This window comes from Bacillus cereus group sp. BfR-BA-01350, assembly GCF_022663775.1.
GTDB lineage: Bacteria > Bacillota > Bacilli > Bacillales > Bacillaceae_G > Bacillus_A > Bacillus_A paranthracis.
Genome location: NZ_JAKUGD010000005.1, coordinates 173,015 through 365,000, shown reverse-complemented (window position 1 = coordinate 365,000; position 191,986 = coordinate 173,015). Strand labels below are relative to the sequence as shown.

Sequence of the window (191,986 nt, the reverse complement as noted above, 5' to 3'; positions counted from 1 at the left end):
GCTTTGTAGGCGGTATTCATCAATCGGCGTACGTTTTCCATAACCATTTTTCGTTACAATTAAAACATTTACATCCTCTTCGACAATTTCCATACCTACAACTTGATCTTCTTCACCTAATGTAATTGCTTTTACACCAGCCGCATTACGTCCCATAGAACGTACATCTTGCTCGTTAAAACGAATTAGCATACCATTGCTTGTACCTACAATAATATCCTTATCACCAGATGTTAAACGTACAGATATTACTTCATCCTCTTCACGAAGAGAGATTGCAATTAAACCATTTGTACGTATATTCGCAAATGATGAAAGTGGTGTTCTCTTAGAGATACCTTGTTTTGTTGTGAAGAATAAGAATTCATCGTCACCAAATTCACGAATTGGAATAATGGCGTTAATCCATTCACCCTTATCTACACCTAATAAGTTAATAATAGGTATACCTTTCGCTGTACGACTATACTCTGGGATTTCATATCCTTTCGTACGGTATACTTTCCCCTTATTAGTGAAGAATAGAATATGATCATGCGTAGAAGTAGTTAATAAATGTTCTACGAAATCATCATCATTTGTCCCCATTCCTTGCACACCACGTCCACCACGGTTCTGTGTTTTGTACGTAGAAGCTGGCAACCTCTTAATATAACCATTATGTGTTAACGTAATGGCGATGTTTTGTTCTGGAATCAAGTCTTCATCTTCAATAGACTCCATACCACCAATTGTAATTTCTGTACGTCTCTTATCATTGAAGCGCTCTTTTACTTCTGTTAATTCTTCACGAATAATCTCAAGAACCTTTTCTTCATCTGCTAAGATTGCTTTTAATTCAGCGATTAACTTCATTAAATCTTGATATTCTTGTTCAATTTTTTCGCGTTCTAATCCTGTTAAGCGTTGCAGACGCATATCTAAAATAGCTTGCGCTTGTTTTTCACTTAAGCCAAAACGTTCCATTAAACCTTGTTTTGCAATTTCCGCTGTTTTCGAACTACGAATTAATGTAATAACTTCATCCAGATGGTCTAAAGCAATTCGTAATCCTTCTAAAATATGAGCACGTGCTTCTGCCTTTTCAAGTTCATAAGCAGTACGTCTACGAATTACTACCTTTTGATGTTCCAAGTAATGATATAAATTTTGTTTTAAATTCAGTACTTGTGGTTCTCCATTTACAAGAGACAGCATGTTAATACCAAAACTTGTTTGAAGTGCTGTATGTTTATATAAGTTATTTAATAATACATTAGCATTGGCATCACGACGTACTTCCATAACAATACGCATACCATTTCGATCTGATTCATCACGTAAATCTGTAATACCTTCAATTTTCTTATCGCGAACTAATTCTGCAATTTTTTCAATCAATCGCGCCTTATTCACTTGATAAGGTAGTTCCGTTACGATAATAGATTGTTTGCCATTTGACTTCTCTTCAATTTCAACTTTAGCACGAAGTATAATAGACCCGCGTCCTGTCTCATAAGCTCTACGAATACCACTTCTTCCTAAAATTAAACCTGCCGTCGGGAAATCTGGTCCTGGAATGCACTCCATTAATTCTGCAATAGTAATATCAGGATTATGACTTAATGCCAATACACCATCAATTACTTCACCAAGTTGATGCGGCGGAATATTTGTTGCCATACCAACTGCAATACCTGTCGTACCATTTACTAGTAAGTTAGGAAAACGCGCTGGTAACACAATCGGCTCTCTTTCAGAACCATCATAGTTATCTTGATAATCAATTGTATTTTTTGAAATATCACGTATTAATTCCATAGAGATTTTAGACATTCTTGCTTCTGTATAACGCATTGCTGCCGCTGAATCTCCATCGACAGATCCAAAGTTACCATGCCCATCAACAAGCATATAACGTTGACTGAAATCTTGGGCCATACGTACCATCGTTTCATAAACAGCTGAATCACCATGAGGGTGATACTTACCGATTACTTCACCAACAATACGTGCTGATTTCTTATACGCTTTATCAGCCGTAATTCCTAAATCATTCATCGCATATAAAACCCTACGATGCACAGGTTTTAATCCATCACGAACATCTGGTAATGCACGAGATACGATAACACTCATTGCGTAATCTAAAAATGAGGTACGCATTTCATGGCTAATATTAATTTCTCGAATTCGTGCTTGTTGTTGATTGTCTGACATCAACGAGCACCTCCTCTTACATTTCCGTTACACATACATTGATTTATATGTAGAAGACAGGAATACTCAGATTCCTGTCATTACTCATTTAAATATCAAGGTTTTTCACGTATTTTGCATTTTCTTGGATAAAGTTACGACGTGGTTCTACTTTATCCCCCATTAAAATTTCAAATGTTTCATCTGCTTCAATTGCATCTTGAAGAGAAACTTGAAGCAATGAACGTACTTCTGGGTCCATTGTTGTTTCCCAAAGCTGAGTTGGATTCATTTCTCCTAAACCTTTGTAACGTTGGATGCCAGGTTTAGGTTGAGCTGGTAATTCAGCTAAAATCTTTTCAAGCTCTTTCTCATTATAAGCATATTGAATTTTTTTACCTTGTTGTACTTTAAACAACGGCGGCTGTGCAATATAGATATAACCATGTTCAATAATTTGACGCATATAACGATAGAAGAACGTTAATAATAGGGTACGAATATGCGCACCATCTACGTCGGCATCCGTCATAATAATAACTTTATGATAACGAGCTTTCTCAATATCAAAATCTCCGCCAATGTTCGTACCAATTGCAGTAATAATTGTACGCACCTCATCGTTAGATAAGATTTTATCTAATCTTGCCTTTTCAACATTAATAATTTTACCTTTTAGCGGTAAAATCGCTTGGAAGTGACGATCACGACCTTGCTTTGCTGATCCACCGGCAGAGTCACCCTCTACAATGTAAATTTCACTAATTGCCGGATCCTTCGAAGAGCAATCTGCTAATTTACCAGGTAAACTTGAAACTTCTAACGCGCTCTTACGACGTGTCAATTCACGTGCTTTTTTCGCTGCAACACGTGCACGCGCTGCCATCGTACCTTTTTCTACGATTTTTCGTGCAACGTTCGGGTTTTCTAGTAAGAACTTTTCAAATGCCTCTGAAAATACAGACTCTGTAATCGTTCTTGCTTCACTATTCCCAAGTTTCGTCTTCGTTTGTCCTTCAAATTGTGGATTTGGATGTTTAATTGATACAATTGCAGTTAAACCTTCACGAACGTCCTCACCAGTTAAGTTACTGTCTGCATCTTTTAGAATACTATTTTTACGTCCATAATCGTTAATCACACGAGTTAAAGCTGTTTTAAACCCTACTTCATGTGTTCCACCTTCATACGTGTGAATGTTATTCGTAAATGAGTAAATATTATTTGTATATCCTTCGTTATACTGTAAGGAAACCTCAACTTGAATACCATCTTTTGATCCTTCTACATATACAGGCTCTTCATGGATTGGTTGTTTTGAGCGGTTTAAATGCTCAACATATGATTTAATTCCACCTTCATAATGGAATTCTTTTTTTTGCTTATGTTCACGTTTATCTTCAATCGTCAGTTTAATATTACGATTTAAAAATGCTAATTCACGCATACGAGTTGCTAGTGTATCAAATTCGTATACTGTTGTTTCCTGAAAAATTTCTGGATCTGGTTTAAATCGAGTTATCGTTCCCGTTTGATCTGTGTCACCAATGACTTTTAAATCTGCAACCGGAATACCTCTTTCGTATTTTTGATAATGGATTTTACCTTCACGATGTACAAATACCTCTAGTTCTGTTGATAGAGCATTTACTACAGATGCCCCAACACCATGCAAACCACCAGAAACTTTATAACCGCCGCCGCCAAACTTACCACCAGCATGAAGAACGGTCATAATAACTTCTACAGCAGGACGTCCCATTTTTTCTTGTATACCAACTGGAATACCACGTCCATTATCCGTTACACGAATACTATTATCTTCTTCGATACTAACGTTAATTTCATCACAGTACCCTGCAAGTGCTTCATCGATACTATTATCGACGATTTCCCATACAAGATGGTGAAGTCCTTTTCCGCTTGTAGATCCAATATACATACCAGGGCGTTTTCGAACTGCTTCTAGCCCTTCAAGTACCTGTATTTGACTTTCATCATATGAATTTTCTTGCATTTGCTTTTGTTCCATTGACACAAAGATCACCTACTTTTCCATTTAAACAGGGATTACGCCCTATCTATTTCACAATCTACCGTGCCGTTCGTTACATGAATTGTTTTCGCTTCTTTTAATGTTTCGTGTTCAATTCCGTCGACACTCGTCGTTGTCACAAATGTTTGCACTTTTCCTTGAATTGTATTTAACAGATGCGATTGACGATAATCATCTAATTCTGATAATACATCATCCAATAGAAGAATCGGATATTCTTTAACTTCTGAGTAAATCAATTCAATTTCAGCTAATTTTAGGGACAGTGCGGTCGTTCGTTGTTGTCCTTGCGAACCAAAGACTTGAACATTTTTACTATTAACGAAGAATTGTAAATCATCACGATGAGGACCAATTAAAGTCGTACCACGGAAAATTTCACGTTGTTTCACGGATTGAAAACTTTCATAGTATACTTCTTTTATTTTCGACAAATCCATTGATTCTGATACATCTACACTCGGTTTATAGACAATTTCTAATTCTTCTAACCCACGGCTTATACCACGATGAATTGGAGCTGCCCATTCTTGTAGTAAATGCAAAAATTCAAAGCGTTTTTGCAAAATTTTTGTACCATGCTCAATAAGTTGAAGTGTAAATACATCCAACATCGTTTCCTCATTCTTACTATTCCCTTGCATCTTTTTTAGCAAGTGATTTCGTTGTGTGAGCACCTTTTGATATTGACTCAATTCATACAAATAGACCGGAGCTATTTGGCCTAATTCCATATCTAAAAAGCGTCTTCTTACTTGAGGGCTTCCTTTTACAAGATTTAAATCTTCTGGGGCAAACATGACAACATTCATCACGCCAATATATTGACTCAATTTTTGTTGTTCAAGTTGATTTAATTTTGCCTTTTTACCTTTTTTCGAGATATTTAATTCCAAAGACAAAGAACTATTTCTCTTTTGTAGCTTTCCTTTAATTTGACCGAAATCTTCATCCCAACGGATAAGCTCGCGATCATTAGAGGTTCTATGAGATTTCGCCATCGCTAAAACATAAATAGCTTCCATCAAATTCGTTTTCCCTTGTGCATTCTCGCCGATAATTACATTTACCTTATCTTCAAAGGAAAGCTCTAACTTTTCATAATTGCGATAGTTTTTTAATTGTATTTCTGAAATAAACAAAGGGCTCCCCCTTTATGACTGAACTTGGAAACTTCCGCTTCCTGGAATTTCAATAATATCGTTCGCATATAGTTTGCGACCTCTTCTATTTTCAAGTTCTTGATTCACGTACACTTCATATTCTTGTAAAAACCATTTTACAGCGCCACCTGTATCAATTACATCGGCTAACTTTAAAAATTGCCCTAGTGTAATATACTCTGTTGAAATTTTAATACGTTTCATAAAATCGCTCACTTTCTGAAAGTGTTCATTCTTTCATTGTACTAAATAAACTAGCATTAGGAAAGTAATACCCAAAAATCAAATAAGGGCTACTAGCATCTGAAAACTAGCAACCCTTATTTCTTACTTAGTAAGTACGAACCGGTAAAATTAATTGAATAATGGATTCATCATTTACTGTACGAATTAAGAATGGTCTCATTGCTCCAGTAAAGCTAATCTTAATTTCAGTACTATCTAATGCTTTTAGTGCATCCATCATATATTTTGCACTAAAAGATATTTTTAACTCTTCTCCATCTACTTTTTCACATTGAACTTCTTCTACTACTTTTCCGATTTCTGGTGAATTCGAGGAAATTTCTAGCATTGCCTGCTCTAAAGTTGATAATTTTACAACATTATTACGACCATCCCTTGCTAAAAGAGATGCACGATCAATTGCTTGTAAAAATTCTTTTGTATTTACAAAAATATCTGTTTTGCTCTCCGCTGGAATTAAGCGAGTTGTATCAGGGTAATTTCCTTCTAACAATCTTGAGAAGAATAATAAATGTTTTGTACGGAATAATACTTGATACTCCGTAATAACGATATCTACCATTTCTTCAGACTCATCTAGAATTTTGCTTAATTCATTTAAACTTTTTCCTGGAATAACAACATTTGCTTGGAACTCATCTGCAATGCCTTCGATTTTTGCTTTTCGAAGAGCTAGTCTGTGACTATCTGTAGCAATGCCAGTTAGTTCGCTGTTATATACCTTCCAGTTTACACCTGTCAAGATTGGTCTTGTTTCAGAAGTGGAAACTGCAAATACAGTTTGTCTAATCATATGTTTAAGTAAATCCGTTGGAATCTTAAAAACATGATGTTCTTCAATTTGTGGTAACAATGGATATTCTGCAGAATCTAAACCATTTAAATTAAACTCTGATTTTCCAGAAGTTATTTTTGTCATCAAATGATTTTCCACAGAAATTTCTACAGTTTCTTTAGGCAATTTCTTTACAATTTCACTAAAATATTTAGCCTGTAAAACAATACTTCCTGATTGATTCACTTCTACGATTTCTTTTCCATTCTCTTCAACTGGAATGAAAGATTCAATTGAAATATCAGCATCGCTTCCTGTTAATGTAACTCCTTCTTCCGTAGCGACAACTTTAATCCCCGTAAGGATCGGAATTGTTGTACGAGAAGAAACAGCCTTCATTACATCTTGTACACTTCTTACAAGATAGTCTTTTTGTATTGTAAAACGCATAAAGAAAAACCTCCGGTAAGTATAAGATTTTATTTAATTAATAAAGATAAAAAATAGTAGTAATAGTAATAGGGCTTGTGGATATGTGGATAACCCTGTTAAAGGATGTAAAAACAGTCTATCTACATGTGGATAGACTGTGCGTAAAACAAGGAAAGTTATTCACACTATTCAGCTACTACTTTAAAATATCGTTAATTTCTTCAACTTGCTTTTGTAATTGTGTATCCGTCTTAAGTAGCTTAGAAATTTTTTCATGAGCATGGATAACTGTTGTATGATCACGTCCACCGAATTCTTCACCTATTTTAGGTAAGGAGGAGTCTGTCAGTTCACGTGATAAATACATTGCAATTTGGCGAGGGAAGGCAACTGATTTCGTTCGCTTTTTCGCCTTGAAATCTTCCAATTTTACTTGATAAACATCTCCGACAGCTTTTTGAATATCATAAATGGAGATAATTTTTGGTTTAGAATTTGGAATAATATCTTTAAGTGCTTCGGCTGCTAAATCAGCATTAATATCTTTGTTAATTAAAGATGAATAAGCTACAACTCGGATGAGTGCACCTTCTAGTTCACGAATATTTGAATCGATTTGATTTGCAATATAAAGCATGACCTCATTTGGTATATCAAGTCCTTCAGCCTTTGCCTTTTTGCGCAAAATTGCAATCCGCGTTTCTAAATCTGGTGGCGTAATATCCGTAATGAGTCCCCATTCAAAGCGAGAACGAAGACGATCTTCTAAAGTTGGAATTTCTTTTGGTGGCCGATCACTGGAAATTACAATTTGTTTACTTTCTTCGTGTAATGCATTGAATGTATGGAAAAACTCTTCTTGAGTTTGTTCTTTTCCCGCTAAAAATTGAATATCATCTATCAATAAAACATCCACATTGCGGTATTTATTACGAAAATCGACAGCTTTATTATCACGAATAGAATTAATGAATTCATTTGTAAATTTTTCTGATGATAAATATACAACTTTGGCATTTGGGTTATGTTCAATTACATAATGACCAATTGCATGCATTAAATGGGTCTTTCCAAGTCCAACTCCCCCATAAATAAAGAGGGGATTATATGCTTTAGCTGGCGCTTCGGCTACGGCCAATGAAGCAGCGTGAGCAAAACGGTTACCAGAGCCAATAACAAACGTATCAAACGTATATTTTGGATTTAGCATACTCTGTGGTAAATGATTAGAATCATCTTGTGCTGAATTCGGTTTAGAAGGAGGAAGATCAATCTCCTCTTCAGCTTGACTTTGGGGAATAATAAAGCGAATAGCTAATTTTGCCCCTGTTAAATCATAAAGTGTTTCTGAAATTAGCTCTGAATAATGAGATTCTAGCCAATCGCGGGCGAATTCATTTGGAGCCGTAATTGTTAATACATCTTTCTTTAAATTATGTGCGGTCGTTGATTTTAACCATGTTTCATAACTTGGTTTACTGACCTTTTTTTCTAGTTCTTTTAAGGCGCTGTTCCATAAATCAGAGATGTTTTCCAAAGGTGTCCCTCCTTTACTAAGATGGTAAAAGAATAAGGTTGCGCAACAAATGTACAACCTAAATAAATATAAAATGTATATTTATACGAAACGTATTTTAAAACCTAAAAACGTCGTTTGTATATGAGATAGGGTTTTCGACAAAAAAAGCAAATGTGGATAATCATTTACCCACATGTGATTAAAACTGTCCACATGTTATACACAAATTGTGGATAAGATAATGATGTGGAAAACTTATTCAAAGTGAAAACACAACTATAATATCAAAAAAAAGTAGCTATAGCAATGAAATTAAGAAAGTTATCCACAAAATCAATACCTTGTGGAATAAACTTGTCCACAACACGATATACTGTGTAAAAGTACGAAAAGAGTTTGTGGATATAAAAAACAGAAAAAAACATTTATCCACAAGGAAATATAGCGTCTGTGAAAAAGTATGTGAATAGGTTCAAAATGAATATTTGATGAAAATTTCTAGAACCATTGACATTTTCCTAGTTGATTAACTATAATTTATAAGACTGTCTTTAACAGATATTCCTCAGGGAGGTGTCATATAATGAAAAGAACTTACCAACCAAATAAACGTAAGCGCAGCAAAGTACATGGTTTCCGCAGCCGTATGAGCACAGCGAACGGACGTAAAGTGCTAGCAGCTCGTCGTCGTAAAGGAAGAAAAGTATTATCTGCGTAGACCACTGATCGTTCAGTGGTCTTTTTTTCTAATAATAGTGAATTTCCGCTGATGAACTACAGGAGTGTCAATTGATATGAAGAAAAAACATCGTATAAAAAAGAATGATGAATTCCAGACGGTTTTTCAAAAAGGAAAATCGACTGCGAATCGTCAATTTGTTGTGTATCAACTAGATAAAGAAGAGCAGCCAAACTTTCGTATTGGCCTTTCTGTCAGCAAGAAAATAGGAAATGCAGTAGTGCGTAACCGAATTAAACGTATGATTCGCCAGTCGATCACAGAATTAAAAGATGAGATAGATTCTGGAAAAGATTTTGTTATAATAGCAAGGAAGCCTTGTGCAGAGATGACATATGAAGAATTGAAGAAAAGCTTAATTCATGTCTTTAAACGCTCTGGTATGAAAAGAATAAAAAAGTAGCGTAAGGAAATGAATTACACTATATACATACCGATACAAGGAGGAGTAGGCTTTGAAAAAGAAATTAGGTTTACTAGCCATGGTTGTTGCATTAATGGCGATTACTGCTGGCTGTAGTGAAGTAAATCAGCCAATTACACCAAAAAGCACTGGAATTTGGAATGAATACTTCGTATACCCGCTTTCTCAGTTAATTACGTATTTTGCCAACTTATTTGGTAGTAATTACGGTTTAGCGATTGTTGTTACAACTCTTATTATTCGTTTTGCATTATTACCATTAATGATTAAACAAACAAAGAGTACGAAAGCAATGCAAGCGTTACAACCAGAAATGGTGAAGTTAAAAGAGAAATATAGTTCTAAAGATCAAGCAACGCAGCAAAAACTACAACAAGAAATGATGCAGTTGTATCAAAAAAATGGTGTAAATCCATTAGCAGGATGTTTACCAATCTTTGTTCAGATGCCTATTTTATTCGCGTTTTACCATGCGATTATGAGAACATCAGAAATTAGTAAGCATACATTCTTATGGTTCGACTTAGGACAAGCAGATCCGTTATATATTTTACCGGTTGTTGCAGCAATTACGACATTTATTCAGCAAAAACTTGCTATGGCAGGAACTGCTGGTCAAAATCCGCAAATGGCAATGATGATTTGGTTAATGCCAATCATGATTTTAATCTTTGCAATTAACTTCCCAGCTGCATTATCACTTTACTGGGTTGTTGGTAATATCTTTGGTATCGCTCAAATGTACTTGATCAAAGGGCCGGAAATTAAGGCTAGTAAGGCAGGAGGATCAAGCAAGTGAGTATAATTACTGCTAAAGGACAAACAGTCGAGCTGGCAGTACAGGATGCTTTAAGACAATTAAATGTTTCAAAAGACCGAGTAGATATAAATATTATCGATGAGGGTAAGAGAGGGTTCTTAGGTTTATTTGGGAACCGACCTGCAGTAGTAGAAGTTGTATTGAAGAAAGATCCAATTCAAGAATGTGAAGAATATTTAAAAAATGTTATTCACGATATGGGTGTGGAAGCTGAGATTAGTAAAATTGTAAAAGGACGAGAAGTTGAATTTACAATTTACGGCGAAAATATAGGTGTTTTGATTGGAAAAAGAGGGAACACCTTGAATTCTTTACAGTATTTAACAAAACTTGTAGCGAATCGTAATACGAAGCAGTACATTGGTATCACATTAGATGCTGAAAATTATCGTAGTAAAAGAAAAGCTACGTTAGAAGCACTTTCTTATCGATTAGCCAAACAAGTAGTGAGTACAAAAAAAAGAGTTGTATTGGAGCCTATGCCATCTTTTGAACGAAAGATTATCCACCAAGCATTATCTAATCATCAAAATATCATTACAACTTCTGAAGGAAAAGAACCACATCGACATGTTGTAATATCTTCCAAGTGACCGGTTACTCAATTGAGTGCCGGTTTTTTTTGAGGGGAAAATAGGTGTGGATAACTAAAAACACTAAACTTATCCACTGTGAATAAGTTTAGTGTTTTTTACATGAGGACATAATAAAATGAGTTATTATTCTTTTGTAGATAGGTTCGTTATGGTATTCTAATAATTTAGTGAAGAAAATAATCATGTTGAAATAGAGATAAATAAGCAAGTGAGGTGAAAGGACATGGAATTTGATACAATTGCCGCGATTTCCACAGCGCTTGGAGAGGGTGCAATTGCCATTGTTCGAGTAAGTGGGGATGATGCGGTTGAAAAAGTTAATCGTATTTTTAAAGGGAAGGATTTAACAGAGGTTCCTTCTCATACAATTCATTATGGTCATATTGTTGATTTAGATACAAATCAGGTTATTGAAGAAGTAATGGTGTCCATTATGCGTGCACCAAGGACTTTTACACGTGAAAATATAGTAGAAATTAACTGTCATGGTGGACTTGTTTCGGTAAACAAAGTATTACAGCTTATTTTAGCGCAAGGGGTAAGATTAGCGGAGCCTGGTGAATTTACAAAACGTGCTTTTTTAAATGGCCGTATTGATTTATCACAAGCAGAAGCTGTTATGGACTTAATCCGTGCAAAAACAGATCGTGCAATGAACGTAGCGATTAATCAAATGGAGGGCCGATTATCTAAATTAATCGGCCGTCTGCGTCAGGATATATTAGAAACGTTAGCTCATGTTGAGGTAAACATAGATTACCCGGAATATGATGATGTGGAAGAAATGACACATAATATTTTAATTGAGAAAGCTACACATGTTCGTGTTGAAATTGCAAAAATATTAGAAACATCAAAGCAAGGAAAGATTTTACGTGAAGGTATTGCTACTGCAATCATCGGTAGACCTAATGTTGGGAAATCATCGCTATTAAATAGTCTCGTTCAGGAGAAAAAGGCAATTGTAACTGATATTGCAGGAACAACTCGTGATGTTATTGAAGAGTACGTTAATGTGCGTGGTGTACCACTTAAACTTATAGATACGGCCGGAATTCGTGAAACAGAAGATGTTGTTGAACGAATTGGTGTAGAGCGTTCAAAAGAAATGATGAGTCAAGCTGATTTAGTGTTAGTTGTCGTTAATTATAGCGAAGCTTTAACGAATGAGGATGAAGATCTATTCCGTGCCGTACAAGGAAAAGATTTCATTGTTATTGTAAATAAGACAGATTTACCGCAAGCAATTGATATGGAACGTGTTATAGAATTAGCAGCGGGGAATCGTGTTATTACAACGTCGTTAATTGAGGAACAGGGAATAGATGAGCTTGAAACGGCAATCGCTGATTTATTCTTTGAAGGAACAATTGATTCTGCAGATGTAACATATGTTTCTAACGCGAGACATATTGGATTATTAACACAAGCAGGAAAAACAATTGGAGATGCAATTGAGGCGATAGAAAATGGTGTTCCAATTGATATGGTGCAGATTGATTTAACAAGAACGTGGGAAATACTTGGTGAAATTACTGGTGATACCGTTCATGAGAGCTTAATTGACCAGTTGTTCTCTCAATTTTGTTTAGGAAAATAATATAGTGATGTTTCAGAAAGATAGAGATTATTAGGAGGAATAAACAATGGGATACAATGCCGGTTCATACGATGTCATAGTAATCGGTGCAGGTCATGCAGGATGTGAAGCTGGTCTTGCGGCAGCACGAATGGGCTCCAAAACATTAATGTTAACAATTAACTTAGATATGGTAGCGTTTATGCCATGTAACCCTTCTGTTGGTGGACCAGCAAAAGGGATTGTTGTTCGTGAAATTGATGCATTAGGCGGAGAAATGGGACGCAACATTGATAAAACGCATATTCAAATGCGTATGTTAAATACAGGTAAAGGGCCAGCTGTACGTGCACTTCGAGCACAAGCAGATAAGTTCTCTTACCAGCATGAATTAAAGAAAACAATTGAAGAAACACCAAACTTAACGTTGTTCCAAGGAATGGTAGAGCGTTTAATCGTTGAAGATGGCGAATGTAAAGGGGTAATTACGCAAGCTGGTGCTGAATATACAGCAAAAACAGTCGTAATTACGACTGGTACGTTTTTACGTGGTGAGATTATTATGGGAGATTTAAAATATTCGAGTGGTCCAAATAATCAACAACCATCTATTACGTTATCAGAACATTTAGAGGAGCTTGGATTTGATCTTGTTAGATTTAAAACAGGTACACCTCCGCGCGTAAATAGTAATACGATTGATTACAGTAAAACAGAAATTCAGCCAGGTGACGATAAGCCACGCGCTTTCTCTTTTGAAACGACAAAGTTTATTATGGATCAAATTCCATGTTGGTTAACGTATACAAGTACGGAAACACATCGTTTAATAGATGAAAACCTACATCGCTCAGCTATGTATTCTGGTATGATTAAGGGAACAGGTCCTAGATATTGTCCTTCAATTGAAGACAAAGTAGTAAGGTTTAATGATAAACCACGTCATCAAATTTTCTTAGAGCCAGAGGGACGTAACACACAAGAAGTGTACGTACAAGGTTTATCCACAAGCTTACCAGAAGACGTACAGCGTGATATGCTTAGAACAATCCCTGGTCTAGAAAATGTTGAAATGATGCGTACAGGTTATGCAATTGAATATGATGCAATTGTGCCAACGCAACTATGGCCAACACTTGAAACGAAAAAAATTAAAAATTTATATACAGCAGGACAAATTAACGGAACTTCTGGTTACGAAGAGGCGGCAGGACAAGGGCTTATGGCCGGAATTAATGCAGCATGTCGTTCTTTAGGTAAAAAAGAAGTTATTTTAGGTCGTGAGGATGCTTATATTGGTGTCTTAATTGATGATCTTGTAACGAAAGGGACGAATGAACCATATCGTTTATTAACGTCTCGTGCAGAGTATCGTCTATTATTACGCCATGATAATGCGGATCTTCGTTTAACTGAAATTGGTCATGAAATTGGATTAATTAAAGAAGAACGCTATGAGCGATTTACAAATAAAAAATTACAAATTGAACAGGAAAAGGAACGTTTAAGTAGCATTATTATTAAGCCACGTCCTGAAGTTCAAGAATTAATTCGCAATATTGGTGGAAGTGAATTGAAAGATGGAATACGTGCAAGTGACCTATTACGTCGTCCAGAGATGACATATGAGCATATCCATCTTTTAGTACCAAGTGAAGTAGAATTAAGTGATGAAGTTACAGAACAAGTTGAAATTCAGATTAAGTACGAAGGATATATCGAAAAATCTTTACAGCAAGTAGAGCGTATGAAGAAGATGGAAAGTAAAAAAATTCCTGTCGATATTGATTATGATGCGATTTCTAGCCTTGCATCAGAAGCTAGACAGAAATTGAAAGATGTTCGTCCACTTTCAGTGGGGCAGGCTTCACGTATATCGGGCGTAAATCCAGCAGACATTTCCATTTTACTTGTGTATATTGAACAAGGAAAAATTGCGCGAGTATCGAACCAATAAATAGTAAGGAGATATTGTTAGATGAACATAGAACAATTTCAATCTATGCTAGAAGAGAAGGGTATCACCCTCTCTTCTAGACAGTTAGAGCAGTTCGAAATCTACTTCGAAACATTAGTAGAATGGAATGAAAAAATGAATTTAACGGCTATTACGGAAAAAGAGGAAGTATATTTAAAACACTTTTTTGATTCTATTACAGCTGCTTTTTATTACGATTTTTCAAAACCATTCTCAATTTGTGATGTTGGCGCAGGAGCTGGATTCCCAAGTATTCCTTTAAAAATCTGTTTCCCGCATTTAAAAGTGACGATTGTAGACTCATTGCAAAAACGTATTAATTTCTTAAATCATTTAGCACAAAAGTTGGAATTGAGTGACGTCGCGTTTTGTCATGATCGTGCTGAAACATTTGGAAAAAAAGAAGGTGTACGTGAAGCGTACGACATTGTAATGGCACGTGCAGTCGCACGTCTTTCAGTATTAAGTGAGCTGTGTTTACCACTTGTAAAAGTTGGGGGAACATTCATTGCAATGAAAGGTGCTGCAGCAAACGAAGAAATTGAAAATGGCAAGTATGCTTTAGAGGTGCTAGGCGGGGATCTAAAAGAAATGTCTACGTTCCAATTACCGTTTGAAGAAAGTGAACGTAATATTTTATTAATCGAGAAAAAGCGCAAGACACCAAAGAAATATCCACGCAAACCGGGAACACCCAATAAATTACCTATTGAAAAATAAATCTTATTAGACGTAAGATTAAATTATATAAATGAAAACGTAAATGTTTCAAAGGAAACATTTTATGGAGAATAGTCAATAGGCCTAAAGGTGGTGGAATATGTATGAAAAATACGTTTTCTCGTTTATTTGGCTTTGGAGATAAAGAGAGCGAATTCGAATTACAAGACGAAAGCCATGAAGAAATAGATAAAAAGGTATATGAAGAAATACAAGAAATTCCGATAGTAAATATTACCCCTAACCGTTATCAACCACGAACAGTTTTTGATGACGCGCGTATTGAGGAACTAGCATTAACGATTCGTACACACGGACTTATTCAGCCAATTGTTGTGAGGCAATATGAGGATGAGAAGTACGAGATTATTGCTGGAGAAAGGCGTTTCCGTGCAGCAACAAAGTTAGGGTGGGAAAAGGTTCCTGCAATTATAAAAAACTTAAATGATACAGAAACAGCTTCTGTGGCTTTAATTGAAAACTTGCAACGTGAGGAACTAACAGCAATCGAGGAAGCTGTGGCATATCAAAAGCTAATTGAGTTACATAATTTAACGCAAGAAGCATTGGCACAAAGACTCGGAAAAGGACAATCCACAATCGCAAATAAGTTGCGATTGTTAAAGTTGCCTGAAGAAATAAAAAATGCGTTATTAGAAAAAAGTATTACAGAACGCCATGCCCGTGCGCTCATCCCTTTAAAGAATGAGGAATTACAACTGAAGGTTTTACAGGAAATTGTGGAGAAACAACTGAATGTAAAGCAAACAGAGGAACGAATTGCGAAATTACTAGAGGAAGCAAAACCGAAGCGTAAGGCAAAGCAAAAAGCAGTAAGTCGAGATACGAGAATTGCCATGAATACAATTAGGCAGTCATTACAAATGGTTGCTGACAGTGGTTTAAATGTTAATTCTGAGGAAGAAGAGTTTGACGAGTACTATCAAATTACAATTCAAATTCCGAAGAAAAAATAATAATGGTGTGTTAGAGACCTGATCCTATTGGATAGGTCTCTTTTACTATATTTTCTTGTTAGATCAAGAAGGAGTTTACAAATAAATTTTGAAGTTTAATAAGGACGTAAAAGAAAAACTTTTATTTCATGTTACAATAAACATAATTGTTACTAGAATAAGATAGAAAGGTTGAAAGTAGGTGACATCATGGGAAAAATCATTGCTATAGCCAATCAAAAGGGTGGCGTTGGAAAAACAACAACATCTGTTAATTTAGGGGCTGGATTGGCACAAGTAGGTAAAAAGGTCCTTCTTGTAGATATTGATGCTCAAGGAAATGCAACGACGGGTGTGGGAATTGAAAAATCCGAATTAGATCAATGTATTTACAATGTTCTTGTGGAAGATGCAGATGTTCAAGGGGTTATACAGAAAACCGCAACTGAAAACTTAGATGTTCTACCCGCTACAATTCAATTAGCAGGTGCTGAAATTGAATTGGTACCGACTATTTCCCGGGAAGTACGTTTGCAAAGGGCATTACAGCCAGTTCGTGATGAATATGATTATATTATTATCGACTGTCCCCCGTCCTTAGGGTTATTAACGATTAATGCATTAACTGCAGCAGATTCTGTTATTATTCCTGTTCAATGCGAATATTACGCACTAGAAGGGTTAAGTCAGCTATTAAATACAGTTCGACTTGTGCAAAAGCACTTAAATAAAAATCTAGCAATTCAAGGCGTATTGCTAACAATGTTAGATGCCCGTACAAATTTAGGGATTCAGGTTATAGATGAAGTGAAAAAATACTTTAGAGATAAAGTATACCGTTCGATTATCCCTCGTAATGTTCGTTTGAGTGAAGCACCAAGTCATGGGAAACCAATTATGCAGTATGACGCTAAATCAAGAGGGGCAGAAGTATATATAGATTTAGCAGAGGAAGTGATTGCAGGTGGCTAAAGGATTAGGAAGAGGAATCAATGTGTTTTTTCCTGATTTAGATGTGAAAGAAGAAGAGACAATTCAGGAGATTACGATAACTGAATTAAGACCGAATCCATATCAACCACGTAAACACTTTAATAAAGAGGCGATTCAGGAATTATCGGCCTCTATTAAAGAGCACGGCATATTACAACCATTAATTGCTAGAAAGAGTATTAAAGGATATGAAATTGTTGCAGGTGAAAGAAGATATCGTGCTGCTAAAGAGGCGGGGCTCGAAAAAGTACCTGCCGTTGTAAGACAATTAAATGAGCAGCAAATGATGGAGTTTGCATTGCTTGAAAACTTACAACGAGAAGATTTAAATCCAATGGAAGAAGCAATGGCATATCAAATGTTAATGAATGAGCTAAATGTGACGCAAGAACAATTAGCAAAACGTCTTGGTAAGAGTAGACCTTACATTGCAAACTATACGCGATTATTAAGCCTCCCTTCTTTTGTGCAAGATATGATTGCAAACGGTCAACTTTCAATGGCTCATGGGAGAACTTTACTTACGATAAAAGATGAAGAGCAGTTGAAATCTTTACTGAAACGAATTGAAAAAGAAGGATTAAATGTTCGTCAATTAGAGAAAATTGTTCAGGAGATTAATCAACGCGTTTCACGTGAAACAAAACAAGTAAAAAAAGAGAGAAACATATTTTTCGTAGAACGCGAAACGTTCTTAAGAGAAAAGTTTGGCACAGAGGTAAAAATTAAAGAAACAAAAAAGGAAAAAGGTAAAATCGAAATTGAATTTTTCAATAAAGAAGATTTAAATCGTATTTTAGAATTATTAGCGCAGCAAAACTAAAAAGCAAACCATCTTATTATTTATGGATGGTTTGCTTTTTTTAATACAGATAATTTTTGGTCTGTTTCTTTTATGCTTTGTGCAATTACATCAGCCATTTTCATAACTAAACTTAATCTTGTATTTTGCAGGACGAAAAACTCCATAAAACCATTTAGATTTACGATGCCATGAATATGTAAATCACCAACTGCTGGTAATTTCTTGTTCATAGCAGCTCCGGGTTTACTAGGTCCCATTCCGGTAGTGATGGAACCGATACTTTGAGACTTTCCTAAACAGGCATCAACCGCAATTATAAATGAAGTAGGATTATCTTTCTGTATATTCTGAATTTTTTCTTCTAAGTTTAGCGCATGTACTGGATCATCTAGTGTGCCGAACACTTGGAAGTTTGTAATTTCTACTTGTTCTAGTTTCGTACCGACTAACGGACCGAGTGCATCTCCTGTGGAACGATCTGTTCCGATACAAACGAGAATGATTGGTATATGAGTTTTAATAGGGATATGGGAAAGTAAGAAGTTACTAATTGTCTCGGAGGCTTCTAAATCTTGGTGCATAACATTTTGAGTTTCTTTTTCGAAAAAAGGTAAGCGAAAACTTCTAATATTCATGAAGCACCCATCCTTTTAATAAATTTTCAAAATATGTTATATGGTGAGTAAAATGGAAAACTATAAGTGCGTACTTGCTGTAAAATTTAAGTGAGAACGGAAATAATAGTACTAGTATATATATATTTGTTCCATTTTATACCTGCATGGAGGTTAACAAATGGAATTAAAGTCATAAAATTTTTTCAGCAATTAGGAGACTTCTGATACAATAAGAAAGATAATTAAAAAGAAATTTTGGCTGGAGAGGTAGAGGTACATGGATGTATTAACGAAGTGGTTTAATGCTACGAAACAGTATTTACTAGATGCTGATCGTTGGGCTCATATTGGAATTGCGACATTAAAAATATGTATCATTTTAACAATTGGTGCAATTGTAGTGCGAATTGCAAGGGCGGTTGTACGAAATGCGTTTCGTATGGGAAGTCGTTCTCCAATTCAAATTTCAGAACGTCGTACAGTTACAGTAGCGAAGTTACTTGAAAATATTGTGGCATACGTTGTTATGTTCATTATGTTAATTGCGATTTTAGGTGTGTTTAATATTAATGCATCAGGTTTATTAGCCGGTGCTGGGGTAATTGGTTTAGCAGTCGGATTTGGTGCTCAAAGTTTAGTGAAAGATGTTATTACAGGGTTATTTATCTTGTTAGAAGATCAATTTTCAGTTGGTGACTATGTGAAAATTGGTCAGTTTGAAGGTGTCGTTTTAGAAATTGGACTTCGTACAACGAAAGTGAAAAGTTGGACAGGTGAAATTCATACTTTACCAAACGGAAGTATCGTTCAGGTTACCAACTATTCAGTTAGTAATAGTGTAGCATTTGTTGACGTATCTATTTCGTATGAGGCTGATATAGCAAAAGCAGAGCAAGTCATTGAAGAATTATTAGAAGAATTACCTGCACAATATGAGCAAATGGTAACAACGCCTCAGTTATTAGGCGTGCAAACATTAGCTGCATCAGAAGTTATATTACGTGTTATTGCAGAAGTAGAGCCGATGCAACATGCAGTTATTGCAAGGGCACTTCGTAAAGAAATTAAAAATCGTCTAGATTTACATGGTATTGAAATTCCATATCCACGTATGGTTTTATATAATCGTGAAGAGTTAGTGAGTGGAAAAGCAATTTAATATGGAGAGGGGTTTGGAGAATGGAGCAAAAGCAATATAACTTGTACGATGTTGTGGAAATGAAGAAAGCCCACCCATGTGGGGAGAATCGTTGGAAGATTATTCGTATGGGAATGGATATCCGCATTAAGTGCGAGGGATGTGACCATTCAGTAATGATTCCTCGAAGAGAGTTTGATCGTAAGGTGAAAAAAATACTTGTGAAGCACGAAGAATAGAGAGAAAGTAACAGTTACAGTGGGTAGCTGTTACTTTTTTTCGTTTGGAGGAAACTTGTCATTTTTTTCGTTACTATCTATAATGATGAAAGATTGAGACATAGGAGTGAAAAATATGGGATTAACGGCTGGGATTGTTGGATTACCTAACGTAGGGAAGTCCACTTTATTTAATGCAATTACACAAGCAGGAGCAGAATCTGCAAACTATCCATTCTGTACAATTGATCCAAACGTAGGAATTGTAGAAGTACCAGATGAGCGTTTAAATAAATTAACGGAATTAGTAGAACCGAAAAAAACTGTTCCGACTGTATTTGAGTTTACTGATATTGCAGGTATCGTAAAAGGTGCGAGTAAAGGTGAAGGTTTAGGAAATAAATTCTTATCTCACATTCGCCAGGTAGATGCAATTTGCCAAGTTGTTCGTTGTTTTGAAGACGAAAATATTACGCACGTTTCAGGTAAAGTAGACCCAATTGATGATATTGAAACAATCAACTTAGAGCTAATCTTAGCAGACTTAGAATCTGTTGATAAACGTATCGAACGTGTTGCGAAATTAGCAAGACAAAAGGATAAAGAAGCAGTATATGAGCATGAAATTTTAGTGCGTTTAAAAGAAGCCTTTGAAGAGGGTAAACCAGCTCGTACTGTTGAATTTACAGAAGAGCAAATGAAGATTGTGAAAGGTCTTCATTTACTGACAACGAAAGAAATGTTATACGTAGCAAACGTAAGCGAGGACGATGTTATCGATCCTTCTGAAAACAAATACGTACAAATGGTAAAAGAATTTGCTGCAAATGAAAATTCTCAAGTAATCGTTGTATGTGCAAAAATCGAATCAGAAATTGCTGAGCTAGACGAGGAAGAGAAAAAAGTCTTCCTTGAAGAACTGGGCATTGAGGAATCTGGTTTAGATCAATTAATTCGTGCTGCATATGATTTATTAGGACTTGCTACTTACTTCACAGCAGGTGTGCAAGAAGTACGTGCATGGACGTTCAAACAAGGTATGAAAGCACCACAATGTGCCGGCGTAATTCATACAGACTTTGAGCGTGGATTTATTCGTGCAGAAACAGTTTCTTACGAAGACTTAATGACAAACGGTTCTATGACAGCTGCAAAAGAAGCTGGTAAAGTTCGTTTAGAAGGAAAAGAGTATATCGTAAAAGACGGAGACGTTATGCATTTCCGTTTCAACGTTTAATTTAATATTTCCTAGGAAAAATAAAGATATGAACTTGGCAAATATATTATATGTTTGCCAAGTTTTTTATGTATGGGTGAGTTGATTCATCTAACTTACTATGATATAATCTAAACTCGTGAGTAATTACTATAAATTAATTGCTCCTTGCCCATTACGGGCCGTTTAGACCAAAAGGAGGTGAAAGTGTAATGAGAAAGTACGAAATTATGTACATCATTCGTCCTGGCGTTGAAGAAGAAGCTCAAAAAGCTTTAGTTGAACGTTTTGCAGGTGTTTTAACAAACAATGGTGCAGAAATCATTAACACGAAAGAGTGGGGTAAGCGTCGTTTAGCTTACGAAATCAACGACTTACGTGAAGGTTTCTACATGATCTTAAACGTGAATGCTAACGCAGAAGCGATTAACGAATTCGATCGTTTAGCTAAGATCAACGAAGATATCCTTCGTCATATCGTTGTTAAAGAAGAAGAAAAATAATTGATATATAAGGGAGAGTGGTTCGATTGATGAATCGTGTTATCCTCGTTGGTCGTTTAACTAAGGACCCTGACTTACGTTACACGCCCAATGGTGTTGCAGTAGCTACTTTTACGTTAGCTGTGAATCGCGCATTTGCGAATCAACAAGGTGAGCGTGAAGCTGACTTTATTAATTGTGTAATATGGCGTAAACAAGCAGAAAACGTAGCAAATTATTTGAAAAAAGGTAGCTTAGCAGGCGTAGATGGGCGTCTTCAAACTCGTAATTACGAGGGACAAGATGGTAAACGTGTATATGTAACAGAAGTTCTTGCGGAAAGCGTACAATTTTTAGAGCCGCGTAATGGCGGTGGGGAGCAACGTGGTTCATTTAATCAGCAACCATCAGGAGCTGGTTTCGGTAACCAAAGCTCTAACCCATTTGGTCAATCTAGTAATTCAGGCAACCAAGGTAACCAAGGAAACTCTGGATTTACGAAGAATGACGATCCATTTTCAAATGTAGGTCAACCGATCGACATTTCCGACGACGATTTACCGTTCTAATACAGTAAATTTGTTAGTTTTAACAAAGAATGGAGGGGAATAGACATGGCAGGACGCAAAGGTGGACGTGCGAAACGTCGTAAGGTGTGTTTCTTCACAGCTAACGGCATCACTCGCATCGATTATAAAGATGTTGATTTATTAAAACGTTTCGTTTCTGAGCGTGGTAAAATTTTACCTCGTCGTGTAACAGGAACAAGCGCAAAATACCAACGCAAACTTACAGTTGCAATTAAACGTGCTCGTCAAATGGCACTTTTACCATATGTTGGTGAATAATAGCGTATGAAATGCACAGTAGAGTCGGACTCTACTGTGCATTTTGCTATGCTTTTCTTTTTTGAAAGAGAGGTTAAAATGTGAAGCAAGCGAGATTTATTACTGAAGGAGCCGCGTTGTTAGCTATATATGTAATGTTATTGTTTATATCTATGTATGTTCCGATTTTAGGTACAGTTGTAACGTTTGCGTTGCCGTTGCCATTTATATTGTTAACGATAAGATATAAATTATCGAATGCATTTGTAATTTTTACGACTGCATTTTTAATTGCTGTTTTTGTAAGTCAGCCGATAGGTCTAGTAAAGACGGTCGTATTTGGGTTGATGGGTATTATTTTAGGGTGCATGTATAAAAAACAAAGAAAGCCATTGGAGATTTTAATAACCGGTTCACTTGCATACTTAATCAGTATTATGCTCATTTATGTTGCCAGTATAAAGTTTTTTAACATAGATTTTATAAAGCAAATACAAAATATGTTTAATAAAAGCGTAGTGCAAAGTGAAAAGATAGCAAGTGTTGCTGGTATGCCGATTAGTAAAGAGCAAAAAGAGTTATTTGTACAAATGAATGATATATTACAAGCGGTATTCCCGAGTATACTTGTGATGGTTTCTGTATGTCTTTCTTGGATTACCATAATAATATCAGGTAGTGCTTTAAGAAAGCTAAAGCATGATGTTATACCTTGGCCTAAGTTCAAAGATATACAATTACCAAAGAGTATTGTTTGGTATTACGTTATATTTATTTTGCTATCAACTTTTATAAAAGTAGAACCGACATCATATTTACATATGGTATTTTCTAACCTATATGTCATATTTGCTTTACTACTCGTGCTGCAAGGTTTGACGTTTATCGCTTTTCTGGCGCATAGCAAAGGTTTTACGAAAGGGGTTCCTATTATTAGTTTTATTGCCTGCATGTTTATTCCGATGCTGTTTCCTCTTGTGTCAATCTTAGGTATAATTGATTTAGGGATTTCATTACGTTCTAAAATAGGAGGATAAAGTAATATTCCTTATACTATTTTAATCTGTTTAACTAACTGGAAGATAAGTTAGTTTTACTTTATAGGAGTTGTATACATGCCTGAATTTTATAAGAAACAGTGGTTTTTATATCCTGTTTATGTATTGGCATTTTTTGTGTTTGTGCTCATTTCAATCCTCTGTTATTTTCATTTACTAATGGGGATAGTCTCCTTTTTTATTTTTTGTATCGTCCTTTTTGTTGTTGTACGATTTGAACTTACTTTCCAAAAGAATTTTGAAAAACATACGACAGATATGATTACAAGGGTAAAGAAAGTGAGTAATGAGGCATTTAACCAGATGCCGATTGGTATTTTGTTATACAATAAGGATTATGGGATTGATTGGGCAAATCCTTATTTATCTTCATGTCTGGGGCAGCATGCATTAGCTGGATGGCACCTTTATGATGTATCAGAAACGTTACTTCTTTTTATTAAGGGAGAAACATCCGATGATATAGTCTCTTTAAATAATCGAAAGTTTCGTGTCTTTGTAAGGAAAGAAGAAAAGTTAATTTATTTCTTTGATGTAACAGAACAAACAGAGATTGAAAAGATGTACGAGGATCAACGTACTGTTTTAGCTGTCATTTATTTAGATAATTATGATGAAGTTACACAAGGATTAGATGATCAATTACGTACGAATATAACAAGTCTTGTGACATCCCGTCTAAATGAATGGGCCGTTAAGTATGGGGCATATTTAAAACGTGCATCTTCGGAAAGATTCTTCGTTGTACTAAATGAAAGTATTTTGGCGCAGATGGAGAAAGGGAAATTTAGTATTTTAGACCAAGTACGTGAAGAAACATCCAAAAGGAATATACCACTTACATTAAGTGTAGGTGTTGGATCAGGTGATTTACCTTTATCCGAGCTTGGGGCGATGGCTCAATCAGGTCTAGACCTTGCGCTTGGGCGTGGTGGAGATCAAGTAGCTATTAAACAAGCGACAGGTAAAGTTAAGTTTTATGGTGGTAAGACAAATCCGGTGGAAAAACGTACTCGTGTACGTGCCAGAGTGATTTCGCATGCATTAAAGGATTTAGTATTAGAAAGTAGCAATGTCATTATAATGGGGCATAGGGCTCCTGATATGGACGCAATTGGTGCTGCGATTGGTATTTTAAAGGTAGCGCAATTAAATGAGCGCAAAGGATATATTGTGCTCGATGAAAATGATTCTGATAAGGGAATTAAGCGTTTAATGGATAAAGTGAAACAAAATGAAGAGTTATGGTCTCACTTTATTACACCAGAACAAGCGATGGAATTTGCAAATGATGATTCCTTACTTGTTGTTGTTGATACGCATAAACCTTCAATGGTGATGGAAGAAAAGCTGTTACGCAAAATTGAAAATGTAGTTGTTATTGACCATCATCGCCGAGGAGAAGATTTTATTGAAGATCCGTTGCTTGTTTACATGGAGCCATATGCTTCTTCTACGGCAGAGCTTGTTACGGAATTACTTGAATACCAACCGAAAAGTTTGAAAATGACAATGTTAGAAGCAACAGCATTATTAGCAGGTATTATTGTTGATACGAAAAGCTTTACATTCCGGACAGGTGCTCGTACGTTTGATGCTGCTTCTTATTTACGCTCACACGGTGCAGATACTGTACTTGTACAAGAGCTTTTAAAAGAAGATATGGATCAGTATTTACGGGTTGCAAAAGCTATTAAAAATGCGTACATTTATACAAATGGAATTGCGATTGCAAAAGTTGATAGCGATGATTACTACGATCAAGTGCTTATTGCGCAATCAGCGGACACATTATTAACAATGACAGGAATTATTGCATCATTTGTTATTGCAAAACGTGGCGAGAATTTCATTGGAATTAGCGGCAGGTCTTTAGGCGAAGTGAATGTGCAGCTAATTATGGAAAACTTAGGTGGTGGCGGGCATTTAACGAATGCAGCCACACAAATGAAAAATGTTACAGTAGATGAAGCTGAGGAGAAGCTTCGATTTGTTATTGATGACTATTTACAGGGAGGCACACAATCATGAAAGTAATTTTTCTAAAAGACGTAAAAGGTAAAGGGAAAAAAGGAGAAGTAAAAAACGTACCAGATGGTTATGCAAATAACTTCTTACTAAAACAAGGATTAGCTGCTGAAGCGACGAATAGCAGTATGAAAACTTTAGAAGCTCAAAAGCGTAAAGAAGAAAAAGATGCAGCAGCAGAGCTTGAAAATGCAAAACAATTAAAAGAAACGTTAGAGAAATTAACTGTAGAATTAAAGGCTAAATCTGGAGAAGGCGGCCGTCTATTCGGTTCAATCACAAGTAAACAAATCGTAGATGCAATGCAAAAATCTCACAATATTAAACTTGATAAGCGTAAATTTGAAATGGATGATGCAATTCGTGCATTAGGCTATACAAACGTTACTGTGAAATTGCATCCGCAAGTAACAGCAACAGTAAAAGTTCATGTTAGTGAACAATAAAACTAAGTTAAGCAAGGAGGATTGCGTATGAGTGATGTAATGGCTGATCGTACCCCTCCGCATAATATAGAAGCTGAGCAGGCAGTCTTAGGTGCTATATTGATTGATCAGGATGCGTTAACATCGGCATCGGAACTATTAGTACCTGACTCATTTTATCGAACGAAACATCAAAAGATTTTTGAAGTCATGCTTGGGCTATCTGATAAGGGGGAGCCAATTGACTTAGTAATGATGACGTCAGCAATGGCTGATCAAGGATTACTAGAAGAAGTTGGTGGGGTTTCTTACTTAGCAGAATTAGCAGAAGTTGTTCCGACTGCTGCTAACGTAGAGTATTATGCAAGAATCATCGCTGAAAAAGCACTGTTACGTCGTTTAATTCGAACGGCGACTCATATTGTGTCTGATGGATATGAGAGAGAAGATGATGTGGATGGTCTTTTAAATGAGGCTGAGAAAAAAATATTAGAAGTATCTCATCAGACCAATGCGAAAGCATTCCAAAACATTAAAGACGTTCTTGTAGATGCTTACGATAAAATCGAACTTTTGCATAATCAAAAAGGTGAAGTGACCGGGATACCGACTGGATTTACTGAATTAGATAAGATGACGGCAGGGTTCCAGCGAAATGATTTAATCATCGTGGCGGCACGTCCGTCGGTAGGTAAAACGGCATTTTCATTAAATATCGCACAAAACGTAGCGACGAAAACGGATGAAAATGTAGCGATTTTTAGTCTAGAGATGGGTGCTGATCAGCTTGTTATGCGTATGCTTTGTGCAGAAGGGAATATTGATGCACAAAGACTTCGTACCGGATCGTTAACTTCTGATGATTGGGCGAAATTAACGATGGCAATGGGCAGCCTTTCTAATGCTGGTATTTATATTGATGATACGCCGGGGATTAAAGTAAATGAGATTCGAGCAAAATGTCGTAGATTAAAACAAGAACAGGGTCTTGGTATGATCTTGATTGACTACTTACAGCTTATTCAAGGAAGTGGGAAATCAGGGGAGAACCGTCAGCAGGAAGTATCTGAGATTTCTCGTACACTAAAAGGGATTGCGCGTGAATTACAAGTTCCTGTTATTGCCTTGTCACAGTTATCTCGTGGTGTAGAATCTCGTCAAGATAAACGTCCGATGATGTCTGATATTCGTGAATCGGGAAGTATCGAGCAGGATGCCGATATCGTAGCCTTCCTATATCGTGAAGATTACTATGACCGAGAAACGGAAAATAAAAATACGATTGAAATTATTATTGCAAAGCAGCGTAATGGTCCAGTAGGCTCAGTAGAGCTCGCATTCGTTAAAGAGTTCAATAAGTTCGTTAACTTAGAACGTCGTTTCGAAGATGGACATGCGCCGCCGGCATAACGATAGTATAAAAAAGAAACGCATTTCTTATAATAAGATGTGTTTCTTTTTTTTTATAGAAAAGATAAGGCTTTCATAGTGTGAAAATATAATTGTTACGAACGAAAAAGTTTTTTGATAAAAAAATGTTCGCTTTTTGGTTGACTTCTTTTTCGGTTTTGGTACAATTATATTGTTTGAATAGATCGTTTGAAAATTGCGGAGGTGCTTTAATAATGTCTTCAGTAGTAGTTGTAGGAACACAATGGGGCGACGAAGGAAAAGGTAAAATCACTGATTTTCTTTCTGAGCATGCGGAAGTAGTTGCAAGATATCAAGGTGGAAATAACGCAGGACATACAATCGTTTTTGGCGGAGTTAAATATAAATTACACTTAATTCCATCTGGTATTTTCTATAAAGAGAAAATTTGTGTAATCGGAAACGGCTTAGTAGTAGATCCGAAAGCATTACTTGAAGAGTTAAAATACTTACACGATCGTGGTGTAAGTACGGATAATTTACGTGTAAGTAACCGTGCGCACGTTATTTTGCCTTATCACTTAAAACAAGATGAGTTAGAAGAAGCAAGTAAAGGTGATAACAAAATCGGTACAACGAAAAAAGGTATCGGTCCTGCATATATGGACAAAGCTGCTCGTATCGGTATTCGTATGGCTGATCTTTTAGACCGTGAAGCATTTAAAGAGAAGCTTGAGCAAAATTTAGCACAAAAAAATCGTTTATTTGAAAAAATGTACGATACAGAAGGTTTCAGTGTAGACGAAATCTTCGAAGAGTACTTCGAGTACGGACAGCAAATCGCACAATATGTATGTGATACGTCTGTTGTATTAAATGATGCATTAGATAATAATCACCGTGTATTATTTGAAGGTGCACAAGGTGTTATGCTTGATATCGACCACGGTACGTATCCGTTCGTTACATCTTCTAACCCAATTGCTGGTGGTGTAACAGTTGGAACTGGAGTTGGCCCTGCAAAAGTTACTCGCGTTGTAGGTGTATGTAAAGCATATACAAGCCGCGTAGGTGATGGTCCATTCCCTACTGAGCTTCATGACGAAATTGGTCATCAAATTCGTGAAGTTGGTCGTGAGTATGGAACGACAACTGGTCGTCCACGCCGCGTAGGTTGGTTCGATAGTGTTGTTGTAAGACATGCACGTCGTGTTAGTGGTTTAACAGATCTATCATTAAACTCTATCGACGTTCTAACTGGTATTCCAACACTTAAAATTTGTGTTGCTTACAAATGCGATGGAAAAGTTATCGATGAAGTTCCAGCAAACTTAAACATTTTAGCGAAATGTGAGCCTGTATACGAAGAGCTTCCAGGTTGGACAGAAGATATTACTGGTGTAAGATCATTAGATGAGCTTCCTGAAAATGCACGAAAATACGTAGAACGTGTTTCTGAGTTAACAGGAATTCAATTATCTATGTTCTCAGTTGGACCAGATCGTAACCAAACAAATATTGTTCGTAACGTATACGAAGCTTAATTGATATTTTTGAGAAAAACTCATGTCCGCATGAGTTTTTTCTTATCTTTTATAAAAAAATAAAAAAAGGTATTGCAAAATATAAATAAAACATGTTATGATACATCTTGTCGTCACGAAAATATGACGTTGGTGAGTATGAGCCATTAGCTCAGTTGGTAGAGCATCTGACTTTTAATCAGAGGGTCGAAGGTTCGAGTCCTTCATGGCTCACCATTTTATTTTTTCGTGGCCCGTTGGTCAAGTGGTTAAGACACCGCCCTTTCACGGCGGTAACACGGGTTCGAATCCCGTACGGGTCATGTTTTTTTTATGTTCATTTTTGGTCCCGTGGTGTAGTGGTTAACATGCCTGCCTGTCACGCAGGAGATCGCCGGTTCGACCCCGGTCGGGACCGCCACTTTTGTTTATACCACCATTAGTGGTTTTATATATAGTTTTGGCTCGGTAGCTCAGTCGGTAGAGCAGAGGACTGAAAATCCTCGTGTCGGCGGTTCGATTCCGTCCCGAGCCACTCTCAGGATATTAAGTGGGCCCACTTAATATCCTTTTTATTTGTGTAATTTTACAAAATTGAGTAGTTATTTTAAAATAGAATGAGGAGCCTCTAGCAGTTGAAGCTAGAGGTTTTTCTATAGATCGTATAGGATTCCGTGTAAAAGTGGATTATACATGAGTCTGTGAGAATAGAGTAGAAATTACTTAAGCAAAAGATGTGGTCATATAGGGACATACTATGTAGACATCAATGTGTTTAAGGATATTGACCATATTTTTACCCTGTTATTTACCGGGCAGTAAGACCCCCACCTTAAAATTCAGCGAAAGCAAAGAAGTTAGGTGGGAAGCGAGCTGCCCGTAAAAGCCCGATTGGTGAGGGCTGATTAAAGTTTCACTTTATAAGGAGGAAATAGACGATGATGGGAAAGAAAATTTTAGTAGTTGATGATGAAAAGCCGATTGCAGATATTTTGAAGTTCAACCTAGAAAAAGAAGGTTTTGAAATTGTAATGGCGCACGATGGTGATGAAGCAATTGAAAAAGCGACTGAAGAACAGCCAGATATGGTTTTATTAGATATTATGCTACCAGGTAAGGATGGCTTAGAGGTTTGCCGTGAAATACGTAAAAGCTCAGAAATGCCGATTATTATGCTTACAGCGAAGGATTCTGAAATTGATAAAGTATTAGGTTTGGAGCTTGGCGCAGATGATTATGTAACGAAGCCATTTAGTACGAGGGAATTACTTGCTCGCGTGAAGGCGAATTTACGTCGCCATCAGCAAGGTGGTGCGGCAGAAAAAGAAGAAAATACGGAAATGGTTATTGGACCAATTGTTATCAATCCAAATGCGTATAGTGTAACGAAACGTGAGGAAAATATTGAGCTTACACACCGTGAATTTGAGCTATTACATTATTTAGCAAAACATTTAGGACAAGTTATGACACGTGAACATTTATTGCAAACAGTTTGGGGTTATGATTATTTTGGAGATGTACGTACAGTGGATGTAACAGTACGTCGTCTACGTGAAAAAATTGAAGATAATCCAAGTCATCCTACATTAATTGTCACTAGACGTGGAGTAGGGTATTACTTGCGTGACCCAGAGCAGGAATAGTATATGAAGAAAGTCGGTTTTTTTCAATCTATTCATTTAAAATTTGTACTCATATATATGCTATTAATATTGATAGCTATGCAAGTTATTGGGGTATATTTCGTAAGAGAGTTAGAAAAGAGTCTTGTACAAGGTTTTAGAGATTCTTTAACGCAACAAACGAACTTATTATCGTATAACTTGAAACAAGAGTTTAAAAAAAGTTATACAAAAGCAGAGACAGAATCAACAGGTGAAACGATTAAAACTTCCATTCGAAAATTTGCCTCTGATCGAAAGAAGGATATTCAAGAGGTAAGTGTATTTGATGCGAATAGAAAGCTGCTCGCTATTTCAGATGAGTCAAAACAAAACAAGGTAAATAGAACGTCAACTGATATAGCTGTTCAGCGGGTATTGGTACAAAAAAAACCAGAAGTGAAAATTGAGAAGGATGGTCGTACAGGTCACCGTGTACAAGTTATGATTACTCCTATTATGGATGATAACAACAAAGATGCACTTGGTGCTATTTACGTTGTTGCATCCATGGAAGATGTTTATAAGCAGATGAAGGATATTAATCAAATCTTTGCGACCGGAACCGTTATTGCATTACTCGTAACAGCTGTACTTGGAATTTTGTTAGCTCAAACGATTACGAGACCAATTTCTGATATGCGAAGACAAGCAATTGAAATGGCAAAAGGAAACTATTCAAGAAAAGTAAAAGTGCATAGCCATGATGAAATTGGACAATTAGCATTATCTTTCAATAATTTATCAAAAAAATTACAACAAGCTCGTTCTTCAACAGAAAGTGAAAGACGTAAATTGTCATCCGTATTATCACATATGACAGATGGAGTAATTGCTACTGACCGAAAAGGGGACATTATTTTATTAAATGATCCTGCGGAAAAGATGCTAAATGTTTCGCGTGAAACGGCGCTCGATCAATCTGTTTTAGAAGTATTGGGAATACAAGAAGAATTTACGCTCGATCATTTATACGAAGAGCCGGATTCTGTTTTATTAGATTTTAGTACGAGAAATGAGCCATATATTTTACGCGCTAGTTTCTCTGTTATTCAAAAAGAGACAGGGAAAGCAAATGGTTTAATTGCCGTATTATATGATGTGACTGAGCAGGAGCGTATAGAAAGAGAACGCCGCGAGTTTGTAGCAAACGTCTCTCATGAATTAAGAACGCCATTAACGACAATGCGCAGTTACTTAGAGGCACTTACAGACGGTGCGTGGCAAGATCCAAATATTGCACCACAGTTTTTAACAGTTACACAAGAAGAAACAGAAAGAATGATTAGACTTGTAAATGCGTTATTGCAACTATCTAAACTCGATAGTACAGAACATCGTTTAATGAAAGAATGGGTCGACTTTACTGACTTCTTTAATAACATTATTGATCGTTTTGAAATGTCTAAAGAGCAAAACGTAAGCTTCAAACGATCTTTCTCTAAAAAATCTCGATTTATTGATATGGATACGGATAAAATTACGCAAGTATTGTATAACATTATTTCGAATGCATTAAAGTATTCACCAGAAGGTGGAACAGTAACATATCGTTTACGTGATCGCGGAGAATTATTGGAGATTAGTGTAAGTGATCAAGGAATGGGTATTCCGAAAGAAAACGTCGATAAAATCTTTGAACGTTTTTATCGCGTAGATAAAGCACGTTCAAGACAAATGGGCGGTACAGGACTTGGATTAGCAATTGCGAAAGAAATGATTGAGGCACATGGTGGCTCGATTTGGGCAAAGAGTGAGGAAGGAAAAGGGACAACGATTTATTTCACATTGCCTATGGCAGCAGATGAAGAGGACGAATGGGAATGAGTATGGAGAATGTTAAAACGATAGTTTTAATTAATTTAGTTGTAATTAGTCTATTTCTTACTTTTAACTTATGGACGTATGTGCCAGATTCCACATCTATGCAAAACGCAAAATTTGTACAGGGGAATGAGGGAAATACTCAAACGAAAATCGCTGATGTTGTCCGCCCTACTTCTATCATTGTGCATAAAGATAAAAATCATTACGGGAGCAAAAGAGAGGGAGATATAGAATCAATCTATAGAACTTTGGAAGCAGGGGAATTACATGAGTTCAAAGAGATATCGATTGCTAAGGCTGACTTCCTTTCTTATGTGCATGGTGAAGGGAAAATTGAACTTATTTTCCCTACCAACATCCCATTTGATGCAGTTAAATCTATGTTTAGTATGAAAGAAAAGAGTATAGATAAGCCTAAACACTTTAATCGAATTATTCTTGACCCTTCTAGAAGTAGGGATCAAGAAATTAAAATTAATTTTGTTTCCGATGGTGATAACTCTAGAATATATGAAGCAAAATTAAGTGGTGTGTATTTAAAAGATATTGTAAATGCACAAAATCAATTTATAGTATCAGCGAAACCTTATTTTGACTATCAAATTAATGATATGAAAAAGCTATTTTTACCAGATGGAACGACAGAATTAAGTAATATAACATATATTTCATCTAATTTGGCGGTTGATACATTTAAGAATGCTCTTTTTAGTGACCCACGTTATTTAAGCCCGATTACCGAGCAATCGAAAGAAATATTTACAGATGGTATTAGGTCTATGGAGATTGAAAATGATCAGCATATGCTAAAGTATAAAAATTCTTCTGTTTTAAGTGAGAAAAAGCCAGATAATTTAATGCTTTTACAAAAAAGTTTTGATTTTGTAAATGGTCACAGTGGAAGCTTGGATTCATATCGTTTGGACTATATGAATAAAGGACAGACAGTCTTCCGCTTACAGGAAGATGGATATCCCGTATTTAATACAGATGGGTTAGCTGAATTGAGACAAGTATGGGGATCAGAAGAAGTAATGGAATATGAAAGATCGTTGCTGTCTTTGAATACGAAAGGTATCGAACAGAAGGTTACTCTCCCATCAGGTCACGTTGTAATAGCATCCTTAGAAAATAATGCGGCTGTAGATAAAAGATTCATTAAGGACATTGGGATTGGATACAAATTATCACTAGATGGGCAAGTAGCGCGACTACAGCCGATTTGGTATGTAAAGTTTGTTGAAGATGAAGCTGGCAAACAAAAAATATATGAGTGGAGTGAGGGAGGACTAAATGGATTGGGATCGGATTAAAACCATATTTATTGTGACCTTTTTTGTTTTGGATCTCTTTCTCATTTTTCAATTCATTCAAAAGCAAGATAGTAATCAATTGGAGCTTATTGCAGAAACAAAGATAGATCAAGAATTAAAAGCAAACAAAATTACTATGGGTAATTTCCCTAAAGAACCGAAAAAAGAGTCATTTATTAGGGCTGAAAACAAGGCATTTAAAGAAGAAGATGTACAGGCTTTAAAAAATCAAACGGCGCATATACAAAATATTTACAAAATAGAAAGTAAGCTAAAAGAGCCCTTTTTAAATACAAAATCTTTATCCAAAGATAAGTATAATGATTTTTTGAAGAACTATGTATTAGATGGACAAAAGTATGAGTTTGGAGCGATGAAAGACTCTAAAATTTACTTCTTCCAAAGATATAAAGATAAGCCTATTTTCTATAACGAGCAGGCAATGATTGTTGTGGAACTAAATGAAAAAAATGAACTTGTGTCGTACACACAGACGATGCTAACAGATTTAAAAGAAATGGGCGAAAGTGAAAAAACGAAACAGCAAGAAATTATTACTGCCCAAACTGCTTTAGAAAATCTGTATTTAAAAAATAAAATTCATGGGAATACACATGTAAAAGAAGCGCAAATTGGTTATGCCAACCTTACCGCATCTACTTCTAATAACCAAGTACTTGCTCCAACGTGGAATTTAAAAACGGAGCAGAAGCAGGACTTCTTTGTAAATGCAATTGAAGGACAAGTTATGGAATTAGGTGAAAAGGAAAATCAAGTGGTTGATGAACATACTGGAGTGAGAAAGAATGGGGTTGCATTTTAGTGTACTTGCAAGTGGAAGTACAGGGAATATGCTATATGTAGGAACAGATGAAAAGAAGTTACTTGTCGATGCAGGTTTAAGTGGTAAAGCAACAGAGGCTTTATTTAAACAGGCAGAATTAAATATAAATGATGTATCGGGTATTCTTGTAACACATGAACATAGTGACCATATTAAAGGCTTAGGTGTATTGGCACGTAAATATGATTTACCTGTTTATGCAAATGAGAAAACATGGAATGCAATGGAACACTTAATAGGAAATATCCCAACTGAGCAAAAGTTTATTTTCTCAGTTGGGGATGTAAAAACATTCGGTGATATTGAGGTCGAGTCATTTGGAGTTTCACATGATGCGGCAGAGCCAATGTTCTATGCTTTTCATAACAATAATAGAAAGTTGGCTCTTATTACAGATACAGGATACGTGAGTGACCGTATGAAAGGTGTTATTAAGGGGGCTAATGCTTTCGTGTTTGAAAGTAATCATGACGTGGAAATGCTTCGTATGGGACGTTATCCATGGAGTATTAAACGACGTATTTTAAGCGATGTGGGGCACGTTTGTAATGAAGATGCTGCATTAGCAATGGCGGATGTAATTACAGATGAGACAAAGCATATTTATTTAGCCCATTTGAGTTTAGATAATAACATGAAAGAACTAGCACGTATGTCGGTATCACAAGTATTAGAGGAAAAGGGATTTGGAGTGGGAGAAGCTTTTGAAATTCACGATACAGATCCAAAAATGCCTACAAAAATTCAATACGTATAATTCTCCATTTTAGTAAACAATAAAGGTGAATATAGTTGTTTTCAGGAAGATAGGTGAACAAATATGTCCTTTATTGATGGAGAAAATTATCGTATGAAACGTGCAAGGAAAAAGAAGCATAAAGGTATTGTTATTTCTAGCATAGCAGGAACAATTGTAGGAGCTTCGTTATTTGCATTTGGAGCTCCCTTATTTTCAAATGATGCGGACGCGTTTCCGCAAGCTGAAGCAAGTGGAAGTAATATGGCCGAAGCTCAAGGAATTAAACAGATTAGCTTTGTGGATGCTGTTGATCGTGCGTCTGAAGCTGTTGTTGGAGTTATTAATATTCAACGAGATAATTTTTCAGAGGCAGATTCAGAAGCAGGTACGGGATCAGGTGTAATTTATAAGAAGACAGATGGTCAAGCTTACATTGTAACGAATAATCATGTTGTTGCTGGAGCAAATCGTATTGAAGTAAGTTTAAGTGATGGTAAGAAGGTTCCTGGAAAGGTATTAGGAACCGATGTGGTCACAGATTTGGCTGTACTAGAGATAGATGCAAAGCATGTGAAAAAAGTAATTGAGATTGGCGATTCTAATACTGTTCGTAGAGGAGAACCAGTCATTGCGATTGGAAACCCGCTCGGGCTCCAATTTTCTGGAACTGTCACACAAGGTATTATTTCAGCTAATGAGCGTATTGTCCCTGTAGATTTAGATCAAGATGGACATTATGATTGGCAAGTAGAAGTATTGCAAACAGACGCAGCAATTAATCCGGGTAATAGTGGTGGTGCGCTTGTAAATGCAGCAGGTCAATTAATTGGTATTAACTCAATGAAAATTGCTGCAAAAGAAGTAGAAGGAATTGGTCTAGCTATTCCAGTGACTAGAGCTGTTCCAATTATGAATGAATTAGAGAAGTACGGAAAAGTAAGAAGACCGTATGTTGGAATTGAACTGAGATCATTAAATGAGATTCCAAACTACTATTGGTCAAAAACATTGCATTTACCAGGCAATGTAACAGAGGGAGTTTGCATTTTAGATGTGAAAAGTCCTTCGCCAGGCACAGATGCTGGTTTACGAGAACACGATGTAATTGTAGCAGTAGATGGAAAACCGGTTCGTGATATTATCGGATTCCGTACGGCCTTATATGATAAAAAAATTAATGATAAAATGACTCTTACGTTTTATCGTGGTACGAAACGAGCAACAACAACGGTTAAACTAGGCATTCAAAAGTATTAAAAACAGGAGGGCCTACCTCCTGTTTTCTATTGTAGAAAAGTGAGGTGAAGAATATGAATTTACCTTGTTGTTTAGAACATGTTGAATTAGCGTTAGATATTATTGTGGATGAGTGTGAAGTAGCGCCAGTTATTAATAATGTGGATAACTCAGAAAAAGAGAAAAAAACATGTGAATTTTGTCAAAATGAGGCGACATATGTTGTATCGAACACAGATTCTCACACAATATGTGGGTAATAATTGTGGATATGTGGATAAGTTATGTGGATAACATGTTTGTAAGGTGGGGAATACGTGTGAATATCTCGATTATTTCAATTGGGAAATTAAAAGAAAAATATTTAAAACAAGGTATAGCAGAATACTTAAAACGATTATCTGCATACGCAAAAGTAGAAGTAATTGAATTGCCAGATGAAAAGGCACCAGAAAATTTAAGTGAAGCAGAAATGCTAATTGTAAAAGAAAAAGAAGGTATACGTATACTAGATAAAATTTCTGATGATACGCATGTCATTGCGTTAGCGATAGAAGGAAAGCAAAAATCATCAGAAGAATTTGCAGTAAGCTTAGATCGTCTTGCTACATATGGAAAAAGTAAAGTTGCCTTCGTGATTGGTGGATCACTTGGACTAAGTTCAGAAGTAATGAAGCGTTCAAATGAATCTCTTTCTTTTTCAAAGATGACGTTACCACATCAATTAATGCGATTAGTGTTACTTGAGCAAGTGTATAGAGCGTTTCGTATTAATCGTGGGGAACCGTATCATAAATAGTAATAGTACATTCAAACGGCTACAGATGTGGCCGTTTTCTATATTTCCTAAAATAAGTATGTTTCTATTTCTAAAAAAGTATGCTGTAATATGAAGAGGAAAAAGTATAAGTAGTCATAGAAGTGAGGAGTTAAAGGTGAAGAAGTTTAAGAAATTTTACTTGGAGATTACGAGTGTATGTAATCTTGCGTGCAGCTTTTGTCCGCCGACGGAAAGACAGAAGCAATTCATTTCTGTGGAGGATTTTGCGAAAAGATTAGACCAAATTAAACCACACACAGACTACATTTATTTGCACGTGAAGGGTGAGCCGTTGCTGCACCCAAAAATAGATCAATTGTTAGATTTAAGCCATGAAAAAGGGTTTAAAGTTAATATTACAACGAACGGAACGTTAATTAATAAGAGAAGGCATAGATTGTTAAATAAGCCTGCTTTAAGACAAATGAATTTTTCACTGCATAGTTTTGATGGGCACCCAGGTTCACAAGACAAAGAGGGGTATGTAAGAAGTATACTTTCCTTCATTAGAGAGGCGACAAGTCAATCGGATTTAATCGTTTCACTTAGATTATGGAACCTAACGCAGGATAATAAAACAAATGCTGAAATCCAGAAGAATAGAGAGTTATTATCTATCATTGAAAATGAGTTTAATTTATCTTATCAAATTGAAGAGAAGCTTACACCAGGAAAAGGTATAAAAATTGCGGAACGTGTCTTTATTAATCAAGACTATGAATTCCAGTGGCCAGCATTGCATGAAGAAGAGGATGATGGAAAAGGATTCTGTCACGGCCTTCGAAATCAAGCTGGTATTTTAGCGAATGGAACGGTTATTCCTTGTTGTTTAGATGGTGAAGGCATTATTAACCTTGGAAATATTAATAATGATTCATTTTCTAACATTATAGAAGGCGAAAGAGCAACAAACATTGTCGATGGATTTTCGAGAAGAGTTGCAGTTGAAGAGCTATGCAGAAAATGTGGATACCGTAAAAGATTTGGAAAATAAGTATGAAATAAGCCCTCATAAAGCGAGGGCTTATTTTTTATTCTTGATAAGAGCGTTCTAATTCATCAATTAAGGAACCAACGTAAGAAACAGCTTTGCGGATTGTATCTGGTTTTGACATATCGACTCCAGCATGTTTCATTAATTCCAGTGGTTTCATCGTACCACCAGCGCGAAGTACATCTAACCAGCGATCAACAGCAGGTTGTCCTTCTTCTTTAATCATTTGAGCCACCGCAGTAGATGCAGTGAGGCCTGCTGAATACGTGTAAGAATATAAGCCCATATAATAATGAGGTTGACGCATCCAAGTTAATCCAGCACCTTCATCAATTTTTACGGAGTCTCCCCAGAATGTTGAAAGTACATTTGCTTTTATTTCAGTTAAAGTTGTAGCTGTAAGTGCTCCACCTTCTTCTGCTAGGCTGTATACTCTTCTTTGATATTCTCCCTCAAGTAAGTGAGTAACAAAGTTATGATAATATGTGCCGAGTAGTTGCAGGATCACCCATCTATGCATTCTCTTATCGTCATTCGTCGCTAATAAATGCTGGGCTAATAGTAATTCATTCATTGTAGATGGTGCTTCAACGAAGTACATAGATGGACGTACGTTCATAATACGCTGGTTTTTGTTTGCTAAATAAAAATGACCAGCATGCCCGAATTCATGAGCCAATGTGAAACAGCCGCGCATCGTATTTTGCCATGTAATTAAAATGTACGGATGAGAACCATATGGACTTGAACAAAATGCTCCAGTTGATTTGCCTACGTTATCTGCAAGGTCGACCCATCTTTCTTTGAACCCTTTTTCGATAATGGCACTATATTCATCGCCAAGTACTTGTAAAGATTCTTGAATGAGTTTTCCAGCTTCTTCGTAAGTAATTGTCGGATTAAATTCGGGATCTAAAGGTGCGTGTAAGTCGCAGAACAGCATTTCATCGAGTCCTAATACTTTCTTTTTTAAATCTGCAAAACGGCGCATATGAGGCGCCAATTCTTTATAAATAATATCAAGTTGATTGTTATACATTTCAAGTGGAACTTTTTGAGGTTCCAAAAGCATATGAGTAACAGATTCAAATTTGCGTAAGCGAGAGAGTGTTACTTGTTTTTTTACTTCAGTCGCATATGTTGTTGCCACTGTATTCTTATATCGTTTCAAGGTGGAAACAAATGATGAGTATGCTTTCCTACGTATGTCTGCGCTTGGAGAAAACTCATATTTGCTTTCAAATAATGCAAACGACACAGGGAGTTCATTTCCTTGTTCATCTTGTATGGAGTTAAAATCCATATCGGCTAATTTAGTCATACCGTAAATTTTGTATGGAGAACTATGTACTTCGCCAAGTGCAGCAAGTGCTTCTTCAGTTTCAGGAGAGAGCGTGTGCGGCCTTTTTTGTAATATGTCTAGTAATGATTTATGGAAAGGTTCAAGTTTTGTTTCTTCCGTTAAATATTTTTCAATTGTGCCTTCTTCTAATGAGAGAATTTCATTATGAATAAAGGATAGCGCCGTATGTACTTTCGTCCATAAAGCGGCAATTTTGGAAGAGTTCGCTTGAATAACTGGATTTGTACGATCAGTAGATTCTTTTAAATTTGCATATGAATATAGTTTTGTTAACTTCATTAAAAGCTCTTCTTCTAAAAGTAGGCAATGTAATAAGGTGGTAGGGCTATTGTGTAATTGTCCTTTAAACGCATCAAGTTTTTTTATATCATCTGTTAATACACGTAATGCAGTTTCCCACTCTTTATCAGATTCGTATAAATCAGAGAGGTCCCATGTTAATTCAGTAGGAACTTCTGCGCGAATATGGCGTTTCTCAATTACATCTTTCATATATATTATATCCCCCTTATTATAAGTATCTAAAAACATGATACTAGAAAATTCAGTAAAATGAAAATATTTTACATTTCTATATATGAAAAAGAAGGACAAGCATAAAACTGCTTGTCCTTCGAGTTAAATTTAAAAATTAATATACTTTATCACCGTTGAAAATAGAGTTTTTTACGACTACATAATCTACAGTACGAATGGAGTCTAATTTTGTTCCACCAGCGTAAGAGATAGAAGATTGAAGATCTTGTTCCATTTCGATTAAAGTGTCTTCTAAAGAACCTTTATGCTCAACGAACATTTTCTTACCTTCAACGTTTTTCTTCTCACCTTTTTGGAATTCAGAAGCTGAACCGAAGTACTCTTTATAAAGTTTGCCGTCTTTTTCGATTGTTTCCCCTGGAGACTCTTCATGACCAGCGAATAGAGAACCGATCATAACCATAGTCGCCCCAAATCGAATAGATTTAGCTACGTCGCCATGTGTACGAATACCACCGTCAGCGATAATTGGTTTACTTGCAGCTTTTGCACACCAGCGAAGTGCAGCTAGCTGCCAACCACCAGTTCCAAAGCCTGTTTTAATTTTAGTAATACAAACTTTACCAGGTCCAATACCAACTTTTGTTGCGTCAGCACCAGCGTTTTCTAATTCTCTTACCGCTTCTGGAGTTCCAACGTTTCCAGCGATAACGAAGCTTTCTGGCAAATGCTTTTTAATATGTTGAATCATGTTGATTACAGCATTAGAATGTCCATGCGCGATATCAATCGTGATGTATTCAGGTGTAAGATGTTCAGCAGCTAATTGTTGTACGAATTCATACTCGTCTTCTTTTACACCAACGCTAATAGAAGCGATTAATCCACGTGATTGCATATCTCTAATGAATGAGATTCGTTTCTCTGGTTGGAAACGATGCATGATATAGAAGTAATTATTTTCAGCTAAATACGTTGCAATTCTTTCATCAATAATCGTTTGCATATTTGCAGGTACGACAGGTAATTTAAATTTATGTTTTCCTAAAGTGACAGTTGTATCACATTCAGAGCGGCTATTTACAATACATTTTGCAGGAATTAATTGAATATCTTCATAGTCGAATACGTTTTCCATCATTTACACCCCTAAAATACGAATATTTTATTTTTATTAATCAAAAATGTTCGTCCATATGATAATTTACATTGTTTTCATTAAAAAGTCAAAGGATTTCTTAACATTTTTTTAAAAAGTAGATTTTATATGTAAAAAACAACGTTAAAAACGAATTTAAAATGTTTTTTGTTTTATATTGTTCGTCTATAAAAAGGTTGAAAAATTAAGATAATTATACAAGGATGTATGTATTCTTTTTATTTTTTTGAGTGGATGTAGGATTCTATGAAAAGGTTAATGCTAACAATACGAGCAAAAGATGTTATCAAGTAGTTGAACAATATATGAAATGATAAGGTTTATTTCTATGTAAAAAGATGAATCTGGCATAATCCATCTTTTTATGTGAGGTTTCAAGTATAATAAGTAGGGCGATAGTAACGTATACAAAAGATAAAAAAGAAAATAATACAGAATAAAATGAGGTTAATATATGAGTAAAAAAGGGTTTTTTGAGTATAAATTAAGTAAAGAAATTGTAAGGGCACTTACTGGGTTAGGGTATGATCATCCAACAGAAGTACAAGGTAAGGTTATTCCAGTCGCATTACAAAAGAAGGATCTTGTTGTGAAGTCCCAGACGGGAAGTGGAAAAACAGCTTCATTTGGTATTCCACTTTGTGAAATGGTGGAGTGGGCAGAGAATAAACCACAAGCATTAGTTTTAACACCAACGAGAGAGCTTGCGGTACAGGTGAAAGAAGATATTACAAATATAGGGCGATTCAAAAGAATTAAAGCCGCCGCAATTTATGGTAAGTCCCCATTTGCACGTCAAAAATTAGAGTTAAAGCAAAAGACGCATATTGTAGTAGGGACTCCAGGGCGTGTATTGGATCATATTGAAAAAGGGACCCTTTCTTTAGAGCGATTAAAATATTTAGTGATTGATGAAGCGGATGAAATGCTAAACATGGGCTTTATCGATCAAGTAGAGGCAATTATTGATGAATTACCTACAAATAGAATGACAATGCTATTTTCAGCAACTTTACCGGAAGATGTTGAAAGGTTATCACGTACATATATGAATGCACCAACTCATATTGAAATTAAAGCGGCTGGGATTACGACGGATAAAATTGAACATACTCTTTTTGAGGCGATAGAAGACGAGAAGCTTTCACTACTTAAAGATGTAACAACGATTGAGAATCCTGATAGCTGTATTATTTTCTGCCGTACACAAGAAAATGTAGATCATGTATATAGACAATTAAACCGAGCTAACTATCCTTGTGACAAAATACATGGTGGTATGGTACAAGAAGATCGTTTTGAAGTCATGGATGATTTTAGAAAAGGAAAATTTCGTTATTTAGTAGCAACAGACGTGGCTGCGAGGGGAATTGATATTGATAATATTACACATGTTATTAATTATGATATTCCACTTGAAAAAGAAAGCTATGTACATCGTACTGGAAGAACGGGACGAGCTGGAAATAGTGGAAAAGCTATTACATTTATAACACCATATGAAAATAGATTTTTAGAAGAGATTGAGGAGTATATTGGCTTTGAAATTCCAAAGGCAATTGGACCTTCAAAAGAAGAAGTTATGAAAGGGAAAGCTGCATTTGAAGAAAAGATACATGCTAAACCAATTATAAAGAAAGATAAAAATGCAGACATCAACAAAGGCATTATGAAGCTTTACTTTAATGGCGGGAAGAAAAAGAAAATTAGGGCGGTAGATTTCGTCGGTACAATCGCTAAAATTAAAGGTATTACAGCAGAAGATATAGGCATTATTACGATACAAGATAATGTTTCTTACGTTGAAATATTAAATGGAAAAGGACCACTTGTCTTGAAAGTTATGAAGACTACAACGATTAAAGGGAAACAACTAAAAGTTCATGAAGCAATTAAGTAAATAAAAACTATCCACTTTAATAGGTGGATAGTTTTTTATTTATGATTCTTTTAAATCATCCACTAGTTGCTCCGCTAAACGTCTATACATATTACTCATAGTCACGAAGGATGTTAGTAGTAGAAATTTTTCTAACTTTGTGTCTTCTAAGGAAGAAATCTCATTTACTTCTGTAACACGGTTATTTACGTCTTGTTTAAAGCTTTCGACATTGCTTTCAGTAAGAGCAAGATAATTTTTGTATAACGTATTTAATTCGAATGAATCATCATTTAATAAGGAGTCATTTATAGTTTCTAATGAACTTTTTATGTCGTTAATGGAAAGAGCACCTTTTAATTGATAAATTAGGCTAATTAAAATCATATGCTCTTTTGAATACTTTTTATTTTTGATAGGGATGAATAGTTTCCCTTTTGCGTAATTATTAATCATCGTTTTTGTTAATACTTTTTCATCATCAGTTCTAGTTGTATCTGCATAAGTATTCTCAAATAGTTGGACAACTTGATCTACATATAAGTCAACATTTGGAATATCCTCAAGTTTAATATTTTTTTCTAAATGCAATGTCTCAAGTAATTCATTTATATTTTCCACGTAGAATCCCTCACTTTTATAACTTAGTGGAACTTAATGTCTAATACATCTTTAAATATGGTATTACGAAACAAATGAATTGTAAATGTTGACCTTAAAAAGAAATGTGTATATAATTACATGTAGTTATTAAAACTACATGTAATTATATGAGGGGTGTTATTATGAATGCTTATGTAAGGGAACCAGTTAATGCATTTACTCACTTAGGTGGAGCGATATTATCATTTATTGCCTTATTAGCTATGCTTGTGAAAGTCTCTATCAAGATGCCATCATTTGCTGCAATTACAGCTGTTATTTTGTTTGGTATTGGAATGATGGTCCTTTATACGGCGTCAGCTGTATATCATAGTGTTGTGGCCAATGAACGTGTTATTTATTTCTTTAGGAAGCTAGATCATTCTATGATTTTTATATTAATTGCAGGTACATATGCACCCTTTTGCTTAATTACATTAAATTCAGCAAGTGGTTTGCTATTATTTTGTTTAGTCTATGCAACTGCGATTTGTGGCATTGTGTTTAAAATGTTTTGGTTTAATTGTCCAAGATGGTTATCGACAGCAATTTATATTACGATGGGTTGGTTAATTGTTTTATTCTTTGCACCGTTAGCTGAGAATTTAAGTACAGGAGGCATTGTTTTCTTAGTACTTGGGGGCATTTTTTATACAATTGGTGGATTTATTTATGGAACAAAGCCAAAATGGCTAGAGTTTAAATATATGGGACATCATGAAGTTTTTCACGTTTTTGTATTATTAGGTAGTCTTGCACATTTTCTAAGTGTATATTGTTACGTAATTTAATAAGAAAAACGCCACATAATAAAAATTATGTGGCGTTTTTCTTATTACTTGATTGGAATCGTATATGTTATAAAATTATTATGGGATAAAATGTAAGTTCCTGTGTTCGCATATTAAACATAGGATAAGAAATATGTGATATACTTTGAGAAGTTTATAATGAATGAAATATGGAGGACTATAATTATGGCAATACTTGTAACAGGTGGAGCAGGGTATATTGGTAGTCATACATGTGTAGAATTACTAAATAGCGGTTACGAAATTATAGTAGTTGATAATCTTTCGAATAGCTCGGTAGAATCTATAAATCGAGTGAAAGAAATAACAGGAAAACAATTTAAGTTTTATAAAGAAGATGTTTTAAATCAAGAAGCACTTGACGCAATTTTTGAAGAAAATGCAATCGAAGCAGTTATTCACTTTGCAGGATTTAAAGCTGTAGGGGAATCAGTAGTAATTCCATTAACATATTATCATAACAACATTACGAGCACTTTAGTGCTATGTGAAGTAATGCAGAAACATAATGTAAAGAAGATGATTTTTAGTTCATCCGCAACTGTATATGGTATCCCGGAAACGTCACCGATTACAGAGGAGTTTCCATTAAGTGCAACAAATCCATATGGTCAAACGAAATTAATGATTGAGCAAATTATGCGTGATGTAGCATTTGCAGATAGAGAATGGAGTATCGCGTTACTTCGCTATTTCAACCCATTTGGTGCACATGAAAGTGGACGTATTGGAGAGGATCCAAATGGAATTCCAAATAACTTAATGCCATATGTCACACAAGTGGCAGTAGGTAAGCTAAAAGAATTAAGTGTATTTGGAAATGACTACCCAACGAAAGATGGAACAGGCATCCGTGACTACATACATGTTGTAGACTTAGCAAAAGGTCACGTAAAAGCGCTAGAGAAAGTACTGAATACAACAGGAGTAGATGCTTATAATTTGGGCACAGGTACAGGGTATAGTGTACTTGAGATGGTTGAAGCATTTGAAAGGGTTTCAGGAAAAAAAGTTCCTTATAAAATTACAGAGCGTCGTCCTGGCGATGTGGCAATATGTTTTGCAGATGCATCAAAGGCAAAACGTGAACTAGGATGGGAAGCAAAACGTGGATTAGAAGAAATGTGTGCAGATTCTTGGAGATGGCAATCAAATAATAAAAATGGCTATTTGGAAGTTTAATATGTAGATATAAAAATGACCTTTGCATGAGCAAAGGTCATTTTTGTATTTATTTCCCGTTAAGTTTATTAGCTAATTTGGTAAAAAAGGTCCGCTGTTTTATAGGGATATTTGACTGGCAAAATGTATAATAATCAATATCTTTAATGTAAGTAAAGAGCCTAGAAATAGCATATAGGAATGTAATAGAAGATCCAACTGCGAAACTAATGCCGTAACCATTGAATCCAAATGGAAGCAGGATAAGGCTTAATAACAAGTTTGCAAAAAAGAAAATAGCTGATGTTCGAAATGCCCCTTTACGATCCTCAAAGTATAGGAGTAGTAATGTAATAACGAGCACCATTCCATTTGCATAAGCACCAACTATAGTTAGTTGCAGAATAGAGTAATTAAGTGTTGTCATTCCAGATTGCGAACTAAACATCCATATTATAAAAATAATAAGTAAGGAAAAAATACCTTGATTACGAAGTATACGTTCCATTTCCTGCTTTAAGACAAAGTTCATGGAATCTTTCAATTGTAAAAGCGTATGTAATGTTCCGCCATTGTTTACCGAACCGAAGAACTTTTTATATCTTTCATAAAACCTGGTTTCAATGGATACTACAAAGAAAATATAGGTTGGGATAATACTTAAATACGCCCAGAAAACAGAAGTATCATAAATTTGATGATAAATAAATGTATTTTCAATATTTCCCCGACCGTCTCCAAACCAAATAACAAAATTACATACCCAAATACCCACATTGTAAAAGAGGCTTGACCAAAATAATTCTGGATATTTATCTAAATAAGACAGAAAGGTAAATTGTTCAGTAGCATCACTATTTGGAAACATTCGTACAATAACGATACTTAACCATACTAGTGTAATGAAAGTACCGAGTGTAAAAGAAATTAAAAGCAATAGGGCAGATCCATGTTCTAACCCAAGTGTAGGGTGCCAGTAAGCTACTAGGATAATTCCTAATAGGGAAAAAATGGATCCGATTAAAAATGCCAGTGCAATTGATTGATAATCTTTAGCTGCTGTTAAATAAATGGACTGAATCCAGATGATATTTAAAGCTAAAAATAAAAATAGCATCACGATTTTATAATATAAAGCTAACGGTGTGAAAAATGCAAACAAAAGCCATAACATAATAGCTAAAAAAAGTGTGATCTTCGTCATTCCTAAAAATGAAGAAAATACTTTATCAGCTTTTTGTTCGTATAAAAGGTCAGCTACATATCTAGTTACAATGAGCTGCAATGCTCCGTAAATAATTTGAGAAAAAATAAAGCAATATGAAATTGAAATAGTGAAAAGACGCTGTTCTTCAATTGAAATAGAATGAAATAAACTCAAAATGAATCGAATAGTTGTTACTGCTAAAATAACGACTAACCAAGGACCAGCTGTAACAAATAACGAAAATCCATAAGCTTTTACCCTTGAAGAATAGTAGTCTTCCTGAAATAATTTTTGTAATCGAAATCCTATACCTGCCATGTTTTCGCACCCCTTTCTAAATAAAGCTTACGATAACTATCAACAACACCTGATAATTGATAATATGCTTCAATACGATTACGCCCATTGTTTCCGAATTGTTGAATGGATTCAGGGTGGCGATAATACCATTCTAAGTGGGTGGCAACTTGTTCAGGAGATACAGGTGGTACAACAAAGCCACATTGGCCGTAAGGATCTTCATCTTGTCCATAAATTAACTCCTTACAAGAACCAACGTCTGTAACAACCCATGGTAATCCCGATGCCATTCCTTCTAACATAGCTAGTGGTTGCCCTTCAGATATGCTAGTTAATACGAGAATATCCGTTTGTTTTAAGTAATCTTTAATGTTTACTCTGCCAGTCATTATTACATGTTCTTTTAATCCAAGTTGCTGAATTAAATCACGACATTCTTGGGCATACTCTGGTTCTTCTGTATCAGGACCTAATAAGTAGAAGATAAACGGAATATCTTTTTCTAATAATAATTTAGCTGCATAAATCATTGTTTTTACGTCTTTAATTGGCACAACTCGTATAATAGCAGAAATAATGAGTTTATCTGAATTATGTTTTGGCTTACGTAGCCCCTTATAGTCAGATAAAGTAACACCATTTGGAACAATTTTTAGTTTATGGGCCGGAGCTCCTAGTTCTTTTTGATATGCACTATTCCGTCCGAATAACGTAATCACATCAGCAGCTTGTTCATATGCTTGGTGAGATAAATGATGGAAGAAAGAAACCCATCTTTTTTTGTATTCGATTGGTATCCAAGTTGATTGGAGTATTTCCTCTTCACGTTCCCGAGAATAAATACCATGCTCTGTTAGAATAAATGGTATGTCAGATTTGGCACTAATTGCAGCTCCAAGAAGCCCACCATAGCCTGTAGATACAGAATGGATAAGATCTAATTCAGGAAAATCAATTTGTAAAATTTGAATGATTGGTGTGAACATAGATCTCCACATCCAAAAATAATTTAAGAAAGAACCACTACTTTCTTCATACAAATAGCTTTCTTTCACTATTTCATAAAATTCACGACTTTCGAAGAAGGAATGTAGTGTTCCTAGCTTTTGCTTGTTCCCTAATATTTGTAATGCTTCTGTGTCGTTAGCTTGGAATGTAAACCATTTTTGAAGTATTTGTACTTCATCAGTCGTTAAATTGGTTTTTATATGGTTTGAGTCACTTTCTGATTGTAAGGGAATCATAATGATATCTTTTACATTGTTAGGAATTTCATATTGATATTCCTCTTCTGTTTTTATTTGCGGTACGATCGCAAAAATGGTGAATTCATGTTCTTTAAATTGTTGGATAATCATTTGTACCCAACTTGCTACTCCGCCACTGACAAAAGGATAACTTCCTTCAACGACTAAACCTATTCTCATCTGCTATACCCCTTTAATTGGAATTGTAGCGTTAGCTTGTTTTAATATAACGCTATAAATTTGTGAATCTAGCTTTGTAACTGTGCCGTATGGGAATGAACCAGTTTTCAATTTTTTCCCTTCTTCCACACGTATAATCGTTGCAGTGTGGTTTGGTAATCCTTTATATGCAATGTGAACAGCATCATCTTCATAAGAAACAGCTAAATCACCGGTTTGATAAATTTTCATGGAAGCAGTTGCTTCACTTTGTGTCATACTTTTTATATAAGGATATCTTTCTCGTATTTCTTTAATTGTCGTTTTATAAGCTTTAAATAATTCTTCCCACGTTAAATTACCCGAACGTTTTTCATCAAGGATATCATCTGGATGGACGAAATGTGAGATAACCCCTAAATTTGCAGTAACATCAGCTAAAATAAATTGTTCTTCATCTGAAATAGCATAGCCACTCGTAATACGTGGGAAGTGATAAATATTTTTGTTGTGCTCGTCTGGTCCAAATTCTTGAATTAAACTGCCGTTACTTTTACTTCCCACATATAGAGAAGCAACTGTTTCCATAGTTGGGACCGCGTCGTTTAATGCACTTAATCCAGTCGTATTTATAATATTGGATGGTGGTACATAGGTTTTTAGTTTTTCGTTTGGAAAGAAGTTATACACGAGTTTTTGTAAAGCATCTAAGGATCTCTCCATGTCCTCCTTTGAATTCCATGGAACATATTCAAGTGCTTTATCTACTGGGTCTGGTGGTAATAATAAAGGTTGATGGTTATAGCCATGAATACCGATTTCTCCACCGTGACTTAATAATTCTCTCCCAAATAATAAATAGGTATTTCTATTTTTACCTGTAAAATTTTCAAAGGGTGGCGTTACTTTATTTTGATATGTCCCAATTGCAACCCCTGTATATTTAATATCAAGCTCTTCAGAGATATCCTTCATATTTTTCCACCAATGTTTTTTATAAAATTCTTCAACAGAAATTTTTTCTGTTGTTAAGTTTTTTAGTTCTCCACTTGGAATTGGAGATGGGAAGTCATCGATATACATAATCTCCGCTCCAAGTTGTACTGTAGCGAAAGTCGGGAAAATAGTACCCAGTGATTGAACGAACATACCTCTACCTAATTTATCGTTCAATGCTGTTGTATTCCAATATAAGACTTTTCCTTCACCGTAGTCATTGGTCCAAAGGATGGGAGTATCTTCTGCAGTAATCCAAGTATTAGTTGTATTCTCATCTAGCGTAATATTCATTGAGCTATGAGTGAACAATGGAGAAGAACTTGAGAGATCAGGATAACCAGGGAATAAAACTTCTTCAAAGGTTAATCCCTTCACATCTTTGAAGCCTTCTTTTTTTGTAATACCAAATAATGTGTTCCAGGAAGAATCTGAATCAAGTCGGTTTGCGACAATAATCCTTCCGCCCATTTGTACAAAATTTTGAATATCAGCTTGTGGAAGTTGCGCCATTATTTCACCTGTAATAATAATTCCTGTATAGGGAGAGGGAGTAAGTCCCTTAATTTCATTAGCTGTAATATTTTTATAGTGTAGGTGTGCGTAATCCATTGCCTTTTTCGTATTAAATTCGACTTGTTGCCCTAATGTATTATCCGTTTTTAAAACGTATAATTGCATTTTTTGTCCATTTTGGGCTACATCTTTTGCTTTGAGTGTTTTAACAGTAGCTGTTTCTTTAGTTTTAGGAACAGAAAACTTTTGATAGAAATTTTCTGTTCGATATATAAGGATAGATATAATTAAGAGAAATAAAATGATACTAACAATTCCGATATATATATTAATCCCCTTTTTCAATGTGTGCGCCTCCAAACTGCCTTACAAATAATTGATATTTACGCGGTAGTATATGAACTCTTTTTGCAGCTGCTAGATTATTGATTAAGTTATAGAGCTCGTCCCATAACTTTTGCTCATAATATATTTCAAGTAACCCAACGTAACCGTAATATGATTCAGGATAGAAATGAATAAGATTTAAAAATTGTTCTTCAGACTTTGCATATTGTTTTGTATGTAGAAACAGATTTCCAAGGTGGAAAGGATAAAGAGGTTCGGTAGGGAATAGTTCTACACTTTGTGTAATAAAATTCATAAATTCGGCGATTATTTTTTCTTTTTGCTGATTAGAAAGAAGACCACTGTCTATATATCTTAAATAGTTAGAAACCAATTCTTTTGCAATTTCATTTTGTGGATTTTGTAGAAATTGCTTATTTAAGTATTCGATCTGTTTTTCGTACCGTTCATTTAGTAAATTAATAGTAGTTGCTGCGTAATGTACAGTTTCAGGATCTTTATGGTGAATGGCTTCTTTCAATAAGCCTCCTTCATTGGAAATAGGGGAGGAGCTTAACTGTACAATGAGTTGTTTATGTAATTCAGGCTTATCTAGTTCTAATCCAGAAGAAAATGAAATTAGGTCCATATCTTGTTTTGCTGATGCCAAAATATCTTCATAATGATCAACTTGAAAGGAAACATACTCAGAGTATTGCTGTAACCACTCGGTCTTGGAGCGTCTTATATTCAGTAATAACATGATTGCTGATACAATAAGTCCGACAAGCGGGAAAAGGAGAGAGATAATCAAGCAAAACTCAATAATTCCTTTCTTATCTTCAGTAATCAAACCTTTCGTAAATCGAAATAAAAGAAAAACCAAAATAGCATAAATAAAGTAAAGGAGGAGTAAAATCATTAGAATACCACTCCTTTAGAAGAAAGAGCGTTTTGTATACGAGTTTTGACTGGTAATAAAAATTTTTCTTCAGTGCCAGGTAATAGAATCATAACTTTTTGTTCGGTCGTGCTATAACCGAATATATCAATATCACGCAAATGATCTTTTAAAATAGAATTTATCATTTCTAAGGAATCTTGTGGAACAGTAAATTCAAAATAGGAATATGGATAAGATAATGTTTCGTAACGTTTCTTTTCTATTTTTAGTAAATGTTCAAATTCATCTTCATAATAAATGCTCGTTTTAGGGAATGTACGATCCTCTTGACTTGATAGCCAAAGATTAGAAGCGTTTTGTAAACGATCACCCATCCAGCGTAAATACCATGTGAAAAGTTCGAATTGCTCAGAAGTTACTTTTGAAAATTCAATTTCGTCTAATATAATGACATATTGTACATCATCTTGGAATAGGACGGGACCAACTAAAAGTGGAGCGTCTTGAAAATCCTCTTCTGTACGGAAAAAAGGTCGATTATGTGCTAGAGCATTTTTGATGACTAGCGAAGCATTTTTAACAAAAATGGATTGAGGTAAGGTATTTTTACCAGTTTCTGCTCTTAATTTAATACGAAGTGATTGTTTATTGTTATCGACGTGATAGATACCAATTTTTTTTGCTCCGAAATACATTTTTAATACATTTATCCCCTCATCGAGTACAATTTCAGGATGTGTATGATTTAAAGCTTTAAACATATGATACATTTTAGATAAGTGATTATTTGATTCAAGTACACGAGAACGTAGTGTAATACGTGTTTCATCCAATTGTTTCACAACATATTTTAATTCTTTATTTTCGGCTTTTAGCTCATTATTTATCATATGTACATCTTCATACCGTTCCTTTTGTGCAGTACTCATTAGTCCACAACATAAACTAATAACAAGTAAGAAAATCCAATTAATCCAGTAATCTAATGAATAAAAGTACAGTAATATATCATCTTCCTTATATATACCGCTTATAAAAATATAAATCATTGCTTCTAGAAAGGTGAAAAGGGCGATAGATATGCCATACCGGCTAGAAATAATTAATGTAATAAATAAGAGTAAGAAGTATTCATACGTTGGTGTTAGAAAATCAGTTAGTATTGAGAGAAAAAATAGAGCAATAAAGAGAATCGTAGGTTCAATCATTTTTTGTAATAAATTAGATTGTCTATAGTGCATAAAAAATCCCTTCTTTCGTTTGAGAATTTAATTTTGAGGAATAGTACGCTGAAATAAAATACATAATTTAAAAGAATTATTTTAAAATATATAAAGCCCAAATCATTTTATCAACAGAGATGTAGTAAATTCAAGTGAAATAAATTCTAATTTTTGTTAATGTATTGTATTTATTGGAATTTTTATTAAATATCGAGCTTGAAAAAATGTAAAATGTTATTGTATTACTATACTTGTATTAATATTTAAAATGATAAAAAATTACAGTTTTATAGGGGGGGGAATATTATTATGGAGTGGAAACGTTCCATATGCTTTTTAGCTATATTTTCTTTTATTTTTTCTTCAAGTACATCCGCCCAAGCAAATGTCGTGGAACCAGTTTTAAAAAATGTACGAAGTTATAAAATTTATTATGGTGAAGCAAATGAGCAAGTAATTGAGGGACTTTCAAAGTATGACATGGTCATTATAGAGCCATATGCATTTTCGAAAGAGCAAGTTCAGCAATTAAAAAAATCAGGAACAGTAGTCCTTGGGTATGTTAGTGTTTTAGAATTAGAATCGTGGCATAAATCGCAAGTAGTTGAATCAGACTATTATTATCGAGACGGTAAGAAAATGAAGATTGAGCAGTGGGATACATATATTATGAATTTAGCTGATGAACATTACCGGCGGATTGTTGTAAATAAAGTGAAACAGCAAGTTATTGGAAAAGGAATAGACGGTGTGTTTTTAGATACCGCTGGTGATATTGACGACTATTTTTATGATCAGCCAGTTACACAAGGGAAATTTCGCGAAGCATATGTAAATTTATTAAAAGAAATAAAAGGTGTTGATTCTGATTTGCTTCTTATACAGAATTGGGGATTTGACACAATCAAAAATACATCCTTGAATTTTATACATGGTGTATTGTGGGAGGACTTCAATAAACAAGTTATTACGAAAGATGAATGGAGTCAAAATTGGATGCGCTATTTTAAACAACAAAGTAATAAGATTGTAACGTTTACCGTTACTCCAAATACCGTATCTAAAAAATATAGTTCTATAAATGGATTTATTCCTACAATTAATCCGAATGATATTTATGATAAATAGCAATTATTAGGGATGAGAAACTATCAATATTGAATATGAAAGTTTAGGTCAGTATACGATTATCTTATAAAGATGAATGTATTACTGACTAGCTCATTTTATAATATTCCATGTTAGAAATTAGTAGAATAAGATAGAAAAAGTGCATTATCCTATTAATTTTTATAGAAATAAAAAACGTAATATTTAAAATAACATCAATACTTGTGTCATGGTTAGAGTACGTTTATAATCAAGGAATCCTATTAATGTTCTAATAGGGTTATTTATGATTGAAAGCGTTTTAAATTTGGTGTTCTTCAAGGTAGGAAGTCTGACCTATTTGGATTAAAAATTATGTATGTAGTTTTAAATAGGAAGAAAAATAATAAAGAATCACTTTATATTGTGGGGAGGTTAAAAGTGTGAAAGGGAAAGACTTTCACACGAATACATATGGGTTACGTAGGATTATTACTTTCGGGTGCAGCTTTATTTTTAAATAGTCTTGTTATATTAGGAAAAGCAGAGATGAAAAGTGCAGGTGTTTTTAATTTATTTGTGGGTGCACTACAAATTATTATTCCGTTCTATTTAATCATGATTTCTGATCAAAGTAATTGGACGGTATATTCATATGCAGCTACTTTCTTATTCGGATTAACCTATTTATATGTAGGTGTTACTTTTATAAAAGGAATGGATAGTAGCGGTTTAGGTTGGTTCTGCATTTGGGTAGCAATTATTGCTTTATTCTATATGGTTGTTTCATTTGTTCAATTCCACGATGTTGTGAATGCGTTAACGTGGTTTATGTGGGCATTACTTTGGTATTTATTTTTTGTATTAAATACACAAAAAAAGAACATCAATCAATATCTTGGCAGGATTGCCTTCGTACAATCATGGGTAACATTGACGTTACCTTCACTCTTTTATTTTATGGGAGTATGGGGAGAGGGATTCATATATGAATTATGGGTTTATGTATCTGTAATTTCTATTTTATACTTCTGTTATTGTATTTATAAATATCGAGTACGTTAATATATTTTTTGTAGAAAAGCATGGAATCGTTAAACGAATTCCATGCTTTTTATATGTTAGCATTTATAATAGAGAGGTAGTATTTTACAATTTTCTAAAATGGGGATGATGAAGTTGAAAAAAGTATTGGTGCTAGGGGGAACAAGATTTTTTGGTAAACATTTAGTAGAAGCACTTTTGCAAGAGGGGCACGATGTAACGATTGCGACGAGAGGAATTACGGAAGATTCTTTTGGAAGTGCAGTAAAAAGACTTATTGTAGATAGAGAAGATGAAAAACAACTAGCAGAGCGTCTAGAAGATAAAAGTTATGATATTGTATACGATAATTTATGCTATAGCTCGAATGCAGCGAAGATAATATGTGAAGTGTTACGAGGGAAAACGAAGAAATATGTTATGACATCTTCAATGGCTGTCTATGAACCTGCACTAAGCTTATCAGAAGAAGACTTTAATCCGTACGAGTATGCAATCGCGTATGGAGATAGGAATGACTTCAATTATGGTGAAGGAAAGAGATTAGCCGAAGCCGTTGTATTTCAACAAGCAACATTCCCAGTTGTTGCAGCTCGTTTTCCGGTTGTTATTGGAGAAAACGATTATACGAAAAGGTTACAATTTTACGTTGAACATATCGTGAGAGAAGAACCTGTCGCAGTGAATCATCTAGATGGAAAGTTGTCGTTTATACATGAAGAAGAAGCAGGGGGATTTTTAGTTTGGTGCGGGATGAAAGACATAGAAGGGCCAATTAATGCTTGTAGCAACGGGGCAGTTTCTGCTCGGGACATTATTCATTTCATAGAAGAAACTACGGGAATAAAAGCACTTGTTCAAGAAGCAGTAGACAATGTAGCGCCTTATAATGAAGTGACTAATTGTACATTACATAATGGAAAAGCTAATGAATTAGGATTCCCGTTCCGAGAGTTGAAAATAGAAATAGAAAAAGTATTACGTTATTACATACATGCAATGAAATAATCATAAATCCCCCGGTGGCAATCCGGGGGATTCTGGAGGATTTCGACAATACTAATTTTACATTACCAAACTTACCTTATACGCACGACTAATGTTTTTGTGATTGAATTGCTTGTAAATACTTTTCATTTACCCGGTCCCAGTTCACTGTATGCCACCAGTTGGTAACAAATTCTGGGCGGCGATTTTGGTACTTTAAATAATAGGCATGTTCCCATACATCAATGACGAGTAATGGAATCTTACCTTCTTGTAAAGGTGTATCTTGATTAGGTGTACTCATTACAGTAAGTTCTTCACCATCAAGGACAAGCCAGCCATAACCACTTCCAAAACGGCTAATTGCTGCTTTAGACAGTTGATCTTTTAAGTTGTCAAAGGTATTGAAATAATAATCAATTACTTTTGCAACGTCTCCATTAGGCTCGCCGCCACCCCGTGGGCTCATTACTTCCCAAAAAAGACTATGACAATAATGTCCACCACCGTTATTTCTTACAGCTGTAACAATTTCCTTTGGTAAAGTGTCTAAATTACATAGTAACTCTTCTAAAGATTTATTATGTAATTCCGAATAGTTTTCTAATGCAGCATTCAAATTATTTACGTATGTCGCATGGTGCTTCCCGTGATGAATAGAAAGTGTGTTGCTATCGATATATGGCTCTAGTTCATCATAGTCATATGAAAGCTTTGGCAATTGAAATGAAGACATGACATTCCCTCCTTTCCTTCTAAAAGTTGGTCTAGGTAAAAATAATTTACCTGAGTCAAAAATACACCTATTTTTTATACAAGTCAATAGTAATCTCTTTAATTTTCTGAAAAATATTACAATAAAAGTAACACTTCGACTTTCATTTGTGACTCTTATTCTTTTTGCTTATACTGTAAAGTAGAACGTTTTGTTGAAATAGAAGGAGATCGTTTATGAGTAAAACGAAACAATTAATAGAGGAAGCGAGTCATTTTATTACGATTTGCTATAAAGAGCTTAATAAAGAACAATTCATAGAAGAACGCATGAAAGAAATTCAAGTTGAGATAGAGAAGACAGGGACATATGAGCATACATTTGAAGAACTTGTTCATGGATCGCGAATGGCATGGCGCAATAGTAATCGGTGTATCGGAAGACTATTTTGGAGTAAGATGCACATATTAGATGCACGTGAAGTAAATGATGCGGAAGGTGTATATAATGCATTAATTCATCATATTCAATATGCAACGAACGACGGGAAAGTGAAACCGACAATTACAATTTTTAAGCAATATCAAGGTGAAGAAAATAATATAAGAATTTATAATCATCAATTAATTCGATATGCAGGATATAAAACAGAAATGGGATTGATTGGTGACTCTCATTCCACTGCGTTTACAGATTTTTGTCAGGAACTTGGCTGGCAAGGGGAAGGCACGAATTTTGATGTATTGCCACTTGTGTTTTCTATAGATGGAAAAGCGCCTATATATAAAGAAATTCCGAAAGAAGAAGTAAAAGAAGTGTCAATTGAACATCCAGAATACCCGATTTCATCACTTGGAGCAAAATGGTATGGGGTTCCAATGATTTCAGATATGCGCTTAGAAATTGGCGGTATTTCCTATACAGCAGCTCCGTTTAATGGATGGTATATGGGAACAGAGATTGGGGCACGTAACTTAGCAGATTATGATCGTTATAATTTACTTCCGGCAGTTGCGGAAATGATGGATTTGGATACATCGAGAAATGGTACGTTATGGAAAGATAAGGCGCTAGTTGAATTAAACGTGGCTGTTTTATATTCCTTTAAAAAACAAGGAGTGAGTATTGTTGACCATCATACTGCGGCACAACAATTTCAGCAATTTGAGAAGCAAGAAGCTGCCTGTGGTCGTGTTGTAACGGGCAATTGGGTTTGGCTCATTCCGCCGTTATCTCCAGCTACCACCCATATTTATCATAAACCGTATCCGAATGAGATTTTGAAGCCGAATTTCTTTCATAAATAGTTTGTAGTATAGGGCATTTTCTGTAAAAATATAATTTTTTTAACTACTGTTACGTAGCAAATGGAAGCCTTTACCCTCGGTTATTTTTGGAAGGAGCTTTTTGAACCAAGGAGTTCCTTATGTTATAATCAAATTTCTGTTTCGAAGACCTTATAGAAATATAAGGTCTTTTATTTTGCTTTTTTATGTAATAGAAATAGAAATTTTCTTTTAAATAAGGGATTTAGCATATTTTTAGGGACAACATAAGTGTGTAGGAAATAGATAAATTATTATTCTTATATAATCATTGTGTTTTGGGTGTAAACAATAAAACATAATAAAGTTGTTTTTTTAGATTGCTGAGGAAGGAGGAAGTGTAAATGAGGATGAAGAGTCGAAAAACGGATTGGCCTGTATTTCTTATTAGTGGTGGCTCACTTTTATTATTTGTAATTGCGGTTTTTTTAAATAAAAGTTACGTAGAGGGAGCCATTAATAGTAGTTTTGCAGCTTCAATTAAATATTTTGGTGCCTTTTGGCAAGTTTTATTAATTGGTACATTTATTGTTGCAATGTGTATGGCGTTCTCGAAATATGGGAGAGTTAAACTTGGGGGATTAGAAAAACCTGAGATTAGTACAGCAAAATGGCTTGCTATTATTATGTCTACATTACTTGCCGGGGGTGGCGTTTTTTGGGCAGCAGCAGAGCCTATGTACCATTTGATGACGGTGCCACCAATACATGAAGGTATATCTGCTGGAACGAAAGAAGCGGTCATGCCTGCTTTGGCGCAAAGTTATATGCATTGGGGTTTCTTGGCTTGGACGATTTTAGGTACAATTAGTGCGGTAGTTATGATGTATGGGCATTATCATAAAGGTATGCCGTTAAAACCTCGAACGCTTTTATATCCTATTTTTGGTGAGAAATTGCGAAAGAGTTTGCTTGGAACAATGATTGATGCATTTGCCATTATTGCGGTAGCTGCAGGGACGATTGGACCAATCGGATTTTTAGGCTTACAAGCAAGTTATGGCCTACAAGCATTGTTTAATATTCCTGATGTTTTTACTACTCAATTAGCAATTATTATTTGTGTAGTTGCGGTTTCTACTATATCTGCAGTAACAGGAATTAATAAAGGGATTCAAATTATAAGCGATTTAAATGTTAAATTAGCGATTTTATTAATGGTATTTGTATTATTATGTGGACCAGGTGGATTTATTATTGATTCGTTTGTATCTTCGTTTGGATTTTATATAAATGAATTTATTCCAATGAGCACATACCGCGGTGATACAGGTTGGTTAGGATCGTGGACAATCTTTTTCTGGGGGTGGTTTATTGGATATGGACCGATGATGGCAATTTTAGTGAGCCGCATTTCAAGAGGAAGAACAATTCGAGAAATCATCGTTGCAATTGGAATTATTGCACCTATTATTACAACGTTTTGGTTTACTATACTAGGGGGATCAGGTGTGTTTTATGAGTTAATGAATCCTGGTTCTATATCGACCGCATTAAGTGCATCTGGTATGCCAGCTGCTATGATTGCAATTACAGAGCAACTGCCACTCTCTCATATTATTGGACCGGCATTTCTTTTATTAACAATTTTATTTGTAGTGACAACAGGAGATTCAATGGCTTATTCGATTTCGATGGCAGTGACTGGAGACGGAGATCCTAGAATTAGCTTACGAATTTTTTGGTCGCTTATTATGGGAGCAGTTGCGGCAATTCTTTTATATATGGGTGAGGGAAGTATTAATGCATTGCAATCATTCATCGTAGTAACAGCTGTCCCGGTATCCGTTCTGTTGTTCCCAATGCTATGGCTAGCGCCTAAAGTGGCAGGGGAACTAGCATTAAAACAAGGTATTGTAAAAGAAGAAGAGCAAACTTCTTTCTTGTTCCAAAAAGCTAGTAGATCAAAATAAATAATTGTATATTTTATATCAAAAGAGGAAGCATTTCATTAGAGATGCTTCCTCTTTGCTATTTATATAACTATCTTTCTTGAAGGAAGATCGTAACACTGTGTAGTTTCAATCTATTCTAATACTTTATCCTTCGTCTCTGGGACAAATAATAGCATTGTAACTAAACCGATTGGATAGATAATGAAGATAAGAGATAATGCCCCCATTACATTACCACCTGCAGCAAGTAATCCGATAATAACAGGTCCAAAGCCAGCTAAACCACGTCCAGTACCGAAAATAAAGTTTTCTGCTGTAGAACGAGCTTCAGCGGGATAGTTTTCAGCTAAAATTGCTCCGAATCCTCCCATCATGCCATTTGCAAAGAATCCAAGCAAAGCACTTCCCCATAGCAATAATGTTGAATCTGTGAATAAGAAGAAGTAAATGAGACAGTATATAGTACCACCAACATAATAGATTGTAAAAGTTTTACGGCGACCAATTTTATCGGCTAGAATACCAAAAGTTGCAATTCCAATGAGCATGCCAATCGTAGAGATGAACATCCAACCGCTCGCTTTTGCTAATGTGTAGTTATATTTATTCGCCAAAATAGTTGGCATCCATGTAAAGATTCCATAGTATCCGAAGTTCTGGATGAATGACATAATAATAAGACCAATTGTTGTTAGCGTTACTTTTTTATTTGCAAATAGCTTTCGAAGTGGGAACTTTTTCATTTGCTTTAATTGCTCTGCCTCAGTAGTTGTTAAATTACCTTCAGCTTCTTTTTGTAACAATTCTTTTTTGTATCGTTGTTTTTGTTCCCATATTTTCGGTTCACTTAAACTTTTTCGGACATAGACAGCTAGTAGTGCGGGAATGAGTCCAAATAAGAAAACGGCTCTCCATCCAAAGTGTGGAACGATAAATGCTGGTAGGAGTGAAGCGACTAGTACGCCGAATTGCCATCCAAGTGCCACAACGGATGTTGCCTTTGCGCGCATTTCTTTCGACCATGTTTCAGTTACGATGGCCATCCCAATTCCGAATTCACCACCAACTCCCATTCCTACTAAAAAGCGAAGAATTAATAATTGCCAATAATCTGTTGCGAAATAAATAAGTGCTGTCGCGAGTGAAAATAGTAAGATTGTGAAGGCCATCGTACGGATACGCCCAAATAAATCAGCAATAAATCCAAATAAATAAGACCCAATTAGCATTCCTATTGTAGTAGCTAAAGTTAAGTTCCCACCTTCAACAGGGCTTAAATGAAATTCTTTTAAAATGTAGACGAGCACGAAAGATAAGAGCAACATATCTAAGCCTTCTGCTGCATATCCTAGCGCAGACCCAAATAGTGTTTTATACCTTTTCTCTTTCGTCTCCTCTGTTGTTGATTGTACATCAGTAGTGACGTTCATCATTATTCCTCCTTATTTTCTTCTACAGTCGCTATGGAAGAATAACAAAAGGCCTTCTCACCTGATATGATGAGAAGGCCAAAAAAGCATACGTATTCCTAGAAAAGAACATACGTATATTGTATTCCGACTTCCTTCTCAACCTCACGGGGTTGGGTTAAAGGACTGTATTATATTACTTTATTTTTAGCACTCTTCTATTAGATTGTCAAATAAAGAGGGAATTGTTATGTGTAAAATATTGCAAAAGGTATTTCATTCTTCTTGACGCCCACTTCACTATTTTCCGATAATAAAACTAACTACTATAAAAAGGAATGAATCACAGATGCTAAATTTAGTACTTATGATGATTGAACGCGTCGGACTTATTGTTATTTTAGGATTTTTACTTTCGCATATTAAAACATTCAGGCGCCTTCTTCATAAGCAAGATGGTTATGTAGATAAGCTTAAGCTTATTTGTATTTTTTCGGTGTTTACAATTGTAAGCAATTACACTGGGATTGAAATAGCGGGTAATACGATTATGAATGAAAATTGGCTACAGGGTGTTTCTTCATCGAGCACAATCGCGAATACACGTATTATGGGTGTTGGAATTAGTGGATTGCTTGGCGGACCTATCGTTGGAATTGGAGTAGGATCGATTGCTGGTATTCACCGTTATATGCTTGGCGGGACGACTGCACTAAGTTGTGCAATCTCTTCAATTTTAGCGGGGGTTATAACAGGTTATATTGGATACATTTTCAAAAAGTATAATCGTACAATTACGCCTAAATTTTCAGCGGTTTTAAGTGTGTTTATCGTTTCTTTAGAAATGATTATGATCTTATTAATTGTAGAGGATGGAATGAGTATTGTGAAAACAATTGCGATACCAATGATCCTTGTAAATAGCTTTGGAAGTTTTATTTTACTTTCTATGATACAAGCTATTTTGCGCCAGGAAGAGAATGCAAAGGCACTTCAGACTCATAAGGTATTACGTATTGCAGATAAAACGTTACCGTATTTTCGCCAAGGCTTAACAGAAGAATCGTGTAAGCATGTGGCACAAATTATTCACCGCTTTACAGGAACTGATGCGGTATCCTTAACAGATACAGAGAAAATATTAGCTCATGTTGGATTAGCATCAGATCACCATATTCCTTCACATAGTTTAATAACTGGTTTGTCGAAAGAAGTGTTACACACAGGAAAAATAATGAAAGCAAAATCACGTGAGGTCATTAATTGTCAACATGAAGGATGCCCTTTGCAAGCGGCGATTGTTATTCCACTAACTTCACATGGAAATACGATAGGGACATTAAAACTGTATTTCAAAAATCCTAACCAGTTAAGTCGTGTGGAAGAGGAATTAGCAGAAGGGTTAGCAAAAATATTCTCTACACAACTTGAATTAGGGGAAGCTGAGTTGCAAAGTAAATTATTGCAAGATGCGGAAATAAAGGCATTACAAGCACAAATTAACCCACACTTTTTATTTAATGCGATTAATACAGTATCAGCTTTATGCCGAACAGATGTAGAAAAAGCAAGGAAGTTATTATTACAGCTTAGTGTGTATTTCCGTTGTAATTTACAAGGGGCACGTCAGTTATTGATTCCACTAGAACAAGAATTAAACCATGTACAGGCATACTTATCGCTAGAACAAGCAAGGTTTCCAAATAAGTATGAAGTAAAGGTGTATATTGAGGATGAGCTAAAGACAACTTTAGTACCACCATTTGTTCTTCAACTATTGGTTGAAAATGCGTTGCGACACGCTTTCCCGAAGAAGCAACCAGTATGCCAAGTGGAAGTGCATGTTTTTGAAAAAGAGGGTATGGTTCATTTTGAAGTAAAAGATAATGGGCAAGGAATTGAGGAAGAACGTTTAGAACAATTAGGAAAGATGGTAGTTTCGTCCAAGAAAGGGACTGGAACAGCTTTATATAATATTAATGAACGTCTTATTGGGCTATTTGGAAAAGAAACGATGCTTCATATCGAAAGTAAATTAAACGAGGGGACAGAGATTACTTTTGTTATTCCAAAAAAGTAGGGGAGGAAGAGCAGATTGTTAAAAGTACTAGTAGTTGATGATGAAATGTTAGCACGCGATGAACTAAAGTATTTATTAGAAAGAACGAAGGAAGTTGAGATAATTGGTGAGGCTGATTGTGTAGAGGACGCATTAGAAGAGCTAATGAAAAACAAACCAGATATTGTTTTCCTAGATATTCAGTTATCTGATGATAACGGATTTGAAATCGCGAATATATTAAAGAAGATGAAAAATCCACCTGCCATTGTATTTGCGACTGCCTATGATCAATACGCGTTGCAAGCATTTGAAGTAGATGCGTTAGACTATATTTTAAAGCCATTTGATGAAGAACGTATTGTACAAACATTAAAGAAGTATAAAAAACAAAAGCAGTCACAAATAGAAACGAAGCAAGAAATAAAAGGGGCAGATGTAACGGCAGATATGCATAAATTAGCATTACCAATTGAAGAATCAATCGTACTTGTGAATATTGAAGATATTATATATGTAGGACTTGTGGATGGAAAAGTAACAGTAAAAACAATGAGGGACACATATATAACACACGATACACTTGTGATTTTGGAAAAGAAGTTGCCGCAAGCAAGTTTTATGCGTGTACATCGTAGCTTCATTGCAAATATTAATCATATTACTGAAATCCAGCCGTGGTTCAATTCTACTTATAATTTAATTATGAAAGAAGGATCAAAAGTACCTGTTAGTCGTACATATGCAAAAGAACTCAAGAAGCTGCTTCGTATTTAAGAAGCAGCTTTTGTATTTCATCCTTTTATATTTGTAACTGATTCTGTATATTTGACGTTCTATTATGTAAACGCTTACTAAGACGGTTATATCCTATACAATAAAGGTACCAAATCGAAAGAGGTGGCCAAAATGAGTACGAAAAAAGTATATAGTTTCTTATCACAAGCATTCATATTCTCAGCTATTATGTTAATTTCTAATATTATTGCAACACATTTACCAATTCCGATGCCTTCATCGGTAATCGGGTTAGTCATTTTATTTAGTCTATTATGTTTAAAGGTTATTAAATTGGAACAAGTTGAATCACTTGGAACAGCTTTAACAGGTATTATCGGATTCCTTTTCGTCCCATCAGGTATTTCGGTTATTAATTCTCTTGGTGTAATGGGACAATATTTTGTACAAATTTTAACTGTAATTGTTGTCGCAACAGTTATTTTACTCGCTGTAACAGGATTATTTGCACAATTTATTTTAGGAAAAGATAAAAAAGAAACAGAAGATACAAAAGAATTGAAAGTAGTAAATAAAGGACGCAAGCACGGAAAAGTTGCGTAACCATTTTAGTATATATTGTTAGGAGGGAATGAACATGGCAAGCACAATGACTCCATATTTCGGAATCGTCGTTTCATTAATCGCATACGGAATCGGAACATTATTATTCAAGCATTCAAAAGGGTTCTTCTTATTCACACCATTATTCGTAGCGATGGTATTAGGGATTGTCTTTTTAAAAGTAGGTAACTTTACTTTCGAAGAATATAATACTGGTGGAAAAATGATTAGCTTTTTCTTAGAGCCAGCAACAATCGCGTTTGCAATTCCATTATATAAACAAGTGGATAAGTTGAAAAAATATTGGTGGCAAATTTTATCAGCTATCGTGGTTGGATCTATTTGTTCAGTAATTGTCGTGTTCATTGTTGCAAAAGCAATTGGCCTAGATACAGCAGTAATGAATTCAATGTTACCACAAGCGGCAACAACAGCAATTGCATTACCAATCTCTGAAAGTATTGGTGGTATACCAGCAATTACATCATTTGCAGTAATCTTTAACGCAGTCATCGTATACGCATTAGGAGCGTTATTCTTAAAAACATTTAGAGTGAAACATCCAATTGCAAAAGGTTTAGCACTTGGAACAGCAGGTCATGCATTAGGAGTGGCAGTAGGAATTGAAATGGGTGAAGTAGAGGCAGCTATGGCAAGTATTGCTGTAACAGTAGTTGGAGTTGTAACGGTAGTTGTCATACCGATGTTCATGCCATTCATTGGATAGTAAAACTTACTTAAAAAATGAGAAAAGCAAGCTATTTGTAGGACAGATTTCTACTGATAGCTTGCTTTTTATGTTACAGTAGTGGTAAGACCTATTGTGACAAAATGTAAGTTTCCTTAAATCTTCATTAATACTGTGTAGAATACGTTTTGAATTAGGTCATTGTATTGTAAAATAAGAAGTAAGCTACTATAGATCTGCTAAGGTAGGCGTATAATGAGCTTATAAAAATCTTAATATGAATGAATAATTAAAAGTAGAAAAGAGAGAAAAATCTACTTATTAACGTTTTACTTTATAGGACAGGAGAGAGTACTCGTCGATTATGCAAATAAAAAACCTGTTTCAAAGCAAAGGATTTCAGAGGTTACTCGTATTAGTAATACTTGCTCTCGTGTTATACGGGCTGCAAAGTATGTTGAATTTAATTTTAATTACGTTTATTCTTACGTATTTAATGGATCGATTCCAAAAGTTTATTTCCCGCAAATTAGATCATTTCATGCCCATTAATCGAAAACTCATTATAGCATTTCTATATGTCATGTTAATTGGTGGAATTGCTATTACGCTATTTAAATATTTACCAGTATTAACGATACAAATTTCACAATTGATTTATCAATTTAACGTATTTTTAAGAAACCCACCGGACAGTGAATTAATTAAGTATGCAGTTAATGCTGTTAATCATATGGAACTTTCGAAGTATGTAGGACAAGGCGTTGACATTTTGTATAAATCGATTACGAATGTTGGGAAATTTGGCCTTCAAGTGTTACTTTCTTTAATTTTAAGTTTATTTTTCTTATTGGAGAAAGCTCGTATCGTTGCTTTTACTGCAAAATTTAAAGAGAGCAGACTTGCAATTTTCTATACTGAAATCGAGTACTTCGGTAAGAAATTTGCACGTTCATTCGGAAAAGTAATTGAGGCACAATTTTTAATTGCAGTTGTTAACTGCGTTTTATCCGTTATTGCATTATGGATATTAGGATTCCCACAATTATTAGGTTTAGCGTTAATGATCTTCTTACTTGGTTTAATTCCAGTAGCTGGGGTTATCATTTCGTTATTCCCGCTTTGTATGATTGCTTACAATATCGGCGGTATTATGTACGTTGTTTATATTTTAGTTATCGTAACAGTCATTCATGCGCTTGAAAGTTACGTGTTAAATCCGAAGTTTATGTCGCAAAAAACAAACTTACCAATTTTCTATACGTTTATGGTATTAATCTTCTCGGAACACTTCTTAGGTGTATGGGGATTAATTATCGGTATTCCAATCTTCATTTTCTTATTAGATGTCTTAGATGTGACAAGTGATGAAATGGAGAAGGACGCTGGAAAAAAATAAAGTGAAGAGAAAAAAGCATCGATGTTCGATGCTTTTTCTTTTATAACATGATGTTTCTTATGCCATACTGTAAGGAGAAGATAGAATAGGGGTGAAAGAATGGCTGTAAATGAAAAGGTAGAATTAGCTACATTTGCTGGAGGGTGCTTCTGGTGTATGGTTTCGCCATTTGAAGAGATGGAAGGAATTATAAAGGTTGTTTCTGGCTATACAGGTGGTCATAAAGAGAATCCAACATATAAAGAAGTATGTTCAGAAACGACGGGACATTATGAGGCAGTACAAATTACATTTGATGCAAATAAAATGCCGTATGAGGAGTTATTAAATATATATTGGAGACAAATTGATCCGACTGATGTAGGTGGGCAATTCCACGATCGCGGACAGTCTTACGAAACAGTGATTTTTTATCATAATGAAGAACAACATAAAAAAGCAGAGGCTTCAAAAGAAGAGCTTGCAAGGAGTGGGCGCTTTTCAAAGCCGATTGCGACAAAAATATTGCCAGCTGCTACGTTTTATCCCGCAGAGGAATATCACCAAGGATATCATAAGAAAAATGAATTCCGCTACGAGTTATACCGTAAGGGCTCAGGGCGAGATGCGTTTATTAAGCAACATTGGCCAAAGGATAATGCTCATTTAAAGGAAAAACTCAGTGAGATGCAATTTTATGTAACACAGGAAAATGGTACAGAACCACCATTTCGAAATGAGTATTGGAATCATAAAGAAGAAGGTCTTTATGTAGATATCGTTTCAGGTGAACCTTTGTTTACTTCTCTAGATAAATTTGATAGTGGATGTGGATGGCCTAGTTTTACGAAGCCAGTTATGTCAGCTAGTGTGAAGGAAAAAATGGATGTGAGTCATAATATGACGCGTACAGAAGTGAGAAGTAAGGAAGGAGATTCACATCTCGGCCACGTATTTCCAGATGGTCCAGGACCAAATGGACTTCGCTATTGTATAAATTCAGCAGCTCTTCGATTTATTCCAACAGAGGAATTAGAAAAAGAAGGCTATGGTGATTTCCTAATCTTGTTTGGAAATAAAAAATAACCTCGCAGTTAGCGAGGTTATTTTTTTGTTACTTTACTTTTTTCTTTTTAAACTTGCTTAATATTTCATAAACGATTGGAACAATAAGAAGTGTTAATAATGTTGAACTTGTTAATCCACCAATTACTGTTACACCAAGTCCTTTAGAAATTAAGCCGCTACCTTCAAATCCTAATGCGAGCGGGATAAGAGCACCGATTGTTGCAATTGCAGTCATTAAAATCGGGCGAAGGCGTGTTGCACCAGCTTCTAATAAAGCTTCACGTGTTGATAGACCTTCATTTTCTTTATGAATAACGCGGTCGATAAGCACGATTGCGTTTGTTACAACGATACCGATTAACATAAGGGCACCGATCATTGCAGAGACACTTAACGTTTCACCAGAGATTAATAAGGCAACAAGGGCTCCAATGATTGTAAATGGTAGCGAGAATAAAATTGCGAATGGTGCAAGAGCACCGCCAAATGTAACGACAAGAACGAAGTATACAATAGCAATCGCAGCTAACATCGCTAAGCCAAGTTGCTTGAATGATTCTTCAATATCTTTTGTAACGCCTCCCATAGAAACATCTACGCCAGAAGGAAGATCCATTTTATCTACTTCTTTTTGAACCGCGGCGGATGCTTTTGAAACGTCATCAGATGTTAGTTTTGCACTTACTTCCGCATAAACACGGCCATCGCGGTGTTTCACTGTATTCGAAGTTTCTCCTTCTTTTACAGTCATCACATCTTTTACAGCCACTTCATTACCAAGCGGCGTTGTAATTTTACGATTTGTTAAGTCATCGATTGTTTCATAATTTTGTTTTTCAGCTTCTACATATACATTGATATCTTTACCGTCTTTTTTAATTGTTGTCAGAACAGGGCGATCATGTTGATTAGAAAGTCCCATTCCAATTTGTGCAGCCGTTAGACCCATTTTACTTAGCTTTTCCTGATCTGCGACTAAAGTGTATTCTGCGTATGTTTTTGCAATACTAGAGTCTATATCTTTTAAGTCTTTGTTTTTCTTCATTATGTTTTGAATATCTTTTACGACAGGCTTAATGTCTTCTGAGCTATCTCCGTAAACGTATAACTTGATTTCGTTACTACCGCCACTTGCTCCGAAGTCTTGGTTTTTCCATTCGCCTTTTCCAGACATTTTCTGTAAATCTTTAACGACTTGTTCTTTCTCTTTTTCGAAGTTTTTCGTGTCGTTATCATATTGTACGAAGAACATTGCCTGATTTGATTGACCAGGACTCATTGGGTTTTCGCCACCTAATGAGAATTGAATTGTTTTGACGTCTTTATTATTTTGGAAGTGCTTCTCAGCTTTCGTTGCAATTTTTTCAACGTCTTCTAACGTTTGACCTGGTTCAGGGTTGTACGTTGCAATAATCATTTTTTCTTCTTCAGATGGTAAGAAACTTACACCGATAATTGGAACAAGTGCAAGACTACCAACTAATAGAAGGACAGCAATACTTGATGTGATGATTTTATGATTTAAAGCCCATGCAAGTATACGTTTATAACCGTTTGCTAATTTACTTGGTTTTTCTTCATGATGTACTTCTTTTTCTCTCATGCTCTCTTTTTTAAATAAAGAATGAGCTAGCATCGGTACGATTGTAACTGCTACTAGTAACGATGCTAATAAAGCGAAGACGATAGTTAAGGCGAATGGTAAGAACATTTCACCAATCATACCTTTTACTAGTCCAAGCGGTAAAAATACAGCAATTGTTACAATGGTAGAAGACATAATCGGAATAAACATTTCTTTCGTAGCTTCACGAATTAAATCTTTCCCGCGTAGTTTCTCTCCTGATAACGACATACGTCGGTAAATATTTTCAATAACAACAATGGAGTCATCCACAACGCGCCCGATAGCGACTGTCATTGCTCCAAGCGTCATAATGTTAAGTGTAATATCCATTTGCTTTATGACTAATACAGCAATTAATAAAGAAAGTGGTATGGAAACGACAGAGATTAATGTTGTTCGGATATTTCGTAGGAACAGCATAATAATAACAATCGCAAAAATAGCACCAAAAATGGCTTTGCTCAGCATTGTTTCTACTGATTTCTCAATAGGTGCACCTTGGTCGAATGTTGAAATAATCTCTAAGTCTTTATATTTTTTCTCAAGTTCTTTTACTTTATCTTTCACTGCATTTACAACATCAACTGTGTTGGCGTCAGCAGCTTTGACAATTTGAATTCCAATTGCTTCTTTTCCATTTGTTCGAGAAATAGATTCTGCTTTTCCGACTTCCTTAATGTCAGCAATTTCGTCTAATGTAACTGTCGGAATCCCGTTCATAGCAGCTGGATTCATTTGTGGCATTTGTGCACCAGCTCCAGCAGTTTGACTACCTTGACCGCTTGCTGATGAAGGAGCAGCAGGGATTTTTAATTCTTTTAATGCTTTCATTGTTGTAATATTTCCATCTACAACAACTGATTTTTCTGTGTCTTTAAATGTATATAGGCCAAGTGGTAAAGATACGTCCGATCCTTTAATTACATTTTTTACAGTATCTTCACTTAAACCTAATTCTTTCATCTTATCTTTTTTAAAGACAAGTTGTACTTCATCTACTTGTTGACCTGAAATTTGAACAGATGCGACTCCATCAAGTCCTTTTAATCCTGGCACAACATTTTTTTCCACATTCTCAGTTAAGGTAGCTAAAGATTCATTTTTACTTGCTACGCTTAATGAAATAACAGGAAAGGCATTGAAGTTTACACGTGAAACTTTCGGGTCCTTTACGCCTTCTGGCAGTTTCACATTTGCGAGAGCTTCTTTTATTTCTGTTTCAGCCTTTTCCATATTTTTATCAAAATCATATTCTACCTGAATAGAAGATGCATTTTGATAAGATGATGAACTAACAACGTTTACACCACTTAAATTTTGCAGTTGCTCTTCCATCGGTTTTGAAACTTTATCAGCTACTTCTTCTGGTGTAGCACCAGGATAAACCGTGGTTACTGTTACAACAGGTGTTGTAATATCAGGAATTGTTTCCAGCTTCATATTCAGCCCAGAATAAATACCTGCAATGGTAACGATAATGGTTAGTAGCCAAACTGCGAACTTATTTTTTAACGAAAAATTAATAATTTTGTTCATGTTTGCGCTCCCTTTGTATTATATTGACCAACTGGTCAGTCTAATACATAATATAACTGACTGATTGGTCAGCCGTCAATGAAAAGGGATGGTATAATACATTCATAATAAGATGCGAGATTAAATTTAGGAGAGACATGATATGAAAGAAAAAGAGCGCTTAATTATAGAGATGGCTATGAAGTTATTTGCGACTAAGGGTGTAAATGCGACATCGGTGCAGGAAATTGTGACAGCTTGTGGCATATCTAAGGGAGCCTTTTATTTATACTTTAAATCAAAAGAGGAACTTTTATTAGCGACACTTCGATATTACTATGACAAGATTCAAAATAAAATGATGGATATTGAAAAAGAGTCGTTATTGCCACGTGAAAAATTTGCAAAACAATTGCATTGCCAGTTTAATGATATACAAAAGCATAAAGAATTTATTATTATGCATGCAAGGGAAAATGCGATTCCTTTTAATAAAGAAGTAGAAGAATTTATGATGCGGATGAAGTTAGAGTCTCACGCATTTTATCGGAATAGTTTACTGTCTATTTATGGTGATAAGGTTATGCCATATTTATTAGATTTAGTCATTATGGTAGAAGGCATATGCCGTGGATATTTAGAACTAATTATTTTACAAGCGCCAGAAATAGACTTATCTTACGTCTCTGCTTTTATTTTGAAAAGAGTAGACGATTTAGTAGATGGATTGGTAGAATCTTCAGAAGAACCTGTGTTACATGAAGAAAAGCTTGGAGAATTTCTTTGTAAATCAGAGCTTATTAAGGAACAGGTTAAGGAACATTTTTTAAAAGAAATTATTGTGTTTAAACGTACTTTAGCGGATCAATTAGAAAATGATGAATTACTTGTTACATTAGATGTTTTAGAGGCGGAGATGAGATTGTCTAATCCAAGAATTCCGGTCATTAGAGGAATGTTAGCAAATTTAGAGACATATCCGGAATTAAAAGAATTTAAATTGCGACTTATGGGATATTACAATATAAAAAATTCTTAATAAAAACAAGCAAAAAACTCCTTGTCCATACAAGGAGTTTTTTTTAGATAAGACTACTTACTATTTTGAGACCACTCTTCAACATCCCAAACTTTTGTGATCCAATCTTCATAGAAGTCCGGTTCGTGACATACAAGAAGAATTGTTCCTTTATATGCTTTCATAGCCTTCTTAAGTTCCGCTTTTGCTGTAACATCAAGATGGTTTGTCGGCTCGTCAAATAGTAGCCAGTTACTTTCTTCACCCATTAGTTTACATAAACGAACTTTTGCTTGTTCTCCACCACTTAATTGACTTAATGGACGAGAAATATGTTCATTTTTTAATCCGCATTTTGCTAACATCGCACGAATTTGATGTTGGTCTAGGCCAGGGAATGTATTCCATACATCATCAATTGGTGTTATATTGTCAGCTTTAACTTCTTGCTCAAAGTATGCAGGCTCTAAGAAGTCACCAAGGCTTGTTTTACCGCTTAAAGGTTTAATTTTACCTAAGATTGTTTTTAGTAACGTGGATTTACCAACACCGTTACATCCAACAATAGCAATTTTTTCACCACGTTCGATCGTCATTGATAGCTTTGGTAGTAGCGGATGTGTATATCCGATTTCTACATTTTCACCTTCAAAGACGAAGCGACTACTTGCGCGACTTTCTTTAAATGAGAATTCAGGTTTAATTGCCGTTTCCGGGCGATCAATAAGTTCCATGCGATCAAGTTGTTTTTGACGACTCTTTGCACGACCTGTTGTTGAATAACGAGCTTTATTCTTTGCAATGAAGTCCTCTTGCTTTTTGATAAACTCGCGTTGTTTTTCATAAGCGTTTATATGTTGATTTTTATTGATTTCTGCTAGCTCTAGGAATTTTTCATATGTTGCTGTATAACGCGTCATTTTTGTGAATTCTAGATGGAAAATAACATCAACACATTTATTCATAAATTCCGTATCATGGGAAATCAACAGGAACGCATGTGGGTATTCTTTTAAATAATTTGTTAACCAATGAATATGTTCAACGTCTAAATAGTTAGTAGGTTCATCAAGCAATAACACTTCTGGCTGTTCAAGTAATAGCTTTGCAAGCAATACCTTTGTACGTTGTCCACCACTTAGTGCTGAAACATCACGATCTAAACCAATTGCATCAATTCCAAGACCACGTGCAGCCTCTTCAATTTTCATATCTAGTAAATAGAAACCACCTGCTTCAAGTGCATCTTGTATTTCTGCCATTTGCTCAAGAAGTTCTTCTAGTTCTTCTGGTGTAGCAGTTCCCATTTTTTCTGTAACTTCATTTAAAGCTTTTTCCTTTTCAAATAGCGGTAAAAATGCATCCGCTAGTACGTCACGAATTGTACGTCCAGGTGTTAAAACCGTATGTTGGTCTAAGTAACCGTAATGTGTGCCCGGTGTCCATTCTACACGACCTTGGTCATGAATAAGCTGACCAGTAATGATATTCATGAATGTTGATTTACCAACACCGTTTGCACCAACTAATCCAACGTGCTCACCTGCTAGTAATCGCATAGATACATCTTTAAATAATGTACGATCGCCAAATGTATGTCCTAATTTTTCAACTGTTAATAAGCTCATAGTATCCTCCGTCCAACTTGAAATAGTACCTTGAATCATGATACTAAATTCTTTCATATAATGCCATCATTTCAAAATGTATATATTTTCAAAACAAGCTAATGTACGAATGTTTATTGCTCATTTCCCAGACTTTTATGGTCCAAATGCAGAATGCACACTTGTCCATCATAAATTAAAGGCAATACTTGCAAATAAGATGTCTAGCTTTGTTGGAGATAAAAAGATTGCCCGTGAATATATTTTTACACCAGATGGTGCAAAAGCAATGGTTGAATTAGCTTCACATGATGAGGCCTATGGACAAAATTGGAACATACCAGGTTATGGTGTCATTACAGGTGAGGAAATGATTCAACACATACGGGAATTAACGAGATATACCAAATGAGTAATAACTGTAAAGAGAGGAATAATCCAGTTCTTTGGTCTGTTTGATAAGCAGATCAATGAATTTGTGGAAATAATATATTTGACGGAAAAACCAGTTGTATTAAGTGGAGAGAAGCACGAGAAATATATTGGGGTTGTACCTAGAACCTTTTATTATGAAGGGGAATTGTATATAAGTAAAAAAACAAGCTTCTATTTACAATTTAGAAGCTTGCCTTGTTATTGTTTATCTACCTAGCTTTTTATTTACAAACCCTAAAATTAATCCACGTATTTGTGGGTCAATTGCAAGGCCAATAATGCCATACAATATACCAGTAAGTACTAAAGCTACTAGTGGTGGTAAGCTAATTAATACTGTGCGATATATTGCATAACTAATTATAAATGCTAGTGTATTGAATATTATTCCTTTGAATAGCAATGAAAATCCTTTACGAACGAATAATGAAAATCCGATTAATAATGTAATCTCAGTAAGGATAGCAGCTACAGCAGCTCCCATCATTCCAAATTGGCTACCTAATATGATGTAACTTATGATAGCGACAGCTAATCCAATTGCCATAGTTGTCGCACGTTTCCATTGTTGACCAGCTGTTGTTAAATTATCAGCAAGCGGATAGTTGATAGATTGTAAAATGACCATAAAGGCTAAAATTGCAAGTGCATTACCAGCTGGCGCATATTTTTCACCTAATAGAGTTACAATCCAAAAACTTGGATCGGCAATAAACGGGATAGAAATTCCCATCCCTAAGAAAGACATAAGCTTTAATTCGAATTGAGATAGCTTTCTATGTTCATCAATATTATTTTCGTTTCCAAAAGCAAACAATTTTGGATAAAAGGCTGCTGCAATTACACCAGGTATTTGGTAAAGTACAGCAGGTATTTTATAAGCGGCCCCAAAGAATCCAACTTGTGCTTTCGTTGAAACTTTTTCTAAGATAATAGGACCTAACTGCGGTAAAAGCATAATGATAACGCCATTGACTGTGAAAATAAGTAATTGATCTAAAATGCCTTTATTCCAACCCTTATGAATTGTTGTATAGCGGATTGTCATTATAAAGGCAATGACTCCTGTTACAAGGCTAGATATTCCATACATAGCAGCAACCATCATAAGTGACCATTTAAATGACATCCCTAGCAGAAGAGCGGCTGCGGCCGTCACACCTTGTAGTACAGAAATAATCGCTGTGAATTGCATACGCTCTGTTACTTGGAAATAGGCCATCCCAACCCCTTGTAAAGTAGCTCCAAACATGGTTGGTAGTACGACCCAATATACCATGGCACGTAAGTAAGCATCAGTGTAGAAGAACTGAGCGAAAATGGCGAAGAGCACAGAAATTACGATAGCTAATACTAAACGAATTCGTAAATAACTGCTTATTAATACGCTAATGTTAGCGTTGCTTCTTGTTCCTTCACGCATAAACGTATGTGTCAAACCTGCATCCGTAAAATAGCAAATGACAGCAGAAACTGCTAATGCAACTGTAAACATCCCGTACTCATCTGGTGAAACATATCTTGCAAAGAGAATTGTTGCAATAGCCAGTACAAAACGAACAGTAATGTTTCCTACAAAGAGGTAGGATGCGTTTTTTAGAATTTTATTTGTTTTCATGAGAAAAGACCTTTCTATTCTTTAGGACCCGGTTAGCTTGTCCTATTTGTAAATTTGATTTGTTCACAGAAAGAGAGAGTATCGTTATATTTTCAGTTTAAGAAAACAGAAATTTAATTCGTACAAACCAAAGCATTGCATATAGTTTTTTACTACGCTTTCCATTCTTTGAATAGATTTTACGGCAATATTTCTTGATATCTTTTTTGATTAATTGAACTTGTGATTTATCTAATTGAGAGTTTCCCTTAATATATATACAAGCGTTATTGATGACTGTATAAGGGAATAAATAAGTCTCAAGAATCTCAATAAGTGACTGAGGGTCTTTTGTAATGAAATCTTGAGACTTATTATGTACCCAGTCCTTCATACGATTGAATACTTCCAGCTCTTTTGTCGTTTTTAATTCATAATCTTTATATTTTGAAGAAAGATTTCCTTCTGATAAGATTCTATAATAAGTTAAGTATTCATCAACATAACATACACTTGTTACACTCATTAGTTTAAATAAAAACTCCAAGTCTTCGCCCCAACTACATCCTGGTGTAAAACGAATGTTATGATCCATTACGATGGCTCGTTTGAAAATCCAAGTACTTGTTTGAGCAACAACTTGATGTGTTAGGAATGCTTTTGACATATCGCCTTTAATAAAATTTGTTGTATGTTCAACCTTCTCGCCTGTTTCTTCGTAGAAATTCATATAACCACAATAGCACGCGTCCATGTTGTTTTTATGTATACTTTTGACTTGCTTCTCAATTTTAGTTGGATGCCATAAGTCATCACTATCAAGGAAAGCAATATATTCTCCACTAGCGTTTTCAATTCCTGTATTACGAGCTACCGAAACGCCTTGGTTTTTTTGATGAACATATTTTACTTGACCTGGGTATTTTTCAGCAAGATTTTTTACGATAGAAGGTGATTGATCTTTACTTCCATCATCTACAATTACAATTTCGATATTTTTATATGTTTGATCTAGTATTGACTGCATCGTCTCTTCAATATATTTCTCTGCATTGTATAGAGGGATAACAACTGAGACAAGCTGGTTTTGTTTCATCATAGAATTTTAACTCCTCAAATTTTTATGTTTTTAAATTAACTCATTTTATAAGGAATAAGATTAAAAGAATATCTGTATAAGTTTACCGCATATAAACTTTGTAAATCAACTTTATGTATATAATAATTATTATTAAAGGTATAGAAGTTAGATATGAAAGGTGGTTATAATAGAGAGATGTGTTGTAATAAAAGGGAGGAAACTTTAGAATGTTACAAAAGTATATGCGAAGACCTGAATTGATAATATTGGGTATTATTCTAGTTATTGGCCTAATCTTTCGGTTAATGACTTTAAAAACATATGGTAGTGATTTGACACTTGGTAGCGATGACTTAATGTATCAAAAAAATGCCGTGAATTTTTTGGAAACTGGTATGTTAACGTATCATGATCCGACAAAACCAACTATTCATATTATGCCTGGACAAGTATTTTTATTAGCGGGCATATTTTTCATATTCGGACATGGAAGTTTAGGTGTTTTATGTGCAAAATTAGTTATGATAGCTTTTGGTATTTTAAGTATTTATATGACTTATAAGATTGGTACATATATTTTAAATCCGGCGGTAGGATTGATTGCTGCATTGTTATTAGCTCTATATCCACCTGAAGTGGTGGTGGAAAACTTAACGTTGACAGAAAGTCCTTATCTCTTTCTATCACTAGGGCTGTTATATTGGAGCTTAAAGTTAGCAGATACGCATTCAATGAAAGATTTTTATATTATTTTATTATTCTACTTTGTAACACTATATTTCAGGGTACAAATCGCTTTATATCCAATTCTATTATTTATATATCTTGTAGCAAAACGCTATCCGGCTCGTTTAATGGTAAAGCAAGCCCTTATTAGTGTATTGGTACTATTTGTTGTACTTGGTCCTTGGTGGGCACGTAACTATGTTCAGTTTAACAAGTTTATTCCGCTTACAGCTGGTTCAGGTAACCCTTTACTACTTGGCACATATCAAGGTGAAGGTTATCCATCTGGGAAAAGTGTGGAAGAAATCGATGCAGAAATCTTTGCAAAATATCCAGGTATAGAAGCGCATGAGTTAATGGCGAAGCAGCAAGAAGTAGCGATGGACCGTATTAAGGAATGGTGGCATACAGATAAAGCGTCAATGATAAAGAGTTATTTAATTTTAAAACCACAAATTTTCTGGGAAAAAGCATATTATTATCCAGGCACCACAATTAGTATTTTTGATATATCTGGAGAAGATATGAAGAAGATTTATGACACAATTAAAACAGGCTTCATAATTTGCTCTATCCTAGCATTTGCATTCTGTTGGAGAAGGTGGAGAGAGTATTCATTCTTATGGATAAATGTTTTATTCCAAACCTTTTTCAATAGCTTATACTTTGCATATGATCGATATGCGCTCCCATTGATGCCAATGCTATTTATAATGATAGGTGTAGGTATTGTCGCAACTGTTATGAGGATTAGCAGGCCATTTCTAAAGTAAGTAAATAATCTCATTAAATCTATCAAAGAATTTACATTTAAATGGTATATAAAAATGACCTACTTTCTATTTTAGAAAGTAGGTCATTTTTAATTATGCATCGTGTAAAGAATCATTTTGTTCTTTATTATTTAATTTTTGTTTTAGCAACGCATAATCTTGTGTCAATGTTACAAGTTGGTGATGCTGTTTAGAAACCTTACGAGTTAAATCAAAAATTAAAATAAAGCAGAATAAAAGTCCGAACAGGAATAAAACAGATGGTGGGTATTCTACGTGCAATAGCTTCCCAATCCAATTTATAATCTTATCTGTAGAGCTTAAAATCGCCATTGCGATACAAACAAAAATCCAAAGAATGGCGTATTTTGTTTCTAAAGTTCCTTTACGTATCGAGTTAATAATCAGGAAAAATAATAATAGAATAAAGATAAATGAAAAGGTAATTATGGGCATGGATTATCAACCTTTCACAATTTTTTGCATTAATATAGCCAAGCTGACTTTAATCATGTAATATGCAGACTTTAACGGTGTAATAGAAGATTGTCCACCTTGTCTCTCTTGCATATTTACAGATATTTCTTTAATGCGAAGACTTTTCTTTTTTAAGTGAATGAGTACTTCGGGTTCTGGATAATCTTTCGGATAATTTTGTGCGAAAATTTCAATTACCTTGCGATTAATAGAACGATAACCAGATGTTGGATCCATAAATGTTTGTTTTGTTAGTAATTTTAGTAGGGCAGTAAAATAAAATATTCCAATTCTTCTTGAAAGACTGCCTTTATATGCGGTTTTTTCCGTAAATCGAGACCCTAGTACCATATCACATTGATCTTCAGCTATAGGTTGGATGATTTTATATAAATCATCGGGGTTATGCTGTCCATCAGCATCAAATTGAATAGCGATATCATAACTATTTTCATAAGCATACTTATATCCAGTCTGTACAGCTGATCCAATTCCTAAATTATAAGGTAGATTTACAAGATGGACTGGGAATGTTGTAACAATTTCAGATGTTTTATCCATAGATCCATCATTAATTACACAAATATCTAATCCTACAAAATGTTCTTTTAATTCTAAAAGTCTTGTTAATGTATCTGCAATCGCTTCCTCTTCATTGTAAGCGGGAATAATAATCAAGGTTTTAGGTATTACAATTGGTACTTCAACAGACATATTGCACCATCCTTTACAAATAATAGGCATCATTCTTGTTTAGTAAACATTATCTACTATACCACTAATAGTAGATAAAAATAAAGGACAAGTTAGTGGGGGATTTTAAGAATAGACGTTATGCTTAGATAGCTATATGTAACTTATAATTTAATTTGTAATAAAAAAGCACAGGTGAAGATAAAGGAATGCTTACCTGTGCTAAATAACATTATATATTCCAAGGTTTATTTAAAGTTAAAACCTCAGCCATTTCTTTACTTTTTAAACGTCCTTTTTTTCTATTTTCCGCGCGTTCTGAACCGGTTGTGTGTAACCAATGTTCTTCTTCAGTTTCAGGAAGTACTTGTGGTACGGACGAAGGTTTTCCGTCTTTTATTGCCACAAATGTAATGAAGCAAGTGGCGGCAATTCTACGCTCACCTTCTAATAAATTTTCTGCGATTACTTTAACGAAAACTTCCATTGAAGATTTCCCTGTATAACATACAAATGCTTCATAACAAACAGAATCAGCTTGGTGAATTGGAGTTAAAAAATCAACTGAATCAATAGATGCTGTTACGCAATGTTTACGACTATGTCTTGCAGCCGCAATTGAAGCAATACTATCAATTTCTGCTAATAATTTCCCTCCAAAAAGTGTTTGGTGATTATTTAAATCGTTAGGAAAAACACGTGTTGTTTTAATTGCTTTAGATTCTCGCATGAATTTCTTTTCCATATATTCAGCCCCTATAGTCTGTTTTCAATCAGAATAATATGTGTAAGTGGATTACTCATATTAGATATTTAATAAAGTAAAGCGTATTCCAAAAGAGGATTATTTAAACTTCTGTATTTGTATTCATGTTAACTGAAAGAAAATTTATTTTATCTAAAATGTAGTGTAAAAGAGGATTCGCTTACATTGCAAGCAAAAAGTAATGACTATGTATTTGTCATAGAAATTCCCTATCAGCCGTGTACCCATTCATGATAGAATCGTTTTGTTATGAATGGAAATAGAGGTGCAATGGACATATGAATCATATACAAACAAATTTTTCATCTTTCTTCAATAAAATTACGATTGGTGCGATGCTTGCATTTTTTGTTTATAGTTGTTGGACAGCATTTGAGACAAGTAAGCAATTTTTTGGGGGAAGTACAACAAGTGTAACAATCATATTGGCAATTTTCGTCATACTCATTTTGTTAGTGGCATCAATTTTACAATATCGTTTTACAGACAAACAATTTCTTATTTTTCTTATAAGTATATCTATAGTTGTGAGGCTTAGTATGCTGTTATTTGTAGATGCTCCAATAATTGGTGATATGAAAATGATGTATGAGTCTGCAAAGGAGATTGCAATTGGCAATAATATAGGGACTATAACTCATTTGCCGTTTATTATATATGAGTCAGTAATTATTCGTATATTTGGTGATACATTATTTGCTTTACAACTATTTAATGTGTTATTTTGCGCAGGAACTGCATTTTTTATTTATCGTATTGCGGCAATAGTTTTTGGAGAAGAATGCGGTCGTATTGCTTCCACATTTTATGCTCTGTATATTCCAAATATATTCATGAGTTCCGTATTAACTCCTGAGTCACTTGCAATATTTTTATTTTATTTTGCTTGCTACATACTTTTATATAAAGGATTAGATCATCCTTATATGTGGGTGTTTTCAGCGATTTTATTTGCATGTAGTAATATGATTTTCCCAATGGGATTATTTCTTCCTATTTTTATCACGATATATGTATTATTAATTGAAGTGTTTCAATCAGCAACGAAACAAAAAGTGTTACTAAAGATGATAGGGATACTTATTCTATTTTATAGTGCTCATTTTAGTGTGAATTATGGAATTAAGACAATGGGACTGTCACAATATACGATTACGAATGAGACGTATGTTCAATCTGTCTTAATTGGAAAAACGCAACATGAGGAAAGAGTATCGAAAAATCAAAGTGTAACAGAGCATATTGATCAAAAGTTAAAAGAGATTGAGGGAGAAAGATTTAAACTTTTAGAACCGATGATAAATCAGTTTTCAGATGAGGGAATAAATTCTATTCTTTTTAAATGTGAAAAACTGATATATATAGCCGTAACATTGTTTATGACTATAGCTCTATTACACTTCCTTATTAAGAAACAACAAAATGAGGGATATATGTTGTTCTTATTTTTAACTAGTGGCTACGTATTGTTAAAGCTCTTCCAAGTAGATATGGCATATTACAATGTAATTATGCCAGCATTGTTTATTTTGCAGAGCTTTGGTGTTTATATGAGTTATGTGTATTGTCAAAAAATATTTTTCAGAAAATAAAAAGAATCCAGTTTGGATTCTTTTTTTATGGATAGAAGATGAAAGCTAAGAGTCAGCAGGGATAAAATATCTCTACTGACATAAACTTCACTCTATCGATTTAATTCCAGTTGTAAACTATCGGCTGTTAGAGCCATTTTTGAGGAATCGTCTTGAATTCCTTTCATTACTTGTGAAATGGTTTCTAACTCATTCTCAATTTTTTTATTCTGTTCTTTCGAGTTAGACATGTCTTTTACGATTTCTTGGAAGTATTGATCCGTTGCAGACATACTATCAGTTCCTTCAGATACGAGAGAGCTAATTTGTTTCACGGAAGAAGAGACACGAACAATCTGTTCATTTGTTTTTTCAACGAGCTTTGTAACGTTAAATATAGATTCTTTCGTTTGCTCTGATAACTTTCTAATTTCTCCAGCTACAACAGAAAAGCCTTTGCCAAATTCCCCAGCACGCGCAGATTCAATTGCAGCATTTAGTGCGAGTAAATTTGTTTGCTCGGCAATTGATTTTACAATATCTATAATTTCGTTAATTTTGTTAGAAATATCGAGAAGTTCATGCGTATCTGTAATAATCGTTTCCATGTTCGTTTGAATGTATTCCATTCGTTTATTTTGCTCATTTAATTGTTCTTTACCTTTATTTGCTTTTTCTTCTGATGTTGTAGCTAATGACGTACCTGTTTTAGCAATTTCTACAATCGTTTCAGATCTAGCGGTTAACTGCTGAATAGAAGCGCTTGTTTTTTCAGATACAGATGCTAGTTCTGTTGCAATATGCGTAATGGTCATAGCTGTTATTTCTTTTTCTTTTTCAAGTTCTTTTTGCATTCTTTCATATTCAGATTCATAAGCCGCAATAACGAGTTCTTGTTCAAGAGTAAATAATTTGTTTATTACGTTTATGGAATAAGAAAAATCGTCAATTGTTGTAATTTTCGTTTTTAAAATCTTCATGATAGAGCGGAATAATTCTTGATAAGCGGCAGTATACCATTTTCTATGTAACCCAATTTGTACATGTCTTTTGGCAATTCTAACACGTTGTTCAATAAAGTCTTCATGCATATCTCCGCTAAATAATTCTTTTATATGTGTTTTTAAAGTTTGCTTTAGTTTTGGAATAGAGCTATAACGTTCGATAATCGTAATTAAATTAGGCTGTTTTGTAATATTGGAATAGAATTTTTCAGTAATCCAATCAATTTCTTCATAAATAAAGGGCTGTAGTACCTTTACGATTTGTAAATCTTCTTTTGAAATATGTAGCATATCCATTTGAATTTTCAGTTCAGAATTAGTAGGAACATTAAAAGTGATTTGTTGATTCTTACTTAATTCAAGTATACTTACGTTTGTTTTATTGTTATGTTTTTTAAAAACCCCAAGCATCGTTCTTCCCCCTGTTTGTAAAGCGTTTTCATTTTTTTGGTTCTAATATAATTATATATTGTTATATGCAATTACTCTATGTTAGTGTGTAGAATAGTATATAAATTAAGAGAATTCCATATAGAATTCTCTTAATGACCTTTATTAATTTTAGCATGTGTTTTAAAGAAAACTGGGAAATGTACATTATATATGACAGTGACAACACGAATAATGAATGTTACTAATAAACAAACATAGAATGCCAATACGTGTGCCCCCATTGCATATGTGATTAGGAAACTAATTGCCCCTAAAATAGAAGCGATGGCGTAAATTTCTTTTCGGAAGACGTAGGGGATATCTTGAGCGCAAATGTCACGCAAAATACCGCCTCCAATACCTGTAATGACTCCCATTGAAACAACTAAAAATGAGGCGTCAACATGATGTGACATTGCCGCATTTGCACCAATAGCTGTAAAAACGCCTAAGCCAACAGCGTCAGAAAGCATAATAACAACTTGAAGTTTATTGATACGCTCAAAAAACATACAAGTAAATAATGCTGATAATACGCTTACGAAAAAGTAAATGGGTTTAACAAATGCGACGGGAGGCAGGTTACCGATCATAATATCACGAATAATACCGCCGCCGAGCGCAGTAGCTACAGCTAAACAAAGGACACCGAATAAATCTAAATCTTTTTTTAAACCAACTAATGTACCAGAAATGGCAGCGGCGATAATGCCAAGAAACGTAAATATATCGATTAATAACATGGCCTTAATCCCTTCCTCTTAAAGATGTTCCAGAGAAAAAATATACACTAAAGTATTGGAAATAACAATTACTTTTCGCTACATGTAGAAAAACGGATAAAATACATAAAGAAAGCGTTTGAAAATGTTTGGAAAATAGCTATAAAGTAATTTGAAAAAGATATGAAAAGATTAATTTTACATTTTTTTGGTGTTACCTAGTTGGTAAAATGTTACAATGGTAGGTATGTTGTTTACATCTGTATAAAATGATAAAAAAATATGTATATACTGACAAAAATAAGGGGATGGTTGTTAGATAGCTTTTGTAAAAATAAGGAGTATAGCGAAAGAACAGTAATTTCTATTACTGGTTAATACTTGTCCTGGCTAGTTTTAGCTGGAAAAATAGTTCTCGATTTGAATATGAGTTATGTTATAATTGCTAGGTGTGTTTGAATGATAAAAAATTATGATTAAAAGATAATGTTAAGATTTTGTATGGAGGTCTTGGAATGTTAGCAAATCAAGCTAGGGTTAGATTTGAGCGTTTTTTGCTCTTTTTTATTATTTTACAGCCTGTTTTAGATTTATTAACGTCTCTTAGCATCACTTTATTAAAGTCAAGTGCTACCGTTGGAATTTTAGTAAGATTCCTTATTATGGCTGTTGGTGGTATTTACATTTTAATTCAGGCAAAAGAGAAGGAAAATAGAAAGTTTTTAATTTATCTTATATTATTAGCCGGAGTTTTAGGGGTAGGATTTATTAATAATAAACTAGTTAAGGATCCTATTGTACTTAGTGAAGAAGTTAAATTCGTTGCGAAAGCATTATATATATATATCATGCTGGGATCATACATTTTAGCTTTAAAATCATTGAAAAAGAAAGTTAATATTAGTGATAAGGTTCGAAATAGTATTGTATATGCTACATTAATCATTAATGCAATTATGGTTATTTCTATTTCAACATCTACTGATTTTGGTAGTTATGAATGGATGAAGGTAGGTTCTCGAGGTTGGTTCTATGCAGGGAATGAACTAGGTTCAATCTTAGCTATTATTTTCCCTATTGTGGTACTATATTCTATTCAAAAAACAAAGAGCTGGAAACACGTTTTATATTGGATTCCATCGCTTTTAATGATTTACTCATTAATTCAGGTCGGTACGAAAGTAGGAATGGGCTCAATTGGTGCTACGTTAGCGGCAGCAATCGGAATCATTGTACTACAATTATTATTTGATAGAAAAAATCCGAACAAAAAATCCCTTGCGTTTAATGCAGTAATTGCTATTGTCCTATTAGCTGGTGTAGTTGGAACGTTTAAACAAACGCCATTAGCACAAAATATGGGCATTCACAATAACTATTTATCAGAGCAAAATGTGGCACAGCAAGGTCAAAAGGAAAAAGAAATTAAAGAAAAGCTGAAAAAAGAGCAAGAACTTAAAGCAAAAGAAGAAAAGCATCATAAAGTTGAAAAGCCAGAAGAAAAGGCGAAGATAGAAGAGGAAGTTAAGAAAGAGCTTGAGAAAGAGCAAAAGAAAGAAAATCAAGAAAATCTTATTTTCAGCGGACGTCAAGTATATGAAGAAAGACATAAGCAGTTCTTTAAAGAAGCGCCAATGTCACAAAAGTTATTAGGAATGGGTTATGCAGGTAATTTTAAATATAATGAACAAAAGCAGCCAGATCCAAAGCTAATTGAAATGGACTTCCATGATTGGTTTTATGACTTTGGGATTATTGGTTTTGCATTACTAATGATTCCATTTATTTATTACGGCTTAAGAATCCTACTAGTATTTATTACAAGGTTTAAAGAGATATTTAATATAAAATATGGAATGATTGCAGCAAGCTTATTGTTAGCATTAGGTATTGCTTATATTGCAGGACATATTTTAACAGCACCAGGAGTTGGGATCTACTTTGTAGTGGTGTTAGCTTATCTAATTGTAGACTTAGAAATTGAATGATTAAAATAAAAGCTAACTTTTGTTAGCTTTTATTTTTTAGTACAGTAAAATAAAGATAGATGGAAATGTGGCGAGGATTTAAAGGAGGAAAAAATATGAGGATATTGCATATGAATGCAGGAGCAGAAGATGGGGGAGGGAAAACACATATTATTTCACTTCTCGATCAGTTTCCAACTGGTGAAGTAGAATTAGCGGTATTTGAAGATGGAATTGTTGCGAAAGAAGCAAGAGAGTTAGGGATAAAAGTCCATGTGTTTTCACAAAAATCCCGCTATGATTTATCTATTTTAAAGAATATAAGCGAATTCATTAATAATGAAAAATTTGATATAGTTCATACGCATGGTCCTAGGGCTAATTTCTATGTTTCTTTAATGAAAAAGAGAATAACGGCAAAATGGGTAACGACTATTCATAGTGATCCATTTGAAGACTTTACTAAACAAGGCTTAAAAGGTTGGATTTTTACGAAATTGAATTTGAAAGCCTTAAAAAATATAGATTTATTTTTTGTTGTAACAAATAGATTAAAGAAAAGTTTAGCTGCTTTAGGTATTTCTAATGAAAAGATGCATGTTATTTATAATGGAATTGAATACGATAAGGAAAAAGCAGAAGGTTATAATAAAAAAGAAATGTTCAATATTGATGAAGATGTATTTACGGCAATCCAAGTAGCACGATTGCATCCTGTGAAAGGACATGAAGTTCTATTTGATGCGTTACAACGAACAAAATTAGAGGAAATTAAAGTATTGTTAGTTGGCGATGGCCCGTTAGAAGAAAATCTAAAGTCATTGGCTACTGAAAAAGGGATTAATAATAAAGTTGAGTTTTTAGGGCATCGTCAAGATGTAAAACAATTATTTGCGTCGTCACATGTGAATTTATTAACCTCCCATAGTGAAGGGTTCCCACTAGTTTTATTAGAAGCGGCAAATCAACGCGTACCATCAATTGTGACTAGGGCTGGAGAGATTGAACCATTAATTGTAGATGAAACGTATGGATGGATTGTGCCAACAGATGATGGAAAGGCATTAGCATTAGCATTAGAAGAAGCGTATGATAAGTGGAAAACTGGAGAATTAGCAGCAATGGGGAAACATATTTATGAGCATGCTATTATGAACTTCTCACTTCAAAAACTATATGAAGATACAAAGGAAACATATAAGCAATTAATAGCGAAAAACTTGTAATGATAGAGAGGATAGTTAACTATGGCAGTACAAACAGTTGATATTCTAGGCGTTCCTTTTTCTACAATGACAATGGATGAAACGGTCCAATATTTAAAAGAACAACTAGAAGTGGAGCGAACACATACTTTTCAGGTAGTAACAGCAAATCCTGAAATTGTTATGTGTGCAAAAAAGGATGAAGCATTCCATCAAACATTATTAAATGCAGATTTAATTACACCTGATGGTATTGGAGTCGTAAAAGCAAGTGGTATGTTAGGTACACCTGTAAAGGAACGTGTAGCAGGTTTTGATTTAATGTGTAATTTACTTGCGGCGTTATCAGAAGACAATAAACCAGTATCAGTTTTCTTATTAGGTGCAAAACCGCATGTTGTACAAGCTGCAGCAGATCATTTAACGAAGACGTATTCAGCTGTATCTATTGTGGGTATACAAGATGGGTATTTTAAACAAGAAGAAGAAGAGAATATTGTTTCTCGTATTCAAAAGGCAAAACCAGACCTATTGCTTGTTGCACTTGGTTTCCCGAGACAAGAGAACTTTATCCAAACGAATAAGCATCGTTTAGAAACGAAAATGGCCGTTGGAGTAGGCGGAAGTTTAGATGTATGGGCTGGAGAGGTAAAACGTGCACCAAAATGGATTCAAGCGATCCATTTAGAGTGGTTTTATAGATTGTGTAGCAATCCAACGCGTTGGCGTCGTCAGTTAGTATTAGCGGAATTTTTAAAAGAAGTCATGCGTTCAAAAAAGTAGCGTTCTATCGCTACTTTTTTATTTGTCCATTTTTAATAAAGTGCGTTTTTATTCATCTACTACCGATTGCGGACACTCACTAATCGGGTGTTTAATGGCCATGTTTTTTTATCTATCTCTCTTTGCTTCAGCTGAATTTTGAGGTGAGGGGTCTTACTGCCCTCAAATAGTCGGATAAGTATTTTACTTTTTGGGAATGATGAAGGAGAATTTTTTACATGAAAGTATTTTACTTATACAATTCACACGTGTAAAATGATGTGTAAAGACAGCTGTGTGAGGAGGACTTCTTGTGGGCAAGGTGAAGGAAATTTCGAAGCGAAAGCTACTTGGTATAGCGGGGCTTGGATGGTTATTTGATGCAATGGATGTTGGAATGCTTTCATTTGTAATGGTAGCGCTGCAAAAAGATTGGGGATTAAGTACCCAAGAAATGGGCTGGATAGGCAGTATTAATTCAATTGGTATGGCGGTCGGGGCGCTCGTTTTTGGAATACTATCAGATAAAATAGGGCGGAAATCAGTCTTTATTATTACATTATTATTATTTTCTATCGGTAGTGGTTTAACGGCTTTAACGACGACACTTGCTATGTTCCTTGTTTTACGATTTTTAATTGGTATGGGGCTTGGTGGAGAACTTCCAGTTGCTTCTACATTAGTATCGGAGAGTGTTGAAGCACATGAACGTGGCAAAATAGTTGTGCTATTAGAAAGTTTTTGGGCAGGTGGATGGCTAATCGCAGCTCTTATCTCGTATTTTGTTATACCGAAATATGGTTGGGAAGTTGCGATGATATTGAGTGCGGTTCCGGCACTATATGCTTTATATTTAAGATGGAATTTACCGGATTCTCCAAGATTCCAAAAGGTTGAAAAAAGGCCATCCGTTATCGAAAATATAAAGTCAGTTTGGTCTGGGGAATATCGTAAGGCAACAATTATGTTATGGATTTTATGGTTTTCTGTTGTCTTCTCCTATTATGGCATGTTCCTTTGGTTACCTAGTGTAATGGTATTAAAAGGATTTAGTTTAATAAAAAGTTTCCAATACGTACTTATTATGACGTTAGCTCAATTACCAGGTTATTTCACAGCTGCTTGGTTTATTGAACGTCTTGGTCGTAAGTTTGTTTTAGTTACGTATTTAATTGGTACAGCTTGCAGTGCTTACTTATTTGGAGTGGCAGAGTCATTAACGGTATTAATCGTAGCAGGCATGTTACTATCATTCTTTAATTTAGGTGCTTGGGGTGCATTATATGCTTATACACCTGAACAATACCCAACAGTTATTCGTGGTACAGGTGCAGGGATGGCGGCAGCATTCGGTCGTATTGGTGGTATTCTTGGACCGCTATTAGTAGGATATTTAGTTGCTTTACAGGCTTCACTATCACTAATATTTACGATTTTCTGTGGATCAATTTTAATAGGCGTATTTGCTGTAATTATACTTGGGCAAGAAACGAAACAACGAGAATTAGTATAAGGTAAAACTTTAATCGGTAAGTGATCTCAATTATTGGTCCGTACCAATTATGTTTTAGAGTAGTAAAACTAAGAGCCCATGTTTTCTCATTCAGTGGGTTTTACTGCCTACAAATAACGGAAAAAAGGGCAGGGGGAACCATGATGGTTCCCTTTTTTCTGTTTTTTTAGATAAATAATGGTATAGTAAGAAAAAGGGAATGTTCCTTATAAAAGCGAATGTATACAACAGGACATACGGACAAAAGAATTAGGTGGTTGAAGAAATGAAAATTTTACTGATCATGGAAGATGCAGAAGAGCGAAGAAGTTTAGTTGAAAAATTTACTGAAAATATAAGGAATGTAGAATGTTTTGAAGCAAATACAGGAACAGAATCATTATTTATGATGAAGAAGCATACACCAGATTTTGTTTTTTTAAATTCAAAATTACTAGATGGAACGGGTTTTGAATATGCGAGTTTATTACGGGAAGTAAATTGTTATACGAAATTTATTTTTATGGGTGAAGATATAGAAGAGTCCATTACAGCATTTCGTTTTCAAGCAGTTTATTATTTACTACGCCCATTTCGCGAGGAAGATTTGCAATTCCTTTTATATAGAATGGCTAAAGAGCAAGGTGAGAAAGCAAAGAGCTATTTGCGTAAACTACCGATAGAAGGTCAAGAGGGGATTCGGTATATTTTCCCTGAAGATATTGTATATGTAAGCAAAAATAAGGAAAACAAAACAGTTTCAATTTATACAACAAATAATCAGTATATTTCAACATATACACTCCAGGAGCTAGAAAATAAGCTAAATGCATATGATTTTTTACGTGTGCATAAAAGTTATTTAATTAATATGTCATATGTACAAGAGTTAAAGCCTTACTATAATGGCACATATAATCTGTATTTAGATAAATATGATGAACAGCCGATTCCAGTTAGTCGTAATTATGTGAAACGACTTCGAAATAAAATTGAATTATAGCAGATAATGCGAATTTTTTAACATGATAAACTAAAAATCCTTCATGATAGGGAGGATTCAAATTAAATATTCAGAAAATTTAGTACAATCCCACTAAGAAATAGTATTGGGGGGATTGTATGTGAGAACATTGAAGTCGATTTTACTTTGGGGAGTTATTGCAGCAGTAGGAGCCGGGGCTTTTGGTGTAATAGCTTTATCACAAGGTGAAACTATTAATGCCGTATGGCTCTTAGTAGCTGCGGTATGTGTGTATGCAGTTGCTTATCGCTTTTATAGTAGATTTATAGCGAGAAAGGTATTCGGTTTAGATAATAATCGGCAAACGCCAGCCCATACATTAAATGATGGAAAAGATTATGTTCCGACAAATAAATGGGTATTATTTGGGCATCATTTTGCAGCAATCGCTGGGGCTGGTCCTTTAGTAGGACCGATTTTGGCGGCACAAATGGGATATTTGCCAGGGACAATATGGATTATTGTAGGGGTAGTTGTCGCTGGAGCTGTGCAAGATTTTGTCATTTTATTTGCTTCGATGAGACGTAATGGTAAATCTCTCGGTGAAATGATTAAAGATGAGATTGGTCCTGTTACAGGACTTATTGCAATGATTGGTATTTTAGGTATTATGATTATTTTATTAGCAGTATTAGCATTAGTAGTAGTAAAGGCGCTTGTCGGAAGTCCTTGGGGAATGTTTACGATAGCAGCAACGATTCCTATTGCTATTTTAATGGGAGTATATATGCGCTACATTAGGCCTGGACGGGTTGGTGAAGGGTCAGTAATTGGAATTATCCTACTTATACTGTCTCTTATTGGAGGGCAGTATGTAGCGGAAAATCCAGCGCTTGCAAGCATGTTCACGTTTAGCGGAGAAACAATTGCTATAATGCTTATTGTATATGGATTTATCGCATCGGCATTACCAGTTTGGATGCTTTTAGCACCACGTGATTATTTAAGTACATTTTTAAAAGTCGGAACAATTGTAGGATTAGCAATCGGTATTTTAATTGTAGCACCAGATTTACAAATGCCAGCAGTTTCGAAATTTATTGATGGAACTGGTCCTGTGTTCTCTGGAAACTTATTCCCGTTCTTATTTATTACTATTGCTTGTGGTGCAGTGTCTGGATTCCATGCTCTTGTTTCATCAGGTACGACGCCGAAGATGATTGAGCAAGAGGGACACGCACAGCCAATCGGTTATGGAGCAATGTTAATGGAGTCGTTTGTAGCAGCCATGGCGATGATTGCAGCTTGTGTATTAACACCAGGAACGTATTTTGCAATTAATAGTCCTGCAGCACTTATCGGTACAGATGTCTCGCAGGCAGCTCAAGTTATTTCCTCATGGGGATTTGCTATTACACCAAATGAACTAAAAGATCTCGCTGTAAACGTTGGAGAGCAAACGATTTTATCACGTACAGGTGGTGCGCCAACGTTAGCGATAGGTATGGCATATATTTTCTCACAAGTAATAGGTGGAACGGCCATGATGGCATTTTGGTATCATTTTGCGATTCTCTTTGAAGCACTATTCATTTTAACAACAATTGATGCTGGAACGCGTGTCGGCCGATTTATGATTCAAGATATTTTAGGGCATGTATATAAGCCATTTGGGAAAACGGATTCTACATTAGCGAATGTAATAGCTACAACGTTATGTGTATTAGGATGGGGTTATTTCTTATATCAAGGGGTAGTTGATCCGCTTGGTGGAATTAATACATTATGGCCACTTTTCGGTATTGCAAATCAAATGTTAGCAGGTATTGCGTTATTACTTGGAACGACAATTTTATTCAAAATGGGAAAAAAGGCATATGTTTGGGTGACGCTTATTCCAACTGTCGGATTGCTTATTGTAACGATGACAGCGGGGTATCAAAAGCTATTTCATGAAAACCCCAAAATAGGATTTCTATCCCACGCAAAGGTGTTTCAAGGAGCGTTAGATGAAGGGAAAGTGTTAGCGCCAGCTAAAAATGTTGCCCAAATGAAGCAAATTATTTTCAATGATTATATTGATGCGGCACTTTGTGGGATTTTTATGATCGTTGTAATCGCTGTATTAATTTCTGCAATTCGAATTTGGATTCAAGTATTAAGAAATAAGCCGATGCCGTTAAAAGAGGCACCATATATCCCTAGAGATGAAAGTGAGTCGAGGAACTATGCTTAAAAGACTATGGCAAGTATGGGGACAAAGGAAACACTTTATTAGCTTACTTGTTGGAGTACCAAGCTATGAAACATATGTAGAGCATATGAAAAAGCATCATCCAGAAAAAGAAGTTGTATGTCAAAAACAATTTTTTGCAGAAGCGCAAGAAGCTAGATTTAATGCAAAGGGTGGAAAGATATCGCGCTGTTGTTAGTGAAAAGGACGAATTTTCGTCCTTTTTATTTTTTGCTGTTTCACGTGGAACAGCAAAAAATAAATAAAAATCTTTGGGAATTATAGGGATTTCGTATACAATAAAATAAGGAAAGGGATAGATAGAAAAGTAGGGAGATTATTTTATGTTAAGGGACTTATTTGTAAACACAACAATTATTCTTTCCTTTATTTTTATTGGAGGTCAGCTTTTAAGAGATAAACCGTTAAAAGAAGAGTTCTCTTTTTGGCAGAAATGTGTAGTAGGTATTTTTACTGGAATATTAAGTGTACTGTTGATGTACTTTGGCGTACATATTGGGGATATTATGTTAGATCTACGCTATTTAGCTGTTATTTTGGCAATTATAATTGGAGGTCCGATAGCTAGTAGTATAACAGTTACGATTATTTTAATTACCCGATTATTTTTAACCGATTACTCTTTAGCCTCTGAATTGGCTTGTTATACTATTGTGTTGATAGGTGTTGGAATTATTTTTATTTGGCGAATGAAAGCTTCTATATTTATAAGGTGGATCTGGTTTAATGTATATAGTTTATCTATTTTAATAGTGCCACTTTCTATGTTATTTAAAGATATGTCTATAGTAGCATTATATTTAGTTTGTAGTAGTGTAGCGGCATATATCACATTTATAAGCGCAAATTATGTATTGCAATCCAATGAGTTATTTCAAAAGATGAAGCAATATGCAACGATAGATGCATTGACAGGTTTAGGAAACGTAAGGCAGTTTGATTTAGAAATGAATCATCATATTAGTAATAAGCGCACGAAAAATGATTCACTTTGTTTACTATTTATAGATATTGATCACTTCAAGTCTGTAAACGATACGTACGGGCATCCTGCGGGAGACGAAGTGTTAAAACAAATAGGTAGTATTTTAAGGGAAGTTTCACCGTTCCCAAATTTGTCCTTTCGAAAAGGTGGAGAAGAGTTCGCGCTTTTGATACCAAAGAAGGGATTAGCTTACGGAATGCATACGGGGGAAAAAGTTCGCACAGCTGTTGAAAACTATTCATTCGAATTGTTAAATGGAACAAAAATAAAAATTACAGTTTCAGTAGGCGTTTCAGTATATGAACAATCACCAGAGCAATTTATTCAAGCTGCTGATGATGCATTATATTACTCCAAAAGAAATGGTAGAAATCAGGTTAGTTCTGCATCTTAAAGATAAGATGACCAGAAGAGCTTATAAATAAAAACACCCACAGAGAGGGAAAATACACACTCTGTGGGTGTTTTTATTTATAGGTTAGACAAGCTCTTTTGATACAACGAATTTACGATATGCACCGTGATGTGTTGGGCCTACGTATTCGTTGATCTTGAATGAATAACGGATAGCAGCTGTGATAAATTCTTTAGCAGTTTTTACTGCTTCTTTCACAGGTTTTCCTTTTGCAAGTTCTGCTGTAATTGCAGCAGAATATGTGCAACCTGCGCCGTGTGTATTTGTCGTATCAATTTTTTCTGATTCTAGAAGGTCGAATGTTTCTCCATCATATAGGACGTCGATTGCAGTTTCCGTACCAAGCTTGCTACCGCCTTTAATTAGGACGTATTTCGCACCTAAAGCGTGGATCTTTTTCGCTGCTTCTTTCATGTCTTCAAGAGAATTAATCTTTACGCCACTTAATTGGTAAGCTTCAAATAAGTTTGGTGTTACAACTAATGCCTTTGGAACAAGAACGTCACGTAAGCAATCATTCGTTTCAGGATGTAATGCTTCATCAGCACCTTTACATACCATAACAGGGTCAACTACTACATTTTTGAAATTATGTTTTTCGATTGTTTCTGCAACCATTTCAATAATTTCTACTGATCCAAGCATACCTGTTTTTAAAGCATCTACGCCAACGCCCTCAATTGTTGTTTCTAATTGTGGTTTTAATGTAGAAGCTGGGATTGGGAATACGTTATGTGCCCAACCGTTATGTGGATCCATCGTTACGATTGTCGTAAGAGATGTCATTCCGTACACACCAAGTTCTTGGAATGTTTTTAAATCTGCTTGTATACCAGCACCGCCACTTGTGTCAGAACCAGCGATAGTAAGTGCTTTATTTAATGTCATTATGAAAAGCCCCCTCAGGTGATATAATGAAAACTATGTTTTCACCATTATATCAATGTTACGAATAAGTACAAAGTGAAAAGTAGATGATTTATGTTAGGAACTATGTAAAATCTTGTATGTAGGAGACGAATTATGTTTCAAGAGAATCGTACAAATGAATTAGTTATATTAAAAGAGATTGCAGAAACACTAAATACATCAAATGATACATATCATGTATTGCAAGCAGTGCTAGAAAAATTGCTGAGTGTAACAGGTTTAACGACAGGATGGATATTTCTTGCGGATGAAAATGGTAGGTATACAAAATTAATTGATTATCAATTACCAGAGGCACTTACGTATGAAAACAAACGTCCGATGTGTGAAGGAGAATGTTGGTGTTTACGTGGCTTTGTGGATGGAAAATTAGAACGAGCTGTTAATATTATTGAATGTAAAAGAATTAATAATGCAATTGAATATAATTGGGGAGATACAGAAGGAATTCTTCATCATGCTACGGTTCCTTTAAAGGCTGGAGGAGAGAAATTTGGTTTGTTAAATGTGGCAAGCCCAGGTAAAACACATTTTTCAGAAGAAGAATTAGTATTGCTTCAATCAGTTGCCTTCCAAATTGGAACGGCTTTAAAACGAGCAAAGTTATATGAAAATGAAAAGCGAAGAGCGCATTATTATGTGAAATTAGAACGATTTATTCAAGTTTTAAGAACGATTCATCAATTTAATATATTGCCTGAAAAAGTTGTAAATCAATTAGGTGAAGTGTTTCAGTGGAATCAAGTCGCATTCTTTATTAGGGAAGAGAAAGAATTATCCTTGCGGGCATCTTATTGCCAGGAAGAATGGCACGAGGATATAAAAGAAGCAGCGAAAGAAGCGTTAGAAAAAGGTGAACCTATTTTATTAAACGATCAAATCAGTCATAAGGTAGCCTCTAATAGGACGGTTATCGCCACCCCAATACAGATTCAAACTCACATATTTGGTGTTTTATGTGTTAGTTCAAATAATGGTGAATTTGATGTAAATACGTTAGATGTACTTCAAGCAATAACAAATCATATTTCTTTCGTGATAGAAAATTTAAGGTTAAATGAGCAACGACGTGAACTCGTACGAATGGAAGAAAGAAATCGATTAGCAAGGGACTTACATGACTCTGTTTCACAAAAGCTATTTTCGTTAACCTTTATGACAAAAGGCGCTGAGGCGGTTTTAAAAGGTCAAAACGAAAAAGTGGATCGATCTTTGCATGACATGCGTGAACTAGCGCAAGGAGCTTTAAAAGAAATGAGGACGTTAATTTGGCAATTACGTCCAGCGGGTTTGGAGAAAGGATTATTACCAGCTTTAAAGCAATATGGTGAAAGTTTGGGATTGAAAATTCGAGAACAAGTTACAGGTGTCCGTGATTTGCCACGCGTAGTAGAGGAAGCGCTATGGAGAATTGGACAAGAAGCTTTAAATAATGTAAGTAAGCATGCAAATGTTAGAGAAGCGACGATTTATTTCAAAGTGACGGAGAAGAATGTATCATTAGAAATAGTCGATCAAGGAACCGGCTTTGTAGAAAAGGATATAAAAGAGAAGAAATCACTTGGCATGACTACGATGCGAGAAAGAGTAGAATTAGTCGGTGGAACAATTAAAATTGTAAGTGATAAGAAAAGGACAAGTGTAAAAGTAAACGTACCATTATGATGTGAAAATGAGGGAAGTTTGTGAAAATAAAAGTATTGTTAGTTGATGATCATACAGTCGTTTTAAAAGGATTAGCATTTTTCTTAAGTACACAGGAAGATATAGAGTTAGTTGGAGAAGCAAGTAATGGGAAAGAGGCACTAATGAAAGTAGGGGAGACGAATCCTGATGTTGTACTAATGGATTTATATATGCCCGAAATGGATGGTGTTGAGGCGACAGCGTGTATTAAAAAAGAATATCCGGATGTGAAAGTAATTGTATTAACTAGCTTTTCTGATCAGGCGCATGTGTTACCAGCATTAAGGGCTGGAGCAAGCGGGTATATTTTGAAAGATGTAGAACCGGATCAGCTTGTTGAGGCTATTCGAAGTGCATATAAAGGTAATATTCAATTACATCCTGATATAGCAAATGCTCTTCTCTCTCAAACATTACCTGTAGAAGAAAAGGAAGAAGAGCCTTCTATTCAAGTGGGCGTGTTAACAGCGAGAGAAAATGAAGTATTGCAGCTATTAGCGAAAGGGATGAGTAATAAAGAAATCGCTTCTGTTTTAGTTATTACGGAAAAAACGGTAAAAGCTCATGTAAGTAGTATTTTGAGTAAGTTGAATTTATCTGATCGTACGCAAGCAGCATTATATGCAGTGAAAAATGGAATTGTATAAGACGAAAGTCGTAAGACCTAGTTCGCCTTTAGAAGGTGGACTTTTTTTATGGAAAAATACGTCTATGTGAGGACGAAATTGTCTTTATATAAAGATAAAATATGTTTGTAAGCAACAAAACAACAATTACAAGGGATACCTTTTTTGAAAGCATATAACAACAGAAGAGTTAGTACTAGGAGGAAAACATAATGACAAAAGTTTTATTCGTAAAAGCAAACAACCGTCCAGCGGAACAAGCAGTTAGTGTAAAATTATATGAAGCGTTTTTAGCAAGTTACAAAGAAGCGCATCCAAACGATACAGTAGTAGAACTTGATTTATATAAAGAAGAATTACCATATGTAGGCGTAGATATGATTAATGGTACATTCAAAGCTGGTAAAGGGTTTGATTTAACTGAAGAGGAAGCAAAAGCAGTAGCAGTTGCTGATAAGTATTTAAATCAATTCCTAGAAGCTGATAAAGTCGTTTTCGGTTTCCCATTATGGAACTTAACGATTCCAGCAGTATTACACACATATATTGATTATTTAAACCGAGCTGGTAAAACATTTAAATATACGCCAGAAGGTCCAGTTGGTCTAATTGGAGATAAGAAGATTGCATTATTAAACGCGCGCGGCGGTGTATATTCTGAAGGTCCAGCAGCAGAAGTAGAAATGGCTGTTAAATATGTAGCAAGCATGATGGGCTTCTTCGGCGCAACAAACATGGAAACAGTAGTTATTGAAGGACATAACCAATTCCCAGATAAAGCAGAAGAAATCATTGCAGCTGGTCTTGAAGAAGCAGCTAAAGTAGCAAGTAAATTTTAATTGAAAATAGAATCGTCACTCAAAAAAGTAGCATTAACAGATAAACGTTAATGCTACTTTTTTATATTTTAAGTTCGTCAGCTAGTTTTTCTAACTGAATTCGATCTTGTATGTAATAGGTTCTTCCATCTTTCTTTAAGTAATTTTGTTGGCAAAATTGGTTTAATACATATAAAAGGTGACGGTAGCTAACATTTAAGTATTCCGAAACCTCAGTATGTTTTTCTATATAACTGTTATTTTGTTCTGTTAATAGAATAAACGCCGCTAATCGATTTTCGAACGGATAACTATTATTTTTAGCATAACTTTCTGTTCGGGTAATGGTTTTCTCACCGATAAATTTGCATAGTTTCTGTAGAAAGGTAGCATCTTGTAACAAAAGATGCTGACAATCTTTAAGAGGAAGCGCTAAGCATATACAATCTTCAATTACTTCCACCGTTTTCGTAACAGATTCTACGCCAATTAATCCTAATTCCCCAATGAACGAAGGTGCCTGAATAAAGTTAATCAAGGAGACCTTTCCGTTTTTGTGACTCATATATATTTTTGCTTTCCCAGAAATTAAGTAATAAAGATAAGGAACATCGACCCCTTCATTACATATCTTTTCTCTCTTCTGAAAGGAATGTAGTTCAGCATACGGTAAGATATCAAAAGAAAAAAGAGTATGGAAATTGTAAGTTTGTATGTAATGAGAGATTTCTTCGCTATTTCTGCTGACTTTCATGTTTTCACCTCATGTTTAGTATGAGATATCTCCTATTATTTTTACAAGAAAGAATGATACGATTTACGTAAATTTGTTTTTGTAGAAAAGAGAGTGTGAAGGGCTTATGAAAAAATATAAAACATTATTATTCGATGTAGATGATACATTGTTGGATTTTCAAAAGGCAGAAAAATCGGCATTACGTATGCTTTTTGAAGAGAAAGGGATGTCTCTAACTAGCGAGATTGAAGCGCAATATAAAAAAATTAATAAAAGTCTTTGGACTGCTTTTGAAGAAGGTGAAATAAATCGTGATGAAGTTGTAAATACACGATTTTCAATTTTGTTTAAAGAATACGGGGAAGAAGTAGATGGGATATTATTCGAAAATAATTATCGCAGTTACTTAGAAGAAGGAAATCAGCTCATGGAAGGTGCTTTACAATTTATAAATCAAATTCAAAGTGAGTACGATTTATATATAGTGACAAACGGTATTTCTAAGACGCAAGATAAACGATTACGTAATGCAGGGTTACATGCCTTGTTTCAAGATATTTTCGTTTCTGAAGATACAGGTTATCAAAAGCCGATGAAAGAGTATTTTGATTATGTTTTTGAAAGGATTCCTAACTTTGTGCCTGAAGAAGGGCTCATTATTGGGGATTCGTTAAGCGCTGATATGAAAGGTGGATATGTAGCGGGAATTGATACTTGTTGGTTTAATCCAGAAAGGAAATTAAATGATAGTGGGATTATACCGACATATGAAGTGCATAATTTTGAGGAGTTATATGCATTATTGAAGCAACATGTGTAATGAGAATAGGCAGTGGAACTTTTGTCCACACTGCCTATTTTTTTAATTTGTAGTTTCGTTATGTTTTGGAAGTGGAAATGCATTTCCGATAGTAGCTGCCCCAAGCATTGGTAATAGTAAATTAAGCGGAGGTTTTAAAAGGTCTTTTTCAAATGGATATAGAATATATTTCTTTTGTTATGTACATTAAGTTCTTTGTATTTAATTTAGAACATTCAGAAAAACTAATTGACATTAGGAAATTATTGCTATAAAATCAACGGTAATTGCATAGTCTTATCAAGAAAAGGTGGAGGGACAGGCCCGATGAAACCTTGGCAACAGCCGTATAACGGAATTGTGCCAAATCCTGCAGGTAGTAATCCTGAAAGATAAGAAAGAGCCTTTAGAGCGTGTTTTCAAACTGCTCCTTTCTTGTTTTCAGGAAAGGGGCAGTTTTTTATTTTGTATAAAAGAAAGGAGAATGAGAAATGGGAGAATCATGGGGGAAAGGAACGATTTGTGTGCAAGGTGGCTATACGCCAAAGAATGGAGAACCGCGTGTTTTACCGCTTTATCAAAGTACAACTTATAAATATGATACTTCGGATGATTTAGCAGCATTATTTAATTTAGAGGCAGAAGGATATATCTACACGCGTATTGGAAATCCTACTTTAGCTGCATTTGAGCAAAAGCTAGCAGATTTAGAGGGTGGCGTAGGAGCTGTTGCAACGGCTTCTGGGCAAGCTGCTATTATGCTTGCTGTTTTAAATATTTGTAGTAGCGGAGACCACTTGCTTTGTTCTTCCACAGTTTATGGCGGGACGTTTAATTTATTTGGAGTGAGTTTGCGTAAACTTGGTATCGATGTTACATTCTTTAATCCGAATTTAACTGCTGATGAAATTGTGGCCCTTGCTAATGATAAGACGAAACTCGTTTATGCAGAATCGCTAGGAAATCCGGCGATGAATGTTTTAAATTTCAAAGAACTTTCAGATGCAGCGAAAGAGTTGGAAGTACCTTTTATCGTGGATAATACATTAGCAACTCCTTATTTATGCCAAGCATTTGAACATGGAGCAAATATTATCGTTCATTCTACGACGAAATATATTGATGGGCATGCAAGTTCGTTAGGTGGCATTGTAATTGACGGAGGGAACTTCGATTGGACAAACGGGAAATATCCTGAACTAGTTGAACCGGATCCAAGTTATCACGGCGTAAGTTACGTTCAAAATTTTGGTGCAGCAGCTTATATTGTGAAGGCACGTGTTCAATTATTAAGAGACTACGGAAACTGTATGAGCCCATTTAATGCGTATATTAGCAATATCGGCTTAGAAACATTGCATTTACGAATGGAGCGTCATAGTGAAAATGCTCTTGCAGTTGCTAAATGGCTTGCTGATCATGAACGTATTGAATGGGTGAACTATCCGGGATTAAATAGTAATGAAAATTACTCGTTAGCACAAAAGTATTTGAAAAAAGGTGCTAGTGGTGTTTTAACATTCGGCATTAAGGGAGGATTAGAAGCAGCAAAAGAATTTATCGCAAATGTAAAACTAGCAACTCTCGTAACGCATGTGGCTGATGCGCGAACTTGCGTTATACATCCTGCTAGTACAACGCATAGACAATTAAGTGCCGAAGATCAGCGCTTAGCTGGCGTCACATCAGATTTAATTCGTTTATCAGTTGGTATAGAAGATGTTTCGGATATTATTGCAGATTTAGAAGCAGCGCTAGTCGGAGGCAAACAACATGCCGATCATAATTGATAAAGATTTGCCAGCTCGCAAAGTGTTGCAGGAGGAAAATATTTTTGTAATGACAAAAGAGCGAGCAGAAACACAAGATATCCGGGCATTGAAAATTGCTATATTAAATTTAATGCCTACAAAGCAAGAAACAGAAGCGCAATTACTTCGTTTAATTGGAAATACACCGTTGCAATTAGATGTTCATTTACTTCATATGGAATCGCATTTGTCTCGTAATGTCGCACAGGAACATTTAACGAGTTTCTATAAAACATTCCGTGATATTGAGAATGAGAAATTTGATGGACTCATTATTACAGGAGCACCAGTTGAAACCCTTTCTTTTGAAGAGGTAGATTATTGGGAAGAGCTTAAACGTATTATGGAGTATTCAAAAACGAATGTAACATCTACGCTTCATATTTGCTGGGGGGCACAGGCTGGTTTGTATCATCATTATGGCGTTCAAAAGTATCCTCTTAAGGAAAAAATGTTTGGTGTATTTGAACATGAAGTTCGTGAGCAACATGTGAAATTGTTACAAGGGTTTGATGAGTTATTTTTTGCCCCGCATTCTCGTCATACGGAAGTACGAGAGAGTGACATTAGAGAAGTGAAGGAGTTAACGTTATTAGCCAACTCTGAGGAAGCGGGCGTTCATCTTGTTATTGGGCAAGAAGGAAGACAAGTGTTTGCGCTCGGTCATAGTGAATATAGTTGTGATACGTTAAAGCAAGAATACGAACGAGATCGTGACAAAGGGTTAAATATTGATGTGCCGAAAAACTATTTTAAACATAATAATCCAAATGAGAAGCCGCTTGTACGGTGGAGGAGCCATGGGAATCTATTATTCTCTAATTGGCTGAATTATTACGTGTATCAAGAAACCCCTTATGTATTATAAAAAAAGATTGTGTCGCACGTGGCAACGTTTTCTTTGTAAAGATTAACTTGTATTTTTCCGAATGTTCGAAAAACATTGTTTTTCAGATTTTTTACTCATATAATTTCATCTAAACACAATTTTTGAGGGGTGGACAGTATTATGAAAGAAATTCAAGTTGGTTTATTAGGTCTTGGGACAGTTGGTAGCGGTGTAGTTCGTATCATTACAGATCATCAAGAGCGGCTTATACACCAAGTAGGTTGTCCTGTGAAAGTAACGAAAGTACTAGTACAAAATATTGAAAAAGAGAGAGAAGTAGAGGTACCTTCTACTCTATTAACACAAGATGCACATGAAATTTTAGATAATCCAAATATTGACGTTGTCATCGAAGTAATGGGTGGCATTGATGATGCAAAATCATATATTTTACAAGCTTTACAAAGCGGGAAGCATGTTGTGACTGCTAATAAAGATTTAATGGCGTTACATGGGGCGGAACTATTAGCGGTAGCAAAAGATAATAAAGCAGATTTGTTTTATGAAGCAAGTGTAGCCGGAGGAATTCCGATTTTAAGAAGTATCGTAGAAGGACTTTCTTCAGATCTTATTACGAAAGTAATGGGAATTGTAAATGGAACGACAAATTTTATTTTGACGAAAATGTCAGATGAAGGGAGAGCATATAACGACGTGTTAAAAGAAGCCCAGCAACTTGGATTTGCAGAAGCAGATCCAACATCAGATGTAGAAGGTTTAGATGCAGCAAGAAAAATGACGATTTTGGCTACTCTTGGTTTCTCTACAAATGTAGAGCTTGGAGATGTGAAGGTAAAAGGGATTACTTCTATTACAGAGGAAGATATTGAATACAGTAAGAGTTTAGGGTACACGATTAAATTAATCGGTCTTGCGAAGCGAGATGGTGAAAAATTAGAGGTTACAGTTGAACCGACATTACTACCAAATACACATCCTCTTGCGGCCGTGCAAAACGAATATAACGCTGTATATGTGTATGGTGAAGCAGTTGGAGAAACGATGTTTTATGGACCAGGTGCAGGGAGTTTACCGACAGCAACAGCTGTTGTTTCTGATTTAGTAGCTGTAATGCAAAATATTAGATTAGGGGTAACAGGAAATAGTGCTGTAGTCCCGCAATATCAAAAAGTATTAAAAGAGCCAGACGAAATTGTTGTGAAGAAATTTTTAAGACTTCATGTGAAAGATGAAATTGGTGTATTTGCAAAAATTACTTCGTTATTCTCTGAGCGTGGCGTTAGCTTTGAAAAAATTATTCAAATGCCACTTGAAGAGAAAGGAAAAGCTGAAATTGTAATTGTAACGCATCGTGCTTCTCTTGCTGATTATGATTATATTCTACATACGTTGCAAGGGTATGAAGAAATAGATTGTTTGAAAGCAAACTATCGAATTGAAGGAGATGCGAAGTAGCATCTCGTATCATAAAACAGAAAGAGCCTATTAAGCAGCTTGCTTAATAGGCTCTTTTCTATTTAAAATCTTCGTACCAACTTGAATAAATGCTTGTATAATCCAGCCTGTTGTAAAGGATAAAATGATTGTCCCAAAATAGATAGGTCCATCTAATAAGAAGCTTAATGTTAAAAATAAGAATGCTAACGAAATTTCCGTTCTTCTAAATGTCCATTTCTTTTTCTCAGCAACTGTTAAAACGAAAGCTTCTTGAGGTGCTGCGCAAAGATTTGTAGAGACGTAAAGACCAATTCCAGCTCCAACGAATAGATTTCCGCAAATAAGTGTTATATATTTTGGAAGAGAACGGATAGCGTCCATAATAGTTGTAATGGAACCGATCCAATCAACAAAAAGAGAAATAAGAACCATTGTTACAATTGTACCGATCGTAATTTGTTTTTTATTCCAAAAGAGTACGATAAGGGTAAAAGCAAAGTTAATCATGAAAATCCAAAAACCGATACTTATCCCGAAATTTTGATATAGTGCAATAAAGAAGGAATCATAAGGGCTAAGTCCAAAGGAAGTAATTGTCGTCATCATATTAATGCCGATGGCGAGAATAAGTAGACCGCTAATGAAAAATATATGTTCTAATTTGAGTCGAAACATAGTTGTATATCCTTTCAAAATGTATTTGCTAGGAAAGGATATATTGTGGAAAGCTTACCAGGTCAAGGGAGAATTTTTGCGGGGAAGGGGAAAATGAGATGACGAATATAAGAAAGATTGCTGAACTTGCTGGGGTATCTGTTTCAACTGTTTCACGTGTACTAAATAATCATCCTTATGTGAATGAACAGAAACGAAAGGAAATTTTAGCAATTATAGAGGAATTAAATTATACGCAAAATGTGAATGCAATTCATTTAGTGAAAGGAAAAACGAATGTAATTGGCGTTTTATTACCGCACGTTAATGATCAATATTATAGCGCTATTATTGAAGGCATATCGAAGGAAACAGCAAAGAACAGTTATAATATGATGCTTTGTCAGACGAATTATAGTGAGGAAAGAGAATTAGAAATTTTGAATATGTTAAAAATGAAAAAGCTTGATGGGGTTATTATATGTTCGCGGGCAAATAGTAAGGAAAAGCTTGAAGAATATACGAAATTTGGTCCAATTGTTATGTGTGAGGAAATAGATTCAAAATACATTTCAAGTGTACATGTTGATTACTATAAAGTATTTTCACAAGGGATGAAAAACTTAATAGATGCCGGTCATACACGTATTGGGTATTGCATTGGAAGAAGTAATAGCATTAATAGCCAGAGAAGAAAACAAGCATATGAAGATTCATTTCAACAGATTGCTGTAACACCGTTAGAGACCTGGAAGTTTAAAGGCTGTTTTACAGTGGAAGACGGGCGTAATGTAATTAGGGAATGGGCCTGTATGTCAGTGAAGCCAACTGCGTTTCTTGTATCTTGTAACCATATTGCAGCGGGAATGGTAACGGAGGCGAAAAAACAAAGAATTCGTATTCCAGAAGATGTTACGATTATCGGTTGTGATGATCAAGACGTAGCAGACATTTTAGGCATTACGACGATTTCATATTCTAGTAAAAATGTTGGCGTGAAGGCATTTGAATTATTATATGAAAAGATTAATGATGAGCAAATAGATATAAAGCACGTAGAGTTATTGCCAGAATTCGTACAAAGGGAAACAACATAATAGATAAGGTATGAAAATCGCTTTTCAAAATTGCGTTTGGTATAATTATGGACAATCTATGAGGGCTAAAAGGGGTTTTGATATGAGATCAAAAGTAGTAAAAGTAATTCTACTCATTACAATTGCATCTTTCTGTTTATTTGCATATGGCTTTGTTTCAGGTGTAAATGATGTATTAAATCCGAAAGCTTCAAATTTAATTAAAAAGACCGATGTAGTGGCAAAAGAGAAAAAGAAAACAGGAACGTTACAAATCGTTAGTTTAGGTGATTCATTAACACGTGGTGTTGGTGATAAAGAAGGAATTGGCTATATTGGACGGATGAAAGAAGATTTACAAAAAGATTATAAGCAAAAGGTGGCCTTAACTAACTTAGCGGTTAGTGGTGCGAAAATGCCTGACTTATTAAAACAAATTGAGAGTAGTGGCGCTCAATATTCAATTAAGCAAGCAGATGTAATCGTTTTAACGATTGGAGGGAATGATCTATTTCCCGGTTGGGAATCGCTTGGGAAAATAGATTTAGAGACGTATCGTCCTGACACAGAAACGTTTCAAAATGAAGCAAAGAAAATTATAGAAGAAATTCGTAAATTAAATACAGATAGTCCGATTTTTTGGCTTGGTTTATACAATCCTTTTGAAGATGTAGAAGATTTAAAAGGGTCTTCAAACATTGTTGTAGATTGGAATGCATCTTTAGAAAAGTTAGCGATAAATAATAAAAATGTGTATATTACACCGACATTTGATTTATTCCAAAACCGTGGGAAAGATTTATTATACTCCGATCATTTCCATCCGAATGAAGTAGGGTATACATATATGGCGGACCGATTAGTTCAAAATGTTGTAAGTAAATTAAAGCTAGAACAAGGAGGGGTAAAATGACGACGATACTTTCCGTACGAGACTTGAAGAAGGTAATTGGAAAGAAGACTCTTGTAGAGAATATTTCCTTTGATGTAAAGCAAGGAGAAGTGTTCGGGTTCTTAGGACCGAATGGCGCTGGAAAGACGACTACCATTCGAATGTTAGTCGGATTGATTAAGGCGACAGAAGGTACGATTTCTATCGGTGGTTATTCGATTAAGGAAAATTTTAGAGAAGCGATGCGTCAAATTGGGAGTATCGTTGAAAACCCAGAGTTGTATACATATTTAACGGGATGGGAAAATTTAAAACAATTTGCTCGTATGTTAGGTGGTATATCAGATGAACGTATTATTGAAATTGCTCACATGGTTCATTTAGATGAAAGAATTCATGATAAGGTAAAAACATACTCACTCGGTATGAAACAACGACTTGGAATTGCGCAAGCGCTTCTTGGAAATCCAAAACTACTCATATTAGATGAACCAACAAATGGTTTAGATCCAGCAGGGATTAGAGAGCTTAGGGAATTTATACATAAGCTTGTCAAAGAAGAAAATATGAGCGTGTTTATTTCAAGTCATTTGCTAAGCGAAGTACAAATGATATGCGATCGTGTGGCCATTATTCATAAAGGAAAAATGATAACAGTTGCCAAGGTTGAAGAGTTAATTAAAACAGCAAGTGATCGCGTAGAATGGATTGTTACACCAATTTCTAAGGCAAAGGATATGCTAGAAGATGCTAAGGAAGTAAGAGAAGTGAGTATAGAAGGTAATCGATTACTATGCCGGATGCATATTTCATCTATAAGTAATTGGAATAAAACCTTTGTAGAAAACGGGATAGATGTACATAGTGTTAAAGAGCTTGTGTTTACGCTAGAAGATTTATTTATTGAACTCACAAGGGGTGAGCAGCATGCGTGAATTTGCGAATCTAGTTTTAAACGAATCGGAGAAGATTTATCGTAAGAAGCGTATTTTTGTTGTCATGCTTATTTTAGCAATCTTAATCCCGCTCTTCGTGTATGCGCAGTATCGTGAAATAGAAACGACACAAAAAAGGCTAGGTACAACGGATTGGAAAGTTTCGCTGCAGCAACAAATTGTTGATTCTCAAAACCGTTTGAACAACTCTAGATTGCCAGAAGAATGGCGTGATTGGTTAAAGGTAAGAGTAGAGCAGCAACAATATTATTTAGATCATGATATTAATCCAATGGCACCGGGCGCACCAACTTTTGTAAGGGCGTTTATTGAGCAAGGAATTACATTATTTATTCCGCTTCTCGTAATGATTGTCGCCATTGATATTGTTTCAGGAGAACGAAGTGATGGAACGATGAAGATGTTACTTACGCGGCCGATTCGGCGCTGGAAAATACTCCTTAGTAAATACGTAACGATGTTATTTTTCATTTCGCTCATACTGCTTCTTGTAGCTGTGTTTGCTTACGTATTATCAGGGCTTGTATTTGGATACTCGGGATGGAATTTACCTGTGTTAACAGGATTTGTTATTGATAAGGAAACGTTAAATACGAATTTTGTACATCTTATTCCGCAATGGCAATATATCTTGATGGCGTATGGATTAGCTTGGTTTGTTGCTATCGTTGTCGGAACTATATCATTTATGGTCTCTGTTTTAATTCGTAATACACCAGCTGGTATGGGTGTTATGCTAGCTGCATTAATTGCAGGCGGTATTTTAAGCTCGTTCGCAACATCTTGGGAAGGTGCGAAATATATTTTTAGTGTGAATTTATCGTTAACAGATTATCTATCAGGAAAACTACCTGCATTACAAGGTTTATCGATGGAGTTTTCTTTAATGAATTTAACGGTTTGGGCAGTTGTTTCCCTTATCATTTCATTTGTAGTATTTACAAAACAGGATATGGTGAATTAATTAGACGGGAAGTGAAAGCATGGAAAATGTTTTAAAAAATGATTGGGGGCCATTATTGGCACCAGAATTTGAGAAAGAATATTATCGTAAGCTAGCTGATTTTTTGAAAGAAGAGTACAGTACACATGTTGTTTACCCAAAGAAAGAAGATATTTTTAACGCTCTAGAGTATACAAGTTATGAAAATACAAAGGTCGTTATTTTAGGACAAGATCCATATCATGGACCAAATCAAGCGCATGGTTTAAGCTTTTCTGTGCAACCTGGTATTAAAACGCCACCGTCGTTGTTAAATATGTATAAAGAACTTCGAGATGAATATGGGTATGATATTCCAAATAACGGTTATTTAGTAAAGTGGGCAGAGCAAGGCGTTTTATTATTAAATACTGTATTAACAGTTCGACAAGGTGAAGCAAATTCTCATAAGGGAAAAGGATGGGAGCATTTCACAGATCGCGTAATTGAGCTATTAAATGAACGTGAAAAGCCAGTTATTTTCATATTGTGGGGACGCCATGCACAGGCGAAGAAAAAATTAATTACAAATACGAAGCACCACATTATCGAATCTGTACATCCAAGCCCACTATCAGCAAGACGTGGTTTCTTTGGTAGTAAGCCGTATTCTAAAGTAAATACGATTTTAGCTAATATGGGCGAAAGAGAAATTGATTGGGAAATTCCAAATTTATAAATAGAAAAGGTAGTTAACAGTCGTTAACTACCTTTTTATTATTGTTGCTCGTTCTTTAATTTTGCATCCAGTACAAACGTACCAAATGGGATAACTGATGAAACGAATGCCCCAAGTGCCCATGCAATTGACTTACGGTGTACGATTGTTACTTGAATTACTGCGAAGATGAATAGAATAAATAGAACGCCGTGAGCCATGCCTGTAATTTTAACAGCTGTTGCAAATCCTGCGAAATATTTTAATGGCATTGCTACAAATAATAGTAATAGGAAAGAAATCCCCTCAATTAAGCCGATTGCTCTTAATCGTCCGATTGGTGTAGATAACATGAAGTAGCCTCCTTTAACATATGCTTGTTTATAGTAAATTTGTATTCTTTTTCAAAATAAAATAGTCTATTTTGTTTCATTATATACAAAAAGAAAGTTTACACTACGAGAATAGTACAAAGTTCAAAATATAGTCACAAAAGCATGGTAATTTAAATAAAAACCTATTTGAAGTATTTGACTTCAAATAGGTTTTATGGGTGGAAATATTAAACAAGCGCTTCTCTTTTTAGTACGAACTTCTCTACAACTTTTGCAACGCCATCGTTCATATTTGTATCTGTTACATAGTTTGCAATTTCCTTAATATCATCAGGTGCATTGCCCATTGCAACACCAAGACCAGCAAATTCAATCATCGCCTGATCGTTATAGCTATCGCCCATTGCGATAACTTCTTCACGCTTAATGCCAAGCTTTTGGATTAATTGGTTTAAGCTCGTTCCTTTTGTAACACCAGCTTCAGTAAATTCTAAGAAGAATGGTTTAGAACGCATAACGCTTAATTGTCCTTCTAGTTGTTTTTGTAGTTTCTTTTCTACTTCAACAAGGCGTTCAGCTTCTTTATTCATTAATACCTTTACTACAGGCTCTTTAACAGCAGCTTTAAAGTCATCTACTACAACAATTGGCATACCAGTAATATCGCCCTCAATTTCAGTATAAGGATTATTTTCTTCTGTTACGATATCATCACCAATATAAGTATGAATCCATACATCTTCAGTTTTACTAATTTCAAATAAGTTGTGAACGATTTCAGGAGATAGCGTACTACTAAAGATTTCTTCGTTTGTTTTACAGTTAATAATTTTTGCGCCATTAAAAGATAGAATGAAGCTTCCGTATTCTTCTAAACGAAGTTCTTTCGCTACATTGCGCATACCAAACGTTGGACGTCCAGAAGCAAGTACAACTTTTACTCCTTGCTCTTGCGCAGTCATTAGAGCTTCTTTCGTACGAGGTGAAATAGTATGGTCATCACGTAATAACGTATCATCTAAATCTAAAACAATCATTTTATAAGTCATATTGAAAGTTCCCTTCTTTATTTAAATTACATGTTAATGAAGATATTAAGGAATAATAGTAAGACATCGAACTTCTTAGGAAAGAAGTGGATAAATTATCATGGGTGTATTGCCCATGATAATTTATCGTAACAACTCTACAGGTAGAGTGCAATAATGGAAGTTTTCCAATTTACGATAGTTGTTTCTCTGTAGAACGAGAAAATAGTATTTCGAGCAGAATTGCCATTACAGATCCAAGAACGAGGCCGTTACTTAAAAATGATGCTAGAAATGGTGGGAGCGTAGAAAATGCTCCTGCTGGGACAAACATAACCCCGACTCCTGTAAAGATGGAAAGACCCGCTACTTTAAATAATCGTTCTTTATTTTGTACTGTGTCGTATTCACGGAAAGCTAGACCAATCATACTTGCAAATACAGGATAGATAGCAGCATAACCAACTGCAACTGGGATTGCTGCAAAGAATGAAGTAATCTTTGGGAATATACTAACGACAATAATAAAGCTTGATCCTAACATAAATGGGAGTCGCTTATAAATATTAGTCGTTGCAATAAAACCTGCTGATCCAGAAATGGCGACAGGCCCAATAGCTGAGAATAGACCGCCTAGTAATTGATTGATCCCTGTTATGATGCCGGCTTGTTTGAAACGATCTGATGCAGCATTTTCTTCATATTTAGAGACAACCTTTTGCACAACACGAATACTTGCTAACATATTTGTTAGAAGTAATAATGTAACGAAAACGACCGTAATGGCCATGTTCCATTCAATGCGAGGCATGCCGAAAACAAATAAAGAGGGCAGACGGATTATGTCTGTCACAGGTGTTATTGGATTAGATAATCCGAAGCATGCGAATAATATCCAGCCGCAAACGATACTGAAAAGAACAGAATATTGTCCGATAATAGGTAGCTTCATAATGAAAAAGGATAGTAAAATAACAATGAGTGAAAGAATAAATACGTCAGCTTGTACTTCTGTATGTTGTCCGTCAAGACCAAACATTCCCTTTAAGAAGGCCCCGCTAAGTTGTGCGACAAGAAGAAATAAATACGTTCCAATGACTGTCGGTGTAAAATAGCGAACTAGTTTATCGATGAGTCCCAAAACGCTAAGAATAATACAAATGATACCACTTAATAGGAAAGCGTACTGAAGGACTTTAAGCGTTTCATTGCTAGATCCAAATAATACGACGCCTAAACTTGCATAAAGGGAGAAAATGCCCCACCAAAGGCCTGCAGGACCTTCTTGAATAGGAAGTTTATGTCCAAATATAGCTTGCAATAAGCCAGCAAAGCCAAGAACAAATAATGTTCTCTGTACGAATGCAATAGCTTCAGCACCATCTAGGCCATAACTAGTTGCGACACTAATTGGTACAATAAGGCTTCCAGCTAAAATAAATAGTGCCCATTGTAAGGCGGAAAGAAATGTCTTCATTATATCAACCTCTTTCATAGATTCCGTATCTAGTATATACGTATTTCATTTCCACTGGCAAAGATTGTAGATAGAGAAAAGAGTTGAAACACGATATGAATGCACGTAAACAATTATGGATAGCAGTTATATGTATGACTTTTGTTGTAATTCTAGGAACATTAGGATTTATGACAATTGAAGAGATTAGTTTATTTCAAGCATTTTGGATGACGATGATTACCGTATTAACGGTTGGATACGGAGACGCCATTCCTGTAACACATGCAGGAAAAGTATTTGCGCTCCTTATCATACCAGTTGGCGTTGGTATTGTTACGTATGCAATTGGTGTAGTGGCAGCTATGATTATTGAAGGGAATTTATTTCATGCAGTACGGAGGAAGAAGATGGATAAACAAATAGCACAGTTACAAAATCATATTATCGTATGTGGTTGCGGTAGAGTAGGGCTACAAGTTGTACATGAATTGCAAGAAAAGAAGATCCCATTTGTCGTCGTGGATAAAGATGAAAGCATATTAGAGAAGGAAAAACTTTTGTATGTACATGGAGATGCAACGGAAGACAAAGTGTTACACCATGCTGGAATTTCAAAGGCAGCTGGTTTAGTTGCCATCGTAGCAAATGATGCTGAAAATGTATTTATTACATTAACAGCAAGAGGATTAAACGATGCAATTAAAATTGTGGCAAGAGCAGAAAAACCAGAAACCGAAGACAAGTTAAAGAGGGCTGGGGCAAATAAGGTGATTAATCCATCTAGTATGGCCGGCATTCATATTGCAAAAGGCATTGCGAATCCGCTAACAGTTCATTATATTGATACAGTACTGTATGGTGTGGAACAATCATTTGTAATTGAAGAAATTGCAGTCGGTGAGGGCTCTATTTTAGCTAATAAATCATTATTAGAGAGTGATGTTAGAAATCAATTTGATGTAACAATTTTAGCGATTTTAAGAAATGGGAATGTTATACATAATCCAACGGGGCAGGAAAAGTTGCAAGAACATGATATGATAATAGTATTTGGTTCAGTAGAGAAGCTGGGACAATTTGAGAAAGAACTACAAAGTACGAGGTGATAAGGAATGCAAATATCAAGCGATAAGATTTTAAATAAAATGGCGAATGAAATTGCAAAGGCAAAAAGTAGTGAAGGACAAAAATCAAAAGAGCATTTATTAGTTGTACGAGCTTTATGCGATTTATTATTAGATGAGCAAGTTGAATCTTCTACGTATAGAGAGCCGCAAATTCAATCACAAATAATTGGATCACAGCCAGTAACGATGCAACCAATCGCACCGGTTTCTGGAGAACCAGTATATATAAAAGAAAGTGATGCAAACGGTAATTCTTTATTTGATTTTTAGAAGATAAATCGTTTGGCTTATATGTAAAAATTGCTTATGATAAAGGTAAAAAAGGGGAATTAAGATGAAAATTTTCTTTTTACTAGGTTGTATTGCAGCGGGGCTATCTGTTGCGTTAGGAGCATTTGGAGCACACGGTTTAGAAAATAAAATTTCTGCAAAAATGTTAGAAGTTTGGAAAACAGGTGTTACATATCAAATGTTCCATGCAGGTGGGCTATTCGTAGTTGCATTATTGATGGATAAGATTCAATCATCACTTTTAACTACTGCTGGTTGGCTTATGGTAGCTGGGATTATTATGTTCTCAGGTAGTCTGTATGCGTTAAGCACAACAGGGATTAAGTTTTTTGGTCCAATTACACCTCTTGGTGGTGTCGCGTTTATCGTGGCATGGATCTTAGTTGGAACTGCAGTTGTAAAAGGGCTATAAAGAACAAAAGCTGGCATATGCCAGCTTTTTTATGATCTTGGAGCATAAGTTGCTTGTTGACTAGGTAAATATATAATTTCTTCTGGGAATTCTACATAATCTAAGTAAATCATTAATAATAAATAACGTTTCCCTGATTGTGGCTCACTAATTACGATATGATCACGACCAGCCGCTTCGATAATACCCGTATAGGATTGTGTACCGAGTGAACTACCACGCTCATAAGTCATTACAACTGTGGCTTGCTTGCCCTTGTTCAAGCGAAGAATATTTTCAATATATGACTGTTCTAGAGGTAACATGCCTTGAGAAACAGCATATTGAGCTTGCGCAGCTTGTTGTTGCATTGCTTGCTGTTGTTGCTGTTGCTGTGGGGTCATTTGTTGCGGTTGTACGTAAGTTCCAGATGGTTGATAGAAACCTGTTCCGTAATACGGATTTTGTTGCTGTGCCATTCAAAAATCCCTCCTTGTTTTCATTCCTTAATATATGCTAGGGCAATCCCCAGCATTTGGCTGGAAGAAGCAGTGCTTTTTGAAGCGACCAGAGTTTTGCTGGTTATACCAAGTTGGTGGACAAGGGCCTTCCGGTCTAAAAAACCATAAGGCAAAGTTGGCAGGCCAAAAGCGTTGTCCTTGAATTGTTCGTCTTGCTAATGCGATATCTTGTTCTCTTGCGCGTTGATAAAAATATCCCTTTTGAGTTGCCTCAAAACCGCCAGGATTTTGATAAACCATTTGCCGCAAATTACGTATTTTTTTAAAATCTAAACAATTTCCGCGGACACGATTTACCCCAACATTCCCAACCATTAACATCCCCTGTTGTCCTTCTCCTTCAGCTTCAGCACGCATAAGTCTAGCTAATAACTTTACATCTTCTTCGTTATATGCGATAACGCCCATTATGTGTCACCTCTCTTTTTGGAATACCTTGTGGAAAGAGGTTTATCTCTAGATGAAGTGTGTAACAATTACTAGTTCATACGTATGAGGAAAAGGGCTCAGATATGACAACCAAACGAAGTTTTACATTGGGAGTGGAAAATAAAAAAAGCTAGCGTGAGCCAGCTTTTTTATTAAAAAACTTTAGACCATAAATTTGAGAAGAAATCACCGATAGAGCGCATTGTTAACACAAACCAATTTGCTTTTTCAACTTCTTCTGTCGTTTTTGCGGTAACCTTCATACTTTTATTACCGTCTAAGAAACCATATTTATCAGTTGATTCTAAAGTAATCGAACCTACTTTAGCATTCTTCTTAATAGGAGCAACTAAATGACCATCTTCAGCAAGAGATTTATCAACTTCAGTCCCAATTTTATAAGGATTTTTGCTACCTTTCTTCGCAATTACGGTTATTTCTTTTTCCGGTGCAACAGTTACTTGATCTTCTTTCCCTTGTACGACAGAGAGTGTATTGTTTTTATCGACCTTTAGTTTTTGTTTTTCGAAGTTATTAAACCCGTATTCGATTAACTCACGAGATTCTGTGAAGCGCTCGTCCATTGATTTTGTTTTAATAATAACCGAAATAAGACGTACATCACCACGTTTAGCAGTAATAGTAAATCCGTATCCGGCTGTATCAGAACTTCCGGTTTTTAAACCATCAGTACCTTCATAAGCGAAAGCAGCTCCTGGTAACATCCAGTTCCAGTTTTCCATACGAATTGGTTTCGGATGATTATCTGGGAAGTTTCTAAATCTTTGTTTTGTATCCTCTAGCATTTCTGGATACTTTGTAATCATTGCTTTTGAAAGTATACCCATATCGCGAGCTGACATAGAGTTTTCTGCACTTGGATCAGTACCCTCAGGGTGTTTTCCTTTTAAGTCAGCGTTATTTAAACCAGTAGCGTTTACAAATTTATATTTCTTTAACCCTAGTTTTTTTGCATGTTCATTTGCAAGATTTAAGAAGTTTTTCTCACTTCCTGCAAGAAGTTCTGCTAAGGCAATACTAGATCCGTTTGCAGAGAAGATAACGATAGAATGATATAGTTCTCTTACAGTATATTGACGTCCTTTTTCGAACGGCACGTTAGAGAATTCATTATTACGTGAAACTTCATAAGCGTAATCGGAAATATTTACCTTTGTATCCCAAGTGATTTTTCCTTCTTTAATTGCTTCTAACACGGCATAAACAACAATTAATTTTGACATACTAGCGATAGCTAGTAATTCATCTGGATTTTGTTCATGCAGTATTTTTCCTGTATCTGCATCAAATAGAAGTGCAGCAGCTGCCTCAATGTGTATTTTTTCTTCCGCATGGGATGTTGTTACTCCTAAGGAAGAAATTGACAATAGAAACGCTAGTAAAATAGAAAAGATTTTCTTCATATACATTATCACCTTCGCATCGTTATTAGCATATAGCTCGTACCATTTTAGCATAAATTTGGATATAGAAAGGTTACAATTTTGTAAGGTATTTAGAAGGGATTTGTCGATTTTTGTTCAAATTTGCGGAAAAAAGAAGTTTTTTGAGGAGAAATATAGAGGGGAATAAAAAAAGGAACGAATTTCGTTCCTTTTTCACGGTTTATATGTGTAAAAATTTCTCTACCTTTTCGTCTGGTAAAATGTTTCCAACGAAAAATGTTCCGAATTCACCATAACGAGCACTTACTTCATCGAAGCGCATTTCATATATAAGTTTTTTAAATTGAAGAACATCGTCAGCGAATAATGTTACGCCCCACTCAAAATCGTCGAATCCAACAGATCCTGAAATAACTTGGCGTACTTTACCTGCATACTGGCGACCAATTTTACTATGACTGTACATCATTTTCTTACGTTCCTCCATCGGAAGCATGTACCAGTTGTCATCACCTTGGCGACGCTTGTCCATTGGATAGAAGCAAATATGATTTGCTTTCGGTAACTCAGGATATAAGCGAGCTAAGATTTGTGGATTTTGGTATGGATCTTCATCAGCTGGAAGGTAGTTGCTTAGTTCAACAACAGATACGTAAGAGTATGCAGGAACCATATATTCAGCTAAAGTTGTTTTATTCAATTCTGTCTCAATTTCATTTAACTCTTCCATTGTTGGACGTAAAATCATAAGCATAATATCAGCTTTTTGGCCAACAACTGTATACATTGCGTGACTGCCCTTTTTTGCAGCAGCTACGTCGTTCCATTTTTCAACGACATTTAAAAATTCAGACACAGCTTGTCCGCGTTCGTCGCTAGATAATGTTTTCCATGCAGCCCAATCAATAGAACGTAAATCATGTAAACAATACCAGCCATCTAACGTTGTTGTTGCTTCACTCATTCTATTCACCTCAGTTAATGATAGTTTTACACGTTAACTATAGCATATATAGTTTTAAAATCATCTATATAAAACCTTGGCGCATAAAATTGTCACATTTAAGTGTTTAAGCAAGGTGAATTTAACAGCTGAATTTTATGAAAATATAATCATTTTTATTTTATCTATTTTTTGGGAGCTATAAGTTTAAAATATAGAGGAAAAGAAGTATTCTTAAAGATAGAGTTTTTTTAACATATGTAGGAGGGTTTATTCGTGAGCAACTTATTTACAACAGTAAAAGAAAAAGTTCAAGGAAAAGGCATTTCTATCGTACTTCCTGAAGGAACTGATGAAAGAATTTTAGGCGCTGCAGAGCGTTTAGCAAAAGAAGAGTTAGTAAAACCAATCTTAGTTGGTAATAAAGAAGAAATTAGCGCAAAAGCTGCTAGCATGAATTTAACATTAGCAGGCGTTGATATTTACGATCCAGCTACATACGAAGAAATGGATGCAATGGTAGCATCTTTCGTTGAACGCCGTAAAGGTAAAGCAACTGAAGAAGACGCTCGCAAAATCCTTAAAGACGAAAACTACTTCGGTACAATGCTTGTATACATGGGCAAAGCACACGGTTTAGTAAGTGGTGCAGCTCACTCTACAGCTGATACAGTTCGTCCAGCACTTCAAATCATTAAAACAAAACCAGGCGTTACAAAAACTTCTGGCGTATTCATCATGGTACGTGAAGAAGAGAAATATGTATTCGCTGATTGTGCAATTAACATTGCACCAAATAGCCAAGATTTAGCTGAAATTGGTATCGAAAGTGCGAAAACTGCTGAACTATTCGGCATTGATCCACGCGTTGCTATGTTAAGCTTCTCTACAAAAGGTTCTGCGAAATCTCCAGAAACAGAAAAAGTTGTAGAAGCAACTCGCATTGCAAAAGAAATGGCTCCAGAATTAGCTCTAGATGGAGAATTCCAATTCGATGCTGCATTCGTACCATCTGTAGCTGAGAAAAAAGCTCCAGGTTCTACAATTAAAGGTGATGCTAACGTATTCGTATTCCCAAGCTTAGAAGCTGGTAATATCGGCTACAAAATCGCTCAACGTTTAGGTAACTTCGAAGCAGTAGGACCAATCTTACAAGGTTTAAACATGCCTGTAAACGACCTATCTCGTGGATGTAACGAAGAAGAAGTGTACAAGTTAGCTTTAATTACAGCAGCTCAAGCACTTTAATTCTATAACGAATTGAAATAAAGACCGTCGCTAAAATAGCGACGGTCTTTATTTTTCTAAGCCAAGTGCTTTATTGTTACGATCAATAATACGTTGTAAATTCGTCTCATATAAAGGTATTTCATCTATTGTTAATTGAGATGGTGTTAACTTTGGAGCGAATTGTTGCAATGTTTTTAAAAGGCGCATCATTAAATCTTGTACTGTAATGGTTTCGCCAAGTAATTCTGAAAGTGAAGCCATCGTACTCGGTACAATTTCAGGATAAGTAAAGCGTGTTTCTTCTCCTTGAATGGCTAGGTTGTAGAAATCACGAACGAGTGCGGCACGTTCAGAGCCACTTCCTGTAGCACAGAGATAAATTTGGACAGCGACACCACCGCGAATACGGCGCTGTGAAATACCAGCAAATTTTTGATCGCGAATACTTAAATCGTAGCTACCAGGGCAGTAAGAACCAACGATTTCTTTTGCCTCAATTGTAACATCGTAATCCTTTAACATTTCCTGAATTAAATGCCACATTGTATCGTATCCAAGATCAATATCGATACCTTTTTCCGTCTCTTGGAATAAAAGCGATACGTTTAACACACCTTCATCAAGTACGACTGCAAGTCCGCCAGAATTACGAACGATAACATTGAAGTTGTTTTCTTTTAAAAAGGAAATACCTTCTTCCAAGTGCGGTAGGCGTGAATCTTGAATGCCAAGAACAATTGTATTGTGATGAACCCAAGAACGCATTGTTGCAGCTGATTGACCATTTCCGATACTCGTGCATAATGTGTCGTCCATTGCGAATGACTGCAATGCATGGAATGTTGGTCCCAAACTAGACTGATCTACAATACGCCACTCTGGCTGAGATAAAATGGAACGGGAATTGCTCATATAACTAACCCCTTATCTTTAAAATGACAATCTCTATTATAGCAAAAAATAATGAAAGTAGTTTTTAAGAGAAAATCTTACTGAATTGTAAGGTTGTTGTAAGGAAAGTGAATTGGTTAAATGATCTAAGATGGCTAAACTAAGAGATGTAATTATTGATTTTAGGAGGCATACAAATGAAAAATGTTAAATTAGGAATCGTAGCGATTATGTCAGCTGCTGTATTTAGTGGCTGTTCTATTATGGATATGATTGCACCACAAGCAACGGGTGTTGTTATGTACGGAGATGAAACAGGCGTTCAACAAACAATGGATCAATATAAAGATAAAATTGAATCTCAAAATAAATTTGAAGCTAAACTAGGTACTGTTAATGGGAAAAAGGTTTTAATCATGAATAAAACAACGGCTGAGAAGATAGTAAAGGAAAACATGCTGAAAAAAGTAGTGAAAGAAGATGTAGAACCTATTAAAGCATTGCCGGCTATTTCTGATGAAGCTGGAATTGTATTTGCTAAAGAGGAACAAAAAGATGTAGTAATTGATGGAAAGAAAATGAAGTACGAAGGCAATGTAGTAATTGGTGATGCGCGTAAATATACAGATATGTATGCAGTTGTTAGTGATGCAGAATATGCAAAAATAAGTGAACCGGTAAAAACAATTGGTTTAGCATCCTTTAAAGAGAATCCAAAGGAAAAGATTTTTCCAGATATAAAGAGGGATTCTAAAGTAGAAGAAGCACATATGGTTGAAGTGAAATAACAAAAAGGATGCATGTAATGCATCCTTTTTACTCTGCAATTTTTTCTAAATTACCGTTTCGATCCATTCGGAAAGATGTTTGAGAACGTTCTTCTTCATCCATGACTGCCAGCTTACGAGCGCGGTTCATAATGTTCATAAGTGTTTCGTAATCTTCTTGTACAGTATGAGATTGTTTTTCTAATTTTTCCAGTTTCTTTTCTAGTTCTTCATTTCGAAGGATTTGTGATTTAATTTCTTGTTTCAATCTCGTATTCTCGTTTTCAAGAGCTGTCACTTTTATATTTGAAGATCCGACTGTTTGTAAAAAATAAATAACATCTTGCATTGTCATAGAGCCTTTTGCAGTAGGAACGGTAGTTTCTTGATATGGAGTAGCTTCTTTATATTGTACAATTGATTCCTCTTGTACGAACTCTTCATAATTAGTTATCGAATCTGAAGCTGGTGGTGTATAAAGTAAACGTTTTTTCGCTTGTTCACCACTTGCAGCACGCATTTTATCTTTACGATGTTTTTTTGCTAGTTGAAGAGCTTGTTCATAGCTATAGCGAACAACAGCATTCCAACGGAAACCACAGGCAGCCGATGTACGATTTAATCTGTCTCCTACTTCTTCAAATGCATTTAATTGGGTACTTCCTTCTCGAACGTGACGAAGTACAGTTTCAGCAAGTAATAAATCATCCTCATCCGTCCAAGCATCTTGTCTTACTTTCATAGATTCAACTCCCTTTCTTTTTATGAACTTCCTATTTTTATAATGGGCAAAAAAGTGAGCTTTTATACAAAGCTTTTAAAAATATGGTAGATTTCGATGAGAGGTATAAAGTGAAACTTTCATCAGTGGGGAGGTTCTTCATCCCCTACCTAACTTCTTTGCTTTCGCTGAATTTTAAGGTAGGGATCTTATTGCCCATTAAAGCGGGATAAATTTTGCCAAGAATGACGGAAGCTGCTGTAGGAAAACATATAAATATGTAGCATTATATGAGGAAAGAGCGTCGAAAGGAAACTTGCAACGAGCTTCAAAGAGCGGTAAAATACCATTTAGTGTTTATTTTTAAATGTACTTGAGAAAAGTTTAAAATAGAGGAAGTGTTATATAATGGGAAACGAATTTCGTGTGTGTGATGATTGTCAGGCAACGAACGTTAAAACGCTGATTCCAAAGCTAAAAAAAGTAGATTCATGTGCAACGATTGAAGTTGGATGTCAGTCTTACTGTGGCCCTGGCCGTAAAAAATCATTCGCATTTGTAAATAATCGTCCAGTTGCAGCGCCAACAGAAGACGAATTAATTGTAAAAATTGAGGCGAAGTTAAATAAGTAAGGAAAAGAAGAGTGAACAGATTACTCTTCTTTTTTTATGCCCATAAGAGGAAGAATCTATTCTGAGAAAGCTTAACTGGTGATGATAATAGTTCATGACAGATAGGCATTATCTATTTATTAAGGTCTTGGCCTATATGAATTTGTATTTCAAAATAATGGTTGACAGTCTTTTGAAGCGATAGGTAGAATAGAAGGTGTCTGATTCTGAGAATCATTATCAGAAAAGGGCCGATTCATTTAATTTTTTTATTGCTATTTGAGAATAAATTTCATTTCATTAAATTAAACATATGTTGTTGGTTAGGATGGTTGAGGGATGGAAGCGAGCGCAAGGAGTATAGAACAGCAAGATGTGAATGTTAAAGAGATTAAGAGCAGGCCGCTCATTGCTTCTATTATTTTAGTAGCAGGTACAATTTTGTTAGCTTTAAGCATGGCACTGTCTATTTCGTTTGGTGCTGCAGATATTAGTTTAAAGACTGTATGGCAAGCTGTATTTCAGTTTGACGGTTCTATTACGCATCATAATGTAATTCAAGAACTTCGCATGCCTAGAGCAATAGGGGGCGTAGTAGCAGGTGCCTTTTTAGCGGTATCAGGAGCAATTATGCAAGGTATGACGCGAAATCCACTAGCATCACCATCGTTAATGGGGATTACAGATGGGGCTGTATTTGGAATTGCAATTATGTATGCATTCTTCCCTAATTCACCTTATTTAATGTTCGTTATCGCATCTTTTATTGGTGCTGCGTTTGGAGCGAGCATTGTATATGGAATTGGATCTTCTTCACCAGGTGGATTAACGCCTGTGAAATTAGCTTTAGCGGGTGCCGCGATTAGTGCTTTATTAGGGGCCATTTCATCTGGAATTGCGCTATATTTCAATCTTGCCCAAGAGGTAAGTATGTGGAATGCAGGCGGAGTTGCTGGAGTGAAATGGGAAAGTATTAATATGTTAGTACCGATTGGCCTAGTTTGTCTCTTCATTGCAATTATGATGTCGAGGTATATTACAATTTTAAGCTTCGGTGAAGAAATTGCGATTGGACTTGGTCAAAATACGACATTAATTAAATTTATCGGGACAGTACTTGTTCTTGTGTTAACAGGTTCGGCAGTTTCTATGGCAGGATCGGTTGGATTTGTTGGTCTTGTCATCCCACATATGACTCGTTTCCTTGTAGGCTCAGACTATAGATGGGTTATTCCATGTTCTGCGGTCTTAGGCGGGCTGTTAATTGAATGTGCAGATATGTTATCTCGCGTTATTAATCCGCCGTTTGAAACGCCAATTGGAGCAATTACAGCGCTAATTGGGGTTCCATTCTTCCTCTACTTAGCACGTAACGAAGGGAGAGGAAAAATGTGAGGACAAGTGTCTTAACAAAAAAGAACGTTTCGGTTTTAACAATTTTAGTAGGATTAATCGTTACTGTATTTTTAGTGAGTTTAAATACCGGGACATTTAAAATACCGCCAATGGACGTATTAAAGTCATTGGTTGGACTCGGGGCTGAAGATCAGTCTGTTATTTTATTTGAATTCCGTATGCCGCGTATGGTCATTGCTATATTAGTTGGATCTGCTTTAGCTATGTCAGGTGCGATCTTGCAAGGGTTATCACGAAATCCACTTGCTGATCCAGGTATTATCGGTATTAACGCTGGAGCGGGATTAACAGTTGTTATCTTTGTCTACTTTTTCTTCGGGAAAGTAGGAACTGGTACATTTTTATCTGTATTCATCCTTCCGTTCTTCGCACTAGTTGGAGCGATATTAGCAGCTGTTATTATTTATTTACTAGCATGGAAAGACGGCGTTTCATCGACTCGATTGATACTTGTGGGTATCGCTGTTGCAGCTGGGTTTGGTGCTGTTAGTTTAATTTTTTCTATGAAGATGACATCTAACGATTTCCGCTTTGCTACGATTTGGTTAGCAGGAAGTCTTTGGGGCACAGATTGGAAGTTCGTGCTAAGTGTCCTTCCATGGATGGTTATTTTCTTGCCACTAGCTATTAGTAAAGCACACATACTAAATGTAATGAACCTAGGCGACTCTACAGCAGTTGGTCTTGGTGTAAACGTAGAAAAGGAAAGACGTAAATTATTATTTATTGCAGTTTGTTTAGCAGGTGCATCTGTCGCTGTTGCCGGAGGAATTGGTTTTATCGGTTTAATGGCTCCCCATTTAGCGAGGCGCCTTGTTGGTGGGAAACATCAAATTATGCTGCCTACAGCTGCACTAATAGGAACGTTTTTACTTTTATTCGCAGACGTAATTTCAAGAAGTGTGTTACCAACTTCAGAAATACCGGTCGGTCTTGTTATTTCTGTAATTGGTGCACCGTATTTTATATACTTACTTATGAGGACAAAGTAAAGGGAGGCTTTTTGTATGGCAACTTTAGCAGTTGATGCGGTATCTGTTGGCTATAATGAAGGGTTAATTATTGATGGATTAACAGTTGAAATTCCGGAAGGGAAAATTACAACAATTATTGGACCAAATGGTTGTGGAAAGTCCACATTATTAAAAACGGCTTCTCGTATTTTGAAAGCGAAAAAGGGTACTGTTTATCTTGACGGAAAAGCAATCGAGAAACAACCAACGAAAGAAATCGCAAAGAAAATGGCAATTTTACCACAGACTGCAGAAGTACCAACTGGCCTTACTGTATTTGAACTCGTTTCATATGGACGCTTTCCTCATCAAAAAGGATTTGGAACGTTGAAAGAAGAGGATTATCGCTACATTCATTGGGCACTTGAAGTGACGGGAATGACAGAATTCGCAAATCGTCCAGCAGAGGCATTATCAGGTGGGCAACGTCAACGCGTATGGATTGCGATGGCTCTTGCACAAGGGACAGAATTACTCGTATTAGATGAACCGACAACGTACTTAGATATGGCTCATCAATTAGAAGTATTAAACTTATTGAAAAAGTTAAATGAAGAAGAAGGTAGAACGATTGTTATGGTTATCCATGACTTAAACCATGCTTCTCGTTTCTCAGATCATATGATTGCATTAAAAGCTGGTAAGTTAATGAAACAAGGAACGCCAGATGAAGTGATGACGAGTGAAACACTTCGTAATGTATTTGAGATTGAAGCTCAAATTGTTCCATGTCCAGTAAACTGTAAGCCAATTTGTTTAACGTATGATTTAGCGATGATTAGTAATCAATTGCGTAAAAAAGCATAAGTAGAATCCCCCTCGTAAAGAGGGGGGCTTCTAATGGACGTTGAGCTTCTTATTAGTAAATAGGAAGTTGAACACCCGTTAGAACGGGGGCATAAGCAACAATTAATCAATATATATTTATTAATTGTTAACCTTGTTTCTTATAGTTCACTGTAACTTATAAGAGAAATACAGCTAGAAGGAGTGGGAACATGAAGAATTTTAAAATGGCGTTATTAGCAATGGTACTAGTCGTTACTTCTGTACTATTTGCAGCTTGTTCTAACAAAGAAGAAAAGAAAGCAGATGCGAAGGATGCGAAGACTGAAGAGCGCACTGTACAACATGCAAAAGGGGAAATTAAAATCCCTGCAAATCCCAAGAAAATTGCTGACCTTAGTGGTTCAACAGAAGAATTATTAATCTTTGGTATGAAACCAATTATTACTGCTAATACATCTCAAGAAAAAATTGATGCACATATTGAAAAGAAATTAAAAGACGTAAAACCAGTTGGTTCTGCTTGGGGAGATAAAATTAACATCGAAGCAGTAGCTGCTGCAAAACCAGACTTAATTCTTGTAAATAATCGTCAAGAAAAGATTTATGATCAATTATCTAAAATTGCACCAACAGTTATGTTAAAAACTCCATTAGACCAATGGCGTCCAAAATTCGAAGAAGTAGGTCAAATCTTCGGTAAAGAGAAAGAAACAAAAGAATGGTTCAAACAGTATGACGAAAAAGCAAGCAAATTACATGACAAAATCGTTGCGAAAACTGGCGATGCTAAATTCATGAAAATGGCTGCATATCCAAACGCTTTCCGTGTATACGGTGACTACGGTTACGGTAGTGTAATCTTTAATGATTTAAAATTACCAGCAGTTAAAGGTACACCAACTGATAAACCGTTAGTACAAGTACAAAAAGAAGCTTTAATCGATTACAACCCAGATTACTTATTCGTATTTACGACTGGTGACGGTTCTCAGCGCCTAAAAGAATTCCAAGAAGAATCAATTTGGAAAAATATGAACGCTGTTAAAAACAACCACGTATTTACAATTAAAAACGAAGAATTAAACAAAGGTTACTTCCCACTAGGTAAAGAAATGATCCTAGATGAAGTTGCTGAGTTCGTTTTAGGGAAATAATATATAAAAAGAGGTCACTTTTACTCCGGTAAAAGTGATTTTTTCTTTATATAAGGGCAATTAATATAGTCTTTCATTTCTTTCTGTTTCCTATTTCGTTTATAATATATAGTAAGAATGCAGTAAAGAAAGGGGGATGTCGGAAAGTGGTATATTTAAACGACAAACTCAGCGAAACAAAAGTGTTTAAAGACCCGGTACATAAATATGTGCACGTGCGCGATCGTGTTATTTGGGATTTAATCGGAACGAAAGAATTTCAACGCTTGCGCCGTATTAAGCAGCTTGGAACGACATTTTTTACATTTCACGGTGCAGAGCATAGTCGCTTTACTCATTCGTTAGGTGTATATGAAATTATTCGTCGTATGATTGATGATGTGTTTGATGGCAGACCGAACTGGAATGCTGAAGATAGATTATTATGCTTATGTGCGGCATTACTTCATGATGTCGGTCACGGCCCATTTTCTCATTCGTTTGAGAAAGTATTTTCATTAGATCATGAGAAATTTACGCAAAAGATTATCGTTGGAGATACAGAAATTAATCGCGTATTAAGTCGTGTGGATAAAGACTTTCCGCAAAAGGTAGCGGATGTAATCGCAAAAACATCTACTAATAAATTAGCGATTAGCATGATTTCCAGTCAAATTGATGCAGATCGCATGGACTATTTATTAAGAGATGCGTATTTCACTGGCGTAAAGTATGGAAACTTTGATATGGAACGTATACTGCGCGTTATGCGTCCGTACGGAAATCAAGTAGTTATTAAAAATAGTGGTATGCATGCTGTTGAACATTATATTATGAGTCGTTATCAAATGTACTGGCAAGTATATTTCCATCCAGTAACACGCAGTGCTGAAGTTATTTTAACGAAGATTTTACACCGTGCAAAATCATTGCACGAGAAGTACTATACATTTAAAAATCATCCGGTTCATTTCTATTCTTTATTTGAAGAAGAAGTAACAGTAGAGGATTATTTAAAGTTAGACGAGAACGTTATGTATTATTACTTCCAAGTATGGCAAGACGAAGAGGATCCAATTTTAAGTGATTTATGCCGTCGTTTTATGAATCGAAACCTATTTAAATATGTAGAGTTTACAGATAAGCACGGTTTAGATAATTGGATGGAATTAAGTAGCTTATTCAAAAAGATTGGACTTGATCCCGAATATTATTTAGTAGTTGATTCAACATCAGATTTACCGTACGACTTTTACCGTGCTGGTGAAGAAGAGGAACGTTTGCCAATCTTACTTCTTATGCCAAATGGGGAGCTTAGAGAGCTTTCACGTGAATCGGATATTGTTGAGGCGATTACTGGTAAGAAGAGAAGGGATCAAAAATTATTCTATCCACATGATTTAATCTATGAAGATGGAAGAAAAGGAAAATATAAAGAGAGAATCATCGAGTTACTCGAAGGAAAAAAATAAGAAGCAGCTAAAAGCTGCTTCTTATGAAAGAACTTGAAATTATTTGTCGCTTAAGCGTTTTCCGCCAACTGCATAATGGTTTTTAGACATTTCTTCGATGAAAACAACGATGTTTTCTTCAGGAGCACCAGTTGTTTCGCTTACTGCTGCTGTTACTTTCTCAGCAAGAGCTTTCTTTTGTTCCTCTGTGCGTCCTTCTAGCATTTTCACTGTTACGTATGGCATATATAATCGCTCCTTTTATGTAAGTTACACTCTTATTATAGCGGATTATGGGGAAGAACAATCAAAAAACAAATAATTTCTTTTTTTGACATATTGAAGAGGAGATGAAGCATGGATCAGTTATTTAGATACCCGTTGCACCAAATTCCTTTGGTAGCAATGGCCATTATTATTGCGTTATCTGTGCATGAATTTGCGCATGCATATGTTGCATATAAATTTGGAGACGATACAGCAAAGCGGCAAGGTCGCTTAACTTTATCACCGATGGCACACTTAGATCCTATCGGGATGATTGCTGTATTAATTCTTGGTTTTGGTTGGGCGAGACCAGTTCCTGTTAACCCATATAACTTTAAAAGACCTCGTCTTGCAGGTATATTAGTTTCAATTGCAGGACCGATTAGTAACTTAATTTTAAGCGCAATCGGTTTAATTATTTGGTATAGCTTATTAACATTTGGTGTATTAGACTCAATTCCATTTGCAGTAGCAGATACGCTAGCTCAATTTTTCCAGATTTTTATTATGTTGAATATCGTTTTACTTGTCTTTAACTTATTACCAATCCCGCCACTTGATGGATATCGCGTAGTGGAGGATTTAGCACCAACAAATATTCGTGCGAAAATGACACAGTATGAAAAATACGGGGCAATTGCGTTATTAATTCTTGTTATTACACCGCTTAGCAATTACACAATCCAACCTATTTTTAATGTTGTCATTCCATACGTATTTGCATTTTTAAACAGTATTATTGCGCCTATTTTTGGCCTTTTATAATCATTAAGTGAGGAGGAATTTACATATGACAGAGAAAAAGAAAAAAATCGGTTTTAATATCGTGAAAAATGATTCAACAGATGGACATGGTGGTTTTGGCGTTGGGGCATTAAGTCTAGAAAACATTTCACCTGTATTTGTCGATGTACTAGAGAAAACAGCATTTGTTGATATCGGTGCGATGCATGCACGTAGTACAGTAGAAAAAGGTATTAAGTTTTTAACAAATAAAGATGAAGTTCCAAACGGAAAACCATACTGGCTTGTATGGGTAACGATTGAAAGAACAGCAACAGGTGCGTATTACGCAGGTGTAACAGCTTGTGAAATGACAGTTGACCGTGAAATTCGCCGCGGATATAAGTCACTTCCAGAGCACGTAAACAAAATGGATAAATCATTGAAGCGTCACATTATGGTTGAACATATGGACGAATCATCTAAAAAAGTACTTGGTACATTCTTAAAAGAACATAATGAAGCGATTTGGAACGAGTCTAGCGAAGAATTGCGCCGTGCTTTATTAAGTGAATAAAAGAAAAGGATGTCTCACTAGTCAACAATCGACTAGTGAGACATCCTTTTTATTTTGGCTTGTTGTATGAAAATATATCAACGATTCGACTAGGAGGCTATTCCACGTTCAGTGAAATAGCTTGATATTCTACCAAGGAAGATATTTCTTCCACCAACTTGTTTTTTTCTTTTCTTCAGTTGTCTTTTCAAATTCCTCTTTATCATCAACGTGATCCATACAATATTCAGTTGGTTCTGTGCCTTTTGCAAAATACATTTTCACTGAAATTGGACAATTTTTTGTAGCGATTTTCCCGTTTTCAGGGTTAATATCGACTGCAACGACGTCACTTGGTTGTTTAAACTCTTTTTTAGGTTGTCCATCTAAGCCTTTCTCCATCGTATCAGTCCATATTCTTTTCGCATAGCCTTGTTCTGCTACGTTTGAAATTGATTTAGGTTGATCATATCCAACCCATACGCCAGTTACGAGTTGCGGGGTAAACCCAATCATCCAACTATCTGTTTCAGTAGAACCAGATTTTCCGGCATAGGTTCTTGATAGTTTAGATAACATTGATTGACCAGTTACAGCAGCATAACTGCTTAGTTTTTTATTAAACATGCCTGTCATCATTTCTTCCATCACAAATGCTTTGCTCTTATCAAGAACTTGTTTACTCTCCAAATGAGCATCGTATAAAATATTTCCTTCATGATCCATAATGCGGCGAATGAAAATAGGTTTTACTTCTTTTCCCCCGTTTGCGAACATGCTATAAGCGTTAACCATTTCAATTGGTTTTACAGGAGATGTACCGAGCGCGAGGGAAGGGACATCTTTTAATGCACTTTTAATGCCGAATTGCTTCGCCGTTTTTGTAAGAATGTCTTCGCCTAAAAATAAATTGGTCTTCACGGCATATACGTTATCAGAGACCGCAAGAGCTTGCGCCATTGTTACAAAATCGTCTGCATAATAGTCTTTATAGTTTTTCGGTTTATACTTTGAAACACCGTCACCTAAAGTGAACACGGTGTATTCGCTTTTTAAGCGCGTAGCAGGGGTGAATCCTCGTTCTAATGCCGCATAATATAGAAATGGCTTAAATGTAGATCCAGGCTGGCGAGCGGCCTGTGTAGCCCTGTTAAATTGACTTGTATTATAATCAGTTCCACCAACAAGGGCAGCTACTTCACCTGTTTTTGGATTCATAGAGACGAGCGCAGTTTGTATGTTTGTCGTGTCAGGTATGTGGTCTTTTACAGCTTGTTCTGCAACCGATTGTAATTTCGGGTCTAGCGTTGTATAAATACGCAAGCCGCCTTTTTGTAACGCTTGCTCATCTAATCCGATATCACGAAGAAGAGAAGCTTGTACAGCATCTTGGAAATAAGGTGCAACCTCTGCCACCTTTTTCGTATCTAATGAGGCGAAGGTTAGTGGCTCCTTCTTCGCTGAAGCTGCTTGTTTCTTCGTAATATAGCCTTGTTCTACCATTTCATCTAATATAAGAGATTGTCGTTCTTTCGCACGATCTTTTTTTAAAAAGGGAGAGTAGACACTAGGTCCTTTTGGTATACCCGCGAGCATACTAGCTTCCGCTAATGTTAATTCTTTTGCTGTTTTATCAAAATATAGACGGGACGCAGCTTCGATTCCATAAGCACCATGCCCGTAATAAATTGTATTTAAATATCCTTCTAAAATATGATTTTTATTATAATTCACTTCAAGACGGATTGTGTACATTGCTTCTAATAGTTTACGTTTCCACGTTTTATCATGATCTAAGTATAGGTTACGGGCATACTGTTGTGTAATCGTACTAGCGCCTTGGACTTTTGCCATCGCTTTTAAATCAGCAACAATGGCACCAGCGATACGCTTCATATCAAAGCCATGATGGTTGTAGAATCTTTGATCTTCGATAGAAAGTGTTGCCTCTTTTACGTAAGGAGAAATTTCCTTGAGAGATACATTGTATCGTTTTTGTACCTCATTACTTTGTCCTATAACAGTGTCATCGTTAGCATAAAAGACACTTGTTTGCGGGACAGCGACAGGAGGAGGTCCCATAATTTTTGCAACTATAATAATAACAAAAAAGGAAAAAACGAAAAAAAGAACAGAAGAAAACATTACGGTGAAGAAAAGACGTTTATATTTTTTAAGTTTTGGATTCATAGTTTGATCCATCTTTTTCAGCCCCTCATTCATACAAACATTATTGTATTAGTATTGAGGGTTTTCGATTATTTTAAACAATGAAATTTTGAAAATAAAGAGCTCCTTCAATTAAGAAAGGAGCTCAAATGCACGTGCTGGCCAATCGGTAATAATGACATCCACGCCATAATCAATCATAGTTTGCAAATCTTTGTATTCGTTAATTGTGTAAGGGCGGAAAACGTACCCTTGTTTTTGCGCGAGTTGAACAAATTCCTTTGTTAGTAGTTGAAAGTTTGGGTGTAAACCAGTTGCATCTCTAGTTTTTGCTTCAGCGATAGGATCAGCAAGTGGTGTATCATATAAAATTGCTCTTGGGATTTCAGGAGCAATTTCTGCTAATAATGAAACAGAGTCGTGATTAAATGAAGAGAATACAATTTGATTAGAAAGATGATATTCTCGAACGAGAGCAACAACTTTTTCTTCAATGTTTGGATAGTGAATGACATCTGTCTTTAACTCAATGTTGAGCTGTAACTTTGTTGTAGATAACCAAATGAATACTTCGCGTAACGTTGGGATTTTTGCTTCATGGAAAGAAGGATCTTTATGGCTGCCGGCATCTAAAGTTTGTAACTCTTCTACCGTTTTTTCAGAGACAAGACCTACATCATTCGTTGTACGATCGACTGTTTCATCGTGAATTACGACAAGTTCACCATCTTTTGATAGGTGGACATCAAGTTCAATGCCATGGGCGCCGATGCGTTCAGCTTCTTGGAAGGCAATCATCGTATTTTCTGGATGTGTTCCTTTTACGCCGCGATGAGCGAAAATAAGTGGATTACTCATGTGAAATTCTCCTTATCATTTCTTTTCTTTCATTATGAAACTGCTTTTGAAAAAATACAATTTAATATGACAAACATTTACAAAAGTCTAACAGTTGCACAAAAGTTAACGTTAACGTAAAATGTAATAATCGAGTGAAGGGAGGAATAAACATGTATAAGATTGATGAAGTTACAAAGCAAGTTGGTTTAACAAAACGTACACTTCGTTATTATGAGGAAATTGGTTTAATTCATCCCCCAGAACGTAGTGAGGGGAACATTCGCCTGTATACAGACGAAGATATCGCTAGAATTAAAAGAATTGTGGAAGCGAAAGAAGTGTTAGGGATTACGCTTCAAGAAATGCAACATTTTTTATCGTTAAAAGAAAGAATGGAGCAAAGAAGAAATAGTGAGAATCCCCGTGATCGTGAAGTGATTCAAGAAATTAAAGAGATGCTTGAAAAACAAGTGCAAACGCTAGACGAGAAAATGGAGCAAATGCAGCGTGTAAAGGGAGAACTTGAAGACAGCTTACATCGTGCAGTGACATTTTTAGAGAATACAAAAGGAGAGTAATCAAAATGGAGAGCAAACAAAAACTAGGGAGATTGATTACAGTGTTGGCTACTTTCCTTGCCTTTTCAGGTATAGGGGTAGTCGATCCAATTTTGCCAATTATTGCTGAAAAGATTGGTGCATCGCATTGGCAAGTAGAGATGTTATTTACAGCATATATTTTAACGATGGCAATTATGATGTTACCAGCTGGAATATTTGCATCGAGATTTGGTGATAAACGAATGATGACAATCGGTCTTGCGATCGTGACTGTATTTGCGTTTATATGCGGTATATCGCAAACGATTGCTCAGTTATCTCTTTTCCGCGCTGGATGGGGATTAGGGAATGCGATGTTCTTCGCAACGGCGATGACTTTATTGATTGCATTAAGTAAAGAAGTTCATGAAGCAGTAGGGTTATATGAAGCAGCTATCGGTTTAGGAATGGCAGGTGGACCATTATTAGGTGGGATATTAGGTGGACATTCTTGGCGTTACCCATTTTTTGCGACGAGTATTTTAATTTTCTTAGCATTTATTTTAGTTTTCTTCTTTGTGAAAGAACCAGAGCGAAAAGTGAAGCGTAAAGCGGCAGGCGTAGGAGAATTACTTAACCTGGTGAAGTATAAGCCGTTTATGCAAGGCGCCATTTCAGGAATGTTATACTACTACGGATTTTTCGTTGTGTTAGCATATTCACCACTTATTATGCATTTATCTGCTATTCAATTAGGTTTTGTATTTTGTGGATGGGGACTCGCGTTAGCTTACGGTTCTGCAATTTTAGCACATAAGCTAGAAGGGAAATATGAGCCGAAAACATTGTTGAAAGGCAGTTTACTCGTATTTGCGCTGTTCTTAATTGCACTATTCTTCGTGAAAATTATGTGGTTACAAATTGTATTAATTGTTCTATCAGGATTAGCATCAGGATTAAATAATGCATTATTTACAAGTTATGTAATGGATATTTCACCTTATGAAAGATCTGTTACATCTGGTGTTTATAACTTCGTTCGTTGGTTAGGTGGCGCAATTGCTCCGATTTTATCAGGAATTATCGGTCATACTGTTTCACCACAAAGTCCGTTTTTAGTAGGTGGAATCGTGGTGTTAGTTGGTTGTATTATGATCCTAATTCCAATTCGTAAACCAGTAGAAATAGAGACAAAAGCCCTTTCTTAAGAAAGGGTTTTCTTTCCTTTTACGGTGCAAACCCTTCCTGCACATATGTTAGAACCCTCTGACTAAAATATATTTTCGGTATTTTTGTACTTTTAACTATACATTTTGGATGTTTTGTTTTATTTTTGTTAGGGGACATTAATGATGTCCCTATTATAAATTTGCATTGAAAGGCGTGATTGTACGATGGAACTATGGTTCACTGAAAAACAAACAAAACATTTTGGGATTACGGCGCGTATTAACCGCACATTACATACGGAGCAAACAGAATTCCAAAAACTTGATATGGTCGAAACGGAAGAGTTCGGAAACATGCTTATTTTAGATGGCATGGTTATGACAACAGAAAAAGATGAGTTCGTTTATCATGAAATGGTAGCGCACGTACCTTTATTTACACATCCAAACCCTGAAAACGTATTAGTTGTAGGTGGCGGCGATGGCGGTGTTATTCGTGAAGTGTTAAAACACCCAAGCGTAAAGAAAGCAACTCTTGTTGAAATCGATGGAAAAGTAATTGAGTACTCTAAACAGTACTTACCATCAATTGCAGGTGCATTAGATAATGAGCGTGTAGAAGTAAAAGTAGGAGACGGTTTCCTACATATCGCAGAAAGCGAAAATGAATATGACGTAATTATGGTAGATTCTACTGAGCCAGTAGGACCAGCAGTAAACCTATTTACAAAAGGCTTCTACGCTGGAATTTCAAAAGCGTTAAAAGAAGATGGTATTTTCGTTGCACAAACGGACAACCCTTGGTTTACGCCAGAACTAATTACAACTGTGTTTAAAGATGTAAAAGAGATTTTCCCAATTACTCGTTTATACACAGCGAACATTCCAACTTACCCAAGCGGTCTTTGGACGTTCACAATCGGATCTAAAAAACATGATCCATTAGAAGTAAGTGAAGAGCGTTTCCACGAAATCGAAACGAAATACTACACAAAAGAATTACACAATGCAGCATTCGCATTACCGAAATTTGTTGGCGATTTAATTAAGTAAGAGAATCGCACGGAACAAATAAAGTGTAAATAGCTCATTTAAGGTGTTTGTCCAGAAGACTTGAACATGCTAGCTATTTACACTTCTGTAAAGAAAATTGTCTTCTTTGTATGAAATAGAAGACCCGGTAAATCGAGAAAGAGGAGCAATTCGCTCCAAATTTGAGAAATAATGAAAGGTTGGGATACCTTAAGTTCCACATAAGGAGGAAAAGAATATGCGTTTTGATGAAGCTTATTCAGGTAAAGTATTTATTAAAAGTCATCCAAGTTTTGAAGAGTCGAAGGTAGTTATTTATGGGATGCCTATGGATTGGACAGTAAGTTACCGTCCGGGATCTCGTTTTGGCCCTGCACGTATTCGTGAAGTATCAATCGGTCTTGAAGAATATAGTCCGTATTTAGATCGTGAACTAGAAGAGGTAAAATATTTTGATGCGGGTGATATTCCATTACCATTCGGAAACGCACAGCGCAGCTTAGACATGATTGAAGAATATGTATCAAAACTTTTAGATGCCGATAAGTTTCCACTAGGTCTCGGCGGTGAGCACTTAGTGTCTTGGCCAATTTTTAAGGCAATGGCAAAAAAATATCCGGATTTAGCAATCATCCATATGGATGCTCATACTGATTTACGTGAATCGTATGAAGGGGAGCCTTTATCCCACTCTACACCAATTCGTAAAGTGTGTGATTTAATTGGTCCGGAAAACGTATATTCTTTCGGAATTCGTTCTGGAATGAAGGAAGAATTTGAATGGGCGAAAGAAGTAGGTATGAACTTATATAAATTTGACGTATTAGAACCGTTAAAAGAAGTATTACCGAAACTTGCAGGACGCCCAGTCTATGTCACAATCGACATTGATGTATTAGACCCAGCTCACGCTCCAGGAACAGGAACGTTAGAAGCTGGTGGTATCACATCTAAAGAATTATTAGATTCCATCGTAGCAATTGCAAATTCAAATATAAATGTAGTTGGAGCAGACTTAGTAGAAGTAGCTCCTGTCTACGACCATAGTGATCAAACACCAGTCGCAGCAAGCAAATTCGTGCGGGAAATGCTGCTCGGTTGGGTGAAATAAAAGCGGAATCCGCTGTAGCTGGATAAAATAAGAGCCCTCTATATGATTAGGGGCTCTTATTTTGTCGTTATGTGTCGGTAAGTCGATATGTCTTGTCGAATCGTCGATATAATGAAAAAATCGTTGATATATTTTGAGTTGTGATCGATATATTTGAAAAATCGTCGATATAATTTCATTTACCATTACGTAACATTAAAAAGAGCTATTCCAAAACAACGGGAATAGCTCTTTTTCTTATGCAACCTTCTCTTCCGAAGTAATGCCGCGAATGTCATCAGCAGAGCGAATTGGATATTTACGGAACACAATTGATCCGATGTATCCAACAATCGTGGTAACGATTCCACATAATATAGCAGCAATTGTTACTTTTACAACGTCATTAAACCCGAATAAGACAAGAAGTCCTGGGATTGGTGATGCTGTTCCTGGTGCATTATTAACGAGCTGGAATAGAGATGTAATAATACCAGCAAGTGCACCGCCAACGAAGTTTGTTGCATAAATTGGAATTGGATTTGCTGAAACAACATCGGCTTGTGTTAAAGGCTCGATTGCTACAGCGATTGTGTCTTTCTTTGAGCAAATTTTTAGTCGCTTAAAGAAAATAAAGTTCATTGGAGCTGAGGCTGCTACGGCAAGACTACCAATTGCCATTGGTAAACCTGTTAATCCAAGCATTGCAGTGAGTGCCATAGAACTCAGTGGAGAGGTAGAAATAACTGTTATTAATCCACCAAGCATAATACCCATAATGATAGGACTTTCTGTAGTTGCAACTGAAATCATAGAACCGATTTTACCGAGCGTTGCGTTCACGAGCGGATCCATAAGCATTGCCATTCCGCGTGAGATTGGTGCAGCGATAAATAAAATTGCTAAAAACTCTACACCAGCCGGTAATTTCTTTTCGAGAAATTTCACGACGAAGGCACAAACGTATCCAGCGAAAAATCCTGGTAAAATACCAAATCCACTAGTAGCGATACCGATTAAAACAGCATATACGGGTGAAACACCGATTGCTAATGCGACTAAAATCGCTGCTGCGACACCGCTCATACTACCGGAAGCTTCTCCTACTGATTGTAGAAAGTCATTATGAAACATTTCTCCACCGATATAACGGTGAAATGCTTCAATAAGAAAACTTGCGATTGCTGCATTAGCTAAAGCACCCATTGCTTTCATGCCGTAAGGAGCACGGTAACTAAAAAGTGTAAATAGACAAAGTACAACAAGTAATAGTGCTAAACCTTGCAAGATAGCCATTTGAAAACTGTCTCCTTTGATTTTTGTAATAAAAATTTGTATCATTCAATAATAATATAAAAGTTCATGAAACGGAAAAATTTTTTATTGGGAAATTGCCATAAGGTGAAGATGCCTTACAATAATGTAAGGAAAGTGTAAGGTGTTTAGATAGAGTATAGTATGTCATTTTTCGTATAATACAAGTACAGATATATGACTAGGGAAAAAGAAGTGCAAACAGGAGGCTCATATATGAAATTGGTAATTAAAGTTTTAGTTGTATTCGCCATCATTCTAGGTGGAACAGCGTATTATTTGAACACAAAAACAGAAGGTGTACATGCTTTTGTAGACAACTTCTTTTCAAATAAAGAAATACAAGATTATTATGCGGTTATAGATAAAGGTGAGAAAAAAGACGGAGAATACTTGTATACTTTTAAAGGGTATACAGAAGATGGAAAGTTACAGGTTATTAAAAGAATGATGAACCGTGAATTGCATACGGGTGCTTTTATAAAAATTTATGCAAAAGGTATGCAAGGAAAAGGATGGGCTGAAATCCCGAAAGAATCAATTCCGCAAAAAGCGTTGGAAAAAATAGAAAAACGATAAAAGGAGCGACTCATGCGCTCCTTTTTTAGTGCGTTAAAATCGTGATAGATGTTTTTTCTTTGTTAGAAATGATTGTTGCACGTCCGCCAATTGGGAAAGTAAAAATCGGGGTTGTATGACCGAAACTTGCGTTTGCAATGATAGGGATATGTGCAAGCTCAGGCTTTGAAGCAATCATTTCTTGCATGTCTCCTATCGTACATTCTGCACCTTTTTGCATCTTTCCTATAACGATGCCTTTTACATGTTCAAAATCTTGCTGCTGCATAAGAGAATGTAAATATCGATCAAAAGTTTTAAGAGTAGCTCCCCCAGTTAAACTATCCTCTTCAAGAAATAAAATTTTATCCTTTAAGTTTGGCATATATGGTGTACCTTGCAGTAAGTTCAATGTGCTCATATTACCACCGATAATATCTCCCGTAGCTTCTCCTTCGTGAATTGAAACGTACCCTTCATTTTTAATAAATTCTCGATTTTCTTGATCTATATACCAAGAATCATCGCTCCATGTTTCAGATGGCAGGACTTCAATAGTCTCATTAGAGGTTAAGCATTTTAAAAAGTAATCGGTTGTATACTCGAGCCCTTTCTCCATTCCAAATGAAGAGAAATGGGGTCCTGAATATGTAACAAGTCCTGTTTTAGTGTAAATTGCATTATTTAGTGCAGTGATATCCGAATAGCCACAGAAAAATTTCGGGTTTTCTCGAATTAAATCGTAATCGAGATGTTTTAATAAGCCATTAGAATTGTATCCGCCAAGTGTCGTCAAAATAGCTTTTACATTCTGATCTCTAAATGCTTCGTGGAGGTCTTGAATGCGTGAAGAAATAGAAGAGGAAGCAAATCTGTCTATCTCATCAGCATATGTTGAAAATGTAACGTGAAAACCCATTTCGGTTAACTTTTTTACAGCAAGCTTCCTGTTCTCAGTTGAGACAATACTTAAACTACAAGATGGTGAAATCACTCTAATTTCATCACCTTTTTTCAATTTTGTTGGTAGCACTTCATTCACCTCTTCAAAAGAAAGAATATTTAGATTTAAGAAATATTTTATCATATGAAATAAAGTGAAAGTGAATTATTTTTTGAAATGGAGTTTTCCTGATTTTTCAGCAGACAGACAGAGGTTTTTTTTGATATGATAGGAAAAGTGATTTATTATAAGTAGTATTTAATATCTATAACATTTGAAAGGTGTGCAAGACGTGGAGAAACAACTTGCAGGCTTGCCGGTACACGTTCATTTCGTAACGGAAATCCGTGAAGGGGCGAGGAAGGAAACCGTTGCTTTTGAAGCAAATGGTCAATACTATGTAAAAGGTCAAGGTACATACGTAACATTCCAAGAGCCGAACGAACAAGGCGAAGTGAAAACAATTATTAAAATCCAAGATGAACAAGTTCTCATTATGCGTTCAGGTGCTGTTTCTATGCGTCAAACGCATGTGAAAGGTGAATGGACAACTGGTACGTACACGAGTGAACTTGGTACGTTTGCATTGCAAACGAAAACTGATAACGTTCTTTTTAAATGGTCGGATGAAAAGAAAAAAGGACAACTCTTCTTAACGTACGCATTGCTTCTAAGTGAACAAGAAGCTGGCAGATATACAATTACGATTAATTTGAAGGAGGCAAAATAATGAATTCTTTAGAACAAGTAAAAGGATTAATTAAAGAAGAAATTCAAGCTGCTGTATTAAAGGCAGAATTAGCGACAGAAGAACAGATTCCAAATGTAGTATTAGAATCTCCAAAAGATAAAACAAATGGTGACTTCTCTACAAATATGGCAATGCAACTTGCACGTGTTGCGAAAAAAGCACCTCGTATGATTGCAGAAGAATTAGTTGCAAACTTCGATAAAGCAAAAGCTTCTATTGAAAAGATTGAAATCGCAGGTCCTGGTTTCATTAACTTCTACATGGATAATAGCTACTTAACAGACTTAATCCCAACAATCGTTAATGCTGGTGAAGCTTATGGTGAAACGAATACTGGTAAAGGTGAAAAAGTACAAGTTGAGTTCGTATCTGCGAATCCAACAGGTGACCTTCACTTAGGACATGCACGTGGTGCAGCAGTAGGTGACACGTTATGTAACTTATTAGCAAAAGCAGGATATGATGTATCTCGTGAGTACTACATTAATGATGCTGGTAACCAAATCCATAACTTAGCTCTTTCTGTTGAAGCTCGTTACATGCAAGCTTTAGGCTTAGAGAAAGAAATGCCAGAAGACGGATACCATGGTGCGGACATCATTGCAATCGGTAAACGTTTAGCAGAAGAGTTTGGCGATCGTTATGCGAAAGCTGATGAAAAAGAAAGCTATGAATTCTACCGTGAGTACGGTTTAAAATATGAGTTAGCAAAACTTCAAAAAGACTTAGAAAGCTTCCGTGTTAAATTTGATGTATGGTTCTCAGAAACATCATTATACAAAAACGGAAAAATCGATCAAGCTCTTGCGGTATTAAAAGAGCGTGACGAGATCTTTGAAGAAGACGGTGCAACTTGGTTCCGTTCAATGACTTACGGCGATGATAAAAACCGTGTATTAATTAAAAACGACGGTTCTTACACGTACTTAACGCCAGATATTGCATATCACCGTGATAAATTAGAGCGTGGTTTCGATAAGTTAATCAATATTTGGGGTGCTGACCACCACGGTTACATTCCACGTATGAAAGCTGCTATTCAAGCGCTAGGTTACGATAAAGAAACATTAGAAGTAGAAATCATCCAAATGGTACAACTGTATCAAAATGGTGAAAAAATGAAAATGAGTAAGCGTACAGGTAAAGCAGTTACACTTCGTGAGCTTATGGAAGAAGTAGGTGTGGACGCAATGCGTTACTTCTTCGCAATGCGTAGCGGTGATTCTCATTTAGACTTCGATATGGACTTAGCTGTATCAAAATCTAACGAAAACCCAGTATACTATGCACAATACGCTCACGCTCGCGTATGCAGTATCCTTCGTCAAGGTGAAGAATTAGGATTAGCTACAGGCGGAGACGTGAACTACAAACTTGTTACTTCTGAGAAAGAAGTAGAGTTACTGAAAAAACTTGGTGAATTCCCAGCAGTAGTTGCGGATGCAGCACAAAAACGTTTACCACACCGTATTACAAACTATGCATTTGAATTAGCAGCAACATTACACAGCTTCTACAATGCAGAAAAAGTATTAAACCAAGATAACTTAGAATTAAGTAAAGCTCGCTACGAGTTAATGAAAGCAGTACGCACTACACTTCAAAACGCATTAGCAATCGTAGGAGTATCTGCACCAGAAAAAATGTAATTAAGAAAAGCGGAGCCGACTGTTTAGTCCCGAAGGCTAAGGTTCTTTCCCACAGAAGATGCATTTTATCTTCTCGTGGGGAAGGTTCTTAGACGGAAGGGGCTAGGAGGCAGAGCTAGACATAAAGAAAAGCGGAAGCGGCTCGTTCAGAATAGGAGGGGGATGGAGCTCCTGACAGAGAGGCGTACTTTGCCTCGGAGGAAGGCGCGAAGCCACCGAGTATTCTAGCCGCTGAAGCTGGACAATAGAGAAAAGCGGAGCCGATTTTTCGCTTTCAGTAAAAGGCAATCACACGATGTTGTGATTGCCTTTTTGTATGGAGATAATAAAAAAATAAAATTTTATCAAACAAAAGGAGAATTTGCGTCGTCTTATATAAATGACAGGAGGTTTCCGATGGAAGAAAAGGTAGAAGAATTAATTGATATATATAAGCAGCAAATATATTCCTTATGCTATAAGTTAGCGAAGACGAAAGAAGACGCGGAAGATATTTTTCAAGAGACGTGGATAAAAGTTTTTTCATCGCGGCACCAACTTTCTTACGTGGAGAATTATAAAAAGTGGATTACTACAATTTGTGTTCGTACATTTTATGATTTTTATCGCAAAAAGAAAAGATGGAAAGATCGTGTATTGGATTTATTTCATAAAGAAGATGATGGAGAAATAGAGTTTGCAGATGATGTGAATATATCAGAAGAACTCATTCAAAAAGTCGAAGCAGAAATGATACGAGAAGTTATACAGTTATTAAATGAAAAATATAAAACAGCGCTCGTACTCTACTACTATGAACAATATTCTTACAAAGAAATGAGTGAAATATTAAATATACCAATTGGTACGGTGAAATATCGCCTTAATTATGCGAAGAAGCAAATGCGAGAACATTTGGAGGGGTTCGTTTATGAAGGAAGATAAATTTGATCAAAAGATAAAAAGTAGTTTAGGGGGAGAGATGATTCCTAGCGAAGAGCTAATAAATAATACGAAGCAGGGCATGCGAGATGCTCGGAATTTAGAGAAGAGATGGATGATTTGTATTCACGCCATTTGGATTGTTTTATTAACAGTTGTTATAGAACAATTTGTTACTCATTTGGATCATAAAATTTCTATGTTGATAGCCATTGTGATTATGATGCACGTATACATCCCGATATATGTTGTAATACAGTCATTTTTAAAGAAGGAGTATAAATTACATGAAAGAGTTCGCTAATCCGTTTGTAATATTTGAAGTAGCTGGAGTGACAATGTTTTTAGCTTTTATAGCACTTTTAATATGTGTTGCATCATGGGTATATACAGATGCGAAAGCACATCAAATGAGTAAAGGGTGGAGTGTTTTAGCGATTATATTGCCATTCTTTATTGGATTTTTATTATATATGGTAAGAAGAAGTAAAAAGAAAGTTGAAGGAGAATATAAGATGAATGTTGTTAAAAAACAGAAGGTAACATTAGTTGCGATATTGGCAAGTACAATGTTTGTATTACTTAGTGGTTTTACTTTTGCACAAACGTTAGATGATGCGTGGAGAGTAGGAGATATATATTTAGAAAATGAGAAGCAAGGGGAAACAAGTTACGAGGCAAAATTTTCATTATGGGATATTGCTGGGAAGGACATTGAATTTGAGTATGCAAAAGATACAGAAGTAACATTTTCTTATGAGACAGATGCAAAACGTGGGAATTTATGCTTTAGCTTGTATGAAAGGAAAGGAGAAGGGATAAGGGAGCTAAAAGAAATCTGTGAATCAAAAAAAGGTACTTTTAAAGCTACATTGAAAGCGAATGAAAAGTATGTATTTAGTATAAGTGGTTTAATGGTGAAAGATGGTTTTGTAAAAGTGAATTGGGAAACAAAATAAAGGCCCTTGGGAAGGGCCCTTTATTTTATCGGATTGTATACGTAACCGAAAAGCTAACAGGACTATAGTAAACATAAGGTGCATGAAATTGAACGTACATATTCCCATCTGTTTTTGCAGTGAAAATTCGGCCGTAGCCATCAGAATAACGTCCAATAAGATTATGATTTGAGTCATAAACACTGTAACTAGGAGTTTTGCTGTTAGGTTGAATTGTTAGTTCTTGTCCCTTTTGAAGGAAAATAGGTTCTTGCTCAGAACTACTTCCAGTTTGCAAAGAATAAAATTTTGTAAAGCTTTGTTCTTGAGTTGCAGCAGCAGCCTTTGTTTCAGGAATAAACGTGGTAGCACCAGTAATTCCTGCTAAAGTTAATGCACCGGCTAAAATCATTTTTTTCATAGTAGAAAAGCCTCCTTAATTGTTGTAATCATTTTTGTTACAGTTAATATTGTATACGATAATGAGTAGGAGAAAATATGCTTTTATGCATATATATTTTTTCTCAATAAAAGACCACTGATTTTTATCAGTGGTCTTTTACAAATGATTAAGCAGCTTTCTGTTCTGTTTGCGTAACAGGTTTTTGAAGAGTGTTATAAACACCAGTTCCGATTACTTCTAGTGCCATTTTCATACGTTCAGGTGAAATGTTCTCAAATACGTTATCTTGAGGTGTGTGATATACCTTCTCGATATGATAGATTAATGGATTCCAGCTATCGACACCCATCCAGATAAATAGGGCGGCCGGAATCCCAACTTCAGCAAATGGCACGTGATCACTAGAGCCGAATTTTCCTTGCAGTACAAGGTCATTATTTAATTGTTTACCTGCTTGCAAGGCTGCATCTGTTACAAGGTTTGGAGAACCGTTAGGCGTCATAGCATATAAATTCTTTGCTTTATCGTAATTTGTTGCAACCATGTCTGCGTTAAAGACACCTAAAATCCGGTCACGTTCTTTTTGGGATAAACTATTAACGTAATAATCGGAGCCAAGTAAGCCAGTCTCTTCAGAACCGAAAGCAATAAAACGAATTTCTTTATCAGTTTCTACATTTTGAAAAGCACGAGCTAATTCTAATACTAATCCTGTACCAGAAGCATTATCATTTGCTCCAGGTGCTCCAACGACACTATCGTAGTGTGAACTTACAACGACAGCTTTTTCATTACCTGTACTGTTTTTTGGTTTCTTTTTAGCGATGACGTTTAATGATGTTAAATTAGATTCATGTCTCGCTTTTAGGGAAAGAATTGTTGTTCCTTTTTTAGCGATTTCTTCTTTAAATGCATTTCCTTGCGCATAAGCAAGACCGAAGACAGGGATAGATTGCTTTTTCGTTAGGCGAGGATTGAAAGTTTGTCCGTAGTTTCCACGTCCACCAATTAAACTGTATAAAAGAACACCTTTTGCACCTTTGCTAACGGCATTTTCAACTTGTTTATTATAGTCAGCTACTGTTGTTCCTCTTTCGAATAGAACAATTTTTCCGTTTACTTCATTTGGGATATCCTCTAATTTTGTCCCACCTTGAACAAAGATAAGAGGAGCTGTAACAGCCTCTGTAGAAATTAGTGCGTTAGGGGCAGCACCAGCTTGCCAATTACGCTTTGTGGATAATGGTGATTCAATAAATCCAACGTATTGATCCGGCACTTGGAATGGTTGATATTCTACTTCATAGCCCATTGATTTAAGCTGCATACCAACATAGCGAGAAGCCCATTCCTCTGATTTTGTTCCACCGGGGCGAGGGCCAATTGTTTCGGATAAGAAACGGATGTGTTCGATAGCGCGGCTTGCATCAACTTGTTTTGTAATAGATGAAGTCTGCTTGATTTCTGACGTGGAATCAGCTTTAGCTTGTCCAATCGGAGCTAAGCTAACAGCGAGTGATACAGCAAGCAAAGAGCTTACTATTTTTTGTTTCAAAGATTTTTTCATTTTTTTCTCTCCTATTCTTCTATTCTCTCTGACTGACAAAAGAAGACGGATAACGACTTCATTTTACCTTTATATTTTTGAATTTTCAATATTCTGACATTGAGAAATAAAAAACATATGCATATTTGCATATGTTTGATGGAGATATGTATGCTATCATCTTAAATGAAGGTTCGCTTTCTACTTGGAAAGCTCCTACATTGCATGAATCTAGTGTACCCAAACTTTAGATTATGTAGAGAAAAGAATCCACTGTAGGGTTTCTTTTCTCATGTTTGAATCATGTGATGATAAATATGTTTCCGCATTTCATAATTATCATCAGTGATATATGTAAGGCATCCATATGAAAATAAGAGGCTGTTCAAAGGTTTTCCGTACTTTTGGACAGCCTCACCCCGTTAAAAGGACGATACTGTATGTATCGTCCTTTTTGTATAAAAAAACATCCAATCAAGTAAGAATATGATTGGATGTGAAAAGAATTGTTATAAAGGTAAGTTTTACGATACATGCTAACCAAAATAATGTATCCGATTGTAAATGTTATTTCTTTTATATTGAGGTAGTAATAAATTGTAGATTGAATTTGGCCAGGATGAAGAGAATATGTACTGTTTAAAAGAGTATACAATTTTGTAGATTAAAGCGAAAATAGCTCTTTTCATATAGATAGAGCGCCACTACTTTAATCGATGCTATTATATAAAAAAAGAAGGTACTCCCTTAATTATCCTCTATGGAAGATAATCATCAATAACCTTCGTTAAAAAGTATATACGTAAATGACAATCAGTTCAACCGTATTGCTTCCTTTCAAAAAAGTATGTAAAAAAGAACCGCTTCCTACTAAGAAGCGGTTCTTTTTTTATATTTCTGTTAAGATTATCGGTTCGCCGCGAGTTACGACAACTGTATGTTCACATTGTGCAACAAGGCTTTTATCAGGGGTAACGAATGTCCAACCATCATCGCCACGTTCGATAATGTGATCAGCTTTCATAGAAATAAATGGTTCTACAGCGATAACAAGACCGTCTTTTAGAAGCGCATTATCCATTGGGTCAAAGTAACTTAAAATATGGTTTGGTGCTTCATGTAAGCTAAGACCAATACCGTGACCAGTTAAGTTTTGAATAACATTGTATCCATTTTTATGTGCAAAGTTTGAAACGGCACGACCAATTTGGTTTTGTTTTGAACCAGCTTTCACCTTTTTCATTGCTGCCCAAAAGGCATCAACAGCTGCTTGGCAAAGCTTTTCTTTTGCTTCATCTTCTCCAAGTACAAATGAAATACCTGTATCTGCATAATAACCATCAAGTGCTGCAGATACGTCGACATTTACAAGGTCGCCTTCTTTTAATACACGATCACCTGGAATGCCGTGAGCAACTTCTTCGTTTACACTGATGCAAGTTACGCCAGGGAAATCATATTCTTTTTCAGGTGCAGAAATAGCACCATGCTCATCTAATACTTTTTTACCGATCAAATCAAGCTCTTTCGTTGTTATGCCTGGCTTCGCTTCTTTTTTCATTTCTTCACGTGCAAGCGCAACGATGCGGCCGATTTTTCGTAAGCCTTCTAAATCTTGTTCATTACGAATAATCATGAAAACCACTGTCCTTCCTCGAATATATATCTTACCCGATTGTATCATGTTTATTTTCGTCCTGCTACTCGCTTGCAGTATGGCGGATTGATTCCTCTCATAAAGAATACATGACAATTGTCATATCGATGTCATGACGCATCATACTGTTTCCTAAGTTTTCCAAGGAATACAATGTAAATATAAGAAACAGCGGGGGTGGAGAGATGGAAAAGATTATTGAAGTAAATAGTGTTTCTAAAACATTTAAACATATAAAAGCAGTAAATAACGTTTCATTTCATGTGAATAAAGGAGAAATCGTAGCACTACTTGGACCAAATGGTGCAGGGAAAACGACGACGATGTCGATGATGCTTGGATTAAAGGATCCGACGGAAGGAACGGTTTCTATATTCGGAAAGAGTCCAAAGCATAGAGATGTTCGTAATAGACTCGGCGCGATGTTACAAGAAGTAAGTGTCATTGATAGCATTACAGTGGAAGAGGCAATTGAGTTATTCCGTAGTTATTATACGAATCCGGTAGCGAAAGAAACGTTGCTACAGTTATCGAATTTAAAATCGGAACGAAAGCAAAGATGTGAGAAATTATCAGGAGGTCAAAAGAGAAGGTTAAATTTTGCACTCGCACTTGCAGGAAATCCAGATTTGCTATTTTTAGATGAACCGACGGTTGGAATGGATATTACGTCTCGAAGAACGTTTTGGGAAACGATTCGAAAGTTAGCAAGTGAAGGGAAAACAATTATTTTAACGACGCACTATTTAGAAGAAGCGGATGTATTGGCGAATCGTATTTTATTGTTTGCAAATGGAAAGATTATCGCAGATGGTACACCAGATGAGATGAAAGCGACGATTTCACGAAAAACAATTACATTTTATTCGAAGGAAAGTATTCCTGCAAAATTATTAAAAGAGTTACCAAGCGTAACAGAAGTACAATCAAACGGAGGTCACTTCACTTTAATAACTGAAGATACGGATGCAACCTTAAAAGCAATTTATGAAAAGAACTTACCTGTAACAAATATTTTAGTTGAACGTGGAAGTCTTGATGAAGCATTTGAACAGTTTGTCGCAAATCAGAAGGGGGAAATCGCATGAAAGCTTTATGGATGCAATGCAAAATAGAAATTTTACGTACGTTCCGCAATAAATTATTTATCTTTTTCTCATTATTAATGCCAGTTATGTTTTACTACATTTTCACTAATGTTATTCAAGTACCACAAAACGGTGATGCATGGAAAGCACATTATTTAATCTCAATGGCAACGTTTAGTATTGTAGGGACAGCACTTTTTAGTTTCGGTGTAAGAATTTCTCAGGAAAAAGGGCAAGGGTGGACACATTTGTTAAAAATTACACCACTTCCAGAGGGTGCGTATATAACAGCAAAGATCATCGCTCAAACAGTAGTAAATGCCTTTTCAATATTAGTTATCTTTATTGCAGGGATATTAATTAATCATGTGGAGTTAACGGTAGGGCAGTGGATTGGTGCTGGATTATGGTTATTGTTAGGGGTAACACCATTTTTAGCACTTGGAACAGTAATAGGTTCTATTAAGAAGGCGGATGCAGCAGCGGGTTTAGCGAATATTTTAAATATGAGTTTAGCTGTAATTGGCGGTCTATGGATGCCAATCGAAGTATTCCCGAAAATATTAAGATCTATCGGTGAATGGACACCAACATATCACTTCGGAAGTGGTGCATGGGATATTGTAGCTGGAAAATCAATTGGTTGGGAAAATATCGCGGTACTAGGAGGTTATTTCCTTATATTTGTTGTAATATCAATATATATAAGAAAAAGACAGGAAGCGGTATAAATGATAGAGAAGAAGAGGATTGAGATTTTTCCGAAACATATGGGTTTCTTTCCGTATATGTTTCTCGTGTATTTATTATTTCCGATTTACCATTTAGCACAAGTGTCAGGATGGAAGTTTGTGCTAGGGAGCGGTATGTTGATACTTTTTATTATCACATACCGTCAACTTTATTTCGTTCAGAAGACGTTTGTTTTGTGGGCATGTATACAGATGGTGCTCATCTATTTATTTGCTTTATTTTATAATCCCTTCATGATATTCTTTGGCTTTTTTACGGCAAGTGCGATGGGATTTGCACCAAGTAAGAAAGCATTTCGGGTATTACTATGTTTGTTAGGTGTTATGCTTGGAGCATTTGTATTTGTAAATATGGATCAAATAACACCGACAAGTTTAATAAATATCGTCCCGATGTTTATTTTAATGCTACTTACACCATTTGGTATGCGCAACTTTAATCAGAAAAAGATGTTAAGAAATCAATTAAATGAAGCAAATGAGCAAATTAAAGACTTAGTAAAACGTGAAGAACGGCAGCGGATTGCAAGAGATCTTCATGATACGCTCGGGCATACACTATCTCTTATTACGTTAAAAAGTCAGCTCGTGGAGAAGTTAATTGTGAAAAATCCAGAACGCGCAAGTGTGGAAGCGAAAGAAATTACACAAACATCTCGTACCGCTTTAAAGCAGCTAAGAGAATTAATTTCTGATATGCGTATGATTACAGTAGAAGAAGAGCTTGAGCAAATAAAAGCAATCTTACAAGCTGCTAATATTGAATTAGAGATCAAACAAGAAACGAGTGCAAGTTCGCTATCACCCATTGAACAAAATATTTTAGGAATGTGTTTACGTGAAGCTGTTACGAATGTTGTAAAGCATAGTAAGGCAACGCATTGCACAGTTTCTTTACTAGAATCACAAGGTGAATTGATTTTGACAGTAAAAGATAACGGAATCGGTTTAGCGGATCAAAATCACGACGGGAATGGTATTCGTGGTATGAAGGAGCGAATTGCTCTTATTGATGGATTTGTTGAACTGGGTACGATTAATCCAGGAACACTATTAACAGTAAAAGTTCCAGTTGTTATTAGAACAGGAAAAGATGAGGTGAAGGCATGATTCGAATTATTATTGCAGAAGATCAGCGAATGCTTCGTGGTGCGTTAGGAGCCCTACTTGATCTAGAAGATGATATTGAAGTAATTGGGCAAGCAGCGAACGGGGAAGAGGCACTAAAACTAATTGAATCATTAAAACCCGACATAAGCATTATGGATATTGAAATGCCAATTCAAAGCGGATTAGATGTTGCAGAAACGTTGAAGAAAGAAAAATCGGCATGTAAAGTAATGATTTTAACAACATTTGCGCGCCCTGGATATTTTGAACGAGCGATGAAAGCTGGTGTGCACGGATATTTATTAAAAGATAGCCCAAGCGAGGATTTAGCTGCATCGATTCGCAACGTAATGAAAGGTAAACGAGAGATTTCTCAAGATTTAATGTTCGGCTTATGGCAGGAGCAAAATCCGTTATCAGATCGTGAAAAAGAAGTATTGCTACTTGCGAAAGAGGGAAAGACGGCAAATGAAATCGCCAAGGCACTTTATCTTTCGCCAGGTACAGTACGTAATTATATTTCTGAAGTATTAACGAAGCTTGATGCGAAAAATAGAATTGAGGCAATTACAATTGCGGAAGAAAAGGGATGGATATGAAAAGAAGTTTGCCTATGAATGGTAAACTTCTTTTTTCTTATAAACAAGTATTTCAATAGAGAGTTTCGTCACAGTCGCATCGCTCAGGATTTGAAGTATATCGTGTAATTTAGATTTTACTTCATTTTTCGACAAAAAATTTGTTATAGTAAGATTAGGTTGTTGATCTAAGTTTTGGACAACTTTACCACTAATAGTTGTGATTACTCCATTTTTATCTACTTTTACAATGAGATCTTGGCCATATACTTTATAGTTTTTATATGTTTGTGCAAGGCGAGCTTTGGTTTGATTTTCTTTTGTTGCTTTATTTGTAAGTTGGGAATCTATATTCATTTCAGTTGTCATTCACTTTTGTTGAGCTTCTGCCTCATTTATCTCACCTTTTAAATACTTTTTCAGTATGTTTTTTTCGTATCATTTTGAGGTTGTGTAATTTTTTAAGCGTTAAATTAGGCTAAGTAATTTCAAATTTTACTTCATTTCTGTCTAATTCTTGGGTGTGAATAACTTCTGCTACTGCTAATAAAGGAAAAAGAAGACCGAATGTAACGAAGGCACGGACGAATCTTCTATAATTTATTTATAAAACCACTAATCTATTATTATATGTGAGACGAATTGTATGAAGAATTTGCCGAATTTTATATATATTATGCATTATTTCATGTCAAAAATTGTCGAACTCACATTATTGTAGTGGTATGACAACTTAACAAATTATATTGTTATAATGGGATGGTGAGTAAGTATGCACGCAGAAAAATTAGGAAGTGAAATTAAGAAAATTAGGGTAATGCGGGGATTAACACAAAAACAGTTATCCGAGAACATATGTCATCAATCGGAAGTGAGCCGAATTGAATCAGGCGCAGTATACCCAAGTATGGATATATTGCAAGGTATTGCAGCAAAGTTACAAGTTCCCATTATTCATTTTTATGAGGTACTCATTTATTCAGATATTGAGAGAAAAAAGCAGTTTAAAGATCAAGTCATTACGCTATGTAAGGAAAAAAAATATAAAGAGATTTATAATAGAGTATGGAATGAGCTGAAAAAGGAAGAATATCATCCCGAATTCCAGCAGTTTCTTCAATGGCAATATCATGTAGCAGCTTACATGTTGAAGAAAATTGATTACGAATATTGTATTTTAGAATTGAAAAAATTGTTAAACCAACAACTAGCTGGAATAGATGTATACCAAAACCTCTATATAGAAAATGCAATCGCAAATATTTATGCTGAAAATGGCTATTTTAAGAAGAGTATTGAGTTATTTGAAGGTATATTGAAACAATTAGAGTCATTGCATGATAATGAAGAATTCGACGTGAAGGTAAGATATAATCATGCAAAAGCATTATACTTAGATAATCAATATGAACAAGCCTTATATCAAGTGAATAAGGCGATTGAAATATCTTGCCGAATTAATAGTATGGCATTAATTGGGCAGCTGTACTATCAAAGAGGTGAATGTCTAGAAAGGTTGGAGTATGATGAGGCAGAGATTGAAGATACATATAAGAAAGCAAGTTTCTTTTTTGATATATTAGAAATGCATGCATATAAAGAGGCAATTGTAAATAAAATCAATCAATGAATAACCCTAAAAAATGGATATGCATAATTGCATACGGCATAGATAAATTTTCATGATATATTAAAAGAAAAAATGTGGGTGATGGAATATGAAAAAATTACTTATTGGTAGTTTATTAACGTTAGCAATGGCATGGGGTATTTCATTAACAGATACAGCTTTAGAGAAAAGCCAAGTAATTTCTCATAATGATCAAGAGGTACAATTAGCTTCGGACCTACCTTTTGAATATTAAAAAAAACAACCGTCTTACTTAGACGGTTGTTTTTTTGTGGAGTAACCTCCAAACGTCTTTACTAGAAACGGGCTTGCTAATAAAGAATCCTTGAATGTGGTCACAGTTTTGCTCATATAAAAACTTCCATTGTTCTTCGGTCTCTACACCTTCTGCGATAACTTCTAAATTTAGTTCTTTTGATAGTGTAATAATGGAAGAAATAATCGCTTCCTCTAAAGGACTAGTTGTAATTCCGCAAATAAATTCTCGAGCAATTTTTAATGTATTAATTGGATATTTTGTTAAATAAGCTAAAGAACTATAACCAGTTCCAAAGTCATCAATTGAAATTTGAATACCGAGATTTTGAAGTTGTTCTAGTTTTGCAACTACAGATTGATTTTGGTTAATGGCGATACTTTCTGTAATTTCGATATCTAGTGCTTCTGGTTTTAACTCTGTTTCTTCTAAAACTTTTGAAATAGTTGGGATTAAATCTGCATGATTAAATTGAACTACAGATAAATTCACACCGACTTTTAAGTGAGAGAAACCTTGATTATGCCATCTTTTCGCTTCTAAGCAAGCAGTACGTAAAATCCAATTTCCAAGTTCAATAATGAATCCAGTTTCCTCTGCTAGAGGGATAAATTGGGCTGGGGATACGATACCGAGCTTTGGATGTTTCCAACGAATTAATGCTTCAAAACCAATAACTTGTTTTGTTTTTGTGCTTACTTGTGGCTGGTATTCAAGGAAAAATTCATTTTGTTGTAATGCTTTTGAAAGTTCTCCTTCTAAGAAGTTACTCTCATTTTGAGCGATACTCATTTCTTTTGAGAAGAAAACAAATCGATTTTTTCCATTTGCTTTCGCGCGATACATAGCCATATCAGCATTTTTCATTAATGCTGTTACATCTGTTCCACAATCAGGGTACATTGCAATTCCGATACTTGGCGTAATAGACAGTTCTTCATCTTTAATGAAGAATGGTTTGTTTAAAATGGTTAAAATCTGTTCAGCTATAAAGGCCGCACTTTTTTCTGAGTACATATCTGGTAATAGAATTGTAAACTCATCTCCGCCTTGGCGAGCAACGACATCTTTTGAACGTAGGCAACTGCGTAATCGTTTTGCTACTTCAATTAATAACAAGTCTCCGACGTCATGACCGAGTCTATCGTTAATTTTTTTGAATCGATCTAAATCAAGAAACATGACGGCAACATCATTTGCGCTAGCCTGAGCGGTATTTAAAATGTTTTTTAAATCTTTTTCAAACTTACGGCGATTTGGTAGTCCAGTAAGTGCATCATGAAAGGCTAAATGTTCTACTTGTTTTTGTTTTTCATATAAAGTTGTAATATCACGTGCTATGCCAAACATCCCGACAACTTCCTTGTTTATGAAAGTAGGGATGAGTGTAATGTGAAGGTAATAGTAGTAACCTTCTTTTTCCTTTGTGCGAACTTCTAAAGTTTGTGGTCTACCTTCTTTCGTTAGTTGTAAAGCTTTCTTTAGTAAATCATGGTCTTTTGAGTCAATAAAGTGTAAAAGGGAATAGCTTTCTACTTCACAATAGTACGCAGTAAATAAGCTTTCGCAAGCTGTATTAGACTGCTGGAAAATACCATACATATTTAAAGAGAAAACAGCATCCGGGTGATCTTCGAATAAAGATTTATAACGTTGTTCACTCTTTGATAACGCAGATGCACCTTCTTCTACTTTATCTTCTAGTTGTGTAGTCAACTGCTCGTATGTATCGATTAGTGCCTGATTATCTTTCCACATATAAAGTTGTCGTAAGAATAATAAGATAAGAGATAATACTAGACCGATCAACATGAACTTATCATCCCAAGGTTGAAAGATAATAAAAGAAAAAGTAATGATTATACTAAAATAAGGTAATATAAAGCGCACATAATCAAACCGATAATATTTTGTTTTCGTTTCATGCTGTATTGGTTTATCTAAAATATATAGTATGGATGACAAACCAATTAATAAAATCGAAGCAGTATGTATTAAGTAAGAGACTTCAGAAGAAGGTTTTATCCCTGCGTTTAATTGAAACAGGTGTATATATCCGTACACGAGTATAATAGTAAAGCCGATAATTAATGAAATTCTGCTAGAAGAATATTCTTCTCTTCTATATAGACTAATTACGGCGTAAATGACTAATGATTGTGCAATAAAATATCCAATTAAAACCCAGGTATCTATTGTTAACATACGAAAGCTTGAAATGTCCAAAATAAAAGTTAAGGTAAAATAAATATTCATAATAACGATAAAGATGCTATCGAATGAAAATTGAGCTAGTCCTCTAATAGAGTAATGTTTTATGAACTTTATAGCAAAGCCAGAAAAGAGCAAAATATATTGTACGATAAAAAAGGGCAATGCCTTATATGAGAATATGACTTGGTCATATATAGAAAGTGAATGAAGAAATAGAGTTATCTCCATTGTCAATCCACATAGGCAAGTGCATAGTACCAAAACCCAAAATAATTTGTCACCGCGCTTCATTTTCTTAATTGCTTTATATAGGCAATAGCAAGAAAAGAGTGTTGCGAAACAAAATAAGAAGAGAATTCCAATTTCTTTTATATTCAAGTTCTTAGGGATAAGAAATATCCAAAGAGAAAATATAATTATGTACATTATGACAAAGTGTACGTATTTTTTTTGATTAATCATATTATGACTCCGTTTCAATAAAGTTGAATCACAGGTGGAAAATGCTAATTCCAATCATAGCATATAAAATAGGGTGTTTTTTACTAAAAAAATTACTTTTTTTGAAAAAAATAGCTCAACATTACAATTTACCATTGTAATGTTGAGCTACTTATTCTTTTTACTCCTCTTATAGAGGATAATTCATGTATGAATTGCAGCATCGCTAAATCTTTCTGTTTACTTTCAATCATAATATCGAAATTATGATTGATTTTTTTTGCAACGTGTAAGAAAGGTTTAATAAACTCTAAATCAATATATTCCGCGTGAGCCCTAAATTCTTTTTTTGATTTAGGAGAGGAAATGTGAACTTTAGGAACGATATTTGTATGTGACCAAGTTTCAAAAATTGCAGGAAGTAACTCTTCTAACGGTTCTTCGCAAAGATTTGCCATGTGATGGTGATAATCAAATACGAATGGGATCTTTTCTTTTTGGCAAATAGATAACGTTTCAGCTGTTGTATATGTTTTATCATCATTTTCAAGTGTCATTTGCCTCTTTATATGTGCAGGAAGTTTTTTTATGTTTTCATGGAAACGCTCAACCGCTTTTTCTTTATTTCCGTAGGCCCCACCTACATGGATGTTAATATAAGAAGAATCTGCAATTCCTATTGCATCTAATACTTTATAGTGATAAGTCATATCTGTAATAGCGTTAGTTGTAATGTGTGGCTTATCACTTGTAAATAGCGTAAATTGATTTGGGTGAAAACTTACTCGTAAATTATGTTCTTTAATTAATGCCCCAATTGTACGCCAAAGCGGTGTGAACAATCCGATGTAATCAAACTCGACTTCGGGATGTGTTGCAAGTGGGACGATGGAAGAAGATAAGCGATATAATGGAATTTCATGCGCTATATTGTAATGAAGAATACGTATTGTATGCTCAAGATTTTGCCGCGTAACATCGTATAATTTATCTTCTCGTTCTTGTTTACTAAGCTTTTGAAAGCTTGTAAATGTCATCGTTTTAGCCGGAGAACAGTCCCAGAGTGCCATTGCATGTGAGACATATCCGAAACGCATAATCATAATGAATACATCTCCTTTATGCATTATCTTTCCTATAGGAAGAAAGCAAGTATTGTTCCTATCCATTCTTTGCCTCTATTAATGAGAGAATTCGGACTAACATCTTTCAAGGAAAGTAATGACGCATTTTCTAGATCTTCGTGGAATTTATTTTTTACTGTTTGTATAAAATGTTCATCATATAAAAGGCAGTTGATTTCATGGTTAATATATAAACTTCTCATATCAAAGTTTGCAGTTCCGATATCACAGATATAGTCATCAACTATAATAACTTTAGCGTGAAAAAAACCTTGTTGAAATGCGTAAATATTACATCCAGCTTGAATTAACTTTCGGCAATACGGGAATTTTGCTTCTCGAACAAGGGCATGATCCGCTTTTTCTGGAACGAGAATCGTGATTTGAACCCCGCGTTTTCGTGCTTCTAATAATGCGTTCATAATTTTTCTTCCAGGAATGAAATAGGGTGTACCGATAAAGAGTTCCTTTTTTGCACCTTCAATTAAATGTAAAAAAGTATGTTGTAAATAGGCACCATCAGTTGGAATAAATTGATGTTCGATAGTACCGGGTTGCTGTTTCGGAAAATAAAGAGAAGCGTCCAATAAATTTTGGTTTGTATCATCAAACCAGTCATGTAAAAATTGCTTTTGTAAATCTTGTACTCCTTCGCCTGTAAGACGTAAATGATAGTCCCTCCATAATCCTAACCGCTCATTATGTCCCAAATACTCTTCACCAATATTAAATCCCCCAATGTAACCAATTTTCCCGTCGATAACTGTAATTTTTCTATGGTTTCTTTGATTTGCAGAAAAGAAAGGAAAAGGAAACTTTACTTTGTGACAAAATGAAAAAGAGACACCATGTTTTTGTAGGGAGCGAACGGCTTCGTTTGATAAATGATGGCTTCCCAATCTATCGAGTAAAAGTCTTACTTCAATTCCTTCCTTTGCCTTGTCAATAAGTAACTTTAAAAATTCCCGGCTGATTTTATCGTTTTTTACAATGAAGAACAAAACGTGCACATGGTGTTTCGCCTGTTTTATATCAGTAAATAGAGCGTCATACAAATCTTTTCCGTATGTATAAAGGTGAAAATCACTTTGACGTAAAGGGAAAGAACGAGAACGTACACGCCTTAAATGAACAATTCTCCCATAAGAAAGATCAATTACAATCCAGAGAGTGCTGCCTATTAATAAGAGAGATAAGAAGAACATGAGTAAATTCCCTCCTTCACGGTCTTTTCACCATTTGTTTTTTATAAATCAAACCTTCATTTTATCCGGTTATTTGTGGGCTAATAATTAGTAGGGAGTAAATAACTTCTAATGATTAAAGTTTCACTTTATAGTTTCACCGAAATAAACAGCTTTATGAAAAAATATGTTGTTGTATAACAAAAAACTGTTGACTGAATGCTCACTCATTATATAATGAAGGTAGGGGATAAAATTCAGAAAATTATATGTTTTTGAAGATTCTAAAAAAGAAAGAGGGCTTACAAAGAGAGGGGTAGCATAAAAATGAATAGCTTACTGATCATGAATTGGCTGGCTGCCATTGCTGTTATTGCTTATGCGGGATATTTGTTTGTGTATCTTATACGAACGAGGATGGCCTACATACAGTTAGGAAAAAAGATTGAATTTGACCGTCGTTTTAAAGAGCGTTGGGATCTCCTTAAGGTCAATGTTTTCGGTCAGAAAAAGCTGCTGAAAGATAAAAAGAGCGGCATTATTCACGTTATGTTCTTTTACGGATTTATTCTTGTCCAATTTGGAGCAATTGACTTCGTTTGGAAAGGACTCGCACCAGGCTCACATCTTCCACTTGGACCACTATACCCTGCATTTACATTCTTCCAGGAAATTGTCACACTTGTTATTTTAATTGCAGTCTTTTGGGCTTTTCATCGACGTTATGTTGAGAAGCTAGTTCGTTTAAAACGTAATTTCAAATCAGGTCTTGTTCTTATCTTTATTGGTGGCTTAATGATTTCTGTGCTACTGGGTAATGGAATGGGAATTATATGGCATGGCGAGGAGCTTTCATGGAGTGAGCCAATCGCTTCTGCAATCGCTTACGTTTTCTCAGGGATAAATGAAACCGCAGCCATTTCTGTGTTCTATTTCTCTTGGTGGGTGCATTTACTAATTTTGTTAACGTTTTTAGTTTATGTTCCACAATCAAAACACGCGCATTTAATTGCTGGACCAGCTAACGTTTTCTTCGGTCGTCTTTCAAATCCAGGGAAACTTGAAAAGATTGACTTTGAAGATGAAACACAAGAAACATTTGGTGTTGGTAAAATTGAAGACTTTAGACAAAATCAGCTTATTGACTTATACGCTTGCGTAGAGTGTGGTCGTTGTACAAATATGTGTCCGGCGACAGGAACAGGGAAAATGTTATCGCCGATGGATTTAATTTTAAAACTTCGCGATCATTTAACTGACAAAGGAGCAGCAGTAACATCAAAAGCGCCTTGGGTTCCAGTAGTTGCTTTTAATAATACACAAGGAAATCAGTTAGCGATGATGGCAGCTGGGAAAGGGCAACAAGAATCAGCGGCTGCAACACTCGCTTACGATCCAAGTTTAATCGGGGATGTTATTACAGAAGAAGAGATTTGGGCTTGTACAACGTGTCGTAACTGTGAGGATCAGTGTCCGGTTATGAATGAGCACGTTGATAAAATTATTGATTTACGCCGCTATCTCGTTTTAACAGAAGGAAAGATGGATGCGGAAGCGCAACGTGCGATGACAAACATCGAGCGTCAAGGGAATCCGTGGGGTCTAAACCGTAAAGAGCGTGAAACTTGGCGCCAAGGTGATGATGAAGTAACGGTTCCAACTGTAAAAGAAAAATCGAAAGCTGGCGAGGAGTTCGAATATTTATTCTGGGTTGGTTCAATGGGATCATACGATAACCGTAGTCAGAAGATTGCGATATCGTTTGCGAAGTTGATGAACGAAGCAGGCATTTCATTTGCGATTCTCGGTAATAAAGAGAAGAACTCTGGAGATACACCGCGCCGCCTAGGAAATGAATTCGTCTTCCAAGAGATGGCGACAAAAAATATCGAGGAATTTGAAAAAGCAGGAGTGAAGAAAATCGTTACGATTGACCCTCATGCTTATAACACATTTAAAAATGAGTATCCAGACTTTGGCTTGCAAGCAGAAGTCTATCATCATACAGAACTGTTAGCTCAGTGGGTGAAAGAAGGACGCTTAAAACCGGTTCACGCTATTGAGGAAACAGTTACGTACCATGATTCCTGTTACTTAGGAAGATACAACGAAGTATACGAAGCCCCGCGTGACATTTTGAAAGCGATTCCTGGTGTGAATCTTGTAGAAATGGCACGTAACCGTGAAACGGGAATGTGCTGTGGAGCAGGCGGTGGCTTAATGTGGATGGAGGAAACAACAGGTTCTCGTATTAACGTTGCTCGTACAGAACAAGCGTTAGCTGTGCAACCATCTATTATCGGTACAGGTTGTCCATATTGTTTAACGATGATTAGTGATGGGACGAAAGCGAAAGAAGTAGAAGAGAAGGTTCAAACGCTTGATGTAACAGAGATTTTAGAACGCTCTGTTATCGGACAGAAGAAAGAAGCAATGTAATCTGCAAGCATGAATACAACTTTAGAGGGAGGTGCAATCATTGCACCTCTTCTCAGCGTAACAATGCCGAGCGAGCGCTCGGTGCTAAAAAAAGAAATGGGGGAAAGAAACATGAGTAAAACAGTTATTTTAAGTGCAGCAAGAACACCGGTTGGAAAATTTGGAGGATCTTTAAAAGATGTAAAAGCAACAGAACTTGGAGGGATTGCAATTAAAGCGGCGCTTGAAAGAGCAAATGTTTCAGCTAGTGATGTTGAGGAAGTTATATTCGGAACGGTTATTCAAGGTGGGCAGGGGCAAATTCCATCGCGCCAAGCAGCACGGGCTGCTGGAATCCCTTGGGAAGTGCAGACGGAAACTGTCAATAAAGTTTGTGCATCAGGGCTTCGTGCGGTGACTTTAGCGGATCAAATTATTCGTACTGGCGATCAATCACTAATTGTAGCTGGCGGTATGGAGTCGATGAGTAACAGTCCTTACATTTTACGAGGAGCAAGATGGGGATACAGAATGGGTAACAACGAAGTCATTGATTTAAACGTTGCTGACGGTTTAACATGCGCATTTTCAGGTATACACATGGGTGTTTATGGCGGAGAAGTTGCGAAGGAAGATGGGATTTCCCGCGAAGCGCAAGATGAATGGGCATATCGTAGCCATCAGCGTGCGGTTTCAGCACATAAAGAAGGACGCTTTGAAGAGGAAATCGTGCCAGTAACGATTCCGCAAAGAAAAGGGGATCCTATTGTCGTTGCAAAGGATGAGGCGCCACGCGCGGATACAACAATTGAAAAGTTAGCAAAATTAAAACCTGTATTTGATAAGACAGCGACGGTAACAGCTGGTAATGCACCAGGGCTAAACGATGGTGGCGCTGCACTTGTATTAATGAGCGAAGATAGAGCGAAGCAAGAAGGAAGAAAGCCGTTAGCGACAATTTTGGCACATACAGCAATTGCAGTGGAGTCTAAAGATTTCCCGAGGACGCCAGGTTATGCAATTAACGCATTGCTTGAAAAAACAGGCAAGACAATTGAAGACATCGATTTATTCGAGATTAATGAAGCATTTGCAGCAGTAGCAATTGCAAGTACAGAGATTGCGGGAATTGACCCAGAAAAATTGAATGTAAATGGCGGCGCAGTGGCGATGGGGCATCCGATTGGAGCAAGCGGAGCGCGCATTATCGTTACACTAATCCATGCACTTAAGCAACGCGGCGGTGGAATTGGAATTGCTTCGATTTGTAGTGGTGGCGGTCAAGGCGATGCAGTGATGATTGAAGTTCACTAATTAAGATTAGAAGATATATAGTTTATTAAAAATTAAGGGGGAAGAAGAAATGGGTGTACAAAAAATTGTTGTAATTGGTGCAGGACAAATGGGATCAGGAATTGCGCAAGTATGTGCAATGGCAGGATACGATGTGAAGGTACAAGATTTAAAACAGGAGCAATTAGATAGAGGATTGGCTATTATTACGAAAAACTTAGCACGCCAAGTAGAAAAGGGGCGCATGAAGGAAGAAGAAAAGGAAGCGACATTAAACCGTCTTGCAGTAACGCTTGATTTAGATTGTGTGAAGGAAGCGGATCTTATTATCGAAGCAGCTGTCGAGAAAATGGATATTAAAAAGAAAATCTTTGCGAATTTAGATGAAATTGCTCCAGAACACGCAATTTTAGCGACAAATACGTCATCTTTGCCAATTACAGAAATTGCCGCGGTAACGAAACGTCCGGAAAAAGTAATCGGTATGCACTTTATGAATCCGGTTCCGGTTATGAAACTTGTTGAAATTATTCGTGGTTTGGCTACAGATGATGCGGTATACGAAACAATTGAAGATATTACGAAGAAAATTGGCAAAGTACCAGTTGAAGTAAATGATTTCCCAGGATTTGTATCGAATCGTATTTTATTACCGATGATTAACGAAGCAATTTATACGTTATATGAAGGTGTAGCGACGAAAGAAGCGATTGATGAAGTAATGAAACTTGGTATGAATCACCCGATGGGTCCTTTAACGCTCGCTGATTTTATCGGTTTAGACACGTGTTTATATATTATGGAAGTGTTGCATGAAGGTTTAGGTGATAGTAAATATCGTCCATGTCCATTACTGCGTAAGTACGTAAATGCAGGATGGTTAGGACGTAAAACAGGTCGTGGTTTCTACGTTTACGAATAAATTACCCTTTGTTACAAAATAGTGGTCTTACCAAATTGTTAAAAGGATATATAGCAAATGGAGGCGGGGTATATGAACTTTCGTTTTAATGAAGAGCAACAAATGATGAGGAAAATGGTTCGAGATTTTGCGCAGAAGGAAATAGCTCCCTTTGTTCCTAGTATGGAACAAGGGGTGTTTCCAAAAGAGATTTTGCAGAAGATGGGTGAGCTTGGATTAATGGGAATTCCAGCGCCTGCAAAATACGGCGGGGCAGAAATGGATTTTATTTCTTACATTTTAGCAATTGAAGAAATTTCAAAGGTAAGCGCAACGGTTGGTGTAATTTTAGCTGTACATACGTCAGTTGGAATGAACCCGATTTTATATTTCGGAACAGAAGAACAGAAAGAGAAATACGTTTCTAAACTTGCGACTGGTGAATATTTAGGTGCATTTGCATTAACAGAACCAAATGCAGGATCGGATGCAGGAAGTTTGAAATCAAGAGCTGTGAAGAAAGGCGATCATTACATTATTAATGGATCGAAGGTGTTCATTACAAATGGTGGTGAAGCAAGTACATATATTGTATTCGCTTCTACAAATCCAGAGGCAGGAAAGAGTGGGATTTCTGCATTCATAGTAGAGAAAGATACACCAGGCTTAATTATCGGTAAAGATGAGCATAAAATGGGACTGCTCGGTTCTCGCACTGTACAACTTACGTTCGAGGATATGAAGGTACCGGCTGAGAATTTACTTGGTGAAGAAGGACAAGGATTTAAGGTAGCAATGGCGAATTTAGATGTTGGAAGAATTGGGATTGGGGCGCAAGCATTAGGGATTGCTGAAGCGGCGCTTGCATGTGCGATTGATTATGCGAAAGAACGTGAGCAATTCGGAAAGCCAATTGCGGCGCAGCAAGGGATTGGCTTCAAACTTGCAGATATGGCAACTAGTGTAGAAGCGGCGCGATTACTCGTATATAGGGCGGCATCGCTAAGAGCGCAAGGATTACCATGTGGTAAGGAAGCATCTATTGCGAAATTATTCGCTTCTAAAACAGCTGTTGAAGTTGCGATTGAAGCGGTGCAAGTATTTGGGGGATACGGTTATACGAAGGACTATCCAGTAGAAAGATTTTTCCGTGATGCGAAAATCACGCAAATATATGAAGGAACGAGCGAAATACAGAAACTTGTTATTAGCCGAGCTTTATAAAAGCACAAGGGGGAGACGGGCATGCATTTTAAACTATCAGAAGAACATGAAATGGTAAGAAAAATGGTTCGAGACTTTGCTAAGAATGAAGTAGCACCGACGGCAGCTGAGCGTGATGAAGAAGAGAGATTTGATCGTGCAATATTTGATCAAATGGCCGAGCTTGGTTTAACTGGTATTCCATGGCCTGAAGAATACGGCGGAATTGGAAGCGATTACTTAGCGTATGTAATTGCTATTGAAGAATTATCGCGTGTATGTGCTTCTACAGGTGTAACATTGTCTGCACATACTTCGCTTGCTGGTTGGCCAATTTTTAAATTTGGAACAGAAGAGCAAAAGCAAACATTTTTACGACCGATGGCTGAAGGAAAGAAAATTGGTGCGTACGGCTTAACGGAGCCAGGGTCTGGATCGGATGCTGGTGGAATGAAGACGATCGCCAAAAGAGATGGAGACCATTATGTATTAAATGGATCAAAAATATTTATCACTAATGGTGGTATTGCTGATATTTATATTGTTTTCGCATTAACTGATCCTGAATCGAAGCAGCGTGGCACGAGTGCATTTATAGTAGAAAGTGATACACCAGGATTTTCAGTTGGGAAGAAGGAAAGCAAGTTAGGGATTCGCTCTTCACCAACAACTGAAATTATGTTCGAAGATTGCCGCATTCCTGTAGAAAATTTACTGGGGGAAGAAGGGCAAGGGTTTAAGATAGCGATGCAAACATTAGATGGCGGCCGTAACGGTATTGCGGCGCAAGCGGTTGGTATTGCACAAGGAGCTTTAGATGCTTCCGTAGAATATGCAAGGGAGCGTCACCAGTTTGGGAAACCAATTGCGGCGCAGCAAGGGATTGGTTTTAAACTAGCAGATATGGCAACGGATGTGGAGGCGGCGCGCCTTCTAACATACCAAGCGGCTTGGCTTGAATCAGAAGGGCTTCCGTATGGGAAAGAGTCAGCGATGTCAAAAGTATTTGCAGGTGATGCAGCGATGAAGGTGACGACGGAAGCGGTACAAGTATTTGGTGGTTACGGTTATACGAAAGATTATCCAGTAGAGCGATACATGCGAGATGCAAAGATTACACAGATATATGAAGGAACACAAGAGATTCAAAGGCTCGTAATTTCTCGTATGTTAACGAAGTAGGATCAAAGGCGTAGGTATTTTCCTACGCTTTTTCCTTCCAAAAAATAATAGAGAGGTGAAGGGGATGGTTAAACATAATGTGCATGCATCAGTGAAAGATGAAAAATTAGTCGCGTTAAGGCGTGAACAAATGATTAAAGGTGCAGTGCAACTGTTTAAACAAAAAGGATTTCCGCGTACAACAACGAGAGAGATTGCAAAGGCAGCTGGATTTAGTATCGGTACGCTTTATGAATACATCCGTACAAAAGATGATGTTTTGTATTTAGTTTGTGATAGTATTTATGAACATGTAAAAGAAAGGTTAGAGGAAGTAGTTTGTACAGAAAAAGGGAGTATAGAGAGTTTAAAGATAGCAATAACGAATTACTTTAAAGTGATGGACGAATTGCAGGAAGAAGTATTAATAATGTATCAAGAGGTACGTTTTTTACCGAAAGAATCACTCCCGTATGTATTAGAAAAGGAGTTTCAAATGGTAGGAATGTTTGAGAATATTTTAGAACAGTGTACGGAAAATGGAACATTTACATTAAATAAAAAAGAAATACAGCTTCTTGCGCATAATATTTTTATACAAGGACAGATGTGGGGATTTCGACGTTGGGCGCTGCAAAAGCTATATACGCTCGAAGAATATACAGACATGCAAATTAGGTATGTATTACAAGGGGCCCATATGCTTCCGAAATAAGGAATGCACAAATTATAATTTTACTACCCTATAAAAGTTTCCCGTTTTTTTTTGTAGCATATTTGTGCGACTTTTGTTTATAATGAATAGTATGGATTTTTTTAAGCAGGCCGTTATATATAAGGTTATATTTGATGAAAGGAAGTGCCGCATAAGTGGATTTTAAGCAATATTCACCAGAAGAGCTAAAAGAATGTTCAATGATTGAAGTTGTACATAGCGTTTTAGGGGATAAAAAACAAGCAACGACATTCAACGAGTTGGTTCAAGAAATCGCTCAAGTGCTGGGACTATCTCAAGAGCAAGTTAATGCGAAAATCGCACAATTTTATACAGACTTAAACATCGATGGACGTTTCATTAATTTAGGAGAAAATCGTTGGGGGCTACGCAGCTGGTACCCATACGAGCAAATTGATGAAGAAATCTTGCCTCAACCAAAACCGAAGAAGAAACGTAAAGTTGAAGAAGACGGTTTTGACGACTACATTGAAGAAGATGAAGATGACTTTGATGATGTAGACGGAAATGAAGACGAAGATGATGATGTAGAAGATTTGGACAAGGTTCTTGAAGACGAAGACGGAGACGACGATGATCTTGATGATTTAGATGACGATGAAGATGACTTCGCTGAAGAAGAACTTGAGTATGATGAAACTGAAGAAGAAGAAGAGGAAGAACTGTAGTTCTTGACTTTTCATTATCGTCCATGTAGAATCATTTTTGGGCTCTTTAAAAAAGGACGATAATACTTTTAAAGTGTAAATATAAAAGAAAATTGCTCCCTACTTATTACTTTATGTGATGAGGGGAGCAATTTTCTTTTTTGTTTTTTGTTTAGAAAATAAAAAGAGTCTAACAATAAGATGGATACAGTGTTATCTACATACGTTGCGCTTTGCAACGGTGATTATATAACAGCAAAATAGAAGGGAGCTTTTTCATGACTAAGTATATTTTTGTAACAGGCGGTGTAGTATCGTCTCTAGGAAAAGGTATTACAGCAGCATCTCTTGGAAGACTTTTAAAAAATCGTGGTTTAAACGTAACGATTCAAAAGTTTGATCCATACATTAACGTAGACCCAGGGACTATGAGCCCATATCAACACGGTGAGGTATTCGTAACAGATGATGGTGCAGAAACTGACTTAGACCTTGGTCACTATGAGCGTTTCATCGACATCAACTTAAACAAATACAGCAACGTAACAACAGGTAAAATTTACTCTTCAGTTCTTCAAAAAGAGCGTCGTGGTGAATACCTAGGAGGAACAGTTCAAGTTATTCCTCACATTACTAACGAAATTAAAGAGCGCGTATACCGTTCTGGTCGCGAAACAAACGCGGATGTTGTTATTACAGAAATCGGTGGAACTGTTGGTGACATCGAGTCTCTACCATTCTTAGAAGCAATCCGTCAAATTAAGAGCGACATCGGTCGTGACAATGTAATGTACATTCACTGTACGTTAATCCCGTACTTAAAAGCAGCGGGTGAAATGAAAACAAAACCAACGCAACATAGCGTTAAAGAGCTTCGCAGCTTAGGTATTCAACCAAATATTATCGTTGTTCGTACAGAAATGCCTGTTTCTCAAGATATGAAAGACAAGCTTGCATTATTCTGTGACATTGATACAAAAGCAGTTATTGAAGCACGCGATGCAGATACTTTATATGCGGTTCCATTATCTCTTCAAGAGCAAAATATGGACCAAATCGTTTGCGATCACTTAAAATTAGACAATCCAGCTGCAGATATGACAGAGTGGACTGCGCTAGTTGAAAAAGTGCGTAACCTTTCTAAGAAAACAAAAATCGCTCTTGTTGGTAAATACGTAGAGCTTCAAGATGCATACATTTCTGTTGTAGAAGCACTTCGTCATGCGGGTTACTCTTTCGACACAGATGTAGAAGTGAAATGGGTAAATGCTGAGCACGTAACAGCAGAGAACGTACAAGAATTAGTAGGAGACACAGATGGTATCCTTGTACCAGGTGGCTTCGGTGATCGTGGTGTAGAAGGTAAAATCGTTGCAATTCAATATGCTCGTGAAAACAAAGTTCCATTCCTAGGAATTTGCTTAGGTATGCAACTTGCATCAATCGAATTCGCACGTAACGTATTAGGATTAGAAGGAGCTAACTCTTCTGAAATCAATCCTGACACACCTTATGCAATCATCGACTTATTACCAGAACAAAAAGATGTAGAAGACTTAGGTGGTACACTTCGTCTTGGTCTATACCCATGTAAGCTTGCTGAAGAAACAAATGCTTACAACGCTTACAATGAGCCGGTTGTATATGAGCGTCATCGTCATCGTTATGAGTTCAACAATCAATTCCGTCCGGATATGGAAAAAGCAGGATTTGTATTCTCTGGTACAAGCCCAGACGGCCGTTTAGTTGAAATCGTTGAATTAAAAGATCACCCTTGGTTCGTAGCAGCACAGTTCCACCCAGAACTTGTTTCTCGTCCAAACCGTCCACAACCATTGTTCCATGACTTCGTAAGAGCTTCTATTACGAATAAAGAGGGCAAGTAATAAAAAAGCGCCTGAAATAGGGCGCTTTTTTTAATATTCATTTAACATTTCATCGATTGTAAATTTGATTCCGTGATATGCAAATAAAGCTATCATTAAGCTTGGGAATCCGTAGCGATTACCTTCATCGTCTGGAATAAGACCTTTTAACAGCTTTGTATCAATATGTACATCTGTATATTGTTCTAGTGATTCAGTACCTTCTTGAATAGCAGAGATGCCGACAATAGAGTGTCCATCTGCTTGAAGTTTTTTTGCTATTGCTACAATTTCTTCATCTGTTGAAAAACGGCTAATAAGAAGTACACGATCTGCAGAAGTTACTTCTACTTCTTTACCATTTTCAAATAATCGTTTTGCTTGCTTCATTGGTTCAGTACCGAATAGCGCTTCAGCAACAACGCCCTCCATTTCATTTGTACCATGTAAATAAATGAAACCTTCGCCAACTAATGCTTGAGCAAGTAGACGGGCGCTATCTTCTATATTCATTTCCTCTTTTTGAGAAACTCTGGAGAAATAACCACTTAATTGGGTTGAAAAAATTTTTAACATAATGTTACTCCCTTCGTACGTGTTTACCGGCTTTCATTATAGTTTATTTTTTTAGAAAGGTGAAATGGAAGGGTGGCATAACAAAATAGGAAACGGTAAAATAAGAAAGAAATAGGAAGGAATTTGGTAAAGAATAGCGAAAATTAATCGTTAAGATATAAGAAGCTTTAAATCTTGTACTTACACAGAAAGGTTGGGAGTTATGGAAGGGAAAATTTTAATCGTTGATGATCAATATGGCATTCGTGTGTTGTTACATGAAGTGTTCCAAAAAGAAGGTTATCAGACATTCCAAGCAGCGAATGGATTTCAAGCTTTAGATATCGTGAAAAAAGATAATCCAGATTTAGTTGTGTTAGATATGAAAATTCCAGGTATGGATGGTATAGAGATTTTAAAGCATGTAAAAGAAATTGATGAGAGTATTAAAGTGATTTTAATGACTGCTTACGGAGAGCTTGATATGATCCAAGAAGCAAAAGATTTAGGTGCTTTAATGCATTTTGCTAAACCATTTGATATTGATGAAATTCGTCAAGCGGTGAGAAATGAGCTCGCTGTAGAGGCTTAAAAATGAATTTTTTATAAAAAATATGGAAAAAAGCGTTTACATGGACTATTGTGCAGGTGAATACGGTTGAGTTTTTGAGTACAAGTTGTTATCCTATTGAGTGTAGAAAAAAGTCCGGTATGTAGATATACATATTTTACCTTATTCTGGTCATACTACCAGCGATAAGAACTTATCGGATACAAAAAACGTTTTTTAGGAGGATTCACCATGCCTTTAGTTTCTATGAAAGAAATGCTAAACAAAGCACTAGAAGGAAAATACGCAGTTGGTCAATTCAACATGAACAACTTAGAGTGGACTCAAGCTATCTTAGCTGCTGCGGAAGAAGAAAAATCTCCTGTAATCCTAGGTGTATCTGAGGGTGCAGCTCGTCATATGACTGGTTTCAAAACAGTTGTAGCTATGGTTAAAGCTTTAATCGAAGAAATGAACATCACTGTTCCTGTAGCGATTCACCTTGACCATGGTTCAAGCTTCGAAAAATGTAAAGAAGCAATCGATGCAGGTTTCACATCTGTAATGATCGACGCTTCTCACCACCCATTCGAAGAAAACGTAGAAACTACTAAAAAAGTAGTAGAATACGCACACGCTCGTAACGTATCTGTTGAAGCTGAGCTTGGAACAGTTGGCGGACAAGAAGACGACGTAATCGCTGAAGGCGTAATTTACGCTGACCCAGCTGAGTGTAAGCACCTTGTTGAAGCAACAGGTATCGATTGCCTAGCTCCAGCTTTAGGTTCTGTACACGGTCCTTACAAAGGTGAGCCTAACTTAGGATTCGCTGAAATGGAACAAGTTCGTGACTTCACTGGCGTACCTTTAGTATTACACGGTGGTACTGGTATCCCAACTGCTGATATCGAAAAAGCTATCTCTTTAGGTACTTCAAAAATCAACGTAAACACTGAGAACCAAATTGAGTTTACAAAAGCTGTTCGTGAAGTATTAAACAAAGACCAAGAAGTTTACGATCCTCGTAAATTTATCGGACCTGGCCGCGACGCTATCAAAGCAACTGTTATTGGTAAAATTCGCGAATTCGGTTCTAACGGTAAAGCGTAAGAATAAAATTCCGTTTTGGAAACCGTCTACTCTTTTAGACGGTTTCCTTTCGTTGTATAATGAAAGCGTGAACAAATCTAAAGATTTTATCATTTTGTTTTTGAAATAGAAAATAATGTGCATAGTCCTATTAATAAATGTGATAATGTATCTAAATTGATAAAGTAAATTCGATAAATAGTTAATCTTTATCTTTTTGTATGACAGGAGAAATGAAGATGATGGTTTCCTATTTATTGAGTGTTAGGGTGGAAAGAGTGATTGAGATTCTTAAGGGGGAGCTTTCTATAAAAATATAGAAAGTAAATACATTCACAAGAAGGGAGCTCAATATGGAAAAATTGCTAATTGAAGGCGGAAGAGCTTTAAATGGAACAATTCGCGTGAGTGGTGCAAAGAACAGCGCCGTTGCACTAATTCCAGCGACAATTTTAGCAGATACTCCAGTAACTATTGGTGGTGTCCCTAATATTTCGGACGTGAAAATGTTAGGAGACTTACTAGAGGAAATTGGAGGAAGAGTAACGTATGGACAGGAGGAAGAGATGGTAGTCGATCCTTCTAACATGGTTGCAATGCCTTTACCAAACGGAAAAGTGAAAAAATTGCGTGCTTCTTATTATTTAATGGGTGCGATGCTTGGCCGTTTTAAAAAAGCTGTTATTGGGCTTCCAGGTGGATGTCACTTAGGACCGAGGCCGATTGATCAGCATATTAAAGGGTTTGAAGCGTTAGGTGCACATGTTACGAATGAACAAGGTGCTATCTATTTAAGAGCAGATGAACTACGCGGGGCTCGTATTTATTTAGATGTTGTTAGTGTAGGAGCTACGATTAACATTATGCTAGCAGCCGTACGAGCGAAAGGTAGAACTGTTATTGAAAACGCAGCGAAAGAACCAGAGATTATTGATGTAGCTACACTGTTAACGAGCATGGGAGCACGTATTAAAGGTGCTGGTACAGATGTAATCCGAATTGATGGTGTGGATTCATTGCACGGTTGTCATCATACGATCATTCCAGATCGTATTGAAGCGGGTACGTATATGATTTTAGGTGCTGCATCAGGAGGAGAAGTAACAGTTGATAATGTTATTCCTCAGCACTTAGAGTCAGTTACGGCGAAGCTCCGAGAAGCTGGTGTCCAGGTTGAAACGAATGATGACCAGATTACAGTGAACGGTGATAGAAGATTAAAAGTAGTTGATATAAAAACGCTTGTATATCCAGGTTTCCCAACAGATTTACAACAGCCGTTTACAACACTTTTAACAAAGGCGCATGGAACGGGTGTTGTAACGGATACGATTTATGGCGCGCGTTTTAAACATATTGATGAATTACGTCGTATGAATGCGCAAATTAAAGTAGAAGGTCGGTCAGCTATCGTAACTGGTCCTGTTTTATTGCAAGGTGCAAAAGTGAAAGCGAGTGATTTGCGAGCTGGAGCAGCCCTTGTTATCGCAGGATTAATGGCGGATGGAATTACAGAAGTAACCGGACTTGAGCATATTGATCGAGGCTATGAAAATATAGTAGACAAGCTTAAAGGGCTTGGAGCAAACATTTGGCGAGAACAAATGACAAAGCAAGAAATTGAAGAAATGAAGAACGCATAAGTGATACTTCCGCAAGGGGGAAGCGAAGCATCACTACTTGCGGAAGTACACTTTATAGAAAAAACACGGTTCACAAAATACGGCAGAAATATAAAGACTTAAAGGAGAGGGATTATCGTGGAAAGAAGTTTATCTATGGAGTTAGTACGTGTAACAGAGGCTGCAGCTTTATCATCAGCGCGTTGGATGGGACGCGGGAAAAAGGATGAGGCAGACGGTGCAGCAACATCAGCTATGCGTGATGTATTTGATACAATTCCGATGAAAGGTACAGTTGTAATTGGTGAAGGTGAAATGGATGAAGCACCAATGCTATATATCGGAGAAAAATTAGGTACAGGATATGGTCCGCGTGTAGACGTTGCAGTTGATCCTTTAGAAGGGACAAACATTGTAGCAGCTGGTGGATGGAATGCTCTTGCTGTTATTGCAATTGCAGATCACGGTAATTTGTTACATGCTCCTGACATGTACATGGATAAAATCGCGGTTGGCCCAGAAGCGGTTGGGGCGGTCGATATTGATGCGCCTATTATCGATAACTTACGTGCAGTTGCGAAAGCGAAAAACAAAGATATTGAAGATGTTGTAGCGACAGTTTTAAACCGTCCACGTCATCAAGCGATTATTGAAGAGATTCGTAAAGCTGGTGCTCGTATTAAATTGATTAATGATGGAGACGTAGCAGGTGCAATTAATACTGCATTTGATCGTACAGGTGTAGATATTTTATTCGGTTCTGGTGGTGCGCCTGAGGGTGTATTAGCAGCAGTTGCATTAAAATGTTTAGGTGGAGAAATTCACGGGAAATTATTACCACAAAACGACGCTGAATTGGCGCGTTGCAAAAAGATGGGCATAGACGACATCAACCGCATCCTTCGCATGGAGGACTTAGTAAAAGGTGACGATGCAATCTTCGCAGCAACAGGTGTAACAGACGGAGAACTATTACGCGGCGTTCAATTTAAAGGTAGCGTAGGAACAACACAATCCCTTGTTATGCGCGCAAAATCAGGCACAGTACGCTTCGTAGACGGACGTCACAGCTTAAATAAAAAACCGAACTTGGTTATTAAATAAAAAGTGCAAGCGGCTCGTTCAGAATCGCAGGCTATTTAGAACTCTCGACCTTGAAGCGTTCTTTGCTTCGAGTGAGAGAGTGAAATGACCGGAGATTCTAGCCGCTGGAACTGGATTGAGTAAAAAGCGTAAGCAGCTTGCTCAGAAGGGGTGAAATGACTGATCCTTCTAGCCACCGACCATTCTAGCTGCTGAAGCTGGATTAAATAAAAAGCGAAGACAAATTTTCTTGTCTTCGCTTCTTGTATTTGTGTTTCAACGTATTGATTAAAACTAGATAAAAGGGTTACAATAGTGAATATTACCCTACTTGAACTTATTGCCTTTCATTATTAATTATTTGCCTTCCGTATTTTTTCCCTTTACCCATGTGAAAAGAGAATAACGTTAAAGTGTGGTGTCTGAATGAATTTGTCAATTGCAGCATTAGAAAACATGAAATTAAAAGAGTTATACGAGCTTGCGAAAGAATTTAAAATTTCGTATTATAGCAAATTAACGAAAAAAGAGTTAATCTTCGCCATTTTAAAAGCTCGAGCAGAAAAAGAAGGTTTCTTCTTCATGGAAGGCGTATTAGAAATTATTCAATCAGAAGGATTTGGATTCCTACGTCCTATCAACTACTCTCCAAGCTCAGAAGATATTTATATCTCAGCTTCGCAAATTCGTCGTTTCGATTTACGTAATGGAGATAAGGTTTCTGGTAAAGTACGACCTCCGAAAGAAAATGAACGCTACTTTGGGTTATTACAAGTTGAAGCTGTAAACGGAGATGATCCAGAGTCAGCAAAAGAGCGTGTGCATTTCCCTGCATTAACACCATTATACCCAGATCGCCAAATGAAATTGGAAACGGAACCGAAAAAGTTACCGACACGCATCATGGATTTAATTGCACCAGTTGGATTTGGACAACGTGGTTTAATTGTCGCGCCTCCAAAGGCTGGTAAAACTAGTCTATTAAAAGAAATCGCACACAGTGTTACAACAAATCATCCGGAAGCTGAATTAATTGTCCTTTTAATTGATGAGCGTCCAGAGGAAGTAACAGATATTGAACGTTCTGTTAAAGGAGATGTTGTAAGCTCTACTTTTGATGAAGTACCAGAAAATCATATTAAAGTAGCAGAACTTGTGTTAGAACGTGCAATGCGTCTTGTAGAGCACAAAAAAGATGTTATCATTTTAATGGATAGTATTACCCGTTTAGCGCGAGCTTACAACCTTGTTATTCCGCCAAGTGGTAGAACATTATCGGGCGGTATCGACCCAGCTGCCTTCCATAGACCGAAGCGTTTCTTTGGAGCTGCACGTAATATCGAAGAAGGCGGTAGCTTAACAATTTTAGCAACAGCTCTTGTCGATACAGGATCTCGTATGGACGATGTAATTTACGAAGAATTTAAAGGAACTGGAAATATGGAACTTCATTTAGATCGTTCATTAGCTGAGCGTCGTATCTTCCCGGCAATTGATATTCGCCGTTCTGGTACACGTAAAGAGGATCTATTAATTCCGAAAGAACATTTAGACAAGCTATGGGGTATTCGTAAAACAATGCGTGATACACCAGACTTTGTTGAAGGTTTCTTACGTAAACTTCGTCAAACAAAGACAAATGAAGAATTTTTACAAAACATTGTTGCAGATTCGAAAAGATATGTAACAACGAAGTAAAGGGAAAAGATTGGGACTCGCTTATTTTATGGTAAGCGAGTTTTTTATGTTTTTTAGGTGATCTAAAAGAGAGATGAGTGGAAGGGCATTAGTTGGTTCTAGTTGGATGAGCGGCCTCCATTTTAAGATAATATCCAGCTTCATCCCCCTCCCATTCTGAACGAGCCGCTTGCGCTTTTAAATGATATCCAGTTCCGGTGGCTAGCTCTTCGCATCTAAGAACCTTCCGCCCGAAAGGTAAAAAGCACCTTTAGGGCGAAAGAACCTTAGCTGGTCAGAGCTGAGCGAGCCACCTCCACTTTAAAGATAATATCCAGCTTCAGCGGCTAGAATGGTCGGTGGCTTCGCGTCTTCCTACGAGGCAAAAAGCGCCTCTACGTCAGAAGCTCCATCCCCCTCCCATTCTGAACGAGCCGCTTGCACTTTTAAATTGTATCTAGTTCCGACGGCTAGCTCTTCGTGTCTAAGAACCTCCCGCACTAAAGGTAAAAAGCACCTTTTGTGCGAGAGAACCTTAGCCAGTCAGAGCTGAACGAGCCGTCTCCACTTTTAATTTAAAAAGACAAAAACAGGTAGTTGCAAAATGAAGTTAGCCTTGTTATAATTTCATCATATGTGTTTCATCAATATAGTTGTGTATGCAGCTGAAGATGAAAAACTCTGTTTCGAAAATGATTCAGGGCGGAAGGAGATGAAAAGAATGAAAGCAGGAATTCACCCAGATTACAAGAAAGTTGTATTCATGGACACAAACACAGGCTTCAAATTCTTAAGCGGATCTACTAGAGGATCTAACGAAACTGTTGAGTGGGAAGATGGTAACACTTATCCATTACTAAAAGTTGAGATCAGTTCTGATTCTCACCCATTCTACACTGGACGTCAGAAGTTTGCTACTGCAGACGGACGCGTTGACCGCTTCAATAAGAAATACGGTCTTAAGTAATAAAAACATAAAACAGGCAAGTGTATCTATTCGCTTGTCTGTTTTTTTTGCGAAAATATTATACCTTTACCCTACTTTTAATTAAAAAGTAGATGAAAGGAGAGCTTCATGTACTTAATAAATCAGAACGGTTGGATTGAAGTGATTTGCGGTAGTATGTTTTCTGGTAAATCAGAAGAGCTTATCCGCCGTGTGCGTCGTACGCAATTTGCGAAACAACATGCAATTGTATTTAAACCATGTATTGATAATCGCTATAGTGAAGAAGACGTTGTATCACATAACGGATTAAAGGTAAAAGCAGTTCCTGTTTCAGCTTCAAAAGATATATTTGAACATATCACTGAAGAAATGGATGTAATTGCAATCGATGAGGTGCAATTCTTTGATGGGGACATTGTGGAAGTGGTGCAAGTATTGGCAAATCGTGGCTATCGTGTCATTGTAGCTGGTTTAGACCAAGATTTCCGTGGTCTACCATTTGGACAAGTTCCTCAGCTGATGGCGATTGCTGAACATGTAACAAAACTACAAGCAGTATGTTCTGCATGTGGATCTCCGGCAAGTCGTACACAACGATTAATTGATGGAGAACCAGCGGCATTTGATGATCCGATTATTTTAGTTGGTGCTTCAGAATCGTATGAACCACGCTGTCGTCATTGTCATGCAGTTCCTACAAACAAAGATAAGTAAAACTCGCTGCGCAAGGCGGGTTTTTTTCAGAATAGAGAGTGTGAGTGGTGTGAGCCACTTGCGCTTTAAGTTGTGATATCTAGCTCCAGCGGCTAGAATCTCCGGCCATTTCACTCTCTCGCTTGAAGCAAAAAGCGCTTCAAGGTCGAGAGTTCCAATGGCCTGCGATTCTGAGCAAGCCGCTTACGCTTTTAAATATATCTAGTTCTGGTGGCTAGCTCTTCGCATCTAAGAACCTTCCGCCCGAAAGGTAAAAAGCACCTTTAGTTCGAAAGAATCTTAGCTGGTCAGAGCTGAACGAGCCACCGCCACTTTTAAATATAATTTGCGTTTTTTTGAGTAAGTACCATATACTATTTGTATTAGATACTAGGATGTAGAGGTGAATGATGTGTTAGATCGTTTGCAAGCTGTAGAAAATCGTTATGAGAAGTTAAATGAATTGCTAAGCGACCCAGCAATTATTAGTGATTCAAATAAGCTTCGTGAATATTCAAAGGAACAGTCTGATATACAGGAAACGGTAGAGGTGTATCGTGAGTATAAGGATGTTCGTGAGCAATTAAAAGATGCGAAAGCAATGTTAGAAGATAAGTTAGACGCAGAAATGCGTGAAATGGTAAAAGAAGAGGTTTCTGAGTTAGAATCACAAGAAAAAACATTATCAGAGCGTCTGAAAATTTTACTTGTACCAAAAGACCCTAACGATGATAAGAACGTTATCGTTGAGGTTCGTGGAGCTGCTGGTGGCGACGAGGCCGCTTTATTTGCTGGTGACTTATATCGTATGTATAGCCGTTACGCTGAGGTACAAGGTTGGAAAACGGAGATTATCGAGGCTAGCTATACAGAGTTAGGTGGATATAAAGAGATTATCTTTATGATTAATGGTAAAGGTGCTTTCGCGAAGCTGAAATTCGAGAATGGCGCTCATCGTGTACAACGTGTTCCTGAAACGGAATCTGGTGGACGTATCCATACATCTACAGCAACTGTAGCTGTATTACCAGAGGCAGAAGAAGTAGAAATTGATATTCATGAGAAAGATGTTCGTGTTGATACATTCGCTTCTAGTGGACCTGGTGGACAGAGCGTTAATACAACGATGTCAGCGGTACGTTTAACGCATTTACCGACTGGTGTAGTTGTATCATGTCAGGATGAGAAATCACAAATTAAGAATAAAGAAAAAGCGATGAAAGTATTACGCGCACGTGTTTATGATAAGTTTAGACAAGAAGCGCAAGCTGAGTATGATCAAAACCGTAAACAAGCTGTTGGTACGGGTGATCGTTCAGAGCGTATTCGTACGTATAACTTCCCGCAAAACCGTGTTACAGACCATCGAATCGGTTTAACGATTCAAAAGTTAGATCAAATCTTACAAGGTAAGTTAGATGATTTCATCAATGCCTTAGTAATGGAAGATCAGGCTCAAAGGATGGAGGCAGCTGAGTAATGCGTGTCTATGAAGCCCTGAAATGGGCTTCTTCTTTTTTACAGGAGAATGGGCGAGATGAAAATGCGGGAGAAATTGTCCTTTGTCATGTATTAAAGACGAATAGAACAGGATTATTGATGAACATGCGTGAAGAAATAACTGCGGAACAAGAAACAAGTTTTGCAGAGTTTATCCACAAGCATGTAGAAGGTATTCCGATTCAATATATGATTGGTCATGAAATGTTTTATGGAAGATCGTTCTTTGTGAATGAAGAAGTATTAATACCAAGACCGGAAACAGAAGAGCTTATAGTGGGAGTGTTAGAAAGAATCGAGCACCATTTTGGTGGTGAGAAACTACATGTAGCGGATATCGGTACGGGTAGCGGGGCGATTTCGATTACGCTTGCTTTAGAAAATAAAAATCTTCATGTATATACGGTAGATATTGCACAGGAGTCAATTGAAGTTGCAAAAGAAAATGCGAAAACTTTGGGCGCAGACGTAACATTCTATCATGGTGATTTATTATCACCATTTTATGAAACGGGTCAAAAGTTAGATGTTGTTGTTTCAAATCCTCCATATATACCGGAAGAAGATTGGCGTGGTCTTTCTCCTGTGGTGAAAGAGCATGAGCCAAAGAGAGCGCTTGTTGGTGGTGAAGACGGATTAGATTTCTATCGCCGCTTTATGGAAGAGTTGCCGAATGTGTTGCAGAAGAAAGCAATTGTAGCATTTGAAATTGGAGTAGGACAAGGTGAGGACGTGAAGGGGCTGTTACAACAAGCTTTTCCACATGCTCATGTTGAGGTTGTTTTTGATATTAATGGAAAAGATCGTATGGTATTTGCAGAAATGGAGTAAGGATTACACCTTACTCTATTTTTTTATGGAAAAATTCATATAGATTTTGAATTTAATAGTTTAGAAAGATGAAAGTCTGTCCACACTGTTTGTAGAAGGGACGGTGGAGGAAATGAAAAAACAAGTTATTGCTTATCTTCTTTTATTATTAATTGGTGCACAGTTACTTGTGCAGTTTGGATATATGAAAGCTGATGCGAAAGGACCTTCAGTTATTCCGAAAGAGGCCGTTCGATTACGGATTTTAGCAAATAGTGATTCAGATAAAGATCAGGCGTTAAAGCGCAAAGTGCGTGATGAAGTAAAAGCACAAATTGATGGATGGGTAGCTGATTTAACTTCATTTGAAGAAGCGCGCAAAGTCATTCAAAGTCATATTCCAGAAATCGAAAAAACAGTGGCAAATACGTTGAAAAAAGAAGGAAGCAAAGATTCATTCCAAGTGAAATTCAGTAAAAATGTAAAGTTTCCTACAAAGGTATATGGAAATTTTATTTATCCGGCAGGGGAATATGAAGCAGTTTTAATTACAATTGGGGAAGGTGAAGGGGCAAACTGGTGGTGTGTATTATTTCCACCGATGTGTTTCTTAGATTTTTCAAGTGGTACAGCTGTAAGGAAAGAAGAACATGTTGTGAAGGCTGAATCTCCAGAAGAGGAGCAAGTAAAACAAATAGATGATGAAGAAGTAGTAAATGCAGAAGAGAAAAAAGAGGATGAGGTGAAAGAAAAGAAAGTTGTAAAGCAGGAAGTCGCAAAAAAAGTAACAGCTTCTGAAAAAAAAGTAGTAAAAAATGAAACGAAGGTAGAAGAACAACCTGCGAGTAAAGAGGAAACAAAAACTGTGGAAAAAGTGGAGAAACCTGTGGAACAAAAACAAGAAAAACAAAATGAGTATGTAAAAGTAGAAGAGGAAGAAGAAAAGCCAGAAGTTAAGTTCTTTATTGTAGAAGCTTTTACATCTTTATTCTCTAAATAGTACTATTCGTAAATCCCTTCTCATATATAAAAAAGAGGAGGGATTTATTATGAAGAAGGTATATTTTGCGACGAAAGCAGATGTGGAAAGATTGCATTCTTTTTTCGGACAAGCTAATAAAAAAGATGATAAAATAAATGAGTTGTACGCACAGTTTATGATTTTGGAAGAGGCGGAAGAAATACGGGCAGTCATTGGATATGAACAAAGTGAAGAAAACGCACTTATTCGTTCTTGTTTATTCACACCTAATGTGGATAAACAGACTTTCTTATATTTTTTTGAAATGTTTTTGCAGTATATGAAAGAAAAAAATATTCGACAATTGTACTTACTAACAAATCATCCACAATCTATAACGATCTTTCAGTTTTTTGACTTTGTTACAATAGAGAAAGAGAACGTACCAGAGGGAATTCGACAGTTAGAACACTTTTGTAAAAATATAAAAGAGCCAAATGCAATAATACTAAATTGTCAGCTATTCACAAAGTTATCCACGGATTAATTAGGTTTATCCACATTTTGTGGATAAACCTTGTTTGTCTTTTGGATAAATCTCATAGTAAACTAAAAATAGACAAGTATTTCAGGGTAGAAAAGGACGTGGGAAAAAATGCATACAAATATGTGGGTTGTGGATAATGTTGTGGAAAGAAAAAAATATTATCCACAGTTACAAGAAGCAGCAAAATTATTAAGGGAAAATGAGGCGGTTGCCTTCCCGACAGAAACGGTATATGGACTAGGTGCAAACGCGATGAATGATGAAGCGATTGCCAAAATTTTTGAAGCAAAGGGAAGACCGAGTGATAATCCACTTATTGTCCACATCGGGACAAAATCGCAGTTAGATGGTATTGTGAAGGAAATCCCGCCAGTTGCAGAGAAGTTGATGGAGCATTTTTGGCCAGGTCCGTTAACAATTATTTTACCTAGAAAAGAAGGAATTTCAGAGAAGGTGACGGCAGGACTTAATACGGTTGGAGTGAGGATGCCTGATCATCCGGTAGCTCTTGCTCTTATTGAAGAGGCAAATGTACCTGTTGCAGCACCGAGTGCGAATCGTTCAGGTCGTCCAAGTCCGACGTTAGCATCTCACGTATATGAAGATTTAAATGAGAAAATCGCAGGTATTGTAGATGGTGGTGCAACAGGAGTCGGTGTTGAATCGACTGTAATTGATTGTACGAGCGCTGTTCCAACGATTTTACGCCCGGGTGGGATTACGAAAGAACAATTGGAAGCAGTGATTGGTACGGTTTCGTTAGATCCAGCTTTAAAGGATGAGAAAGAAAAACCGAAATCACCTGGAATGAAGTATACACATTATGCACCGAAAGCGCCGCTCAGTATCGTTGAAGGATCACGTGAGTTTATCCAGCGCCTTGTGGATGAGAAGAAGGAAGAAGGATTCAAAGTAGGTGTATTAACGACAGAAGAGTATCACCATATATATAATGCGGATGTTGTATTATCATGTGGTGTTCGAAGTGATTTAGCTAGCGTTGCGACTAAATTATATGATGTACTTAGAACGTTTGATGCAAGTGAAGTGGATGTTATTTTTAGTGAATCGTTCCCGAATGAAGGAATAGGAAACGCGATTATGAATCGCTTAACAAAAGCGGCAGGACATCATATTATTACTGAATGATAAGGTACGATTAGCAAACAGAATATTTCTCCTCGGATAAGCATATTGTGAAGTAGCACGTCCGAGGAGGGACATGAATGACGTTTGAACAGCTAATACCTTTAATAATTATGGCATTCGCCTTAGGGATGGATGCATTTTCGGTGAGTCTTGGTATGGGAATGATGGCCTTAAAGATAAGACAGATCCTGTATATCGGTGTGACGATAGGGATATTTCATATTATTATGCCATTTATTGGGATGGTATTAGGTCGTTTTTTATCAGAGCAGTATGGAGATATTGCACATTTTGCAGGTGCTATTTTATTAATAGGACTAGGATTTTATATTGTGTATTCCTCTATTTTAGAGAATGAAGAGACTAGAACAGCCCCTATTGGAATTAGTTTATTCGTATTTGCATTTGGTGTTAGTATAGATAGTTTTTCAGTAGGGCTTAGTCTTGGTATTTACGGAGCACAGACAATTATTACGATATTACTCTTTGGATTTATTAGTATGTTATTAGCGTGGACTGGTTTATTCATTGGTAGGCATGCGAAAGGTATGCTCGGTACATATGGTGAGATAGTAGGTGGTATCATTTTGGTTGGATTTGGATTATATCTCCTTTTTCCTATATAATTTTAGGGGGAGGGCGTTATTTTACAAATTTCAATTTTAGGTTGGATTAAATTAATTTGCGAATGGTAAGATAGTTCCTTTCTGTGCATAGTTTTGTTTGTACTATACTGATTATGCTAAAAAATTTCACATATAGAAAGGATGAGATGGATGACGAGATTGAAGCAAGTTTTCGGTATTATTATTAGTTTTTTTGTTTTTTGGTTTAGTATGCTCGGTGTACAAATGTTTGCTGAGTTTTTAGATATTGAGTCATTGAAGTTTGTTGCGGGAAAAACGGAGGCGGCGCGTGCCTTTTATTCTCCATACCCATTTTTAATTGTTTTTCTCATTACATTGCTTTCCCTATATTTCTTAGTCATTAAGCTTGGGAAACCAAAAAAAGAGAAAGTGCCTACTTTGGAGGAGCAGAAGGAAGAGATATAAGGGGGATATTATGTCTAACATTTCTTTAGCAGAAGCTGTAAAATTGAAAAGTGTTTTATCGAAAAGAATACATGAATTAGAAGAAGAGATGAATCAAATTGGATTTGTTGAAATTGAAAAAGGTGATACACTTCCAAAACAGACGCGTACATTGGTACAGGTTGAACAGGAATTAGATGATGTTCGCGCTGATTTTCGTCTTTTAGATAAATTAATGTATGAAGCAAATATCCGAAATGAAGTGAATTTCAACGGAGAGAATATAACGATTGTTGAAGCGATAGAACTTGCAACGCAACTACGTGCAAAAGCTCGGAAGTGTAAAGAGTTTGGAGTGAGTAAGAAAGAAGAACTTGTATATTCTTACGGTGAAACATCATCGCTTGTAAAAGTAGCCATGTTTGATCCTGAAGTATATCGCGTAAAAGGTTTAGAGTTAGAGAGACAAGCTAATAGATTGTCCAACTTAATTAATGCGAAAAACTACGCGATCGAATTAGACTTTGATGGTGAAAAATACTTTTAAACCTTGAAGTGGTGAGACTCCGCTTCAAGGCATAGAAGAAGGCCACTTTTGTAAAAATGAGATTTTGTGATGGACAAGGGACAACCAATCATCCAATAACCGATCACACTGTTACTTTTTACCGATGACCAATAATGGTAAAAGCGGTCGATGACCAATACTGAAAAATTATTTTTCTTCTATGAAAAGGGTGTACCAAATTAATTTGGTACACCCTTTTATATTATTGTTACTTCTATTCTGAACGAGCTGTTTTCGTTTTTAGTTGTTATCCAGCTCCAGCAGCTAGAATGGTCGGTGGCTTCGCGTCTTCCTGCGAGGCAAAAGGCGCCTCTACGTCAGAAGCTCCATCCTCCTCCCATTCTGAACGAGCCGCGTCCGCTTTTAGATTGGCCTCACTAATTCAAATTGTTCTCCTAGTTTTGCGTAGTTGTGTCCTGCTAGGCGGCTTACTGGTTTTAGTCCTTCTGCATGAATGCGCCCATTTTCGTATAGGTGTTCTGCGACGTGGAAACGAACGACGCGTCCAATTAGTAGATCGCAAGCTGGTGAGTCTTCTGTTCCGCCAAGGGGGATTGCGCGTTCTAGTACGCACTCCATTCGGATGTTTGCTTCTTTTACACCTGGAACGGAGATGACATCACTTTCAATTGGTGTTAATTTTGCCAGTTCAATTTCACTTTCATTTGGCGGGAGATTTGCTGCTGTTTCGTTAATTGCCGCTACATATGATTCATCAGAGATATGTACGACAAATTCCCCTTTTTCAATTGCGTTTCGAGAAGTGTCTTTTCTTTCTCCAGCTTTTCGTTGTACAGAAACTGAGATAAGTGGCGGATTAGCAGCAACAATATTGAAATAACTATATGGTGCTCCATTTAATACGCCGTCTTTTGTTACAGAAGTAACGAATGCGACAGGGCGTGGAATAATACTTCCTGTAAGTAATTTGTAATTCTCTTTTTCTGTTTGTTCATTTGGATTAATGGATAACATGCTTGAAATCCCCTTTCTAAATATGACGACTTATTGTTTGTTTACAAGATGTTAGTGGAAAACTCCTGCTGAAAATAATATTTTTATTACATAAAAAGAACTTACTTCAATAATAATGAAGTAAGTTCCATCTAAACAATCTCGAATTCAAGGTAAAAATTATAGTAAAACGTATGCGCCAGGCCCGATTAAAGCTACACCGATCGCAACAGCGATTAACATTAAGTTGTATTCATATCCGTTTTGGGTTACCCAGTAACCATTTTTCCCATGAACAGTGAAGATTGCCATTAACATTGTTCCAACGATAAATAATGAACCAATTGCAGTGAAAATACCTGATGCGAATAAGAAACCACCTAATAATTCAGTTGCACCAGCCATAAATGCCATGAATACACCAGGGCGTAAACCGATTGATTCCATCCAGCCGCCTGTTCCTTTTAAACCATAACCGCCGAACCAACCAAATAATTTTTGAGCACCATGACCCATGAATGTAATACCTATAATAAGACGAATAATAAGAAGACCGAAATCCATCATTTTTGAAAACCTCCTAAAAGTTATTAACTTACCTTACGTAAGTAATAATAAAATAGTTACTTACTTTAGTCAAGTGGATTTCGAAAAAAGTTTGAAATTAATTTTACAAATTAGCGACAAAAAATAAAATGTAGTAAAGACCTCTAGACAAGTTGAGTAAAAAAAGAGAAAATATAAGTAGAAGTTAACTTCTTATTGTTATTCAGACAATCAGAATTGACTGGAATTTTGTGAGACGCTACAATAAGAGTCTAGTAGCAATGACGTAATTTATTTCGAAAGCGTTTTTACAGTATAATATTCGAAGTATGAAGTCTTACGTTTATTCTGATCTTTAATAGAGATTGCCCTATAAACTTTTAGGTAAATTATAAGGAGGACTATCCTATGTTTAAAAAATTATTCGGTCTTGGTTCAAAAACAAATGAAGAAACAATTGTAGCTCCATTAACTGGAGCAGTGAAAAATATTGAAGAAGTACCAGATCCAGTATTCGCTGGTCGTATGATGGGTGACGGTGTCGCAATCGATCCTACTGAAGGTGTAGTTGTATCTCCAGTTGATGGTGAAATCGTACAATTATTCCACACGAAGCATGCGATTGGAATTAAAGCGAAAAACGGTACAGAAATTTTAATCCACGTTGGATTAGAAACTGTAAAAATGGAAGGTGAAGGTTTCGAAGCTCACGTTTCTGAAGGACAAGCTGTAAAAGCTGGAGATAAATTAATCTCATTCGATTTAGAATTAATTCGTGAAAAAGCGAAAAGCACAATTACTCCAATCGTTATTACAAACACAGATGCAGCTGAGTCTATTAAGACAACTGTAGGTGTAACTGCTACAAAAGGTTCAACAGAAGTAATGAAAGTTACAATGAAATAATTATTACATGAAGGGAGTCCGTTTCGTATGAAATGGATTCCTTATTTTGTTTTGTAGTCTGTTCTTTATGTATGGTAAAATACTTTGGGCACTTGGAAATAGGGTTTCACATATATGTGGATAAGGCGCATTTTTCTTAGAAAAAATATAAGAGAAATGCGCCTTTCGTATATTCACATTTCTTTTTTTCTATTGTAATGTACGCTATGATAAAAGGTAGGAAATAGAGAAAAGGGGTGGGTTTAGATGAAACGAGTATTATTTGTTTGCACTGGAAATACATGCCGTAGCCCGATGGCCGAGGCGTTACTTCGTCATCATGGGGAAGGTAAGTTTGAAGTGCAATCTGCTGGTGTTTTTGCCTATCCTGGAAGTGATGCATCGGTACATGCAAAGGAAGCTTTAGCTGAAAAGGGAATTGCAATCGATCATACCGCACAGCAGATAAACGAAACTTTGATTGATTGGGCAGATATTATAGTAACAATGACGGAAAACCATAGACAAATTGTACTTGGGCATTATCCGAGTGTTGAAAAGAAAGTAGATACGTTATATGGAGTAACTGAGGGGATAAGTAAGGATATTTCAGACCCATTTGGCGGATCGCTTTCTATTTATAAAGAAACGTTAGAAGAGATGGAAAAACTTGTACAAACTTTACTGAAAAAACATTCAGAAGGTTGATGTTTCGTGTATAATACGATATTGGAGATCACTTCGTTCCATTACAGGAGCGAATGAGAAATGAAGATAATGGATTGAAACTTTGGAGGGGTAAAAATGAAAGTAGTAATAGCATCTGATCACGGCGGTATGAATATCCGTAAAGAACTTGTAAGTTTATTAGAAGAGTTAAATATTGAATATATTGATTTAGGTTGTGAATGTGAAGCTGGTTCTGTTGATTACCCTGATTTTGCGTTTCCAGCAGCGGAAATGGTAGCAAATGGCGAAGTAGACCGTGGTATTTTAGTTTGTGGGACAGGCATCGGTATGTCAATTGCTGCAAACAAAGTAAATGGTATTCGTTGTGCGTTAGTTCATGATACTTTCAGTGCGAGAGCAACGAGAGAGCATAACGATACAAACATGTTAGCAATGGGCGAGCGTGTAATTGGTGCTGGCCTAGCACGCGACATCGCAAAAATTTGGTTAACAACTGAATTTGAAGGCGGCCGTCACGAAAACCGCGTAGGAAAAATTAAAACATACGAAGCAAAGTAATAGATTCTAACTAGAAGCAGTAGGAAATATAATTTGGTGAACCAACCTGTGAAAGGAAGAGGCGTAATGACAGAAATCGTAAAGGTAAGAGAACAGCTACAAATTTCGCTTTCTGATTTCCAAGAACAAGCTTCATTACAAAGTGGTCAAATTTTTGTAGTGGGGTGTAGTACGAGCGAAGTGCTAGGAGAAAGAATTGGGACATCAGGAACGATGGAAGTAGCAGAGGCGATTTTTTCTGAGTTAAAACAATTTCAAGAACAAACAGGTATTGAGTTGGCGTTTCAATGTTGTGAGCATTTAAACCGTGCTTTAGTAGTTGAGAAAGAGTTGGCGATGAAATATCAATTTGAAATTGTAACAGTTACGCCTGTTAGATCAGCAGGTGGCGCATTAGCAACATATGCTTATCACAATTTGAAAGATCCGGTAGTAATTGAGTTTATTAAAGCAGATGCGGGAATGGATATTGGTGATACATTTATCGGTATGCATTTAAAGCACGTAGCTGTTCCGGTTCGTACTAGTGTGAAGGAAATTGGAAGTGCACATGTAACGATGGCAACAACACGTGGAAAGCTAATTGGTGGAGCACGTGCTGTTTATGCGGCGAAGGAAGAGACTATCACTTGCCGTTAAAGTTATGAATAAGGTATGTTGTCTGACTTTATTATAGAAGAAAGAAAAGACCGATTTTCGGTCTTTTTTTTCTTTTATGATATAGAAAGTCATGTTAGAATGTAGTTGAAAACATGAAGGTTCGAAAGAATTACAACCTGAATTTTCGTTTTTTCTGAATAAATAAGAAAAAACTGTTGGGAATCGATGTAATTCGTTCAGAAAAGGGGGATTTTGGTGGATCATTTAAAACGTCAAGATGAAAAGGTATTTGCTGCAATTGAGGCAGAACTAGGAAGACAGCGTTCGAAGATTGAGTTAATTGCTTCGGAAAATTTCGTAAGTGAAGCGGTAATGGAGGCGCAAGGTTCTGTTTTAACGAATAAGTATGCTGAAGGATATCCTGGGAAACGTTACTATGGTGGTTGTGAACACGTAGACGTAGTAGAAGATATCGCACGTGATCGCGTAAAAGAAATTTTCGGCGCAGAGCATGTAAATGTTCAACCGCATTCTGGTGCACAAGCGAACATGGCAGTATACTTCACGATTTTAGAGCAAGGCGATACAGTACTTGGTATGAATTTATCTCATGGTGGTCACTTAACACACGGAAGCCCTGTTAACTTCAGTGGAGTACAATATAATTTCGTAGAATATGGCGTGGATGCTGAATCTCACCGTATTAATTACGATGATGTATTAGCAAAAGCGAAAGAACATAAACCAAAATTAATCGTTGCAGGTGCAAGTGCATACCCTCGTGTTATCGATTTCAAACGATTCCGTGAGATCGCAGATGAAGTGGGCGCATACTTAATGGTTGATATGGCACATATCGCTGGTTTAGTAGCTGCTGGTTTACATCCAAACCCAGTACCACATGCACATTTCGTTACAACGACAACACATAAAACGTTACGTGGCCCACGTGGTGGTATGATTTTATGTGAAGAACAATTTGCAAAACAAATTGATAAATCAATCTTCCCTGGTATTCAAGGTGGTCCACTGATGCACGTAATTGCTGCAAAAGCTGTTGCGTTTGGTGAGGCACTTCAAGATGATTTCAAAACATATGCACAAAATATCATTAACAATGCGAACCGCTTAGCTGAAGGTCTTCAAAAAGAAGGACTTACACTTGTTTCTGGTGGAACAGACAATCACTTAATCTTAATTGATGTTCGTAACTTAGAAATCACAGGTAAAGTAGCAGAGCATGTATTAGATGAAGTTGGTATTACAGTGAACAAAAATACAATTCCATTTGAAACAGCAAGCCCATTTGTAACAAGTGGTGTACGTATCGGTACAGCAGCTGTAACATCTCGTGGTTTCGGTTTAGAAGACATGGATGAAATTGCTTCACTTATTGCTTACACATTAAAAAATCATGAAAATGAAGCTGCATTAGAAGAAGCACGTAAGCGTGTAGAAGCGTTAACGAGCAAATTCCCAATGTACACAGATCTATAATAGATTGAAGAAGACTGCTGAAACGTAATTGTTTTGGCAGTCTTTTTTGTGGACATATATTGTTCTTTAAGTATGTATACAAATGATGAATAAATTTTGGCGATATAATGAAGGATACAGCTCCCATAATTGGTAAAGATACTAGATAGATTCATCGGAAAATCATGATTTTGCCAAATTTGCCCTTGAATATTAGTAGCGTTTTCTTTACAATCGTAAATAGTGTAAAAAAGCGTGCAAACGCATGAATATCATCTAAAGGAGAGATTCACATGGGAAAACTGTATGTATTTGATCACCCGTTAATTCAACATAAGATTACATATATTCGCGACAAGAATACAGGTACGAAAGATTTTCGTGAATTAGTGGACGAAGTAGCAAGCTTAATGGCTTTTGAAATTACTCGCGATCTTCCACTTAAAGACATTGAAATTGAGACACCTGTAAGCAAAGCGACAACAAAAGTGATCGCTGGTAAAAAACTTGGTTTAATTCCGATTTTACGTGCAGGTTTAGGAATGGTTGATGGAATTCTGAAATTAATTCCAGCAGCAAAAGTAGGACACGTTGGTTTATACCGCGACCCTAAAACATTGCAACCGGTAGAATACTATGTGAAACTTCCAACGGATGTAGAAGAGCGTGACTTTATCGTACTAGATCCGATGCTAGCAACAGGTGGTTCTGCAGCTGAAGCAATTAACTCTCTGAAAAAGCGCGGTGCAAAACAAATTAAATTAATGTGTATCGTTGCAGCTCCAGAAGGAGTAAAAGTAGTACAAGAAGAACATCCTGATGTTGATATTTATGTAGCAGCATTAGATGAGAAATTAAATGACCACGGATATGTAGTACCAGGTCTTGGTGATGCTGGTGACCGTTTATTCGGAACGAAGTAAGACAACTGACGAGAGGGGAATCCCCTCTCGTTTTTTTGTGTCTCGCTAAAGTAGGGGAGGGGATAAATATACATAGTATATACAACATAAGTTGCATACGCATCACATATAATATAGAAGTCTTACGTCTAAAGAGCACTATATTATGGAAGGAAAGCGTTATATCGTAAAAATATAATGGTGACAAACTTGTGAACATTTCCTTCTATTATAAAGAGAAAACTGTTAGAAATTGCATATCTCTAACCAGTATTTAGAAGGGGAACGTTTTCATTTTTGGGAGGAAATGACTAATACTCAAATTTTTTGATTTTTTACGATTTCTCGTTGACACTGTTAATACCCTATTGTATGCTAACAACGGGGATAGATGGTAGGGCTTTCAGTGACAAAAATACATCTATTCCGTGACGAAAATGTAAACTTTTTATTTTGTATAGGATTTATGCAAAAAAATGAGTTATTATTAACACATCGTGAATGAGGGTTACATATTGGAGGGATGAATCCTTGCAAAAAAACGATCGCAGCCATATAAAAGCTTATGCTTTAATGTCAGGTATTCTTGCTCAGTTAGTCGGTTCTATTCTTGTTGGAATCTTTGGTGGGCAGTGGATTGATAATAAGGTTGGAACGTTTCCGTTGTTTCTTATAATAGGGTTATTACTCGGGTTAGGAACAGGGGTATACGCAATGATTCGACTCATTCGACATTACTATTCGGGAGAGCAATGATGATAGACGTACATGGACTTGTCCAAAGACAAAAGAAATATATGTACTACTTGCTTGCGCTTCTAGTGCTAGGATGGGGATTCACCTCTTACAAGGATGTATTTCTTGGACTGATTATCGGAACGATTTTCAGTTTTCTTAGTTTGCGCATCATTGCACGTAGAACAGACAAGCTGTTGGATCGCGTAACAAATGGAGAAAACGTAAAGTTTAAGGCGACAGCAGTAAGTACATATTCAAGATTCGCTACGATTGGATTATTGATTTTATTTGCAGCCAAATATCAAGAGTTAATTGCGATGTGGGGCTTAGGTGTAGGATTGCTGACAGGATACCTTGTCATGATCATAGATTTTCTTTATTTAGAGTATAAGAGCAGGGAAGAGAGGTGAATTACTAGTGGAACACGGTAAATTAGTTGAATTTCTAGGTTTAACGTTCGATTTGTCATCAGTTATGATGGTTACTGTAGCAGCAGTTATTGTTTTCTTAATCGCTGTTATTGGAACTCGAAGCTTAGCTCTTCGCCCAACAGGAATGCAAAATTTCTTTGAGTGGGTTCTGGACTTCGTGAGAGGAATTATTAATAGCACAATGGATTGGAAAACAGGTGGGCGCTTTTTAACGCTGGGCGTTACGCTTATTATGTTTATCTTCGTATCAAATATGCTCGGTTTACCATTCATGTACTCAGCAACTGAGGCTGGTGAACATATTGCATGGTGGAGATCACCAACGTCTGATCCAGCAGTTACATTAACATTAGCCGTGATGGTAGTTACCCTCACCCATTACTATGGAATTAAGATGAAGGGTACGAAAGAATACATTAAAGGTTATTTCCAACCTATGAAATTTTTATTCCCATTAAAGGTTATTGAGGAATTTGCTAACACATTAACGTTAGGTCTTCGTTTATTCGGTAACATTTATGCAGGTGAGATTCTATTAGGATTACTTGCTAAATTAGGAGGAGCATCATTCCTTGGTGCATTAGGTGCGCTTGTACCGATGTTAGCATGGATGGGATTCAGTGTATTCGTTGGTTCAATCCAAGCATTTATTTTCGTAATGTTAACGATGGTTTATATGGCTCATAAAGTAAGCCATGACCATTAATATAATCTTAAGTAAGAAAAAATTTATTTTTTTATAATACAAAGGAGGACAAATTAAATGAGTTTAGGTGTAATCGCAGCTGCAATTGCAATTGGTTTATCAGCATTAGGTGCAGGTATTGGTAACGGTCTTATCGTATCACGTACAATCGAAGGTGTTGCTCGTCAACCAGAATTAAAAGGCGCACTTCAAACAATTATGTTCATCGGGGTTGCATTAGTTGAGGCACTTCCAATTATCGGTGTAGTTATTGCATTCATCGTAATGAACAAATAAGGGAGACTCCCCTTACATAGATGGCGAAGAGTGTTTTTCCGAACTTTCTTCGCCATTGCTTTATGAACAAAATATATGTCTTTTTTTTTCATATAGTCAATTTAGAAATCTCGAAGGGAGTGAATCCTTGTGCCAACTTTATTATTAGGAGCTGCCATTCCATTTGGAACGATTGCTTATACACTATTTGTGTTCTTAGTTTTATTAGTAATGCTACGCAAATTCGCGTGGGGTCCTTTAATGGGAATTATGAAAGAACGTGAAGAGCACGTTGCTAATGAAATCGACGCTGCAGAAAAGAATAATGCTGAAGCGAAGAAATTAGTAGAAGAACAACGTGAGATGTTAAAACAATCACGTGTTGAAGCACAAGAGTTAATCGAAAGAGCGAAAAAGCAAGCTGATGATCAAAAAGATGCGATTGTTGCTGCTGCGAAAGAAGAAGCAGAATCAATTAAAGCATCTGCTGTACAAGAAATTCAACGCGAAAAAGAGCAAGCAATTGCTGCTTTACAAGAACAAGTTGCTTCTTTATCTGTTCAAATTGCTTCTAAAGTAATTGAAAAAGAATTAAAAGAAGAAGATCAAGTGAAGTTAATTCGCGATTATATTAAAGAAGTAGGAGAAGCGCGATGAGCAATGGAATTGTAGCAAAACGTTATGCTGTCGCTCTTTTTAAAATTGCAAAAGAAAAACACGTATTAGAAATGTTTGAAGAGGAATTACGCCTTGTACAAAACGTTTATGAAAAGAACGGAGAACTACATAGCTTTTTAACGCAACCGAACATTTCAAAGGAACAAAAGAAGACGTTTCTTGCAAACGTATTCGGATCTGTTTCTGAATCTATTTTAAATACGTTATATATTTTAATTGATAACAAGCGCATTGATATCTTACCTGAAATTGCAGATGAATATGTTGTTCTTGCTAATGAAGAACGTAACGTAGCGGATGCAACTGTATATTCTACTCGTCTTCTATCAGAAGAAGAGAAGCTTAACATTGCAGAAGCATTTGCAAAGAGAACAGGAAAAGATGCAATTCGCGTAAAAAATGTTGTAGATGAAGATTTACTAGGCGGCATTAAAGTACGCATTGGAAATCGCATTTATGACGGAAGTTTACAAGGAAAATTAGCACGTATTCAGCGTGAATTAATGAAGAATAGATAGGGGTGAAGCACATGAGCATCAGAGCTGAAGAAATTAGCGCACTGATAAAGCAACAAATCGAGAACTATCAGTCTGAAATCGAAGTTAGTGATGTTGGTACAGTTATCCAAGTTGGTGACGGTATCGCGCGTGCTCATGGTCTTGATAACGTTATGGCTGGTGAACTTGTAGAGTTCTCTAACGGCGTTATGGGACTAGCACAAAATTTAGAGGAAAATAACGTAGGTATTATCATTTTAGGACCTTACACAGAAATCCGTGAAGGTGACGAAGTTCGTCGTACTGGTCGCATCATGCAAGTACCAGTAGGGAAAGAACTAATTGGTCGTGTTGTAAACCCATTAGGTCAACCAGTTGATGGTTTAGGCCCAATCAATACAACAAACACTCGTCCAATCGAAAGTCCAGCACCAGGTGTAATGGATCGTAAATCTGTTCATGAGCCACTTCAAACAGGTATTAAAGCGATTGACGCTCTTGTACCAATTGGCCGTGGTCAACGTGAGTTAATTATCGGTGACCGTCAAACAGGTAAAACAGCAGTTGCGCTTGATACAATCATTAACCAAAAAGATGAAGATATGATTTGTATTTACGTAGCTATCGGACAAAAAGAATCAACTGTACGTAACGTAGTAGAAACACTACGTAAGCATGGTGCATTAGAGTACACAATCGTTGTAACTGCATCTGCTTCTCAACCAGCTCCATTATTATACCTAGCTCCTTACGCTGGTGTAACAATGGGTGAAGAGTTCATGTACAATGGTAAACACGTATTAGTAGTATATGATGACTTATCAAAACAAGCAGCAGCTTACCGTGAGCTGTCATTACTATTACGTCGTCCTCCAGGTCGTGAAGCTTACCCAGGGGATGTATTCTACTTACATTCTCGCTTATTAGAGCGTGCAGCAAAATTAAGTGATGCAAAAGGCGGCGGTTCTTTAACTGCACT

At 36.1% G+C, this 191,986-nt stretch carries 185 protein-coding genes, 4 tRNA genes, 3 pseudogenes and 1 riboswitch (2 of these 193 cut by a window edge); of the genes and pseudogenes, 138 read left to right on the top strand and 54 right to left on the bottom strand.

The window, feature by feature from the left end; translation table 11 throughout:
* The 6 genes from gyrA to dnaA form a co-directional block, all read right to left on the bottom strand.
* Positions 1–2,199, bottom strand: partial view of a DNA gyrase subunit A gene (gene gyrA / locus MR147_RS14755; RefSeq protein ID WP_001282851.1) — the 5' portion only. It extends 273 nt beyond the left edge of the window; only the first 2,199 of its 2,472 coding nucleotides appear in the window; it begins with the start codon at positions 2,197–2,199; its stop codon lies off the left edge, out of view.
* 88 nt (positions 2,200–2,287) lie between these two features.
* Positions 2,288–4,210: a DNA topoisomerase (ATP-hydrolyzing) subunit B gene (gene gyrB / locus MR147_RS14750; RefSeq protein WP_000435993.1), complete on the bottom strand. Its 1,923-nt coding sequence runs from the start codon at positions 4,208–4,210 to the stop codon at positions 2,288–2,290.
* Positions 4,211–4,248: 38 nt separating this feature from the next.
* On the bottom strand, positions 4,249–5,376 hold the full coding sequence (gene recF / locus MR147_RS14745) for a DNA replication/repair protein RecF (RefSeq protein WP_000470750.1): 1,128 nt from the start codon (positions 5,374–5,376) through the stop codon (positions 4,249–4,251).
* Between the two features lie 12 nt (positions 5,377–5,388).
* The gene (gene yaaA / locus MR147_RS14740; RefSeq protein ID WP_000821367.1) at positions 5,389–5,601 is read right to left on the bottom strand and encodes a S4 domain-containing protein YaaA; all 213 of its coding nucleotides are present in this window, start codon (positions 5,599–5,601) and stop codon (positions 5,389–5,391) included.
* Positions 5,602–5,728: 127 nt separating this feature from the next.
* A complete protein-coding gene (gene dnaN, locus MR147_RS14735; protein WP_001212896.1) occupies positions 5,729–6,868 on the bottom strand; it encodes a DNA polymerase III subunit beta in 1,140 nt (379 codons plus the stop codon).
* 178 nt (positions 6,869–7,046) lie between these two features.
* Entirely contained in the window at positions 7,047–8,387 is a 1,341-nt protein-coding gene (gene dnaA, locus MR147_RS14730; RefSeq protein WP_000428025.1) for a chromosomal replication initiator protein DnaA, read from the bottom strand.
* A 565-nt stretch (positions 8,388–8,952) separates the two neighbouring features.
* On the opposite strand from dnaA, the gene rpmH reads away from it, so the two are divergent.
* The 10 genes from rpmH to spo0J all read left to right on the top strand — a co-directional run bounded on the left by rpmH (position 8,953) and on the right by spo0J (position 17,997).
* Positions 8,953–9,087 carry a 50S ribosomal protein L34 gene (gene rpmH / locus MR147_RS14725; protein ID WP_000831901.1) on the top strand — a complete coding sequence of 45 codons (135 nt, stop codon included), beginning with the start codon at positions 8,953–8,955 and terminating at the stop codon, positions 9,085–9,087.
* 76 nt (positions 9,088–9,163) lie between these two features.
* Positions 9,164–9,511 (top strand): ribonuclease P protein component, encoded by a 348-nt coding sequence (rnpA, locus tag MR147_RS14720; RefSeq protein WP_000726629.1) that lies wholly within the window; start codon positions 9,164–9,166, stop codon positions 9,509–9,511.
* Positions 9,512–9,563: 52 nt separating this feature from the next.
* Entirely contained in the window at positions 9,564–10,331 is a 768-nt protein-coding gene (gene spoIIIJ / locus MR147_RS14715) for a YidC family membrane integrase SpoIIIJ (protein ID WP_000727745.1), read from the top strand.
* Positions 10,328–10,945 carry an RNA-binding cell elongation regulator Jag/EloR gene (jag, locus tag MR147_RS14710; protein ID WP_074609419.1) on the top strand — a complete coding sequence of 206 codons (618 nt, stop codon included), beginning with the start codon at positions 10,328–10,330 and terminating at the stop codon, positions 10,943–10,945. The genes spoIIIJ and jag overlap by 4 nt, the downstream gene beginning before the upstream one ends.
* Positions 10,946–11,171: 226 nt before the next feature.
* Complete coding sequence (gene mnmE, locus MR147_RS14705) at positions 11,172–12,548, top strand: tRNA uridine-5-carboxymethylaminomethyl(34) synthesis GTPase MnmE (protein ID WP_074609420.1); 1,377 nt, start codon at positions 11,172–11,174, stop codon at positions 12,546–12,548.
* Positions 12,549–12,594: 46 nt separating this feature from the next.
* Positions 12,595–14,484 carry a tRNA uridine-5-carboxymethylaminomethyl(34) synthesis enzyme MnmG gene (gene mnmG / locus MR147_RS14700; protein ID WP_000541033.1) on the top strand — a complete coding sequence of 630 codons (1,890 nt, stop codon included), beginning with the start codon at positions 12,595–12,597 and terminating at the stop codon, positions 14,482–14,484.
* Between the two features lie 21 nt (positions 14,485–14,505).
* A complete protein-coding gene (rsmG, locus tag MR147_RS14695) occupies positions 14,506–15,225 on the top strand; it encodes a 16S rRNA (guanine(527)-N(7))-methyltransferase RsmG (protein ID WP_001019621.1) in 720 nt (239 codons plus the stop codon).
* A gap of 104 nt (positions 15,226–15,329) precedes the next feature.
* Positions 15,330–16,202, top strand: coding sequence for a nucleoid occlusion protein (noc, locus tag MR147_RS14690; protein WP_000799029.1), 873 nt, complete (start codon positions 15,330–15,332; stop codon positions 16,200–16,202).
* Between the two features lie 189 nt (positions 16,203–16,391).
* Positions 16,392–17,153, top strand: a complete 762-nt coding sequence (gene soj, locus MR147_RS14685; RefSeq protein WP_000516114.1) for a sporulation initiation inhibitor protein Soj — start codon at positions 16,392–16,394, stop codon at positions 17,151–17,153.
* Positions 17,146–17,997, top strand: coding sequence for a stage 0 sporulation protein Spo0J (gene spo0J / locus MR147_RS14680; RefSeq protein WP_001051838.1), 852 nt, complete (start codon positions 17,146–17,148; stop codon positions 17,995–17,997). The genes soj and spo0J overlap by 8 nt, the downstream gene beginning before the upstream one ends.
* A 20-nt stretch (positions 17,998–18,017) precedes the next feature.
* Here the strand turns inward: spo0J and yyaC are convergent, their stop codons facing one another.
* Entirely contained in the window at positions 18,018–18,614 is a 597-nt protein-coding gene (yyaC, locus tag MR147_RS14675) for a spore protease YyaC (protein ID WP_242304464.1), read from the bottom strand.
* A 259-nt stretch (positions 18,615–18,873) separates the two neighbouring features.
* On the opposite strand from yyaC, the gene MR147_RS14670 reads away from it, so the two are divergent.
* From MR147_RS14670 to MR147_RS14555, 24 genes are all read left to right on the top strand, one after another.
* Positions 18,874–19,755, top strand: a complete 882-nt coding sequence (locus tag MR147_RS14670; RefSeq protein ID WP_000382911.1) for a mechanosensitive ion channel family protein — start codon at positions 18,874–18,876, stop codon at positions 19,753–19,755.
* A 20-nt stretch (positions 19,756–19,775) separates the two neighbouring features.
* The gene (locus tag MR147_RS14665; protein ID WP_000436051.1) at positions 19,776–19,973 is read left to right on the top strand and encodes a DUF951 domain-containing protein; all 198 of its coding nucleotides are present in this window, start codon (positions 19,776–19,778) and stop codon (positions 19,971–19,973) included.
* Between the two features lie 115 nt (positions 19,974–20,088).
* Complete coding sequence (gene ychF, locus MR147_RS14660) at positions 20,089–21,189, top strand: redox-regulated ATPase YchF (RefSeq protein WP_000524669.1); 1,101 nt, start codon at positions 20,089–20,091, stop codon at positions 21,187–21,189.
* 191 nt (positions 21,190–21,380) lie between these two features.
* A complete protein-coding gene (gene rpsF / locus MR147_RS14655) occupies positions 21,381–21,671 on the top strand; it encodes a 30S ribosomal protein S6 (RefSeq protein ID WP_001233779.1) in 291 nt (96 codons plus the stop codon).
* 26 nt (positions 21,672–21,697) lie between these two features.
* Positions 21,698–22,219 (top strand): single-stranded DNA-binding protein, encoded by a 522-nt coding sequence (gene ssb / locus MR147_RS14650; protein WP_000981967.1) that lies wholly within the window; start codon positions 21,698–21,700, stop codon positions 22,217–22,219.
* A gap of 45 nt (positions 22,220–22,264) precedes the next feature.
* On the top strand, positions 22,265–22,498 hold the full coding sequence (gene rpsR, locus MR147_RS14645) for a 30S ribosomal protein S18 (RefSeq protein ID WP_000918873.1): 234 nt from the start codon (positions 22,265–22,267) through the stop codon (positions 22,496–22,498).
* An 80-nt stretch (positions 22,499–22,578) separates the two neighbouring features.
* Positions 22,579–23,514, top strand: a complete 936-nt coding sequence (locus MR147_RS14640) for a YybS family protein (protein WP_242304462.1) — start codon at positions 22,579–22,581, stop codon at positions 23,512–23,514.
* A gap of 78 nt (positions 23,515–23,592) precedes the next feature.
* On the top strand, positions 23,593–25,566 hold the full coding sequence (locus MR147_RS14635; protein WP_074609423.1) for a DHH family phosphoesterase: 1,974 nt from the start codon (positions 23,593–23,595) through the stop codon (positions 25,564–25,566).
* On the top strand, positions 25,563–26,009 hold the full coding sequence (rplI, locus tag MR147_RS14630; protein WP_000864231.1) for a 50S ribosomal protein L9: 447 nt from the start codon (positions 25,563–25,565) through the stop codon (positions 26,007–26,009). The genes MR147_RS14635 and rplI overlap by 4 nt, the downstream gene beginning before the upstream one ends.
* Positions 26,010–26,036: 27 nt before the next feature.
* A complete protein-coding gene (dnaB, locus tag MR147_RS14625) occupies positions 26,037–27,398 on the top strand; it encodes a replicative DNA helicase (RefSeq protein WP_001286244.1) in 1,362 nt (453 codons plus the stop codon).
* A 215-nt stretch (positions 27,399–27,613) separates the two neighbouring features.
* Positions 27,614–28,903: an adenylosuccinate synthase gene (locus MR147_RS14620; protein ID WP_000100223.1), complete on the top strand. Its 1,290-nt coding sequence runs from the start codon at positions 27,614–27,616 to the stop codon at positions 28,901–28,903.
* Positions 28,904–29,043: 140 nt separating this feature from the next.
* Positions 29,044–29,119 (top strand) — tRNA-Lys (locus MR147_RS14615).
* Between the two features lie 14 nt (positions 29,120–29,133).
* Positions 29,134–29,205: transfer RNA gene (locus MR147_RS14610), tRNA-Glu, on the top strand.
* Positions 29,206–29,227: 22 nt separating this feature from the next.
* Positions 29,228–29,303, top strand: a tRNA-Asp gene (locus tag MR147_RS14605).
* A gap of 41 nt (positions 29,304–29,344) precedes the next feature.
* Positions 29,345–29,417, top strand: a tRNA-Phe gene (locus MR147_RS14600).
* A 403-nt stretch (positions 29,418–29,820) separates the two neighbouring features.
* A complete protein-coding gene (gene walR, locus MR147_RS14595; RefSeq protein ID WP_000971872.1) occupies positions 29,821–30,528 on the top strand; it encodes a cell wall metabolism DNA-binding response regulator WalR in 708 nt (235 codons plus the stop codon).
* A gap of 3 nt (positions 30,529–30,531) precedes the next feature.
* Positions 30,532–32,373: a cell wall metabolism sensor histidine kinase WalK gene (gene walK, locus MR147_RS14590; RefSeq protein WP_000755380.1), complete on the top strand. Its 1,842-nt coding sequence runs from the start codon at positions 30,532–30,534 to the stop codon at positions 32,371–32,373.
* Positions 32,370–33,686: a YycH family regulatory protein gene (locus MR147_RS14585; protein ID WP_074609425.1), complete on the top strand. Its 1,317-nt coding sequence runs from the start codon at positions 32,370–32,372 to the stop codon at positions 33,684–33,686. The genes walK and MR147_RS14585 overlap by 4 nt, the downstream gene beginning before the upstream one ends.
* Positions 33,667–34,509, top strand: a complete 843-nt coding sequence (locus MR147_RS14580; protein WP_242304460.1) for a two-component system regulatory protein YycI — start codon at positions 33,667–33,669, stop codon at positions 34,507–34,509. The genes MR147_RS14585 and MR147_RS14580 overlap by 20 nt, the downstream gene beginning before the upstream one ends.
* Positions 34,493–35,287: an MBL fold metallo-hydrolase gene (locus tag MR147_RS14575; RefSeq protein ID WP_000522836.1), complete on the top strand. Its 795-nt coding sequence runs from the start codon at positions 34,493–34,495 to the stop codon at positions 35,285–35,287. Before MR147_RS14580 ends, MR147_RS14575 begins: the two co-directional genes overlap by 17 nt.
* Before the next feature lie 63 nt (positions 35,288–35,350).
* Entirely contained in the window at positions 35,351–36,526 is a 1,176-nt protein-coding gene (locus tag MR147_RS14570) for a S1C family serine protease (protein ID WP_000008052.1), read from the top strand.
* Between the two features lie 53 nt (positions 36,527–36,579).
* A complete protein-coding gene (locus MR147_RS14565) occupies positions 36,580–36,765 on the top strand; it encodes a CxxH/CxxC protein (protein WP_001052827.1) in 186 nt (61 codons plus the stop codon).
* Positions 36,766–36,824: 59 nt separating this feature from the next.
* Positions 36,825–37,304 carry a 23S rRNA (pseudouridine(1915)-N(3))-methyltransferase RlmH gene (gene rlmH / locus MR147_RS14560; protein WP_001027003.1) on the top strand — a complete coding sequence of 160 codons (480 nt, stop codon included), beginning with the start codon at positions 36,825–36,827 and terminating at the stop codon, positions 37,302–37,304.
* Between the two features lie 136 nt (positions 37,305–37,440).
* On the top strand, positions 37,441–38,319 hold the full coding sequence (locus MR147_RS14555) for a radical SAM/SPASM domain-containing protein (RefSeq protein ID WP_000713636.1): 879 nt from the start codon (positions 37,441–37,443) through the stop codon (positions 38,317–38,319).
* 37 nt (positions 38,320–38,356) lie between these two features.
* Here MR147_RS14555 and pepF read toward each other — a convergent pair whose 3' ends face one another.
* Positions 38,357–40,174, bottom strand: coding sequence for an oligoendopeptidase F (gene pepF / locus MR147_RS14550; protein ID WP_242304458.1), 1,818 nt, complete (start codon positions 40,172–40,174; stop codon positions 38,357–38,359).
* A gap of 139 nt (positions 40,175–40,313) precedes the next feature.
* Positions 40,314–41,297 (bottom strand): GMP reductase, encoded by a 984-nt coding sequence (gene guaC, locus MR147_RS14545; protein ID WP_000432434.1) that lies wholly within the window; start codon positions 41,295–41,297, stop codon positions 40,314–40,316.
* Between the two features lie 475 nt (positions 41,298–41,772).
* Between guaC and MR147_RS14540 the strand changes: the two genes are divergently transcribed.
* Positions 41,773–43,218, top strand: coding sequence for a DEAD/DEAH box helicase (locus MR147_RS14540; protein WP_048553340.1), 1,446 nt, complete (start codon positions 41,773–41,775; stop codon positions 43,216–43,218).
* Positions 43,219–43,257: 39 nt separating this feature from the next.
* On the opposite strand, the gene MR147_RS14535 is transcribed toward MR147_RS14540, so the two are convergent.
* The gene (locus MR147_RS14535; RefSeq protein WP_000427879.1) at positions 43,258–43,818 is read right to left on the bottom strand and encodes a DUF1836 domain-containing protein; all 561 of its coding nucleotides are present in this window, start codon (positions 43,816–43,818) and stop codon (positions 43,258–43,260) included.
* Positions 43,819–43,982: 164 nt separating this feature from the next.
* On the opposite strand from MR147_RS14535, the gene trhA reads away from it, so the two are divergent.
* Together trhA and galE are read left to right on the top strand one after the other, a co-directional pair.
* Positions 43,983–44,630, top strand: a complete 648-nt coding sequence (gene trhA / locus MR147_RS14530; protein ID WP_074609429.1) for a PAQR family membrane homeostasis protein TrhA — start codon at positions 43,983–43,985, stop codon at positions 44,628–44,630.
* Between the two features lie 186 nt (positions 44,631–44,816).
* Positions 44,817–45,833 (top strand): UDP-glucose 4-epimerase GalE, encoded by a 1,017-nt coding sequence (galE, locus tag MR147_RS14525; protein WP_074608001.1) that lies wholly within the window; start codon positions 44,817–44,819, stop codon positions 45,831–45,833.
* A 49-nt stretch (positions 45,834–45,882) separates the two neighbouring features.
* On the opposite strand, the gene pelG is transcribed toward galE, so the two are convergent.
* From pelG to MR147_RS14500, 5 genes are read right to left on the bottom strand one after another with little or no spacing between them, the layout of a single operon-like run.
* Positions 45,883–47,337 (bottom strand): exopolysaccharide Pel transporter PelG, encoded by a 1,455-nt coding sequence (gene pelG, locus MR147_RS14520; protein WP_074608003.1) that lies wholly within the window; start codon positions 47,335–47,337, stop codon positions 45,883–45,885.
* Positions 47,325–48,746 carry a GT4 family glycosyltransferase PelF gene (gene pelF, locus MR147_RS14515; RefSeq protein WP_074608005.1) on the bottom strand — a complete coding sequence of 474 codons (1,422 nt, stop codon included), beginning with the start codon at positions 48,744–48,746 and terminating at the stop codon, positions 47,325–47,327. Before pelF ends, pelG begins: the two co-directional genes overlap by 13 nt.
* Positions 48,747–48,749: 3 nt before the next feature.
* On the bottom strand, positions 48,750–50,582 hold the full coding sequence (locus MR147_RS14510) for a DUF2194 domain-containing protein (RefSeq protein WP_242304455.1): 1,833 nt from the start codon (positions 50,580–50,582) through the stop codon (positions 48,750–48,752).
* On the bottom strand, positions 50,566–51,486 hold the full coding sequence (locus MR147_RS14505) for a tetratricopeptide repeat protein (protein ID WP_044791870.1): 921 nt from the start codon (positions 51,484–51,486) through the stop codon (positions 50,566–50,568). The genes MR147_RS14510 and MR147_RS14505 overlap by 17 nt, the downstream gene beginning before the upstream one ends.
* Positions 51,486–52,709 carry a GAF domain-containing protein gene (locus MR147_RS14500; protein WP_061129134.1) on the bottom strand — a complete coding sequence of 408 codons (1,224 nt, stop codon included), beginning with the start codon at positions 52,707–52,709 and terminating at the stop codon, positions 51,486–51,488. The genes MR147_RS14505 and MR147_RS14500 overlap by 1 nt, the downstream gene beginning before the upstream one ends.
* 291 nt (positions 52,710–53,000) lie before the next feature.
* Between MR147_RS14500 and MR147_RS14495 the strand changes: the two genes are divergently transcribed.
* The 3 genes from MR147_RS14495 (at position 53,001) to MR147_RS14485 (ending at position 55,832) form a co-directional block, all read left to right on the top strand.
* On the top strand, positions 53,001–53,819 hold the full coding sequence (locus MR147_RS14495; protein WP_070807261.1) for an endo alpha-1,4 polygalactosaminidase: 819 nt from the start codon (positions 53,001–53,003) through the stop codon (positions 53,817–53,819).
* 435 nt (positions 53,820–54,254) lie between these two features.
* The gene (locus MR147_RS14490; protein ID WP_070179574.1) at positions 54,255–54,845 is read left to right on the top strand and encodes an AmiS/UreI family transporter; all 591 of its coding nucleotides are present in this window, start codon (positions 54,255–54,257) and stop codon (positions 54,843–54,845) included.
* Between the two features lie 105 nt (positions 54,846–54,950).
* Positions 54,951–55,832: an NAD-dependent epimerase/dehydratase family protein gene (locus tag MR147_RS14485; protein WP_074608128.1), complete on the top strand. Its 882-nt coding sequence runs from the start codon at positions 54,951–54,953 to the stop codon at positions 55,830–55,832.
* 88 nt (positions 55,833–55,920) lie between these two features.
* Here the strand turns inward: MR147_RS14485 and sodA are convergent, their stop codons facing one another.
* Positions 55,921–56,547: a superoxide dismutase [Mn] gene (gene sodA, locus MR147_RS14480; RefSeq protein WP_000094044.1), complete on the bottom strand. Its 627-nt coding sequence runs from the start codon at positions 56,545–56,547 to the stop codon at positions 55,921–55,923.
* A 215-nt stretch (positions 56,548–56,762) separates the two neighbouring features.
* On the opposite strand from sodA, the gene MR147_RS14475 reads away from it, so the two are divergent.
* Both MR147_RS14475 and MR147_RS14470 read left to right on the top strand, forming a co-directional pair.
* Positions 56,763–57,833, top strand: coding sequence for a nitric oxide synthase oxygenase (locus MR147_RS14475; protein ID WP_074608013.1), 1,071 nt, complete (start codon positions 56,763–56,765; stop codon positions 57,831–57,833).
* Between the two features lie 362 nt (positions 57,834–58,195).
* Positions 58,196–59,764, top strand: coding sequence for a BCCT family transporter (locus MR147_RS14470; RefSeq protein ID WP_242304454.1), 1,569 nt, complete (start codon positions 58,196–58,198; stop codon positions 59,762–59,764).
* Between the two features lie 113 nt (positions 59,765–59,877).
* On the opposite strand, the gene MR147_RS14465 is transcribed toward MR147_RS14470, so the two are convergent.
* Positions 59,878–61,176: an MFS transporter gene (locus MR147_RS14465; protein ID WP_001103431.1), complete on the bottom strand. Its 1,299-nt coding sequence runs from the start codon at positions 61,174–61,176 to the stop codon at positions 59,878–59,880.
* A 328-nt stretch (positions 61,177–61,504) separates the two neighbouring features.
* Here MR147_RS14465 and lytS point away from each other — a divergent pair.
* From lytS to msrB, 6 genes and pseudogenes are all read left to right on the top strand, one after another.
* A pseudogene (gene lytS, locus MR147_RS14460) lies at positions 61,505–63,273 on the top strand (two-component system sensor histidine kinase LytS).
* Positions 63,251–63,991, top strand: a complete 741-nt coding sequence (locus MR147_RS14455; protein WP_000921833.1) for a LytR/AlgR family response regulator transcription factor — start codon at positions 63,251–63,253, stop codon at positions 63,989–63,991. Before lytS ends, MR147_RS14455 begins: the two are co-directional and overlap by 23 nt.
* 132 nt (positions 63,992–64,123) lie before the next feature.
* Positions 64,124–64,555, top strand: coding sequence for an antiholin-like murein hydrolase modulator LrgA (lrgA, locus tag MR147_RS14450; protein WP_000104902.1), 432 nt, complete (start codon positions 64,124–64,126; stop codon positions 64,553–64,555).
* A gap of 34 nt (positions 64,556–64,589) precedes the next feature.
* Positions 64,590–65,282, top strand: coding sequence for an antiholin-like protein LrgB (lrgB, locus tag MR147_RS14445; protein WP_000168869.1), 693 nt, complete (start codon positions 64,590–64,592; stop codon positions 65,280–65,282).
* Positions 65,283–65,607: 325 nt separating this feature from the next.
* Complete coding sequence (locus MR147_RS14440; RefSeq protein WP_001166015.1) at positions 65,608–66,642, top strand: AI-2E family transporter; 1,035 nt, start codon at positions 65,608–65,610, stop codon at positions 66,640–66,642.
* 99 nt (positions 66,643–66,741) lie between these two features.
* Positions 66,742–67,707, top strand: coding sequence for a peptide-methionine (R)-S-oxide reductase MsrB (gene msrB, locus MR147_RS14435; protein WP_000290164.1), 966 nt, complete (start codon positions 66,742–66,744; stop codon positions 67,705–67,707).
* Positions 67,708–67,735: 28 nt separating this feature from the next.
* On the opposite strand, the gene MR147_RS14430 is transcribed toward msrB, so the two are convergent.
* Positions 67,736–70,852 carry an efflux RND transporter permease subunit gene (locus MR147_RS14430; RefSeq protein WP_242304453.1) on the bottom strand — a complete coding sequence of 1,039 codons (3,117 nt, stop codon included), beginning with the start codon at positions 70,850–70,852 and terminating at the stop codon, positions 67,736–67,738.
* A 142-nt stretch (positions 70,853–70,994) separates the two neighbouring features.
* Between MR147_RS14430 and MR147_RS14425 the strand changes: the two genes are divergently transcribed.
* Positions 70,995–71,870 (top strand): TetR/AcrR family transcriptional regulator, encoded by an 876-nt coding sequence (locus MR147_RS14425; RefSeq protein ID WP_000659610.1) that lies wholly within the window; start codon positions 70,995–70,997, stop codon positions 71,868–71,870.
* Between the two features lie 53 nt (positions 71,871–71,923).
* On the opposite strand, the gene MR147_RS14420 is transcribed toward MR147_RS14425, so the two are convergent.
* Positions 71,924–73,477, bottom strand: coding sequence for an ABC-F family ATP-binding cassette domain-containing protein (locus MR147_RS14420; protein ID WP_000055410.1), 1,554 nt, complete (start codon positions 73,475–73,477; stop codon positions 71,924–71,926).
* An 88-nt stretch (positions 73,478–73,565) separates the two neighbouring features.
* Between MR147_RS14420 and MR147_RS14415 the strand changes: the two are divergent.
* Positions 73,566–74,108, top strand: a pseudogene (locus tag MR147_RS14415) (Rossmann-fold NAD(P)-binding domain-containing protein); the annotation flags it as partial.
* Here MR147_RS14415 and MR147_RS14410 read toward each other — a convergent pair.
* Together MR147_RS14410 and MR147_RS14405 are read right to left on the bottom strand one after the other, a co-directional pair.
* Complete coding sequence (locus MR147_RS14410) at positions 74,097–75,509, bottom strand: oligosaccharide flippase family protein (RefSeq protein WP_074541543.1); 1,413 nt, start codon at positions 75,507–75,509, stop codon at positions 74,097–74,099. The pseudogene MR147_RS14415 and the gene MR147_RS14410 sit on opposite strands and share 12 nt — an antisense overlap.
* Positions 75,510–75,606: 97 nt before the next feature.
* Positions 75,607–76,587 (bottom strand): glycosyltransferase family 2 protein, encoded by a 981-nt coding sequence (locus tag MR147_RS14405; protein ID WP_242304452.1) that lies wholly within the window; start codon positions 76,585–76,587, stop codon positions 75,607–75,609.
* A 209-nt stretch (positions 76,588–76,796) separates the two neighbouring features.
* Between MR147_RS14405 and MR147_RS14400 the strand changes: the two genes are divergently transcribed.
* Positions 76,797–78,068: a glycosyltransferase family 39 protein gene (locus tag MR147_RS14400; protein ID WP_000939654.1), complete on the top strand. Its 1,272-nt coding sequence runs from the start codon at positions 76,797–76,799 to the stop codon at positions 78,066–78,068.
* Between the two features lie 93 nt (positions 78,069–78,161).
* Here the strand turns inward: MR147_RS14400 and MR147_RS14395 are convergent, their stop codons facing one another.
* The 3 genes from MR147_RS14395 to MR147_RS14385 form a co-directional block, all read right to left on the bottom strand.
* On the bottom strand, positions 78,162–78,524 hold the full coding sequence (locus MR147_RS14395) for a DUF2304 domain-containing protein (protein ID WP_001121766.1): 363 nt from the start codon (positions 78,522–78,524) through the stop codon (positions 78,162–78,164).
* A 6-nt stretch (positions 78,525–78,530) separates the two neighbouring features.
* Positions 78,531–79,259: a glycosyltransferase family 2 protein gene (locus tag MR147_RS14390; protein WP_000110208.1), complete on the bottom strand. Its 729-nt coding sequence runs from the start codon at positions 79,257–79,259 to the stop codon at positions 78,531–78,533.
* A gap of 211 nt (positions 79,260–79,470) precedes the next feature.
* Positions 79,471–79,983, bottom strand: a complete 513-nt coding sequence (locus MR147_RS14385; protein ID WP_061131911.1) for an acyl-CoA thioesterase — start codon at positions 79,981–79,983, stop codon at positions 79,471–79,473.
* A gap of 299 nt (positions 79,984–80,282) precedes the next feature.
* Here MR147_RS14385 and MR147_RS14380 point away from each other — a divergent pair, with 299 nt between their 5' ends.
* Entirely contained in the window at positions 80,283–81,596 is a 1,314-nt protein-coding gene (locus tag MR147_RS14380) for an ArnT family glycosyltransferase (protein ID WP_242304451.1), read from the top strand.
* Positions 81,597–81,688: 92 nt separating this feature from the next.
* On the opposite strand, the gene MR147_RS27265 is transcribed toward MR147_RS14380, so the two are convergent.
* The 3 genes and pseudogenes from MR147_RS27265 to MR147_RS14370 form a co-directional block, all read right to left on the bottom strand.
* Complete coding sequence (locus MR147_RS27265; protein ID WP_370657705.1) at positions 81,689–82,495, bottom strand: methyl-accepting chemotaxis protein; 807 nt, start codon at positions 82,493–82,495, stop codon at positions 81,689–81,691.
* Positions 82,493–82,870: pseudogene (locus MR147_RS27260) on the bottom strand (protoglobin family protein); the annotation flags it as partial. The gene MR147_RS27265 and the pseudogene MR147_RS27260, both read right to left, overlap by 3 nt.
* 251 nt (positions 82,871–83,121) lie before the next feature.
* The gene (locus MR147_RS14370; RefSeq protein ID WP_000924376.1) at positions 83,122–83,754 is read right to left on the bottom strand and encodes a trimeric intracellular cation channel family protein; all 633 of its coding nucleotides are present in this window, start codon (positions 83,752–83,754) and stop codon (positions 83,122–83,124) included.
* A gap of 494 nt (positions 83,755–84,248) precedes the next feature.
* On the opposite strand from MR147_RS14370, the gene MR147_RS14365 reads away from it, so the two are divergent.
* The 8 genes from MR147_RS14365 (at position 84,249) to MR147_RS14330 (ending at position 93,756) form a co-directional block, all read left to right on the top strand.
* A complete protein-coding gene (locus tag MR147_RS14365; RefSeq protein WP_061131908.1) occupies positions 84,249–85,721 on the top strand; it encodes an O-antigen ligase family protein in 1,473 nt (490 codons plus the stop codon).
* Between the two features lie 95 nt (positions 85,722–85,816).
* Positions 85,817–86,926: a glycosyltransferase family 4 protein gene (locus MR147_RS14360; RefSeq protein WP_242304450.1), complete on the top strand. Its 1,110-nt coding sequence runs from the start codon at positions 85,817–85,819 to the stop codon at positions 86,924–86,926.
* Positions 86,927–86,947: 21 nt separating this feature from the next.
* A complete protein-coding gene (locus MR147_RS14355) occupies positions 86,948–87,688 on the top strand; it encodes a WecB/TagA/CpsF family glycosyltransferase (RefSeq protein ID WP_000290759.1) in 741 nt (246 codons plus the stop codon).
* Positions 87,689–87,980: 292 nt separating this feature from the next.
* Positions 87,981–89,180: an MFS transporter gene (locus MR147_RS14350; RefSeq protein ID WP_000521096.1), complete on the top strand. Its 1,200-nt coding sequence runs from the start codon at positions 87,981–87,983 to the stop codon at positions 89,178–89,180.
* A gap of 265 nt (positions 89,181–89,445) precedes the next feature.
* On the top strand, positions 89,446–90,162 hold the full coding sequence (locus MR147_RS14345; protein WP_000698252.1) for a LytR/AlgR family response regulator transcription factor: 717 nt from the start codon (positions 89,446–89,448) through the stop codon (positions 90,160–90,162).
* Positions 90,163–90,283: 121 nt separating this feature from the next.
* On the top strand, positions 90,284–92,359 hold the full coding sequence (gene cstA, locus MR147_RS14340; RefSeq protein ID WP_001259569.1) for a carbon starvation protein CstA: 2,076 nt from the start codon (positions 90,284–90,286) through the stop codon (positions 92,357–92,359).
* Positions 92,352–92,555, top strand: coding sequence for a YbdD/YjiX family protein (locus MR147_RS14335; protein ID WP_000919887.1), 204 nt, complete (start codon positions 92,352–92,354; stop codon positions 92,553–92,555). The genes cstA and MR147_RS14335 overlap by 8 nt, the downstream gene beginning before the upstream one ends.
* Before the next feature lie 145 nt (positions 92,556–92,700).
* Positions 92,701–93,756, top strand: coding sequence for a GGDEF domain-containing protein (locus tag MR147_RS14330; protein ID WP_242304449.1), 1,056 nt, complete (start codon positions 92,701–92,703; stop codon positions 93,754–93,756).
* An 84-nt stretch (positions 93,757–93,840) separates the two neighbouring features.
* On the opposite strand, the gene pdxK is transcribed toward MR147_RS14330, so the two are convergent.
* A complete protein-coding gene (gene pdxK, locus MR147_RS14325; RefSeq protein ID WP_000174252.1) occupies positions 93,841–94,665 on the bottom strand; it encodes a pyridoxine/pyridoxal/pyridoxamine kinase in 825 nt (274 codons plus the stop codon).
* Between the two features lie 135 nt (positions 94,666–94,800).
* Between pdxK and MR147_RS14320 the strand changes: the two genes are divergently transcribed.
* The 3 genes from MR147_RS14320 to MR147_RS14310 all read left to right on the top strand — a co-directional run bounded on the left by MR147_RS14320 (position 94,801) and on the right by MR147_RS14310 (position 97,858).
* Entirely contained in the window at positions 94,801–96,372 is a 1,572-nt protein-coding gene (locus MR147_RS14320) for a GAF domain-containing sensor histidine kinase (protein ID WP_074608026.1), read from the top strand.
* A gap of 20 nt (positions 96,373–96,392) precedes the next feature.
* Positions 96,393–97,040, top strand: a complete 648-nt coding sequence (locus tag MR147_RS14315; protein WP_074608028.1) for a response regulator — start codon at positions 96,393–96,395, stop codon at positions 97,038–97,040.
* A 191-nt stretch (positions 97,041–97,231) separates the two neighbouring features.
* Positions 97,232–97,858 carry an FMN-dependent NADH-azoreductase gene (locus MR147_RS14310; protein ID WP_242304447.1) on the top strand — a complete coding sequence of 209 codons (627 nt, stop codon included), beginning with the start codon at positions 97,232–97,234 and terminating at the stop codon, positions 97,856–97,858.
* Between the two features lie 61 nt (positions 97,859–97,919).
* Here MR147_RS14310 and MR147_RS14305 read toward each other — a convergent pair whose 3' ends face one another.
* The gene (locus MR147_RS14305; RefSeq protein ID WP_074608032.1) at positions 97,920–98,591 is read right to left on the bottom strand and encodes a transcriptional regulator YeiL; all 672 of its coding nucleotides are present in this window, start codon (positions 98,589–98,591) and stop codon (positions 97,920–97,922) included.
* Between the two features lie 106 nt (positions 98,592–98,697).
* Here MR147_RS14305 and MR147_RS14300 point away from each other — a divergent pair, with 106 nt between their 5' ends.
* From MR147_RS14300 to MR147_RS14285, 4 genes are all read left to right on the top strand, one after another.
* The gene (locus MR147_RS14300) at positions 98,698–99,393 is read left to right on the top strand and encodes a YjjG family noncanonical pyrimidine nucleotidase (RefSeq protein WP_000760172.1); all 696 of its coding nucleotides are present in this window, start codon (positions 98,698–98,700) and stop codon (positions 99,391–99,393) included.
* Between the two features lie 273 nt (positions 99,394–99,666).
* Positions 99,667–99,771: riboswitch (SAM riboswitch) on the top strand.
* Between the two features lie 92 nt (positions 99,772–99,863).
* Complete coding sequence (locus MR147_RS14295) at positions 99,864–101,162, top strand: bifunctional O-acetylhomoserine aminocarboxypropyltransferase/cysteine synthase (RefSeq protein WP_000504756.1); 1,299 nt, start codon at positions 99,864–99,866, stop codon at positions 101,160–101,162.
* Entirely contained in the window at positions 101,146–102,051 is a 906-nt protein-coding gene (gene metA / locus MR147_RS14290) for a homoserine O-acetyltransferase MetA (RefSeq protein WP_074608034.1), read from the top strand. The genes MR147_RS14295 and metA overlap by 17 nt, the downstream gene beginning before the upstream one ends.
* Positions 102,052–102,192: 141 nt before the next feature.
* The gene (locus MR147_RS14285; protein WP_071730711.1) at positions 102,193–103,488 is read left to right on the top strand and encodes a homoserine dehydrogenase; all 1,296 of its coding nucleotides are present in this window, start codon (positions 102,193–102,195) and stop codon (positions 103,486–103,488) included.
* A 30-nt stretch (positions 103,489–103,518) separates the two neighbouring features.
* On the opposite strand, the gene MR147_RS14280 is transcribed toward MR147_RS14285, so the two are convergent.
* Positions 103,519–104,145: a YczE/YyaS/YitT family protein gene (locus tag MR147_RS14280; RefSeq protein ID WP_074608035.1), complete on the bottom strand. Its 627-nt coding sequence runs from the start codon at positions 104,143–104,145 to the stop codon at positions 103,519–103,521.
* 98 nt (positions 104,146–104,243) lie between these two features.
* Here MR147_RS14280 and MR147_RS14275 point away from each other — a divergent pair, with 98 nt between their 5' ends.
* From MR147_RS14275 to MR147_RS14255, 5 genes are read left to right on the top strand one after another with little or no spacing between them, the layout of a single operon-like run.
* The gene (locus MR147_RS14275; protein WP_074608037.1) at positions 104,244–105,221 is read left to right on the top strand and encodes a LacI family DNA-binding transcriptional regulator; all 978 of its coding nucleotides are present in this window, start codon (positions 104,244–104,246) and stop codon (positions 105,219–105,221) included.
* 10 nt (positions 105,222–105,231) lie between these two features.
* Positions 105,232–106,113 carry an SGNH/GDSL hydrolase family protein gene (locus MR147_RS14270; protein ID WP_139302786.1) on the top strand — a complete coding sequence of 294 codons (882 nt, stop codon included), beginning with the start codon at positions 105,232–105,234 and terminating at the stop codon, positions 106,111–106,113.
* The gene (locus MR147_RS14265; protein WP_074608040.1) at positions 106,110–107,027 is read left to right on the top strand and encodes an ABC transporter ATP-binding protein; all 918 of its coding nucleotides are present in this window, start codon (positions 106,110–106,112) and stop codon (positions 107,025–107,027) included. The genes MR147_RS14270 and MR147_RS14265 overlap by 4 nt, the downstream gene beginning before the upstream one ends.
* A complete protein-coding gene (locus tag MR147_RS14260; protein WP_074608042.1) occupies positions 107,020–108,012 on the top strand; it encodes an ABC transporter permease subunit in 993 nt (330 codons plus the stop codon). The genes MR147_RS14265 and MR147_RS14260 overlap by 8 nt, the downstream gene beginning before the upstream one ends.
* A 19-nt stretch (positions 108,013–108,031) precedes the next feature.
* Complete coding sequence (locus MR147_RS14255; RefSeq protein ID WP_000432535.1) at positions 108,032–108,709, top strand: uracil-DNA glycosylase; 678 nt, start codon at positions 108,032–108,034, stop codon at positions 108,707–108,709.
* A 38-nt stretch (positions 108,710–108,747) separates the two neighbouring features.
* Here MR147_RS14255 and MR147_RS14250 read toward each other — a convergent pair whose 3' ends face one another.
* The 3 genes from MR147_RS14250 to MR147_RS14240 all read right to left on the bottom strand — a co-directional run bounded on the left by MR147_RS14250 (position 108,748) and on the right by MR147_RS14240 (position 111,528).
* Positions 108,748–109,041, bottom strand: coding sequence for a DUF3817 domain-containing protein (locus tag MR147_RS14250; protein WP_000953389.1), 294 nt, complete (start codon positions 109,039–109,041; stop codon positions 108,748–108,750).
* 209 nt (positions 109,042–109,250) lie between these two features.
* Positions 109,251–110,072, bottom strand: a complete 822-nt coding sequence (locus MR147_RS14245; protein WP_071730699.1) for a Cof-type HAD-IIB family hydrolase — start codon at positions 110,070–110,072, stop codon at positions 109,251–109,253.
* A gap of 172 nt (positions 110,073–110,244) precedes the next feature.
* Positions 110,245–111,528, bottom strand: a complete 1,284-nt coding sequence (locus MR147_RS14240) for a purine/pyrimidine permease (protein ID WP_001985179.1) — start codon at positions 111,526–111,528, stop codon at positions 110,245–110,247.
* Positions 111,529–111,623: 95 nt separating this feature from the next.
* Here MR147_RS14240 and MR147_RS14235 point away from each other — a divergent pair, with 95 nt between their 5' ends.
* The 3 genes from MR147_RS14235 (at position 111,624) to MR147_RS14225 (ending at position 113,340) form a co-directional block, all read left to right on the top strand.
* Positions 111,624–112,616 (top strand): potassium channel family protein, encoded by a 993-nt coding sequence (locus tag MR147_RS14235; RefSeq protein ID WP_139302789.1) that lies wholly within the window; start codon positions 111,624–111,626, stop codon positions 112,614–112,616.
* 6 nt (positions 112,617–112,622) lie between these two features.
* Entirely contained in the window at positions 112,623–112,907 is a 285-nt protein-coding gene (locus MR147_RS14230) for a YwdI family protein (RefSeq protein WP_001167345.1), read from the top strand.
* Between the two features lie 64 nt (positions 112,908–112,971).
* Positions 112,972–113,340, top strand: a complete 369-nt coding sequence (locus MR147_RS14225; RefSeq protein ID WP_000688311.1) for a DUF423 domain-containing protein — start codon at positions 112,972–112,974, stop codon at positions 113,338–113,340.
* 29 nt (positions 113,341–113,369) lie between these two features.
* Here MR147_RS14225 and gerQ read toward each other — a convergent pair whose 3' ends face one another.
* The 4 genes from gerQ to hemQ form a co-directional block, all read right to left on the bottom strand.
* Positions 113,370–113,798, bottom strand: coding sequence for a spore coat protein GerQ (gene gerQ / locus MR147_RS14220; RefSeq protein ID WP_242304444.1), 429 nt, complete (start codon positions 113,796–113,798; stop codon positions 113,370–113,372).
* Positions 113,799–113,825: 27 nt separating this feature from the next.
* Positions 113,826–114,248 (bottom strand): cell wall hydrolase CwlJ, encoded by a 423-nt coding sequence (cwlJ, locus tag MR147_RS14215; protein ID WP_000538159.1) that lies wholly within the window; start codon positions 114,246–114,248, stop codon positions 113,826–113,828.
* A gap of 173 nt (positions 114,249–114,421) precedes the next feature.
* On the bottom strand, positions 114,422–115,699 hold the full coding sequence (locus MR147_RS14210) for a serine hydrolase (RefSeq protein WP_175574527.1): 1,278 nt from the start codon (positions 115,697–115,699) through the stop codon (positions 114,422–114,424).
* 196 nt (positions 115,700–115,895) lie between these two features.
* Positions 115,896–116,639, bottom strand: a complete 744-nt coding sequence (gene hemQ / locus MR147_RS14205; RefSeq protein ID WP_001287585.1) for a hydrogen peroxide-dependent heme synthase — start codon at positions 116,637–116,639, stop codon at positions 115,896–115,898.
* A 255-nt stretch (positions 116,640–116,894) separates the two neighbouring features.
* Between hemQ and pta the strand changes: the two genes are divergently transcribed.
* The gene (gene pta, locus MR147_RS14200) at positions 116,895–117,866 is read left to right on the top strand and encodes a phosphate acetyltransferase (RefSeq protein WP_000067214.1); all 972 of its coding nucleotides are present in this window, start codon (positions 116,895–116,897) and stop codon (positions 117,864–117,866) included.
* Positions 117,867–117,914: 48 nt separating this feature from the next.
* On the opposite strand, the gene lipL is transcribed toward pta, so the two are convergent.
* Positions 117,915–118,760 carry an octanoyl-[GcvH]:protein N-octanoyltransferase gene (lipL, locus tag MR147_RS14195; RefSeq protein WP_000071956.1) on the bottom strand — a complete coding sequence of 282 codons (846 nt, stop codon included), beginning with the start codon at positions 118,758–118,760 and terminating at the stop codon, positions 117,915–117,917.
* Between the two features lie 176 nt (positions 118,761–118,936).
* Between lipL and MR147_RS14190 the strand changes: the two genes are divergently transcribed.
* Positions 118,937–119,527: a lipoprotein BA_5634 family protein gene (locus tag MR147_RS14190; protein ID WP_074608052.1), complete on the top strand. Its 591-nt coding sequence runs from the start codon at positions 118,937–118,939 to the stop codon at positions 119,525–119,527.
* A 28-nt stretch (positions 119,528–119,555) separates the two neighbouring features.
* On the opposite strand, the gene MR147_RS14185 is transcribed toward MR147_RS14190, so the two are convergent.
* Positions 119,556–120,248 carry an RsfA family transcriptional regulator gene (locus MR147_RS14185; protein ID WP_000868375.1) on the bottom strand — a complete coding sequence of 231 codons (693 nt, stop codon included), beginning with the start codon at positions 120,246–120,248 and terminating at the stop codon, positions 119,556–119,558.
* 387 nt (positions 120,249–120,635) lie between these two features.
* Between MR147_RS14185 and MR147_RS14180 the strand changes: the two genes are divergently transcribed.
* From MR147_RS14180 to MR147_RS14155, 6 genes are all read left to right on the top strand, one after another.
* Positions 120,636–120,860 carry a YuzB family protein gene (locus MR147_RS14180; RefSeq protein WP_000526077.1) on the top strand — a complete coding sequence of 75 codons (225 nt, stop codon included), beginning with the start codon at positions 120,636–120,638 and terminating at the stop codon, positions 120,858–120,860.
* A gap of 318 nt (positions 120,861–121,178) precedes the next feature.
* Complete coding sequence (locus MR147_RS14175) at positions 121,179–122,234, top strand: FecCD family ABC transporter permease (RefSeq protein ID WP_000388276.1); 1,056 nt, start codon at positions 121,179–121,181, stop codon at positions 122,232–122,234.
* Positions 122,231–123,247 (top strand): FecCD family ABC transporter permease, encoded by a 1,017-nt coding sequence (locus MR147_RS14170; protein WP_001260776.1) that lies wholly within the window; start codon positions 122,231–122,233, stop codon positions 123,245–123,247. The genes MR147_RS14175 and MR147_RS14170 overlap by 4 nt, the downstream gene beginning before the upstream one ends.
* Before the next feature lie 15 nt (positions 123,248–123,262).
* On the top strand, positions 123,263–124,075 hold the full coding sequence (locus MR147_RS14165) for an ABC transporter ATP-binding protein (protein WP_000212060.1): 813 nt from the start codon (positions 123,263–123,265) through the stop codon (positions 124,073–124,075).
* Between the two features lie 191 nt (positions 124,076–124,266).
* Positions 124,267–125,211, top strand: a complete 945-nt coding sequence (locus MR147_RS14160) for an ABC transporter substrate-binding protein (protein WP_000787743.1) — start codon at positions 124,267–124,269, stop codon at positions 125,209–125,211.
* A gap of 146 nt (positions 125,212–125,357) precedes the next feature.
* Entirely contained in the window at positions 125,358–126,662 is a 1,305-nt protein-coding gene (locus MR147_RS14155; RefSeq protein WP_000262739.1) for an HD domain-containing protein, read from the top strand.
* A 39-nt stretch (positions 126,663–126,701) separates the two neighbouring features.
* On the opposite strand, the gene MR147_RS14150 is transcribed toward MR147_RS14155, so the two are convergent.
* Entirely contained in the window at positions 126,702–126,887 is a 186-nt protein-coding gene (locus tag MR147_RS14150) for a 2-hydroxymuconate tautomerase (protein ID WP_001147171.1), read from the bottom strand.
* A gap of 111 nt (positions 126,888–126,998) precedes the next feature.
* Here MR147_RS14150 and MR147_RS14145 point away from each other — a divergent pair, with 111 nt between their 5' ends.
* Both MR147_RS14145 and MR147_RS14140 read left to right on the top strand, forming a co-directional pair.
* Positions 126,999–127,673 carry a site-2 protease family protein gene (locus MR147_RS14145; RefSeq protein ID WP_000372461.1) on the top strand — a complete coding sequence of 225 codons (675 nt, stop codon included), beginning with the start codon at positions 126,999–127,001 and terminating at the stop codon, positions 127,671–127,673.
* A gap of 25 nt (positions 127,674–127,698) precedes the next feature.
* A complete protein-coding gene (locus tag MR147_RS14140; protein ID WP_000136688.1) occupies positions 127,699–128,208 on the top strand; it encodes a YwhD family protein in 510 nt (169 codons plus the stop codon).
* 129 nt (positions 128,209–128,337) lie between these two features.
* Here the strand turns inward: MR147_RS14140 and MR147_RS14135 are convergent, their stop codons facing one another.
* On the bottom strand, positions 128,338–130,389 hold the full coding sequence (locus MR147_RS14135) for a transglycosylase domain-containing protein (protein ID WP_242304442.1): 2,052 nt from the start codon (positions 130,387–130,389) through the stop codon (positions 128,338–128,340).
* 99 nt (positions 130,390–130,488) lie between these two features.
* Complete coding sequence (locus MR147_RS14130; protein ID WP_242304440.1) at positions 130,489–131,214, bottom strand: glycerophosphodiester phosphodiesterase; 726 nt, start codon at positions 131,212–131,214, stop codon at positions 130,489–130,491.
* A 152-nt stretch (positions 131,215–131,366) separates the two neighbouring features.
* Here MR147_RS14130 and MR147_RS14125 point away from each other — a divergent pair, with 152 nt between their 5' ends.
* From MR147_RS14125 to speB, 4 genes are all read left to right on the top strand, one after another.
* A complete protein-coding gene (locus tag MR147_RS14125) occupies positions 131,367–131,774 on the top strand; it encodes a MerR family transcriptional regulator (protein WP_000276568.1) in 408 nt (135 codons plus the stop codon).
* 5 nt (positions 131,775–131,779) lie between these two features.
* The gene (locus MR147_RS14120) at positions 131,780–132,943 is read left to right on the top strand and encodes an MFS transporter (RefSeq protein WP_000444219.1); all 1,164 of its coding nucleotides are present in this window, start codon (positions 131,780–131,782) and stop codon (positions 132,941–132,943) included.
* Positions 132,944–133,129: 186 nt separating this feature from the next.
* Positions 133,130–133,957 (top strand): polyamine aminopropyltransferase, encoded by an 828-nt coding sequence (gene speE, locus MR147_RS14115; protein ID WP_000424696.1) that lies wholly within the window; start codon positions 133,130–133,132, stop codon positions 133,955–133,957.
* 217 nt (positions 133,958–134,174) lie between these two features.
* Complete coding sequence (speB, locus tag MR147_RS14110; protein WP_001209831.1) at positions 134,175–135,047, top strand: agmatinase; 873 nt, start codon at positions 134,175–134,177, stop codon at positions 135,045–135,047.
* Positions 135,048–135,284: 237 nt separating this feature from the next.
* Here the strand turns inward: speB and MR147_RS14105 are convergent, their stop codons facing one another.
* Positions 135,285–136,322: a PTS sugar transporter subunit IIC gene (locus MR147_RS14105; protein ID WP_000996317.1), complete on the bottom strand. Its 1,038-nt coding sequence runs from the start codon at positions 136,320–136,322 to the stop codon at positions 135,285–135,287.
* 234 nt (positions 136,323–136,556) lie between these two features.
* Here MR147_RS14105 and MR147_RS14100 point away from each other — a divergent pair, with 234 nt between their 5' ends.
* The gene (locus MR147_RS14100; RefSeq protein WP_000779936.1) at positions 136,557–136,919 is read left to right on the top strand and encodes a YxeA family protein; all 363 of its coding nucleotides are present in this window, start codon (positions 136,557–136,559) and stop codon (positions 136,917–136,919) included.
* A gap of 25 nt (positions 136,920–136,944) precedes the next feature.
* Here the strand turns inward: MR147_RS14100 and MR147_RS14095 are convergent, their stop codons facing one another.
* Positions 136,945–137,931, bottom strand: a complete 987-nt coding sequence (locus MR147_RS14095) for a S66 family peptidase (RefSeq protein ID WP_242304438.1) — start codon at positions 137,929–137,931, stop codon at positions 136,945–136,947.
* 202 nt (positions 137,932–138,133) lie between these two features.
* Between MR147_RS14095 and MR147_RS14090 the strand changes: the two genes are divergently transcribed.
* The 5 genes from MR147_RS14090 (at position 138,134) to MR147_RS14070 (ending at position 142,121) form a co-directional block, all read left to right on the top strand.
* Positions 138,134–138,571: a YwiB family protein gene (locus tag MR147_RS14090; protein WP_000414867.1), complete on the top strand. Its 438-nt coding sequence runs from the start codon at positions 138,134–138,136 to the stop codon at positions 138,569–138,571.
* Positions 138,571–140,241 (top strand): arginine--tRNA ligase, encoded by a 1,671-nt coding sequence (gene argS / locus MR147_RS14085; protein WP_001086449.1) that lies wholly within the window; start codon positions 138,571–138,573, stop codon positions 140,239–140,241. Before MR147_RS14090 ends, argS begins: the two co-directional genes overlap by 1 nt.
* Before the next feature lie 396 nt (positions 140,242–140,637).
* Positions 140,638–141,165: an RNA polymerase sigma factor gene (locus tag MR147_RS14080; RefSeq protein ID WP_242304436.1), complete on the top strand. Its 528-nt coding sequence runs from the start codon at positions 140,638–140,640 to the stop codon at positions 141,163–141,165.
* Entirely contained in the window at positions 141,152–141,466 is a 315-nt protein-coding gene (locus MR147_RS14075) for an anti-sigma factor (protein WP_076869406.1), read from the top strand. Before MR147_RS14080 ends, MR147_RS14075 begins: the two co-directional genes overlap by 14 nt.
* The gene (locus MR147_RS14070; protein ID WP_242304434.1) at positions 141,450–142,121 is read left to right on the top strand and encodes an anti-sigma factor; all 672 of its coding nucleotides are present in this window, start codon (positions 141,450–141,452) and stop codon (positions 142,119–142,121) included. Before MR147_RS14075 ends, MR147_RS14070 begins: the two co-directional genes overlap by 17 nt.
* Positions 142,122–142,146: 25 nt before the next feature.
* Here MR147_RS14070 and MR147_RS14065 read toward each other — a convergent pair whose 3' ends face one another.
* From MR147_RS14065 to map, 3 genes are all read right to left on the bottom strand, one after another.
* A complete protein-coding gene (locus MR147_RS14065) occupies positions 142,147–142,521 on the bottom strand; it encodes a hypothetical protein (RefSeq protein WP_242304432.1) in 375 nt (124 codons plus the stop codon).
* A 148-nt stretch (positions 142,522–142,669) separates the two neighbouring features.
* Positions 142,670–144,070 carry a M28 family metallopeptidase gene (locus tag MR147_RS14060; protein ID WP_074608067.1) on the bottom strand — a complete coding sequence of 467 codons (1,401 nt, stop codon included), beginning with the start codon at positions 144,068–144,070 and terminating at the stop codon, positions 142,670–142,672.
* An 868-nt stretch (positions 144,071–144,938) separates the two neighbouring features.
* Complete coding sequence (gene map / locus MR147_RS14055) at positions 144,939–145,733, bottom strand: type I methionyl aminopeptidase (RefSeq protein ID WP_242304430.1); 795 nt, start codon at positions 145,731–145,733, stop codon at positions 144,939–144,941.
* 158 nt (positions 145,734–145,891) lie between these two features.
* On the opposite strand from map, the gene MR147_RS14050 reads away from it, so the two are divergent.
* Genes MR147_RS14050 through MR147_RS14035 form a run of 4 tightly spaced genes read left to right on the top strand, consistent with a single transcriptional unit; the run spans position 145,892 to position 149,255 of the window.
* Positions 145,892–146,794, top strand: coding sequence for an ABC transporter ATP-binding protein (locus MR147_RS14050; RefSeq protein WP_242304428.1), 903 nt, complete (start codon positions 145,892–145,894; stop codon positions 146,792–146,794).
* Positions 146,791–147,525, top strand: a complete 735-nt coding sequence (locus MR147_RS14045) for an ABC transporter permease (protein WP_074608073.1) — start codon at positions 146,791–146,793, stop codon at positions 147,523–147,525. The genes MR147_RS14050 and MR147_RS14045 overlap by 4 nt, the downstream gene beginning before the upstream one ends.
* A complete protein-coding gene (locus tag MR147_RS14040; protein ID WP_074608075.1) occupies positions 147,526–148,656 on the top strand; it encodes a sensor histidine kinase in 1,131 nt (376 codons plus the stop codon).
* Entirely contained in the window at positions 148,653–149,255 is a 603-nt protein-coding gene (locus MR147_RS14035; protein WP_000619249.1) for a response regulator transcription factor, read from the top strand. Before MR147_RS14040 ends, MR147_RS14035 begins: the two co-directional genes overlap by 4 nt.
* Before the next feature lie 12 nt (positions 149,256–149,267).
* Here MR147_RS14035 and MR147_RS14030 read toward each other — a convergent pair whose 3' ends face one another.
* Positions 149,268–149,591 (bottom strand): bacillolysin, encoded by a 324-nt coding sequence (locus MR147_RS14030; RefSeq protein WP_074608131.1) that lies wholly within the window; start codon positions 149,589–149,591, stop codon positions 149,268–149,270.
* Positions 149,592–150,006: 415 nt separating this feature from the next.
* Here MR147_RS14030 and plcR point away from each other — a divergent pair, with 415 nt between their 5' ends.
* Complete coding sequence (gene plcR, locus MR147_RS14025) at positions 150,007–150,864, top strand: transcriptional regulator PlcR (protein ID WP_074608077.1); 858 nt, start codon at positions 150,007–150,009, stop codon at positions 150,862–150,864.
* Positions 150,865–150,952: 88 nt separating this feature from the next.
* A complete protein-coding gene (papR, locus tag MR147_RS14020) occupies positions 150,953–151,099 on the top strand; it encodes a quorum-sensing peptide PapR (protein WP_000734741.1) in 147 nt (48 codons plus the stop codon).
* Between the two features lie 18 nt (positions 151,100–151,117).
* Here the strand turns inward: papR and MR147_RS14015 are convergent, their stop codons facing one another.
* The 3 genes from MR147_RS14015 to cls form a co-directional block, all read right to left on the bottom strand.
* Positions 151,118–153,796, bottom strand: a complete 2,679-nt coding sequence (locus MR147_RS14015) for a DUF4084 domain-containing protein (protein ID WP_074608079.1) — start codon at positions 153,794–153,796, stop codon at positions 151,118–151,120.
* Positions 153,797–153,924: 128 nt separating this feature from the next.
* Entirely contained in the window at positions 153,925–154,878 is a 954-nt protein-coding gene (gene uvsE / locus MR147_RS14010) for a UV DNA damage repair endonuclease UvsE (RefSeq protein ID WP_000605892.1), read from the bottom strand.
* 32 nt (positions 154,879–154,910) lie between these two features.
* Entirely contained in the window at positions 154,911–156,104 is a 1,194-nt protein-coding gene (gene cls / locus MR147_RS14005) for a cardiolipin synthase (protein WP_074608083.1), read from the bottom strand.
* A 306-nt stretch (positions 156,105–156,410) separates the two neighbouring features.
* Here cls and MR147_RS14000 point away from each other — a divergent pair, with 306 nt between their 5' ends.
* From MR147_RS14000 to pyrG, 8 genes are all read left to right on the top strand, one after another.
* Positions 156,411–158,522, top strand: a complete 2,112-nt coding sequence (locus tag MR147_RS14000) for a (Fe-S)-binding protein (protein ID WP_001086787.1) — start codon at positions 156,411–156,413, stop codon at positions 158,520–158,522.
* Between the two features lie 9 nt (positions 158,523–158,531).
* Positions 158,532–159,815, top strand: coding sequence for an acetyl-CoA C-acetyltransferase (locus tag MR147_RS13995; RefSeq protein ID WP_139302787.1), 1,284 nt, complete (start codon positions 158,532–158,534; stop codon positions 159,813–159,815).
* Between the two features lie 49 nt (positions 159,816–159,864).
* Complete coding sequence (locus tag MR147_RS13990) at positions 159,865–160,716, top strand: 3-hydroxybutyryl-CoA dehydrogenase (protein ID WP_074608085.1); 852 nt, start codon at positions 159,865–159,867, stop codon at positions 160,714–160,716.
* Between the two features lie 72 nt (positions 160,717–160,788).
* Positions 160,789–161,919 (top strand): acyl-CoA dehydrogenase, encoded by a 1,131-nt coding sequence (locus MR147_RS13985; protein WP_001011168.1) that lies wholly within the window; start codon positions 160,789–160,791, stop codon positions 161,917–161,919.
* A 21-nt stretch (positions 161,920–161,940) separates the two neighbouring features.
* Entirely contained in the window at positions 161,941–163,080 is a 1,140-nt protein-coding gene (gene acdA, locus MR147_RS13980) for an acyl-CoA dehydrogenase AcdA (protein WP_242304426.1), read from the top strand.
* 64 nt (positions 163,081–163,144) lie between these two features.
* On the top strand, positions 163,145–163,774 hold the full coding sequence (locus tag MR147_RS13975; protein ID WP_000238597.1) for a TetR/AcrR family transcriptional regulator: 630 nt from the start codon (positions 163,145–163,147) through the stop codon (positions 163,772–163,774).
* 155 nt (positions 163,775–163,929) lie between these two features.
* Positions 163,930–164,463, top strand: a complete 534-nt coding sequence (rpoE, locus tag MR147_RS13970) for a DNA-directed RNA polymerase subunit delta (RefSeq protein WP_000346281.1) — start codon at positions 163,930–163,932, stop codon at positions 164,461–164,463.
* 257 nt (positions 164,464–164,720) lie between these two features.
* On the top strand, positions 164,721–166,328 hold the full coding sequence (pyrG, locus tag MR147_RS13965; RefSeq protein ID WP_074608088.1) for a CTP synthase: 1,608 nt from the start codon (positions 164,721–164,723) through the stop codon (positions 166,326–166,328).
* Positions 166,329–166,358: 30 nt separating this feature from the next.
* Here the strand turns inward: pyrG and MR147_RS13960 are convergent, their stop codons facing one another.
* Positions 166,359–166,883, bottom strand: coding sequence for a DUF2529 domain-containing protein (locus tag MR147_RS13960; protein ID WP_074608090.1), 525 nt, complete (start codon positions 166,881–166,883; stop codon positions 166,359–166,361).
* A 202-nt stretch (positions 166,884–167,085) separates the two neighbouring features.
* Between MR147_RS13960 and spo0F the strand changes: the two genes are divergently transcribed.
* The 15 genes from spo0F (at position 167,086) to MR147_RS13885 (ending at position 181,070) form a co-directional block, all read left to right on the top strand.
* The gene (spo0F, locus tag MR147_RS13955; RefSeq protein ID WP_000398594.1) at positions 167,086–167,454 is read left to right on the top strand and encodes a sporulation initiation phosphotransferase Spo0F; all 369 of its coding nucleotides are present in this window, start codon (positions 167,086–167,088) and stop codon (positions 167,452–167,454) included.
* Positions 167,455–167,664: 210 nt separating this feature from the next.
* Positions 167,665–168,522: a class II fructose-bisphosphate aldolase gene (locus MR147_RS13950; protein WP_001131850.1), complete on the top strand. Its 858-nt coding sequence runs from the start codon at positions 167,665–167,667 to the stop codon at positions 168,520–168,522.
* A 332-nt stretch (positions 168,523–168,854) separates the two neighbouring features.
* Positions 168,855–170,144: a UDP-N-acetylglucosamine 1-carboxyvinyltransferase gene (murA, locus tag MR147_RS13945; RefSeq protein WP_000413260.1), complete on the top strand. Its 1,290-nt coding sequence runs from the start codon at positions 168,855–168,857 to the stop codon at positions 170,142–170,144.
* A gap of 117 nt (positions 170,145–170,261) precedes the next feature.
* A complete protein-coding gene (gene glpX, locus MR147_RS13940; RefSeq protein ID WP_000442333.1) occupies positions 170,262–171,227 on the top strand; it encodes a class II fructose-bisphosphatase in 966 nt (321 codons plus the stop codon).
* Positions 171,228–171,632: 405 nt separating this feature from the next.
* On the top strand, positions 171,633–172,904 hold the full coding sequence (gene rho, locus MR147_RS13935) for a transcription termination factor Rho (RefSeq protein WP_001053898.1): 1,272 nt from the start codon (positions 171,633–171,635) through the stop codon (positions 172,902–172,904).
* A 700-nt stretch (positions 172,905–173,604) separates the two neighbouring features.
* Positions 173,605–173,850 (top strand): type B 50S ribosomal protein L31, encoded by a 246-nt coding sequence (locus tag MR147_RS13930; protein ID WP_000643437.1) that lies wholly within the window; start codon positions 173,605–173,607, stop codon positions 173,848–173,850.
* A gap of 108 nt (positions 173,851–173,958) precedes the next feature.
* Entirely contained in the window at positions 173,959–174,546 is a 588-nt protein-coding gene (locus tag MR147_RS13925) for a thymidine kinase (protein WP_000280862.1), read from the top strand.
* 391 nt (positions 174,547–174,937) lie between these two features.
* The gene (gene prfA, locus MR147_RS13920) at positions 174,938–176,005 is read left to right on the top strand and encodes a peptide chain release factor 1 (protein ID WP_000887065.1); all 1,068 of its coding nucleotides are present in this window, start codon (positions 174,938–174,940) and stop codon (positions 176,003–176,005) included.
* Positions 176,005–176,856, top strand: coding sequence for a peptide chain release factor N(5)-glutamine methyltransferase (prmC, locus tag MR147_RS13915; protein ID WP_242304424.1), 852 nt, complete (start codon positions 176,005–176,007; stop codon positions 176,854–176,856). The genes prfA and prmC overlap by 1 nt, the downstream gene beginning before the upstream one ends.
* Positions 176,857–176,968: 112 nt before the next feature.
* Positions 176,969–177,835: a stage II sporulation protein R gene (gene spoIIR / locus MR147_RS13910; protein ID WP_074608132.1), complete on the top strand. Its 867-nt coding sequence runs from the start codon at positions 176,969–176,971 to the stop codon at positions 177,833–177,835.
* 49 nt (positions 177,836–177,884) lie between these two features.
* Positions 177,885–178,343: a GNAT family N-acetyltransferase gene (locus tag MR147_RS13905; protein WP_000758435.1), complete on the top strand. Its 459-nt coding sequence runs from the start codon at positions 177,885–177,887 to the stop codon at positions 178,341–178,343.
* A 108-nt stretch (positions 178,344–178,451) separates the two neighbouring features.
* Positions 178,452–179,492, top strand: a complete 1,041-nt coding sequence (locus tag MR147_RS13900; RefSeq protein ID WP_242304422.1) for an L-threonylcarbamoyladenylate synthase — start codon at positions 178,452–178,454, stop codon at positions 179,490–179,492.
* A gap of 77 nt (positions 179,493–179,569) precedes the next feature.
* Positions 179,570–180,118 (top strand): manganese efflux pump MntP, encoded by a 549-nt coding sequence (locus MR147_RS13895; RefSeq protein WP_074608094.1) that lies wholly within the window; start codon positions 179,570–179,572, stop codon positions 180,116–180,118.
* 150 nt (positions 180,119–180,268) lie between these two features.
* Positions 180,269–180,544 carry a DUF3935 domain-containing protein gene (locus tag MR147_RS13890; RefSeq protein WP_000197477.1) on the top strand — a complete coding sequence of 92 codons (276 nt, stop codon included), beginning with the start codon at positions 180,269–180,271 and terminating at the stop codon, positions 180,542–180,544.
* A 10-nt stretch (positions 180,545–180,554) separates the two neighbouring features.
* A complete protein-coding gene (locus tag MR147_RS13885) occupies positions 180,555–181,070 on the top strand; it encodes a DIP1984 family protein (RefSeq protein ID WP_242304420.1) in 516 nt (171 codons plus the stop codon).
* 384 nt (positions 181,071–181,454) lie between these two features.
* Here MR147_RS13885 and MR147_RS13880 read toward each other — a convergent pair whose 3' ends face one another.
* Both MR147_RS13880 and MR147_RS13875 read right to left on the bottom strand, forming a co-directional pair.
* Positions 181,455–182,066, bottom strand: coding sequence for a flavin reductase family protein (locus MR147_RS13880; protein WP_000949068.1), 612 nt, complete (start codon positions 182,064–182,066; stop codon positions 181,455–181,457).
* A 159-nt stretch (positions 182,067–182,225) separates the two neighbouring features.
* Positions 182,226–182,612, bottom strand: a complete 387-nt coding sequence (locus MR147_RS13875; RefSeq protein WP_000968618.1) for a DoxX family protein — start codon at positions 182,610–182,612, stop codon at positions 182,226–182,228.
* 387 nt (positions 182,613–182,999) lie between these two features.
* Here MR147_RS13875 and MR147_RS13870 point away from each other — a divergent pair, with 387 nt between their 5' ends.
* From MR147_RS13870 to atpA, 14 genes are all read left to right on the top strand, one after another.
* Entirely contained in the window at positions 183,000–183,497 is a 498-nt protein-coding gene (locus tag MR147_RS13870) for a PTS sugar transporter subunit IIA (protein WP_000473666.1), read from the top strand.
* 246 nt (positions 183,498–183,743) lie between these two features.
* The gene (locus tag MR147_RS13865; protein WP_000832358.1) at positions 183,744–184,184 is read left to right on the top strand and encodes a low molecular weight protein arginine phosphatase; all 441 of its coding nucleotides are present in this window, start codon (positions 183,744–183,746) and stop codon (positions 184,182–184,184) included.
* Positions 184,185–184,280: 96 nt separating this feature from the next.
* On the top strand, positions 184,281–184,724 hold the full coding sequence (gene rpiB, locus MR147_RS13860; protein ID WP_000869544.1) for a ribose 5-phosphate isomerase B: 444 nt from the start codon (positions 184,281–184,283) through the stop codon (positions 184,722–184,724).
* Between the two features lie 66 nt (positions 184,725–184,790).
* A complete protein-coding gene (locus tag MR147_RS13855; RefSeq protein ID WP_000136362.1) occupies positions 184,791–185,363 on the top strand; it encodes a TIGR01440 family protein in 573 nt (190 codons plus the stop codon).
* A gap of 216 nt (positions 185,364–185,579) precedes the next feature.
* Positions 185,580–186,821 carry a serine hydroxymethyltransferase gene (gene glyA / locus MR147_RS13850; protein WP_000349816.1) on the top strand — a complete coding sequence of 414 codons (1,242 nt, stop codon included), beginning with the start codon at positions 185,580–185,582 and terminating at the stop codon, positions 186,819–186,821.
* A 272-nt stretch (positions 186,822–187,093) separates the two neighbouring features.
* Positions 187,094–187,723, top strand: coding sequence for a uracil phosphoribosyltransferase (upp, locus tag MR147_RS13845; protein ID WP_000517539.1), 630 nt, complete (start codon positions 187,094–187,096; stop codon positions 187,721–187,723).
* A gap of 370 nt (positions 187,724–188,093) precedes the next feature.
* The gene (locus MR147_RS13840; RefSeq protein ID WP_000232961.1) at positions 188,094–188,207 is read left to right on the top strand and encodes a DUF4024 domain-containing protein; all 114 of its coding nucleotides are present in this window, start codon (positions 188,094–188,096) and stop codon (positions 188,205–188,207) included.
* A gap of 26 nt (positions 188,208–188,233) precedes the next feature.
* Complete coding sequence (locus tag MR147_RS13835) at positions 188,234–188,458, top strand: AtpZ/AtpI family protein (protein ID WP_001171223.1); 225 nt, start codon at positions 188,234–188,236, stop codon at positions 188,456–188,458.
* Entirely contained in the window at positions 188,458–188,850 is a 393-nt protein-coding gene (locus MR147_RS13830; RefSeq protein WP_000567600.1) for an ATP synthase subunit I, read from the top strand. The genes MR147_RS13835 and MR147_RS13830 overlap by 1 nt, the downstream gene beginning before the upstream one ends.
* Positions 188,851–188,857: 7 nt before the next feature.
* Positions 188,858–189,577, top strand: coding sequence for a F0F1 ATP synthase subunit A (gene atpB, locus MR147_RS13825; RefSeq protein WP_000399869.1), 720 nt, complete (start codon positions 188,858–188,860; stop codon positions 189,575–189,577).
* Positions 189,578–189,634: 57 nt separating this feature from the next.
* Positions 189,635–189,853: a F0F1 ATP synthase subunit C gene (gene atpE / locus MR147_RS13820; protein WP_000052064.1), complete on the top strand. Its 219-nt coding sequence runs from the start codon at positions 189,635–189,637 to the stop codon at positions 189,851–189,853.
* A 129-nt stretch (positions 189,854–189,982) separates the two neighbouring features.
* Positions 189,983–190,489 carry a F0F1 ATP synthase subunit B gene (atpF, locus tag MR147_RS13815; RefSeq protein WP_101167422.1) on the top strand — a complete coding sequence of 169 codons (507 nt, stop codon included), beginning with the start codon at positions 189,983–189,985 and terminating at the stop codon, positions 190,487–190,489.
* Complete coding sequence (gene atpH / locus MR147_RS13810; protein ID WP_072190926.1) at positions 190,486–191,028, top strand: F0F1 ATP synthase subunit delta; 543 nt, start codon at positions 190,486–190,488, stop codon at positions 191,026–191,028. The genes atpF and atpH overlap by 4 nt, the downstream gene beginning before the upstream one ends.
* An 11-nt stretch (positions 191,029–191,039) precedes the next feature.
* Positions 191,040–191,986, top strand: partial view of a F0F1 ATP synthase subunit alpha gene (atpA, locus tag MR147_RS13805; protein ID WP_000027518.1) — the 5' portion only. The gene runs 562 nt beyond the window's last position; 947 of the gene's 1,509 nt are visible here — the first part of the coding sequence; the start codon lies at positions 191,040–191,042; its stop codon lies beyond the right edge, outside the window.

Coding starts and splice junctions, on each gene's coding strand:
- gyrB (WP_000435993.1), bottom strand. CDS start 4,210: ATGGAACAAAAGCAAATGCAAGAAAATTCATATGATGAAAGTCAAATA.
- yaaA (WP_000821367.1), bottom strand. CDS start 5,601: ATGAAACGTATTAAAATTTCAACAGAGTATATTACACTAGGGCAATTT.
- dnaN (WP_001212896.1), bottom strand. CDS start 6,868: ATGCGTTTTACAATACAAAAAGACTATCTTGTAAGAAGTGTACAAGAT.
- rpmH (WP_000831901.1), top strand. CDS start 8,953: ATGAAAAGAACTTACCAACCAAATAAACGTAAGCGCAGCAAAGTACAT.
- rnpA (WP_000726629.1), top strand. CDS start 9,164: ATGAAGAAAAAACATCGTATAAAAAAGAATGATGAATTCCAGACGGTT.
- mnmE (WP_074609420.1), top strand. CDS start 11,172: ATGGAATTTGATACAATTGCCGCGATTTCCACAGCGCTTGGAGAGGGT.
- mnmG (WP_000541033.1), top strand. CDS start 12,595: ATGGGATACAATGCCGGTTCATACGATGTCATAGTAATCGGTGCAGGT.
- rsmG (WP_001019621.1), top strand. CDS start 14,506: ATGAACATAGAACAATTTCAATCTATGCTAGAAGAGAAGGGTATCACC.
- noc (WP_000799029.1), top strand. CDS start 15,330: ATGAAAAATACGTTTTCTCGTTTATTTGGCTTTGGAGATAAAGAGAGC.
- soj (WP_000516114.1), top strand. CDS start 16,392: ATGGGAAAAATCATTGCTATAGCCAATCAAAAGGGTGGCGTTGGAAAA.
- yyaC (WP_242304464.1), bottom strand. CDS start 18,614: ATGAATATTAGAAGTTTTCGCTTACCTTTTTTCGAAAAAGAAACTCAA.
- MR147_RS14670 (WP_000382911.1), top strand. CDS start 18,874: ATGGATGTATTAACGAAGTGGTTTAATGCTACGAAACAGTATTTACTA.
- MR147_RS14665 (WP_000436051.1), top strand. CDS start 19,776: ATGGAGCAAAAGCAATATAACTTGTACGATGTTGTGGAAATGAAGAAA.
- ychF (WP_000524669.1), top strand. CDS start 20,089: ATGGGATTAACGGCTGGGATTGTTGGATTACCTAACGTAGGGAAGTCC.
- rpsF (WP_001233779.1), top strand. CDS start 21,381: ATGAGAAAGTACGAAATTATGTACATCATTCGTCCTGGCGTTGAAGAA.
- rpsR (WP_000918873.1), top strand. CDS start 22,265: ATGGCAGGACGCAAAGGTGGACGTGCGAAACGTCGTAAGGTGTGTTTC.
- MR147_RS14635 (WP_074609423.1), top strand. CDS start 23,593: ATGCCTGAATTTTATAAGAAACAGTGGTTTTTATATCCTGTTTATGTA.
- rplI (WP_000864231.1), top strand. CDS start 25,563: ATGAAAGTAATTTTTCTAAAAGACGTAAAAGGTAAAGGGAAAAAAGGA.
- dnaB (WP_001286244.1), top strand. CDS start 26,037: ATGAGTGATGTAATGGCTGATCGTACCCCTCCGCATAATATAGAAGCT.
- MR147_RS14620 (WP_000100223.1), top strand. CDS start 27,614: ATGTCTTCAGTAGTAGTTGTAGGAACACAATGGGGCGACGAAGGAAAA.
- walR (WP_000971872.1), top strand. CDS start 29,821: ATGATGGGAAAGAAAATTTTAGTAGTTGATGATGAAAAGCCGATTGCA.
- walK (WP_000755380.1), top strand. CDS start 30,532: ATGAAGAAAGTCGGTTTTTTTCAATCTATTCATTTAAAATTTGTACTC.
- MR147_RS14585 (WP_074609425.1), top strand. CDS start 32,370: ATGAGTATGGAGAATGTTAAAACGATAGTTTTAATTAATTTAGTTGTA.
- MR147_RS14580 (WP_242304460.1), top strand. CDS start 33,667: ATGGATTGGGATCGGATTAAAACCATATTTATTGTGACCTTTTTTGTT.
- MR147_RS14575 (WP_000522836.1), top strand. CDS start 34,493: ATGGGGTTGCATTTTAGTGTACTTGCAAGTGGAAGTACAGGGAATATG.
- MR147_RS14570 (WP_000008052.1), top strand. CDS start 35,351: ATGTCCTTTATTGATGGAGAAAATTATCGTATGAAACGTGCAAGGAAA.
- MR147_RS14565 (WP_001052827.1), top strand. CDS start 36,580: ATGAATTTACCTTGTTGTTTAGAACATGTTGAATTAGCGTTAGATATT.
- pepF (WP_242304458.1), bottom strand. CDS start 40,174: ATGAAAGATGTAATTGAGAAACGCCATATTCGCGCAGAAGTTCCTACT.
- guaC (WP_000432434.1), bottom strand. CDS start 41,297: ATGGAAAACGTATTCGACTATGAAGATATTCAATTAATTCCTGCAAAA.
- MR147_RS14540 (WP_048553340.1), top strand. CDS start 41,773: ATGAGTAAAAAAGGGTTTTTTGAGTATAAATTAAGTAAAGAAATTGTA.
- trhA (WP_074609429.1), top strand. CDS start 43,983: ATGAATGCTTATGTAAGGGAACCAGTTAATGCATTTACTCACTTAGGT.
- galE (WP_074608001.1), top strand. CDS start 44,817: ATGGCAATACTTGTAACAGGTGGAGCAGGGTATATTGGTAGTCATACA.
- pelG (WP_074608003.1), bottom strand. CDS start 47,337: ATGGCAGGTATAGGATTTCGATTACAAAAATTATTTCAGGAAGACTAC.
- pelF (WP_074608005.1), bottom strand. CDS start 48,746: ATGAGAATAGGTTTAGTCGTTGAAGGAAGTTATCCTTTTGTCAGTGGC.
- MR147_RS14505 (WP_044791870.1), bottom strand. CDS start 51,486: ATGATTTTACTCCTCCTTTACTTTATTTATGCTATTTTGGTTTTTCTT.
- MR147_RS14500 (WP_061129134.1), bottom strand. CDS start 52,709: ATGCACTATAGACAATCTAATTTATTACAAAAAATGATTGAACCTACG.
- MR147_RS14495 (WP_070807261.1), top strand. CDS start 53,001: ATGGAGTGGAAACGTTCCATATGCTTTTTAGCTATATTTTCTTTTATT.
- MR147_RS14490 (WP_070179574.1), top strand. CDS start 54,255: ATGGGTTACGTAGGATTATTACTTTCGGGTGCAGCTTTATTTTTAAAT.
- MR147_RS14485 (WP_074608128.1), top strand. CDS start 54,951: ATGATGAAGTTGAAAAAAGTATTGGTGCTAGGGGGAACAAGATTTTTT.
- sodA (WP_000094044.1), bottom strand. CDS start 56,547: ATGTCTTCATTTCAATTGCCAAAGCTTTCATATGACTATGATGAACTA.
- MR147_RS14475 (WP_074608013.1), top strand. CDS start 56,763: ATGAGTAAAACGAAACAATTAATAGAGGAAGCGAGTCATTTTATTACG.
- MR147_RS14470 (WP_242304454.1), top strand. CDS start 58,196: ATGAGGATGAAGAGTCGAAAAACGGATTGGCCTGTATTTCTTATTAGT.
- MR147_RS14465 (WP_001103431.1), bottom strand. CDS start 61,176: ATGAACGTCACTACTGATGTACAATCAACAACAGAGGAGACGAAAGAG.
- lrgA (WP_000104902.1), top strand. CDS start 64,124: ATGAGTACGAAAAAAGTATATAGTTTCTTATCACAAGCATTCATATTC.
- lrgB (WP_000168869.1), top strand. CDS start 64,590: ATGGCAAGCACAATGACTCCATATTTCGGAATCGTCGTTTCATTAATC.
- MR147_RS14440 (WP_001166015.1), top strand. CDS start 65,608: ATGCAAATAAAAAACCTGTTTCAAAGCAAAGGATTTCAGAGGTTACTC.
- msrB (WP_000290164.1), top strand. CDS start 66,742: ATGGCTGTAAATGAAAAGGTAGAATTAGCTACATTTGCTGGAGGGTGC.
- MR147_RS14430 (WP_242304453.1), bottom strand. CDS start 70,852: ATGAACAAAATTATTAATTTTTCGTTAAAAAATAAGTTCGCAGTTTGG.
- MR147_RS14425 (WP_000659610.1), top strand. CDS start 70,995: ATGAAAGAAAAAGAGCGCTTAATTATAGAGATGGCTATGAAGTTATTT.
- MR147_RS14420 (WP_000055410.1), bottom strand. CDS start 73,477: ATGAGCTTATTAACAGTTGAAAAATTAGGACATACATTTGGCGATCGT.
- MR147_RS14410 (WP_074541543.1), bottom strand. CDS start 75,509: ATGAAAACAAATAAAATTCTAAAAAACGCATCCTACCTCTTTGTAGGA.
- MR147_RS14405 (WP_242304452.1), bottom strand. CDS start 76,587: ATGATGAAACAAAACCAGCTTGTCTCAGTTGTTATCCCTCTATACAAT.
- MR147_RS14400 (WP_000939654.1), top strand. CDS start 76,797: ATGTTACAAAAGTATATGCGAAGACCTGAATTGATAATATTGGGTATT.
- MR147_RS14395 (WP_001121766.1), bottom strand. CDS start 78,524: ATGCCCATAATTACCTTTTCATTTATCTTTATTCTATTATTATTTTTC.
- MR147_RS14390 (WP_000110208.1), bottom strand. CDS start 79,259: ATGTCTGTTGAAGTACCAATTGTAATACCTAAAACCTTGATTATTATT.
- MR147_RS14385 (WP_061131911.1), bottom strand. CDS start 79,983: ATGGAAAAGAAATTCATGCGAGAATCTAAAGCAATTAAAACAACACGT.
- MR147_RS14380 (WP_242304451.1), top strand. CDS start 80,283: ATGAATCATATACAAACAAATTTTTCATCTTTCTTCAATAAAATTACG.
- MR147_RS14370 (WP_000924376.1), bottom strand. CDS start 83,754: ATGTTATTAATCGATATATTTACGTTTCTTGGCATTATCGCCGCTGCC.
- MR147_RS14365 (WP_061131908.1), top strand. CDS start 84,249: ATGTTAGCAAATCAAGCTAGGGTTAGATTTGAGCGTTTTTTGCTCTTT.
- MR147_RS14360 (WP_242304450.1), top strand. CDS start 85,817: ATGAGGATATTGCATATGAATGCAGGAGCAGAAGATGGGGGAGGGAAA.
- MR147_RS14355 (WP_000290759.1), top strand. CDS start 86,948: ATGGCAGTACAAACAGTTGATATTCTAGGCGTTCCTTTTTCTACAATG.
- MR147_RS14345 (WP_000698252.1), top strand. CDS start 89,446: ATGAAAATTTTACTGATCATGGAAGATGCAGAAGAGCGAAGAAGTTTA.
- MR147_RS14335 (WP_000919887.1), top strand. CDS start 92,352: ATGCTTAAAAGACTATGGCAAGTATGGGGACAAAGGAAACACTTTATT.
- MR147_RS14330 (WP_242304449.1), top strand. CDS start 92,701: ATGTTAAGGGACTTATTTGTAAACACAACAATTATTCTTTCCTTTATT.
- pdxK (WP_000174252.1), bottom strand. CDS start 94,665: ATGACATTAAATAAAGCACTTACTATCGCTGGTTCTGACACAAGTGGC.
- MR147_RS14320 (WP_074608026.1), top strand. CDS start 94,801: ATGTTTCAAGAGAATCGTACAAATGAATTAGTTATATTAAAAGAGATT.
- MR147_RS14310 (WP_242304447.1), top strand. CDS start 97,232: ATGACAAAAGTTTTATTCGTAAAAGCAAACAACCGTCCAGCGGAACAA.
- MR147_RS14305 (WP_074608032.1), bottom strand. CDS start 98,591: ATGAAAGTCAGCAGAAATAGCGAAGAAATCTCTCATTACATACAAACT.
- MR147_RS14300 (WP_000760172.1), top strand. CDS start 98,698: ATGAAAAAATATAAAACATTATTATTCGATGTAGATGATACATTGTTG.
- MR147_RS14295 (WP_000504756.1), top strand. CDS start 99,864: ATGGGAGAATCATGGGGGAAAGGAACGATTTGTGTGCAAGGTGGCTAT.
- metA (WP_074608034.1), top strand. CDS start 101,146: ATGCCGATCATAATTGATAAAGATTTGCCAGCTCGCAAAGTGTTGCAG.
- MR147_RS14285 (WP_071730711.1), top strand. CDS start 102,193: ATGAAAGAAATTCAAGTTGGTTTATTAGGTCTTGGGACAGTTGGTAGC.
- MR147_RS14280 (WP_074608035.1), bottom strand. CDS start 104,145: ATGTTTCGACTCAAATTAGAACATATATTTTTCATTAGCGGTCTACTT.
- MR147_RS14275 (WP_074608037.1), top strand. CDS start 104,244: ATGACGAATATAAGAAAGATTGCTGAACTTGCTGGGGTATCTGTTTCA.
- MR147_RS14270 (WP_139302786.1), top strand. CDS start 105,232: ATGAAAATCGCTTTTCAAAATTGCGTTTGGTATAATTATGGACAATCT.
- MR147_RS14265 (WP_074608040.1), top strand. CDS start 106,110: ATGACGACGATACTTTCCGTACGAGACTTGAAGAAGGTAATTGGAAAG.
- MR147_RS14260 (WP_074608042.1), top strand. CDS start 107,020: ATGCGTGAATTTGCGAATCTAGTTTTAAACGAATCGGAGAAGATTTAT.
- MR147_RS14255 (WP_000432535.1), top strand. CDS start 108,032: ATGGAAAATGTTTTAAAAAATGATTGGGGGCCATTATTGGCACCAGAA.
- MR147_RS14250 (WP_000953389.1), bottom strand. CDS start 109,041: ATGTTATCTACACCAATCGGACGATTAAGAGCAATCGGCTTAATTGAG.
- MR147_RS14245 (WP_071730699.1), bottom strand. CDS start 110,072: ATGACTTATAAAATGATTGTTTTAGATTTAGATGATACGTTATTACGT.
- MR147_RS14240 (WP_001985179.1), bottom strand. CDS start 111,528: ATGAAGACATTTCTTTCCGCCTTACAATGGGCACTATTTATTTTAGCT.
- MR147_RS14235 (WP_139302789.1), top strand. CDS start 111,624: ATGAATGCACGTAAACAATTATGGATAGCAGTTATATGTATGACTTTT.
- MR147_RS14230 (WP_001167345.1), top strand. CDS start 112,623: ATGCAAATATCAAGCGATAAGATTTTAAATAAAATGGCGAATGAAATT.
- MR147_RS14225 (WP_000688311.1), top strand. CDS start 112,972: ATGAAAATTTTCTTTTTACTAGGTTGTATTGCAGCGGGGCTATCTGTT.
- gerQ (WP_242304444.1), bottom strand. CDS start 113,798: ATGGCACAGCAACAAAATCCGTATTACGGAACAGGTTTCTATCAACCA.
- cwlJ (WP_000538159.1), bottom strand. CDS start 114,248: ATGGGCGTTATCGCATATAACGAAGAAGATGTAAAGTTATTAGCTAGA.
- MR147_RS14210 (WP_175574527.1), bottom strand. CDS start 115,699: ATGTATATGAAGAAAATCTTTTCTATTTTACTAGCGTTTCTATTGTCA.
- hemQ (WP_001287585.1), bottom strand. CDS start 116,639: ATGAGTGAAGCAACAACAACGTTAGATGGCTGGTATTGTTTACATGAT.
- lipL (WP_000071956.1), bottom strand. CDS start 118,760: ATGAGCAATTCCCGTTCCATTTTATCTCAGCCAGAGTGGCGTATTGTA.
- MR147_RS14190 (WP_074608052.1), top strand. CDS start 118,937: ATGAAAAATGTTAAATTAGGAATCGTAGCGATTATGTCAGCTGCTGTA.
- MR147_RS14185 (WP_000868375.1), bottom strand. CDS start 120,248: ATGAAAGTAAGACAAGATGCTTGGACGGATGAGGATGATTTATTACTT.
- MR147_RS14180 (WP_000526077.1), top strand. CDS start 120,636: ATGGGAAACGAATTTCGTGTGTGTGATGATTGTCAGGCAACGAACGTT.
- MR147_RS14175 (WP_000388276.1), top strand. CDS start 121,179: ATGGAAGCGAGCGCAAGGAGTATAGAACAGCAAGATGTGAATGTTAAA.
- MR147_RS14165 (WP_000212060.1), top strand. CDS start 123,263: ATGGCAACTTTAGCAGTTGATGCGGTATCTGTTGGCTATAATGAAGGG.
- MR147_RS14160 (WP_000787743.1), top strand. CDS start 124,267: ATGAAGAATTTTAAAATGGCGTTATTAGCAATGGTACTAGTCGTTACT.
- MR147_RS14150 (WP_001147171.1), bottom strand. CDS start 126,887: ATGCCATACGTAACAGTGAAAATGCTAGAAGGACGCACAGAGGAACAA.
- MR147_RS14145 (WP_000372461.1), top strand. CDS start 126,999: ATGGATCAGTTATTTAGATACCCGTTGCACCAAATTCCTTTGGTAGCA.
- MR147_RS14140 (WP_000136688.1), top strand. CDS start 127,699: ATGACAGAGAAAAAGAAAAAAATCGGTTTTAATATCGTGAAAAATGAT.
- MR147_RS14135 (WP_242304442.1), bottom strand. CDS start 130,389: ATGGATCAAACTATGAATCCAAAACTTAAAAAATATAAACGTCTTTTC.
- MR147_RS14130 (WP_242304440.1), bottom strand. CDS start 131,214: ATGAGTAATCCACTTATTTTCGCTCATCGCGGCGTAAAAGGAACACAT.
- MR147_RS14125 (WP_000276568.1), top strand. CDS start 131,367: ATGTATAAGATTGATGAAGTTACAAAGCAAGTTGGTTTAACAAAACGT.
- MR147_RS14120 (WP_000444219.1), top strand. CDS start 131,780: ATGGAGAGCAAACAAAAACTAGGGAGATTGATTACAGTGTTGGCTACT.
- speE (WP_000424696.1), top strand. CDS start 133,130: ATGGAACTATGGTTCACTGAAAAACAAACAAAACATTTTGGGATTACG.
- speB (WP_001209831.1), top strand. CDS start 134,175: ATGCGTTTTGATGAAGCTTATTCAGGTAAAGTATTTATTAAAAGTCAT.
- MR147_RS14105 (WP_000996317.1), bottom strand. CDS start 136,322: ATGGCTATCTTGCAAGGTTTAGCACTATTACTTGTTGTACTTTGTCTA.
- MR147_RS14100 (WP_000779936.1), top strand. CDS start 136,557: ATGAAATTGGTAATTAAAGTTTTAGTTGTATTCGCCATCATTCTAGGT.
- argS (WP_001086449.1), top strand. CDS start 138,571: ATGAATTCTTTAGAACAAGTAAAAGGATTAATTAAAGAAGAAATTCAA.
- MR147_RS14080 (WP_242304436.1), top strand. CDS start 140,638: ATGGAAGAAAAGGTAGAAGAATTAATTGATATATATAAGCAGCAAATA.
- MR147_RS14075 (WP_076869406.1), top strand. CDS start 141,152: ATGAAGGAAGATAAATTTGATCAAAAGATAAAAAGTAGTTTAGGGGGA.
- MR147_RS14070 (WP_242304434.1), top strand. CDS start 141,450: ATGAAAGAGTTCGCTAATCCGTTTGTAATATTTGAAGTAGCTGGAGTG.
- MR147_RS14065 (WP_242304432.1), bottom strand. CDS start 142,521: ATGAAAAAAATGATTTTAGCCGGTGCATTAACTTTAGCAGGAATTACT.
- MR147_RS14060 (WP_074608067.1), bottom strand. CDS start 144,070: ATGAAAAAATCTTTGAAACAAAAAATAGTAAGCTCTTTGCTTGCTGTA.
- map (WP_242304430.1), bottom strand. CDS start 145,733: ATGATACAATCGGGTAAGATATATATTCGAGGAAGGACAGTGGTTTTC.
- MR147_RS14050 (WP_242304428.1), top strand. CDS start 145,892: ATGGAAAAGATTATTGAAGTAAATAGTGTTTCTAAAACATTTAAACAT.
- MR147_RS14045 (WP_074608073.1), top strand. CDS start 146,791: ATGAAAGCTTTATGGATGCAATGCAAAATAGAAATTTTACGTACGTTC.
- MR147_RS14040 (WP_074608075.1), top strand. CDS start 147,526: ATGATAGAGAAGAAGAGGATTGAGATTTTTCCGAAACATATGGGTTTC.
- MR147_RS14035 (WP_000619249.1), top strand. CDS start 148,653: ATGATTCGAATTATTATTGCAGAAGATCAGCGAATGCTTCGTGGTGCG.
- MR147_RS14030 (WP_074608131.1), bottom strand. CDS start 149,591: ATGAATATAGATTCCCAACTTACAAATAAAGCAACAAAAGAAAATCAA.
- plcR (WP_074608077.1), top strand. CDS start 150,007: ATGCACGCAGAAAAATTAGGAAGTGAAATTAAGAAAATTAGGGTAATG.
- papR (WP_000734741.1), top strand. CDS start 150,953: ATGAAAAAATTACTTATTGGTAGTTTATTAACGTTAGCAATGGCATGG.
- MR147_RS14015 (WP_074608079.1), bottom strand. CDS start 153,796: ATGATTAATCAAAAAAAATACGTACACTTTGTCATAATGTACATAATT.
- uvsE (WP_000605892.1), bottom strand. CDS start 154,878: ATGATTATGCGTTTCGGATATGTCTCACATGCAATGGCACTCTGGGAC.
- cls (WP_074608083.1), bottom strand. CDS start 156,104: ATGTTCTTCTTATCTCTCTTATTAATAGGCAGCACTCTCTGGATTGTA.
- MR147_RS14000 (WP_001086787.1), top strand. CDS start 156,411: ATGAATAGCTTACTGATCATGAATTGGCTGGCTGCCATTGCTGTTATT.
- MR147_RS13995 (WP_139302787.1), top strand. CDS start 158,532: ATGAATACAACTTTAGAGGGAGGTGCAATCATTGCACCTCTTCTCAGC.
- MR147_RS13990 (WP_074608085.1), top strand. CDS start 159,865: ATGGGTGTACAAAAAATTGTTGTAATTGGTGCAGGACAAATGGGATCA.
- MR147_RS13985 (WP_001011168.1), top strand. CDS start 160,789: ATGAACTTTCGTTTTAATGAAGAGCAACAAATGATGAGGAAAATGGTT.
- acdA (WP_242304426.1), top strand. CDS start 161,941: ATGCATTTTAAACTATCAGAAGAACATGAAATGGTAAGAAAAATGGTT.
- MR147_RS13975 (WP_000238597.1), top strand. CDS start 163,145: ATGGTTAAACATAATGTGCATGCATCAGTGAAAGATGAAAAATTAGTC.
- pyrG (WP_074608088.1), top strand. CDS start 164,721: ATGACTAAGTATATTTTTGTAACAGGCGGTGTAGTATCGTCTCTAGGA.
- MR147_RS13960 (WP_074608090.1), bottom strand. CDS start 166,883: ATGTTAAAAATTTTTTCAACCCAATTAAGTGGTTATTTCTCCAGAGTT.
- spo0F (WP_000398594.1), top strand. CDS start 167,086: ATGGAAGGGAAAATTTTAATCGTTGATGATCAATATGGCATTCGTGTG.
- MR147_RS13950 (WP_001131850.1), top strand. CDS start 167,665: ATGCCTTTAGTTTCTATGAAAGAAATGCTAAACAAAGCACTAGAAGGA.
- murA (WP_000413260.1), top strand. CDS start 168,855: ATGGAAAAATTGCTAATTGAAGGCGGAAGAGCTTTAAATGGAACAATT.
- rho (WP_001053898.1), top strand. CDS start 171,633: ATGAATTTGTCAATTGCAGCATTAGAAAACATGAAATTAAAAGAGTTA.
- MR147_RS13930 (WP_000643437.1), top strand. CDS start 173,605: ATGAAAGCAGGAATTCACCCAGATTACAAGAAAGTTGTATTCATGGAC.
- MR147_RS13925 (WP_000280862.1), top strand. CDS start 173,959: ATGTACTTAATAAATCAGAACGGTTGGATTGAAGTGATTTGCGGTAGT.
- prmC (WP_242304424.1), top strand. CDS start 176,005: ATGCGTGTCTATGAAGCCCTGAAATGGGCTTCTTCTTTTTTACAGGAG.
- spoIIR (WP_074608132.1), top strand. CDS start 176,969: ATGAAAAAACAAGTTATTGCTTATCTTCTTTTATTATTAATTGGTGCA.
- MR147_RS13905 (WP_000758435.1), top strand. CDS start 177,885: ATGAAGAAGGTATATTTTGCGACGAAAGCAGATGTGGAAAGATTGCAT.
- MR147_RS13900 (WP_242304422.1), top strand. CDS start 178,452: ATGCATACAAATATGTGGGTTGTGGATAATGTTGTGGAAAGAAAAAAA.
- MR147_RS13895 (WP_074608094.1), top strand. CDS start 179,570: ATGACGTTTGAACAGCTAATACCTTTAATAATTATGGCATTCGCCTTA.
- MR147_RS13890 (WP_000197477.1), top strand. CDS start 180,269: ATGACGAGATTGAAGCAAGTTTTCGGTATTATTATTAGTTTTTTTGTT.
- MR147_RS13885 (WP_242304420.1), top strand. CDS start 180,555: ATGTCTAACATTTCTTTAGCAGAAGCTGTAAAATTGAAAAGTGTTTTA.
- MR147_RS13880 (WP_000949068.1), bottom strand. CDS start 182,066: ATGTTATCCATTAATCCAAATGAACAAACAGAAAAAGAGAATTACAAA.
- MR147_RS13875 (WP_000968618.1), bottom strand. CDS start 182,612: ATGATGGATTTCGGTCTTCTTATTATTCGTCTTATTATAGGTATTACA.
- MR147_RS13870 (WP_000473666.1), top strand. CDS start 183,000: ATGTTTAAAAAATTATTCGGTCTTGGTTCAAAAACAAATGAAGAAACA.
- MR147_RS13865 (WP_000832358.1), top strand. CDS start 183,744: ATGAAACGAGTATTATTTGTTTGCACTGGAAATACATGCCGTAGCCCG.
- rpiB (WP_000869544.1), top strand. CDS start 184,281: ATGAAAGTAGTAATAGCATCTGATCACGGCGGTATGAATATCCGTAAA.
- MR147_RS13855 (WP_000136362.1), top strand. CDS start 184,791: ATGACAGAAATCGTAAAGGTAAGAGAACAGCTACAAATTTCGCTTTCT.
- upp (WP_000517539.1), top strand. CDS start 187,094: ATGGGAAAACTGTATGTATTTGATCACCCGTTAATTCAACATAAGATT.
- MR147_RS13840 (WP_000232961.1), top strand. CDS start 188,094: ATGGTAGGGCTTTCAGTGACAAAAATACATCTATTCCGTGACGAAAAT.
- MR147_RS13830 (WP_000567600.1), top strand. CDS start 188,458: ATGATAGACGTACATGGACTTGTCCAAAGACAAAAGAAATATATGTAC.
- atpE (WP_000052064.1), top strand. CDS start 189,635: ATGAGTTTAGGTGTAATCGCAGCTGCAATTGCAATTGGTTTATCAGCA.
- atpH (WP_072190926.1), top strand. CDS start 190,486: ATGAGCAATGGAATTGTAGCAAAACGTTATGCTGTCGCTCTTTTTAAA.